This is a genomic window from Allobosea sp. GW821-FHT03A12, from assembly GCF_058986765.1.
In genome coordinates this window covers 220980-439588 of the sequence record NZ_JBYSVZ010000007.1, presented here as the reverse complement: position 1 = coordinate 439588, position 218609 = coordinate 220980, and the positions used below count along the sequence as shown (strand labels likewise).

Genomic DNA, 218609 nt, shown 5'->3' with positions numbered 1-218609 from the left:
CGATATGGGTCAGCGCGACGGGGCCGGCCGGCAGCGTCGCGGTGCCGGTGGCGAAGGCGAGGGCGAGCCCCGCGCCGAGCGCTGCGATGACGCCGAGGAAGGGGTTCCACAGCCGCGCGAGCAGGAAGACCATCAGCAGCGTCAGCACCAGGGCCGGCTGCAGCCGCATCTCGTCGAAGACGGCGACGACGAAGCGGAAGATCACGCCGGCGAGCATGGCCGCGGCGATACTCATCGGGATGCGCTCGACCAGCGCCCCGAGCGGGCGGAAGGCGGCGGTCGCCATCATCAGCGCGGCCGCGGCGAGGAAGGCGCCGACGGCCGAGGCCATGTCGACGCCGCTCGCCGCCGCGATCAGTGCCGCGCCCGGCGTCGACCAGGCGCAGATGATCGGCATGCGGTGCCGCCAGGACAGGAACAGGCTGGCGAGTCCCTTGGCGAGGGCGAGCCCCGCCAACCAGGAGACGGTCTGCCCCGGCGTCGCGCCGAGCGCCTGCGCCGCCGCGAGCACGACCGCGACCGAGGCCGCGTAGCCGACGAAGACGGCGACGAAGGCCGAGAAGAGCTGCGACATCGGCCGCCCTATTCGTCCCAGGCGGTCGGCCAGGTTTCGGCGAGCGTCGCGCCGAGGCGCACCGGCCAGACCGCCTTGGCGAGACCGGTGCGGTCGTCGGTCTCGACGGCGATGCCGGACAGCGTGCCCTCGCCGAGGGCCGGCTCCAGCCGCGAACCCGGGGTCTTCTGCAGGAAGCGGCGGATCGCCTCCTCCTTCTGCATGCCGAGCACCGACTCATAGTCGCCGCACATGCCGGCATCGGTCTGGTAGGCGGTGCCGGCCGGCAGCACGCGCGTATCCGAGGTCGGGACATGGGTGTGGGTGCCGACGACGAGGCTGGCGCGGCCGTCGAGATAGTAGGCCATGGCGAGCTTCTCGCTGGTCGCCTCGGCATGGACGTCGACGATGACGGCGTCGGCCGCGTCGCCGAGCGGGCAGGCGGCGAGCTCGCGCTCCAGTGCCGCGAAGGGATCGTCGAGCGCGTCCATGAACAGGCGGCCCATGACGTTGACGACGAGGACGCGGGCGCCGTTCCTGGCTTCGATCACGGTCGCGCCGCGGCCGGGCGTGCCTGGCGGATAGTTCGCCGGGCGGATCAGGCGCGGCTGGCGCTCGATGAAGACCAGTGCCTCGCGCTGATCCCAGGAATGGTTGCCGAGCGTGACGACATCGGCGCCGGCGGCGAGCGTCTCGTCGCAGATCGCCTCGGTGATGCCGAAGCCACCGGCGGCGTTCTCGCCATTGATCACGACGCAGTCGAGCTTCCAGCGCTCGCGCAGGCCGGGGAGGCGATCCTGGACGGCGAGGCGGCCGGCGCGCCCGACGATGTCACCAAGAAAGAGCAGACGCATGTCACTATCCAACGCTTGGGCTGCGCATCACGGCCCGTCCTGTCGCATTTTCACACAAGCCGGCCGCCCTGGCTTTCCCCAGGCCGCGCGGTATGACTGTGCGGATTTGAGAAAACACGGCGGGACGGCGACGTCTTGAAGGAAAGGCGCAGCCGCTAATGACGTGATCGCCGCGGCGAAATCAACCGCAGCGGATCGCTTCGTCCTGCGTGACGACCCAGTCGAGACGGCGGTCATGCGGCTCGGCGGGCACTTCGGCGATCTCCTGCGCCGCATAGGCGATGCCGACCGTCGCAACCGGTTCGAGTTCGGTGATAGCGCGGTCGTAATAGCCCTTGCCGTAGCCGATGCGGTAGCCGCGACGGTCGAAGGCGGCGAGTGGGACGATCAGGATCGTCGGCCTGAGCTCGGGCTGCTCGGGCGCCGGCACCAGCGTGCCGAAGCCGCCGGGCACGATCGGCTCCCAGGGTGCCCAACGCCGGAAATGCATGCGCTTCTCGACGATCGCCGGCAGGCAGAGCGGCAGGCCGCGCTCGTGCAGGGCTTCCAGGATCGGGCGCGGATCGGCTTCCGAGCGCATCGGCCAATAGGCCGAGACTGGTCCCTGGCGGAACACCGGCAACTCCAGCACGCGCGCAACGATGGCCTCGTCCCAGAGCAGGCGATCGTCGAGCTCGAGCGCGTCGCGCCGGGCGAGCGCCTCGGCGCGCAGCGCGGCCTTGCGCGGGGAGGGGGCGAGGGAGACGCTGTCGGTCATGGGGTGCGGAGCCACCTCGGCCGTGGAGATTTCGATCCCGGGACACCTACAAAGTAGGTGGGCGCCGTGTGTCCGGGTCCAGGGACCCAGTCAGGGACAGCTCCCTAGGGAGTCGTATGGGCCCGGGAATACATGACTCGCACGCACCAGGCAGCCCCGCCGCGACAAGGTAGGACGCATGCCGGCAAAGCGCCAGAGGTGTGGGAGGAATTTCGTGCCGATCTCCTCACCCGTCGTCCCGGGCGACCGGAGGGAGACCCGGGACCCATTCCGGAACCTCTTTCGGATAGGCTCCGGAATGGATCCCGGCTCTACGCTGCGCTCCGGCCGGGATGATCAATGATGAAGAGGAGGCAGCCTATCGAAATGTGCTGACCTCACGCCCCGCGCGCCATCCCATGCCGGATCACCCGGTCGATCAGGTCGGGATAGGCGACGCCGCTGGCGGCGAGCGCCTTCGGGAACATGCTGATGTCGGTGAAGCCGGGGATGGTGTTGATCTCGTTGACCAGCGCACTGCCGTCCGGGCGCAGGAAGAAGTCGACACGGGCCATGCCGTCGCAGCCGAGCGCATAGAAGGCGCGCTTCGCAAGGTCCTGCAGGCTGGCGATCGTCTCTTCCGGCAAATGGGCCGGAACCTCGACGCGGGCGCCGTCCTCGTCGAGATATTTGGCCTCATAGGTGTAGAAGCCGTGGCTCGCGGCCGCGACGATCTCGCCGGGTAGCGAGACGATGGTCTCGCCATCGGCCTGCTCCAGCACGCTGAGCTCGATCTCGCGGCCGGCGATAAACTCCTCGACCAGAACCACGCTGTCGTGCCGGAAGGCCTCGGCGAGGGCTGCAGCAAAGCTCTCGGCATCCGTCGCCTTGCTGACGCCGACCGAGGAGCCCTGCCTTGCCGGCTTGACGAAGAGCGGCAGGCCGAGCGCGGCGCTGGCCTGCTCGAAACTCAGTGCTTCGCCGCGTCGGACGGTGAGCGAGCGGGCGACGCCGAGGCCGGCCTCGCGCAGCAGCCGCTTGGCGATGTCCTTGTCGAGCGCATTGGCCGAGCCGACGATGCCGCAGCCGGCGAGTGGGATGCCGGCGACCTGAGCCAGCCCCTGGACCGAGCCGTCCTCGCCGTCGAGGCCGTGCAGCACCGGGAAGAGCACGTCGATCTTCGGCAAGGTCTGCGGTGCCGCGCCGTCCTGCAGGCGCAGGAGGCGCCCGTTCCCGCCGGGCAGCAGGCAGAGCTCGGCGCCGTCCTGCGGAATCGGATCGGGCAGGACGCCGTTCTGCAATTCGAGCTCGCGCCACGCGCCCGCCTTGGTGATCAGGATCGGCACGACGTCGTATCTCGCCTTGTCGATCGCCTTGACCACATTGCTGGCGGACATCAGCGAGACCTCGTGCTCGGAAGACCTGCCGCCGAGGAGAATCGCCACCCGAACCCTGTCGCCCATCTTCGCCGCCTTCATCGATTCGTTGCTATCGAGAAGCGTCAGTCGGGCATGATTGAGGAATTGCAAAGGCGGCGCGCAGGAAGGGCTCGCTTTCCCGTCATGGCCGGGCTTGTCCCGACCATCCACGTCTTTCTTCGGGGGGCGTCGTGTCCAAGACGTGGATGCTCGCCACAAGGGCGAGCATGACGGCGTGGGGGCGTTCGCCGCCTACCCCACCTGTCCCGGCAACAAGCTCTTCGCCACGCTCTCAATGCGCTCGGCCGCGGCGACGAGGGCGGCGGCCGCCTTCTCCTCGACCTCGCCCGCCCGCTGGTCGGCGAAGCCGGCGTCGCCCTGCAGCGAGTGCAGGCGGCCTTCGAGCGTCTCGACCTTCTTCTTCAGCTCGGTGACCTCGTCGGCGACCATCAGGGCGGCCATGACATGCAGGCGCATGTCGCCGATCTCGCCGAAGGCCTGGCGCATCTCCTCGATCTTGCCGTCATAGAGCTGGGCGAGCGCCTCCAGATGCGGCTCCTCGCCTTCGCCGCACGCCATGCGGTAGGCCTTGCCGGCGATGGTGACGTTGACCTGGGGCATCAGGCGTCCTGCTCGGCTTCTTCGTCAGGTTGGGCTTCGGCGCGGGCGATCACTTCGGCCAGTGCCGTCATGGCGCGATCGAGCTTGCGGTCGACCTCCTGCGCGACGCCCTCGACCTGGCCGATCCGGGCCATGGCTCCGTCGAGCTCGACGGCGAGGCGGGCGCGATCGTCCTGCATCAAAGTGAGTTCGGTTTCGAGATTGGCGCGGCCACGCTCGACCTCGAGCCGCCTGCGGGCGGCTGCTTCGAGCTGGCCGAGCGCGCCTTCGAGGCGCGACAGGGCGTGATCCAGTGCTGGAGACGCCACGCTTCTTCCTTTGCGTGCCGGCCGGAGCCGGCTCATCCGATTCGGAAGCCTAGTTTAACAAATATCGCCGTGGAAAGCGCTTTGGCCGGTGCGGTCCCATCGAAGCGTGGGGAAAACTCGATATCTGCGTCCCTGCAGGCGAATTGACTCCGCTTGAGCGGGCGGCCTATCGAACGCGCGACCTTTTTCTCAAGAGTTCGCTGCTCGCCGCCGGCCAGCTTCGGCGCGAGCCTCGTTCCGCCCCCGCCGGAGAGATTCCATGACGACGCCTGCGATCGACCGCGCCCAGCACGAGCGGCTCGCCAACGCCATCCGCTCCCTCGCCATGGACGGCGTCGAGCAGGCCAAGTCCGGCCATCCCGGCCTGCCGATGGGCGCGGCGGACGTCGCGACCGTGCTGTTCACCCGCATCCTGAAATATGATGCGGCCGAGCCGCGCTGGCCCGATCGCGACCGCTTCGTGCTCTCGGCCGGCCACGGCTCGATGCTGATCTACGCGCTGCTCTACCTCACCGGCACGCCGGGCCTGGAGCTCGACGACCTCAAGAAGTTCCGCCAGCTCGAATCGAAGACGCCGGGCCATCCCGAGAACTTCATGACCGCCGGCGTCGAGACCACCACCGGTCCGCTCGGCCAGGGCCTGGCGACCGCCGTCGGCATGGCGATGGCCGAGCGCATGCTCGCCGCCGAGTTCGGCAAGAAGCTGGTCGACCACAAGACCTATGTGCTGGCCTCCGACGGCGACCTGATGGAGGGCATCAGCCAGGAGGCGATCGCGCTCGCCGGCCATCAGAAGCTCAACAAGCTGATCGTGCTCTGGGACGATAACGGCATCTCGATCGACGGGCCGCTCTCGATCTCCGATTCGGTCGACCAGCTCGCCCGCTTCAAGGCCTGCGGTTGGAAGGCTGAACGGGTCGACGGGCATGATCCCGACGCGATCGAGGCGGCGGTCCGCCGCGCCCAGAAGTCGAACAAGCCGACCCTGATCGCCTGCAAGACCGTGATCGGCTTCGGCGCGCCGAAGAAGGCCGGCACCTCCAAGGCGCATGGCGAGCCGCTCGGTGCGGAAGAACTCGCTGCTGCCAAGAAGGCGCTCGGCATCACCGGCGGTCCGTTCGAGGTCGCGGCCGATGTGCTCAAGGCCTGGCGCGGCTTCGGCGCCACCGGCTTCGCCGAGCGCAAGGAATGGAATACGCGCCTCGCGGCACTGTCCGAGCGCAAGCGTGGCGAGTTCGAGCGCCGCCTGGCCCACACCGTGCCGGCCAAGCTCGCCAAGACGCTGGTCGCCCACAAGAAGGCGCTGGCCGCGAACCCGGTGACGGTCGCGACCCGCAAGGCCTCGGAGCTGGCGCTCGACGTGATCGTGCCGGTGATGCCGGAGCTGGTCTCGGGCTCGGCCGACCTGACGCCGTCGAACAATACGCGCGCCAAGGGCTTCGAGGACTTCACGCCGAAGACCCCGAAGGGCCGCTATGTCCGCTACGGCATTCGCGAGCACGGCATGGCCGCGGCGATGAACGGCATCACCCTGCATGGCGGCTTCCGCACTGCCGGCGGCACCTTCCTGGTCTTCGCCGACTATGCCCGTCCGTCGATGCGGCTCGCCGCGCTGATGGGCCTGCCGGTCGTCTACGTCATGACCCATGATTCGATCGGCCTCGGCGAGGACGGCCCGACCCACCAGCCGGTCGAGCAGATCGCCAGCCTGCGGGCCATGCCGAACATGCGCGTGCTGCGACCCGCCGATGCGATCGAGACGGCGGAAGCCTGGCAGATCGCGCTGGAGCGCACCGACGGCCCGACCGTGCTGGCGCTCTCGCGCCAGAACCTGGCGCCGGTCCGCACCGATGCCTCGGCGACGAACCGCTCGGCCAAGGGCGCCTATGAATTGCTGGCGGCCGAGGGCGGCAAGGCGCAGGTCTCGCTCTTCGCCTCAGGCTCCGAGGTCGAGATCGCGGTCGCTGCCCGCAAGCTTCTGGCCGACAAGGGCATTCGCGCCCGCGTCGTCTCGGTGCCCTCGCTGGAAGCGCTGCTGGAGCAGGACGAGGCGACCAAGGCTGCGATCATCGGCGAGGCCCCGATCAAGATCGCGGTCGAGGCTGCCGTGCGCTTCGGCTGGGATGGCGTGATCGGCGCCGATGGCGGCTTCGTCGGCATGTCCTCCTTCGGGGCGAGCGGCCCCTACAAGGAGGTCTACAAGCATTTCGGCATCACGCCGGAGGCGGTGGCCGAGGCTGCTATCAAGCGTCACAACGGCTGACCTGCCTCAAATTTTTAAGGCCTGCCCTTGCGTTCCGCCATGGTTTGGCCGATTTGCCCGCGTGAATGACGCCGGCTCATGCCGGTGAACGGCGAAGGAGAGGATTGAGATGACGGTCAAGGTGGCGATCAACGGCTTCGGCCGTATCGGGCGCAACGTTCTGCGCGCGATCATCGAGTCGAAGCGCAAGGACATCGAGGTCGTGGCGATCAACGATCTCGGCCCGGTCGAGACCAACGCCCATCTCTTCCGCTTCGACTCCGTGCACGGCCGCTTCCCCGGCACCGTGACCGTCTCCGGCGACACGATCGATGTCGGCCGCGGCCCGATCAAGGTGACCGCGATCCGCGATCCCAAGGACCTCCCGCACAAGGCGCTCGGCGTCGACATCGCGCTGGAATGCACCGGCATCTTCACCACCCGCGACAAGGCGGCCGCCCATCTCGCCGCCGGCGCCAAGCGCGTGCTGGTCTCGGCGCCCTGCGACGGCGCCGACCTGACCGTCGTCTTCGGCGTCAACAACGAGGCCCTGACCAAGGACCACATCGTCGTCTCGAACGCCTCCTGCACGACCAACTGCCTCGCGCCGGTGGTCAAGGTGCTGCACGACACCGTCGGCATCGACAAGGGCTTCATGACCACGATCCATGCCTATACCGGCGACCAGCCGACGCTCGACACGATGCACAAGGATCTCTACCGCGGCCGCGCCGCCGCGATGTCGATGATCCCGACCTCGACCGGCGCCGCCAAGGCGATCGGCCTCGTCATCCCCGAGCTGAAGGGCCGGCTCGACGGCACCTCGGTGCGCGTGCCGACGCCGAACGTCTCGGTCGTCGACTTCAAGTTCATCTCGAAGCGCAAGACCACGGTCGAGAAGATCAACGAGGCCATCATCAAGGCGAGCAAGCGCGGCGCGCTGAAGGGCATCCTGGCCGTCACCGACCAGCCGAACGTCTCGATCGACTTCAACCACGACCCGGCTTCGTCGACCTTCGCGCTCGACCAGACCAAGGTCATGGACGAGAAGTTCGTCCGTGTCCTGTCCTGGTACGACAATGAGTGGGGCTTCTCGAACCGCATGAGCGACACCGCGGTCGCCATGGCGAAGCTGATCTGACCCACATTCCCATCGCAGCCGCGCCGAACAGGCGCGGCTGCGCCTAGAACCGCCGAGGAACGGACCGCGCAATGAACAAGATCGAGCCGACCGTCGCCACGTCGACCACGTCCCCTGAGACCGTCATCGTGCCGCCGGCCCCGAGCATGGCCGAGATCGCGGCAGCGCGCGCCACAGAGGCGAAGCCGGCTGAGCCACTCGCGCCGAGCGATCCGCGCAAGCTCGACCAGCTCGCGCGCATCGAGGACAAGACTGCCCGGATCGAGGAGAAGTTCGCGCGCTACGAGGCGGTGCTGACCCGCGCCGAAGCCTCGCTGGAGCGCAGCGCCCAGAAGGTCGACCTCGCCGCCGGCACCATGGACTTCGCCGGCCTGCGCGAGGAGCTCTCGGCCCTGCGCCAGCGCGTCAATTCGACCCCGCGCTTTGGAGCCCTGCTGCTCACCGGCATCGTCACGGCGGTGCTGACCGTCGTCCTGACGGTGATCGTATTGAAGAGCGGCGTTCCCGGCGTGTTGCCGCCGATCCTGCCGCGATGAGCGTCCGCCCGCCCGCCGATCTTGCGGACGGGCGCAGTGTCCGCTGGCGGGCGCTGGAAGGCGACGGGCTCGAACATCTTACATTGCGCGCTGAGGCGAATGGCCTCCGCGCCGATGCCGCGCTGGTCGGCGAGCGTGATGGAAGCCGCTTCGGTGCGACCTATCGCATCGATTGCGACGCCGATTTCACGGTGCGTTCCTTCAAGATCGAAACGACCGACGGTCGTGGTCTCGCCATGACGCGCCACGACGGCGGCTGGCACGATAGCGAGCGCGGCCATCTGGCGGCCTTCGACGCCTGCATCGACATCGACCTCTCCGCCACGCCTTTCACCAACACGCTGCCGATCCGCCGCTGCGCCTGGCAGCCTGGCCAGCAGCGGCGGATTGCGATGCTGTTCGTGCCGTTCGACAGCTTCGAGCCTTTCGTCACCGAGCAGGTCTACACTTGCCTGGAGCCGAGGCTCTTCCGGTTCGAGACGGCCGATGGCAGTTTCATCGCCGAGCTTCCGGTCGACGAGGATGGCCTCGTCATGGATTATCCCTGCCTGTTCCAACGTCTGTAAGAGAGCGCCCTCCATGCCTGCTTTCCGCACCCTCGACGACGCCGATCTCGCCGGCAAGCGCGTCCTCGTCCGTGTCGATCTCAACGTCCCGATGGAGGAGGGCAGGGTCACCGACACTACCCGGATCGACCGCATCCTGCCGACGATCCGCGAGATCGCGCAGAAGGGCGGCAAGGTCATCCTGCTGGCGCATTTCGGCCGGCCGAAGGGACGCGACGAGAAGAACAGCCTGCGGCAGGTCGTGCCGGCGCTGGCCCACGCGCTCGGCCAGCCGGTGATCTTCGTCGGCGACTGCATCGGCCAGGAGGCGCCGAAGGCGATCGCCGCCGCCAAGAACGGCGAGATCCTGCTGCTGGAGAACACCCGCTTCCACGCCGGCGACGAGACAAACGATCCGGAGTTCGTCAAGGCGCTCGCCGCCAATGGCGATCTCTATGTCAACGACGCCTTCTCGGCCGCCCACCGGGCCCATGCCTCGACCGAAGGGCTGGCGCATCTGCTGCCGGCCTATGCCGGGCGCACCATGCAGGCCGAGCTGGAAGCGCTCTCGGCCGGCCTCGACAATCCCGCCCGGCCGGTGATGGCGATCGTCGGCGGCGCCAAGGTCTCGACCAAGCTCGAACTGCTCGGGAACCTCGTGCAGAAGGTCGACGTGCTCGTCATAGGCGGCGGCATGGCCAACACCTTCCTCGCCGCCCGCAGCGTCAATGTCGGGAAGTCGCTCTGCGAGCACGATCTCGCCGACACCGCCCGCGAGATCGAGGCGAAGGCCAAGGCGGCCGGCTGCGAGATCATCCTGCCGGTCGATGCGCTGGTGGCGCGCGAATTCAGGGCCAACCCCGGCCATCGCGTCGTCTCGATCGGCGAGGTCGGAGCCGACGAGATGATCCTCGACGCCGGTCCGCTCAGCGTCGCCGAGGTCGTGCTCAAGCTCAACACCGTCAAGACCGTGGTCTGGAACGGCCCGTTCGGCGCCTTCGAGCTGCCGCCCTTCGACACGGCGACGGTCGCAGTCGCCAAGGCGGTGGCGGAGCGCGTCCGTGACGGCAGGCTCGTCGCCGTGGCCGGTGGCGGTGACACGGTCGCGGCGATGAACCATGCGGAAGTTGCCGAGGACCTTACTTATGTCTCGACCGCCGGTGGCGCCTTCCTCGAATGGATGGAGGGCAAGGCCTTGCCAGGCGTCGAGGCGCTGCGGAGGGGCTGATCGGCGGTCACGACTTGCGGTCGTGGATGTTTATGCTATGTTCTCGTTACGGCATGATGGTTTCGTCGGAGCCACGATGCGATGAGCGAGAATGTTCAGACCGCAATGTTCGAGGTCCTGAAGAAGATTCAGGCCCAGCTCTCCGAGCACGACAAGCGCTTCGACGCCGTTGACAAGCGTTTCGACGAAGTCGGCGATCTCGTCCGCAAGCAGCGCCGCGACACGGCTGGCCTGCTCGTCATGGCCAAGGCCGTGACGGGCGACTTCGCCGAGCAGGTCGCGGCGATCGAGGAGCGCGTTCGGGTCCTTGAAGCGCGCGGCCGCTGATCGCGTTCACTTTTTTGGCCGGTTTCGCTTTGCGTCCGCCACAGTTCGATTCTAAACCCTCCGGATAAAGCAGAGCCCAACCGGAGGATCATCGTGGCCCGCATCACGCTTCGCCAATTGCTCGACCATGCCGCCGAGAACGACTATGGCGTTCCGGCCTTCAACATCAACAACATGGAGCAGGCGCTCGCGATCATGGCTGCGGCGGACGCGACGGATGCGCCGGTGATCATCCAGGCCTCGCGCGGGGCGCGCTCCTACGCCAACGACATCATGCTCAAGCACATGATGGACGCGGTGACCGAGATCTATCCGCACATCCCGGTCTGCGTGCATCTCGACCACGGCAACGAGCCGGCGACCTGCATGACCGCGATCCAGGCCGGCTTCACCTCGGTGATGATGGACGGCTCGCTCAAGGCCGACGGCAAGACCCCTGGCGACTGGGACTACAATGTCGGGGTGACCAAGACCGTCACCGACATGGCCCATCTCGGCGGCATCTCGGTCGAGGGCGAGCTCGGCGTGCTCGGCTCGCTCGAGAGCGGCGAGGGCGAGAAGGAGGACGGCCACGGCTTCGAGGGCAAGCTCAGCCACGACCAGCTGCTGACCAATCCGGATGAGGCGGTGAAGTTCGTCGCCGAGACCAAGGTCGATGCGCTCGCCATCGCCATGGGCACCTCGCACGGCGCCTACAAGTTCACCCGCAAGCCCGACGGCGCGATCCTGGCGATGCATGTCATCGAGGAGATCCACAAGAAGCTGCCGAACATGCATCTGGTCATGCACGGCTCGTCCTCGGTGCCGCAGGATCTGCAGGATGTGATCAATCAGTATGGCGGCAAGATGCCCCAGACCTGGGGCGTGCCGGTCGAGGAAATCCAGCGCGGCATCAAGCATGGCGTGCGCAAGATCAACATCGACACCGACAACCGGATGGCGATGACCGGACAGATCCGCAAGATCCTGTCCGAGCATCCCGGCGAGTTCGACCCGCGCAAGTATCTCAAGCCGGCGATGGAGGCGATGACCGCCCTCTGCAAGAAGCGGCTGGAAGAGTTCAACACCGCCGGCCAGGCTTCGAAGATCAAGCGCGTCATCACCCTGGCCGACATGGCCAAGCGCTACGCCAAGGGCGAACTCGACCCGACCTTCGGCGCCAAGAAGGCGGCGTGACGATCCCTTAGGTCGGTACTTCGGCCTTCGCAGAATAAGGACGCCCGGCTCAGGCCGGGCGTTTTTCGTTTCCGCTGGGTGTCAAACAGGCCGATGCGGCGCGCGCCGTCAGGCGACGCGGTTCTGCTTGCTCAGATTCTCGAAGGCTTCGGTCAGGCTCCCGGCCCGCTGCGCCAGCGTCTGGGCGAGGCCGAGCATCTCGCCGACGCCGGTTCCGGCGGCTTGGGCGGAGTCGTTGACGCTGGCGATGGCCTGCGCCACCTCCTGCGTGCCCTGCGAGGCGTAGCTGATGCTGCGGGCGATCTCCTGGGTCGCCGCCCGCTGTTCGTCGACGGAGCTCGCGATCGTCAGGGTCGTCTGGTCCATGTCGCCGACGAAGCCGACGATGCTCTCGATCGCCTCGACCGCCTCCTGCGTCGCCGCCTGCATGGCCGGGACCTGGGCGGCGATCTCGTCGGTCGCCCTGGCGGTGCGCGCGGAGAGCTGCTTCACCTCCTGGGCGACGACCGCAAAGCCGCGTCCGGCCTCACCGGCGCGAGCCGCTTCGATGGTGGCGTTGAGGGCGAGCAGATTGGTCTGCGCGGCGATGTCGCGGATCAGGTCGACGATCGAGCCGATCGTCTGCGCCGACTGCGCCAGGCCCTTGACGATCGCCTCCGTCCGCAGCGCAGCATTGCTGGCGTCGTGAGCCTTGGTGGTGGCGCGGGCGACTTCTCCGGAGATCGCGCTGAGGGAGATGGACAGCTCCTCGGTGGCGCTGGCGACGCTGCCGACATTGTCGGAAGCCTCGTCCGATGCCCGGGCGGCTGCGACGGCCTGCACGCCGGTCTCCTTGACGAGCCCGTTCATCGTGTGGGCCATCTCCTCGACGATGCGGGCGCTCCCTGTCACGGCGCCGACGACGTCGCGGATCGTAACCTCGAAGGCCGAGATTTCGCGCCGCGTGCGCTCGCGGCTCTCGTGCTGGACATGGCTATAGGTCTCGAGCAGCAGTTCGAGGTCGAGTTGCACAGCCTTGTTCAAGGCGGCGCGCAGGGCGATGCGCCGGTTGTATTCCTTGGCGTGCCAGACATGGCTGAGCTTGGCGAGGCCGTCGCGCAGCAGGCCGAGCTCGGCGCCGATCGCGTTGCCGACGATCGCATGACAGATCGCGACGGCATGGGCGGGAACGCCATTGTCGTTGAAGATGCCGGCGAGAGCGTGCGCGGACTGCAGATAGCCGTCGTCGAGCTCGCCCGAGACCAGCCTGATCCAGTGCGCCAGCCGCAGCTCGTGCACGTCCGGCCGCTGCATGGCGCTCAGGATCTCGGGCCAGGCCTCGAAATGCGAGTGCAGCTCCGGCAGCAGGGTCGGCAGGCGCCGGCGGGCGAAGTCCGCCTGCTGTCGCAGCTGGGCGATATCGGCGGCGTCGATCCGGAAGGTCCGCAGGCGCGCCGTATGCTCGACGATAGCGTTGGTCATGCGCGCTGTGTTCGATTCCGCTGGAGGGCTCAAGGCGACATTGCTGGCAGTTCGCCAACAAACGCTTAAGCCTGACGCGGAGAGCGAGTAGGTTGGAAAGGCTGCGGCTGCGCTTGCCTCGCCCCGAGCCGGCTGAGTATAAGCCGGCCGGCGCATAAACAGCGGAGATCAGGGCGTATGGCCGGCCATTCACAGTTCAAGAACATCATGCACCGCAAGGGCAAGCAGGACGCGGTGCGCTCCAAGCTGTTCTCGAAGCTGGCCCGTGAAATCACCGTCGCCGCCAAGATGGGCATGCCCGACCCGAACATGAATCCACGCCTGCGCATGGCCGTGCTGGCGGCGCGGGCCGAGAACATGCCCAAGGACAATATCGAGCGCGCCATCAAGAAGGCGCTCGGCGGCGAGGGCGAGAACTATGACGAGGTCCGCTACGAGGGCTATGGTCCCGGTGGCACCGCCGTGATCGTCGAGGCGCTGACCGACAACCGCAACCGCACCGCCTCCGCCGTCCGCTCCTATTTCACCAAGTCCGGTGGAGCGATGGGCGAGAGCAACTCGGTGTCGTTCATGTTCAACCGCGTTGGCGAGATCAGCTATGCGCCGGAGGCGGGCGACGCCGACAAGGTGATGGAAGCGGCAATCGAGGCTGGCGCCGACGACGTGATCTCGGACGAGAACGGCCACGTCATCCTGTGCGCCTTCGACGCTCTGAACGAGGTCTCCAAGGCGCTGGAAGCGTCGCTCGGCGCGCCGGCTTCGGCCAAGCCGGTCTGGCGGCCGACCACGACGGCGCCGCTCGACGAGGAGAAGGCCGCGTCGATGATGAAGCTGATGGAAGCGCTCGACAATGACGACGACGTCCAGAACGTCTTCGCCAATTTCGAGATCGCCGACGACATCATGGCCAAGCTCGGCGGCTGAGCGCGGTCGTCATTCTCGGGCTTGGACCGTAGCAGTCCGGTTCGATCGATCGGAGACGATCGAGGCGCGGGGAACCCTCTCCTGGAAGGAGAGGGCAGGGGGAGGTGTGGGCGGCTCGACCAGCGAGGCGCTGCGCCCACCGCGCGGTCAGATTCAGGCCAACGTTTTCAGTCCGAACACCTGCCCCTACTTCTCTCCTTCCACGAGAGGGGATCCCGCGCATGCTCGGTCATCTCTCCTTCACTACCGCCCGACCAGCGCGTCCCAGAGCGGCAGGCTGACGAGCGCGCTGAGGAAGATCGTCAGATAGGCGATGCGGCGAAAGGTCTGCTCGGAGGCGATGCCGAAGGCATGCGTGCCGAGCCAGAGGCCGATGCCGTAGATCGCAAAGAGCGGCAGCGCCATCAGGGCGGAAGCGAGGGTGATGATGCCCTTCAGCGTCAGGATCGTGCCGCTGATCACCGTGCTCAGGCCGATATAGGTCTGCAGGTTGGCGCGGGTCTTGTGCCGGTCGTTGCGCTGGGCGCCGAGCCAGAACACGGCGAGCGGCAGGCCGCCGATGCTGGCGAGGCCGTTGCACAGGCCGGATGCGGCGCCGACCCCGAGCGAGAGCGGGAGGCCGGGCTTGCCGTGGTAGCGCCAGCCCGAGGCCATCAGCGCGACCGCCGCCAGCACGAGTACCGCCAGGATCCAGCGCATGGTCTGCTGGTCGAGCCAGGTCAGCAGGGCGATGCCGACCGGCAGGGTCAGCGTCGCGGCGATCAGCAGCGGGATGACCTCGCTCCATTCCGCGCGCTTGGCCGCCCTGAACCCGATCGGCAGGGCGAAGGGCATGTCGATCACCCAGATCAGTCCGAGCGCCGCGACGGGACCGAGGACGAGCGAGGCCAGCGGCATGAACACCATGGCGAAGCCGAAGCCGGTGAAGCCGCGCACCAACCCGCCGAGGAAGGTCGCGAGGAGGAGGATGGCGATGCCCTGGAGCGTGACGCCGGGAAAGAGCAGGGAAAGGAGATCGGTCATCATGCCGCCGGAGAAGGATTTTCTTTCCTTCACGCAAGGCGCGGGACGATCAACCCCCGTCGCTGTGATGGCAGCGATGAGCCCTGTTCATCGATGCGCGAGCGGCGCTCCGCCCTTCACCCGCCGATCCGGACAGTCGGCGAGACGGTTGGGCCGGTACCTTACGAAACTTTAATGGAGCCCATCATCTCGCGTTCATCTTGGCGGTCCTAGCGTCCTTTTGCCGCGTGACCTTCCGGAATGGCCCGCCAGGCCGACGCAGCGCCCACCCGGCCCCATAGGGGGATGACGCTCATGACACGCACCAGATTCGCGCTTGCCGCCGGCCTTCTCGCGCTCAGCGGCGGTTTCATGCTGCAGACATCGTCGCCGGCGCTCGCGCTGTCGATGAAGGAGTGCAGCACCAAGTATAACGCGGCCAAGACCAGCAACACGCTCGGCGGGCAGTCCTGGAACGATTTCCGCAAGGCGCAATGCGGCGACGCAGCCGCACCCGCCGCGGCGACGCCCGCCGCGACTGCCGCGCCGACGGCGACAGCTCCCGCCAAGCCGGTTGCTGCGGCACCCGCGGCTGCGGCCAAGCCCGCGGCCAGCGCTCCTGCCGCCGCCAAGCCCGTCGCGGCCGGCAATGTCGTGTTCCCGAGCAAGGTCGATCCGAAGTATTCGACGCTCTCGGCCGGCAAGCAGCGCTTCAAGACCTGCAATGACCAGTACGACGCCAACAAGGCCAATGGCGGCAATGGCGAGCTGAAGTGGATCCAGAAGGGCGGCGGCTACTACAGCCAGTGCAACACCCGGCTGAAGGGCGCTTGAGCGCCTTCATCCATCCGCGTCGCGACAGCAGGGTCGGGGTGTCGCTCCGACCCTGCACGAACCGGCTGGATGCGCAGGGGCCTGATCGGGCATAGCGTTCGCGCATGTCCGATCCGATTCGCATTCTCGGCCTCGATCCCGGTCTCAGGAAGACCGGCTGGGGCATCGTCGTCAGCGAGGGCACCAAGCTCTCCTTCATCGCCTGCGGCGTGGTCGAGAGCGACGAGAAGCAGGCACTGGCCGATCGCCTGCGGCAACTGCACGAGGGCATCGCCGACGTGATCGCGCGGCATCAGCCGCAGGAGGTCGCCGTCGAGGAGACCTTCGTCAACCGCGATCCGCAATCGGCGCTGAAGCTCGGCCAGGCCCGCGGCATCGCCTTGGTCGTGCCGGCGCTGGCCGGGCTCGACGTTGCCGAATACGCCGCCAATCTGGTGAAGAAGACGGTGGTCGGCGTCGGCCATGCCGACAAGAAGCAGGTGCAGGCGATGATCCGCGTGCTGCTGCCCAAGGCCGAGACGCGCAGCGCCGACGCCGCGGACGCGCTCGCCGTGGCGATCTGCCATGCCCAGCACCGTGGCGCCCGGGCGCTGCTGGCGCAGTATCAGCTGCGGAAGGCGTAGAGCTCGGCGTCCGGGTCGCCCTTGCCGGTAAGGCCGGCGCGGACGATCTCGGCGCCGACGCGGCTATAGGTGATGCCGTTGCCGCCGAAGCCCATCACCGCCCAGCAATTCCTGAGGTCCGGCATCGGGCCGATGGTCGGCAGCCCGGTGATCGAGGCGCCGAAGGTGCCGGTCCAGGCATAGTCGACCTCAGTCGAGAGCTGAGGCAGGAGTTGGCCGAGCTTGCGCTGGATCGCTGTCGTTTTGCGTTCGATCAAGGCGTCGCGCTTGTCCTCGTCGACGAAATCCTCGTCCTCGCCGCCGCAGATGACGCGGCCGTCTCGGGTCGTGCGCAGATAGAGATAGGGATCGGACGCCTCCCAGATGAAGCAGCACCGCGGCCAGAGGCTGCCTTTCTGCGGCGCGGTGGCAAGGGCCCAGGTCGAGAGCACGCCATGACCTTTCGGCATCGCGCCGAAGGGCAATTCGTAGCCGGTGCAGAAGATGAGGTGGCGGCAACGGATGTGGTGGCCGTCCTTGGTGCGCAGGCTGACCGAGCGTGGCTTGGCGTCGAGGTCGACGATCTCCACGGGCCAGGCAAGACGGGCGCCGCGGGAGATCGCGGCGCGCAGGAAGCCGGTCGCGAGCACGACCGGATCGGCCTCGATGTTGTCGTAACCCAGCAGCGCCGCATCGCGGCCGATGCCGAAGCGTGCCTTCAGCGTGGCTGCATCGAGCAGCGCCGTTTCCAGCCCGGCGCGGCGGCGCGCCTCATGCTCGCGACCGAGCCCTTGGGCATCCAGCACGTCGCCGGCCAGGTAGAGCGAGTCGCGGCGGATGACGGGCGCGATCGACAGCGCCCTGATCCGTGCCCCGAGGCCGTCGACGGCGAGGCGGGAGCGGCGCCAGGCGCGGATGGCCGCTTCCTCGCCGATCTGCTGTGTCAATTTGATCAGGGGCTGGTCGACCTCGAACTGCAGCAGGGCGGTGCTCGCCGGCGTCGAGCCGCGCACGGGACCGCGGCGGTCGACGACCAGGACGCTGAAGCCTGCTTCGCTCAGCATGTCGGCCTGCATCGCGCCGGAGATGCCGGCGCCGATGATCACGACGTCGCTCTCGGTATCCTCGGTGATGCCCAGCTTGGGAAAGCGCGGTGGCCGCTCGCCTTGCCAGACCGAGCGCCCGGTCCGCAGGTCTCGTTGTTTCGTCAGCACTTTGATGCTCCCCCAACTCGTCGGTGGAGAACGCGCGGCTGCCCTGATTGATCCGGTCTGGCGGCGGGCTGCCGCCATGCTAACAGGAGGCATGATCGGAAAGCTCAAGGGCCTCATCGATTCGTATGGCGAGGACCATGTCATCGTCGACGTGCAGGGCGTCGGCTATGTCGTGCAATGCTCCTCGCGCACGCTGCAGCGCTTGCCCAAGGTCGGCGAGGCGGCGGCCCTGTCGATCGAGACCCATGTCCGCGAGGACGCGATCCGGCTCTACGGCTTCATGTCGGACAACGAGCGCGACTGGTTCCGGCTGATGCAGATGGTGCAGGGCGTCGGCGCCAAGGTCGCGCTCGCCATTCTCTCGACGCTCGAGCCCGGTGCGCTCGCGACCGCGATCGCCAGCAACGACAAGGCGGCGGTGGCGCGCGCGCCCGGCGTCGGCCCCAAGCTCGCCCAGCGCATCTGCGCCGAGCTCAAGGACAAGGCGCCGGCCTTCGGCCATGTCGACCCGGCGCTGGCCCAGCTTTCCGGCGCGCTCGAGGACAAGCGGCTGCCGCAGCCGGTGGCGGACGCCGTCTCGGCGCTGACCAATCTCGGCTACCCGCAGGCGCAGGCAGTCGCAGCGGTCGCGGCCGCCTCGCGCGAAGCCGGGGAGGGCGCCGGCACGGCCCAGCTGATCCGGCTCGGTCTCAAGGAGTTGGCGAAATGAGCAAGGGACCGACGGTGATCTTCCGGGAGATCGCCGACAAGTCGGCCTTTCTCGCGCTGATGATGCGGCACTGGGGCTCGCATCGCATGATGATCGGCTCGAAGCTCTATGACTGCGCCGAGCTGCCTTTGATCGGTATGTTCACCGCCGAGAGCGAATTGCTGGCGGTGGCGAGCTGGGCCCGCGACGGCGATATCGCGGTGCTGTGCGCGCTGCACTCCCTGAAGGAAGGGGAGGGCGCGGCCTCGCGCATGCTGGAGGCGGTCAAGGCGGCGGCCAAGGCGGCCGGCGCGCGCAAGCTCCGGGCGATGCTGACCAATGACAATATGCCGGCGCTGGTGTTCTACCAGAAGCACGACTTCCGCTTCTCCGGCCTCTATATCGAGGCGATCGACGCCTATCGCGCAATGGTTCCGACGATCATCAAGACCGGCTACCAGGACATCCCGGTGCATGACGCGCTGGAGCTGGAGATCGAACTGTAGGCGATCGCCTCCCCCAAGGTTCGGCGTGCCGGAGCATCAGTCGTTGGCGAAGGTCAGCCTGGTCAGGGCGCCCCAGCTCGGCAGGTTCAGAAGCTTGGCCCAGCCCTCGCGATGCCGGAGCAGATCGTTGCAGGAGCTCGAGAAGCCGGTCTCGTCGCGATACCAGGCCCAATCCTTCTCGCGTTGCAGCGAGTAATAGCCGAGCTGCTCGAAGATGTTGCGCGGCTTGTCTTCCTTGAGGGCCTTGCGGGTCGCCATCAGGAACTTGTTCCACTGCACCAGGCATTGCTCGATGTCGTCGAGCACGGCGTCCAGCACGGCGACATAGGCCTTGACGTTGGCGCTCACCTCCTCGACCTCGCGCAGATAGGCGGGGTAGCGAACCTTGTCGAACAGGATGCCGGCGGGAGCGTCCGGCAGGGTCTCTGGCGCTGAGCCGGTCATCCCGGTCGCGTCCTTGATCACCTTCTGCAGTGTGTCCATCCCGGCCTGGATACCGCGCATCTGCTCGCGCTTTTCGCTGTAGCGGCCTTCGGCGCGTAGCGCCTGGAACAGTGCTAGGGCGTGCACGGAGTGCATGTTGAGCACCAGGGAGGGAATGCGCAGCCCGACCATCAAGCCCGCTGGTATGGCTGTGCTTTCCGTGACCTTGCCGGTGATGATGGCGAGCGTGCCCGGTGCTCCCGCGAGCTTGTGCAGGCCGACGCCGAGCAGGAAACTGGCTGCCTTGTACATGTTCTGGAAAATCTTGGATTCCCAATCGGCCATGATGTCCTCCGGGCTCGTCAAAGTGGGAAAGCGTAATCCTTCTGTGCTGCCCGGCCGGTTTGCTCGCATCTGATCCGAATTCGCGGACGAGGGAGCCTTCAAGAATTGCATCGTCAGCGCCGCTCGAATCCGCTACGCCGCTGGCCATGAGCACGTCGCGACCTGGGCTGATGTCGGCCGACAAGCGCGAGGACGACAGCGAGGCCTCGCTGCGGCCGCTTTCGCTCGCCGATTTCACCGGGCAGGCGGCGGCGCGCGCCAATCTTCAAGTTTTTATCAATGCCGCCAAAAGTCGTGGCGACGCGCTCGACCACGTCCTGTTCGTCGGCCCGCCCGGCCTCGGCAAGACCACGCTGGCGCAGATCGTAGCCCGCGAGCTCGGCGTCAGTTTCCGCTCAACCTCCGGACCGGTGATCGCCAAGGCCGGAGACCTCGCGGCGCAACTGACCAATCTCGAAGAGCGCGACGTGCTCTTCATCGACGAGATCCATCGCCTCAACCCGGCGGTGGAGGAGATCCTCTATCCGGCGATGGAGGACTACCAGCTCGACCTGATCATCGGCGAGGGGCCGGCGGCGCGTTCGGTCAAGATCGACCTGCCGAAGTTCACTTTGGTCGGCGCCACCACCCGCGCCGGCCTGCTGACGACGCCGTTGCGCGACCGCTTCGGCATCCCGATCCGCCTGCAGTTCTACACGGTCGAGGAATTGCAGGGCATCGTCGCGCGCGGGGCGCGGGTGCTCGGCGTGCCGATGTCGGATGACGGCGCCAACGAGATCGCACGCCGCTCGCGCGGGACGCCGCGCATCGCCGGGCGCCTGCTGCGGCGCGTGCGCGATTTCGCCATCGTCGATGGCGACGCGATCGTCACCCGCAAGGTCGCCGACAAGGCGCTCGGCCTGCTCGATGTCGACGCGATCGGCCTCGACCAGATGGACCGCCGCTACCTGACGACGGTCGCGATCAATTTCGGCGGCGGGCCGGTCGGCATCGAGACCATTGCCGCCTCGCTCTCCGAGCCGCGCGACGCGATCGAGGAGATCATCGAGCCTTTCCTGCTGCAGCAGGGCTTCATCCAGCGCACGCCGCGCGGCCGCCTTTTGACCCCGCACGCCTTCCGGCATCTCGGCATGCCCGAGCCGAGCCGGGAAGGCGCGCAATTCGGCCTATTCGGGGACGACGGGGAGGAGGCGTGATGCGCAAGGCTCTTGCTCCGGCGCTGGGGCTCATCGGGCTCGTCGCCGCATCGGCCATACCGGCCCGGGCCGATGACGGCGTGCCGCGCGGCCCGGTCGCCGATGCCTATGCGATCACGATCAAGACGCTCGCCGGTAAGGGCAAGCCGGCCTGGCGTCCGCCGCATCGTGACCGCCTGATGAGCCGGGAACTGGCCGCGCTCTTTGCTCGCGACGATCTCTATCAGGAGGAGAGCGGCGATATGGGCCAGATCGACGCCGACCCGTTCCTCAACGGCCAGGACGGCGAGATCAAGAAGCTGAGCCTCGACACGATTCCCGTCGCGGCCGGCAAGGCGACGGTCGTTGCCAGCTTCCGCAGCTTCGGCAAGCCGGTGACGGTGCAGTTCAAGATGATCCGGGAGAACGACGGCTGGCGCATCGACGACATCGTCGACCAGTTCGAGGGCAAGGATTATTCGATCCGCACCGCGCTGTCGCAGCCCTATGACTGCGGCTCGTTCATGGGCAAGCCCTGCAAGCGCTGACGTCTCGCAGGGCGCCCGGTCACGGCACCTATCTATTGACGGGCGATCTTGGCGCGCATCATGGCGGGGCGAGCGCCGGCATCCTTGAGCGCACCGGACTTGGCCGCCTTCCGGTTCGTGACCGGGCGCATGCCTTCGCCCGCGGTGCGGCTCGCCGGGCGCTGCAGGGCCCGCTCGCGCTGCTTCAGCGCCAATGCCTTGCGGGCAAGGCTGCGCTGGCTCGGAGCGTGCAGCTTTTCGGTCCGCCGGGTCTGCTCGGCCCCGACGCGCTTGAGCGCCACCGTGAGCGCGTCCGCCTTAGCCTTGGTGCCTCGATTGTCCGAGGCCGGCCGCGTGCCTTGCGGTGCCGCCTTGCCGCGGAATTCACGGCGCTGCTGCCGGGCGATGCCGCGGGCCCGATCGCGCTTCTCGCGCAGGATGCGGGCGAGATCGCGCAGGTTCTCGTCGTTTTCGCCCGAGAGCTTGCCGCGCCGCGTGCGCGCCACGAGGTCGAACTCCGACTGGTCGAGAAGTCGTTCGAGCGCCTTGGCCGAGAGTGACATGAGCTGTCTCCTTGAGATCGCGCCCCCGTCAGGGACTATGCCGGTGTGGCGCTTTTGTTCCTACGGTCATTTGCGCGCCGTGCGGCTCGCCTATAAGCCCACCGGCATGGCCAGCCCGCATCAGATCTCCGTCCGCGTCTATTACGAGGACACCGACTTCTCCGGCGTCGTCTACCACGCCTCCTATCTGCGCTTCATGGAGCGCGGCCGCACCGAGCTGATCCGCGACCTCGGCATCGAGCAGCGCGAGCTCTTCGACGGCGATGCGGCGCTCGGCTTCGCGGTCAGGCGCATGCTGATCGATTTCGTCAGGCCGGCGGTGATGGACGATCTGCTCACGATCGAGACCAGGCCGACCCTGGCGCGCGGCGCCACCATGGAGCTCGACCAGCGCATCCTGCGCGGCGAGGAGGTGCTGGTCACGGCGCAGGTCAAGGTCGCCTGCGTCGGCGGCGGCAAGGCCAGGCGCATCCCGGACGTGCTGCGGCATCGCCTCGGCCTGGAAATCATCTGATCGCGCTCGCCGCCCGCTGGCATCGACGCTGGCGGATCGCCATGTTAGGGCCCGTAACATGAGCTGGAAACGCAACGAGCCCGAGCAGCCGCGGGGCTACCACCACGGCAATCTCAAGGAGGCGCTGGTCCGCGCCGCCCTCGGCCTGATCGGTGAGAAGGGGCCCAACGGCTTCACCTTCGCCGAGGCCGCGCGCATGGCTGGCGTCAGCCCGGCGGCGCCCTACCGGCACTACCGCGACCGTGACGAGCTGCTGGCCGATGTCGCGGTTCATGGCTTCGCCGCCTTCGAGACGGCCCTCGCCACGGCCTGGGACAATGGCAGGCCCGATCCGGAGACGGCGTTTCACCGGCTCGGCCGGGCCTATCTCGCCTTCGCCCATGACCAGCCGGCCTTCTATTCGGCGATGTTCGAAGCGGGGGTGCCGCTCGATGCCAGCCCCGAACTGCGCGCCGCCGCCGATCGCTCCTTCCAGCAACTGCGCCAGGCGGCGGAGACGCTGATCGCGGCGCTGCCGCAGGGCAAGCGCCCGCCGGCGCTGATGATGGCGCTGCATATCTGGGCGATGTCGCACGGCGTCGCCGCCCTGTTCGGCCGTGCCGATGCCGGCCGCCGGCCGTTGCCGATGTCAGCGTCCGACCTGCTGGAAGCGGGAATGCTGATCTATCTCAAGGGCCTGGGCCTGCCGCCCGAGCAGGCGGGCTGACCTCCTTTCGAATTTTTTGATCCGGCTGTCTTGAAAGCCTTGGCAGTTGCGTCCAGATATGTGAATGTGATTTACATTCACACGGTCGGCGAGGGCCGGATCCGATCAACCTGGACAGGCTGATCGGCGAATCCGTCCCTCTCTCCAAGATGGAGCCGATCGGGAGGTTGGCCGGCAGCGGCATCCGCCGCTGCCCTTCGAGTTCGAGAGGGATCGATGCCGATCGTCGCGAAGCTGGACGAATATGGAAAGGGAGCCTGGATCGCCTTCGCGGTGCTCGGCTTCATCATCTTCTGGCCGCTGGGTCTGGCGACCCTGGCCTTTCTTTTCTGGAGTGGACGCATGGGACATGGTTGCGGACCGGCTCGCTACGAGCACCGGATGAATCGCCTGCAGGACAAGATGGAGCGCCTGCGCGAACGCATGAGCGGGGCCCAGCAGTGGGGCAGCCGTGGCGGCTTCGGCGGCTGGGGCCGTGGCCCGTCTTCGAGCGGCAACCGCGCCTTCGACGAGTATCGCGACGAGACGCTGCGCCGTCTCGAGGACGAGCAGCGCGAGTTCCACGACTTCCTCGGCCGGCTGCGCATGGCCAAGGACAAGGCCGAGTTCGACGAGTTCATGAACACCCGCCGTCCGAGCACCGGCACCGATACTGTCGAAAGCGCCTGATCGCCCCTTTTTAGGAGCTATCGACCGTCGGCGGCCCGCTTCCTCACGGAGGCGGGCCGTTGGCGTTTTTCAACCGGTGCCGCGGGAGGCGGGGCCGGCTTCTTCCCGTTGGTGGTCACGAAGAAGATCACGATGGTGAGAGCGGAGGTCAGCGAAGCCAGCACCGCGGTGATCTGCGCCTTCAGGCTGTCGATCTTGGCGATGCGCCCCGTGACGATATTGTGACGCAACTGGAGCGCCGTCAGCCGTTCGCCCGCCTCCAGCACCATCGCATTCTCCATCGCCTGGATGCTCTGGACCGTCCTGGCGTCGCTATAGTCCTGATCGACGAGGGCGTCATAGGGCGCCATCCGGTTCTGCCAGTCCTGCGGGTGGACGATCGCCGCTATGCGGCGCACCGCCTGCTTGGCGTTCAGCCGGAACAGCCGGTCGAGCAGGTATTTGTACTGCATGTCGGCTTGCGAGCCGTTCAGCACCAGGAGCAGGGCGCCGCGGCCGAGCTGCAAGGTCTCGAAGCTTTTCACATGGCCGTCCAGCGCGCCGAGGTCGCGGGTGATCGCATCACGTTCCTCGGTGAAGCGGGCGCTGCGCCGGTCAAGCGAGTTCGACAGGGCGAAGGTCGCGATCGAGGAGAGGATGGCCGGCGATACGATCAGGATCGCGCTCAGGGTCGTGCGATTCCAGACGTAGCTCCGGGCATAGCTCCGGACTTGGCCCGCCAGCCATTCGCCAAACCGCATCGCCCCAACCCTCGGTCGCCGCTAGGTCGCCCGCCGACGGCCGCATGGCCGTCATAACGCGATATTAACCATGCAAGGCCTTAACCTTGACGCTGACTTAACGGGACACAAGGCCTTTGGCGCACGGGAACATCGCCGTTTGGCCCATCTTTCGCCGAATTCAGCGGCAATTGGTGTCAATGGCATATCCCCGGAGCGCAGAAACGGGCGGCGGCGCGAACCTCGCGACGCGAAGAACAGGCTGCGCGGGGCCGTACTCGGTTTCGCGTCGGCCAGAGCCGGATTCGATGGGGCCGCAACGGCCTGATCGTTATGGGCTCTAGAGAGAAAGGTGACAGGATGAACCCCGCCGTGGAGATCGCGCAGGCCGCGCCGCAGGTCGACATGTCGTTCTGGACGCTGTTCTGGCACGCTCATATCGTCGTCAAGCTGGTGATGATGGGCCTGCTGGCCGCGTCGATCTGGTGCTGGTCGATCATCATCGACAAGACCTTGCTCTATCGCCGCACGCGCCAGGACATGGATGCGTTCGAGGAGGTATTCTGGTCCGGCCGCTCGCTCGAAGAGCTCTATCGCGACCTTGCCAACCGCCCGGTCAACGACATGGCTGCCGTCTTCGTCGCGGCGATGCGCGAATGGAAGCGTTCCTTCGAGAATGGCGGTCGTTCGGTCGCCAGCCTGTCGGCCCGCATCGACAAGGTGCTCGACGTCACCATCCAGCGCGAGGCGGAACGGCTCGAATCGAAGCTGCTGGTGCTCTCGACCATCGCCTCGTCGGCGCCGTTCATCGGCCTGTTCGGCACGGTCTGGGGCATCATGACCTCGTTCACCGCGATCGCGGTCTCGAAGAATTCCTCGCTCGCCGTCGTCGCCCCCGGCATCGCAGAGGCGCTGTTCGCCACGGCGATCGGCCTGTTCGCCGCGATTCCCGCGCTGATGGCCTACAACAAGCTGCAGGCCGAGGTCGCCAAGGCGCAGAACCGGCTCGAAGCCTTCGCCGACGAATTCTCCGCGATCCTGTCGCGGCAGATCGACGAACGCCTGGCTGCGTGAGGGCTTAGACGATGGGTATGTCAGCCGCAGCCGGCGGAAAGGCCGGGGGACGTCGCGGGCGCCGTCCGCGCCGCCACGGAGCCATCGCCGAGATCAACATGACGCCGTTCATCGACGTCATGCTGGTGCTGCTGATCATCTTCATGGTCGCCGCGCCGCTGATCGCGACCGGCGTGCCGATCGACCTGCCGCAGACCGGCGCCAAGCCGATCAATGTCGATCAGAAGCCGATCACCATCGCCATCGACGAGAAGGGCCAGATCTTCCTGCAGGACCAGCCGACGCTCGAGCCCGATCTGGTGCAGAAGCTGCAGGGCCTCGCCAAGCAGGGTTTCGAGGACCGGATCTATGTGCGCGGTCACAAGCAGGTCGACTACGGCCGCGTCGCCTCGGTGATGGCGACCATCACCAGCGCCGGTTTCAAGCGCGTGGCGCTGGTCACCGAGCCGAATTCGCATTGAACGAGAAGGTGCCGTCGCGTTGATGGTTTCGCGCTCAGAGCCGGGCTTGGCGGTTTCCGCCCTGGGCCACGCGACCGTGCTGGTCGCGGGGCTGCTGGCCTTTGCCGGTGCGACGCCGCTGCCCGAGCACCAGGAGGCGATCGCCGTCGAGGTGATCGACCCTTCCGCACTGAACCAGGTCACCCGCGGCGAGCGCCAGGCCGAGAAGGTGCAGGAGCAGCCGCAGCAGCGGGCCGAGCGCCAGTCCGAGATCGTCGAGCGCAAGGAAGCGGGCGAGGCCAAGCAGGATACCCCGGCGCCGCCCTCGCGACCGGCCGAGCTCAAGGTCGCCGACGACAATGCCGCAGCACCGCTGCCGCCGGCGCGACCCAACCTGCCCAAGCCCACGCCGCCGGCCGAGCCGGTGAAGCAGCCGCAGAAGTCCGAGCAGGCGGCCGCCCGCGAGGAGCAGGAGCGCCGCGAGGAACAGGCCAAGCTCGCCGAGGAGGCCGAGCTCGAGCGCAAGGCCAAGCAGGCCGAGCAGGAGGCAAAGGCCGCCGCCAAGGCGAAGGCCGAAGCGGAGGCGCAGGCGCGCGCCGAAGCGGCCAAGGCCGCCAAGGAGAAGGCCGTGGCGGAAGCCAAGGCGAAGGCGGAGGCCGAACAGAAGGCCAAGATCGCGGCCGAGGCCAAGGCGAAGCGCGAGGCGGAAGCCAAGGCCAAGCGCGAGGCCGAGATCGCCAAGAACTTCAACCCGAACGACATCGCCAAGCTGCTGCAGTCGAAGGAGCAGGCGCAGTCCTCGGGATCAGCTGCGCCGCAGGTCAACCGCACCGCCTCGCTCGGCACGCAGACCGGCTCTGCGCAGAAGCTCTCGCCGTCGCTGCGCACGCAGCTGATGGGCATCATCCAGGAGCAGCTGCAGAAGTGCTGGAACGTGCCGATCGCGCTGCAGAGCGCGTCGAAGCCGGTGGTGCCGCAGGTCAGGATGAAGCTCAACACCGACGGTTCGTTGATCGGCCAGGCGAGCGTGACCAATTCCTCGCCGGACCCGCTCTTCCGGGTTGCGGCGGATTCGGCGCTGACAGCGACGCGCCGTTGCTCGCCGCTGCGCATTCCCGCGCAATTTGCCGCCTATTACGACGATTGGCGCGACGTCATCGTGAATTTCGACGCCAGGGACGTGTTGTGACCGCCATGGACCGCATTGATCATTCCATCCTTCGCCCGGCCGATCTGGCTGCCGGGCAGACCCGCCGGCACGCGCTTGCGCTCGCCGGTGCGGGCCTGGCGTTGCCCGCTCTGCTCACCACGTCGGCCCGGGCCGAGCTGGTGATCGACCTGCGCAAGGGCACCTTCCAGCCGATGCCGATCGCGGTCGCCGATTTCGCCGGCGAGGGCGGCGGGCTGGTCTCTGGCATCATCGCCAACAACCTGAAGCGCTGCGGCTATTTCGTGCCGATCGAGAAGGCGCGCCATCCCGAGAAGAACCCGCCCTTCGACGCGGCGCCGCAGTTCGAAGCCTGGAAGGCGGCCGGGGTGCAGGCGCTGGTGATCGGCCGGGTCTCGCGCGACGGCGGGCGGCTGCGGGCCGAGTTCCGGCTCTGGGACGTCGTTGCCGGCCAGCAGATCGACGGCCAGCAATACTTCACCGACCCGAACAATTCGCGCCGCGTCGGCCACATCATCTCCGATGCGATCTTCACCAAGATCACCGGCGTTGGCGGCTTCTTCGACACCCGCGTCGTCTTCGTCGACGAATCCGGCTCGAAGGAGGCGCGCCGCAAGCGCCTCGCCATCATGGACCAGGACGGCGCCAATGTGCGCTACCTGACCGGCGGCGAGACCTCGGTGGTGACGCCGCGCTATTCGCCGGTGGCGCAGGAAGTGACCTATATGGCGCAGCGCACCGGCGAGCAGCCGCGCGTGCATGTGCTCAACATCGAGACTGGCCAGCGCCAGGTCGTTGGCAATTTCCCTGACATGACCACGAGCCCGCGCTTCTCGCCGAACGGCGCGCGCATCGCGCTCAGCCTGCAGCAGGGCGGCAACGCCAATCTCTACGCGATCGACATCGGCTCGCGCACGACGCAGCGGCTGACCTCGACCGCGGCGATCGACACCTCGCCCTCCTATGCGCCCGACGGATCGCAGATCGTCTTCGAGAGCGATCGCGGCGGCTCGCAGCAGCTCTATGTGATGGGCGCCGGCGGCGGCGAGGGCAAGCGCATCTCCTTCGGCCAGGGCTCCTATTCGCAGCCGTCGTGGTCGCCGCGCGGCGACCTCATCGCCTTCACCCGCCAGGGCGGCGGCACCTTCGGGATCGGCGTGATGAAGCCGGACGGCTCGGGCGAGCGCATCCTGACCGAGAGTTTCCACAACGAGGCACCGAACTGGGCCCCGAACGGCCAGTACATCATGTTCTTCCGCGATCCCGGCGGGCAGTCCGGCGGGAAACTGTACATGGTCGACATCACCGGCCGGGTCGAAGTGCCGGTGCCGACGCCGTCCTTCGCCTCCGATCCAACCTGGTCGCCGCTGCTCACCTCGGCGCGCTGACGGCCGGGCCTTTCCCGGGCACGCTCACGACTCCGCGAGGGCACGAACGGCGCCACGCCTGCGACGCTTTGCGTCCCTAGCGTCGATGGCTGCGGGCCGCCTCGGGTCCGAAGGGAGCCTTGCGCGTGGTGCAGCCGACCATCGACGACGAGACTGATGCCGGGGTCGAGGGCAGGCGCTCGCGCTGGGGGCTGCGCATCGGGCTCGGCGCAGCCGTCGCCATCCTGATCGGCTATTGGCTGTCGCCCTATCTGAGCGCGACTCGCTTCGCGCTCGCGGCCAATGCGGGGGCGAGCGAGGAGATCCTCGCGCGGACCGACCTGCCGGCGTTGCGCGCCTCCTTCGCTCGGCAGATCGTCAGGACCTATCTGGCGCGCCAACCTCAAACCCGCGCGCTCGATCCGCTGGCGCGTCAGGTGGTCGGAAGCGTCGCGACCGGCTATGTCGAAGCCATCATCGCCGAGCATCTGACGCCGCAGTCGATCGCGACCCTGATCAGCGCCCGCGGCTCCGCAGCTCAGCCCGGCAGCCCGCTCGGTCGCGGCGTGGCATTGCCGAGCATGGATATCCAGGGTGCTTGGACCTTGTTCGCCAATTCCGGTTTCGATGGCCCGGCCAGTTTCGCTGTCGAGCTTCCGGCCCGAGACCAGGCGAGCGCGGACCGCTATCGCCTCCGCTTCGGGCTGGCGGGGTTGCGCTGGGTACTTCGCGCGGTCGAGCTGCCGCAGACGGCGCTCGACAAGCTCGCCGACGAATTGAGGGCTCGAACCGACCGCGGCGCCTGATGCAGGAATGCAACATCATCGAACCGTCGGTTTCCGGCCATATTTGGTTAACCATAAGCCGCAATGCCGCCACTTCGCCTTGTTTTGGCAAGGTCTCGTTTAGGTTGACACTTCATTGATGGTGGACCGCGTGACGCCGCCCGGCGCGCTCCGCGTCCGAAATTCGGAGAGAATTGACATGCTCGCCTCCTTTGCCGCCAGCGCCCGCACAGTGCGCATCGCCGCCGCCCTGATGGGCGCGCTCGCCCTCGGCGCCTGCGCCAAGGACCAGAACGCCGACGGCTTCGGCGCCGGCGGCGCCGCCACCCCCGGCAGCGCCCAGGACTTCGTCGTGAACGTCGGCGACCGCGTCTTCTTCGAGACCGACTCGACCGACCTGACCCCGACCGCGGTCGCGACCCTCGACAAGCAGTCGAGCTGGCTGCAGCGCTATCCGCGCTACACCTTCACCATCGAAGGCCATGCCGACGAGCGCGGCACCCGCGAATACAACTACTCGCTCGGCGCCCGCCGCGCCCAGACGGTCCGCGACTATCTCGCCTCGCGCGGCATCCCCGGCAACCGCATCCGCACCATCTCCTACGGCAAGGAGCGGCCGGTGGCGGTCTGCAACGACATCTCCTGCTGGTCGCAGAACCGCCGCGCCGTGACGGTGCTCGACGGCGCCGGCGGCGTCTGATCCGGACAACGCGATAAAAGCTTGACGGGGCCGGCGCTTACCGCAAGGAAAGCGCCGGCTTTTCCATATTTTGGCCGCGGTATTCGCGTGTGATAAAGTCTGTCCCCGGGGCGATGCGGTTTTGCCTGATATGAACTTTGCGACAATTTCGATTCCGAGCCTGAAACGGCTCTCGCTGCGGCATGCCCTGCTTGCCGGTTTCTCGCTGCTGGCGATCGGTGTGGTTCAGCCTGCGGCCGCGCAGGATGCGGCCGATCTCGTGGTGCGCACGAGCCGCCTCGAGAACCAGCTGCGCCAGCTCTCCGGCCAGATCGAGCAATTGCAGTTCGAGAACCGGCGCCTGACCGAGCAACTGCGCAAGATGCAGGAAGATGTCGACTTCCGCTTCTCCGAGCGCGGCGGGCAGCGTGGCGGCGCAGCCGCGGCGCCCGCACCGCAGGCGCCCCGTCCGGCAGCCCCTCAGCCGACGCCCGGTCGCGAGCGCCGCGGCGATGCCTTCGATCCCGCGGCTCAGCCCGGAGCCGCGGGCGGGCCGCGCCAGCTCGGCCAGATCATCGATGAGGAGTTCGCCGGCGATCAGGGGCAGGGGCCGATGGACCTGTCCAGCGTCGGGCGCCCGGTTCCGGATGGCGCGCTGCCGCCGGCTGCGCCGCGCGGCTCCAGCGTTGCCGCGACCGGACAGGCGGCCAGCCCGCGCGAGCTCTATGACGTCGCCTACGCCCATGTCCTGCGCAAGGAATATGAGCGCGCCGAGATGAGCTTCCGCGAGTTCCTGCAGAGCTATCCGCGCGACCGCCTGGCCGCCGACGCCACCTTCTGGCTCGGCGAGAGCTATTTCCAGCGCCGTCGCTATCGCGAGGCGGCCGAGCAGTTCCTGAAGATCTCGCGCGACTTTCCGAAAGCCGGCAAGGGCGCCGACAGCCTGCTGAAGCTCGGCATGTCCCTGAACGGGCTCGGCGCGCGCGACCAGGCCTGCGCCACCTTCGCAAAGGTCGGCGTCGATTATCCCGCCGCCTCGAATGCGGTGCGCCAGGGCGTCGAGCGCGAGCGGCAGCGCGCCCGCTGCGCTTGAGCGCGGCGCCTGCAGAACCAGCCGAATCCAAGCCGCTGACGGCGGCGGAAGCCGCCATCCTGTTCCGCCCGCTCTCGGGCGAGAATGCGCTCGTCGTGGCCGTGTCCGGCGGGCCTGACTCCATCGCTCTCCTCGCGCTTCTGGCCGAATGGACCGGACAGGGCCGCCCGCGGCTGGTGGCGGTCACCGTCGATCATGGCTTGCGCCCCGAGGCGACGCAGGAGGCGATTATGGTCGGCGGGCTCTGCACGCGGCTCGGCGTTGAGCACCGCACGCGGCGCTGGCAGGGTCCTAAGCCGCAGGCTGGCGTGCAGGAGAAGGCGCGCGCGGCGCGTTATGTGCTGTTGGCGGAAGAGGCGAGGGGCTCCGGTGCTAGCGCGATCGTCACGGCCCACACCGCCGACGACCAGGCCGAGACCCTGCTGATGCGCATGGCCGCCGGCTCCGGTCTTGCCGGGCTCGCAGGCATGGCGCCGCGCAGCGCCGTGAACGGCGTTGTCCTGGCAAGGCCATTGCTCGGGATCGAGAAACGGCGGCTCGTCGCGACCTGCGAGGTGCGAGGGCTTCCTTTCGTGCGCGATCCGTCCAATGACGATCCGCGCTTCACCCGCATCCGTTGGCGCGGATTGCTGCCGGTCTTGGCCGAGGAAGGGCTGACCGCCGGGCGCCTCGGGCAGCTTGGACATCGGCTGGCGCGCGCAGACGAAGCGCTGGACAGGCTGGCGGCCCGTGCCCTGGCGAGCGTGCCGGCCGGAGACGACAGCGGGACGCGCTGGTTCGATTTCGCGCGCCTCTGCGGGGAGCCCGAGGAGATCGTGATCCGGAGCCTGGGGCTGGCGCTCGCTGCGGCGCAGGATGGCGACGCGCGGGCCGACGCGCCGCTGCGCCTGGCCCGGCTCGAGGATTGCGCCCAGGCCCTGACCGCCGCGGCGCGTGAGGGCAGGGCGCTGCGGCGCACGCTCGGCGGCTTTCGTCTGTCGCTCGCCGGCAATGGCGTTTTGACGCTCATGCGCGAGGGCGAAAGGCGCCGGGGTGTTCACCCTGCGACGGTATAACCCGAAGAAGGGCTACGCTTCCCTTGGCAAGGGGGCATGGCGGCCCTAGATTAAGCAGCGAAAACCACAGGCTCGCGCGGCAATTCCGTCGGCGAGCGGATCGGAACCCTGATGAATCCGAACTTCCGCAATTTCGCCCTCTGGGTGGTGATCTTCCTGCTGGTTCTGGCGCTGGTCACCTTGTTCCAGAGCCCGAGCCAGCGCGCCAGCACCAATGAAATCCCCTATAGCCAGCTGATCAACGAGTCCGAGGCCGGCCGCATCGCCAATGTCGTGGTGGCGGGCCCCGAGATCACCGGCACCTTCACCGACGGCCGCAGCTTCGTCGCCTATGCGCCCTACAACGATCCGCAGCTCGTCCGGACGCTGGCGCAGAAGGGCGTGCAGGTCTCGGCCCGCGCTCCGTCCGAGGGCACGCCCTGGTTCATGGCGCTGCTGGTCAATTCGCTGCCCTTCGTGATCTTCATCGGCCTGTGGATCTTCATGTCCCGCCAGATGCAGAACGGCGCCGGCCGGGCGATGGGCTTCGGCAAGTCGAAGGCCAAGCTCCTGACCGAGGCGCATGGCCGCGTCACCTTCGAGGACGTCGCCGGCATCGACGAGGCCAAGGAAGACCTGCAGGAGATCGTCGAGTTCCTGCGCGATCCCCAGAAGTTCCAGCGCCTGGGTGGGCGGATTCCGCGCGGCGTGCTGCTGGTCGGCCCTCCCGGCACCGGCAAGACCTTGACCGCGCGCGCCGTCGCCGGCGAGGCCAACGTGCCTTTCTTCACCATCTCCGGCTCTGACTTCGTCGAGATGTTCGTCGGCGTCGGCGCCAGCCGCGTGCGCGACATGTTCGAGCAGGCCAAGAAGAACGCGCCCTGCATCATCTTCATCGACGAGATCGACGCGGTCGGCCGCCATCGCGGCGCTGGCCTCGGCGGTGGCAATGACGAGCGCGAGCAGACCCTCAACCAGCTGCTGGTCGAGATGGACGGCTTCGAGCCGAACGAGGGTGTCATCATCATCGCCGCGACCAACCGTCCGGACGTGCTCGACCCGGCGCTGCTGCGTCCCGGCCGCTTCGATCGCCAGATCGTCGTGCCGAACCCGGACGTCGCCGGCCGCGAAAAGATCCTGCGCGTGCATGTGCGCAAGGTCCCGCTCGCTCCGGATGTCGACCTCAAGATCCTGGCCCGCGGCACGCCCGGCTTCTCCGGCGCCGATCTGATGAACCTCGTCAACGAGGCCGCCCTGCTCGCCGCCCGCCGCGGCAAGCGCATGGTGACCCACCTCGAATTCGAGGACGCCAAGGACAAGGTCATGATGGGCGCCGAGCGCAAGTCGATGGCGATGTCCGAGGAGGAGAAAAAGCTGACCGCCTATCACGAGGCGGGCCACGCAATCGTCGGCCTCTATGTTCCGGCCGGCGTGCCGGTGCACAAGGCGACGATCATCCCGCGCGGCCGCGCGCTCGGAATGGTCAAGTTCCTGCCTGAGGGCGATCGCTACTCGATGAAATACAAGGAGTTCACCTCGCAGCTCGCGGTCGCCATGGGCGGGCGCGTCGCGGAGGAGATCACCTTCGGCAAGGAGAACATCACCTCCGGGGCCACCGGCGACATCCAGCAGGCGACCAAGATGGCCAAGGCCATGGTCACGCAGATGGGCTATTCCGACGAGCTCGGCATGGTCGCCTACGGAGACAACCAGGAAGAGGTCTTCCTGGGCATGTCGATGGGGCGCAGCCAGAGCCTGTCGGAGGCGACCGCGCAGAAGATCGACAGCGAGGTTCGCCGCCTGGTCAACGAGGGCTATGTCAGTGCCAAGGAGATCCTGACCAAGCACCATGACGAGTTCGTCGCGGTGGCCGAGGCGCTGCTCGAATACGAGACGCTGACCGGCGACGAGATCCGCGACCTGATCGCCGGCAAGCGCCCCGCGCGCGACGACGCCGACACGCCGCACGCCCCGCGCGGCTCGGCCGTGCCGAGCGCCGGCAAGGGCCGCAAGCGCGACGAGCCCGATGCCGGGCTGGAGCCGCAGCCGCTGGCCTGAGTGCTGGGCAAACGAGCCTCATGATGATTGAGGGCGGCCTTGCGGCCGCCCTTTCTCTTGGCGTTTCCCCGCAATCCACCGCGCAAGGGCATACCCCTGCTTGACGGATACGCTTCGACACAATTTGTGAGAAGCTGAGCGGGCGAAGAGCCTGTATGAGCTGACAAAAGCAATTGATCGGACAAGGCTCCGAGGACGATTTCATGACGCGCAAATATTTCGGCACCGATGGCATCCGCGGACGCGCCAACGGCGTGATCACGCCCGACCTCGCCATGCGTGTCGGCCAGGCCACCGGCATCGCCTTCCGCCGCGGCGAGCACCGCCACCGCGTGGTGATCGGCAAGGACACGCGCCTGTCCGGCTACATGATCGAGACCGCGCTGATCGCAGGCTTCACCTCGGTCGGCATGGACGTGCTGCAGCTCGGCCCGATGCCGACGCCGGCAGTGGCGATGCTGACGCGCTCGATGCGGGCCGATCTCGGCGTGATGATCTCCGCCTCGCACAACCCCTATGAGGACAACGGCATCAAGCTGTTCGGCCCGGACGGCTACAAGCTCAATGACGAGGTCGAGGCCGAGATCACCCGGCTGATCGATTCCGATCTCGGCAAGCAGCTCTCCTCCTCGGCCATGCTTGGCCGGGCCAAGCGCATCGACAGCGCCCATGCCCGCTATATCGAATTCGCCAAGCGCACCCTGCCGCGCAATCTCGGCCTGGACGGCCTGCGCATCGTGCTCGATTGCGCCAATGGCGCCGCCTACAAGGTCGCGCCCGAGGCGCTCTGGGAACTCGGCGCCGAGGTCATCACCATCGGCGACGAGCCGGACGGTTTCAACATCAACAAGGATGTCGGCTCGACCCGGCCGGAAGCCTTGTCGAGCAAGGTGCGCGAATTGCGCGCCGATCTCGGCATCGCGCTCGACGGCGACGCCGACCGCGTCCTGATCGTCGACGAGCACGGCCAGGTCGTCGACGGCGACCAGCTGATGGGCGTGATCGCCCGCAGTTGGCAGGAGGATGGCCGGCTCTCGGCGCCCGGGATCGTTTCCACCGTGATGTCCAATCTCGGCCTCGAGCGCTATCTGGCGGGCCTCGGCCTGTCGATGGCGCGCACCGCGGTGGGCGATCGTTATGTGCTGGAGCACATGCGGGCCAACGGCTTCAATCTCGGCGGCGAGCAGTCCGGCCACATCATCCTCTCCGATTACGGCACCACCGGCGACGGGCTGGTCGCGGCGCTGCAACTGCTCGCCGTGGTCAAGCGCCAGGAGAAGCCGGTCTCCGAGGTCTGCCATTGCTTCGAGCCGCTGCCGCAGATCCTCAAGAACGTCCGCTACAAGCAGGGCCGCCCGCTGGAGGAGAAGCCGGTGGTCAGCGCGATCAAGGCGGCCGAGCTGATGCTAGGCGAGAGCGGGCGGCTGGTGATCCGTCCCTCCGGCACCGAGCCGGTGATCCGCGTCATGGCCGAGGGCGACGACCGCGATCTCGTCCTGCGTGCGGTCGACGAGGTGGTCGAGGCCGTGACGAAGGCGGCTGCCTGAAGCGAGCATCGCCGGCTTTTTGTGCCGTCATTCCGGCGCTCCGCTTCGCTGCGGCCGGGTTGACGGAGAACTTCGGTGCGAAGCGCGTGGCTTAACCTGACAAAGTCTTCGCAGAGCTGACCTGTCAGCGTCGATGCAGTCGTTTACAGATCGCTAGGGTTAGTTTTTAGGGTTAAGTCTCGTTTAAGAAATCCGTGCCAAGGTTTCCCCATCGGTAACTCGCGCGCTCTTGAGTTCGGTCGCGCACATTCGAGGGGACCCGTCATGGGCAGCCTGAAAACTCTTGCGCTCGCAGGCGCCATGGCCGTGAGCGCGTCCGCCATCGCCAGTGCCGCGGACTTTCCGGTCGCCCAGCCCGTTCCCCCGCCGCCGCCGGAACTGCGCGGCACGATCTCGTCGGGCATCTACCTGCGTGGCGATGTCGGCGTCGGCTACCAGCAGATCGACAAATACGAGCAGTCTGACGTTCGGGCCGCTGGCGGCAGCTTCTATGGCCAGACGGATCAGACCACGGCCTTCTTCGCCGGCGCCGGCATCGGCTACCGCTTCAACAACTGGTTTCGTGTCGACGGTACCTTCGAGTATCGCGGCGGCGGTTCCATCGGCGTGAACGACCGCATCGACTACATCAATGGCTTTGGCAATCCCGGTATTCTGACCAATACCTACAAGGGCAACCTGTCGTCGATGGTCGCCCTGTTCAACGCCTATGTCGACCTCGGCACCTGGAACTGCCTGACGCCCTATATCGGCGCCGGTATCGGCGTGGCGCGCAACCGGATCACCGGGCTGACCGATCAGGGCATCAACTGGGTCGACACCACCGGCGGCATCATCCAGCCGACGCTTGGCACCGCCAGCAGCGGCACCAAGACCGGCGTCGCCTGGGCGCTGATGGCCGGTGTCGGCTACGAGGTGAACAAGAACCTGACGCTCGAAGTCGGCTATCGCTATCTCAATCTCGGCGACGCCCAGTCCGGGCCGATCCGCAACGCCTTCCTGAACGAGTCCTATGCGCCGTTGAAGGTCAAGTCGATCGACAGCCACGACATCAAGATCGGCATGCGCTGGAATTTCGGCGAGCCGGATTGCTGCGGCCCGGTCGAGCGCCCGGTCACCTACCAGCCGGCCCCGGTCGTCCGCAAATACTGACCGGCCAGACAGCCTGAAAAACAGCCGCGCGAGCCCCGCTCGCGCGGCTTTCGTTTTGGAGCAAGGCTATCTGTTGACATACTCCCATGGAGTATCCTAGCCCTATGGCATGAAGCGCCATGCCGCATAGCCCCGACGAGAAGAAGCGTGCCGTCGCGCGCCTGCGCCGCATCAAGGGCCAGGCCGAGGCGCTCGAGCGCGCGGTCGAGGCGGGCGTGGATTGCAGCGCGCTGCTGCAACAGATCGCAGCGCTCCGCGGCGCTGCCAACGGGTTGATGGCCGAGGTTCTGGAAAGCCATCTGCGCGAGACCTTCGGTCTTGCGCGAGGGGACAGGTCTGGCGGGGAAGTGGCCGGTTTCGAACCCGAAGCCGAGCTCGACGGAATTATTCGGATGCTGCGAACCTATCTGAAATAGGCGCGGGCAACGCTCATAAGGAGGATGCTGAGATGAAGACACGTGCCGCCGTGGCCTGGGAGGCCGGCAAGCCGCTGACGATCGAGACCATCGAGATCGGCGGGCCGAAGGCCGGCGAGGTGCTGGTCGAGGTGATGGCGACCGGCATCTGCCATACCGACGCCTATACGCTCTCGGGCATGGACTCCGAGGGCAAGTTCCCGGCGATCCTCGGCCACGAGGGCGCCGGCATCGTGCGCGAGGTCGGCGCGGGCGTCACCACGCTGAAGCCGGGCGACCACGTCATCCCGCTCTACACGCCGGAATGCCGCAGCTGTAAGTCCTGCCTGTCGCGCCGGACCAATCTCTGCACCTCGATCCGCGCCACGCAGGGGCAGGGGCTCATGCCCGACGGCACCTCGCGCTTCTCCTGCGATGGCGGTGAGGTTTTTCACTATATGGGCTGCTCGACCTTCGCGAATTTCACGGTCCTGCCCGAGATCGCGCTGGCCAAGGTCCGCGAGGACGCGCCCTTCGACAAGATCTGCTATATCGGCTGCGGCGTGACCACCGGCATCGGCGCGGTGATCTACACCGCCAAGGTCTGGCCCGGCGCCAACGTCGTGGTCTTCGGCCTCGGCGGCATCGGCCTCAACGTCATCCAGGGCGCCCGCATGGTCGGCGCCGACAAGATCATCGGCGTCGACATCAACCCGGCCAAGCGCGCCATGGCCGAGAAGTTCGGCATGACCGACTTCATCAACCCGGCCGAGATCGGCAACGACAAAGTGGTGCAGGCGATCGTCGACCTCACCGGCGGCGGCGCCGATTTCTCCTTCGACGCCACCGGCAACACCAATGTCATGCGCCAGGCCCTGGAGTGCTGTCATCGCGGCTGGGGCGAGTCGATCATCATCGGCGTCGCCGAGGCCGGCAAGGAGATCGCCACCCGGCCGTTCCAGCTCGTCACCGGCCGCGTCTGGAAGGGCACGGCCTTCGGCGGGGCGAGGGGCCGCACCGACGTGCCGAAGATCGTCGACTGGTACATGGAGGGGAAGATCAACATCGACGATCTGATCACCCACAAGCTCTCGCTCGACGAGATCAACCATGGCTTCGACCTGATGCATGAGGGCAAGTCGATCCGCTCGGTCGTGGTCTACTGACGCCGCGACAACGTCCTCCGGGAACGCCTGCACGCGATCTGGGTTGATCGGTGCAGGCGTTTCAATGGGGGACAGGTCATGGCAGCGAAAGCAGCAGCACTCGGAGATCGCTCCGTCTTCACCCGCCTGTCGCAGGCGACGGCGCATTGGGCCGGCAAGCCGCAGACCTTTTTCGTCGCGCTCGCCATCATCGTCGTCTGGGCGATGTCGGGTCCGTTCTTCGGCTTCAACGACACCTGGCAACTGGTGATCAACACCTCGACGACGATCGTCACCTTCCTGATGGTGTTCATCATCCAGAACAGCCAGAACCGCGACACGGCGGCGATGCAGATCAAGCTCGACGAGCTGATCAACAAGCTCGAGGGCGCGCGCGAGGAGCTGCTCGACCTCGAGGAACTCGACGAGGACAAGCTCGAGGAGATGCGGGCCGAGTTCGAGGAGCTGGCGCGCAAGGCGCGAGCCGCTCGCGAGAAGAGCAGCTCGGCTTGAGATTTTTTCAGCGAGCCTGTCGAAATCATGGCTCGTCGCGCGTCGAGGTCGCGGAAGAGGGAAATCGGTCCTTCCTCCCGTAGCGGCCGCGGGCCGTGAGGAGCCATGCCATGCAGTACATGCTGATCTTTCGTGAGCCGTCCGAAGGCGAGCATCCGCGCAACGATCCCGAGAAGGCGCAGGCCTATTATGGGGCGTGGAAGGCCTATATCGGCGCGCTCAACCAGGCCGGGATCATCGTTGGCGGCCGCGGGTTGCAGCCGCCCCAGACCGCGACGACCGTCCGTGTTCGCGACGGCCAGCGGCAGGTCCAGGACGGACCTTATCCCGACACCAAGGAACAGCTCGGCGGCTACTATGTGCTGGAGGTCGATGATCTCGACGTTGCGCTCGACTGGGCGGCGCGCAGTCCCGCGGCAAGCCAGGGCTCGGTCGAGATCAGGCCGATCCTGATCGTGCCGGAGACGGCCGAGTTTGCCTGAGCAGGGACCGGACGAAGCGCGGGCGGCAGCAGAGCACGCCGCCCGCAGCTCCTATGGACGGCTCGTCGCGACGCTGGCGCGGCAATGGCGCGACCTCGCTGCGATCGAGGATGCGCTCGCTGACGCGTTCCGGTCCGCCCTGGAGCATTGGCCGGCGACGGGCGTGCCGTCGCGGCCGGAGGCCTGGCTGCTCGCCAGTGCCCGCAATGCCCTGATCGACGGCGTCCGGCGTGGGCGTGTACGCTCCGATGCGGCGCCGACGCTGGCGCTGCTGGCCGAGGCGAACGAGTTCGCACAGGCGAGCCTGTTCCCGGACGACCGCTTGAAGCTGCTCTTCGTCTGCGCTCATCCGCAGATCGATGCCGCGGTGCGGCCGGCGCTGATGCTGCAGGCCGTGCTGGGCCTCGACGCGGCGCGGATTGCCGCGGCTTTCCTGACTTCGCCGGCTGCGCTCAGCCAGCGCCTGGTCCGGGCCAAGGCGAGAATCCGCGATGCCGGGCTCGCCTTCACCGTGCCGGAGCAGGCGGAGCTGCCGGAGCGGCTGCATTGCGTGCTGCAGGCGATCTACGCCGCCTATGGCAGCGGCTGGGAGGATGTCGCCGGCGCCGATCGCAAGCGCCAGGGCCTGACCGGTGAGGCAATCTTCCTGGCGCGGCTGGTCGTGAACCTGCTTCCGGCCGAGCCGGAGGCCCGCGGCCTGCTCGCGCTCATCCTGCATTGCGAGGCCCGCCATGCGGCGAGGCGGGATGCTCAGGGCAGATTCGTCGCGCTGTCGGAGCAGGATACCAGCCTGTGGTCGGCCGAACTGATCGCCGAGGCCGAGCGGGAACTGGCCGCCGCCTCGCGCCTGGGGCGTCTCGGCTCGTTCCAGCTGGAGGCGGCGATCCAGTCGGTCCATGCCGGCCGCGCCCGCACCGGGCGGACCGACTGGCCCGTGCTGGCGCAGCTCTATGAGGGGCTGGTGCAGCTTGCGCCGAGGCTCGGGACGCTGACCGGCCGCGCCGCTGCCTTTGCCGAAGCGTTCGGGCCGGAACGTGGGCTGGCGCTGCTGGCCGAATTGCCGGAGGCGCAGGCTGCCGGCTACCAGCCCTATTGGGCGCTGAAGGCGCATCTGCTGGTGCGAGCGGGCGAGGCTGCTGCGGCGCGGGAAGCCTATAATCGAGCCATCGGCCTTGCCGAGGATCCGGCCGTGCGCAGCTTTCTGCAGAAGGCGCAGGAGCGCTCCGGCTGCTAGCCACGCTTGGCCCAACTGGACGCTGGCAGGCATGACGCTATCCTTCCCTTGCGCGATGCGGCGCGAATCGGCCGGAGACAGACGCCATGCTGGGGGCTGGTTGGCGCAGGCTTGGTCTGGCCATGCTGGCCTGTGTCGCTGCGAGCGTTCCCGCCAGCGCTACCGAGCCGCTACTCGATGTCCAGGATGTCGCTACGCTGCGCCGCCTCGAAGCAACCGGCTATGCACTGTCCGATGTGCTTGGCGGTGGCCGAGCTGGCAGCACCGCTGATCTTGCCCGCGATAATTCGGCTTTCCGTACTCTTGCTGGCCAGGTCGGCGAAGATGTCACGGCGCTGCGCACCGAGATGCTGGCCAATGGTCGGCGGCTCTATGAGGTCACCGACGGCAATGTCGGGCGGGTGATCGACCTGCGCTGGCTGCGCTCGCCGATCGCCCGCTTCCAGCTGACGGCGATCGCCAACCGGCTCGACCGGCAGGACTTCGCCGCGCTGCTCGGCGAGAGCGGCTGTGGCGAGGTGCGCCTGATCTACCGGCTCGCCTATGCCTTCGACGATTCGAAGCTGAAGCGTCGGCTGGCCTCGCGCCTGCCGTTCACGCTCAACGCGGTGTTCAGCGTCAAGGGAAACGAGGGTGGCTCCTGCCGCGAGGCGGCGCAGGCTTGGTCGATCGCACCCGGCGGCGATCCGGTCGAGTTGGCGCGGCAGCTCGGCAGCGGACCATTGGCGAAGGAGCAGATCAGCCTCAAGCAGATCGAGCTCAACGCCCAGATCGTGCGATTCCCGTCCGGGATGGAGACGGAGTTCGGCGGGCAGGCGGCCTATCTGCAGCGCATCTTCGCGGTGTCGAAAGGCGAGGGCGGCCTGACGCTCAAGCCCAAGCCTCTGGAGAACACGCCTGATGTCGCGCGGCTGAAGAGCGATGCGGCGCTCCGGCAGGCGCTTATCGACTACGTCCGGACCAATCTCCCGGCGATCGATCGGGGCGTCTATCAGCTGCCCGAGCGCTTCCTGGCGACGAAGGCGATCTCCTATTCGACCTTCGGCAGCGCCCGGCTGGCCAATCACCCCTTCACCGAGGCCTTGCCTGCAGCTGCGCTGACGGGGCTCGATTTTCGCGCGACCCGGCTGGTGCGCAACGAGAAGGCGCTGCTGGAGCGGCTCGACAACGGCTCCTGCATGGGCTGCCATCAGGCCGGCGCCACCGCCGGTTTCCATATGTTCGGGCTCGACGACAGCTCGACCTCGGCGCTGAACCGGATCAAGACCGGCATCTCCCCGCATTTCTACGCCGAAGGTTTCCGCCGCGCCGCCTATGTCGCGGCCGTTGCCACTGGAGCAGAGCCGGAGCGCTACCGCCCGCCATCCTTCGCGCCGCCGGCGACCTGGCAGAAGGATAGGAGCTTCGCCTATCGGGCGGCCGCGCTGACCATGCCCTGCCTGACGGGCGAGAGCGCGAAGGCGTTCGGCGAGGGCTGGGGCTGCGCGGCCGGCTCGGCCTGCAAGCCGCTGGTCGAGAGCAAGGCGGTCGGCATCGAGTTCGGCCAGTGCGTCAGGCTGGACGAGGCCCGCAACTTCTCCGGCCAGCCCTGCCTGACCGGCGCGATCATCACTGCCGTCGGCAAGCCCTATCTCGATCGCTACTGCAAGACCGGGCAGTTCGGCGCCTTCGCCACCGGTTTCTCTCAAACCGCGTTCAATTGCCGGCCGGCCAAGATCGGGGTCCCCGCGGGTATGGCCTATCGCCAGTGCACGCCGGCCGACCGGACCTTCGCGGGCTTCGCCAATGGCAAGGTTCCGGACGAGATCTGCGGGCTCGCCGGCGGCAAGGCCTTCGACGATTGCGTCGCCACCAACCGTTTCGACGACTGCCTGTCGAAGGCGGTGACCCGCGGCAAGCGCGGCACCTGCAGCGCCACCAGTTTCTGCCGCGAGGACTATATGTGTCAGGCGATCCCGGACGACGTGCCGGGCGCGACCACCACGGTGAAGGACTACGGCTTCTGCTCGCCGACCTATTTCCTGTTCCAGATGCGCATCGACGGCCATCCCGATCCGCAAGCACGATGACGAAGGAGGAGATGACGCGGTGTCACGGCGGCTGGACAAATCCTGGGTGGTGTTTCGCAGCATCGAGAACGGCGAGCACGATCGCTGCGTCGACCTGTTCAGGCGGCCGGACGATAGCTTCGGCTTCGAGGAGTTCCGCCGCGATGTCGAGGATCGGGGCCGCTGGACTCCGGTGCAGTATTATTCCGGTCTGAGCTACAAGAGCGAGGCCGACGCGCTGGCTGCGGCGGCGACTGTCGTCGGTTGGCTGGACGAGGCGCTCGTGGCCAGGCCGCTGCGATAACTGGAACAGGCTTGCCGGACTTCCGGCGCGCTCATCCCGCCAGCACGAAGTCGAAGCGGCCGAGCTGACCGCCTTCGGCCGGGCGGAGAGTCATCAGCAGCTTTTGATCGAACAGGCCATCGCGGCGATTGCCGGGTTCGTCAGGGAAATAGAGCTGGGTGGTGAGCACCGGGCTTTGCGTGCTGGCACGGACCTTCACATGGAGATGGCGGGTGCGGCCGGTATAGAGCCCCGGGGCGCGGGTGATGAACTGGTAGCGGCCCTGCTGGTCGGCGAAGAGATGGCCGCGGAAACGGAAGCCGCGATTGTCATACTGGCCGGACGTATCGGCGTGCCAGAAATCGAGCAGGGCGCCGGGGAGCGGCCGGCATTGCCGGGTCAGCACGAAGCCGCTCAGCACCAGCAGCGTGCCGTCACCATCGCTGCGCAGATCGGCCCGCTGCGGCGAGGACGGCGTGAAGAAGGGGCCTTCGGTCTGGCGCGAGGTCGCGGCGGCATGGCCTTCACAGGCTGGTGTCGCCGGCAGCTCGACCTGTTGCGCCAGACTCTGGTCCGGTAAGCCAAGTGCTGCGAGCCCGGCGGCGGACAGCGCCTTTATGACAACGCTGCGGCGATCCAATCCGGCTATGCCCATAGTCCTCTCCCGGCCATGAGGGTCGCGGCCACGCATGTATCTTTATAGTGACAGTATTCCGGCGAATTTCGGATTGTCTCGGTTTCGTGATGAGCGGCGAAGATTTGCGAGATGAATTCATGCGCAATTGCATCCGGGGGGTTGTGCGCAGCGTAAGGCGATTTGCCACGCAGCGTTGACCGGAGGGTGTCGATGATCAGGACTGGATTTTTTACAGCACTTGCCTTTGCAGGATTATCCGGAGCGGCGCTCGCCGCCGATCTGCCGTCGCGGAAGGGGCCTGTTCTGGCGCCGATCGCGCCGATCTTCACCTGGACCGGCTTCTATGTCGGTGTCCATGCCGGCGCGGTCTTCACCGATAACGACATCCGGACGGAAGGCACGGCGGCAAACACCATCGCCAACGTTGCGGCCTCGCGTCGCCCGCCGAGCATCTCGACCAACGAAACCGGCTTCATCGGCGGTGCGCAGGTCGGCTATAACTACCAGATCGGCCAGATCGTGCTCGGCGCAGAAGCCGACATCTCCTATGCCGACGTCCGGACGCGCGAGTCTTTCCTTGGCACCAGCGGTGCCCTGTCGAACTTCCGGCAGGAGCTGGACTATCTCGGCACCGTGCGCGCACGGGTCGGCTATGCCTTCGATCGCGTCCTCGTCTACGGCACCGCCGGTCTCGCCTATGGCGGCGTCAAGAACAGCGCGACCTTCTTCAATGCGGCGATTCCGGGCCAGGTCGACTATGTCGGCGGACGCGACCGGGTCGAACTCGGCTGGACGGTCGGCGGCGGTGTCGAATACGCTTTCACCAACAATCTCTCGGTCAAGGCCGAGTATCTCTATTACGACCTCGGCAAGCGCAAGATCCCAGTCAACCTGACCGCGGTCGGCCCTGCCGGCGGCTCCTATGTCTCGCGCTTCGACAACACCGGCCATATCGTGCGCGCCGGCCTGAACTACCGCTTCAGCACTTTCTGATCCGAGTTACCCTCGGAGGCGGGCTTTCGCGTCGCGCGAGAGCCCGTTTCCATGGCAGGCCTTGGCCGCTGGCTGGCGCGCATCGTGATTTTTGGCAATAGTCGCGTCCGAGGGAATCGACCGGCGAAGGCGTCCCGTTAGAGCAAGCGCTGAGGGACGACATGCCGACCGATATCGAGATCGCCCGCGCGGCGACGCTTCAGCCCATCGGCGCGATCGCCGAGGTGGCCGGCATCCCTGATGCGGCGCTGCACCCCTATGGCAAATACATCGCCAAGGTCGACACCGGCGCTATTCCCGATTTCGCCGAGAAGCCGGACGGTAAGCTCATCCTCGTCACCGCGATCAGCCCGACGCCAGCTGGCGAGGGCAAGACCACGACGACGGTCGGCCTCGGCGACGGGCTGAAGCGCTTGGGCAAGCGCACCATGATCGCGCTGCGCGAACCCTCGCTCGGCCCATGCTTCGGCCAGAAGGGCGGGGCGGCCGGCGGCGGCTATGCCCAGGTCGTGCCGATGGAGCAGATCAACCTGCACTTCACCGGCGATTTCCACGCCATCACCAGCGCCCACAACCTGCTGGCGGCGATGCTGGACAACCATGTCTACTGGGGCAATGGGCTCGACCTCGACGAGCGCCATGTCGCCTGGCGGCGGGTGGTCGACATGAACGACCGGGCGCTGCGCTCGATCGTCTCCTCGCTCGGCGGCGCGACGAACGGCTTCCCGCGCGAGGACGGCTTCGACATCACCGTCGCCTCCGAGGTGATGGCGATCTTCTGCCTGGCCAAGGATCTCGCCGATCTGGAGGAGCGGCTCGGCCGCATCGTCATCGGCCGCACACGCAGCAAGCGCCCGGTCACGGCGGCCGAGCTCAATGCCCAGGGCGCGATGACGGTGCTGCTGCGCGATGCGCTGATGCCGAACCTGGTGCAGACGCTGGAGGGCACGCCCGCTTTCGTTCATGGCGGACCCTTCGCCAATATCGCCCATGGCTGTAATTCGGTGATCGCGACGCGCGCCGCGCTGAAGCTCGCCGATTACGTCGTGACCGAGGCCGGCTTCGGCGCCGATCTCGGGGCCGAGAAATTCTTCGACATCAAGTGCCGCAAGGCGGGCCTGAAGCCGGATGTCGCGGTGGTGGTCGCGACCGTGCGGGCGCTGAAGATGCATGGCGGCGTCGCCCGCGACATGCTCGGCACGGAAAACCTCAAGGCGCTGGAGGCGGGCCTGTCCAACCTTGCCCGCCATGTCGAGAACGTCAGGAAGTTCGGCGTGCCGGCGATCGTCGCGATCAACCATTTCACCAGCGATACGCCGGCCGAGCATGCGCTGATCCAGAATTTCTGCCGCAACCATCTCGGCGTCGAGGCGGTGATCTGCCGTCATTGGGCCGAAGGTGGAGCGGGCACCGAGGAGCTCGCGACCAAGGTCGCGGCGCTGACGCAGAGCGGGGAGGCCGATTTCGCGCCGCTCTATCCCGATGCGATGCCGTTGCGCCAGAAGCTCGAGACGATTGCACGCGAAATCTATGGCGCGGCCGGCATCTCGGCGGATGCCAAGGTGACGGCGCGCTTCGCCGAGCTGGAGGCGGCCGGCTACGGCAATCTGCCGGTCTGCGTGGCGAAGACGCAGTATTCTTTCTCGGCCGATCCGACGCTGCGCGGGGCGCCCTCGGGCCACACCGTGCCGGTGCGCGAGCTGCGACTTTCGGCTGGCGCCGGCTTCGTCGTCGCGATCTGCGGGGACATCATGACCATGCCCGGCCTGCCGCGGCAGCCGGCGGCGGAGCGGATCTATATCGACGCGCATGGCCAGATCGAGGGGCTGTTCTAGTCGCCCGCCACATTCGTCAACGAAGTGTAAACCATATCGCGGCCACCATGCCTCCCGCGCGATTCCGAAGCTGTCGGAGGGCGCGGGAGATGCCGACGAGATGGGTTTGCGGACCGCCTGGACCAATTCGGGCCTGAAGGCGCGCGTGCTCGTGCTCGTCCTGGCGACGCTGGTCGCGATCGCCGTACCGTCCTCCGGCATCTTCCTCTGGATGGTCAACGGCACGGTGGTGAAGCTCGGCACGCTCTTCGCCGAGAAGCAGATCCTGTTCGATCGCTATCGCGGGCTGGAGGCGCTGATGCGCGAGGTCTCGCTGGCCGAGACGGTGGCGCGCGCCCCGGTGATCGTCGAATGGGCGCAGGACGAGACCGATCCGGAGAAGGCCAAACGCGGCCTCGCCGAACTCGAGCACTACCGGCTCTCCTTCACCGACCGCAGCTATTTCGCCGTCGTCGACAAGAGCGGCCACTATTATTTCAACGACAAGGACAACACCTACGAGCGCAACCGGCTGCGCTACACGGTCTCGCCGGACGCTCCCCAGGACGTCTGGTATTTCAAGACCCGCGCGCTCGGCAAAGGCTGCCATCTCAACGTCAATCGCGACGAGGTGCTGTCGGTCACCAAGGTCTGGATCAACTGCATCATCCAGAAGGACGGCAAGGTACTCGGCCTGATCGGCACCGGCGTCGACCTGACCCAGTTCATCAAGGAGGTCGTCGAGTTCCCGCAGACCGGCGTGCAGAGCATGTTCGTCGACCTGCAGGGCGCGGTGCAGGCGCATCGCGATCCGCGCGTCGTCGACTTCCACAGCCTGACCAAGGACGCTACGGCGAAGAAGACGATCTTCCGCCTGCTCGACGAGGAGGGCGACCGCAAGGCGCTCGCCGAGATGATGCAGCGCGTCGCCAAGGGCGAGGCGCTGGTGCTCTCCCGCTTCATGCAGATGGACGGGCACGAGGTGCTGGTCGGCGTCGGCTTCCTCGACCGGCTCGGCTGGTTCAACGTCACCGTGATGGATGTCGACGCCATCATCGACCGCAAGCTGTTCGCGCCGATCGCCGGGCTGATGGTGGCGATCCTCGTTGCCGTGGCCGGGCTGATGACCTTCCTGTTCAAGCGCAAGGTGCTCGACCGGCTGGCATGGGTCGAGCAGGGCGTCACCAGAGTCCGCTCCGGCGACTTCACCGCCGTCGCCAAGGAAGACGGCAATGACGAGATCGCCCGGCTGTCGCGCGCCTTCAACGAGATGGCGCAGGCGGTCGGCGACAATACCGGCCGGCTCGAGGCGATGGTGCGCGAGCGGACGCAGAAGCTCGAAGAGCTGGCGCAGCACGATCCGCTGACCTCGGTTTTGAACCGGCGCGGCTTCGAGGAGGCCTTTGCACGCGAGCAGAACCGGGCGCAGCGCAACGGCACGGCCTGTGGCCTGATCATCGTCGACCTCGACCGTTTCAAGCTGGTCAATGACGACTATGGCCACCGGGCCGGCGACGAGGTGCTGGTCGCCTGCGTGCGCCGGATGCTCCCCGCCCTGCGCAGCTATGATGCCTGCGCCCGCTGGGGCGGCGACGAGTTCATCCTGCTGATCAGCGATTGCACGGCGCAATCGCTGGCGCTGATCGCGACCAAGATCGCGGCGCTGTTGCGCGAGGCCCCGATCGTGCTCAGCGATGGCCGGGCGGTGCCGATGACGGCGAGCCTGGGGGCGGCCATGGCACTGTCTGAGGACAGCCTGACCGATGCCGCCGCCCGAGCCGATGCGGGGCTCTACCGCGTCAAGCATGGTGGCCGCGACGGCGTCGCCGTCGACGAGTCGGGTGCGATGTTGCGGCAGGTTGGGTAGGCGTCATTCTCGGGCGGAGCGAAGCGCGGGCCCGAGAATCTCATGACGAGAAGGTGCTGACGGGAGCCCCCTCCGGTCTGAGATGCTCGGGGCGAGCCCGAGCATGACGCGGTTCCTCAGAAGGTCAGCTGCACCTTCATCGCCTTCGACTTGTCGGCGGCGAGGTCGAAGGCTTCGACAGCACGCTCGATCGGGATCGAGGCGGTGAGCAGCGGCGAGAGGTCGATGCGGCCGGATGCGATCAATTCGACCGCCCAGTCGAATTCCTCGTGGAAGCGGAAGGAGCCGCGCAGGTCGAATTCCTTAGCGACGACGACGTTCATCGGAATGGTGAAATTTCCGCCGACGCCGATCTGGACGATCACCGCGCCTGGCCGCAGCGCATCGAATGCGCCGGTCAGTGCGTGCTGGTTGCCCGAGCACTCGAACATCACGTCGAAGGCGCCCTTTTCCGCCCCGTAATCGGCCTTCAGCCGTTCAGGCTCGGCCATGACGTTGATCGCGGTCGTCGCGCCCATCTTCAGGGCGGTCGGCAGCGGGCCGTCTACGACGTCGGTGACGACGATCTCGCTGGCACCGGCGGCGCGGGCGGCGACCACGGTCAGCACGCCGATCGGGCCGGAGCCGGTGACGAGGACACGCTTGCCCAGCAGCGCGCCGGCGCGCTTGACCGCATGCAGGCAGACGGCGAGCGGTTCGGCGAAGGCGGCTTGAGCCGCGCCGACATGGGCCGGCAGCTTCACCGCCTGGCGCTCCTCGATCACCAGAATCTCGCGGAAGCCGCCCTGGACATGGGGGAAGCGCATGGCGCTGCCATAGAACAGCATGTCCAAGCAGTGCTGCTGCTGGCCGGCTTGGCAATAGCGGCAGCGCCCGCAGGCCCGGCTCGGATTGACCGCGACGAGATCGCCCGGCTTGACGCGGCTGACCTCGGTGCCGACCGCCTCGACGATGCCGGCGATCTCGTGACCGAGGATCAGCGGCTCGCGCACGCGGATCGTGCCGAAACCGCCATGGAGGTAGTAGTGGAGATCGGAGCCGCAGATGCCGCCGGCCTTGATCGCGACCTTGACGCCGAGCGGGCCGAGCTCCGGCACCGCTGCATCCTCGACCCGCAGGTCCTTCTCGGCATGGATCACGACGGCGCGCATGGCGGAACTCCTGATAGGGCGGCAGCCATGCGGCTGCGGCACGTCTGGCCGGTTGTCTAATCGTTTTAAAGCGCTTACCCAACCCTTGGGACACTCACAAGCTGCAAGTCAGGCCACGACCGGGAGGATAGGATGTCGCTCAATCTGTTCAAGCTCGACGGGCGCATCGCGCTGGTCACCGGCTCCGGCCAGGGCATCGGCCTGGCCATCGCCGAGGGCCTTGCCGCCGCCGGCGCCCATGTCGTGCTGAACGGGCGGGATGCCGGCAAGCTGGAGAAGGCACGCAGCGCCATCGCCGCGGCTGGCCATAAGGCCTCGGTCGCCGCCTTCGACGTCACCGACCAGACCGCGGTCGAAGCGGGTGTGGCGAAGATCGAGGCGGAGGTGGGGCCGATCGACATCCTCGTCAACAATGCCGGCACGCAGATCCGCGGCGCCTTCGTCGATTTCCCGGCCGAGGACTGGCACTTCCTGATGGCGACGAACCTGCACTCGGTGTTCTACGTCACCCAGGCGGTGGCCAAGCGCATGGCGCCGCGCAACCGTGGCAAGATCGTCAACATCGGCTCGGTGATGAGCAAGCTCGGCCGGCCGAGCATCGTGCCCTACACGGCATCGAAGGGCGCGGTCAGCCTGATGACGCAGGGGCTCGCCGCCGAGCTCGGCAAGCACAATATCCAAGTCAACGCGATCGGTCCCGGCTATTTCGTCACCGAATTGAACCAGGCGCTGCTCGCCGACGAGACCTTCTCGAACTGGGTCAAGAGCCGCGCCCCGGTCGGCCGCTGGGGCGAGACCAAGGAGCTGGCGGGCGCGGCGATCTTCCTGTCCTCGGAAGCCTCCGACTATGTCAGCGGCCATCTGCTGATGGTCGATGGCGGTTTGACCGCGGTGGTGTGAATACGCAGGCGTCATGCTCGGGCTTGACCCGAGCATCTCATGCCGGAGGAGGCATTGGCTGGCGCCTTCTCGTCAGGAGATTCTCGGGTCTGCGCTTCGCTTCGCCCGAGAATGACGTAGGTCTTTCCTACCCCTTCAAGAACGCATTCTGCGGAAACAGGATCTTCCGCGCCTCGTCGTCGACCTCGGTCTTCCAGGTGAACTTGTCCTTGAGCGCGACGGCGCGCTGCGCCGCCGGCCGGGCCGAGATCTCGTCGAGATGGCGCCGGACATTCGTCAGCTTGCCGAAGGCCTCGTCGCCGAGGGCGAACTGGGCCCGCGTCGCCCAGCCCCAGACCGCCATGTCGATCAGGGTGTAGTCGTTGCCGAGCATGTAGCGGTGCTTGCCGAGCTGATCGTCGAGCAGGCCCCAATGCCGCTCGGCCTCGCGGGCATAGCGGTTGATCGCATAGGGCACCTTCTCCGGCGCCATGCGCGAGAAGTGCACGGACTGGCCGGTATAGGGGCCGATGCCGGTGGCGACGAACATCAGCCAGGACAGCATCTGGCCGCGCATCTCCGGCGTGTCCGGCGGCAGGAACTGGCCGGTCTTCTCGGCGAGGTAGAGCAGGATGGCGTTGCTGTCGAAGATCTTCACGTCGCCATCGGTCAGGGCCGGGGTCTTGCCGTTTGGGTTGATGGCGAGGAAGTCGGGCTTGAACTGGTCGCCCTTGCGGGTGTCGACCGGCACCATCTCATAGGGCAGGCCGGCCTCTTCCAGGAAGAGCGCGATCTTCGCCGGGTTGGGCGAGGGGTGGTAGTAGAAGCGGATCATCGTTGGTCTCCTGGATAGGCGGGCTCAGCGGCGCGCGGCGACGTAGGGGACAAGCTCGGTCAGGGCCGAGATGGTGAGATCGGCGCCCGCGCCGAGCTGCTCCTCCTGCATGCGCAGCGCCTTGAACAGGCTCTTTGGCCCGATCACCGCTGCGCCTGAGAGTTCGTCGCGCAGGGCCTGCAAGGTTACACGCTCGATGCGCGCCACCGTCATGCCATAGGCCTTGGCCCCGGCGATGTCGAAACCGTTGGAGGAGACGAACAGGATCTCGTCGCGTGTCAGCGCCAGCCGCTCCTCGACCAGGCGGTAGCCGCGCGGGTCGGGCTTGTAGGTTCTGATCTCGTCGACGCTGATCACGGTTTCCAGCAACCCGTCGATGCCTGCCTGCCTGGTGAGGTTGATCAGCATGGCGGGGCTGCCATTGGAGAAGATGGCGAGCCGCGTCGGGGCAAGCCCCTGCAGCGCCGTCAGTGCTTCCGGATAGAGCGCCAGTGCATCATAGGCCGCTGCGATGCGGGCGAGGAGATCGGGCGTCGCCGTGAGGCCGAGCGTCTTCAGCGTGAAGTCGAGCGAGGCCTGCGTCACGCTCCAGAAGTCCTCGTAACGGCCCATCAAGGCGCGCAGCCAGGTGTATTCGAGCTGCTTCAGCCGCCAGATTTGGGTGATGGTCTCGCCATGGCCGGGGAAGGCGTCCTCGGTGACGCCGGCGACCGACTGGACGTCGAACAGGGTTCCATAGGCATCGAAGACGACGGCCTTGATCGGCATGGCACTTCCTTCCGGCACCCACTCCGTCATCCCGGGCGACCGGAGGGAGACCCGGGATCCATGCCTGAACCGTTTCGGAATGGATCCCGGCTCTGCGCCGCTATCGCGGCTTGGCCGGGATGACTCGTGTTGGGATGATAGCGCTCGCCTTGGCCGCGCGGAGCGTGATATCCGCACACCCACCTTTTCGCAGATGCATAGGATGCGCGAATGTCCAGCCGCCCCGTCATGCTGATGATCCTCGATGGCTGGGGCTGGCGCGGCGACAAGGACAACAACGCCGTCCTGCTGGCGAAGACGCCGAATTTCGACCGGTTCTGGGCCTCGTCGCCACATGCCTTCCTGCGCACCTCCGGCCTCGATGTCGGCCTGCCCGAAGGCCAGATGGGCAATTCCGAGGTCGGCCACCTCAACCTGGGCGCCGGGCGCGTCGTGATGCAGGACCTGCCGCGGATCAACCAGGCAATCGCAGACGGCACGCTGAAGCAGGCGCTCGACGAGAGTGGGCTGATCGGCCGCCTCAAGGCGAGCGGCGGCACCTGCCATATCCTCGGTCTCGTCTCGCCCGGCGGTGTCCACGCCCATCAGGACCATGCGGTAGCGCTGGCGAAGCTTGTCGTTGCGGCTGGCGTGCCGGCGGTGATCCACGTCTTCACCGATGGTCGCGATACGCCGCCGCGCTCGGCGGCCGAGTATGTCGCGGCGCTGGAAGCTGCGCTGCCGCGCGAGGTCAAGGTCGCGACGGTCTCAGGTCGCTATTACGCGATGGATCGCGACAATCGCTGGGAGCGGGTCGAGCTCGCCTGGAAGGCTTTGGCGCTGGGCGAAGGCGAGCGCATGCCGACGGCAGCCTCCGCGATCGAGGCGGCCTATGCCGCCAATGTCAGCGACGAGTTCATCAAGCCGGCGGTGATCGGCGGCTATAGCGGCATGGCCGATGGCGACGGCCTGCTCAGCTTCAACTTCCGCGCCGACCGTATCCGCGAGATCCTGGCGCCACTGCTCTTCGCCGCGTTCAGCGGTTTTTCGCGTCCGCGCATGCCAAAACTCGTCGGCGCGGTCGGGATGACCTCCTACAGCTCCGAGCTCGATCCGATCATGCCGGCGCTGTTCGCGCCGCAAAGCCTCGCCAATGGCCTCGGCGAGACCGTGTCGAAGGCGGGCTTGAAGCAGATCCGCTTCGCCGAGACCGAGAAGTACCCGCACGTCACCTATTTCTTCAATGGCGGGCGCGAGGAGCCGTTCGAGGGCGAGGAGCGCAGCATGACGCCCTCGCCGAAGGTCGCGACCTATGACCTGCAGCCGGAGATGTCGGCGCCTGAATTGACCGGCAAGGTCGTCGCCGCGATCGAGAGCGGGCAATACGATCTCTTCGTGCTGAACTTCGCCAATCCCGACATGGTGGGCCACACCGGCGTGCTCTCGGCGGCGATCAAGGCGGTCGAGACGATCGATGCGAGCCTCGGCCAGATTGCCGATGCCATCCTCGCCAAGGGCGGAGCGCTGCTGGTCACCGCCGATCACGGCAATGCCGAGTTGATGGTCGATCCCGTCACTGGCAATCCGCACACCGCCCACACGACCTTCCCGGTGCCGGTGATGCTGATCGGCTCGCAAGCCAAGGCGCTGGCCGAGGGCCGCCTCGCCGATGTCTCGCCGACGCTGCTTGCGCTGCTCGGGCTGGAGCAGCCGGCCGAGATGACCGGCCAGTCGCTGCTGCGCTGAACCGAACGTTCAGCTTGGCGCCATGCCGGGGAGCGTGGCGATCTCCGCCGCCAGAAAGTCGATCAGCAGGCGGACGCGGGCGACGGTCGCCCGCTCCGGCACGATCAGCATGCTGAGCGCCACGCTCGGCAGGGTGTAGCCGGTCAGGATCGGCTCAAGCTGGCCGGAGGCCAGCAGATCGTCGACGAGCCAGCGATGGGTAGGGGCGATGCCGCGGCCGGCGAGGAGGGCTTGGCGCACGGCCAGGCCATGGTCGACCCGCAATCGCCCGTCGAAGGGGACGCTGTAGCTCTCGCCGGCACTGCCTTCAAAGGCGAGCATGGCGCTGCCGGCGACGTTCGTCATGCGGATGCCCTGATGCGTGGCGAGATCATCCGGCGAGGTCGGGATGCCGTGCCGGGCGAGGTAGTGCGGCGCGGCGACGAACAATCGCTGCGATCGGCCGAGGGGCCGCAGCTTCATCGTGCTGTCGGCGAGCGGGCCGAGACGGATGGCGATGTCGACGCCGTCGCGGACGAGGTCGATGCGCTCGTCGCTGAGGCTGAGGTCGATATCGATCCCAGGGTGCCGATCCTGGAAGGCGAAGATCAATCGCGTCACATGCAGGACGCCGAAGGAGGCGGTGCAGGAGAGGCGAACCGTGCCGGCCGCGGCGTCACGGGTGCTGCGGGCTTCGTCGCTCGCCTGCTCGACGAGGCGCAGGATGGCGAGGCAGTTCAGATAATAGCGGCTGCCTTCTTCGGTCAGCGTCACCCGGCGGGTGGTGCGGCTGAGCAGGGCGATGCCGAGCGCCTCCTCCAGCTCGTTGAGATGCCGTGTCACCGAGGATTGGCCGAGGCCGAGCTCGCGCGCGACCGCCGAGAGGCTGCCGCGCTCGGCGACGCGGACGAAGCTGCGCATGCGCTCCAGGGTGATATCAGATTTATCCATAAAACGGCATGATCATATCCATTGCGCCGTTGTAGTGCAGAAGCGGAGTAGCGCCTAGCTGGAAAGCCTCATCCTCTCGGAAAGGCTCCGCCATGAAGGTCCTGCTCGTTTTCGCCCATCCCGAACGCCATTCGCTCAACGGCGCGCTGCGCGACGTCGCCGTCGCCGAACTGGAGGCCCAAGGCCATGAGGTCCGCGTCAGCGATCTCTATGCCGAGGGCTGGAAGTCGCAGGTCGATCGTGCCGATTTCCCGAGCTGGCCGGAGGGCGAGCGTTTCGCCGCCGGCGCCGCCTCGAAGCAGGCCTTCGCCGAGGGCATGCTGACCGCCGACGTCAAGGCCGAGATGGAGAAGCTGCTCTGGGCCGATACGCTGATCCTGCAGTTCCCGCTGTGGTGGTACACAATGCCGGCGATCTTGAAGGGCTGGGTCGACCGGGTCTTCGCCTACGGTTTCGCTTACGGGGTCGGCGAGCACAGCGACAAGCGCTGGGGCAATCGCTTCGGCGAGGGGACGCTGGCTGGCAAGCGGGCGATGCTGCTGGTCACCGCCGGCGGCTGGGAGGAGCATTACTCGCCGCGCGGCATCAACGGGCCGATCGAGGACCTGCTGTTCCCGATCAATCACGGCATCCTCTACTATCCCGGCTACGAGGTGTTGCCGCCGCACGTCGTCTACCGGGTCGACCGGTTCAAGGAGGCGGATTTCGCGGGGGCGGCCGAGCAACTGCGCGAGCGCATGCGGACCTTGGAGACGACGGCGCCGATCCGCTACCGCCGACAGAATTTCGGTGACTACCTGATTCCGGCGATGACGCTGCGGCCCGAACTGGGTGAGCCGGAGACGCGCGGCTTTGCGCTGCATGTCGACGCGGCCATGGCGGTCTAGCCTGCGCGGTGGAACTCCCGGGGCATGAGGCGGTTCTCCTTCCGAGAGGATCGCCTCATGCCGAACAAGCCAGAGAACCGCCTGACCGATACCCCCGCCGCCTTCGCGACCGCGCCGCGGCCGGGTCAGTCCGGCGCGCCTGAGCAGCGGCGGGCCGGGCCTAACCCGCGCTCCGCCCATCCGACCGGGCCGCATGCTCCTTATGAGCCGGATGACCCGGAAGGCCTGGCCGCCGGCAAGCATGCGCGCAAAGGCCCGGCTGGCCAGCGCTGACATATCGGCCTTATCGATATGCGATCTATGCAAGGCTGACGCCGCCTCGCGCAGTCAGCTTGTCATGCTCAGGTACATTCAACGATTGCGGGCGGGCAATGGCGGTTTCGTTGATTGCGAAATCGCCATGAAATCTTCGCCGCACGCTAAATCGAACTATCGTTTGATTTAAAAATCAAGCGATGACTATGGAATTTCAGCTTGAACGGAAAGGTTGTCGCCTTGATCCTCGGCGCAAGGGAAAGTAGTGACGGCAATCATGCGCTTGCGAATGGGTGCATGGGGCGACTTGGAGGGGGCGGGTCGTCGCGGATGCTGGGGACGGGCGGATCCAGGATGAGAGCGCGTAATAATGGCAGAAGGCCGGCGACGGCCGGTGCGGTGACGACGGTAAAGCAAAGGACGATGCGGGACGAGATCCTCGACGCTGCCGCCGAGATCATTGTGCGTGAGGGCTATGATGCCTGTACCATGCGGGCGGTGGCGGCGCTGGTCGATATGAAGGCGGGCAGCCTCTACTATCACTTCAGGTCAAAGGACGAGATCGTCGAGGAGATCCTCAACCAAGGCATCGAGACGCTCTACGCCCGCGTAGCGGAAACGATTCGTGGCCTGCCGCAGGAGGCTCGCTTCGCAGACCGGCTGTCTGCGGCGGTCGGAACGCATATTTCGAGCCTGGTCGGCAAGGACCAGACCTATATGCACGTCTACGAGCACCTGCCGCCGATCATCAAGCGGCGCAGCCGCAAGATGCGCGAGAAATACGCCCAGCTCTGGCACGAGCTGTTCGCCGGGGGCATCGCCAGCGGAGAAGCCGCGAATGGGCAGGATCTGCAGCTGCTGGTGCCGTATTTCCTTGGCGGGCTGAATCGCGTGCCGGAATGGATGCGCGCCAGCGGCGCCAGCAGCGAGCAGGTCGCCGAGCTGGCCGTCGCGACCCTGCTCGACGGAATCGGCGCCAGGCGCTAGATCACCGCGCGTCCAACAGGACGCGATAATGGTGATCTATCTCGTTGTTGTAGCATCGGATTTTTCTGAAAAGTGGATTCCACTTTTCGGTCCGATGCTATAGCACTGGGCGCCGCCGCCGCACCGATGCGGCTGCCATTGCCGGAAGCTGCGCCCGAGCCCATGTCCGAGACCTTCGCCATCAGCCTCGACGGCACCACCGACCTGCCCGCCGGCAAGATCGCCGCGATCGTGACCTCGCTCGAGATGCTGTCGCCGCCGCCGCGACGCGCCGATCCGCCTGATGTCGAGGGCTTCTCGCTGGACGAGATCGGGCGTGACGACGTCCAGCGCTATCTGGCGGTCTATCGCCTGCTCGGCGAGCGCTGGATGTGGTTCAGCCGGCTGGTCAAGCCGGTGGCCGAGTTGCAGGCGATCCTGGCCGATCCGCTGGTCGAATTCTTCGCGGTGCGCTTCGGCGGGCGGGATGTCGGCCTGCTCGAGCTCGATTTCAGGGTGGAAGGCGAGGGCGAGCTCGCCTTCTTCGGCCTTGACGAGAGCGTCGTCGGCAAGGGGGCGGGGCGCTGGCTGATGAACCGGGCGCTGGAGCGCGCCTGGGCTCGGCCGATCTCCCGGTTCTGGGTGCATACCTGCACGCTCGACCATCAGGGCGCGGTCGAGTTCTACCAGCGTTCGGGCTTCTCGGCGTTCAGGCGCGGGGTCGAGGTGGTCGACGATCCGCGCCTTGGCGGGGCGATGCCACGCAGCGCCGTCCCGCATTGTCCGGTGATCGAATAGGGGCTGGCCCTCAGACCCGCGTGCGCAGGCCGATCGAATCCATCATCGCCTGGTCGCGGGCGGCCTCGGCGGCACGCTCGGAGGCGCGCTCGCGGTCGTCGAGAATCTCGACCTTCTTCATGTCCTCGAAGGCTTCCTGCAGCTCGCCTTTGGCCTCGTCGAGCTGGCCCTGCAGGTTGTCGGCGGACTGGCGCAGATTGTCGCGACGGCCGAGCGCCGCCTTGGCATAGGTCGGATAGGCGAAATGGGCCGGGTCGGAAATGCCGGCACGCGTCTCTTCGTTCTGGATCTCGCGATCGAGATCTCCAGCCATCCGGTTGAATTCCGCGATCATCATCTCAATCTGGCTTACCCGGCGGCGCTTCTCGTCCACCTGGAAGCGTTTGAGACGCAAAAGGGTCTCTCGCGACTTCATGTCGTGCCGAACTCCTGATTACGCACGGAGCCCGTTCCGGTCTGCTTGCATTGCAAGCCGACCGGCAAACGGTCTCCAACTTTAGGTCAGAGCCGGATTCACCGATCGGGTTGGATCAACCCGATCGGACCCGGCTCCGGCTGCGTGCCGACCCCTCGGCTCGCCGCCGCAACACTCCGCGAGACGAAAAGCACAATGGGGCAAGGAGGTTGATCGTTCCTTACCAGGATCGCTCGCTTTCGATGCATGCGGAGGGTGCGTGCCGGGCTCTGCCGACAGGCCGCGGTCCGCGTTAATCTGCCGCGAATCAATACAAGGGGCGCGCGAGCCGGCGCGCCGGACATGTCCTTGCCCGCCTCGCGTCGCCTCCCCGAATACGGCCTGCTGCTGGCCGGCCTTGCCCTGACGCGGGTCATCGGCTGGGGCTCGATCTATTATTCGCCCTCGGTTCTGGCGGGCCATCTCCAGCGCGAGATCGGGCTGGGACCGGCGACGATCTTCGGCGGCATCACCATCCTGCTGGTGATCGGGGCGGTGATCTCGCCGATGCTCGGGCGCCATCTCGACCGGCGCGGGACGCGCCAGGCGATGGCGCTCGGAGCGGTGATCTCGGCGCTGGGGCTCGGGCTGCTGGCGCTGGCACAGGGGCCGATCAGCTATCTTTCGACCTGGTCCGTGATCGGCATCGGCCATGCGATGCAGCTCGCCAACACCGGCAACGTCACGGTGGCGCAGTTGATGGGCGAGCGCACGCGCCGGGTGATCGGGCTGATGATGCTGGTGACCGGGCTCGCCTCCAGCATCTTCTGGCCGCTGACCGCCTGGCTCAGCGCCGATTATGGCTGGCGCATCTGCGTTCTGATCTTTGCGGCGATCCAGCTGGTGATCGTGCTGCCGATCCATCTGTCGATCCCGGTCTATCGCGCCAAGCCCTTGGCCGATCCGGGACCGTCGATCGTGACGGCCGGCGAGCAGGGCAGGGTGCCGCCCGGCGAGCGGCGGCCGGTGTTCTGGTTGCTGGCGTTGAGCTTCTCTGCAAGCGGGCTCGTCTCCTGGGGGCTGCCGCTGCACATCATCGGCCTGATGCAGGGCGCGGGGATCGCCGCAGCGACGGCGGTGACGATCGCCTCGCTGAGCGGTGCCGCGACGATGCTGGCGCGGGCGGTCGATGCTGTGGCGGGCGAGCGCCTTCCGGTCGAGCGCGTGGCGCTGGCTGGGCTCGCGCTCGGGCCGGCCGCCTGCCTGCTGATGTCGATCGCGCCGGGGTCGAGCGCGTTGGCGATCACCTTCGTCGTGCTGTTCAGCGCCGCGATGGGCGTGATCTCCGTCGCGCGCGCGACCCTGCCGCTGGCGCTGTTCGGCCGCCAGGGCTTCGGCGCGATGCTCGGCCGCCTGACCGTGCCGCAGAACCTGACCTTCGCCGCGGCACCGCTGCTCTTCGCGTTGCTGGTCGAACGGCTCGGGGCCTCGGGTACGCTGGTGGTCTCGGCTGCGATCCAGTGCATCGCCCTGTTCGCGATGATCGTACTGGTGCGGCGGCTGCGCAGCTGAGCGCGCCTCGGAAACGACAAGCTCGGCTGCGTCGTTGACGCGATCGTGCCTGGGCGCGGGGCACGCGGCGACCTATCACGCGGCCTTTCCAATGAGAACGAGTGCCAGAACCCGATGCCGTCCTACCCGATGACACGCCGCCTCGTCCTGCAGGCCTCGCTCGGGCTGTTCGCAGCGCCGGCGATGGCAGAGGCGCGGCTTCCGCAGTTCCGGACGGCGCGCTACCAGTTCATCGAACTCGATCCGGTCGAGCCGATGGCGCCGCTCAGCCTGCAGGGCCTCGACGGCAAGCCCGCCATTGCCAGGCCGGTGCCGGGCAAGGTCAACCTGATCTATCTCTGGGCGACTTGGTGCCCGGTCTGCCGAATCACCTTGCCGCGCTTCGAGCGCCAGCTTGCCGACTTCCGGGCCCGGGATGTCGAGATCGTCTCGATCAGCACCGACGAGCGCGATCTCGCGCATGTCAGGGGCTATCTCGGGCGCCTCGGCGTCAAGCGACTGCCGGTCTTCTACGATCGCGGCGGCAAGGCCCTTGCAGCTGCGGGCTCGGGGCAACCGCTCTCGACCGCGGAAGGGCTGCCGGTCATCTATGTCGCGGACCGGCGCGGCGGCGTCCGTGGCTACATGCTCGGCGAGGCGGATTGGGCCTCGCCCCAGGCGCTGGCGCTGCTGGAGCATGTCGGGAAGCTTTGAGGCCGGTCACATCCCCATGATCCGGGCGAGCCGGGCATAGCCGTCGCCGAGCGGGGTCGCCTCGTCCTTGGCCTGTTTCAGAAAGGATTCGAGCTCTGGATTGAGCCGGATCGCCTCGTCGACCTCGGCGGAGGCGCCCTGGCGATAGGCGCCGAGCCGAATCAGTTCCTCCATGTCCGCATAGGTCGCGAGCGTGGCGCGAGCCTTCTGCACGACGGGATAATAGAGCGGGTCGCAGGAGCGCGGCATGGTGCGCGACACCGATTTCAGGATGTTGATCGCCGGGTAGCGGCCGCGTTCGGCAATGGAACGCTCCATCACGATATGGCCGTCGAGGATGCCGCGCACCGCGTCGGCGACCGGCTCGTCATGATCGCCGCCATCGACCAGCACGGTGAAGAGGCCGGTGATCGCCCCGTCTCCGGTACCCGGGCCGGCGCGTTCGAGCAGGCGCGGCAGCTCGGCGAAGACGGTCGGGGTGTATCCTTTGGTCGTAGGCGGTTCGCCGGCGGCAAGGCCGATCTCGCGCATCGCCATGGCGAAGCGCGTGACCGAATCCATCAGGCACATCACCTGCAGGCCTTGGTCGCGGAAGAATTCGGCGAGGGTCAGCGTCGTCAGCGCCGCCTGCTTGCGCATCAAAGCCGGCTCGTCAGAGGTCGCGACCACGACGATCGAGCGGGCAAGGCCATCCGGCCCGAGATCGTCCTGGAGGAATTCCTGGACCTCGCGGCCACGCTCGCCGACGAGGCCGATGATATTGACGTCGGCGCGCGCATAGCGGGCCAGCATCGAGAGCAGCACCGATTTGCCGACGCCGGAGCCGGCAAAGATGCCCATGCGCTGGCCGAGGCAGCAGGTCAGGAAGGTGTTGAGCGCGCGCACGCCGAGATCGAGCGGCGGCCCGACGCGGCGGCGGGCATGGGCCGGCGGCGGGTCGTTGCGGAAGGGGATGGTGCGTTCGCCCTGCGGCAAAGGCGGGCCGCCATCGACCGGGCGGCCGAGCGCATCGACGACGCGGCCGAGCCAGGCCATGGTCGGCCGCAGGCCGGCGACGGTGCGGTCGACATAGGCCGGGCAGCCGCGGCGGACACCGTCAAGCCCGCCATAGGGCATGACCAGCGCCTTCTCGCCGGAAAAGCCGATGACTTCGCAGGGGACGCGGATGCCGGGCGCGATCTCGATGCCGACGCGTCCGCCGAGGCTCATCGCCGCGATCGGGCCGGAGATTTCGACCAGCAACCCGCGCACGGCGGTGACGCGACCATAGACCGACGTCGCCTCGAGCTCGCCGATCATCGTCGCGAGTGTGGATAACCGGTCCTGGCCTGGCGAAGCGCCGTTCATGATTCCCTGCCGTTTACCTTCCATTAAGCGGAGTGATTAACACTGCGTTTCGAAGCCGCGTCGAAGAGTCGGGCGATTTTCGCCTGTTTCCTTGATGCGAGCTTCCGCGAAAGGCGCTTTCGCGGCCGAAGCTCGAACGATCCGTGTCAAATTCGACTCACCTCGACAAGGATCGTCAACCTTTTGCCAAGAAGCGCTTGCGCGCGGGAATCAGGGTTTGTTAACCATTTCCCCGTAGCGTGTCGCGTAGCGTTTCATCGGGCAAGCGTTCGTCCCCCCATAACCACGAGGGTTGTGGGCGGTTGAACGGGATCGCTGCCTCGGGGCGAAATTGGGGACGTGACATGCGGGTTCTGCTGATCGAAGACGATAGCGCGACCGCTCAAAGCATCGAGCTGATGCTGAAGTCCGAGAGCTTCAACGTCTACACGACCGATCTGGGCGAAGAGGGCGTCGATCTCGGCAAGCTCTACGACTACGACATCATCCTGCTCGACCTGAACCTGCCGGACATGTCGGGCTACGAGGTGCTGCGCTCCCTGCGCGTCGCCAAGGTCAAGACGCCGATCCTGATCCTCTCCGGCCTCGCGGGCATCGAGGACAAGGTGAAGGGCCTCGGCTTCGGCGCCGACGACTACCTGACCAAGCCGTTCCACAAGGACGAGCTCGTCGCCCGCATCCACGCCATCGTGCGCCGCTCGAAGGGCCATGCCCAGTCGGTGATCACGACCGGCGACCTCGTCGTCAACCTGGACACCAAGACCGTCGAAGTGGACGCCGCCCGCGTCCATCTGACCGGCAAGGAATACCAGATGCTGGAGCTGCTCTCGCTCCGCAAGGGCACGACGCTGACCAAGGAAATGTTCCTGAACCACCTTTATGGCGGCATGGACGAGCCCGAGCTGAAGATCATCGACGTCTTCATCTGCAAGCTGCGTAAGAAGCTCGCCAACGCCTCCGACGGCAAGAACTATATCGAGACGGTCTGGGGCCGCGGCTATGTGCTGCGCGAGCCCAGCGACGCCGAAGAGCGCATCCCGGCCTGATATCGTCATCACGGCGTCATCATCGACGCCTAACAGTTAGATCGCCTGATCGTCGGATGTACACGACAGGTGAACGGGGACCCCGCCGCGAGGCGGGGTTTTTGTTTGTGGCGACCAACCCCGTCATTCCGGGGCTTCGCGAAGCGAAGAGCCCGGAACCCATGACCACGACAGCGACGAACCGTCACTGCAGCTGCCGATGCGCCTCAGCTCCGATCCTCGTGTTCATGGGTTCCGGGCTCAGCCCTATGGGCTGCCCCGGAATGACGCAGGTGGTTCCGTGTAGACCCGGCCGTCAACCGGTGACCGCGCTCAGGGCCGCGCGATCTTCCGTGGGGAGAATGCGCCGCCGAGCTCGGGGGCGGCAGGGAAGGGCGGCCGCCGCGCCTGCGGGGTCGATGCGGCATCGCGGTAGAGGCCCCGATGCTGCGGATCCGGCACCAGGGTGGTGGTGATGCCGATCACCGTCTCGGCCGCGCCGAGGATGAAGGCGCCGTTCCTGGCCAGCCGCTCGGCGAGCGCCGCCATGACCCGCGCCTTGGTCGGGACGTCGAAATAGATCAGCACGTTGCGGCAGAAGATGATGTCGAACTGGCCGAGCTGATGATTCGGCTCGAGCAGGTTGTGCTGCCTGAGCGTGACCATGTCGCGGATGCGTTCGGACAGGCGCCATTTGTCGCCCTCCTGCCGGAAATGCTTAAGCAGGAGCTGGATCGGCAGGCCGCGCTGGACCTCGAACTGGCTGTAAAGCCCCTGGCGGGCTCGGTCGAGGACCTCGACGGAGATATCGGTGCCGAGGATCTCGATCGTCCAGCCGACGAGCCGGTCGGCGGCTTCGTCGAGCAGCATGGCGAGCGAATAGGCTTCCTGGCCGGTCGAGACCGCGGCGCACCAGATGCGCAGCGTCCGGCTCTCGGCATTGGCGGCGAGCTTCTCCGGCAGGACGACGTCGCGGAACAGGTCGAAGGGCGTGCGGTCGCGGAAGAACAGCGTCTCGTTGGTCGTCATCGCCTCTATGACGGCGGCTTCGAGCTCGGAGGCCGGGCTGCTGCGCAACTGGACGACCAGGGCCGTGATGCCGGCGATGCCACGGCGGCGGCAGAGCATGCCGAGGCGGCTCTCGACCAGATAGCGCTTCTCGGTGCTGAGGAAGAGGCCGGAGCGCCGCTGCAGCAGCACGCGCAGGAAGTCGAAGTCAAATTCGGTCATGCGGGATGGCTCCCGCCGACGAGCGTGCGGATGGCCGGCCCGATGCCGCCGAGCGGCAACACGGCGCTGGCCTGCCCGGCGCGCACCACCGAGCCCGGCATGCCCCAGACCGTGCTGGAGGGCTCGTCCTGGGCGATGACGGCGGCGCCGGCGCGGCGCAGCGCCGCTGCACCGTCCGTCCCGTCGCTGCCCATGCCGGTCATGATCAGGCCGAGCGCCGCCGGGCCGAGATGGCGGGCGGCCTCGGCGAAGAGGACATCGACCGCCGGGCGGCAGAAATGGACCGGCGGGCCGTCGCTGACGCTGGCGACGATGTGTCCGAGCTTGCGCTCGATGCCGAGATGGCGTCCGCCCGGCGCGACATAGATCGTGCCGCGGGCGATGCGCTCGCCGTCATGAGGCTCGCGCGTCGGCACGCCGAGCTGCTGCGCGATCTGGTCGGCGAAGGAGGCGGTGAACAGCGGCGGCATGTGCTGGACGACCAGCGTGGTCAGGTTGGCGAGGGCTCCGCCGAGATCGGAGAGGACACGCGCCACGGCTCGTGGCCCGCCGGTCGAGGCGCCGACGACCAGATAGCGCGGCATCACCGAGACGAGCGGGCGCAGATCGGCGACGCCGCTGGGCAGCGCCGTGGCGAGAACGTTGTCGGGGGCGGCCTCACCGTCGCGAAGACGGGATTGTGCGATGCTGCCGAGCTTACCGAGCAGCTCGCTGCGAAAATCCAGCGAGAGCGTCAGGCCGCTGCGGCTGTCGGGCTTGGGCAGGACGTCGACGGCGCCCATGCTCATGCATTGCAGCGCCAGCCGGGCATTGCGCTCGGTGAGCGTGGTCGTGAGCAAGACCGCCGTCCTAGGGCTTTCCTTGACGATCCGCGGCAGGGCCTCGACGCCGTCGAGAACGGGCATGTCGAGGTCGAGCACCATGATGTCGGGATGGTGGCGCCCGGCATGCTCGATCGCGGCTTCGCCATCGCCGGCGACGCCGACGACATGGAAGCGGCCGCTCTCGCCGAGCCAGCGCGCGAACAGGCCCCGCACCACCATGGAATCGTCGGCGATCACCACGGTGCTCGGACGCGCGGCTTGCCGGTCGGCGAAATGCGGCGTGGCGATCATGGAGTCACGCGGTGGGAGAGCAGGGCTATTGGGTGCAGCTCGGTTTCTACAGCAGGCCGACCTGGTGGAACTTCGACGCGACGATCTCCTTGTCGAACGGCTTCATGATGTACTCGTCGGCGCCGGCATGCATGGCGCGGGCGATGTGGGCGATGTCGTTCTCGGTGGTGCAGAACACGACCTTGGGCCGCTTGCCGCCGGGCATCTGCCTGAGGTTCCTCAGGAAATCGTAGCCGTCCATGATCGGCATGTTCCAGTCGAGCAGGATCGCGTCCGGCATCTCGCCCTTGCAGGCGTCGATAGCGCGCGCGCCGTCCTCGGCCTCGGCGATGCGGAATTGCAGCCCTTCCAGGATGCGGCGGGCGACCTTGCGGATGACCGCGGAGTCGTCGACGACGAGACAATACTTCATGACATGGCTCCAGTCGGCGGATCGTCAGGCGGCGATCGGCAAGTCGATGTTGAGGACGGCGTCGACGTCGATGACGACCAGGAGGCGGTCGTCGAGGCGGTGGACGCCCTTGGCGATGGCCGCCCAGGCGCGGTCGAGATGGATCGGCACCGGTTCGAAGGTCGTCCGGCTGAGGCGCATCACCTCGCCGACGGCGTCGACGATCAGGGCGAAGGCCTCGCCGCCCTGGTCGAGGCCGACCGCGGTGAGCTCCTGTTCATCCGTGCCGGTCGGCATGGGCCCGGTGTCGGCATGGCGCATGCGCCGGCGCATGCAGATCGCGGTGACGACGCGCCCGCGCAGATTGATCAGGCCGACGATCTCGTAGGGGGCCAGCGGCACCGGCGTGATGCGCGTCGCGATGAACACGTCCTGCACGCGCCCGATCGGCAGGCCGAGCAATTGGCCGCCCACGGTGACGGTGACGTAGTCGAGCGAGTCCTCGAAGGCCGCAAGGCCGGCAGCGCTCTCCTCATGCTGCTCGGTCATGCGGCGCGCCTCAGTCTGGGACGGGTTTCAGCCAGCTCGGCGATCAGCGCGCGCCGGTCGAACTTGGCGACGACCTCGTCGAGCTGCGCCTGGATCGCGGCGACATGCAATTCGGGGGTCGGCAGGCTGGTCAGCCCGATGATGCGCAGCCCGGCATGGCGGGCTTCGGCCCGCAGCCGGGCGGCGAGAGCGAAAGCGGCCTCGGCGTCGCGATCGATGTCGATGACGATGGCGTCGATCTCGGCGCTGCCGGAGGCGAGGCCGGCGGCCATCGCCGGGTCCGAGGCGTGGATGACCTGCAGGCCCGCCGCCTTCAGCACGGGGGCGAGCATCTCGCGCAGGAACTCGGAGGGCTCGATCAGCAGGACGCGCGGCGAACCGGCCTCGCTGCGGCGCATGTGCAGCCAGTTGGGGTTGGCTTTCGGCAGATAATGGGCGAGATCGAGGATCTCGGTGGCGCGGCCGCGGATGATCGCCGAGCCGAGCAGCCCCTGCTCGGGCATGGCCAGCATCTCGATGTCGAGCACCTCGTCGACGATGTCGACGATGGCGTCGACCGCCAGCGCCATGCTGAAATCGCCTTCGGAGAAGATCACCATCGGCTGCAGGCCGGTCTGCCGGAGCGCGCAGCCCTCGACCGGCACGACCGGCATCAGCCGCCCGCGATAGTTGAGCAAGGTGCGCCCCCCGCCGTTCTCGAACAGTCCGGCCTCGACCTCTTCCAACCGGGTGACGAGGGAGAGCGGCACGGCCTTGACCGTGTCCTTGCCGGCCCGGAACACCAGCATCGTGGTGCGCTCGACCGGCGAGCCCATCTCGACGGGATCGTCCGAGGCGATCTCGTCCTGTGCCGCCGCCACGCCGACGAGCCGGGCGACGCCGTTGGGATCGACGATCAGCACCACGGCGCCGTCGCCCAGGATGGTGTTGCCCGAGAACAGCGGGATGTGGCGCAGCCGCGTCGACATCGGCTTCACCACGATCTCTTCGGTGTGGAACACCGACTCGACGAGGATGCCGAACTGCCGTTCGCCGATCTGGGTCACGACGATGAAGCCGTCATCGGCGATGCCTGCGTCCGTCGTCCGGTTCATAACACCGGCGAGAGCGATGATCGGCAGCAACCGCTCGCGCAGGCGCAGCACGGGGGCGTTGTTGATGCGTTCGATGCGGTGCTCGCCACTGGCTTTGACGCGCACCAGCTCGCGCACGACCACCTGCGGGATGGCGAAGCGCTGGCCCTGCGTCGCGACGATCAGGGCGGAGACGATCGCCAGCGTCAGCGGAATCTTGATCGTGATCGTGGTACCGGTGCCGGCGATGCTGGCGATGTCGATCATGCCGCCGATCGCGTCGACATTGACCTTGACCACATCCATGCCGACGCCGCGCCCGGAGATCGCGGTGACGGAATCGGAGGTCGAGAAGCCGGGATGGAAGACGAAGCGCAGCAGCTGCGACTCGCTCATCCGCTCGGCCTCGGCCTCGCTGGCCAGCCCGCGCTGGATCGCCTTCTGGCGGATGCGGGCGACATCCATGCCGCGGCCGTCATCCGAGATGGCGATCGTGACCGAGCCACCCTCGTGATAGGCGGAGACCCGGATCGTGCCGGTTTCCGGCTTGCCCAGGCCAGCGCGTTCCTGCGGGTCCTCGATCGCATGGTCGGCGCAATTGCGCACCATGTGGATGAGGGGGTCCTTGATCAGGTCGAGCAGCTGGCGGTCGAGCTCGGTCTCGGCGCCCTCCATCACCAGCTCGATCCGCTTGCCGAGATCGGTGGAGAGGTCGCGGACGATGCGCGGCAGCTTCGACCAGGCGTTGCCGATCGGCTGCATGCGCGTCTTCATCACGCCGTCCTGCAATTCGGCGGTGATGAGCGAGAGCCGCTGCAGCGGCGCCTTGAGGCCGGCATCCTCCTGCCGGCGGGCGATCTCGAGCAGCTGGTTGCGGGTCAGCACCAGCTCCGAGACCATGGTCATCAGGTGCTCGAGCGTGTCGACATTGACGCGCAATGTCGCCGGCCCGGCCGCCCTGGCGTCGCGGGCGGTGTCGCCATGGGCCATGCCGGGCTGGTCGAGCGGGCTCGGCGCGGCGCGGAAGACCAGGTCCATATCGTCCGCTATCGCGCCGGCGGCGGGCGTAACCGCCGCTTCGGCCGATCTGGTCTCAGCGGTACGGGCAAGATAGGCGGCGACGGGATCGAGCGAGGAGTGCGATTGCCGCCTGGCCAATTCCAGCTTGGCGCGCTCGGCCAAGCCGCGCAATTCGTCGATCAGCTGGCCGTCATGGCCGGGCGGCTCCTGCCCCTTCTCGGCGAGCTCGGCCATGATCTCCTTGATCCGGTCGATTGTCTCGAGGATCGCGGTGACCGCGCTGGAGGAAACGCTCGCGCCGTCCCGGAACTGGCCGATCACGGATTCGGCCGCATGGGTCAGTGCTTCCAGACGCGGCAGGCCGATGAAGCCGCAGGTGCCTTTGACCGTGTGGACGAGCCGGAAGATGTTGCGCAGGATGTCGCCGTTGTTCGGCTCCTGCTCGAAGCGGACGAGCTCCCGATCGACCATGTCGAGGTGCTCGCCGGTCTCTCCCAGAAACTCTTGCAGCAACTCGTCCATGCAAGGACCGCTCACTCACGCCACCGATGCTGCCGCGGATATTGCGGTGCAAGGGTTTATGATCGGTTGAGAGCGAGCGGAAACCGCAAGGAATCCTGGCGTCGGGGCGGCCTTCCCTTGGGGCTTCAGGCCGGCTCCGCGCCGATGCTGACCGTGTCGCCCTCGATCGCGAAGGTGATCTTCATGTTCGCGGCGCGCGCGACCATGCCGGTATAGACCGGCTGGACCGCGTGGGCGTCGATGGCGCCGCTCTCGGAGCGGCCGGCGATCAGGTCCTCGACATGGGCGGGAATGCGCGCATGCGAGCCGGTGGCGGTGATGGCGAAGCTGCCCTGCTCACCGGCGAGCGTGCAACGGCAGGTGATCTTGCCGCCGCGCGGGATCGCCTGCGTCGCCAGGACCAGCAGGTTGAGCACCAGCTTGACCTGGTTCTTCGGCAAGAGGGCGCGCGGCGCCTCCCAGTCGAGCGAGAGCTTCTCGTCGTTGAGGAAGCCGTTGGCAACGGCGCCGGCATCGCCGAGGTCGATCATCGCGCCGGCCGAGCCGGCGGCGCCGAAGGCGAGCCGCGCGAATTGCAGCCGGGCCGAGGCGTTGCGCGCGCTCTTCTTGATCAGGTCGAGCGCGAACTCCTTCATCGAAGGGTCGTCTTCCTCGAGCACTTCGAGCGCGTTGACGATCGCGCCGACGGGGCTGATCACGTCATGGCAGACGCGGCTGCAGAGAAGTGCGGCCAGATCGAGCGGCTCGAGCGAGATGGCGGTCATGATCCGGTCCTGCGGTCAAGAGAATCAGGGCGACATTGCACCCCATATCGGTGTTGCAGCATGCGCGCCGCTGGTTTGCAGTTGGTTAACCATAGCCTCAGCGCGCGCTCGGGCAGGGGGGCCCTTCCGGCATGCCCCGGCAAGATGGCTGCCAGAAGGCGAGCCGGCTTTTTCTTTACCGCACCATGCACTACCTAATGGAGTGATATCGCCGGAGGCGCCGCCCGGCATGGCTCTTGAGATCGGCACACGGCGCCGGCGAGACTGGTTCGAAACATGGCCATCGCTTACGACGACCCCCGCCTGACCGACCGGGACGGGCTTGCGCGCGCCCTTGGCGAGGCGGCACGGCGCACGGCTGCCGTCCTGCTGGCGAAGCGGGCGGCGCGCGACGTCAAGCTCAAGGCGGACGGCTCGCCGGTCTGCTCCGCCGACCTCGCCGCCGATTTCGCCGCCAAGCAGGCGCTGGCCGAGCTGCTGCCGGGCTTCCCGGTGATCAGCGAGGAGAGCGTCGGCGAGGTCGCGCCGGCTTCCGTCTTCATCCTGCTCGATCCGCTCGACGGCACGCGCGAATTTCTTGCCTCCGGCGACAGCTATTGCGTCGCCATCGCCGTGATCCTGGACGGACGTCCGCTCGCCGGGGCGATCGCCGCGCCCGCCATCGGCCGGCTCTGGTATGGCGGCGAGCGCAGTTTTGCCCAGGAGCTCGATGCCGAAGCGGAGCCGCTGGGCGCCGCGCGGCAGGTCCATGTCCGGTGCGAGCCGGAGGACGGCCCGCTGATGCTGGTCAGCCGCTTCCATGGCGACACGGTCAGCGCCGGCGTCGCCGCCGCGGTCGCGAAGGGCGACGGCGCGCCGGTGTCATCGGCCGTGAAATTCGCGCTGATCGCGTCCGGCGAGGCGGATCTGCATGTGCGCGGCGGCCCGACAATGGAATGGGACATCGCCGCTGGCGACGCCATCCTCGCTGCGGCCGGCGGCATTGTGCTGACCCTCGACGGGCAGAAGCCCGGCTACGGCCATGCCGAGCGGGATTTCCGCAATCCGCCCTTCGTCGCGGCGGGCTGCGAGCGTCTGGCTCGTCTCGCGATCGAGAAAGCGGCGAGCTGCCGCTGCGCTTGACCCGACTCAGCGCGCGATCGAGGTCGCGACGGCGGGCCAGCGCTGCTGGGCCTGCGCCCGCAAGGCAGCTTCGCTGATGAAACGCCGGCGGTTCTCGTCGCTGCGGAAGAAATAGAGCTGCGAGCCGATGATGGCGAAGCGATGCGGGTCGGCATCGACAGCGCGTCCATCCGCCACGCCGCTGGCGTCGAAGCCGCCGAAGCGCGGTGTGTAGACCTGCGGCGCCTCGCGAAAGGCATCGCGGTTGGCGGCGCTGGCGAAGCGCCAGACCGCACCGCCATGAAGCAGTTCGTAGTCAGGCAGGCCCGGAACGGCGGCATCGTTCAGGAAATAAGCGACGGGATCGAAACCGGAGAGCGCCAAGCCGGTGCGGTTGTCGCGCTGCATGACTTCGCCGAGACCGGGGAGTTCCGGCAGGCCCGTGGGGAGGGCCGACGCCCGGCTCTCCTGCACGGCAAGAAGAAGCACGCAGCCTGTCACGATACCGGCGATCACGATCCCGGCATGCCTTGCTGCGGCCTTCATCGCCCACCAATCCTTGGTTCTAGTCGCGTTACGGCACGTCCTGCGCCGCAGTTCACCGCTTGGATACACATACGGCGTATCCAAGAGGTTACCGTGGTCGCGAGGATTCGCACGACCCGCCGTCGACGCCATCCCGGCAGGAGGCCGAATGCCCAATGCCCGGCGCTTGCCTGGAGACGATGAGATGAACCATACCCGCCGCACCCTGCTCGCTAGCGCCCTGCTGCTCGGCGCGGGCCTTGCCGCCGGTCCCGCCACCGCCCAGCCGGCCGAGCGCTCCTTCACCCAGAACGAGCTGGTCACCTCCGGCCATCAGTTCTTCGGCAATGTCTCGCGCGGCTTTGCGCTGACGGTCGAGGAAGCGGTGCGCCGCTGGGGCGAGCCGAACGGCTATGTGCTCGGCCAAGAGGCGTCGGGCGCCTTCGTCGGTGGCCTGCGCTATGGCGAGGGCACGCTGTTTACCCGCAATGCCGGCGACCGCAGGGTGTTCTGGCAGGGGCCGTCGGTCGGCTTCGACTTCGGCGGCGACGGCGCGCGCACGATGATGCTGGTCTACAACCTGCCGAGCGTCAGCGCGCTCTACCAGCGCTTCGGCGGGGTCGACGGCTCGGTCTATTTCGTCGGCGGCTTCGGCTTCACCGCGCTGACCGCCGGCGGCGTCATGGTGGTGCCGATCCGCACCGGCGTCGGCTGGCGGCTCGGCGTCAACCTCGGCTATCTCAAGTTCACGCCCGAGGCGACCTGGAACCCGTTCTGACCTGACAATTGCCGGCTGCTGGCCTTATCTATCAAGGCATGGCAGCCTGAGCCCGGGCTGATCGCAGACATGGGAGCCGCTCCGCCTTGATCGAAGCCGTCATGCTCGTCGCGCTCGGCTTCCTGTCGGCAAGCCTGCTCGCCCTTGCGGCGCTGCCGGCGCTGAGCCGCCGGGCCGACCGGCTGGCGCGGCGCCGGGCCGAGGCCGCATTCCCGCTGTCGCTTGCCGAGATCGCCGCCGACCGCGACCATCTGCGCGCCGAATTGGCGGTTCGCGAGCGGGCGTTGGAGCAGAAAGCCGAGAGCGGCTTTGCCGCCAAGGCCGGCGCGATGAGCGAGATCGGCCGGCGCGACATGACGATCGGCCGGCTGGAAACCGATCTCGGCGAACGCAAGCAGCGGATCGGGGTGCTCGAGGCCGAACTCGGGCAGAGGACACAGGAGCTGGCTGAGACGCGCGAGTCGCTGTCCAGTGAAAGCGCCGGTCACCAGACGACGCAAGCGACCTTGTCGAGCCGCGTCAGCGATCTCGCTGCGGTGGAGGGGCAGCTTGCCGAGATCCGTCAGGCGCTCAGCGGCACCTCGGCCGATCTCGCCGCCCGCAGCCACGAGCTCACCGAGCTGAGAGCGCTCCATGAGAAAGCCGAGGCGACGCTGGCGGAGCGCGACCAGTCGCTTTCGAGCTTGAACAGCGAGCACGACCGTCAGCGCGTCGCCCTGGTCGAGGCTGGCACGCTCAGGCTCAGGCTGGAGGGCGAGCGCGACGATTTCTCGGCGCGGCTTACCACGGCCGAAGTGGCGCTGGCCGAGGCGCGCACGAACCTCTCCGCCATGAAACTGGATCGCGATAGCGAGAGGCTGCGCGCCGATGCGCTTTCGACGCGGGCAAATGAGGCTGAAGCGACGCTGCGTACCGCTGATGCGAACGCCATCAAGCTCGGCGCCGAGATCGCGCGACAGGAGGCGGCGATGACGCAGGCATCCGCCGAACACGCCGAGATGCTGGCACGGATCAAGGCGCTGGAAGGCAGGATCGAGGCTGCCGCCGTGGCCGAGGCGCGCCTGAAGGAGCAGCTGGCGAGCGAGGCGGCCGCGCATCGCGCCGCCCTGCGCGAGCGCGAGGAGATGCTCGAGGCGCTGCATGCCGAGATCAGCACCGTCCAGGGCGCCCGTGACCAGGCCCGCGCCGACCGGGCGGGCTTGAAGCGCGAGCTCGCGGCGTTGCGCAAGCAGAATGGCGGCAAGGCGGCGGGAGAAGCGGCCTTGCGCCAGGAGATCGTGCGGCTGGCCGATGCGCTGCTGGTCGCATCCGAAAGCCGTGAGGCCGCGGAATAGTCGCCTGTCGACCAGGGCCTTTCCTCTTTTGCCAGACATGCTCTAGGGAAGGAGTGGCGGCCTTCGCGGCCGGCTGGTTCGGTTTGGGATGATGACGGATATCGTTTGTATCGGTGAACCCCTCGGCGAATTCAACGCGACGCGGGGCGAGGCGGGCGCCTACCGTTTCGGTCTTGGCGGCGACACCTCGAATTGCGCGGTTGCGGCAGCGCGACAGGGTGCGAAAGTTGCCTATGTCGGTGCGCTCGGTGATGACGAGCCGGGCCGTTCGTGGCGGTCATTATGGGCCGACGAAGGCGTGGACGATGCTCACGTCTCGACGCATCCTTCGGCGCCGACGGGGCTCTATTTCGTCTCCCACGGCCCACAGGGGCACGTCTTCTCCTATCTGCGCGCCGGCTCGGCCGCGAGCCTCTACGGCCCGGCGCAGTTGCCGAAGGACCTCATCGCTTCGGCCAAGGTGATCCAGGCTTCCGGCATCAGCCAGGCGATCTCGGCAAGCGCTTGCGATGCGGTGTTCGAGGCCTTTTCGATCGCGCGTGAGAACGGCGTGCTCACCGCCTACGACACCAACCTCAGGCTCAAGCTCTGGCCGCTGGCGCGGGCGCGGGCGATCGTCCATGCCGCCTGCGGGATGGCCGACATCGTCCTGCCGGGCGATGGCGACGCCAAGCTGCTGACCGGGCTGGAGCAGCCCGACGCGATCGTCGATTTCTATCTCAAGCTCGGTGCCAAGGTCGTGGCGCTGACGCTCGGCCATGAGGGCTCGCTGGTGGCGACGCCGGATCGGCGCCAGCGCTTCGTGCCGATCAAGGTCGACGCGATCGACGCGACCGGCGCCGGCGACTGCTATGACGGCGCCTTCCTGGCCGAATACATCCGCACCGGCGATGCCTTCGCGGCCGGAGCCTATGCCAATGTGGCGGCGGCGCTGTCGACGCTGGGCTATGGCGCGGTGGCGCCGTTGCCGCGCCGGGCCGACGTGGAAGCGCGGATCGCACAAGAGGCGGCTGGCCGGGCATGAGCGTTCCTGTCCTGATGGAAGCGGGCGCGCTGCTCGCGCGCTACGACGTGCTGATCAGCGACGTCTGGGGCGTCGTCCATGACGGCGTTCTGGCGCTCGATCCGGCCTGCGAGGCCCTGATGCGCTATCGCGAGGGCGGCGGCACGGTGGTGCTGCTCTCGAACGCGCCGGGCCCCTCGGCCCAGATCGCCGGCGTGCTCGACGGCAAGCGCGTGCCGCGCGCCGCCTGGGACCGGCTGGTGACCTCCGGCGACGTGACGCGCGCCCTGATCGGCGAGACGCATCTGCGCAAGGCCTATCATATCGGCTGGCAGCAGGACCGGGCGGTGTTTGCCGGCTTCGACGTCGAGATCGTCGGCGAGGACGAGGCTGAGTTTGTCGTCGCGACCGAACTCAACGATTACCGCAAGGAACAGCCGGAGCAGTACCGGCCGCTGCTGTCGCGCTTCGCGGTGCGCGGGTTGCCTTTCATCTGCGGCAACCCCGACCTCGTCGTCCATGTCGGCCATGATCTCCTGCCCTGCGCCGGGGCGCTGGCGACGATCTATGAAGAGCTCGGCGGCCATGTCGCCTGGGCCGGCAAGCCGCATCGCCCGGCCTATGATCTCGCCCTTGCGGCAGCCCGCGAGGCCCGGGGCGGGCGCGATGTGGATCCGGCGCGCGTACTCGTCATCGGCGACGCCGTGCGCACCGATCTTGCCGGCGCCAGGATGATGGGCTTCGATAGCCTGTTCATCGCCGGTGGCATCCATCGCGACGAGACGATCCGCGATGGCGCGGTGGTGCCCGACGGGCTCGCGCGGGTGCTGGCGAGGCATCGGCCCTTGCCGGTCGCGGCGATGGCGGCGCTGGGGTAGGTGCTGCTTCGTCATTGCGAGCGCAGCGAAGCAATCCAGGAGCGGCAGAACTCTACGTCTCCCTGGATTGCTTCGTCGCTGCGCTCCTCGCAATGACGGTTCAGGACCGTGTGCCTCACACCGGCGGCGGGTTCGCCTTGCGGATGCGCTCGCCGATCGCGTGATAGAGGCCGTCGAGCGGGCGGAAGACGAAGCGCACGGTCGAGCGGCCGGGCGGCACCTGCACGGCCCGGAAGATCACGTTGGCACGCAGCAGCTGCGCCGGCTTGCCGTCGACCTCGACCTGCCACCAGGGCTGCCAGACATCGTTCAGCACGACGAAGCCGCCGCGCGGCGCATCGACATCGAGCAGGACCTCGGTCGTGCCGTAATTGCGGATGCGCACGCTGCCGGCCTGGGCCGGGCCGGTCGGCAGGGGTGGCGGCGCCTTGTCGAAGAGGACGGTGCGGCGTGGGTCGAAGCCCGCCGGCCATTGCCCGCCTTTGAGGATGGCGCCGAAATCGGCAGCTTGCGCCTCCGTGACGAGGAGCACGCGCGGCAGGGCGCGCGGGTTCTCGTAGACATAGGCGTCCTTGGTCCGGGCGATCTGGACGAGATCGCCGGGTTTCAGCTGCTTGTCGATCTCCTCGACCGGGACGCCGGTCGCGATGAAGCGCAGGCCGAGCATGTCGGCGAGCAGCGAACGATAGGACGGCATCAGCGGCGAGAAGGTGCGCTGGTCGGGCAAGGCGACATGGTCACCGGCACCGGTCGCCTCACTGTAGAGGCCGAGCCGGAGCGGGTTGTAGCCCAGCGTGTTGTCGAGGCCATGGACAAGGCTGGCATTGGGCCAGTGGAAGTCGATTCCGGCGAGCTCGATGCGATCGCGCCGGTCGGGGCCGGCGGTGCGGGCGGTCTCGCGCTTCAGCAAGGCGATGGTCTCGTTGCTGCTGTCGGCGCGCAGCACCTCGTACATCCCGGCCGGCAGGGCGGTCGACTCGCTCGGGCCGTTGTTGACCGAGAGATCGACGACCATGGCGGCGGCGAGAATGATGGTCGCGGCCATGCCGGCGCCCTGCAGAGCGAGGCCGCGCGCCGCGACCAGCGCGCCTGCGACCAGCATCAGGCAGAGCAGGGCGGTGACCAGCGGCACGAAGGCGACATGGAGCCGGCCGACCGTCCAGGCCAGCCATATCGCTGCACTGAAAGCTGCCAGCAGCAGCAGGATCTCGAGCACGATCTGCCAGCGGCGCGGGCGCGGCGCGGTATCGGTCAGGACGAGATGGGTGAGGTAGCCGCCGAGGATCGCCAGCAGCGCGCCGAGGATGAAGAGCGCATCGGCCGGGCGGCGGTAGAAGTCGATGCCGGGCAGGTGGAAAAGCAGGGCAAAGCCCGGCGTATAGCGGCCGAGCGCGAAAACCAGCACGAGGAGCGCAGCGGCGCTGAGTGCGACGATCTCGCGCCGCAGCAGGGCGCCGCGGACGATGCCGACGCGGCCGACGAGCAGGATCGGCAGCAGGCCGAGATAGAGCTCGCCCATATTGCGGGCGAGATAGAGATCGAGCGGGCCGAAGCGCTTCTCCCAGGCGGGGCTGGGCGGGCCCCAGAAATTCTCCAGCGGCCCGGAGGCGCCATAGAGATTGGCGATCAGCCCTGTCAGCAGCGAGCCCGGATGCAGCGAGCCCTTGCCGGCGCCGGCGAGATCGATCACGGGCCGGTTCGATTCCTCCGCCAGCACGGCGGTGAGCAGGATCGGGATCGTCGCGACCAGCGTGGCGCCGACAACGCCGAGCAGCAGCGGCATCAGGCTGGCACGCAGCGCCGCCAGTGGCTTGTCGGCCATGGCGATCGCGGCGAGCACGAGCCCGGCGAGGACATAGACGCCGAGCAGAGCGACCTGGTCGCGCCCCAGCACCATGAAGCCGGCAGCGAGACCGGCGGCAAAACCGTAGCGCCAGGAGCTGCGTTCGAGTGCGCGCGAGAGCAGCAGCAGCGTCACCGCGAAATAGGACAGGCTCAGCACCTGCCCGACATGCTGGATGCGCCAGGCTGCGGCCGCGCCGAAGGAGAAGGAGAGGGCGCAGACGACCGCCCCGGCCGGGTGCCAGCCGCGATCACGGAAGAGGAGGACGAGGCAGAGCGCGCCGACAAGCAGCGAGCCCAATAGGGCGCCGTCACTCCAGCGGAAATCCGGGGCCGGATTGAGCAGGGCGATCAGGAAATAGGGCGGCGAGAAGATCAGCGATTGCGGGTCGGCGACCTGCGGCGATCCCGCGAAGACGAAGGGCGTCCAGAACGGCGAGAGGCCCTTGTGCAGGGCGCTGGCGAGGAATTGCAGCTGCGGATGGAAATGCGCCTTGGCGTCCCAGGGCACGGTGACGGCGCCGGAGAGCCAGGGCCAGGACAGCGCCAGCCAGCCGGCGCAGACCAGCAGCATCACCCTGGCGGTCGGCCAGGGAGCGGGCGGCGGCTCGGTCTCTTGGTGGTCCCGACCTGGCAGGGGAGCATCGGACATCAGGGCTTCCTGCCCCAGCTCCGGGGCGCGATCAATGCTCGCGCCGGTCAATCCTTGGGAGCGGCACGCGCCATCAGCGCGTCCATGTCGATGAAGTGGCCGGCGCGGTCGCGCTTGGAGGCGAGATAGCGGACATTGTGGACATTCGGGCGGCCGAGCACGCGCTGGGTCGCGGCGACTTCGAGCCCGGCGGCCTTGATCGCCCCGATCTTCAGCGGGTTGTTGGTCAGCGCCGTGACGCTGGAGACGCCGAGCTGCTTCAGCATCGCTGCGGCGAAGTCGAAATGGCGCTGGTCGAGATCGAAGCCGAGCACCTCGTCGGCATCGTAGGTGTCCCAGCCCTGGCTCTGCAGCTTGTAGGCGCGCATCTTGTTGGAGATGCCGTTGCCGCGGCCTTCCTGGTCGAGATAGAGCAGGATACCGCCCTCGTTCTCGGCCATCCACTGCACGGTCTCGCGCAGCTGGTCGCCGCAATCGCATTTCAGCGAGCCGAACAGGTCGCCGGTCAGGCAGGCCGAATGCAGCCGCACCGGCACGGCGGCCGTAAGATCCGGCTTGCCGACGATGATCGCGACCTGGTCGCGCAGGCCCTCGCCGCCGCGGAAGACGACGAATTCGGTATCGGGCGCGCCTTCGAGCGGCACTGGCGCGCGGCCGACGATGGCAAGGCGCGCGACCTGCGCGGCGCGATAGCCGTTGATGGCGTCGATCGAGACCTCGATCAGGGGCTCGCCGGCGACCTGCGCGGCCTGGACCGGAACGAGGATCACAGCCGGCAGCACCAGCGAAAGGCGGGCGAGTTCGAGCGCAGCGTTGTCGAGCGCATTGGCCGGCCCGACGGGGGCATCGACACGGGCGTCGAGCTTGAGGGCGAGCGTCTCGATGCGGGAGAGGTCGATCGCCGGCATGGCGAGGATGCCGGTCTCGGTGCGCCCTTTGGCGCCGAGACGGCGCAGGCGCGCGGCGCTCAGCACGAGGCGAGCCTTGCCGGCGGACAGGGAATCGAGACGGGTGGTGAGATCGGCTTCGGCGAGCTCGGCCGACAGCGCCAGCGCCAGCTCCTCGCCCTGCCGCAGCAGCACCGGGCGGGCGGCGCGGAACTCGGCGAGAGCGCGGTCGACGGCGACCAGATCGGTCTCGCCCGGCCGGTCGAAAAGCTTACGCGACTGAGGCATCGGAAAGTCCGTCAGATTGCGCCCGAAGGCGCGGAGGAATGTGAGCTAGCTACGCGCGTCTCGCCTGGACAGATGCGTCCGATGCAACACCGCGTTCCTACAACGTATCCGCTTCTGCGTGGTTCCCAGGACAGTGCCCGCAACAGGCCAGATCGGCAGCCGATTGCAGACTGGCCTATAAAAGCGCGAGATTGAACACCAGATGAATAGTCTCGGAAGCGGACCCTGACCAGATATGGCGAGCGGGAGCGCGTAAGGGAAATGACGCAGGGGCATGACCCGGTAACGCCAAGCGCGGGACGCGGCGCCGTCTACAGTCCGACGGCGCGCATGCTGCACTGGATCACGGTCGCGGCAGTGTTCGTGATGATCCCGCTCGGGCTCGCCATGAGCTATCGCGGCAACACGCTCGACATCTGGGACGGGGTGACCGACGCGCTCTATTCGACACACAAGTCGATCGGTTTCCTTGTGCTCTGGCTCAGCGCCGGCCGGCTGATCTACCGGCTGGTGCATGGTGCGCCACCCGACGAGCCGACGCTGGAATGGTGGCAGAAGGCCGCCTCGCATCTTCTGCATTGGATGCTCTACGGTTTGCTGCTGATCGTGCCGCTGCTCGGCTGGATCGGCGTCTCGCTCTTCCCGTCGCTGACGGTGTTCAACCTGTTCGACCTGCCGGCACTGGCCGCGCCCAATGAGGATCTCGCCAAGCGTGTGCTCGCCCTCCATGGCTGGCTCGCCATCCTGCTGGCGCTGCTGGTCTGCGGGCATATCGGCGCGGCGCTGTTCCACACTTTCATCCGCAAGGACGGCGTGCTGCGCCGGATGCTGCCGGGGTTGAAATAGGGCTCACCACTCGTCCGGTCGTGCGGTCCCCTCGGTGATCTCCACCAGCCGGCGTCGGGTACCCGGCGTCGTCCCCTCCGGCAGGGCCGAGAGCGGGAAGAAGCGCGCCTCGGCGATCTCGATATCAGGCTGCTTCGGCGCGCTCTGCGCGAAGGCGCGCACGATGAAGACGGCGACATGGTCGCGAGTGGAGGCATGGCGGTTGAGGAAGATGCCGTGCAGCGCCGCAGGGCCGGTCAGCATGATGTTCGCCTCCTCGCGCAATTCCTTGGCGAGCGCGTCGTGAAGCGTCTCGTTCGGCTCGACGCCCCCGCCGGGCATATGCCAGCCGGGCGTATAGGTGTGGCGCACCAGCAGGACCTCGCCGGCCTCGCTCAGCACGGCGGCGCGGACGCCAAGGGTCATGCCGCGGCGCAGGCGGAAATAGAGGTGCAAAACCCGGCCGGCCAGCCGCCGCAGCCCGCGCGGTACGCGCTCGATTCGCGATGCGCCCGAGCCCGGGCCGGATCCGTCCTCGTTGCTCACGATGTGGGCAAATCCTGCTGTCGGATTAATTGTCTATGCAATGGGCGCATAACAGAACTCTGTTTGCCCTCTCGATATAACGCAAACGCGCCTTAAATGACGGTTACAAGTTTCGCATCACCGCTGGGGAATTATCATGCTTCTCGCCTTCATCACCGCTCGCCTGAATGCCAAGCCGCGCTACGTCTGGAAGCCGGCCGTCACCCTGACCGATCCGCGCATCGTCTCGGAGCTGATGGGCTCGGCCAACTGAGCCTTTTCAGGCTGCGTCATCTTCGCCCGCCGCCACCGTCATGCTTGACGCGGCGCGGGCGTTGACGGCAAGCGCTTGAGCGTGTTCACGCTCGCGCATCTCTCCGACCCGCATCTCGGACCGCTGACCAAGTTCTCGCTGCGCGAGCTGCTGGGCAAGCGCGCGACCGGATATGTCAACTGGCGACGCAAGCGGCGCCACGCCCATGACATGGAAATCCTCGGGCTGATCGTCGCCGACATTCTGGCGCAAAAGCCCGACCACATCGCCTGCACCGGCGATGTCTCGCATATTGGCCTGCCGACCGAGTTCAAGACGGCGCTCTCCTTCCTCGATACGCTCGGCCCGCGCGATAGCGTCAGCTTCGTGCCGGGCAACCATGACTGCTATACGCGCTCATCACTTGCTGCGCTGTCGTATGAGCTCGCACCGTGGTGCGCCAGCGATGATGGGCAGGCGGGCTATCCCTGGTATCGCAGGCGCGGCCCGGTGGCGCTGATCGGGATGAACACCGGCATTCCGACCTTGCCGCTGATGGCGACGGGGCGTGTCGGCTCGGCCCAGATCGCCGTCACCGAGAAGCTGCTGACGCAGGCCAAGGCCGATGGGCTGATCCGCGTCGTACTGATCCACCATCCGCCCTATGTCGGCGGTGCGCGGCGCACGCGCGAGCTGGTCGATGCCGATGCCTTCGAGGCGATGCTGCGCCGGGTGGGAGCGGAGCTCGTCCTGCACGGCCATAACCACCGCTTCTCGCTGGCCTGGCGGCAGGGGCCTGGCCATGACGTGCCGATCGTCGGCGTGCCCTCGGCCTCGATCGGCCCGCGCGGCGGCCATGGCGAGCTCGCCTGCTGGCATCTGCTGCGGATCGAAGGGCCGCCGGCGGCCCCTCATATCAGCCTGGAGCGCCGTGCCTTCGATCTCGACGGCACGGTCAAGCTATTGCAGCTGATGCCGCTGACGGGTGGCGGGATCGTCTGACGCGTCAGACGCAGCGACCGCCGTCGACCGCCAGCACCGAGCCGGTCACCATCTCCGACTCATCCGAGCACAGGAACAGCGCGGCATTGGCGATGTCCTGCGGCGTCGAGAACCGGCCCCAGGGAATCGTCGCGGTGAAGGCCTTGCGCTTCTCCGGCGTGTCCTCGCCCATGAAGGTCGCGAGCAGCGGCGTTTCGCCGGCGACGGGGGCGATGGCGTTGACGCGGATCCGATCGGGAGCAAGTTCGACCGCCATCGACTTCGAGAGCAGGTTCGCGGCGCCCTTCGAGCCATTGTACCAGGTCAGGCCGGGGCGCGGGCGCACGCCCGCGGTCGAGCCGATATTGAGGATGACGCCGCCGCCATGCTCGCGGAAATGCGGCACGGTCGCCCTGGCCATCAGGAAGATCGACTTCACGTTGACATCGAAGACGCGGTCGAACTCGGCCTCGGTGACATCCAGCATCGGCTGGTTGCGATGGCTGATGCCGGCATTGTTGACGACGATGTCGAGCCGCTCGAAGCGCTTGATCACCTTGGCTACGGCTGCATCGACGCTTTTGGCTTTGCCGACATCGCAGGCGACGGCGAAAGCCTTGCGGCCGATCGCCTTGGCGGCCTCACGGGCCTTGTCGCCGTTGATGTCGAGCACCGCGACCCGCGCGCCCTCGCGCACGAAGGTCTCGGCGATGCCGAGGCCAAAGCCCTGCGCTGCGCCGGTGATCAGCGCCGTCTTGCCCTTCAGTCTCATGGTGCTTCCTCGAGGATTCTGTCTGCGCGCCGACTGTGGGACGATTTGGCCGGCGGGATAAATACGCTTTCGCGATTGGCCGGATAGCGGAATTGTATGGGCGGGACGCGTCATTCTCGGGCGAAGCGTCCTCGACGTCATTGCGAGGAGCGCAGCGACGAAGCAATCCAGGGAGACGTAGAGCCCTACGTCCCCCTGGATTGCTTCGCTTCGCTCGCAATGACGGCTGGCTTACGCCCCAATCTCCTCGCGCAGCATCTCCAGCTCGAGCCAGCGCTCCTCGGCTTCGGCGATCTCGCGCGTGACCTCGTCGAGCCTTGCCGTCGCCTTGGCGAAGAGCTTGGGATCGCGGGTGTAGAGATCGCCGGCGAGCGCGGCGTTGAGCTTGCCGGCCTCGGCCTGCAGTGCGTCGAGCTTCTTCGGCAGGGTCTCCAGTGCGTGCTTCTCGTTGAAAGAGAGCTTGCGCTTGGACGCGGTTGCAGGCGCGGCCGCTGCTTTCGGGGTTGCCTCTATCGCCTGCTTCTCCGGCGTGGCCCGGCTCCTGGCGCCGACGCCGCGGCCGCGCTGGGCCAGCATGTCGGAATAGCCGCCGGCGAACTCGGTCCAGACGCCGTCGCCGTCCGAGATCAGCACCGAGGAGACCGTGCGGTCGAGGAAGTCGCGGTCATGGCTGACGAGCAGGACGGTGCCGGCATAGTCGGCGACCAGTTCCTGCAGCAAATCGAGCGTCTCGATGTCGAGGTCGTTGGTCGGCTCGTCCAGCACGAGGAGGTTGGAAGGCTTGGCGAGGGCCCGCGCAAGCATCAGCCGGCCGCGCTCGCCGCCGGAGAGGGCGCCGACGGCGGTGCCACGCTGCAATGGCTGGAACAGGAAGTCCTTCATGTAGCTGACGACATGGCGCGGCTCGCCGCCGACCATGACCTGGTCGCTGCCGCCGCCGGTCAGGACATCGCCGAGCGGCGTCGCCGGATCGAGGCTTTCGCGACTCTGGTCGAGCGTCACCATCTCCAGCGCGGTGCCGAGCTTCACCGTGCCGGCGTCGGGCTTGAGCGCGCCAGTCAAAAGGTTGATCAGCGTGGTCTTGCCGGCGCCGTTCGGGCCGACGATGCCGATCCGGTCGCCGCGGGCGATGCGCAGCGAGAGCGGCTTGACGATCGGCCGATCGCCATAGCTCTTCGTGATGCCGACGGCCTCGACCACCAGCTTGCCCGAGGACTGGGCCTCGCTGGCCTCCAATTTGACGGTGCCGACAGCCTTGCGGGCGGTGCGGCGCTGGTCGCGCAGCGCATGCAGCTCGCCGAGGCGGCGCTGATTGCGCGTGCGCCTTGCGCTGACGCCATAGCGCAGCCAGTCCTCCTCGCGGGCGATCTTGCGGTCGAGCTTGTGGCGGTCGAGCTCCTCCTGCGCCAGCACCTCGTCGCGCCAGGCCTCGAACTCGCCGAAACCGCGCTCGACGCGGCGGGTCTGGCCGCGATCGAGCCAGATCGTGGCGCGCGAGAGATTGCTGAGGAAGCGGCGGTCGTGGCTGATCAGCACCATGGCCGAGCGCAGCGATTTCAGCTCCGCTTCCAGCCATTCGATGACGGGAAGGTCGAGATGGTTGGTCGGCTCGTCGAGCAGCAGGATGTCGGGCTCGGGCGCCAGCACGCGGGCAAGCGCGGCGCGGCGGGATTCGCCGCCGGACATCGCCCGCGGGTCCTCCTCGCCGGTGAGGCCGAGTTCCTCGACGAGATAGCGGGCGCGATAGGCGTCGTCGCCGGGCCCCAGGCCGGCTTCGACATAGGCGAGCGAGGTCGCAAAGCCCGTGAAGTCCGGCTCCTGCGGCAGATAGCGGACGGTGACGCCGGGCTGGAGGAAGCGCTCGGCGCTGTCGGGCTCGATCAGCCCGGCGGCGATCTTGAGCAGCGTCGACTTGCCCGAGCCGTTGCGGCCGACGAGGCAGACCTTCTCGCCGCCGGAGACGGCGATCTCGGCGGATTCCAGCAGTGGCTGGCCGCCAAAGGTGAGCGCGACGTCGCGAAGATGAAGCAGAGGAGCCATGGCGCGGGGGATAGACTGCGGCGGCGGCGCTGTCACCATCAAGGGTCTTGCGAGGTGGTCCAGCTTGATCCACTATGAGATACGTTTTGTATCTCATATGAGATGACGCGATGAGACAGCCGGCCCTGCGCAAGCCTCGTCCCGCCCGTATCGGCGACAATGGCGGCCCGCCTCTGGAAGAGAAGAAGCGCAAGCCGCGAACCGATAAAGGCGAGATCGGCCGCACTTTCGACTGGCGCTTCGCCCATCGCAAGGCCTGGAAGAAGCCGCGCGAGATCGCGCTGAGGCGGCAGGAGCGGGCCGAGGCGCTTGGGCTGACCTATGAGGAATATACGCTCGAAGTGCTGGAGCGCGGCTATTTCCCGCAGGAACAGCATGTCGAGACGATCGTCGCCAAGCGGCCCGAGCGCCGTCGCGATGGCGGTGTGGTCGGGCAGTCGCTGAAGGGTATGCGGCTGAAGAAGTAGCCCGTCATTCTCGGACGGAGCGAAGCGCAGATCCGAGAATCTCAGGACCAGCTCGCTGGGTTCCGAGATGGTCGGGTCAAGCCCGACCATGACGCGGATTGTCACGCTCGCAACACCCGCCGCAACACCTTCGTCATCGGCCGCTCGAACCAGTGATAGACCGCCAGCGCCGCGAGCACGGCAGCGAGCAAAGCCAGCATGATGAAAAGCCCGGTCGCGCTCGGTGCGATGCGGGCAAAAACCTCGCGCAGCGCCCGCATGGCGAAGGGGTGGACGAGATAGAGCGCGTAGGAGGCGTCGCCGACGACCGCGAGCGCCCGCACCAGCGCCGAAGGGGCGGTGACGTTGCGCCCGCAGGCCGCAGCCGTGACGAGGAGCAGCGCCGCCGGCCCGCGCAGAGCAACGGCCCCCCAGGACGTCTGCGCCCAGCCGTCGCCGGAGGCGACTATGAACAGGGCCATTCCGATCGCCGCCATCAGCCAGCGCAGGCGGCCGTCAAGCCTTAGTCCATTGCGGCGCAGCAGGCCGACCGCCATGCCGGCAGCGAATTCGAGCACGATCGGCTGGCCCCAGAAGCCGAAGGGCAGGCGAAGCGGCCCGGCCAGGGCCTGCGCCGCGACCAGGCCGGCAAGGGCGATGCAGACCAGCGGCACGACCAGCCGGGCGGGCGCCAGCAGGGCGGCGCCGAACAGCGCGTAGAACAGCATCTCGTAGTTCAGCGTCCAGCCGAGCGAATAGATCGGCTGCAACTCTCCGGCGGCGTTGGCCATCGGCCAGAACAGATAGGACGCGGCGATCTGCTGGAGGCTTGGAGTCTCGGAATTCACCAGCGTGGGCGAGGCGAGGAGGACCAGCAGGAAGAGCGTCGTCGCGGCCCAGTAGAGCGGCACGATCCGGGCGATGCGGCGGGCGATGAACAGGCGCGCGCCACCCAGCCGATCGAACAATCCGGTTGAGGAATGCACCATGATGAAGCCGGAGATGACGAAGAACAGGTCGACGCCAGCCGTCCAGGGCAGGGCATGGGAGGGCGTGAAGCTGGTGCCGGTCCTGGCCGCGAGGAAGCCGGCGTCCCCCTGGACGTGATGGACCGCGACCATCAGCGCCGCGAGCGCGCGCAGGACCTGGATGCCATAGAGCTGGGGCAAGTGGGAATCGTCTTCGAGAAGGAGCGGGTGAGCGCCGGAGCGCTCAGGCAAACCACAAGCGCGCGGGATCGTCGAGGCCGAAGCGGCCGGGCGCGGCGGCGATCGCCGCGAGGCCCTGTTCTGCCGGATCGTCGGCGGTGATCACGTTGAGCGCGAAGCGGGCGGCGAGATCCTCGACCGGCGGCTTGCCGGCGAAGACGGCATGGATCGTCGCCTTGTCGGCGAGCGGCAGGATGCGCGGCGCGATGCCGCCGGCGAGATAGACCCCGCCCGTCGCCTTGAAGCCGAGGGCAAGATCACCGGCGACGCGGGCCAAGAGCCGCCAGAAGCAGACCACCGCCATCAGCGCGCCGGGGTTGCCGTCGAGCGCCAGCGCGCTGACGTCGGCGGCGCTGACGTCGGGTTCGGCGACGTCCGACTGGCGCATCACCGCCCGGTGGAAGCGGATGAGCCCGCTGCCGCTGAGCAGTTCCTCGACGGTGACGCGCGGGATGCCCTCGGCGAGAGCCGGCCAGAGCTTCACCTCGGTCGGGTCCTCCGGACCGATGCCGATATGGCCGGATTCGGTCGGCACCAGCATGCCGGTATCGCCGCGGCGCAAGAGGGCGGCGGCGCCGAAGCCGGTGCCCGGACCGAGCACGAGGCGGGGGCCTTCCGGCTCCGGCTGGCCGCGGACGAGATTGAAGAGGTCGCGATCCCGAAGCACGGCGAGCGAGGCGGCGAGCGCCTCGAAATCATTGACCAGCAGTCCCTGCTCGAAGCCGAGCGCCCGACCGAGCTCCGGGCCGTCGAAGTGCCAGCTGGCATTGGTGAGCTGCGCCTTACGCCCGTCGAGCGGGCCGGCGACGGCGAGGATCGCTGAGCGCGGCTTCACCGTCAGCGTAGAGAGCACCGAGCCGAGTGCAGCTTCCGGCGTCGGGTGCGCACCGGTGCTGATCCGGGCCAGCGGCTCGTGCAGCGCGCCGGGCGTCGGCACCAGCGAGAGCCGGCAATTGGTGCCGCCGATATCGGCGACGAGGACTGGATGAGGAAAGCCCGCGCTCACGCGTGCTTCTTCCAGGGCGAGAACCAGCCGAGGCCTTCGAGCGTGCCGGCGCGCGGGCGGTACTCGCAGCCGACGAAGCCGGCATAACCCAGCGAATCGAGCTGGGCGAACAGAGCGGGATAATCGGGCCGGGTGCCGTCCGGCTCGTGCCGGCCCTCGGCATTGGCGATCTGGACATGGCCGACAAGCGGGTAGAGCGCCTCGAGCCTTGCGCCGACATCGCCGTGGATCAGCTCGCAATGATACATGTCGAACTGCAGCTTGACGTTGGGCCGGCCGGCCTCGCGGACGTAAGCCGCCGCCTGGTCGAAGTCGTTGAGGAAATAGCCCGGCATGTCCTTGCCGTTGATCGGCTCCAGCAGCAGGTCGATGCCATGCTCGCCGAGCTTGTCGGCGGCATAGGCGAGCGAGGCGCGATAGGCCTTCTGGGCTGCGGGATCGTTCGGATCGGTGAGGCCTGCCATCATGTGCAGGCGCTTGACGCCGGTCTCGTGGACATAGGCCAGGGCGGTCTCGATCCCCTTGCGGAACTCCTCCTCTCGGCCGGGAAGTGCCGCTATGCCGCGTTCGTCCTTGGCCCAATCGCCGGGCGGCAGATTGAACAGTGCCTGCTCCAGCCCGCCACCGGCGAGCGCGAGGCCGACCTTCTCGGGGGCGTGCTCATAGGGGAACAGGAACTCGACCGATTCGAATCCGGCTTCGGCGGCCGCCTTGAAGCGGTCGAGAAACTCCCACTCGTTGAACATCATCGAGAGATTGGCGGCAAAACGCGGCATTGGTCGGTCTCGTCAGTCGGATCGAGGCGGCAGGCTAGCCCGTTAGGACGGGCACGTCATTGGTAACCTGCACTGCGCAGGACAGTTCCGCGTTCTCAGCCGCCGAGCAGTCGCGGCAATGACGAGGCCAGCAGTGCGATGCCCGACAGGGTCAGCAGGCTCAGCACGATGCGGCGGAAGGCCTGCTCGCTGATGCCGATATAGAGTTTTCCGCCGAGCAGCGAGGGAATCAGCATCGCCGGCGCGACGATGGCGAAGGCCGGCCACATCTCGCGCGTGACGTTCCCGGCCAGGACATAGCCGAGCATGGTCGCGGCGAGCGTGGTCAGGTTGAAGTTCTGGACGATCGAGCGCTGTGCGTCCTTGTCCATGCGGCGCAAACTGCACCACAGCGTCGGCAGGACACCGGTGAAGCCGCCGAAGCCGCCCATGATGCCGCCGCCGAGCCCGATCGCGCCGTCGGCCAGGCGCCCGCCGAAACGAACCGGCGGCAGATGCGGCGCGAACAGCATGATCGGGCACCAGACCGCCAGCAGGATGCCGAGCCCGGCCTTGAACAGGTTGGGCTCGACCAGCGGCAGCAGCAGCACGCCGACCGGGATGCCGGCGAGGCCGCCGAGCAGGAAGGGCCAGAGCCGGGCGAAGTCGAAGCCGCGGCGTACCGTCACGGCCGCGATGGTCTGGCCGGTCAGCCCGCCGAACACCGCCATGACGGCGGCGAGCCTGGGATCGAGCGTCCAGGCCCAGACCGACATCGCGACGAGGCTGAAGGCGAAGCCGGAGAGGCCCTGCACGAAGCCGGCGAGAGCGGCTCCGATGACGAGGCTGAGGATGATGGGGGTGTCGATCACGGCTTTCCAGCTGAGGCTGACAGATGGGACAGGTGCGCGGGAACCCCTTCTCCCCTTGCGGGAGAAGGTTGGGATGAGGGGGCTGGCGACATTGCCAGATTGCCAGCAGGCCCGGTCTACATTTCCCGGAGCTTTCCAGACCTGAGCGACCCCTCATCCGTCTCGGCTTCGCCGAGCCCCCTTCTCCCGCAGGGGGAGAAGGGGAGCGCTCGCAATCGGAAAGTGGCGAACTATTTCTTCGCCTCCGGCTTGGCTGGCGGGTTCGGGTCCTTCGAGAAGGCACGGAACACCATGTCGGGCGAGGAGGTGTTGTGGCGCGAATGGGTGGCGCGGCCCATCCAGACATCGGTCGCCTTGCCGCCGGTGAAGGGCATCAGCGCTTCCTCGCGCCAGCCCTTGGCGCCGGGCTCGCGGATGGCGATGCGGGCGACGTCGTTGTTGAACTCGGTGACATACATCGAGCGCAGTGCGGCGAAGGCCTTGCCGCCGGTCACCGGCTTGTCGAGCACGGCGTCGAGCACCATGCGGTTCTCGTCGACGCTGTCGAGCTTCAGCGTGCCCGAGCTGCCGTCCTTGAAGGCGAGGTTGAAGGAGAGCGTCTTGGGATCGAAGGCGATCTCCTTGATGTTCACCACCGGCCGCGCGCCGTCCTGCTCGACCGGGCCGAACAGGAAGGACGAGCCATAGGCCGCGGCCGAGAGCTGCGGCGGCGGCAGCGGCCGGACGCGCCAGTAGCCGTCCTGCGGGTAGACGACCAGCACCTCATAGGAACCGGTCTTGCCGAGCTTCCAGAGCTGGACGAGATGCAGGCCCTTCTCGACGCGGTCGCCGACCCGGAAGGTCGTCTCGGCCGGGCGCCAGAAGCTCTCGAAGGTGTAGCCGACCAGCCAGTATTCGATGCTCTCGTAGAAGGTGACGCGCTGCGGCGGCACCGGCGCCTTGAAAACGGGATCGCCGCTCATATCGCAATCGGTCCAGTCGGCATCCCAGTTGTCGCGGAGCAGGCCGGCGATATAGGCCGGGTGCGCCGCCTCGATGCGGAAGCGCCGGACCTCGGGCGAGATCGCCTTGATGGTGACGTTGTCCTTCTCGGCGCAGGCGACCTGCTCCGACTCGTTCCTGACCTCGACGGCGACGTCGCCTGCGGCGTGAGCCGCGCCGGCGGCAGCGAGAATGAGGGAGAGCGAAACCGTGAGCGAACGGACGAGGCTGCGCATGACCATCCTTTGATTGAGCGGCTACAGGGCCGCGATCTTGGAGAGGGCGAGATGAACGCAGGCTGGCTGGCGCGCATCCGCCTCGCGATGTGCTCCTCATAAAGAAGGCCACGCGCCGATGAAAGCGCGTGGCCCCAAGGGTGGGTAAGCTGCGAGGGGGCGGGCAGGTGCGCTTCTCCTCCCCCTTGTGGGGAGGAGAGAGTGGTGGGGGTGGTTCCGTCCGGCGATCGCCTCTGTCGTCAGCGTCTCACCAAACCGGGCCACCCCCATCCCCATCCCTTCCCCACAAGGGGGAAGGGATGCACATCGAGGCCTGTCAGGCCTTCCGCTCCAGCTCTTCGGCAGGCGTGCGGCCGAGCCGGTAGAGGTTCTGGAGGAGAGCCTCCAGACCCGCACCGTGGCCGCCCGCATGCAGGTCGATGCGGCCGACCTTCTCCACCAGCTTCTCGAGCGCCTCGAGCTCCTTGAGGCGGACGAGCAGCGGGTTGTCCTCCATCAGGCGCGCCGTGTTGAGGAGCGAGCGGGTCGCCGCCGTCTCCTCCTGGCGGCGGATCAGGTTGGCCTTGGCCACCCGCTCCGCCTCGACGACCTTGTTGAGGAGCTCGCGCACCTCGCCGGGCAGGATCACGTCCTTGATGCCGAGCTCGGTGATCTCGACGCCGAACGCCGTGATCCGCTCGCGCACATAGGCCTTGATCTCGGCATCGATGGCGGCGCGGGCCGCCAGGATGTCGTCGAGCGCCCGGGTCGCGATCGCCTCGCGCACGGCGAACTGCACCAGCCGGTACAGCGTCGTGGCGAGATCGTTCGTCGCCGCAGCGAGCTTCCGCGCGTCGGTGACGCGGTGGAAGGCCGTCAGCGTGACGCGCAGCGCGATGCGGTCCCTGGTCAGGATCTCCTGGGCGGTGATCTCGACCGGCTGGGGCCGCAGATCGACCTTGGCGATCCTGACCGTGCGGCCGACCTGCCAGAAGGCATGACGACCGGGTGCGAGCTCGTCGACGAGCACGCCGTCGACGAAGAGCAGGCCGACCTCGTGCGCCTCGACGATCGCGAGCGTGACCAAGGGCGAACGCGTCAGGTCGAGCTTGTCGAGGTGACGGGGCTCGACTGCGAGCACGGCCCTGGTGTCGATCAGCTCGCTCTCGACCCGCGTGATGCAGGTCCAGAAGGCGCGCGTCTGCAGCGGCGCGAGGAAGTGCCGGGACTGACCGTCCAAGGTGACGATCGCGACCTCGCCCGGACCGGTGTGCACGACATGGAGATGCCGTGCGACGAAGTCGGGATGGCCCTTTTCGTAGACGCTGAGCTGCTCGGCCGGCAGCTCGGTGCCGACGACCGGGACGATGTCGACGGTCAGCCGGCGCATCGGGTCGAGCAGCGTGTGCCGGCCGGGTTCGAGCAGGCGCTCGAACTTGCCGTCGCGCCGGAGCAGGCCGCGCTCGTTCTCTGCGATCCGCGCCGTCAGGCGAAGAATATGTCGCGTCATCGTCATCTCCATAGGCTTGGCCTCCCGCAGCCCTTGCCGCGAGACGCTGTTTGCGGCCGAGGCGGCACCACGCCACTCCGGCAAACTCGAAAAAATGGGTCACCGCCCCGCCTTCCAGCGTGGCCGTTGCGGATCATGGCTTAGAGGCAGCCGGGCACGCGCGGGACCTCGGGCAGCGTACCGCCGCCCGGAGGCGGAGGCTTGCCGCGCAGTGTCGACGGCGGTTTCGGCGGCCGGTATCCGCCATGACGCGGAGCATCGGACACGCTTGCCGCTACAGCCTTTCCACCACTGAAGCGGCGGGTCAGGTCGTCACGGCGTGGAAAGCAGGGCGGCTTCCCGATTGTGAATTCGCTTTTGCGGAGCGAATGCTTTGGAACGAAGGATTTGAACCCTCGACAACAAGATTAACAGTCTTGCGCTCTACCCAACTGAGCTAGTTCCACGACCCCGGACGGATTTGAACCGCCGACCTCCCGATCACCTCGGGCGCTCTACCAGACTGAGCTACAAGGCCTTCCCTCCGGTGCAGAACACACTCCCCGCAAAGCGGTGTGCGCCAGCCTGGACTCGGCGAGCCAGGACACAAGGCGTCCGAAGGGAGGGCTGCTCTAAGGGCAAGGATGACCTGGCGCAAGCGGGGATTCGCCGGAGCGCGATCACCTTTGGTAACCGAGTGTGAAAACTTAGGTGGCTCCCCGCTGACCTTGCGACATCGGGAGCACTTGCGGCCGTGCTCGAGATCGCGCCCAACTCAGCGTGCTGATGCGGCCCAGGGCGGTGATCGATGCAGATGCAGTTGTTGGCCGCCGGCGTGCTGATGATCCTGATCGGTATCGCCCATTCCGTGATCGGCGAGATCCTGATCTTCCGGCAACTGCGGGCGGGGACGATTGTGCCGGTGCTCGCACCGGCGCCGCTGCGCGAGCGGCATCTGCGCATCCTCTGGGCGAACTGGCACCTGACTTCGGCGCTCGGCTGGGGATTGGCGGCGCTGCTGATCCAGTTTGCCAGCTCGCCCGACCTGCCGGCTTACGCGCTTCACATCCGGATCATCGCGATCGCGACGCTCGCAGGCTCGGCCCTTGTGCTCTACGCGACAAGAGGGCGGCATCCCGGCTGGCTCGGCCTGTTGGTCGCAGCCGGACTCGCCTGGCTCGGGCAGAGCGGCGTGTAAGCCTCAGCGCGACAGCAGCGCGTAGACGTCGCCTGAGTTGGCCTCGTGCGGCAGGTCGCGGAGATAGCTGCTCATCGCTTCTGCATCGACCGCTTCGGGGAAGACAAGCTGCTGGCTCTCGCCGAGCGCGACGTTGAAGCGATAGGGGCCGAGCGCTTCGAGCCGTCCTAGGCAGGCCTCCGCGACATCGCGCTGGATCGTAGTGAACTCGAAGGAGAGGGCGGGCGGTGTCTGCGTAAGGCCGGCTAGGACATGTGCCTCGAAGCCCTCGACATCGATCTTGGTGAAGGCGGGCAGGCCGTGCTCGGCGATCAGCGCATCGAGCGTCGTGCAGGGCACGGTGAGCTCGTGATCCCAGACCTGCTCGCGCCAGCCGTCCTGGCCATGGGCCGCATCGACGAACTCGCCCGAGAGAGTGGAAACCGTCGGGTTGGCGCTGTTGATCTTGAGCGTCGCAGTGCCTTCGCTGTCGCCGCAGGCCGCCTCGACCAGGGTCACCTTGGGATCGCGGCCATGGATCAGGCGCAAGGCGCGGGCGGGGCCGGGTTGGGGCTCCAGCGCGACGACACGCGCCCCCAGCCGGCGGAAGGAGGAGATGCGGTCGCCGACATGGGCGCCGATGTCGAAGGCGAGATCGCCCGGCCGCAGGAAACGGGCATAGAGCGAATCCATCGCGACCTTGCGGACATGGTCGCCATGATAGACCCGCAGCGAGCGCGACAGGCTCTTCGCCGTGCCCCTGGGATAGGCGACCGGCTTCATCGCGCCTGACCGCCCTGGATTGCGACGATCTCGGCCGGCGGGTCGAAATCCTCGGGGATGCCGCAGAGCCCGGTGCGGACGAAGAGCGAGCCCAGCGCCGGCGCCGCGGTCAACATCGCAAAGGGGATGGCGAGGATATAGCCAGCGGTCAGCGGCAGCGACCAGATCAGCACGGTCGGCGAGAGCACCATCAGCGTGCCGAAGATGTAGATCCCGAACAGCAGATGCGGCCAGAGGCCGGCGAAGGCAGTGGCGAAGGAGAGGGCGTGCGCATCGCGCGCTTGGCCGTTCCAGCCGATGCTCGCCTTGCCGAAAGCGAGGCCGACCATGAACAGCGTCGTCCGGAAGGTCGAGACCGCGCCCTGCAGGAAGGCGAAGACGATCTCGATAAGCGAGGAGACGATGAAGCGCGCCGTGCCACCATAGCGCTTCGTGCCGTCCCTGGTCAGCAGGATGTCGGCGAAGCCGGCGAGCTTGGGCGAGAGATACATCGCGAAGAACAGCACATAGAGGAAGGCGGCGAAACCGGCCGGGTAATCGGCGATGCCGCGGTCTTCCAGGACCTTCAGCGGCAGCAGCGCGATCATCAGCGTCCAGGCCGGCAGGCCGATGAACATCAGGATGGCCCATGCGAGCTGGAAGCGGCTCATCGCCTTCAGGCCGGGGATGTCCATGATCTTGAGATACTGCAGATTGCCGAGGCACCAGCGCAGGTCGCGCCGGGCGAATTCGAGCATGGTCGGCGGGTTCTCCTCCCAGCTGCCGGCCTCGACCGGGAGCACGCGGACCTCGTAGCCGGCGCGGCGCATCAAGGTCGCCTCGACCTGGTCGTGGCTCATGATGGGACCACCGAGCGGCGGCCCGCCCGGCACGGTCGGCAGATGGCAGTGATCGCGGAAGGGTGCGATCCGCACCATGGCGTTGTGACCCCAGAACGGGCCGCAATCGCCGATCCACCAGGCCGAGCCCATGGTATAGGGCCGCATGCCGTGGCGCATGCCGAACTGGAAGATGCGCGCAAACGCCGACTTGCTCGGCATGCCGACGACGAGGCTCTGCAGGATGCCGAGCTTCGGATAGGCCTGCATCATCCGAGCAAGGGCGAGGATGGCCTGGCCCGACATCACGGAATCGGCGTCGAGCGGCAGCATCAGTTCGTAGCGATCGCCCCAGCGTTCGCAGAAATCGCGGACATTGCCGGCCTTGTAGCCGGCATTGTCGCTGCGGCGGCGATAGGTCAGGCGGCCCTGCTCGCCGATACGCGAGGCCAAGGCGGCGGCAAGTTCCGCCTCGGTTGCGGCTACAGCCGGATCATTGGTGTCGGAGAGGACGAAATAGTCGAACCAGGCACCTTCGCCGGTGGCGTCGAGGCTGTGCTTGACGATCTCGAGCCGGCGGAAGGCGCGGGCCGGGTCTTCGTTGCGCAACGTCATCAGCACGGCGGTGCGGATCGCGAGCGGCGTCTGCATCTCGCCGGCAGCAGCAAAGGGCGCGACCTGATCGAGCCCGTCCTTGGTGCCATGCAGCAGCCAGAGGCCGATCGCGGCGTTCCAGAAGCCGAGCACGGTCCAGGGCGCGCCGAACAGGAAGGCGATGAAGATTGCGATATCGGCGAGGCTCCAGCCGCCGGCCGAGAGCACATGGGCGAGACCCCAGAGCAGGCCAGCGAGCGTCACGAGGTTCAGGCTGGCGACGAGCCAGCGCCGCGCCCGCAGGGTCGATACCGACTGCAAGCCCGCCGGCGTCAGTCTTGTGTCCTCTTGCGCCGCCGCCTGGAACGTGGTCGGAGCGGGACGCTGGTTCATGGCGGTTTCCGTCATGGGCTCGACAAGGCTGGCGGGGAACGGCGCGGAGGGCGATGCGTGGTAAAGCCGGCAATTGCGAATGAAGCAAGCGCGCAGGCGACCGCGCTCTGGTATGCCGCTGCGCGTGAATGCGTCCTGAACACGGAAGAGCTGCCGCCGCCGGGGCCGGGCGACTGCTTGGTCCGCACGCTCTGGAGCGGCATCAGCCGTGGCACCGAGCGGCTGGTCTTCGAGGGCCGCGTGCCCGAGAGCGAATATGAGCGCATGCGGGCCCCCCTCCAGCAGGGCGCGTTCCCGTTTCCGGTGAAATACGGCTACTGTGCCGTCGGCATGGTGGATGCGGGGCCGGAAGAGCTGCTCGGCCGGACGGTGTTCTGCCTGCATCCGCATCAGGATCGCTTTGTAGTACCGGCAGATCGCGTGACCCCGCTGCCGGAGGGGCTTCCGGCAAGGCCCGCCGTACTCGCAGCCAACATGGAAACCGCGCTCAACGCGCATTGGGACGCCGGCTCCGGCCCGGCCGACCGCATCGTCGTGGTCGGTGGGGGCGTGCTCGGCCTGCTCGTGGCGTTCATCGCGGCGAAATTGCCGGGGGCGGAGGTGACGCTGGTCGATCTCGACGAGAGCCGCGCCGGGTTTGCGCAGGCGCTGGGCTGCCGCTTCGCGCTGCCGGCCGATTGCCCTGTTGATGCCGACCTCGTCTTCCACACTAGCGCCAGCGCCGCCGGCCTCGCCACAGCGATCGGCGCAGCCGGCTTCGAGGCGCGGATCGTCGAATTGAGCTGGTATGGCGAGGGCAGCGTGGCCGCCCCGCTCGGCGGTGCCTTCCATGCCCGGCGTCTGCAGCTCATCTCCTCGCAGGTCGGGCAGGTCTCGCCGTCGCGGCGGGCGCGCTTCGACTATGCCCGCCGCATGCAGGCCGCTCTGGCGCTGCTGGCGGATGATCGGCTCGATGCGCTGATCACCGACGAGATCGCCTTCACGGATGCGCCGGCCCGCCTGCCGGCCTTGTTCGCCGGCGCGGGGCTGACGGCCGTCCTGCGCTATTGACGCCACGCCCCGGGCTTCGCCAAGACTGCGCGCGCTGAAGGAGACTGCCCCATGTTTTCCGTCGAAGTCCGCGACCGCATCATGATCGGCCATTCGCTGCCCGATCCGTTCTTCGGCCCGGCGCAGGCGATGCACGGCGCGACCTTCGTCGTCGATGTCGCCTTCTTCCGCGAGAATCTGACCCGCCAGAACGTGGTGGTCGACATCGGCGCGGCGCTGACCGTGCTGAACGAGACGCTGAAGCCGCTGAACTACAAGAACCTCGACACGCTGCCGCAGTTCGAGGGCGTGCTGACCACCACCGAATTCCTCTGCAAATACATCTTCGACGCGATGGCCCTGGCGGCCCGCACCGGCAAGCTCGGGGCGGATGCTGCCGACCTCGCCAGGATCCGCGTCACCCTGCACGAAACCGATCTGGCGCGGGCGAGCTATGAGGGCGCGCTCGCGTGAGCGCCGTTTCGATGCCAGGCGCCAATGGCTCGACCTGCTCTCTCCCCCGGAACGGGGGAGAGGTGGAGAGGGGGCCGGCGTCAACCTTGAAAAGCAGGCGCTGCCCCCTCCCAACCCTCCCCCGTTCCGGGAGAGGGCTTAGCGTCGCGATCGGTCCGGGCGAAACGCCATGAGCGAGATCGTCTTCGCCATTCCAGGCGATCTCTCGCTGCCGACCGGCGGCTACGCTTACGACCGGCGGCTGCTGAAAGAATGGCGCGAAATGGGCGTCGCGGCGCGGCATCTGCCGCTGCCGGGAAGCTTCCCGAATCCGAGCGAGGCGGAGCTATCCGAGACCGGGCGGGCGCTCCTGTCGCAGCCCCATGACAGCGTGCTGCTGATCGATGGGCTCGCCTATGGTGCCTTCCCGGAGGGGATCGCGGCCGGGTTGGCGGGACGCGTCGTCGCGCTGGTGCATCATCCGCTCGGTCTGGAGACCGGGCTGTCGCCGGCGCAGGCGGCCGAGTTCGTCAAGCGCGAGACGGCAGCCTTGCGCTACGCGTCGGCGGTCGTCGTCACCAGCGGGACGACCAAGCGGCTGCTCGTCGCCGATTTCGCCGTCCCGGCGGAGCGGATCACGGTCGCGGAGCCGGGTGTCGACTCGGCTGATCGGGCAACCGGTTCCGGCGGCGAGAGCATCAAGCTGCTCGCTGTCGGCTCGCTCGTGCCGCGCAAGGGCTATGACGTGCTGATCTCGGCACTGGCGGGACTGGCCGATAAGTCGTGGCACCTGACCATCGTCGGTGCCGATGATCGCGCGCCTGCTACCACGGCCGCATTGAGAGAGCAGATCGCTGCCACGGGCCTTTCGGAGCGGATCAAGCTCGCGGGCGCGTTCAGACAGGCCGAGCTCGACGCCGCCTATGCCAAGGCCGATCTCTTCGTCATGCCCTCGTTGTTCGAGGGCTATGGCATGGTGCTGACCGAGGCGCTGGCGCGCGGCCTGCCGATCCTGTGCACCACCGGCGGTGCGGCAGCGGAAACAGTTCCGGATGCAGCAGCGCTCAAGGTACCCCCTGGCGATGTGGCGGCTTTCCGCGCTGGACTGGCCCGCCTGATCGACGACACCGAGGAGCGTCAACAACGTGCTGACGCAGCCTGGGATGCTGCCAGCACATTGCCGCGCTGGCGCGGGACTGCGACGATCGTCGCCGAGGTGTGCGCAAAGGTATCCCCATGAGCGGATTTTCTCCCGATTGGCTCGCTCTGCGCGAACCGGCCGACCATGCCGCGCGCAATCCGCAGGTGTTGACCGCTGTGGGCTCGACCTTCTCGGAGCGGCAATCGCTATCGATCATCGATCTCGGTTGCGGCGCCGGCTCCAACCTGCGCGGCAGCTACAGCGTGCTGCCGGCTCGCCAGCACTGGACCCTGGTCGATGCCGACAGCCGCTTGCTCTCGGTGGCGCGGCGCAAGCTCGCCGAATGGGCCGACGAGGCGCAGGAGCAGGGCGAGGAGCTCGTCCTGCGCAAGGCCGACAAGACGCTGACGGTCGATTTCCGCCAGGCCGACCTGACCAAGGAGCTCGAATGGGTGCTCGGCTGGCAGCCGGACCTGGTCACCGCCGCGGCGCTGTTCGATCTCGCCTCGGTGCGCTGGCTGGAGCGCTTCGTCGCCTCGCTGGTCAGCATGCGGCTGCCGCTCTACACCGTGCTGACCTATGACGGGCGCGAGAGCTGGGAACCGGCGCATGCCGAGGATCAGCGCATGCTCGCGGCCTTCCACCATCACCAGCATAGCGACAAGGGCTTTGGCCCAGCGGCTGGCCCTGAGGCCACGGAGGCGATGGCCCAGGCCTTCCGCAAGGCCGGCACGGCGGTGACGGTCGGCGAAAGCCCGTGGCAGCTCGGCTCCGCGCAATCGGATCTCGTTCGGGAGCTGGCGGCCGGGATCGCCGCCGCCGTGACCGAGACCGGCCATGTCTCGCCGGAGGCGATCGCTGGCTGGCTGGAGGCCAAGCGCGGTGCGTCCGTCGTGACCATCGGCCATCAGGACCTGTGGGCACGGCCGGTCTGAAGCCATTGCCAACCGCGCCGAATTCGGCCATGCCGCGTTCCCGACCATGACCTCGCTTCCCCTCACCATCCGCCAGGAACTGCCGGGCGACGCCGCCGCGATCGAGCGCCTGCACGAGCGCGCCTTCGGCCCGGGCCGCTATGCCCGTACCGCCTCGCGTCTGCGCGAAGGCGCCCCGCATGATCCGGCGCTGTCCTTCGCCAGCCATGTCGGCACCTTCCTGGTCGGTTCCGTCCGGGTGACGCCAATCCTTGCCGGCGGCGGGCCGGGGCTGATGCTCGGGCCGCTCACCGTCGATCCCGCCTTCGAGGGGCGCGGCATCGGCGCTGCGCTGATGAACGCCGCGATCGAGGCGGCGCGCGAGCACGGCCACGAGCTGATCCTGCTGGTCGGCGATGCGCCTTATTACGCCCGCTTCGGCTTCAAGCCGGTGAGGCCGGGACATCTCGTCCTGCCCGGCCCGGCCGATCCGGGGCGCTTCCTGGCGCTGGAGCTAAGCGAGGGCGTGCTGGCGCAGCGCAACGGCGCGGTGGCGGCGCTGCGCTGAGACAGTCGTCATTCTCGTGCGGAGCGAAGCGCAGACCCGAGAAACTTTCGACGTGGAGGCTCCAGTCAGAGCCCCCTCCGGCCTGAGATGCTCGGGTCAAGCCCGAGCATGACGGGTGGTGGCGCCGGCGTGACAGCGCTGGTCACGCCTCGCGCTTGAATCTCCGCCCGCTCTCGCCGATCCAGCCGGCGACAAGTGCTCCGAACAGGATGGCAAGACCGATCAGTCCGACGAAGAGCGGCGAGATCGAGACGCCGCGGACGATGCCGGAATCGCTGATGCGCAGGCCGATCCAGTCGGCACCGGCGAACTGCCGGCCGGAGCGAACCGGCACGATGCGCGGGATGGTGACGCCCGAGCCGTTCTCCTGCCCGACGCGGCGCGAGGAGCCGCCGGTCGCCTCGGCCAACGCTTGAAGCTTGCCCGGGTCGCTGACCACCTCCATCAGCTCGCGCGGATTCTCCGGGCCGACGCTGGCGAAGGCGGTGAGGTTCTCGGTGGTGATCTTGTGCAGGCCGAATTCGCTCGCCGCGGTGCGCGCGACGAAGAGGCCGGGCCGGCCGGGCTCGAAGGGCACGGTGCGGACCGAGCCGTCCGGCGCGGTGATCGTCGCCGGGGCAGGGTTGTCGCCGAGCGTCTGGCGCTCGATCTCGATATTGCGGGCGCGGGCGCTGGCGCGCAGCGCCTCTTCCTCGAGATCCGGCTCCTTCATCAGCCAGTGGCCGAGCCGGCGCAGCAGGTCGAGATGCGGGCCGCCATCGCGGAAGCCGCGGGCCCAGAGCCAGGCATGGTCGGAGAGGAAGAGCGCGACGCGGCCCTTCTGCTCGCGCGCCAGCAGCAGCAGCGGTCGGTCGCCCGGGCCGGTCATCACGGTCGAGCCCGAGCGGGCGCGGGCGCCGACCAGGCGCAGCCATTCGCCCCAGCGTGGCGGTTCGACCTCCGAGCCCGGCAGGTCGCGGGTAACCGGGTGACGCTTGCCGGGCTCGCTGACTCTCGCGCGATAGGCCTCGTCGAAAACGCTGCCATCAGGCTGCGCCGGCAGGATCTGGCCAAGCGGGGTGCGTGCCAGCGACTGGGCGCCGGAATATTCCGGCCCGGCGGCGATCAGCAGGGCGCCGCCGTCGCGGACATAGCGGACGATGTTGTCGAAATAAACCAGCGGCAGGATCGACTGGTTGGCGTAGCGGTCGAAGATGATCAGGTCGAAATCCTTGATCTTGACCTGGAACAGCTCGCGCGTCGGGAAGGCGATCAGCGAGAGTTCGTTGATCGGCGTGCCGTCCTGCTTCTCCGGCGGGCGCAGGATGGTGAAATGGACGAGGTCGACATTGGCGTCGGCCTTGAGCAGGTTGCGCCAGGTGCGCTCGCCCGGATGCGGTTCGCCTGAGACGAGCAGCACCCGCAGCTTGTCGCGCACGCCTTCGATGGTGATGACCGCGCGGTTGTTCGCGAGCGTCAGCTCGTTGTCGAGCGGGGCGGCTTCGATCTCGATGACGTTCGGGCCGCCACGATCGATGCGGACCGGGACCTGGACCGTCTGGCCGGCGATCGCCTCGCGTCTTGCGATGATCTCGCCGTCGCGGCGCACCGTGATCGCGGCGCGACCCGGCCCACCCTTCTCGACGACGCGCAGGCGGACATTCTGCTCCTTGCCGACGATGCCGAAACGTGGCGAATCGACCAGCACGATGCGCCGGTCGATCTCGCGCTCGCGGCCGGTGGTCAGCACATGCAGCGGGGCGCGCAGGCCGAGCGCCTCGGCATTGGCCGGCGCGTCATGGGCGAGGCCGTCGGTCAGCAGGATCGCGCCGGCGACGCGCTCGGACGGGACGTCAGCGAGGCCGGTGGCGAGCGCCTCGAACAGGCGGGTGCCGTCGCCGGCGCCCTGCTGGTCGGTGACCTCGATCGTCCGCGTCTCGACGCCGGAGACGCCGCGCAATTGCCGCTCGACTTCGGCCTGGGCGGCTTGCGTCTGCTGCGAGCGATCGGCGAGGCGGTTCGAGGCGGACTTGTCGACGACGACGGCGACGACGTCCTTGACCGGCTCGCGATCCTCGAAGACGAGCGAGGGGTCTGCGAGGGCGATGGCGAGCACGGCGAGCGCCAGCGCCCGCAGGATCGCGCCGCGCCCGGCCAGCACCAGGGCCATGCCGGCAGCGACCGCAGCCAGGACGGCAAGGCCGATCAGCAGCGGCAGCGGGACGAGCGGGGCGAAGGTCAGGCTCCACATCGGGCAGGATTTCCTTCGCTACTGACCGAGGCGTTCGAGCAGGGCCGGGACATGGACCTGATCGGCCTTGTAGTTGCCGGTCAGCGCGTACATCACGAGGTTGACGCCGGCGCGCAGCGCCATCTCGCGCTGGCGCGGATCGGAGCCGGACATCGGCACGAGCGCCTCGCCGCGACGCCCGACTGCCCAGGCGGAGGCGAGGTCGTTCGAGGTGATCACGATCGGCGAGACATTGTCGCCGGCGCGGGCCGGGCGGCGGCCATCCTCGCTGGCGGGCGGCAGCACCTCGACCCAGGTCGTGCCGCTGTCGTAGCGGCCGACGAAGCCGTCGAGGATGTAGAAGGTCTTGGTCAGGACGTGATCGCGCGGGATCGGCTCGAGCTCGGGAATGTCGAGAGTCTGCAGCATGCGGCGCAGCTGATCGCCCTCCGCCGTGGTGCCGCCGCCGGGCCGTACATTCAGCGCGTCGCGGGTGTCGAAGATCACCAGCCCGCCGCCCTTCATATAGGCCTCGACCTTGCGCAGCGTCTCGGCCGAGGGGATCGGCCGGCCGGCGACCACCGGCCAATAGAGGATCGGGTACAGCGCAAGCTCGTCGCGGGCGACGTCGACGCCGGCGGCTTCGCCCGGCTCCAGCGCGGTGCGGGCGCCGAGCACGATATTGAGCCCGGCCATGCCGGCCTTCGACATGTCGTCGACCGCTTTGTCGCCGGTGAGGACATAGGCGAGCCGGGTCGCGCTCGCCGCGGTGACGAGATCGCGCGGCACCGGCGGGCGCTGATCGGCCGGCGGGGCAGGGGGCGTTGGCTGCTGCTGGGCTTGCGCAGTATCGGGGCCTGGAACGGCGGCGAGGGCGACAGCGAGGAGCAGCGCAGCGGGGGCCGCGCGGCGGAAGCGGGCGAGGTTCATCCGGCCTCCGAGCCAGAGCGTCGCCAGCGTGTCGGCGACGAGGAGGAGCAGCGCCAGCACCAGCAATTGCGGGCGGATGTCGCGAGCGACGGGCTGGTCGATCGGCAGCATCGGCGCTCCCAGCGCGGCGAGGTCGAGCGCCGTCAGCGTATCGGTGGGCGCGAGCGTGTTGACCGCCATGGCGCCATCGGTCGGGCCATAGATGCCGGGCGGATGGGCGAGCGTGGCGCGCCCAGTGAAGTTGCGGGCGACGGGCTGGGCGGTCGCCGGCGGTGAGCGGAAGGCGCCCTGGCCGTCGAGCACGCGGGTCGGCGACAGGGTCTCGACCTTGATCTCGCCGCTTTGGCTCTCGGTGGCTGTTGTGCCGGACATGGCGACGATCTTGCGCAGCATCTCGACGAACAGCCCTGAGAGCGGCAGGTTCGACCAGGTCGTGTCGGCGGTGACGTGGACCATGGCGAGGACGCCGTCGCCACGGCGCTCGCCGGTGACGACCGGCGTGCCGTCCTCCAGCGCCGCCCAAGTCTTGCGGGCAAGGTCCGGCTCGGGCTCGGCCAGGATCTGACGGGTGACGCGGACATCCTCGGCCAAAGACGAGCCGAAGAATGGGCTCTCGCGGGTGAAGGGCGCGAGCTTGCGCGGTGTCTCCCAGGAGAGACCGCCGCCGAGCGTGCGACCGCCGCGGCGCAGGCGCACCGGCGTCAGTTCGTCCGAGGAGGCGGCAAGGCGCGCGCCGGCAAAGCGCAGCAGCACGCCGCCGCGCTCGACGAAGGCCGAGACCTTGGCGGCGGTATCGCCGTCGAGCGCGCCGATATCGGCGAGGATCAGCACGGAGAGGTTCTGCGCCAGCAATTCGCCGACCGGGTCGGTCGAGCCGGCACGGGGCTCGCGAATCTCGGCGAAGGGCGAGAGCGCGCGGGAGACGTAATAGGTCGGCGAGAGCAGCGGCTGGGCGGTGTCGGCGGTGGCGCCGGAGACGATGCCGACGCGGCGGCGCTTGGCGCGGTCGTCGAGCAGAGCGACGGCGCCGGCGCTGCGCTCGCCGGCGATCTCCAGCCGCGAGACGGCGTTGCGGACCTCGATCGGCAAGGTCAGCCGTGCGGTAGTCTCGAGCTCATTGCCCCCGAAGACGAAGGGCGCATCGCCGAGCGGCAGGCCCTTCAAGTCGAGGGCGCGGACCTGGCCGCTCGCAGCCGCGTTCGTCGTCGGGCGCAGCACCTTGACGGTCAGCGCGCCGGCGAGGTTCTCGGGCGCGGCGAGGGCGCGCTGGTCGGCCGGGCCGGCATGGATCGAGAGCCGGCTGGCGCTCGCTTCCTGCTTCAGACGGGCCAGGAAATCGGCATCGCCCCCGCCGACACCGAGGCCGTCGGCGACCCAGACCGTCTCGGCCTGGGGTTGGGCGCGCCAGAAGGCTTCGAGCCGCTGGAGATGGGCGCCGCGATCGGGGGCATGCGGCTGCAGGCTGAGGGCGCGCAGGCGTTCGAGCGCGCCCTGCGGCTCGGCGAGCGCGATCTCGGCCGGCGCCTCGGCGAGGCCGACGACCGCGACGGGGCGGCCCTCACGTCCGGCGGCCATGATGCGGCTCTCGGCGATGGCCTGGCGCTCCAGCCAGTCGGTCGCGGCGCCAAAACCGTTGTCGACAAGCAGTAGCAGCGGGCCACGCAGGGCCGCGGCATCGCGCACCGGATTCCAGACCGGGCCGGCGACGGCGAGGATCGCCAGCGCCGCCACCGCCATGCGCAGCGCCAGCAGCCACCAGGGCGTATGCGCCGGTGTCTCGCGCTGCGGGATCAGGTCGCGCACGATCTTCAGCGGCGGGAAATCGATGCGCTTCGGCCGCGGCGGCGTCACCCGCAGGATCAGCCAGAGCACCGGCAGCAGCGCCAGCGCGATCAGGGCCAGCGGCGCGGAGAAGGCGATCGGCAGCGATGACAGCATCGTCGTCTCCTCCCGCTAACCAGCCGGGCCGCCGCGCGAGGCGGCGATCAGGCTGGCGATGCGCAGGACGCCTTCGCTGGCCGGGCGGTCGGTCCGGTGCAGGGTCAGCGTCCAGCCGGCATGGCGGCAGGCTTCGCGGATGGCGTCGCGATGGGCCTGCAGCCGCTCGCGATAATCCTCGCCCCATTTACCGGCATCACCGACCCGCAGCGTCAGGCCATCCTCCAGGTCGAACAGTTCGGCCTGTCCAGAGAAGGGGAAGGTCTCCTCGATCGGGTCAACGATCAGCAGGATATGGCCCCTGGCGCCGCTACTCGCCAGCGTGGCGATGCGCTTGGCGAGCGCTGCGGCCGGCGTCAGACCATCGGTGATCAGGATTGCGTCGGCGAGACGCGGCAGCGGCTCTTCCGGCGGCAGGTCGGCCTCGCCATTGCGCCGGTCGGCGACGATCGCCTGTGCCAGCAATTCGACGATGCGGCGCGACGCCATCGGCCGGGTCAGGCCGAGATGGCCGACGCGCTCGCCGCCCTCGACCAGTGTCTCGGCCAGCGCGAAGCCGGCGATCAAAGCGCGGTCGACCTTGCTCGTCTTGGCGAGCGAGGACGCAAAACCCATCGAGGCCGAGCGGTCGATCCAGAGCCAGATCGCGTGGGAGGCCTCCCACTCACGTTCCCTGACGAAGAGATGGCCGTCGCGGGCCGAGCGGCGCCAGTCGATGCGCGAGGCGGACTCGCCGGTGACCAGCGGCCGGTACTGCCAGAAGGTCTCACCGGGGCCGGAGCGCCTGCGGCCATGGATGCCGTGCACGCTGGCCGAGACCCGCCGCGCCTCCAGCACCAACCGGGGCAGGCGGGCGGCGAGATCGAGCGACGCCTTGAGGACCGGCTGGCCCGGCTGGCGTTCAGATTGGCCGAGGACGCGGGTGCGCAGCATCAGAATGCCCTCAACCCAGACGCTCCACCAGCTTGGCGACGATGCCCTCGACGGTCTCGCCATCGGCGCGGGCGGCGAAGGTCAAGGCGATACGATGCTTCAGCACGGGAGCGGCAAGTGCCGCGACATCGTCGACCGAGGGGGCGAGCCGGCCCTCGACCAGGGCTCGGGCGCGGCAGGCCAGCGTCAGCGCCTGGCTGGCGCGCGGGCCGGGGCCCCAGGCGAGCTTGTCGGTGATCACCTTCTCGCCGTCGCCGGGACGGGCAGAGCGGACGAGATCGAGGATCGCGTCGACCACGGCCTCGCCGACCGGCAGGCGGCGGACCAGGCGCTGCGTCGACATCAGGGTCTCGGCCGTCATCGCCTGCACCGGCTTGTGCTCGGCGGCGCCGGTGGTCTCGAGCAGGATGCGGCGCTCGGCCTCGCGGTCGGGATAGCCGACATCGATCTCCAGCAGGAAGCGGTCGAGCTGGGCTTCCGGCAGCGGATAGGTGCCTTCCTGCTCAATCGGGTTCTGGGTCGCCAGCACATGGAAGGGGGCGGGCAGGTCATGACGCTCGCCGGCGACGGTGACGTGGTGCTCCTGCATCGCCTGCAGCAGGGCCGACTGGGTGCGCGGCGAGGCGCGGTTGATCTCGTCGGCCATCAGCAGCTGGGCGAAGACCGGGCCCTTGATGAAGCGGAAATGGCGCTTGCCGTCGGCGCTCTCGTCGAGCACCTCCGAGCCGAGGATGTCGGAAGGCATCAAATCGGGCGTGAACTGGACGCGCCTTGCCGAGAGGCCGAGCACGACGCCCATCGCCTCGACCAGCTTGGTCTTGGCGAGGCCGGGCACGCCGACGAGCAGGCCGTGGCCGCCGGCGAGCAGGGTGATCAGGGAGAGATCGACGACCTTCTGCTGGCCGAAGATGACCTGGCCGATCTCGGTGCGGGCGGCGCCGATGGCGGCGAGGGCCGCTTCGGCCGCCTCGACGACGCCGGTGTCGAGATTGATCGGGGCGTTTGCATCACGGGCTTGCGCCACCATTGCGATCTCCTTCAGCCTCGCGCTCGCGGGCCTTCCTGTCCGATTCCAAACTCTGACCCTCGCGGGGAGCATGCTCAAGGGCCCGAGAGCGGCGGTGCACAACAGTCCGCTTCACGATTATGTAGAGTTCAAGGCGAGAGAGCGATGCAACCGGCATGCCGATGACGAAAGCGCGAGGTGACGTGACTGCCGAGGCCGCGGGCGCGATGAATCGCCTGCTGAGCGCGCTCGGCAGCGGTCCTGCACGCGGGCTGCCGCCGGTGGAGCGCTGGAATCCGCCCTTCTGCGGCGATCTCGACATGCGTATCGCCAGCGATGGCACCTGGTTCTATCTGGGCACGCCGATCGGCCGGCCGGCGCTGGTCAAGCTGTTCTCCTCGGTGCTGAAGCGCGAGGGCGAGGATTACTTTCTCGTGACCCCGGTCGAGAAGGTCGGGATCAGGGTCGAGGACGCGCCGCTCCAGGCAGTCGAGATGGCGGTGGAAGGCGAGGGCGAGCGGCGCAGCATCGCCTTCCGGACCCGCACCGATGATCTCGTCACGGTTGGGCCTGACAACATCTTGCGCTTCGAGAGGGCTGCGAATGAGGGTGTGAAGCCCTATGTGCATGTCCGGCGCGGGCTCTGGGCCCGGCTCACGCGGGCGCTGACCTATGATCTCCTGGCGCTCGGCGAGATCATGGAGAGCGACGGAGAGGCGCAGTTCGGCATCGCGGCCGGTGGCGTGTTCCACGTCGTCGCGCCGGCCAGCGAGATCGAGGGACTCTGATGCAGCATCTTGCCAAGCGGCTCGCCGACACGGCGTTCTGGAACGGCGGCGATCTCGAAGCGCTGCTGCACCGCGCCTTGCGGGCCGAGCCGCCCGCCCATGGCGACCTGATCGCGCGGCCGCGCGGCGATCACGATCTCCAGTCCGACCCGGTCGACATCCCCAACGAGGCGAGTGCGGTCGAGGCCGCCGTGCTGATCCCGATCGTGCTGCATCCGGGCGAGCCGACCGTGTTGCTGACCCAGCGCGCTGCGTCGCTGCGCAGTCATTCGGCCCAGATCGCCTTTCCGGGCGGGCGCATCGACGCGACCGACGGCTCGCCCTTGGTCGCCGCGCTGCGCGAGGCGGAAGAAGAAGTCGGGCTAGCTCCCCGGAAGGTCAGGACGGTCGGCTATCTCGATGCCTATCTCACCGGCACCGGCTATCGCGTCACGCCCGTGGTCGGGCTGGTCGAGCCGCCGCTTGAGCTGACGATCAACCCGCATGAGGTCGACGAGACCTTCGAGACGCCGCTCGCCTTCCTGCTCGACCCGGCCAATCACCAGCGTCACGGCCGCGAATTCCGCGGGCGCTATCGCACCTACTATGCGATGCCGCATGGCGATCGCTATATCTGGGGAGCGACTGCCGGCATGATCCGCAATCTCTACGAGCGGCTGGCCGGTTAGAGCCCGTTCCGATCTGCTTGCGTTGCAAGCAAATCGGCAAAACGGTCTCTATCTAAAGTGAGAGACGGACTCACCAATCAGATTGAGCCAATCTGATTGGATCCGGCTCTGGAGAGGTTACGCCGAATGCTGCGCTCGCTGACGGAAGAGTTCCTGCTCTTCGTCCTGCCGTTCTGCCTGTTCGCGGGCTATCTCGTGATCCGGCGGCGCAATCCGTTCGATGTCGAGCATTGGAGCCGCCATCTGTTCTGGCTGTCGGTGACCGGGATTGTGCTGGGGATCGGCTCCTTCGTCTATGCCGGCCTGGTCGCGCCGCGGCATACCGGGCCGTTCGTGCCGCCGCATGTCGAAAACGGCAGACTGGTCCCCGGCGAGTTCGACGACCGGCCGAAGCGATGACGGGCGTCGAGCGCGAACGCCTCGCCGGGTTGCTGGCGCGTGCCGATGTCGCCGCGCTGCTCGCCGCGTTGAATCGGGACGGGGAAGAAGCCCGCATCGTCGGCGGCGCCGTGCGCAATGCGCTGCTGGGTGAGCCCGTCGCCGATATCGACGTCGCCACGACCTGCTTGCCGAACGAGACGACGCGGCGGGCACGCGCCGCCGGCTTCAAGGCGGTGCCGACCGGCGTCGAGCACGGCACGGTCACCGTCGTGATCGAGCGAGCGCCCTTCGAGGTGACGACGCTGCGGCGCGATGTCGAGACCGATGGCCGCCACGCCGTCGTCGCCTTCGGCCGCGACTTCCGCGAGGATGCGCTGCGCCGGGATTTCACCATCAACGCGCTCGGGCTCGATGCGGCGGGCGTGCTGCACGACTATGCCGACGGGCTCGCCGATCTTGCGGTGCGACGGGTGCGCTTCATCGGCGTGGCGGGCGAGCGGATCGCCGAGGACTATCTGCGGATCCTGCGCTTCTTCCGCTTCCATGCCCGCTACGGCGTCGGCGAGCCGGACCGGGCAGCGCTCGATGCCTGTATCGCCGGGCGGGCGGGCCTGGAGGGACTGTCGCGCGAGCGGGTCTGGACCGAGCTGCGCAAGCTGCTTGCGGCGCCGCGCTCGGCCGAGACCCTGCAGGTCATGGCAGGCGCTGGCCTGCTGATGCCGGTGATCGGCGGCGTACCCCGCCTCTCGCGCTTCGCTGCGATCGCCGATGAGCCGGGGGAGGGCGTCTATCCGGCCTTCCGGCTGGCGGCGCTTGCAATTGCTGTCAGCGAGGATGCGTTCCGGCTTCGCGAGCGGCTGCGGCTGTCGAATGCAGAGTTCGAGCGGGTTTCAAGCATCGCCGAAGCGCTGGAGGCGCTGTCGGGCAAGAGCGCTCTGCCGGGGATCGCGCGCCTGCGCCGCCTGGCTCACGGCCTCGGAGCCGACGCGGTCGCGGGAGCGCTGGTGCTGCTGGGAACAGACGGTCGATCTGCCGATGTTCAAGCGCTGATCGCCGAGCTGGCGCGGACGCCGCCCTTCCTGCCGACCGGCAGGGATGTGCTGGGGCTCGGTGTCAGTGCCGGTCCGAAGGTCGGGCAGGTGCTCGAGGCGGCGCGGGAGGCTTGGATAGAGGCGGGCTGCCCCGCCGAACGCGATTTGCAGATGCGGATGCTGGGCGAGGCCGCTGCGGGAGCAAATGGCTGACCGGCAGATCGGCGAACAGCTCTGCGCTCACGCGACCTCCCTCATCCCCACACGCTCGTAAAGCCGCCTTGCACCAGTCGGATTGTCGATCTCGACCTTGAGATCGACGGCATCGGCGCCGCGGGCGGCGAAGGTGAGGAAGGCTTGCCGGAGAAGCGCCTCTGCGAGACCCAGCCGCCTTGCTGAGGGGTGGACCACAAGGTCCTTGATGAAGGCCGAGCTCCAGCAAAGGCAGATCGCGGCGACGGCATCGCGGGCGTCGCGGACGATGAAGACCAGGGCCGGGTCGAACGCGCTGTCGGCCAGGAGGGCGGCTCGCCAATCCTCGAACGGAGGGACGCTGCCGCCGCCGAGGCTGTAGCCAAGGGTCAGCAAGTCATGAAGCGCCGGCAGGTCGGCGATCGCGAACGGCGCGAGGCGATATCCCGCAGGCCAGGCCGGCGCCTGGACAGGCATCGCCAGCTCGCGCCGCATGCGGACCCATGGCTTCACGGCCAGCGCACCGTCGGCGGCATCGAGGACAGGATCGAGGCGACGTTGCCGCCGGTCTTCAGGCCGAAGATGGTGCCGCGGTCGTAGAGCAGATTGAACTCGACATAGCGGCCGCGCCGGACCTGCTGCTCATGGCGCTCGGCCTCGCTCCAGGGTGTCGCCAGATTGCCGCGCAGGATGCGCGGGTAGATGTCGAGGAAGGCTTCGCCCACCGCCCTGGTGAAGGCGAGGTCGGCCTCCGGATCGCCGGTCCAGACATAGTCGTAGAAGATGCCGCCGATGCCGCGCGGCTCGTTGCGATGCTTCAGGTGGAAGTACTCGTCGCACCAGGCCTTGAAGCGATCATAATCGGCGACGCCGGCATGGGCCTCGCAGGGCGCGCGCATCGCGGCATGGAAGGTCTGCGCATCGGGATCGTCCTGGCGGCGCCGACGGTCGAGCACCGGGGTCAGGTCGGCGCCGCCGCCGAACCAGGGCTTGGTCGTCACGACGAAGCGGGTGTTCATGTGCACGGTCGGCGCGTGCGGATTCCAGGGATGGGCGATCAGCGAGATGCCCGTCGCATGGAAGCGCGGGTCTTCCGCCGCGCCCGGAATCTGGGCGGCGAATTCCGGGGCGAAGCTGCCATGCACGGTCGAGACGTGGACGCCGACCTTCTCGAAGACACGACCCGACATCAGCGCCATCACGCCGCCGCCACCGGGCGCGCCGTCATGGTTGCTGCGCTGCCAGGGCGTGCGCACGAAGCGGCCGGGCTTGTCGGTCTCGGGCGGGAACGGGCCGGCAGCCTCGTCCTCGATCTGTTCGAAGGCGGCGCAGATCCGGTCGCGCAGGCTCTCGAACCAGGCGGCGGCGCGCGGCTTCAGGGCCTCGACGACAGCGGGATCGAAGGCGACAGATTCGGTGGCTTGTCCGGTCATATGCGATCTCATTCTCAGGCGTCGGTCGGCGCGAGATAGGCACCGAGCTGACGCAGCGCCTCGCCCACTACCATCGCTGCGGCCATGGCGACATTGAGCGAGCGCAAATCGCGGCGCATCGGAATGTGCACGCTGGCCTCGGCGGCAGCATAGACCTCCGGCGGCACGCCGGCCGACTCGCGCCCGACCATGACGATGTCGCCGGGCTGGAAGGCGAAGTCGGTATGGGCGCAGGCGCCGTCGGTCTCGGCCAGGACGAGGCGATGGCCCGCCTCGCGCCGCCAGGCCTCGAAGGCGCGGAAGGAATCATGGCGCGTCACCGCGGCCCGCTCGATATAGTCCATGCCGGAGCGGCGGAAATTCCGGTCGGAGACGTCGAAGGCCGCCGGCTCGACGATATCGACGGTGATGCCGAGGCAGGCCGCCAGGCGGATCATGGTGCCGGCGTTCTGCGGGATGTCAGGCTGGTAGAGGGCGAGGCGCAGCATGGCGAGCGTCATGCTGCCCGCGCAGGGCACAGGTCAAGCGCCAGCTCGGCCATGCTCTGGCCTTCATTTGGCAGTGGACCCATATAGCGAAGCATCGTCATCGCCAGCTGCCCGAGGAGGGCCACCCTAACTCCATGTTCGCCCCGCTCTTCCGTTTCCTTGAAAGCCGCATCGACGTCTTCGCGCCATTCGACGAGCGGCAGACGCCGCCGACCGGCGTGTTCCGCTTCATGTGGCACCACATCAAGGACGTGAAGGGCTGGATGGCCCTGATCATGCTGACCGGCCTCGGCTTCTCCGGCATCGAGGCGGCGATGTACCTGATGGTCGGCTGGTTCGTCGACCTCCTGACCAAGAACTCGCCCGAGCAGGTCTTCAGCGAGCATGGCTGGCTGCTGATCGGCGCGGCGCTCGTGGTCACCGTGGCGCGGCCGCTGATCTATTTCGCCAACCACGCCATCGTCGACCAGGTGGTGGTGCCGCAGATCACCAACCAGATCCGCTGGCGCAACCATGTCTATACGCTCGGCCACGCGCTCTCCTATTTCCAGAACGACTTCGCCGGCCGGCTCTCGTCGCGGGTGATCCAGGCCGGGCAGGCGATCCGCGGCGCGACGATCGAGGTGATCGACGACCTGTGGTACGCGCTGATCTTCGCCTCGGTTGCGATCGGCTTCTTCGGTTCGACCAGCGTCTGGCTCGCCATGCCGGTGATCGCCTGGCTCGCGGCCTATGTCGCGCTGCTGATCTATTTCGTGCCGCGAGCCAAGAAGCGCTCGGAGGCGAATTCGCTTGGCCGCTCGAGCACGACCGGGCGCATCGTCGATTCCTATACCAACATCCTGACGGTGAAGCTCTTCGCCCGTGCCGATGCCGAGCGCTCGGCCGTGCGCGACTCGTTGACGCGCTGGAACGCCTCCTTCCTCAACCTGTCGCGGCTGATTACCGGCGTCAGCGTCATCCTGCAGACGATGAACAGCCTGCTGGTCGTGGCGACGGCCTGGCTCTGCCTGTACCTGTGGAGCCAAGGCGAGATGACGCCGGGCGCGGTCGCGGCCTCGATCGGCCTAGTGCTGCGCCTCGTCCAGATGTCGGGCTGGCTGATCCATCTGGTGCGCGGCATCTTCGAGAACATCGGCTCGGTGCAGGAAAGCATGGAGACGATCGCCAAGCCGCACGACCTGCCGGACGCAGCCGACGCCGTGCCGCTGAAGGTCGGGCAGGGCGGGGTGCGCTTCGAGCACGTCCGCTTCAACTACGGCAAGCCGCAGGGGCTGTTCGAGAATCTCGATCTCGAGATCAAGCCGGGCGAGAAAATCGGGCTGGTCGGTCCGTCCGGCGCCGGCAAGTCGACGCTGGTCAACCTGCTGCTGCGGCTGTACCCGCTCGATTCGGGCCGGATCCTGATCGACGGGCAGGACATCGCCCATGTCACGCAGGAATCGCTGCGCAGCCAGATCGGCATGGTGACGCAGGACAATTCGCTGCTGCACCGCTCGATCGGCGACAACATCGCCTATGGCCGGATCGGCGCGACGCAGGACGAGATCGCGGCCGCGGCCAAGCGGGCGGCGGCGCATGACTTCGTCCTCGGCCTCAGCGACCAGGACGGGCGCCAGGGCTTCGATTCGCGTGTCGGCGAGCGTGGCGTGAAGCTCTCCGGCGGCCAGCGCCAGCGCATCGCCATCGCCCGTGTCCTGCTCAAGGACGCGCCGATCCTGATCCTGGACGAGGCGACCTCGGCGCTCGATTCGGAGGTGGAGGCCGAGATCCAGGCACAGCTTTCCACATTGATGGAAGGAAAGACTGTAATCGCGATCGCGCACCGGCTTTCGACCATCGCCGCGCTCGACCGGCTGATCGTGCTCGACAAGGGCCGGATCGTCGACATGGGCAGCCATGACGAGCTGGTGCGGCGCGGCGGGCTCTATGCCCGCCTATGGGCCCGGCAGTCCGGCGGCTTCCTGGCGCTCGCCGACAGCGAGCGGATTCCGGCCTGAGCAAACTGCACGGCGGCATTGCTGCGATGCAGTGGGCTGCGGCACGTGCGACAGTAGACTTCGTCAAAACTGCATGCCAAAGAGCGCGCAGGCGACATGCCGCCGAAAGGCGGTTCTGCGCCCGCGCCCCTGTGAGGGCGCTTGATTTGTTTAAGCCGGCCTGGCCGGCAGCCGAGCAGGGAACTGGATCGTGGCGCACGCGACCGATACGACAGGCACCGAACCCACCCGCCGCGATTTCTTGATGCTGACCACCGGCGCCTTCGCTGCGGTCGGCACCGGCGCGCTGCTCGTGCCGCTGATCGGCCAGCTGGCGCCTGACGCGCAGGTCGTCGCCGCCGGCGCCCCGATCGATCTCGACCTGACCCCGATCGCGGAAGGCCAGGCGATCAAGCTGTTCTGGCGCGGCAAGCTGATCTTCGTGCGCAACCGCACCAAGAAGGAGATCGACGAGGCGCTCGCCGTCGACGTCGCGACGCTGCGCGATCCGCAGACCGACCAGCAGCGCACCAAGGCCGGCCACGAGCGCTTCCTCGTCGTCTACGGCAACTGCACCCACCTCGGCTGCGTGCCGCTCGGCACCGCTCCCGGCGAGCCGCGGGGCGAGTTCGACGGCTGGTTCTGCCCCTGCCACGGCTCGCACTACGATTCCTCCGGCCGCATCCGCAAGGGCCCCGCGCCGCTGAACCTGCCGGTGCCGCCCTACGCGTTCACCACCGACACCAAGATCAAGATCGGCTGAGCCTCCAAAGGCGAGGACGGCATCGAGCGGAATTGAGAGAGCTTGAGGCGAGCATGAGCGGTCACAGCACCTACCAACCGAAGACGGGGATCGAGCGCTGGCTCGATGCGCGCCTGCCGATCGTGCGGCTGATGCATGATTCGGCGGTGTCCTACCCGGTGCCGCGCAACCTCAACCTGCTGTGGACCTTCGGCGGCATCCTCGTGTTCATGCTGGTGGCGCAGATCATCACCGGCGTGATCCTGGCGATGCACTACACGCCGCATGCGACGATGGCGTTCAACTCCGTCGAGCACATCATGCGCGACGTGAACTTCGGCTGGCTGCTGCGCTACCTGCACTCCAACGGCGCCTCGATGTTCTTCGTGGCGGTCTACATCCACATCTTCCGCGGCCTGTACTACGGCTCGTACAAGGCGCCGCGCGAGGTGCTGTGGATCCTCGGCGTCATCATCTTCCTGCTGATGATGGCCACCGCCTTCATGGGCTACGTCCTGCCCTGGGGCCAGATGTCCTTCTGGGGCGCGACCGTCATCACCAACCTGTTCTCGGCGCTGCCGGTGATCGGCGAGACGATCGTGACCTTCCTGTGGGGCGGCTATTCGGTCGACAACCCGACGCTGAACCGCTTCTTCTCGCTGCACTTCCTGCTGCCCTTCATGATCGCGGGCGTCGTCGTCCTGCACATCTGGGCGCTGCACCATGTCGGCCAGAACAACCCGTCGGGCGTCGAGGTGAAGGACGTCAAGAAGGACACCGTGCCCTTCACGCCCTATGCGACCATCAAGGACCTGTTCGGCATGGTCTGCTTCATGCTGGTCTTCGCCTGGTTCGTCTTCTACCAGCCGAACTTCATGGGCCACGCCGACAACTACATCCCGGCGAACCCGGCTTCGACGCCGGCCCACATCGTTCCGGAATGGTACTTCCTGCCCTTCTACGCGATCCTGCGCGCCATCCCCGACAAGCTCGGCGGCGTGCTCGCCATGGGCGGCGCCATCGTGATCCTCGCCTTCCTGCCCTGGATCGATACCTCCAAGGTCAAGTCGATGACCTACCGGCCGATCGCGCGCCAGTTCTTCTGGATGTTCGTCCTGGTCTGCATCGGCCTCGGCTATCTCGGCGCCATGCCCGCCGACGAGCCCTATGTCACGATCTCGCGTATCCTGACGGTGCTGTATTTCGGCTTCTTCCTGGCGCTGGCGCTGATCGGCATCTTCGAACGGCCGGCCCCGCTGCCGACCTCCATCGCCGACTCGGTGCTCGGCGGCTCGGGCGCACGCCTCGGCCACGCCACCGCTTCGGAACCGCAGGCCAAGGGCTGAACGAGACCATGAGCAAGATGTCCCTCCGCCTGTCGCTCGCTGGCCTCGTCACCGGCCTTGCGCTTGCCGTCGCCTCGCCGGTCCTGGCCGCCGAAGGCGCGCCGAAGCCGCCGGCGCAGAGCTGGTCGTTCTCCGGCCCGTTCGGCAAGTTCGACCGGGCGCAGCTGCAGCGCGGCTTCAAGGTCGCCAAGGAAGTCTGCGCCAACTGCCACGCGATGAGCCTGATCCGCTTCCGCAACCTGGCGGAGCCGGGCGGCCCCGGCTTCACGCCCTCGCAGGTCGCGGCGCTGGCGGCGAGCTACACCAACATCAAGGACGGCCCGAACGATTCGGGCGAGATGTTCGAGCGTCCCGGCCGCGCGGCCGACGCCTTCCCGGCGCCGTTCGCGAACGAGCAGGCGGCCCGCGCCGCCAATGGCGGCGCCTACCCGCCGCCGATCGACATGCTCGCCAAGGCGCGCACTTATGAGCGCGGCTTCCCGAAGTTCGTCTTCGACATCTTCACCCAGTACCAGGAGCAGGGGCCGGACTATATCGTCGCGCTCCTGACCGGCTACGCCGATCCGCCGGCCGGCGTGACGCTGCTGCCGGGCCAGAACTACAACCACTTCATGCCCGGCCACCTGATCGCGATGCCGAAGCCGCTGAGCGACGGCCAGGTCGAGTACCCGAAGGGGCCGGACGGCAAGTCGCCGGTGCCGGAGACGGTCGAGCAGTACGCCAAGGACGTCGCCGCCTTCATGGTCTGGATGGCGGAGCCGCATCTCGAGGCGCGCAAGCGCCTGGGCTTCCAGGTGATGATCTTCCTCGCGCTCTTCGCCGGTCTGCTCTACTTCACCAAGAAGAAGATCTGGGCGCGCCTGCCCGACCACGCTTCGGCGCACTGAGCGAGACCTGAGTTGGAAAGGGCCCCGGAGACGGGGCCCTTTTTCGTTTGGGCATGGAGCCGCTCCCGTCATTCCGGGGCAGGCCAAAGGCCTGAGCCCGGAACCCATGAACACGACACGTCCCGTCATTGCGAGGAGCGTCAGCGACGAAGCAATCCAGGGGGCGTGGAGCTCTGCCGCCCCTGGATTGCTTCGCTTATGCTCGCAATGACGGAGTGAGCATCGGCGTGGTCGCGTTCATGGGTTCCGGGCTCGCCGCTCCGCGACGCCCCGGAATGACGACCACATTCGACTGCGCGTGCCGCCGTGTTACGGCTGTCACGAATCTCGATCCTTATCCGGCAATCATCGGAGACTGAGGCATGGCTGAAGCGGTTCTGGGCATCATCGGCGGCTCCGGCATCTACGACCTGCCGGGCCTGACCGATCTGCGCGAGGAGCGGATCGAGAGTCCCTGGGGCGAGCCGTCCGACGTGCTCCGGATCGGGCGGATGGGGCAGACGAAGATCGTCTTCCTGCCGCGCCATGGCCGCGGCCATTCGATCCCCCCCTCGGAGATCAACTACCGCGCCAATATCGACGTGCTGAAGCGGGCAGGGGTGACCGACCTCGTCTCGCTCTCGGCCTGTGGCTCCTATAAGGCCGAGCTCTATCCCGGCCTGTTCGTGCTGGTCGACCAGTTCGTCGACCGTACCGCCGGCCGCGCCAGCTCCTTCTTCGGCAAGGGCTGCGTCGCCCATGTCTCGGTGGCGCATCCGGTCGGCCCGGCCCTGCAGGAGCGGATCGCGGCGGCGGCAACGGTCGAGGATCTGCCCTTCGTCAAGGGCGGCACGCTCGTCACCATGGAAGGCCCGCAATTCTCGACCCTGGCGGAATCGCTGACTTACAAGGGCCTTGGCTACGACCTGATCGGCATGACCGCGATGCCGGAGGCCAAGCTCGCCCGCGAGGCCGAGATCACCTACGCCACCGTCGCGATGGTGACCGACTATGATTGCTGGCACGAGGAGCACGGCGCGGTCGATGTCGCCTCCGTGATCGCGGTGCTGCACGCCAATGCCGACAAGGCACGCCGGCTGGTGGCGCGGCTCGCCGCCGATTTCCCGCGCGAGCGCGAGGACTGCCCGGCCGGCTCGCACAATGCGCTGGACTTCGCCGTCGTCACCGCGCCGGAACACCGCGACCCCAAGCTCCTGGCCAAGCTCGACGCGGTGGCAGGGCGGGTGCTGAAGGCGCAGGGCTGACGCCGGCGAATCCGTCATTGCGAGCGCAGCGAAGCAATCCAGGGGCGGCAGCGCTCTGTGTCCCCCCTGGATTGCTTCGTCGCTCCGCTCCTCGCAATGACGGAAAGGGCGCGGTCATGGGTTTCGAGCTCGGCGCGTTGCGCCGCCCCGGAATGACGCCGAGGAGATTTCATCACTGCGGGATTGGTTCTAAGAGAGACCGCCCCAGCCAACGGACGTTTTGTCATGGACCGCAGCGCGCTCGACGATCTGAAGAATGCGATCCGGACGATCCCCGATTATCCGGCGCCGGGAATCCAGTTCCGCGACATCACCACGCTGCTCGGCGATGCTCGTGCCTTCCGTCGTGCCGTGGATGAATTGGTGCAGCCTTTCGCCGGGCTGAAGATCGCCAAGATCGCCGGCATCGAGGCGCGCGGCTTCATCCTCGGCGGCGCCGTGGCGCATCAGCTCTCGGCCGGCTTCGTGCCGGTGCGCAAGAAGGGCAAGCTGCCGCATGAGACGGTCGGCATGCCCTATTCGCTCGAATATGGCGACGACGAGATCGAGGTGCACAAGGATGCGGTCTCGCGCGGCGAGCGCGTCCTCCTGGTCGACGACCTCGTCGCGACCGGCGGCACAGCGGAAGCGGCGGTGAAGTTGCTCTCCTCGCTCGGGGCCGAGGTCGTCGCGGCCTGCTTCATCATCGACCTGCCGGACCTCGGCGGCGCCGACAAGATCAGGCGGCTCGGCGTGCCGGTGCGTACGCTGGTCTCCTTTGCGGGGCATTGAGGCCATGAAGATCCACGGACGGCACTACCGCACCATCTGGCTCGACGAAGACGGCTGGGGTGTCCGTGTCATCGACCAGACGCGGCTGCCCTTCCATTTCGAGACGGTGCGGCTGTCGACCGCCGAAGAAGCGGCGCATGCGATCCGCCATATGACCGTGCGCGGCGCCCCGCTGATCGGTGCGACCGCCGCCTATGGCGTCGCGCTGGCGCTGCGGGTCGATGCCTCCGATGCGGCGCTGGAGCAGGCGCTTGCCCTGCTTGGCGCGACGCGGCCGACGGCGGTCAACCTGCACTGGGCGCTGGCAAGGATGCGCAGGCGCCTGCTCGACCTGCCGCAAGCCGGACGGGTCGCCGCGGCCTATGCCGAGGCGGGCGCGATCTGCGACGAGGATGTCGCGCTCTGCCATGCCATCGGCGAGCACGGGCTCAAGGTGATCCGCGAGATCGCGGCAAAGAAGCTAGCGGGCGAGCCGGTCCATATCCTGACCCATTGCAATGCCGGCTGGCTCGCCACCGTCGACTGGGGCACGGCGCTGGCGCCGATCTATCTGGCGCATGACGCCGGCATTCCCGTCCATGTCTGGGTCGACGAGACGCGGCCGCGCAACCAGGGCGCGGCGCTGACCGCCTATGAGCTCGGCAGCCATGGCGTGCCGCATGCGGTGATCGTCGACAATGCCGGCGGGCATCTGATGCAGCATGGCCAGGTCGACATGGTGATCGTCGGCACCGACCGGACGACTGCGACCGGCGACGTCGCCAACAAGATCGGCACCTATCTCAAGGCGCTGGCGGCCAGGGACAACGGCGTGCCGTTCTATGTGGCGCTGCCCTCGCCGACGATCGACTGGACGCTCAACGGCGGGCTAAAGGACATCCCGATCGAGGAGCGCAGCCAGCGCGAGGTCACGCATCTCTTCGGCCAGAGCGAGGATGGCAGCACCGGCTTCTTCCAGGTTGCGGCGCCCGGCAGCCCGGCCTGCAACCCGGCCTTCGACGTCACGCCGGCGAGGCTCGTCACCGGGCTGATCACCGAGCGCGGTATCGCGCCGGCGAGCCTCGAGGGGCTGGCGAGCCTCTTTCCCGAGATGACCAGTGGTGTGGCGGCATGAGCGAGCAGACATTGCGCGAGGAGATCGTCTCGGTCGCGCAGGCGATCGACAAGGCCGGCTTCTGCCCGTCGAAATCCGGCAATGTCTCGGCCCGCTTCGGCGACGGGTTCCTGATCACGCCGTCGGGGCTGCCCTATGCGCGGACGAAGCCGGAGGACCTGATCTATCTCGCCCTCGACGGAACCGTCCTGAGCGGCAGCCGCAAGCCATCCTCGGAATGGCCGTTCCATGTCGCGATCTACAAGGCGCGGCCGGATGCGCAGGCGATCGTCCACACGCATTCGCCGCGCGCCACGGCACTGTCCTGCGCACGGCGCGGCATCCCGGCCTTTCACTACATGATCGCGCTCTGCGGCGGCTCTGATGTGCGCTGCGCCGACTATGCCACCTTCGGCTCGCCGGAGCTGGCGGAGAATGCGGTCAGGGCGCTGGTCGGACGCAAGGCGGTGCTGCTCGCCAATCATGGCGTGATCGCACTCGGTGCGACGCTTGCGGGGGCGCATACCATCGTCGCCGAGGTCGAGAATCTCGCCGGCGAGTATCTCGACCTGCTGGCCGCCGGCCTTGAGCCGGTGATTCTCGACGAGGCCGAGATGGAACGCGTCTCGGCGAAATTCGCAGGATACGGGAAGGTCGGCTGATCCTGGTGACTGGCCGAGAGAGCACCGGCATTTCTGCACTCGTTTTCGGCCGGTTGACTCTGAGGAACCGATCTCATCGGTTGTTAACGGCTCTCCTCTATTGAGAGCCGGATGAAGCTCTCGCGCTATCTGCTCGACTCGCTTGACGCCCTCGGTATCGGCGTTTGCGAATACGATGGCGAGATGCGGGCCCTCTGCTGGAACCAGACCTTCCTGCAGATCTTCCCCGAGGACGTCGGCGAGATCTATGTCGGCGAGCCCTATGCCGACAATCTCGAGCGGTTCTATCGGCTTCGCCTCTCGCCCGAGGAGATGCCGGAGATCGCCCGGCATGTCGCCGAAGGCGTGACGCGCCACGAGAACCAGACGCAGCCCTTCGAATTCATCCACAACGGCCGCAAGCTGCGCGCTTCCTCGCTGCGGGCCCCGGATGGCGGCCGCGTGCGGCTTTGGCAGACGCTCGATGTCGAGACTCCGTCCGAGGCAGCCCCAGAATTGGTGTTGCCGGTCATGGACGCGCTGCGTTTCATCCCCGACGGCGCCACGATCCTCGACGCGAAGCAGCGGGTGATCGCCGCCAACAACGCATTCCGGCGGCTTTACGACCTGCCCAGCGGCACCTCTGTGGTCGGCCGCACCCTGGACGAGATCATCGCCTGGTGCTGGCGCGGCGCCTCGCCCATGGGCGCCTGGCGCGCGGCGATCAGCAACGGGCTGCGCTATGACGGCGTGCCTTTCGAGATCGAATTGCCGGGCCAGCGCTGGCTCCGACTGATCGCGCGGCATAGCAAGGGCGGTGTCAGCTTCTTCACCCATGCCGACATCACCATCGCCAAGCGCCAGCAGATGGAGCTGCTGGAAGCGCAGGAGGCGCTGCGCCGGGCCAATGCGGCGTTGGCGGAGCTGGCGGAGACCGATGGCCTGACCGGCCTCGCCAATCGCCGCCGCTTCGTCACGCGGCTCGCCGATGCCGCCGCGCGGCCGGAGCCGCTGGCGCTGATGATGATCGACGTCGACCACTTCAAGACGATCAACGACCGCTTTGGCCATCTCGTCGGGGACGCCTGCCTCAAGGCGATCGCCGAGGTCATCGCGGCCCAGGTCACATCGGCCTCGGCGCTGGTGGCACGGATCGGCGGCGAGGAATTCGGCGTCCTCCTCGGCGATACCGCCCTCGACGCCGCCCATGATGCCGCGGCCATGATCCGCCGTGCCTTGCGGCGCGTGCCGTGGCGTCTGCTGCATGACGAGCTGACGGGCGTGACCGTCTCGATCGGCCTGTGCGCGGGGAAGGGGCCGCTGGACGGCACCAGCCTCCATGCGAATGCCGACGAGGCGCTCTACGCCGCCAAGCGCAATGGCCGCGACCGCATCGAGCTGGCGAGCCTGCCGGCGGCAGCGGTTTCCCGGCGCATTGCCGGATAGAGCGGCGCAAGCCAAGCTGCGCGATCCGCGGAGGCTTGGAGCCGCCTATGATCCTGGTCACGGGAGCCACCGGGCATGTGGGCGGTGCGGTCGTTCGCAGGTTGGCGGCGGCCGGACACGATGTGGTCGCGATGGTTCGGGACCCTCGAACCGCTGCGGAACAGCTGCCGCCTGGAATCGCGCTGCGCGTTGCCGACTACGATGATGTCTCCGCCCTGAGACGCGCCTTCGCTGGCATCGATGACATCATCCTCATATCGAGCGACGGCGACGCGGATACGGTCATGCGCCACCATGCCAATGCCATCGAGGCAGCTGCGACGGCTGGCGCGAGGCATATCATTTTCACCAGCATCATCGATGTCGATGACCGCTCGCCATTCTACTTCGCGCCTGTCTATCGCGATGCGGAGCGCCGCCTTGCGGCTTGCGGCGTGCCGACGACCATCCTCCGATGCGGCCTGTATTGCGAGTTCATCCTCGACCACTGGCTTTCTGCCAGCCAGGTGTCGGGAGAACTGGCGCTGCCCGCAGGGGATGGCCGCGTCGCACCTATCTCACGCGATGACGTCGCGGCGGCGATCGCGGTGGTCGCAGCCAGCCCGGACAAATCTCCCGGTATCCGCACGCTCACGGGAAGCCCGGCACTGGATTTCGGCGAGATGGCGGCCTGCTATGGCGAAACGATAGCGAGGCAGGTCAGCTACCGTCCCTGCACCATGGACGAATACCGAGCCTTGGCATCGGAGCAGCTCGACGATCCCTGGCCTGCTGCTTTCTCCACTCTGTGCGCGTCGATCGCCGAGGGCCGCTACAGCCGGGTCTCCGACGACTTTGTCGCCCTTACGGGCCGCGCGCCGGAGAGCTTCCGGGATTTCCTGCGCCGCGCGGCGTACGTGACGACGGCATGAGCTGCCTCTTCGCCTCCGGCTGATGAATTCGGCAAAAGGCCTCAGGCCGGCTTGCGTTCGAGGAAGACGCAGCCCTCAAAGCTCAGCACCGTCTCGCCCTTCTGATTGACGCCGGTGTTGTGGTGGAAGAACAGGCCCCACTCCGGACGCGAGAAGCTCGGGCGCTTGTCGGCCACGGTGGAGTGATAGGTGATGCGGTCCCCCGCATAGACCGGTTTCAGCCAGCGCAGGTTCTTGAAGCCGGGCGAGGGGCCGAGCCGCGGCGCTGCAGCCGGCGCAAGCATGGCCTCCTGCCGACGGCGGTGGCTGACCATCGCTGCCATCCAGCCCGCAGCGGTATGCCAGCCTGAGGCGCAGAGGTTGCCAAAGGAGCTCTTGCGCGCTGCCTCCTCGTCCATGTGGAAGGGCTGCGGGTCGAAGGAGCGGGCGAAGGCGACGATCTCCTGCGGCGTGAAGACGAGGCTGCCGAGCTCGTTGCTGTCGCCGATCACGAGCTCATCGAAATAGCGCGGAGGGGCAGTCGGCTTCGCGGGCGGTTCGACGCTGGTCGTCAGCTGCGGCGGTTCGTAGCTGGCGGAGTGCGCCAGCCAGTCGCCGCGCGCCGCCTCGAATCCGGAGCCGCGGCGGCCGAACATCACCCAGTTGACCTGCTCGACAACCGGTTCGCCGCGCTGGTTGAGGAGCTCGAAGCGGAACTTCACCAGCCCCATCTCCGGCCGGGAGCGCGATTCCTTGGTCTCGGCGATGGTCCAGCGCAGGCGCAGCGTGTCGCCGGGCTTGACCGGCCGCAGCCACTTGACCTCCTCGACGCCGGGCGAGCCCATCGAGGTCGTGTCGAGGAAGAAAGCTTCGGCAGCCAGCCGCATCAGCAGGGCGCAGCTATGCCAGCCTGAGCCGATCAGCGAGCCGACGAAGCTCGCCTTGGCCTTTTCGGGGTCGATGTGGAAGTCCTGCGCGTCGAAACGGCGAGCAAAGGCGAGGATGTCGTCCTGCGAGACGGGGAGCGAGCCGTACTCGTTGACCGAGCCCAGGACGAAGTCCTCGAAGTAGAGCATCGTTAGTCCATCTCACTGATCAGGCCCGCATTCTGCTTGCGTGCACACTCGCGAGCGAGCTGAAAACACGCAAACTCCGAATGCTCACCAGGCATGGCGCCGGAGCGGCTTTCGCTCCGGCGTCAGAGGCTCAGTTGGCGAAGCGGAAATGCAGCACGTCGCCGTCGGCGACGACGTATTCCTTGCCTTCGAGCCGGAACTTGCCGGCCTCGCGCGCGCCGCTCTCGCCCTTGTTGGCGACGTAGTCGTCATAGGCGATGGTCTCGGCGCGGATATAGCCCTTCTCGAAATCGGTATGGATCACGCCAGCGGCCTGCGGCCCCTTGGTGCCCTTCTCGATCGTCCAGGCGCGGGCCTCCTTCGGACCGACGGTGAAATAGGTGACGAGGTTGAGCAGGGCGTAGCCGGCGCGGATCACCCGGTTGAGGCCGGGCTCGTCGAGGCCGACGGCTTCGAGATAGTCCTTCTGGTCGCCGGCTGGCAGAACCGCGATCTCGCTCTCGATCTTGGCGGAGACGACGACGGCGACCGCGCCTTCCTCGGCGGCGCGCGCCTTGACCTGCTCGGAGAAGCCGTTGCCCTTGTCGGCGCTGGCTTCCTCGACATTGCAGACATAGAGCACGGGCTTGGAGGAGAGCAGGCCGAGCATCTCGAAGGCGCGGCGTTCCTCGGGCGCAACCTGGACGAGGCGGGCCGGCTTGCCCTCGCGCAGCAGAACGAGGCAGCGGTTCATCAGGTCGGCGGCTTCCTTGGCCTCCTTGTCGCCGGACTTGGCCTTCTTCTCCAGCGGCAGGACGCGCTTCTCGAGGCTTTCGAGGTCGGCGAGCATCAGCTCGGTCTCGATCGTCTCGATGTCGGCGATCGGAGCGATCTTGCCCTCGACATGGGTGATGTCGCTGTCCTCGAAGCAGCGCACGACATGGGCGATGGCGTCGCACTCGCGGATATTGGCGAGGAACTGGTTGCCGAGGCCCTCGCCCTTGGAGGCGCCGCGGACGAGGCCGGCGATATCGACGAAGGTCAGCCGGGTCGGGATGATCTCCTTCGAGCCGGCGATGGCGGCGAGCGCCTCGAGCCGCTCGTCCGGCACCGCGACGTCGCCGACATTCGGCTCGATCGTGCAGAACGGATAGTTCGCCGCCTGCGCCGCCGCGGTCTGCGTCAGCGCGTTGAAGAGGGTCGACTTGCCGACATTCGGCAGGCCGACGATACCACATTTGAAGCCCATGCTGGCTGATCCGTTGCGTTGCCGCCGCGAAAAGGGCGGTGACGAGATGATGATGTGAATGCTCCCGGCCTTATTGGCGCCCGAGCGCCAAAAGACAAGATGGCGCAAGGCTCGCCTCCACCCGCCGCATGCATGACCAGGGCGGTGTCCGGATCCGCCGGCGCGAGGAGGAGAGCTTCTTCCTCAGGGGAAGGTTATGAATCTTCAAGCATGCCCTCTTGCTCGCAGCACGCAAGAGGGCGCTTGGCGCTCGATTTGTACAGCCGTTCACATCCGTCTGGAGCCCGGCCGAAATTATGATTGGTCGGGGGAAAATGTAACGCTAGGTTGTATGGCTTCCGAATTCTTAAGATATTTCAGAGATAGCCATGCTTACCCTAGGTCGTGCCGCCTCGGCTGGTGCCAAGGCGGCTGTTCTGGCGACGTCGAGCCTGTTTGGGTTCGCCGCTACGCCCGGTTTCGGGCAGACGGCGTGGCAAGGCGCCACATCGGACTGGTACACGCCGGGCAACTGGTCGACCGGGGCCCTTCCCACAGGGGCCACTGCGGTCGTCATCGGATCCGGATCCCTGATCGCTCCGATCATCACCGCGCCCGGTGCTGCGACGAAGACACTTCGCATCGGCGCCACTGGGGCCGGCCAGTCGCTGACGGTGGCGGCCGGAGGGGTGATCACCACGACCGATTACGTGACCATCGGCAACCTCGCCGGCGAGACCGGGGCGGTGCATGTCGATCGCGGCACGTGGAACGGCACCTATCTCGACCTTGGCTATAGAGGCAGCGGCACGTTCACCGTTTCGAACGGTGCGAGCGTGAGTTTCAACCAGTTCGTCCGCAGCGGCGTCTTCACCACCGGTTCCGGCGGCATCACCGTCACGGGAGCCGGAACGTCCTGGTACAACGGCAACGGCCACGTCGTCGGCGACCAGGGGCGGGGTTCGTACCAGATACTCGCAGGAGCCAAGGCCAGCGACCGCGCTGTGACCTTCGGCTACAATGCGACAGCGTCAGGGACCGGCACCGTCGACGCGTCGAACTGGGACATCTGGGGCGCGCTGATGATCGGCCAATCGGGCCGCGGCGATGTCACCGTTTCCAATGGCAGCACGGTAAAGGTCGGCAACAATGTCTACCTGGGATGGATCGCCGGGGGACAGGGGTCCCTCACCCTCCAGGGCGCCGGCACGACGCTGACGAGCACCGGTTTCACGGTTATCGGCATGAACGGCAAAGGCAGCGTGGTCGTCGCTGACGGTGCCACGTTCACCACCAAGCAGGGGATCCTGGCGTACGAGGCCGGATCGCGCGGCGAGCTGCGCGTGACCGGCGCGAACTCGCAGTGGCTCGGCACCGTCTATGTGATGGTCGGGAATCTCGGCACCGGCGAGCTCACGGTCGACAATGGCGGCAAGGTGAGTGCGGACAATGGCTCGGGGATGCTGGTCATTGCCAATAAGGCCGGCTCGACCGGCACTGTGAATATCGGGGCGGCATCGGGCCAGCAGGCCCAGGCGGCAGGCTACCTGAACGTATCGGAGATCCGGTTCGGCCGCGGAACCGGACGGCTCGTCTTCAACCACACCGAGACGAACTACGTCGTCGACGCCGACATCACCGGGAATGGCACGATCGTCCACGAAAGCGGGACGACGACACTGCGCGGCGACAAGACCACCTTCACCGGGTCGATGGAGGTGACCGGTGGCGTCCTCGTTGCCGAGGGATCGCTGGCTACCTTCTCCAGCGTGACGGTCGGAGAGCAAGGGACGATCGGTGGCACCGGGCAACTGCCATCGACGACGGTGCTGGGCACGATCTCTCCCGGCAACTCGCCGGGCACGCTGACGATCAACGGCAACCTGACGATGGGCGCGAAGTCGACCTATCAGGCGGAGATCCAGGGAACCGTCTCGGACCGCATCAACGTGAGCGGCACCGCGAGCCTGGCGGGAACGCTGAAGTTGACCTGGCTGTCGGGAACCTATGCCTTCGGTACGTCATATACCCTGCTCTCGGCCCAGGGCGGCCTTGGTGGAAGCCGTTTCGGCACGGTGGATTCGTCGTCCGCCTTCGGAGCGGGCATCGCCATCGACGTCACCTACACTGCGAGTGACTTGCTGATCTCCTTGTCTCCCAAGTCGCTGGCCGGCCTGGTGGCTGCGCCGTCCAACGCCCATGCGGTCGCCAGCGGGCTCGATCGGGCGGTTGCGGGTGGCGCGGACGTGTCTGCATTGTTCGCTCTCTACAATCTGCCGGCGGCGTCGATTCCCGCTGCGGTGAACCAGCTTTCGGGCGAGGTTCATGCGGCGGCGCCGGCGATGGCGTTCTCGGCCGCCGACCAGTTCCTGCGGGCCATGCTCGACCCGTTCGCGGCGGGGCGCGGAGCAGGCGGGCAGCCGGCGGGGGCAGCTGCATTCTCCGCGCTGACGCCGAAGGGGGCGCTTGCAACCGACGTCTTCCAGCCGCTGCAAGCGTCACGCTACTCGGTCTGGGGCGCGGCGTTCGGCGGATCCGGGCGTGCCGACGGCTCTGCCCGAATCGGCTCGGCCCGGCGCGATCTCGACGATGCGCATCTGGCAGTCGGTGCCGACCTGCGGATCACCCCCGGCACGATCGTAGGTTTTGCGCTCTCGGGCGGCAGCGCCAAGGCATCTTTGGCAGGCGGCCTCGGCAAGGCCGAGGCTGATGTCTTCCAGGCCGGGCTCTACGGCGCGACGCGGTTGGGGCCGCTCAACCTCGCTGCGGCACTCGGCTATGGCGTGCTCGACACCGAGGTGAAGCGCAGCGTGCCGCTGCTCGGCAGCGCCTTGTCCTCCTCCTACACCACCACCGCCTGGAGCGGCCGCCTTCAGGCCAGCGCAGCGCTCGCCAGCTGGGGCGACTTCAGCCTGTCACCCTTGGCGGCGCTGCAGGTCATGCAGGCCTCCAGCCCGGCCCGCGTCGAGGCGAGCTGGACCGGCGCCAATGCCATTGCGCTCGCTTTGGCCAAGCGCACCGACCTCACCTCGCGCAGCGAGCTCGGCCTTCAACTGGATTATGCCAGTGCGCTGGGCGGCCGGACGCTGGCCGGCTATCTGCGCGCGTCCTGGGCTCACTACTACCAGCGCGATGCCAGCCTGAGCGCTTCGCTCACCGGGCTGGCGGGCTCCGGCTTCGTGATCGAAGGCGCACGGGCGCCACGCAATAGCGCATTGCTGGCGGCGGGGCTCGATTTCAAGCTCAGCCCGTCGGTGACGATCGGCGCTCACATCGACGGCGAGATGTCCGACAGCGCCCGGCGTATCGGCGGACAGGCGCGGCTGAAGGTCAGCTTCTGAGAGAACGGCTGTATCACGCGAACGTGCATGGCGGCGCCTCTGCCGAGCGCGCACGAGTGGGGCGCAATCGAAAAGACCGGTTACCGGAGCTGCTCCATGCGCCTTGCCTCGCTTGCCTTCATCGGCCTCGTCACGCTCTTCGCCGCCGGGGTGCAGGCGCAGACGCCGCAGACCCGCATACGCGGCACGGTCGAGCGCCTCGACGGGCAGTCGCTGACGGTCAAGACGTCGGACGGTATCACGACGACAATCGCGCTCGTGCCGAGCTATTCGGTCGGCGCCGTGGTCAAGGCCTCGATGGCCGACATTAAGAAGGGCAGCTTCATCGGCGTCGGCGCCCGCCCGCAGGCTGGGGGCGGATTGACGGCCGTGCAGGTCTTCATCTTTCCCGAGGCGATGCGCGGCACGGGCGAGGGGCACAGGCCCTGGGCGGTGCTGCCGGATTCGACAATGACCAATGCGACGGTGGCCGAGACGGTCTCGCGCGTCGACGGCAGCAGCGTCACGCTGACCTATCCGGGCGGCGAGCAGACGATCGCGATCACGCCCGAAGCCAACATCATCATGGCCGCGCCGGCACAGGCCGCCGATCTCGTCGCCGGCGCACAGGTGGCGCTGACCGCGAGCCGGCAGGCCGATGGCAGCCTGTCGAGCAACCGGGTGACGATCGCCCGGGCCGGCGCCCAGCTGCCTCTCTGAAGAGAGTCCTATTCGGCCTTCTCGCCGAGGCGCTTCACCGCGCCGTGGCCGCGCGCGTCCATGAACAGGTGGACCTTGTTCTGGAAGCCGGCATCGTCATGGGCGGCGAGCAGCGCGGCATTGTCGGCGCAGGCCGTGCAGAGGTCCTCGACCCAGGGCTCCTCGGCCTTGCCGAAATCGTTGAGCACATAGGCATGGACCAGCGCCTTGTCGCCGGGGTGGCCGATGCCCATCCGGACTCGGCGATAATCGTTGCCGATCGCGGCGGTGGTCGAGCGCAGGCCGTTATGGCCGGCATTGCCGCCGCCGAGCTTCACGCGCAGCTTTGCGGGGGCCAGGTCGAGCTCGTCATGGAAGACGATGACGTCGGCCGGAGCGACCTTGAAGAAGCGCGCGGCCTCGCCGATCGCGCGGCCGGATTCGTTCATATAGGTCTGCGGCAGCAGCAGAAGGGCCTTCTCGCCGCCGATCGTCGCCTCGCAGGCATAGCCCTGGAACCGGGCGCGCCAGGGCGAGGCATTGCAGGCGCGGGCGATCGCCGCCACCGCCATGAAGCCGATATTGTGGCGGTTGCGGGCATAGCGTTGGCCGGGATTGCCGAGGCCGGCGAAGATCAGCATCGTTCGGAATCCGTGCTGCTGTCGTCAAAAGCAAAACGGCCGGGCATGCCCGGCCGTCCGTTGGTTTCGTCAAGCTGACGAAGGACCGGCTCAGGCCTTGGGGGCCTCGGCCTCGGCCGCAGCCGGGGCTTCCGCCTCGACGGTCGGCGGCACGATGGTGACGAGCGTCGGGTTGTCGCGCGCCGTCAGCGTCACGCCGGCCGGCAGCTTGATCGCGTCGGCATGCAGGGTGTCACCGACCGCAAGGCCCGCGACCGAAACCTCGACGAACTCGGGGATGCTCTCGGGAGCGACTTCGATCTCGAGCGAGTGCTCGACGATCTGCAGGGCGCCGCCGCTCTTCAGGCCCGGCGACTGGTCCTGGCCGATGACGTGCACGGGAACCTCGACCTTGATGGTCTGGCCGGCGGCGACGCGCAGGAAGTCGACATGGATCGGGAAGTCCTTGACCGGGTCGAGCTGGTAGTCGCGCGGAATGGCGCGCGTCTTCTTGCCCTCGACGTCGATCTCGAACAGCGTGGTCAGGAAGTGACCAGCATAGATCATCTGGCGGGTCTTGTTGGCATCGAGCGCGATGGCGACAGGCGCTTCGCCCGCACCATAGATCACGGCGGGAGTGAGGCCCTGGCGACGAACTTCCCGGGCGGCCCCCTTGCCGACCTGGGCGCGCGCCGAAGCCTGAATCTGCTTCACGGCGGTCATGTGTCTGATCCTTAGTTCTTCAAAAGACATGGCCGCCTGCCGGCGGCCATTGCGGTTCGCGCCCCTGCCTCCAAGGGTGTCAGTGGGACGCTGGCAGGCTCATAGGCGAAACCGGCGACAATCTCAAGTCCGCAGCCGGATTTCAGGCTGCGGTGGCGGCCGGGCGCGACAGGGAACTTGAAACCCCGCGGCTGAAACTGCCGACGAAGGCGGGGACCGCCTCTGCCGGCATCGGCCGCGAAAAGTGATAGCCCTGGCCGAGACCGCAGCCCAATCCGGCCAGGCGCCGGGCCTGGCCGTCGTTCTCGATGCCCTCGGCCACGATCCGCATGCCGAGCCGGGTGGCGATGGCGATCAGCGCCTCGACGATCGCGCCGTTCCGGGTTCCGCCCTCGATGCCGGCGACGAAGGATTTGTCGATCTTGATCGTGTCGACCGGGAAATCGAGCAGATGGGTGAGCGAGGCGAAGCCGGTGCCGAAATCGTCGAGCGCGACCAGGATGCCGCGCTCACGCAGGCCCGCCATGGTTCGGGCGACGCCGTCGCGGCGCCCGCCCATGATCACCTGCTCGGTGATCTCGACGACGAGGTGATCGAGCGGCACCTGCGCCCGCTCGAAGGCCCGGACGATACGCTGGACGAGATCGCCTTTTTGGAAGTCGGCGGAGGTGACGTTGAGCCCGACATAGGGGATCGGCAGGCCTTCGCGCCGCCATTGCGCCATGTCTGCGGCGATCGCCGCCAGCATCTGGTTGGAGATGCGATAGGCGAGCTTGGGGTCGAGCAGGGCGTCCTGGAATTCGCCGGCGGCCACCACGCGCCCGTCGTCGAGACGCAGGCGTGCCAGCGCTTCCATGCCCCGGATCTCGCCGCTCTCGAGCCGGATGATCGGCTGGTAGTAGGGGATCAGCTGGCCGCCGCTCAAAGCGTCGTCGACGGCGCGGATCGTCTGGATGCGGCGGGTCATCGAGGTCCGCAGGCCGCTTTTGAAGCGGACATAGCCGCCGCGCCGGGTCTCCTTGGCGTGGTAGAGCGCAAAATCGGCGTTCTGGCGCAGGGTGACGCTGTCAGCGCCGTCTTCCCCGGCAATGGCGCCGCCGATGGTGACGCTGGGGACGATGCTGGTCCCCTCGCAATCGATGGGTGTCTGCATTGCGGCGAGGATGGCGCTGGCGACGCCGCGCAACTGCCCGGCCTTGTCGCAGCCGGGCACCAGGACGGCGAATTCGTCGCCGCCGACCCTGAAAGCAGTCCCGTCCGGCGCCACCGTGGCCAGTCGCGCGCCGACCGCCTCGATCAGCCGGTCGCCGACCGGGTGGCCCATGGTGTCGTTGACCGCCTTGAGATGGTCGATGTCGATCAGGATGAGGCCGAAGCGCGACGAGGCCCGGCGCGTCGCCTGGCCGATCGCCTCGTTGAAGCGGGCCCGGTTCGGCAGGCCGGTCAGCGTGTCGAAATAGGCGAGGCGGTGATTGCGGGCATTCACCTCCTCGTGCTCGATCGCGATGGCGCAGAGATGCACGCAGGTCTCGACGATCCGGCGCTCGAACAGCGCCGGCCCGCGCGGCTCGCGGTAATAGAAGGCGAAGCTGCCGACGACGCGGCCGTCGCGCGCCGCGATCGGGCTCGACCAGCAGGCGCGAAGGCCGAGCGGCAGCACGAGCTCGCGATAGCCCTCCCAATGCGGGTCGCTGGCGATATCGGTCACCTCGACCGGGCTCTTGCGGTAGATCGCCGTGCCGCAGGAGCCGACGCGCGGGCCGATCGGCGTGCCGTCGACCGCTTCGCCATAGGCGCGCGGCAGGCTCGGCGCCGCGAGCGGCCGTAGCCGGAAATCATCGTCGATGGTGACGACCGAGCAGACCACTCCGGGAGCGAGCGCCTCGACCCGCTCGCAGAGCGCCGTCATGATCGCGGCCAGTTCCTCACCGCGCGCGATCGATTCCAGGATGGCGTTTTGCAGGGATTGCAGGCGCTCGACGGAATCGGGACGGCGCATAGGGGCTCTCGGCGGAACGGGAGGCGCGATCATGCCGCAGGGGCATGAAATCGCGGTTTCCCGCTTGGGTCGAATTGTCGGCTTTCTGATCTTCAGGCGGGTAAGATGACCGCAATTGCTTAAAAAACCGAATGCGAGCGGTCGGCTCAGGCGGGAGAGAGCCCGATCCGCTCGTCGCGCCGGCGCAGCAGGTGCATCAGCGGCAGCGCCAGCAGCACCATCCAGGCCTTGCCGATGATCTGCCCGGAGAGGAAGTCGAGGCTGCCGAAGGCGAGCCAGAGGAAGACCAGGCTGTCGACGACGAGGCCGAGCACGCTGGAAGCCGCGATGGCCGCAACGAAATGGCGGCGCTGCAGCGGGGTATAGACAGCGAAGTCGGCCAGCTCGGAGAGCAGGAAGGCCGTGGTCGAAGCCAGGACGATGGCCGGCGGCGCCAGCATGCCCGAGATCAGCGTGCCGATCGCGATCGCGCCGAGGCCGGCGAACGGGCCGAGGCGGCGCTGGACGATATCGCGCAGCACGAGCGCGAGCCCGACCATCAGCACGCCGCTCGGCGCCTTGATGCCGGGCGCGACGGGCACGAGGCAGGGGCCGTCGGGCACGCAGACCGTGCCGACATTCCCGATCAGCCAGTTGGCGAGCGGGATGGTCAAGGTGAAGAGGACAAGGGCGATGTAGCCCTCGACCCGGCGCTGCCGATCAATCGTCATGGTCACTAGCAGCCTCTGGGTCCGCTGTTGTCCGGCGCGGCCTCATAGGCCGCAAAGCCCCTGGCTCGCAAGTCGCATGCCGGGCAATGGCCGCAGCCATAGCCCCAGGGATGGCGCTTGCTGCGGTCGCCGAGATAGCAGCTATGCGTCTCCTCGACCACCAGATCGAGCAGCGGGGCGCCGCCGAGCTCCTTCGCCAGGGCGAAGGTCTGGGCCTTGTCGCGCCACATCAGCGGCGTGTGCAGGACGAGCCTCCGGTCGAGCCCGAGGCCGAGCGCGACCTGCATCGCCTTGATCGTGTCGTCGCGGCAGTCCGGATAGCCGGAATAATCGGTCTCGCAGACGCCGAGCACGATGTGCTTGCAATCGCGGCGATAGGCCAGCGCCGCGGCGAAGGTCAGGAAGATCAGATTGCGGCCGGGAACGAAGGTGGTCGGCAGGCCGGTCTCGGCGAAAGCGATCTCGCTCTCGCTGGTCAGCGCGGTGTCGGAGATCGCGCCCAGCGTCTTCAGGTCGAGCAGGTGATCCGGTCCGAGCCTGTCGGCATAGGCGGGCGACAGGGCAGGCAGCCTCGCGAGGATCGTCTCGCGGCATTCCAGCTCGATGCGATGGCGTTGGCCGTAGTCGAAGCCGACGGTCTCGACCGCGCCGAAGCGCTCCAGCGCCCAGGCCAGGGCGGTGGTTGAATCCTGGCCGCCGGAGAAGAGGACGAGGGCCCGGTCAGCGCCGGCCGAGATGGCCGCCATCACGTGCCTCTCCTCAATCGAACAGGCTGGAGACGCTCGACTCGCTGGCGGTGCGCTCGATCGCCTCGCCCATCAGCCCGGCGATCGAGATGACGCGGATATTGCGCGCCACCTTCACCGCCTCGGTCGGCATGATCGAATCGGTGATCACCAGCTCCTTGAGCTTGGAGGAGGCGATACGAGCAACCGCGCCGCCGGAGAGCACGCCATGGGTGATGTAGGCGTAGACCTCCTTGGCGCCCTGGGCGAGCAGGGCGTCGGCGGCGTTCACCAGCGTGCCGCCGGAATCGACGATGTCGTCGATCAAGATGCAGGAGCGTCCCTCGACCGAGCCGATGATGTTCATCACCTCCGACTCGCCCGGCCGGTCGCGGCGCTTGTCGACGATGGCGAGCGGCGCATCGATGCGCTTGGCGAGGGCACGGGCGCGCACCACGCCGCCGACGTCAGGCGAGACGACCATGGCGTTCTTCCACTCGAGCCTGTCCTTGATGTCGCGCGCCATCAGCGGGGCGCCGAACAGGTTGTCGGTCGGAATGTCGAAGAAGCCCTGGATCTGGCCGGCATGCAGATCGAGCGTCAGCACGCGGTCGACGCCGGCATGGGCGATCAGGTTGGCGACCAGCTTGGCCGAGATCGGGGTGCGGCCGGAGGCGCGCCGGTCCTGCCGCGCATAGCCGAAATAGGGGATCACCGCCGTGATGCGCCTGGCCGAGGAGCGGCGCAGCGCATCGGTGATGATCAGCAGCTCCATCAGGTGGTCGTTGGTCGGGAACGAGGTCGACTGGATGACGAAGACATCCTGGCCGCGGACGTTCTCTTGGATCTCGACGAAGATCTCCATGTCGGCGAAGCGCCGGACCTGGGCCCGGGCGAGCGGGACATCGAGATGATTGCAGATGGCTTCGGCGAGCGGGCGATTGGAATTGCCGGCGACGACTTTGAAGGAGGAGGCCATGCCGGGTGCACCCGAAACGCAGAATAAGGCGAGCCGTCCGAGCGGGGGCGGCTCAGTTTCGAAGGGCTCATAACAGCGTGATGACGCCGAGTCGACAAAAGAGGCGCGGCATCCCCATGCAAATGCTGCACTGCAGCGGGGTGCGGTGCACGTCCTGCGGGATATCGTGAATCGACTCGACCCGAAGGCGCTCCGGGCCGAGTGCGAAAGTTCTAGCGATTCTTCTCCGGCGCCGCCTGGGCGGTGCGGGTCTTGCCCTTGGCATCGGTCTTGGGCTCGGGCACCGGCGCCGTCGTCAGGAAGCTCGCGATCGCATCGGCCGATTCGGACGCGGCCTTGGCGACGATGGTCTGGTCGATGCCGGCCCAGGGGTCGGTGCTCCCGCCACGCTTGCCGAGGCTCTCGCCCTGCACGCGCTGGGCGCGCTTCTTGCTCTCGTCATAGACGTCCCAGACGAAGGCAAGGGCGGTCTGGCCGTCCTCCGTGGGTTGGGCGGTGAGATAGCCGCGCACCCGGAATCGGGCCGGCTTGTCGCCGGGGACGATCTCCATCTTGCGCTCGGCCGCGGCCTCGCCGAGCAGGCCGGCGAAATGCGCCGTCACCTGGTCGGGCGCGCCCGAGATGCTCTGGACCGAGACCGGAACACCCGGCGCATCGACGCGCGGCCGAGCCGCGGTGGTGGTGGTTTCCTGGCAGCCTGCGAGCGCAAGCGCAGCGAGCGGCCCCAGAACGAGGCCGTTAAAACGTACCGACATGACGCCTCCCGCCCGTTGTTTGGGCTTGGATTGCTGGTCTTCCCTGCGGCGCTCGTTGTAAGCGCAACCATCCCCAAGGTCCAGATAGGGCAGGGGAGAGGCGAAACGAGCCGGCTGCGCCGCGGCGATTGCGCTCCCGACGCTCCTTCGCCATATCTCCCGCGAGGGCGCATGGAGCGCCTGCCGGAGAGCTCCGATGGTCAGCACGTCCAACCGTATCCTCGACGACATCGCCCGGCTGGCGACCGACGCCGCCGGTGCGGCGCAGGGCGTGCGCCGCGAGGTCGAGACCGTGGTCAAGACCCAGATCGAGCGGCTGCTGCGCGACCTCGACGTGGTGACGCGCGAGGAGTTCGAGGCGGTTCGCGAGATGGCGCTGCTGGCCCGCGAGGAGAACGACAAGCTGGCGGCCCGGCTGGCGGCGCTCGAGGGCAAGTCCGAGTCGAAGTAAATCCGGGCCCATGCAGGCCGGCAGCCAGTCCACACCTTCGTGTTGTGGACAGCCCCCTTGAGGGATTGAGGCGGGCGTCGAATCCGCAGAGCTTGCATCGCGTACCGGGTGCCGAAGGGCTCGATCAGAACCGCGCAGGTTCTGTTAGGGCTCCTGACTCGCCTGAGCTATCGTCGATGAAGAGAGGTGATTCGTCGGTAGGCTCTATTTGAGAGCCGGCTGATGAAGCGGAGACTGGACTATTCGCGGTCTCCTGGTCGGGTTGCGTGCCTTACGCTTTTCCAGTCGCCGTGTTCCCGTTCTTGAACAGGCCGCGCCTGCCGTCAGGGCCAGCGCCGGCTGTTGGACCTTGGGCATGATGGACCTTGATCTGGACGCCGATACCGAACGCCCCTCAAACCCTCTCGATCTCGTCGAACGCCTGGCTTCGCTGAACGACTGGAGCTTCGATCGCGACAGCGATGACGAGCTCTCGGTCTCCGTCACAGGTGGCTGGGCCGATTATCACGTCGCCATCACCTGGCTTTCCGAAGTCGAGTCGCTGCACATCGCCTGCGCCTTCGACCTCAGGGTGCCGGACCGGCGGCGCAATGAGGTGATGAACCTCGTCAGCCTCGTCAACGAGCAGCTCTGGCTCGGGCATTTCGACCTGTGGAGCCGCGAGAACGTGGTGATGTATCGCCATGCGCTGCTGCTCTCGGGCGGGGCCGAGCCGACCGAAGAGCAGGCCGCCGGCCTGATCAAGGCGGCGATCGACGCCTGCGAGCGCTATTACCAGGCCTTCCAGTTCGTGGTCTGGGCCGGCAAGAACGCCCGCGAGGCGCTCGAAGGCGCGCTGCTGGAGACGGTCGGCGAAGCGTGAAGGCCGGCTGGCCCGGGCTTGACCCGGGCCGTGCTTGGCGGTTCAGGTCCATGCGCAATCGCGCATCGATCGGAGAGACGCCATGGCCAGCCCGCTTCCGCAGACCCTCACCCTTGTTGGTGCCGGCAAGATGGGCGGCGCCATGCTGGAGGGCTGGCTCAGCATCGGCGTGAACGGCGCGGGGATCACGCTGCTCGACCCGCATATCTCCGACGAGATGCAGGCGCTCGCTGCCGCCCACGGCATGAGCGTCAACCCGGCCGCGCCGAAGCCCGCCGAGGTGGTGGTGCTGGCGACCAAGCCGCAGATGCTCGATACCGCCGCCCCTGCCGTGCAGGCGCTGATCGGGCCGAAGACGCTGCTGATCTCGATCCTCGCCGGCAAGACGCTCGGCGATCTCTCGGCTCGCCTGCCCAATGCGAATGCGATCGTGCGCGCCATGCCGAATCTGCCAGCTTCGGTCCGGCGCGGCGTCACCGCGGCTGCGGCCGGCAAGGGCGTCAGCGAAGCGCAGCGGCAATTGGCCGATGCGCTGCTCGCCGGCGTCGGCAAGGTCGAGTGGCTCGGCGACGAAGGGCTGATCGACGCCGTCACCGCCGTCTCGGGCTCGGGCCCGGCCTATGTCTTCAACATGGTCGAGTGCCTGGCGGCGGCCGGCGTCGCGGCGGGCCTGCCGGCCGATATCGCCGGCCGCTTGGCGCGCGCCACGATCGAGGGCGCCGGCGAGATGCTGTTCCAATCGCCGCTGCCGCCGGCGACCTTGCGCCAGAACGTGACCTCGCCGGGCGGCACCACCGCCGCCGCTCTCGAAGTGCTGATGGCCGACAACGGCCTGGCGCCGCTGATGCGACGCGCCGTCGCTGCCGCCAAACGCCGCGCTGAGGAGCTTTCCGGCTGAGGCGGCCTTTCAAGCGCCCCGGTTGCGTCCTAGCTTCTCTTGTATCCGCTCGCGACAGGAGACGCCGATGGCGCGCAAACCCGTTTCCCCCGAAACTGAGAAGCCGGCCGCGAAGCCCGATCCGCGACGCGCCGTGGTCGATGCCCTGTTCCGGCTGGCGGCGACGCAGGGCTGGGACGAGATCGAACTGCCGGCGATCGCCCGCGAGGCCGGGATCAGCCTCGCCGAATTGCGCGGGCTCTTTCCGTCCAAGCTCGCCATCCTCGGCGGGCTCGGCCGCGTCCTCGACGATGCCGTGCTGGCCGGGAATTCCGACGACCTCATGGAGGAATCCTACAAGGAGCGCGTCTTCGACCTGGTGATGCGCCGGCTCGATGCGCTGGCGCCCTACAAGGCCGGCTTGAAGGCGCTGATGCCGCATCTGCGCCGCCAGCCACTGGCACTCGCGGCGCTTGGGCGCAATTCGGTGAACTCCTGGCGTTATCTGCTCGCCTCCGCCGGCATCCCGACCGAGGACGATCTCGGCTCCGTCCGCGTCCGCGGCGCGACGCTGCTGATGGCACGGGTGCTCGACACCTGGCTCGATGACGACGAGCCGGAGCTGTCGCGCACCATGGCCAAGCTCGATCGTGAGCTGAAGACGGCCGGGCAGATCATGGCCCGCGTCGAGGACGTCCACCGGCTGACGGCGCCGCTGCGCGGCCTTGCCCGTTCGCTCTGTTCGGGCGTGAGGCGGACGCCGCGGCGCGAGCGCATGCGGCGGGAAGAGGGCGACGATTACGCTCCCGCGATCTGACGGCAACCACTGGTTGCGGTCGGCAACTGCTGATTGTGGCAAAAAAGTGACAGCGTTAAGTGGGCATTAGCCGTTCCGCGCGAATGTGAAGAATCACGTTCGCGAGGGGCGACAATGTCTGTGTTGAAGAAGCTTGCCGGGCTGTCTATCAGCCGTTCGTTCGGGCTGGTCGCCATCCTGGCAGCCGTGATCGCCATCGCGAGCGCCGCCGTGACGCTCAACCAGGCCCGGATCGACATGCTCGACCTGAAGCGGGCCGAGGTGAAGAACGCGGTCGAGGCCGCCGCCTCCACGGTCAACGCCTATGTGGCGAGGGTGGAGAAGGGCGAGCTCAAGGACGCCGAGGCGCAGAAGCTGGCGCTCGATGCGATCGCCAATGCCCGCTTCGACGACGGCAACTACTTCTTCGTGATCCGCTATGACGGCGTCAACATCGCGCATGCCAGCCCGAAGCTGGTCGGCACCGACATGTCGCCGCTCAAGGACCCGACAGGCAAGCTCTTCGTCAAGGAGCTGACCGACACAGCGCGGACCAAGGGCGCTGGCTTCGTCGACTATTTCTGGGTGAAGGGGGGCGACAAGGACCCTTCGCTGAAGGTCTCTTATGTGATCGGCGTGCCGAAATGGCAGTGGGCGATCGGCACCGGCATGCATGTCCATGCGGTCGATGTCGCCTTCTTCGGCATGATCAAGGATGTCGCGGTCGTGCTGGTGCCGCTGGCGCTGCTGCTGCTCGGGCTCGTCGTCTTCCTGAGCCGCCGCGCCTCCGGGATGCTGCGTACCGTCTCCGGCAATATGAGCACGCTCGCCGCCGGCGATCTCAAGGCGCCGATCGCCTATCAGGAGCGTCAGGACGAGGTCGGCAGCATGGCGCGCGCGCTCGTGGTCTTCCGCGACGCGGCGCTGACGAAGCAGCAGGTCGAGGCCGAGAAGGCCCAGGCTGAAGCCGATGCCGGCGAGCAGCGCCGGGCGGCCGACACGCAGCGCAGCCTCAACGAGGCGCAGCGCAGCGACGACGCGAAGAAGCAAGCTGTGGTCGTCGACGCGCTCGGCGCCGGGTTGGAGCACCTGACCGAGGGTGACCTGACCTACCGGATCGAGGCGGCCTTCAGCGCCGAATACGTCAAGCTGAAGAACGACTTCAACGCGGCAATGGCGCATCTCGAAGAGACGATGCGGCAGATCGCGACCAATACCGAGAGCATGAAGGCCGGCGCCGGCGAGATCAGCCAGGCGGCGGACGATCTCGCCAGCCGCACCGAGCAGCAGGCCTCCTCGGTCGAGGAGACCGCGACGGCGCTCGACCAGCTGACCGCGACCGTGCGCCAGACCGCCGAGGGGGCGCGTCAGGCGAGCCTCGCCACCACGCAGGTCAAGGGCGAAGCCGAGCAGTCCGGCCAGATCGTGCGTGAGGCCGTCGCCGCCATGAGCGGCATCGAGAAGTCGTCGGACGAGATCTCGCAGATCGTCGGCGTGATCGACGAGATCGCCTTCCAGACCAACCTCTTGGCGCTCAACGCCTCGGTCGAGGCGGCGCGTGCCGGCGATGCCGGCAAGGGCTTTGCGGTCGTCGCCTCCGAGGTGCGGGCGCTGGCACAGCGCTCGGCGGATGCGGCCAAGGAGATCAAGGGGCTGATCACTGCCTCCAGCGTCGAGGTCGAGAAGGGTGTCGCGCTGGTCGGCCAGACCGGAACGGCGCTGGAGCGGATGTCCGGGGAGATCACCCGCGCCACCTCGCTGGTCGCCGAGATCGCCTCGGCCGCCCAGGAGCAGGCGACCGGCCTGCAGGAGGTTAATACCGCGGTCAACGAGATGGATCAGGCGACGCAGCAGAACGCCGCCATGGCCGAGCAGTCGACAGCCGCCTCGCAGGCGCTGGCGCAGGAAGCCGATCGGCTGGCGGCGCTGGTCGGGCGCTTCCGGCTCGGCGGCGACGTGGTTGCCTTGAGGACGATGGCGGGCAAGATGGCGCAGGCTGCGGCGCCTGCGCCGCGCCCGGCGCGCGCCATGGCGGCGGCGCCTGTTCAGTCTCATGGCAGCGCCGTGCGCAAGGCCGCCAATGGCGGCGATCGCGGCTGGGAGGAATTTTGAGCACGCCTAATCCTAGCGAGGTCGCCGCGCAGATCGGCTTCGACGATTTCCTCAAGGTCGACATCCGCGTCGGCACCATCGTCGAAGCCGCTCCCTTCCCTGAGGCGCGCAAGCCGGCGATCAAACTGGTGATCGATTTCGGCGGCACGATCGGCCGCAAGAAATCCTCGGCTCAGATCACCAAGCACTACCGGCCTGAGGAGCTCCCGGGCCGGCAGGTGCTGGCGGTGGTCAACTTCCCGCCGCGCCAGATCGGCAAGTTCATGTCGGAGGTGCTGACCCTCGGCGTGCCGGATGCCGACGGCGAGGTGGTGCTGATCGGCCCCTCGCTCGAGGTGCCCATGGGTGGTCGGCTGTACTGAGACTATTGGTCAGGCGGCGCGATCCTGCCGCCAGGTTCCCGTCGCCAGCGTGGTCGGCGCCGGTTCCGGTTCGTTCCAGCGCAAGGGCAGCGCCGCCTTGCGCCGCCAGGCGCGCGTCACCTCGACATGGAGCAGGCGCCTGGTGCCATCGAGCCCGGCCAGTTCCGGGCCGCTCCAGACGACCTCCGCCACGCCTTGCAATTGCAATACGTCGCCCTTGGCGAAGTCGATGAAGAGCAGGGATGTCGCCGGCTCGCGCAGCAGGTTGCCGAAGGTGTTGAAATAGCTGTTGCCGGCGAAGTCCGGCACGCTCAGCCGATTGCCTTCGATCCGCACGAAGCCCGGCCTGCCGCCGCGATGCGAGATGTCGAGGCCGCTCTCCGAACCGCTGGCGATGAAGAGCGTGTCCGACTGCGCGATCAGGGCGCTGGCCGCCGCATCGAGATTGCCCAGTTCTTCGGTAGCAGCTGCGACGGCTGGCACCAGTTCATGCTGCCGGACCTGGATGTATTTGGCGCAGTTGCCGAAGCTCTGGCTCACCGCGATCGTCAGGCCGCTTTCGTCGCGTTTGCCGATGACGCCGTTGGCGCGGTTGCGGCGCCGGGTGCGCAGGTCGAGGCCGAGCAGGCCGATCGGCGCGCCAGCGCCCAGTGCAGCATCGGCCGGATCGCCCGGAGCTGGCAGGGCGGCGATGGCGAGCTCGTTCGGCGTCGGGCTGGCGACGAAGCCTTCCGGGCCGGTGAGGACCGTCGCGATCGGCTTGCCCTGCGCGTCGCGCCCGGCCGCGAAGAGATAGGGCATCAGCGCGAAGAAATCGCGATGCTGGTCCGGCATGAAGCTGCGGATGCCGGCGCCGCGCGAGCTCTCGCCGGCGAGCGCTTGCGCCTCCAGCTCGCCTTCATGAAAGGGCGAGGCGTCCATGGTGTCAGCCCCTTGCTGGGATCGGTGAGGGCGGGATCGGCTTGAAGAAGGGCAGGGCCTCGATGCGTCTGAGCCAGGTCCGCACCGCCGGGTAGGCATCGAGCGGGATGCCGCCCTCCGGCGCATGTGCGACATAGGAATAGCAGGCGAGGTCGGCGATCGTCGGGTGCTCGGCAGCGAGGAAGCTGCGGTCAGCAAGATGCCCTTCCATGAAGGGAAGCAGCCGGGCTGCGACGCGCTCGGCCCTCACCGGGTCGTCCTCGTATTTGAACTGCGCGATCATCCGGGCGATCGCCGGGCCGTGCATGACCTCGCCGGCGGCGATCGACAGCCAGCGCTGTACCTGCGCGGCGACAACCGGCTCCTGCGGGAGCCAGTCGCTCTCCGGCGCGTAGCGCCGGGCCAGATAGACCAGGATGGCGTTGCTGTCGGCCAGGGTGAGATCGCCGTCCTGCAGCACCGGGATCTGGCCGAGCGGGTTGAGCTTGCTCCGGAACGCCTCGCTGCGGCGCACCTCCGCCGGAGCGGGCACGAAGTCGAAAGCGAGCCCGAGAGCGCGCAGCAGCAATTCGACACGGTGGGTGTGGCCCGACAGCGGCGTGCCGTGGAGGGTGATCTTGGCCTGGGTCATCTGAGCCTCGCGGTGGTGCTGGGCTAAACTTGATTGTTTCAGTGAAGCGGCGAAAGCTGGTAGGCTGGCAAATCAGAATTCCGAATGATGGAATGATTATGGATCGGCTCGATGAGCTCTCGATCTTCGTGGCGATCATCGACACCGGCAGCCTCGCCGGCGCGGCGCGCCAGCTCAGGCGTTCGCGTCCGGCGGTGACGCGGGCGCTGGCGGCGCTGGAGGAGCGTGCCGGCGTCAGGCTGATCGCGCGGACGACGCGGCAGTTGATGGCAACCGAGGCTGGGCGAGAGCTCGCGTCTTCGGCCCGCAATATCCTTGCGGAATACGAGGCCTCGCTCTCCGGCGTGACCGCGGCGCCGATGCGCGGCCTGATCAGGATCACGGCGCCGACGGCCTTCGGCCGGCGCCATGTCACGCCGGTCGTCGCCGAATTCCTCGACCTGCATCCGGAAATCCAGATCGAGCTGGTGCTGGCCGACCGCAATCTCGACCTGATCGAGGACGGCTTGCATCTGGCAGTTCGCATCGGCGCGTTGCCGAGCTCGCGGCTGGTCGCCCGCAAGGTCGGCGAAGTCAGGCGGGTGCTGGTCGCGGCGCCGTCTTATCTGGAGCGCCGGGGTATCCCGCAGCGGCCGGCCGATCTCGCCGGGCACGACACCATCGTCAGCATCGCTGCCGGCCAGAGCATGCTCTGGCGCTTCGCCGGAGGAGCGCGGAGCGCGACCGTTCAGGTCACGCCGCGCCTGATCGTCAACGAGATCGAGTCCGTGCTGATCGCGACGCGCTCCGGTCGTGGCCTGGCGCGGGCCTTGTCCTATCAGGTCGCGCCGGACCTGGAAGCCGGCACGCTGGTGCGGGTCATGCGGGAGTGGGAGCCGCCGGCATCGCCGGTGCAGCTCGTCGTGCCGAGCGGGCAGCACCTCCAGCCCAAGGTCCGCGCCTTCCTCGATTTCGCCGCCGGCCGGCTGGCACAGCTGCCGGTGATCAGGCCCGGGAGCTGAGCTTCGGTTCAGCGCAGATTGGCGTGCCTGGCGGCCTCTTCATGGATCCAGCGGCGGAAGGCCGCGATCGCTGGCCGCTCCGCCAGGGCCTCGGGGCAGACGACATAGTATTGATAGGCGCCGGGCAATTGCTGCGGGAACGGGCGCACCAGGCGCCCGGCGTCGAGATAATCGCCGATCAGGGCGCTGGTCGCGAGGGCGATGCCCTGGCCCGAGGACGCCGCCTGCAAGGCGAGGAAGGTGTGGGAGAAGCGCGGACCATGCGAGGCGTCGATGTCGTCGACACCGGCAAAAGCGAGCCATTGCGGCCAGGTCACGTACTCGGGAATGCCTTCGGCGAGTTCGTGCAGCAGGGTATGATGGCGCAGATCGGATGGTTCGCGCAGTGGCCGCTCGGGATCATTGAGGAGCGCCGCATTGCAGACTGGAAAGAAGGTCTCCGTCATCAGCAGTTCTGAGTGCAACCCGGTATAGGCGCCCTGGCCATAGCGGACGGCGATGTCGACATCCTCACGGGTGAAATCGGTGAGGTGCATCGACACGGAGATGCGTACCTCCAGCTCGGGATAGCGCTGCTTGAGCTCGCCGAGCCGCGGGATCAGCCAGCTCAGCGCGAAGCTCGGCATGGTGCTGACCGTCAGGATGTTGGCGGTGTCCGGCCGCAGCGCCCGGGCAGTGGCCTCGTCGAGCTGGTCGAGCACCTGCGAGATCGCGGTGGCGTAGCGCTGGCCGAGCGGGGTCAGCGCGATGCCCTTGCTCGGCAGCCGGGTGAAGAGCGGGCGTTGCAGCCAGGCCTCGAGGGTCTTGACCTGCTGGCCGACGGCGCTGGCGGTGACGGCGAGCTCGTCGCCCGCCCGCTCGTAATTGAGATGCCGTGAGGCAGCCTCGAAGGCGCGCAGCGAGGTCAAGGGCGGTAAATGGCGGCGGGACATTGCGTGGCCAAGTTCTGCTTGGGCTGAGGCAAAGAAGTTCTCATTTGCTTCCAGAGCCTGCAAGCCCCAAATTCACTGGCAGAAACTGGATCAAAGGAGGCCGTGATGCCGGCCGGGACCACCACAGGAAATCTTTCGCTCTCCACCTCTCACCAGGCTCATGGGCTCGCCGGGCTGTTCCTGCGTTTCGAGGATTGGCTGACGGCGCGGGCCAGCGCCCGAGCGCTCTACCGCATGGACGACGTTGCGCTCCACGACATCGCGCTCTCCCGCAGTGACGTCGAGCGGGTGAACAGCTCGGCCCGCAAGGCCCTGTGGAGCCACTGAACCACTGCCCGTCATTCCGGGGCACGCTGCAGGCGTGAGCCCGGAACCCATGGACCCGACGCATCTGAATGAGAGTGCGGCAATCGCTACGCTCTTTTCATGAGTGTCGTGTTCATGGGTTCCGGGCTCTTTGCTGTGCAAAGCCCCGGAATGACGGCCCGGTTGTGCGTCCGCTCAGACCGGCAGCCGGACCGTGGCGCGCAGGCCGCCCAGTGGCGACTCGCCGAGGATGATGTCGCCGCCATGCGAGCGGGCGATGTTGCGGGCGATGGCGAGGCCGAGCCCGGTGCCGCCGCCATCGACATTGCGGGCCTCGTCGACCCGGAAGAACGGCTTGAACACGTCTTCGCGCAGCTCCGCCGGGATGCCGGGGCCGTCATCGTCGACCATCACGATCAGATAGCGCGCATCGTGGGTGGCGCGGATGGCGATGCGGTCGCCGAAGCGCGCGGCGTTCGAGACCAGATTGGTGAGCAGGCGCCGGATCGCATCGGGCCGGACCACGACCAGCGGGTCGCCGACGACGGTGAGCTCGGTCTGGTGGCCCTGGCGCTCGGCGTCGGCCTTGAGCGTCTCCAGCAAGGCGCGGATGTCGGTCTCGACCGGAGCCTCGCCGGCATCGCCGCGCGCGAAGGCAAGATAATCCTCGAGCATGCGGCTCATCTCGTCGACATCCTTCTCGAGCGCCTCGAGATCGGGCGACTTTTCGAGCAAGGCAAGGGAGAGCTTGAAGCGGGTCAGGATGGTGCGCAGATCGTGGCTGACGCCGTTCAGCATCATGGTACGCTCACCGATCGAGCGCTCGACGCGCCGCTTCATCTCGATGAAGGCATTGCCGGCGCGGCGGACCTCTCGTGCGCCGCGCGGCCGGAAATCGGCATCGCGGCCTTTGCCGAAGGCCTCGGCGGCGTCGGCGAGGCGCAGGATCGGGCGGATCTGGTTGCGCAGGAACAGCACCGCGATGGTGAGCAGGATCAGTGAGGTGCCCATCATCCAGAGCAGGAAGATGTGGCTGTTGGAGGCATAGGCCTGGCTGCGCCGGGTCAGTACCCGCATCACGTCCTTGCCGAGCTTGATCCTGATCTCGATCAGGCTGGAGCGGCCGACGGTGTCGAGCCAGAAGGGCCGCTTGACCTGCTGGGCGAGCTCGGCCGAGAGCGCGCTGTCGAGCAGCGAGAAGAAGGGGCGGGTGCCCGGCGCCGGCAGGTCGGTGTCGGGCAGGATCTCGACGTCCATGCCGAGCCGCTCCTCGGCGATGCGGCCGAGCACCGTCGCCTGGTCGTCCTGTGGATAGCTCTCATAGACGTCGATCAACGTCGCGATCTCGGAGGAGACAGCCGAGGAGAGGCGCTGCGTCACCGTCTGCCAGTGCCGCTCCATGAAGACATAGGCGATGACCGATTGCAGCAGCACGACCGGTGCGATGACGATGACCAGGGCGCGCGGATAGAGCCCCTTGGGCATGATGCGCGCGACCGGGCGCAGCCAGCGGTCCGGCAGGCGCCGAAGCGGCGTGATCGCGGCGGAGAGCGCCGTCATGCCCTTGCTGCAGGCCACGCGCAGTTTCGCCAGAGCCCGCGTAGCGCGCGGGACGAGGCGACGCCTGAGCGAAGCGTCGGCCATCCCGGTCAGGTCCTGTCGACGACGAGGCGGTAGCCGATGCCGCGCACGGTCTGGAGATAGAGCGGATCGGCAGGATCGCGCTCGATCTTGCGGCGCAAGCGGTTGATCTGCACGTCGATGGTGCGGTCGTTGGCGGCCGAGCCCTGGGCGGCGAGCTGCTCGCGCGGAACGTGCTCGCCGGCCCGTTCGGCCAGCGTCGTCAGGATCTCGCGCTCGCGCTCGGTCAGGCGGATCGACTCCTCTCCCTGGCGCAATTCGCCGCGGGCGAGGCCGTAGATGAAGGGACCGAAGCGGACATAGTCCGGCCGCATCGGCGCGGCGGGCGCCTCGGGCTGGGCGTTGCGCTTCAGGACATTGCCGAGACGCAGCAGCAATTCGCGCGGCTCGAAGGGCTTGGCGAGATAGTCGTCGACGCCGATCTCCAGCCCGTTGATGCGGTCGCTCGAATCGGCGCGGGCCGTCAGCATCAGGATCGGCACCTGCGAGCTCTGGCGCAGGCGGCGGGCGAAGTCGAAGCCGTTCTCGCCCGGCATCATCACGTCGAGCACCATGGCGTCGAAGACGAGATGGCCGAGGCGGGTATCGGCATCGGCGGCGTTGGCGGCGGTGGTGACGCGGTAGCCATGGTCGCCGAGGAAGCGCGCCAGCAGGTCGCGCAGGCGGCGGTCGTCATCGACCACCAGGATATGCGGGGCCTCGTCGGGCACTGGCTTGAGCACGCTGGCCGCCATCTAGACTCCTCGGTTTTGCTTTCGGCGCGGGCTGGCGCGCCGCTGCCTCTCCGTGAGGATAGCACAGCCGGGTCGGGCGCAGGCGCGCGCCGCGCCCGCCCCCTGATAACATTGTCTAACGGTCTGCAACGCCTGCGGCCTTGTGCGGGACTCCAATGCTCAACGGCTCGCCTTGCTGAAGGTGACGCCCCGCTCGCTGACCTTGAGGCTGAAGCGGCCGCGTCCGGTCGGGTTGGCGCGGGAATCGTTCGGCCCGAGGACGGTGCCGGTATAGGTGATGACACCCTGGCCGAACTGGACCTGGCGCGGATCGGAGCCGACCGTCTCGTCGGCGCGGCCGACCGGCGTCCAGCGGCCGCCGGCTTCCCTGAACACGATCGCCATCTGGCTCATCGCATTGCCGGTCTGGTCGTATTGGTAGCTGACGAAGGCGACGGCATGGGGCGTCGGATCATTGCTGAAGCTGCCATGGAACAGGCTGGCATTGCTGGCGGTGTCGATGATCGGGCACTTCTCCTCGCCCTTCTGCGTGTAGCAGGGGATGCGGGTCTGCTTGAGATAGCGTGTCACGGTTTCGGCGGCGGGGCCCTTGAGGCTTCCGGTCACGTCCTGCGCCGCAGCCGCGGTCACGAGGCCCATCGCGGCGGCGAAGCCGAAGAGAAACTTGCGCATCATCATCCTGTGTCGTCGTCGAAGCTCTCACCGTGGCCCGGCGAGCGCGTCCTGCACCTTCTTGCGCTCGGACGGGTCGATCAAGCCCGCAAGGTAGCGTGCGACGATCGCGCCCGCTTCGGGCCCCACCTGGGCGAGCGCACCGTTGATGCGTTTGGCCTGCAGCTGCGCCAGCCGCACCGCGAGTTCGCCGCCAGCGGAGGTGGCGTGGAGATGGCGCTGGCGCTTGTCCTGCGTGCCCGTGCGCGACTCGACGAAGCCGGTCTCGACCAGCTCCTTCAGCACCCGGTTGAGGCTCTGCTTGGTGATCTGCAGGATGTCGAGCAATTCGGCGATGGTCAGCCCCGGCCGGCGCTGGACGAAGTGCAGCACGCGGTGATGGGCACGGCCGAAGCCGTAGTCGGCGAGGATGCGGTCGGGATCGCCGACGAAGTCGCGATAGGCGAAGAAGAACAGCTCGATCAGCTCGTAGGGCACGTTGGCATGTGCTGCCTCCGGCGAGGTGGCAGAAGCTGGATGCAATACGGGTGTGCTCACCGTCACGCTCATTTTTTATGTCAGTCTTGTTGACATATCTCAGACGTAAGATTACCGGTCAAGCACGCGGGACGACCGATTATGTCGCGAGCGCCAGTTCCGGCGCAGCATAAATCCCGCGCTTGCGCGCCCTTCCAGCCTGTGGCGGAGTGCCTGCAAGAAAAGCACCTGGAGGACTGTATCATGTCTGTCATTCCTTTCGATCAGCGCGACGGCGTCATCTGGTTCGACGGCAAGCTCGTGCCGTGGAAGGAGGCCAAGGTGCACGTACTCACCCACGGCCTGCACTATGGCTCCTGCGTCTTCGAGGGCGAGCGCTCCTATGACGGCGTGATCTACAAGTGCACCGAGCACTCGCAGCGCTTCCACAAGTCGGCCGAGATCATGGATTTCACGATCCCCTATTCGGTCGCCGAGATCGACGCTGCGAAATATCTCTGCCTGAAGGAAAACGGCCTGAAGGACGCCTATCTGCGCCCGGTCGCCTGGCGCGGCTCGGAGATGATGGCCGTCTCGGGCATGAACAACACCATCCACACGGCGATCGCGGTGTGGGAATGGCCGAGCATGTTCGACATGGCGCAGAAGCTGAAGGGCGTGCGCCTCGATCTTGCGACCTATCGCCGGCCTGACCCGGCCTGCGCGCCGGTTCATGCCAAGGCGGCGGGGCTCTACATGATCTGCTCGCTCTCCAAGCACAAGGCGGAGCGCGCCGGCTATGCCGACGCGATGATGCTCGACTGGGAAGGCAATGTCGCCGAGTGCACCGGCGCCAACATCTTCTTCATCAAGGACGGCGTGGTCCACACCCCGCTGGCCGATCGCTTCCTGAACGGCATCACCCGCCAGTCGGTGGTCGATCTGTGCCGGAAGCGCGGCTTCGAGGTGGTCGAGCGCCGCATCCGGCCGGAAGAGCTCGAAGGCTTCAGCGAATGCTTCATCACCGGCTCGGCCGCCGAGGTGACGCTGGTCTCCGAGATCGGCCCCTACAAGTTTGTCACCGGCAATATGGGCAAGGTGATCATGGAGGACTATTCGGACGAGGTCCGGCAGGCGTCCAAGGCCGCGGCCTGAGGCATCTCACCATCGCCATGCTCGCCATCCAGCGAGCATGGCGAGCTTGCGACAGATCGCTGATGCCCTGCCGGGCGCGCGCTGGCGGTCACCCGGCAGGATCGAAATGCCACAGGGGCCGCGCGACAGGCCGGGCGAGCGCTGTGCTGCCTTGACCGTGACCGGCCCCGTCGCCATCGTGTCGACAGCGAACTTCTCCCGATACGAGGCCCCCATGCGCCGGGTTTCCCTTTTCTCCACCCTCGCCGCCGCGATCTGCCTGACCGGCCTGTCTGCCCAGGCCGCGGGTGGACGCTACGTCAATCCTGCCGACCGGGCGGAAGAGCGCATCATCCCGATGTATGGCAATCTGCCGGCTTGCGAGGATCCTGCCGTGCTCGGGGCGATCACCAGCCGCTTCAATTCGCGCGAGGCCAATTTCTGGGGTCCGCTGCAGGCGGTCAGCTTCGATCGCGTCCAGCCGATTGCCTGGCGCCCCTGGGGCGCGGACTTCATCCCGCGCCGCTTCTGCACCGCCCGCGTGCTGACCAATGACGGCGTGCTGCGGCGGGTCGACTATTCCGTCCGCGAGAATCTCGGCCTGTTCGGCTACACTTGGAACGTCAACTGGTGCGTCTCGGGGCTCGACCGCCACCGTTCCTATGCGCCCGATTGCAAGATGGCCCGCCCCTGATCCGGGCGCGATGATGCGATTGAAACGAATCATCGCCGGCCTGCTGGCGCTGGTTGCGCTCGACGGCGCAGCCTCGGCGCAAGGCCGCTATGATCGCGGTGGCACGCCGGGCGAGTTCGATTTCTACGTGCTCGCGCTTTCCTGGTCGCCCGGCTTCTGCGAGATCGAGGGCGACCGGCGCAATCGCGAGCAGTGCGCGCCCGGCGCCAATCTCGGCTTCGTCGTGCACGGGCTCTGGCCGCAATATGAGCGCGGCTTTCCGAGCGATTGCGGCCCGTCGGGCCGGAGCCCGACGCGCATGGCGATGGACCAGGCCGCGGGCCTGTTCCCGTCCGAGGGCCTGGCCCGCTACCAGTGGCGCAAGCATGGCAGCTGCTCCGGCTCGAGCCCGGCCGACTACTTCGCCGACGTCCGCCGCGCCCGCGAGAAGGTCAAGATCCCGCCGGCGCTGGCGAGCGTCGACAGCGAGCGCAGCTGGACCGCGCTCGACCTCGAGCGCGCCTTCGTCGATGCCAATCCGGGCTTGCGCACCGACATGATGTCGGTCTCCTGCCGGCGCGGCGTGCTGGAGGAAGTGCGGATCTGCTTCAGCAAGGATCTGCGCGGCTTCCGCAGCTGCGGCGAGGTCGACCGGTCCGGTTGCCGCGCCCGCGATTTCCGCGTCAACGCGATCCGCTGAGCCGATGAACTACCGCCACGGTTTCCACGCCGGCAATTTCGCCGATGTGCTCAAGCATGTCGTGCTGATGCGCATCCTCACGCATCTCAACGCCAAGGACAAACCCTGGCGCGTGATCGATAGCCATGCCGGCGCCGGCCGCTACGATCTCGGTTCCGAGGAGGCGCTGAAGACCCATGAATGGCGCGACGGCGTCGCCCGGCTCGACCAGGCGCCACTGGCGCCGCCGGTGGAAGAGCTGCTGAAGCCCTGGCGCGAGGCGCTGGCCGCCGCACGCACCCGTCATGGCAGCGAGACTTATCCCGGCTCGCCCTGGCTCTGCCGCCATGCAATGCGCGCCGACGACCGGCTGATCGCCGCCGAGCTGCACGAGAACACCTATCGCAAGCTTGCCCAGGTGCTCGGCCGCGACGAGCGCTGCAAGGCGCTCGAAATCGACGGCTGGACGGCGCTGCGCGCCAATGTGCCGCCGAAGGAGCGGCGCGGCCTCGTCCTGGTCGACCCGCCCTTCGAGGAGAAGGACGAGTTCGCCACGCTGGCGGCCGAGTTCATCGCCGCGCACCGCAAATGGCCGACCGGGATCTACGCGCTCTGGTATCCGATCAAGGATGAGCGCGCGGTGGAAGCCCTGCTCGATTCGATTCTCGATGCCGGCATCGGCCGGCTGCTGCGGCTGGAGATCGATGTCGATCGCCCCGATGCCGCCGGCGGCCTGAGCGCGACCGGGATGCTTCTGATCAATCCGCCCTGGCTGCTGGCGCAGGAGGCCGAAATCCTGCTGCCAGCGCTGTGCGAGCGGCTCGCGCAGGGGCCGCGTCCGCGTTATCGCTGCGAGGCGATCCGTCCCGACGGCTGATCGCTCATCCCGTCAACCCGAAGGCTGCACCGATGCTGATCCTGCGCTCCTCCCCGACCTCGCCCTTCGGGCGCAAGGTCAAGATCGCCATCGCCGAGCTCGGGCTGGAGGAACGGATCGATGTCGTGCCGGCCGACACCAACGACCCCACGGAATCGCTGCGCCGCCAGAACCCGCTCGGCAAGGTCCCGACGCTGGTGTTCGAGGATGGCTCGACGCTGTTCGATTCGCGGGTGATTGCCGAATATCTCGACCACCTCGTCGGCGGCGGCAGGCTCTTTCCGACCGGGGAAGGGCGCTTCGCGCAATTGCGCCTGCAGGCGCTCGCCGACGGCATCTGCGATGCCGGGCTGCTGCAGGTCTACGAGGTTCGCTTGCGGGCTCCAGAGATGCGCAGTCCGGTCTGGACGGAGAATCAGATCGGCAAGGTCGCGCGGGCGCTGGCGGCGCTCGAAGCCGCGCCGCCGGCTTACGACCGCCCGCGCATCGGCGAGATCGCGCTCGCTTGCGCCCTCGGCTATCTCGATCTGCGTTTTGACGGGGCGTGGCGGGCCGATCATCCGGCGCTCGTCGCCTGGCTCGACGGTTTCGCCGCCAAGGTCCCGGCCTTCGAAGCGACGCGCTTCAAGGGCTAAAGCGCTTTTCGGTCGGCGGGATCGCAAGAACCGTCATTGCGAAGAGCATAGCGACGAAGCAATCCAGGAGCGGCGTAGAGCTCTGCCGCCCCTGGATTGCTTCGCGGAGCCTGTCCTCGGGCTTGCCGAAGGCAAGACCCGGGGGGGCTCGCAAGGACGGATTGCGAAGACTGCGCGGTTCGTTAAGTCGACTCTTCAACCTGAAAGACAACAAAAAACCCGGTGGCCGAAGCCACCGGGTTCGTTCTGTCTCCGGGAGGAGAAAATCAGAACTTGTAGCTGAGGCGGGCGCGGACGAGCGAGAAGTCCGTGCTGACCTTGTCGGCGCCGTTGAACACCTTCTTGTCGCCGAGGTCGACGTAGAGGTACTCGACACCAGCGATCAGGTTGTTGGTGATGGCGTACTCGACGCCGCCGCCGATGGTCCAGCCGGTGTGGGTGTTGTCGTCCGAGTTCAGGCCGTTGATGGTCACGCCCGGAGCCAGGGTCGTCTTGACGCTGCCGTAAGCAAGACCACCGGTGATGTAGGGCAGGAACCGGTCGAAGGCGTAGCCGACGCGGCCGCGGACGGTGCCGAACCACTCGGTCTTGCCCTCGCCGACGATGCCCAGGCCAGCGAAGCTCGGGCCAGCCTTCAGGTCAGCGCCCTGGAAGTCGGCTTCGACGCCGAGGACGATCTGGCCGAGCTGGTAGTTGTAGCCGATCTGGCCACCACCGACGAAGCCATCGAGATCGCCGAAGGCGTTGACGCCACGCGACTTCATGTTGCCGAAGCCCCAGCCGGCGTTGGCGCCGACGTAGAAGCCGGTCCAGGTGAAGGCAGGAACGTAAACCGGAGCAACGACCGGGCCCTTGCGGCTCGGCAGGTCGGCAGCGGAGGCAGCGCCGGCAGCGATGAGGCCGAGGGCCGCAACGCCCGAAAGCAGATACTTCTTCATGACAAACTCCTTAGTCATCGTATTTCCCGGCGCTGGCCGGCGGGTGATCCCAGTAGCCTCGTTATAAGGCAGGTGGCGGGCCGTGTCTGTTGCGGCAAGAACACATCTGCAGGTCAGACCGAGGCGAAATTGCGGCACGATCCGGAACAAGCAAGGCATATTGGTCAATTTCGGTTAGTCTTTGTTAAGGCAGTGTGAATTGGCTAACCGAATACTAACGCAACGGTAGCGACTACGGACCGCGATCACATAATCGCCTGGATCGGCTTTTGGTTCCCTCGCCGGCGCAGTTCCGTCATGCGCCGGCTGCTTGCAGCCTGCTCCGACCCATGCTTTAGCCGACTGGCCCCGCCTTTCCCGTCGAGACCTGCGTGCCACCGCTTTCGATCTTCATCATCGCGCGCGACGAAGCCGACCGCATCGGGCGCACCATAGCCGCTGTCCGCGCTCTCAGCGATGACATCGTCGTGATCGATTCCGGCTCGACCGACGGCACTCAGGACGTCGCCATGAATCTCGGCGCCCGCGTGATCGAGCGCGGCTGGCCGGGATACGGCCCGCAGAAGCGCTTCGCCGAGGAGCAGTGCCGCCATCCCTGGCTGCTCAACCTCGATGCGGACGAGGTGACGCCGCCGGAACTCGTCGCCGAAATCGCCGGGCTGTTCGCCAAGGGCGAGCCGGCCTGCGACGCCTATCGTCTGCGCATCGCCGAGATCTTCCCGGGGGAGGGTGCGCCGCACCGCTTCGCCTATGCGCTCTCGCCGGTCCGCCTCTACCGGGCCGACAAGGGGCGCTATTCGCCATCGCCGGTGCATGACCGCGTCGACCTTGCGCCGGATGCCCGCGTCGGCAAGCTCAAGGGCACGATCCATCATTATTCAGTGCGCTCGCTCGGCGAGCAGATGCAGAAACTCAACGCCTACAGCGATGCGCAGGCCGACGATCTCGACGCGCGCGGCGAGACGCTCTCGGTCTTCCGCCTCGTCGCCGAGTTTCCGGCGAACTTCATCAAGGCCTATATCGGGCGGCGTCACATGCTGCGCGGAGTCTACGGCTTCATGACCGCGATGAACTACGCCTTCTATCGTTATCTGCGCGTCGCCAAGCACTGGGAGCGCCGGCTCCAGCGCCGCAGCGCCCGCACCAATGGCAACGGACATGACGGCTGAGGTCGCCCTCGTCACCGGCGGCGCGAGGCGCATCGGCCGCGCCATCGCCCTGCGCCTGGCCGGAGCCGGCTATGCGGTCGCGATTCATTGCAACCGCTCGCGCGCCGAGGCGCTGGCGCTGGCGGGAGAGATCAGTGCGGCAGGCGGGCGGGCCTATGTCGTGGTCGCCGATCTCGTCGATCCCGCGGCGGTCGAACGGATTGTGCCGGAGGCCGAGGCCGCGCTCGGGCCGGTCTGCCTGCTCGTCAACAGCGCCTCGAGCTTCCTGGTCGACGACCTGCTCGCACTCGACGTGCCTACATGGAACCGTCAGTTCTCGATCAATCTGCGGGCGCCCTCGGTGCTCGCCGGCGCGATGGCGAATCGCCTGCCCGCGGATCGCCAGGGCGCGATCGTCAACATCGTCGATCAGCGCGTCTGGAAGCTGACGCCGCAATATTACTCCTACACCCTGACCAAGGCGGCGCTGCTGACGGCGACGACGACGATGGCGCAGGCGCTGGCGCCGCGCATCCGCGTCAACGCGGTCGGCCCGGGCCCGACCTTCGCCAACCCGCATGACGGCGAGGCGCTGCTGGCGGCCGAAGCCGGCGGCACGCCGCTCGGCCGCAAGGTCGAGGCCGACGACATCGCCGAGGCGGTGCTTTACCTCGCGCGCGCCAAGGCGATCACCGGCCAGATGATCGCGGTCGATGCCGGCCAGCACATCGCCTGGCGCACGCCCGACATCGTCGATTGAGACTGGCTCAGGCCGTCGCGTCGCTGTGATAGGCCGCCCGGCCGCTGGCGAGTGCATCGGCCAGGAGGTCGAGCCGGTCCTGGCCCCAGAAGGTCTCGCCGTCCAGCACATAGCTCGGGGCGCCGAAGACGCCCGCCTCGACCGCCTCTGCGATCGCTGTCTGATAGGCCTGCCTGATCGCTTCGCTTCCGGCTGCCTCGATCAGGCCCGCGGCATCGAGCCCGGCCCTCTGCGCCGCTGCGAGCACCAGTTCCGGCCGCGACATGTCCTGCTCGCGCGCCCAGACATCGGCCAGCACTTCGCCGATGAAGCTGGCCGGGTCTTCGCCGCGCGCCACGATGGCGAGGACGATCCTGTCCGCCAGCGACACGTCGTAGGGGAAGAATTTCGGGAACAGCGTCAGCGGCAGGCCGCGCCTGACGCGCCAGCGCTGCAGTTCGAGCACGCGATAGCGCTGCCGCACCGGATGGCGCTTCGGCAGCGGCAGCCCGCCGGTCTCGTCGAAGACCGAGCGCAACGGGGTCGGCCGATAGCGGACGGTCAGTCGGTGTTGCCTCGTCAGCTCGATGAAGGCGCCGTGGCCGAGATAGGTCCAGGGTGAGAGCAGAGTGAAATAATAGTCGATCTGGCGGGGCATCGAAGACCTCGGGCAAGCAGGAGCCGCAGCCTGCCCGCTGGCGGCGCACTCCCGCAAGCCAACCCGCCGTCAATTGTCGTGATCGTTTCGATCAGGAGGATCGCGCCGCCGCCGGAGCGGCAGCGCCGTTGCCGAAGGATCAGGCCGAGGCCTTGTTCTTGATGGCGCCGATGATCGCGGTGAGGATCGCCCCGCCGGCGCCGCCGCTGATCAGGTTGGTGAGGATGCTGCCGACGCTGAGATTGCCGCCCATTGCCGCTGCCGAGATCGCCGGCAGCAGGATCGGGATGAGCTGACCGAGTACGCCGCCGCCGACCAGGCCGGCGATGGTGTTGCCGATGGTACCGATGTCGAAGGTTGGAGAGGCCTTGCCGGCCGCATTGCCACCGATCGCGCCTGCGACCAGGTTCATCAGGATTTGTTCCATGTTCAATCCCTCAGCCAAGGTGGATGGCGGAGGGAGGATGCGCCTGCGTCAAAATGTGCGCAACTCGACATCGACGGAAGCGAGCCCTGCAACGCGGCGTTGCGCTGACTTAACCACCGGAATCGTCACCCACGCTCCCGCGCAGGCCGGTTGGGGCAGGATTCAGCCCAGCGCGATCGCCGAGATCAGCCGACCGTAATCGGCTTCCTGCCGGTGAGTCGTGCGGCGATAGCTGTAGAAGCGGGCCTCGTCGCCATAGGTGCACAGGCCCATGTCGTAGAAGCGGCCGATGCCGGCCTCCTGGGCGCGGTGGGCGATGAAGGCCGGCAGGTCGAACATTGCGTGCGCCGGCCGCTCCGAGGCGTGGAAGAAGCGCGAGAAGGTGGCGTTCTCGCCCTTGAAGCGCTCGATGAACTCAGGGCCGACCTCATAGGCCGCGGCGCTGATCGTCGGGCCGAGCACGGCGATGATCCGCTCTCGCCTGGCGCCGAGCTTCTCCATCTCGGTCACGGTCGCGCCGATCACGCCAATGAAGGCGCCCTTCCAGCCGGAATGGGCGGCACCGATCACGCCGGCCTCGGAGTCGGCGAACAGGATCGGGCCGCAATCGGCAGTGGAGACGCCGAGCGCGACGCCATGTGCGATCGTCACCATCGCATCGGCCTTCGGGCGTTCCGCCGGCCAGGGGCCGGTGACCACCGCCACATCCGGCGAATGCACCTGGTGGACGCTGACCAGCCGGTCGCGCTCGACACCCATGTGCTGGGCCATGCGGGCGCGATTCTCGGCGATATGAGCCTGGTCGTCGTTCGAGCCGAGCCCGCCGTTCAGCGAGGCGTAGATTCCGCTGGAGACGCCGCCCTCGCGGGTGAAGAAGGCGTGGCGGATGCCGGGTTCATGGGCGAGGTCGGGGGAGGTGATGAACATGGCGGCACGTCCGTTCTGTAAGTCAGCCCTGCTCTGGCAGGCGATGTAGGTCAAATCCGGGTAGGAGCGGCAGGTTCCGATCCGCGACGGCCAGCACCTTGAAGAGCTCGCCCATCGCCGTCGGCCCGGTCTCGATCAAGCGCTGGACGCCGCTGGCGAGCGTCTCGGATTGTGCCGGAGTCGCACGGTCGGACAAGGCCTCGAAGCGCTGCTGCAATCCCAGCGCCAGCAGGAAGTCGCGCTGCGTGGCGATGCCATGCGCTGCCGCACCGGCGGCCAGCCCCGCCTGCGCCATCCGGGCGAAGTCGACATGGACGGTGAGGTCGGCATCGCCGGGTTCGGCCAATACGTCGACGAATTCGTGGCGCTTCAGCGCCTGCAGCGTATCGCCGAAGCCGGAGCGGGCCGGGCCGTAATCGACGAACAGCCCGGCGCCGCCCTCGGTTGCGACATGGCGGGCGACGGCCGCGACCGCTTCCGACGCTGCGGCGGGCTGTTCCAGCATCGAGCCGAGGGGCGCGGGCAGAACGAGCCCAGGCTCCTCCCTTCCCCCTGGTGGGGAAGGGTAGGGGGATGGGGGGCGAACGACCGGGCGAGGGGTTGCTTGCAGAAGCGGATCGGCGTCGTCTTGCTGTGCTGCGTTCCGGCTTTCCGCCCCCCACCCCTGCCCCTCCCCACAAGGGGGAGGGGTGCGCGCGCCTTCGCTTGAACGCAGGGAGGGAGAGGGAGCTTGTGGCGCTAGGCCGAAAGCGAGCCTGCCTTCGTCATCCAGCCCCACCAGCCGCTCGCGCCAGCCATCGGGTGTGCGGACGAACTGGTCGAGCGGCAGCGCGTCGAGGAACTCGTTGGCGACGATGATCGCCGGGCCTTCAAGCGCCTGCTCGATCCGATCATGCCAGCGCGGCTCTGCACCGCTTGCAGCCAGCGTCTGTCTCTGGCGCTCACGCAGCACCGGGCTCATCTCGACCAGATGGACCGACAGCGCCTCGCGAAAGCCCGGCAGCGCCCGCGCCGCCCGCAGCATGTCCTGCATCAGCGTGCCGCGTCCCGGGCCGAGCTCGACCAGGCGGATGGACGCCGGCGCGCCCATCGCCTGCCAGACGCTCGCGGCCCAGAGCCCGACCAGCTCGCCGAAGACCTGGCTGATCTCGGGGGCGGTGGTGAAGTCCCCGTCGGCGCCGAACGGGTCCTGTTTCATATAGTAGCCATGGCGGGGATGGCCGAGGCAGAGCGCCATGTAGCGGGAGACGCTGAGCGGCCCCTCCTGGCGGATCAGTTCCGCGATTTCCTGCGCCAGGAGGCTCACGCTGCAGTCGGCTCCTTGCGCCTCAGGACGAGGACGAGACCGGCGAGGAACAGCGGCGCCGACAGCACCATGCCCATGGTCAGCCAGCTCGTCCCGAACAGGAAACCGAGCTGCGGATCGGGCTCGCGGAAGAATTCGCAGGTGGTGCGGGCGATCGCGTAGCCCATGCCGAACAATCCCGCCGTGAGGCCGGGCCGCTTCAGCCCGCCCAGCCGGACCAGGATCATCAACAGCACCAGCAGGAGAAGCCCCTCGCTGAAGGCTTCGTAGAGCTGGCTCGGATGGCGCGGCACCGGGCCGCCATGCGGAAAGACGATCGCCCAGGGCACGTCCGGCGCCGGCCGGCCCCAGAGCTCGCCATTGACGAAATTGGCGATGCGGCCGAGGAACAGGCCGATCGGCGCCACCGCAGCGCCGAGATCGAGCGCGGAAAGCGGCGGGTAGCCGCGCCGCAGGGCGAAGACCCATAGGCCCATCGCCGCGCCGACGAGCCCGCCATGGAAGGACATGCCGCCCTTCCAGACCGCGAAGATCTCCAGCGGATTGGCGAGATATTCCGGCAGATTATAGAACAGCACGAAACCGAGCCGACCGCCGATCACCACACCGAGCGCGGCGAAGAGCAGGAAATCGTCGAGCGAATCGACCTCCGGCCGCCTGCGGCCGCCCCAGAGCGCCTCGGTCGCCGCGAGCTTGCGCGCATACCACCAGCCGCCGAGCAGGCCGACGACATAGGCGAGCCCATACCATTTGATCGAGAGCGGGCCGAGCTGCAGCGCGACCGGATCGATCACCGGAAAGGGGAGGGCGAAGACGGGCATGGGCGAGGGGTCCGGATTGCGCGCTGCGGTGATGCAGGGCGCGCGGTGTCCGGGTCAAGAGGTCAGAGAGCCGCGCTCAAGGCCGCCCGCGCACCCGCGCCTCCGCCAGCAGCGGCTCCGCGGACAGTTCCGGCGAGGCTGGCGGCAGGTCGGTCGGCAGATGGCGCTGGATCGTCAGCGCCAATTCGTCGAAGCCGTTGTCATAGGTCGAGAAGCGCAGGCGCGGGCCTTCGAAGGAGGAGATCCAGAGATAGCCGGTCCACTCCACGCCGATGCGGGCGAGCTCGTACCAGCTCATCGTGATCGTCCGGCCGGTTATTGTCCGGCGCTCGATGCGCTCACTGTTCCAGCGCACCTGCTCGACCATGGCCTGGGCCGCCAGGAACAGCGTCATGCCGGCGAAGGCGCTGGTGAAGAGCAGCCCCGAGGTCCGATCGACACGCTCGCCCCAGACCACCAGCGTCGCGACCGCGGTGATCAGCAGGCCGGCGAACAGGCCGAGCCAGAAATACGGGCCAGGCGTCAGATAGCGCCATTCGCCATGCCGCCGTGCCCGCCGCCGCTGCAGGCAGACGCAGAGGGCCGTCACGGCCATGAAAGCCGGAACGAACACCGCGATCTTCGTCAGGACATCGACGGACATGGACGGCCTCGGGCGAAGCGGAGCCTGCTTCTACCGAATCTTGCAGGAAGTCCGAAATGCAACCCTTCCGAATGGCAAAGGATTCCTTGCCCGATTCCTGGCGCAATGCAGCGCGGAATCCTTCGGTCGGAACCGTAGCGTTCGTGCTCTGGCCTGACCAAACCGCCTGATAGCCTGCGGCCTGCCACGCAGGAGAATCCAATGAAGCGAGAGATCATTCGTGTCGAGCCGTTCTCGACCTGGGGCGAGCGTCTGAAAGTGCCGTTCTCGCCATTGGTCCGTCATGGCGAGACCCTGTACGTCTCGGGCATGCCGCCCTTCGATCCGGCGACAGGCGAAATCGTCCAGGCGCCGGTCGAGCGCCAGACGGAGCTCGTGCTGGAGCAGATGAAGCTCTGTCTCGAAACCGCCGGCTCGTCGCTGGCGAATGTGCTCAAATGCAACGTCTATTGCACCTCCCCGGACAAGTTCGCCGCCGTCAACGCGGTCTATGCCCGCTATTTCCCCAAGGATCCGCCAGCCCGCATCTTTCTCTGCGTGCCGGTCTGGTTCGGGCCTTTCGACATCGAGATCGACTGCATCGCTGCGGCCTAGAAAAGGCGCCTGCGTCACGGCCGCACTCCTGACATGACGAAGCGGCTGCGGCATCCTACATGCAGGCCATGAATCGCGAACGCCCAGACGACGTGCCGGAAGAAGAGTTCGAGGACGAGGAGGAGCTGTCTTCCACGCCCGAGGCCGCGCTCGATCTCGGCGAGGCCGCTCCCGGCGCGCTCAAGGCCGGCATCGAGGTGATCGCTGACTTCGCCAAGCATCTGCCGAACAGGCCCGGCGTCTACCGGATGTTCGATCGCGCCGGCGAGGTGCTCTATGTCGGCAAGGCCAAGAGCCTGAAGAACCGGGTCACGGCCTATGCCCGCGGCATGGCGCACACCAATGCGGTGGCGCGGATGATCGCCGAGACGGCGAACATGGAGTTCGTCACCACCGGCACCGAGACCGAGGCGCTGCTGCTCGAATCGAACCTGATCAAGCAGCTGCGGCCGCGCTACAACGTGCTGCTGCGCGACGACAAATCCTTCCCCTATATCTTCCTCTCTGGCGATCATCCGGCGCCGCAGATCGCCAAGCATCGCGGCTCGCGCCAGCGCAAGGGCGACTATTTCGGCCCCTTCGCCTCGGTTTGGGCGGTGGAGCGCACCATCGACGCGCTGCAGAAGGCGTTTCTCCTGCGCTCCTGCTCGGACAGCTATTACGAGAACCGCACCCGGCCCTGCCTGCTCTTCCAGATCAAGCGCTGCTCCGGCCCCTGCACCGGCGAAATCTCGCATACCGACTATCAGGGCCTCGCCGACCAGGCGCGCGCCTTCCTCTCCGGCCGCTCCTCGGCGGTGAAGCAGCTCCTGTCCGAACGCATGCAGGCGGCGGCCGAGGAGCTCGAATTCGAGAAGGCGGCGCGCTATCGCGACCGTTTGGCGGCGCTGTCGGCCGTGCAGGCCGGGCAGGACATCAACACGCAAGGGGTAGAGGAGGCGGATGTCTTCGCCATCGACGAGCAGGCCGGGCAGTTCTGCGTCGAGATCTTCTTCTTCCGCAACAAGCAGAACTGGGGCAACCGCGCCCTCTTCCCGCGTGCCGACAAGAGCCTGAACCCGGCCGAGGTGCTGGCGTCGGTGGTCACCCAGTTCTACGACGACAAGCCGCCGCCGAAGCTCGTCCTGCTCTCGCATGAGCTGGCGGAGGCCGACCTGATCGCACAGGCGCTCTGCGAGCGCGCCGGCCGCAAGGTCGAGCTGGCGACGCCCAAGCGCGGCGAGCGGCGCGATCTCGTCGCCCATGCCCAGAAGAACGCGCATGAGGCGCTCGCCCGCAAGCTCGCCGACAGCGCCGGCCAGCAGAGCCTGCTCAATGCGCTTGGCATTGCGTTCGGTCTGGAGAAGGCGCCACGCCGCGTCGAGGTCTACGACAACTCGCACATCATGGGCACCAATGCGGTCGGCGGCATGATCGTCGCCGGGCGGGACGGCTTCATGAAGAGCCATTACCGCACCTTCAACATCTCGGCCGACACCATCGCCGGCGACGATTTCGGCATGATGCGCGAGGTGCTGAAGCGCAGGTTCACGCGGCTGGCGAAGGAGACGGGAACCTCAACGGACTCTCCTCCCCCTTGTGGGGAGGAGTTGGAGGTGGGGGTCGCCCAGCTTGGGGAGACCGCACCAAGCGGAACAACCCCCATCCCTCTCCCTTCCCCACAAGGGGGAAGGGAAGCGCCCGCATCCGAGGCGTCCGATAGCGACGACTCGGCCTTCCCCTCTCGCCCCGACCTCGTCATCGTCGACGGCGGCAAGGGCCAGTTCGAGGCTGCCCGCAAGATCATGGCCGAATGCGGCGTGACCGACATCGCCCTCGTCGCCATCGCCAAGGGCGAGGACCGCAACGCCATGCGCGAGACCTTCTTCATGGTCGGCAAGGAGCCGTTCAAGCTGCCGCCGCGCGATCCCGCCCTGTTCTTCATCCAGCGCCTGCGCGACGAGGCCCACCGCTTCGCCATCGGCACCCACCGCGCCAAGCGCAAGCGCGACATCAAGACCAACCCGCTCGACGAGATTCCGGGCATCGGTCCCTCGCGCAAACGGGCGCTGCTGCTGCATTTCGGCACGGTGAAGGCGATCCAGCGCGCCAAGCTCGACGACCTGATGCGGACGCCCGGCGTCAACGCCGCCACGGCCAAGGCGGTGCATGCCCATTTCCATGAGCATTGAACAGCGGATTGCCCACTCAGCCCTCATCCTGAGGAGCCGCCTAGCGGCGTCTCGAAGGATGAGGGCTGGGAAATGGTTCGGTCGTGCCTGCGGTGAATTGCCGGGTCACACTCTTGCGTGTTGACGCTGTCATGAAGGCGCTGTTTTGGTGGGTGTCGTGACGAGTCTCAACGAAGCCATCCGCCGCCGGGGACCCTGGTCCCTGCCGAACCTTCTCACCTATGGCCGGATCATCGCGATTCCGGCGCTGGTGGCGCTGCTGTTCTGGCCCTGGGACGACTGGGCCCGCTGGACGGCGCTCGGGATCTATGTCGTCGCCGCCGTCACCGATTATCTCGATGGCTGGCTCGCCCGCAGCTGGGGCCAGCAATCGGCGATCGGGCGCATGCTCGATCCGATTGCCGACAAGCTTCTGGTCTGCGCCCTCTTGCTGATGCTCGTCCACACCGAGACGATCAAGGGCTGGGCGATCTGGGCGGCGATCGTCATCCTCTGCCGCGAGATCCTGGTCTCGGGCCTGCGCGAGTTCCTGGCCGAGCTCAAGGTCAGCGTCCCCGTCAGCAAGGTCGCCAAATACAAGACCACGGCGCAGTTGTTCGCGCTCGGCTTCCTGGTCGCCGGCCCCGCCGGTGACAAGGTCCTGCCCTACAACACCCAGATCGGGATCGTGATGCTGTGGATCGCGGCGGTTCTGACCATCTATACCGGCTGGGACTATCTGAATTCCGGCATCCGCCATCTCGTCGAGGAGGACGAGCGCGCGTCATGAGCATGGCCACTGCCGAACCCGCCAGCCTGCGGCTGGTCTATTTCGCCTGGGTGCGCGAGCGTGTCGGCCTCACCGAGGAGACGGTTACGCCGCCGGCCGGCACTGCGACCATCGCCGATCTCGTGCGCTGGCTGAAGACGCGTGGCGAGGGCTATGAGCTCGCCTTCGAGAACGAGGCGGTCGTGCGCGCCGCGGTCGACCAGACCCATGCCAAGCCGGCGACGGCGATCGCAGGAGCCCGCGAGGTCGCCTTCTTCCCGCCGATGACCGGCGGCTGAGCCGACGCCATGACGCCGCTCGTCCGCATCCAGCGCCAGGATTTCGACATCGGCGCCGAGATCGCGGCGCTGACTGGCGGCAATCCGAACATCGGCGCGGTCGTCTCCTTCGCCGGCCTCTGCCGTGACGAGAGCGGCCGGCTCGCGGCGCTCGAGCTCGAGCATTATCCGGGGATGGCCGAGGCCGAGATCGCCCGCGTCGCCGCGCAGGCCGCCGAACGCTGGCCGCTCTATGGCCTGCTCGCCATCCATCGCTTCGGGCTGATCAGGCCGGGCGAGCAGATCGTGCTTGTCATCGCCGCGGCGAGCCATCGCCGCGAGGCTTTCGAAGCCGCCGATTTCCTGATGGACTATCTCAAGACCCGCGCCCCGTTCTGGAAGCGCGAGCATCTCGCCGACGGCACGCTCGGCGGCTGGGTCGAAGCCAAGGCGGATGACGACGATGCGGCACAGCGCTGGGAGCAGGTATCCTGACCGGGTGAGATCGCTCGTTGCGGGCGGTGCGCTGGCCATGCTGCCGGCGCTCGTCTTCGCGGCGACGCCGGAGCCGAAAGGCTTCCGCGACTGGATCGCCGGCTGCGACAATCTCAAGAGCTGCACGGCGCTCTCCGTCCCCTCCGACGGCATCGACACGATCGCCTATCTGCGCCTGGAGCGCCCGGCCGGGCCCGAAGGGGCGGCCAAGCTGATCCTGCGCCTCAGCGGCGAATGGCAGAAGCCGCCTCTGTCCGTCGAGCTCAAGCTCGATGGCGTGGCTTTCCCGGCTGGCGGCAAGCCCATGCCGGTCTCCGCCGGCAGCGATCCGGTGACGGTGACCTTCCAGCCGGCCGAGATGGCTGCGTTCATCGACGCGGCGCGCAAGGCGACGAAGCTGTCGATCGCCGCTCCCGGCGTAAAGGCGGAGGTCTCGCTCTCCGGCGCCGTTGCGGCGCTGCTCTGGATCGACGAGCAGCAGGGCCGCCTCAACACGCCCTCGGCCCTGATTCGGAAGGGCAGCGCCGGAACCGTCCCGGCCGCTCCGGCGCTGCCGGTGATCACGGCCAGGCCGTCGAGCGGCTCTCTCTCGGAGAAAGATGCGAAGGCGCTCGCCGCGGCGCTGCGCAAGCAGATCAAGCAGCGCGATCCCGACCAGTGCGAGGATGGCGAGATGACGACCAAGACCGACACGGCCTGGCGGCTCGACGGCCAGCGCAGCCTCGTCTCGCTGACCTGCTCGCTCGGTGCCTACAATGCCTCCAACGCTTTCTGGATCGTCGAGAACGGCGCGGTGACGGGCGCCAGGCCCGTCGAGTTCCCATGGACGGACGACAGCGAGAAGAACACGCTGGTCAACGGCGAGTTCGACCCGAAGACCGGCCGCATCGACTATTTCGCCAAGGGGCGCGGCGTCGGCGATTGCGGCGCCCTGGGCGGCTATGCCTGGACCGGCACCAGCTTCGCCCTGACCGGGTTCAGCATGATGGGCGAATGCCGCGGCATCAGCTCCGACGACTGGATCACGCTGTTCCGCAGCGAGGTCAGGACGGCGAAATAGGCCTCGGCCCTACCCCGCTCCATCTTTGCCGTCATTCCGGTGCCGGCGACGGGCCTGAGCCCCGACTTACGGTGCGCTTCAACGTCATGGAGCGCTGCGCCCATGTGTCGGCAAGACATCGTCGAAGACGGCAAGAAAAAAGGCCGGCGTCCCGAAGGAGCCGGCCTAGAAGTTTGAAACATCCAGCGCAAAGCGCCAAACATCTCAGAGGGGAACGGCTGGAACGAACTCAACGCCGGGAGGAGATGCGGAGCCCGTTCCGAACAACCGTGGACTGAATATCGGGCAGACCCTGCCTTTTCGCAATGCAGCATTGGGCGGGTCGGTTATGCGCTGGCAACATGACTCATTACTAGAATTCGTCACAATTGCCAGGAGACCGCGCGTGGCACGCATGCGCAGCCGACATGAAGCACGGCGCTGCCGGGATTTGCGGCAGCGCCTGCCCGTTTTTCAATAGGTCCAGCGTTGCGCCTTCTGGATCAGGAAATCGCGGAAGACCTGCACGCGGGCGACCGATTTCATCTCCTCCGGATAGACCAGATAGCTTTCGAGCTGCGGCATCTCGGTCTCGCGCATCAGCTGCACGAGCGGCGAGCCGGCCTCGATCAGGTAGTCGGGCAGGATGGCGATGCCGGCGCCCGAATCGACCGCGCGCTTCATCGCCGTGATGTTGTTGACGGTGAGATGGATGGCGCGCGGGTTGCGCTGGTCGCGCCCGAGCGTGCCGAGCCAGTGCACCGCCGTCAGATAGGACGGCGAGGAGGCGCCGAAGGAGAGCAGCCGGTGGTTGTCGAGATCCTCGAAGCTCTTCGGCTCGCCGAAGCGCTTGATGTAGGCCGGCGCGCCGTAGACGTGGAAGTGCACGGTGAAGAGCCGGCGCTGGATCAGGTCGGGCTGCTGCGGCTGACGCAGGCGAATCGCGATGTCGGCCTCGCGCATCGAGAGGTCGAGTTCCTCGTCGGTGAGGATGAGCTCGACCTTGATGTCGGGGTAGAGATCCAGGAACTCGGCGAGGCGGGGCGTCAGCCAATGGCCGCCAAGGCCGCGTGTGGCGGTGACCTTGAGCTCGCCGGACGGATGCTCGCGCGTTTCCGAGAGCTGGGCACGCGTGCGTTCCAGGCGCTGCGTCATCTCACGCGCGGCGCGCCAGAGCAGTTCGCCTTGCTCGGTGAGAATGAGGCCGCGCGTGTGCCGGTGGAACAGCGGTGCGCGCAATTCGCGCTCCAGCGCGCCAATCTGGCGGCTTACAGCCGATTGGCTGAGGCCCAAACCATCGCCTGCCTTGGTGAAGCTTCCCGATTCAGCAACCGTGTAGAAGATTCGGATGCGGTCCCAATCCACCGCTTTCCCCCCGTGTTATGCGTTCAACGCATGATGGGGGGATAGCTGTGTCCGGTCAACGACTCCTTTGCCGGGACCGTTGATTTTAGCCCTTAATATCGTGCTGGAATTGATCAATTCCAGTGATGGGTGGGCGCTTCTGTTATTCCGCGGCTTCGCGCACGCCCAGTTCCTGCGCCATCAGCCAGCGTTCGGCGTCGAGCGCGGCCATGCAGCCGAGGCCGGCCGCGGTCACGGCCTGACGGTAATGCTCATCGGTGACGTCGCCAGCGGCGAAGACACCGGGCACATTGGTCTGGGTCGTGCCGGGCGTGACCTCGAGATAGCCCGAATCGCGCATGGCGAGCTGGCCCACGAACAGCTCGGTCGCCGGCTTGTGCCCGATGGCGACGAAGACGCCGTCGGTCGGCAGGTCCTGCATCGCCCCGCTCTTCAGGTTGCGCAGGCGCACATGGGTGACGGAGGGCGGCTGCGTGCCGCCGAGGATCTCCGCGACCTCCGAATCCCAGATCACCTCGATCTTGGGATGCTTGAACAGGCGCTCCTGCATCACCTTTTCGGCGCGCAGCGAATCGCGCCGGTGCACCAGCGTGACCTTGCTCGCGAGATTGGCGAGGTAGAGCGCCTCCTCGACCGCGGTGTTGCCGCCGCCGACCACGACGACCTGCTTGTTGCGGAAGAAGAAGCCGTCGCAGGTGGCGCAGGCCGAGACACCGAAGCCCTGGAAGGCCTGCTCGGAGGGCAGGCCGAGCCACTTGGCCTGGGCGCCGGTCGAGACGATCAGCGAGTCGCAGGAATAGGTGTCGCCGCCATCGCCCCAAAGCCGGAACGGACGCTGCGAAAGATCGACACGGGCGATGTGGTCGGAGACCATCTTCGTGCCCATGTGCTGCGCCTGCGCCTGCATCTGCTCCATCAGCCAGGGGCCCTGGATCACGTCGGCGAAGCCGGGATAGTTCTCGACATCGGTGGTGATCATGAGCTGGCCGCCGGCCTGCAGTCCGGAGATCAGCACCGGCTCGAGCATGGCGCGGGCGGCATAGATCGCGGCGGTGTAGCCGGCCGGGCCGGAGCCGATGATCATCACCTTGGCGTGGATATGGGCCATCTGTCTGGTTCCTGAGCCGGCACGAGCCGGTGATATCGGTATCGGGACGGCTCTATGCCAGCCCCATCGCTGCCTCGTGACGCCGCCAGCCCTCGTAGATGGCGGCCGCGATCGTTCCGGTCGAGTCTAGCGGGTCGTAGCGGGCGCCTTCAAGCTTGCCCTGGAAATGGTGCACAGCGCCGTAGCGCTTCAGCGCCTCCAGGAACTTCGCCAGCTTGCCGTGGCCGCCATGTGGCTCGAATACCAGGATCGGCACGCCGGTCGCGGCCGCCTCTCCAATCATGTTGGTGGAATCGGCGGTGGCGACGATGGCGTCGGCATTGGCGAGCAGCGGCACATAGGGGTTGGCGCCGGAGCTGTCCCACCACCAGCCGCCATGGCGGCGGAAGACCTCGCCGATCGCGGCGTCGAGCGCCGGCGGGGTGCGGCGCGAGCGCGAGCCCATCAGCGCGACGCCGGAAGCGGCGAGCGCGTCGAGCTCGCGGGCGAAGCGCTCGATGTCCTCCGGGCGGAACCTATGATGCCGGCTGTCGCCGCCGGCCAGAACGGCGGCGCGGGGCAAGGGCAGGGCGGCGATCTCGGGCAACGGCGTGGCCCGCGCCGCGGCCAGGGCCTCCGGCGCGAGCCGGTGCGGCGAGGTGATCGTCACCAGCACGTTGTCGCCACGCAGCCGGTCGTGCTCGGAGACCCAGATCAGGTCGGCGCTGCCGGTTCCGGTGCGGGGATCCTTGAGGAAGACGGTGAAGGTCGCCCCGTTCGAGGCCTTCTTGACGGCGCGCAGATAGGCGACGGCGCGCCGGCCCGAGGCGATGGCGATATCGGGGAAGGGCGGGCGGATCGGGCTGCCCGGCCGGTCGGGCGCCTCGCGCGGATCGATCGGCCCGCGCGGCATCAGCCAGCTCCAGGGCTTGCCGGGATTGATCCGGCGGACCTCCGGGACGACGCCCATGCGCTCGGCGACGCCGAGGCATTGCACCTCGTCGCCGGCCTTGCCGTCGGTCAAAACCCAGAGGGAGGGCATCTTTTCTGTCGGCACGGCGGTTTGGCCCGGGATTGGCAGGGATCGACGCCTTGTAACGCGTCGATGGCCCGTCTACACCTGCGCGGCCATTTTTCAGGAGGATTTGTGCGCGCCAAACTCGACGAGATCGATCTCCGTATCCTGACGGAGCTGCAGAGTGACGGCCGCATGACCAATGTCGAGCTCGCGAGCCGGGTCGGCATCTCGCCGCCGCCTTGCCTCAGGCGTGTCCGCGCGCTGGAGGAGGCAGGTGTCATCACCGGCTATCGCGCCCTGCTCGACGAGCGCAAGCTTGGCATCGAGGTGGTCTGCTTCGCCTTCGTTCATCTCGCCAGCCAGGCCGAGGCGGATCTCGCCGTCTTCCAGGAGCGCATCCGCAGCTGGTCGCTGGTGCGCGAATGCTGGACGCTGTCCGGCGATATCGACTTCATCCTGAAATGCGTCGCGACCGACCTGAAAGCCTTCCAGGATTTCGTCGCCGACCTGACGGCGCTGCCGAATGTGCGCAATGTCCGCACCGCGCTGGCGCTCGACCGGGTCAAGGACGCGCCGATCGCGCCGCTTTAGCTCGCTCCACCCCCGACCGCCCGCCTGATCCATTGTGCGTTGCTGGCCACCAGCGCCTCGATCCGGCGCTGGTCGACATCCGGGCGATACCAGGCGCCGCCATAGCTCGGCGCCATGATCGCGAGGATCGGGTAGCGGCCGATCTCGCGGCCGTCGGCGCCGATCAGCCGGGCCTCGCTTTCGAGCGTGTCGTTGCCGAGGGTGACGGCCTGCCCGCCGGCATAACTCGTCAGGTAAAGCCCGGTGACTGTCACCAGCAGGGTCGCGCCGCGCCCGGCGCCCGCAGTGCGCAGGCCCGCGAGTTCACGCTCCAGCATCGGTCTGATCGCCGCTGCGGTCGCGCTCTGTCCCTTGGCCGCCAGCGGCCCGGTGTCGACGCGGATCGCACCGATCGCGACAGGGGACGCGGTTTGCGCGGTTGTCTGGCAGCCCGCCAGCAAGGTGGCGACGAAGCCGGTCAGGATGGTGCGACGTGTGAACATGATCTCAGGCGCTGAGATAGTGCCGGATCCACTGGGCATTGTTCTCCAGCAAGGCAGCGATGCGGCGCTGATCGACATCGGGGCGGTACCAGGCGCCGCCGGAGGTCGATGGCAGCATCGAGCGGATCTCGCGGCTGAGGGGCGGGCCGCCACGGTCGGCCAGCTCGATGACGCTCAGCATGTTGTCGTCGCTGCCGCCGCTGCCGTCGCCGGGCATGCCACCGCCGGCCCCCGCGCCGAGCCAGAGCCAGAGCACGGTCACATGCAGCGTCGGGCCGCCGCGGCGGCGCAAGGGCAGAAGCTCGCTGGCGAGCCGGCTTTCGAAGGCCCGGCCGATGCGCGGAGCGTTCTCGCCCCAGCCCAGCGGGCCGAGGCTGCGGGCGTCGACCTTGATCGCGCCGATCGAAACGGGCTGCGCCAGGGCCGGAAGCGAAACGAGCCCGCCGGCGGCGAGCGCGGCGGACCCGGTGAGAAATGCGCGACGGGTGGTCATGGCGTGGTCTCCGGCAGGCAGACCTCTAATCTAGGGGCTGCCGCCGGGCTGGCCAAGTCGCTCCGCTCGCTTAGCGGAAGGCGACGTTAACGACCTCGTAGGACTTGCCGCCGCCGGGCGTGTTGACCTGGACGGAATCGCCGACCTTCTTGCCGATCAGGGCACGCGCGATCGGCGAGCCGATCGAGACCTTGCCGGACTTCACATCCGATTCCGGCTCGCCGACGATCTGGTAGAGCTTCTTCTCCTCGGTGTCGTCGTCGATCAGGGTGACGGTCGCGCCGAACTTGATAGTGTCGCCGCCGAGCTTGCTGACATCGATGATGTCGGCGCGGCCGATCAGCGATTCCAGCTCCATGATGCGGCCCTCGTTCAGCGACTGGGCCTCCTTGGCGGCATGGTATTCGGCGTTCTCCGAGAGATCGCCCAGCGCGCGCGCTTCGGCGATCGCCGTGATGATACGCGGGCGCTCGACCTGCTGGCGCTGCTTCAACTCGACTTCCAGGGCCGCGAAACCGCCGGCCGTCATGGGAACCTTGTCCATCGTTCCGTCCCAGTTATGAAAAGCGATCGGTCACGCGCCAGCTTAAGGCCAACGCGCCCGAATCGCTCCCGATCGTCGGAAAACTACTTCGCCGCGCAGCCGGTCAGGCGGCGCGGGCGAAATAGGATTGCAGCGACCTCACTTCGAGATCGCCGCTGCAATAGGCCTTGATGCCCTCCGCCGCGGCGATCGCTCCGGCCAAGGTGGTATAATAGGGCACCTTGTGCAAGAGGGCCGCCCGGCGCAGCGAGCGCGAGTCCGCCAGCGCCTGTGGACCGTCGGTGGTGTTGAAGACGAGCTGAATCTCGCCGTTCTTGATCGCATCGACGACGTGCGGGCGGCCTTCCAGCACCTTGTTGATCTTGCTGGCGCGGATGCCGTTGTCCTGGAGCAGGCGCAGCGTGCCGCCGGTCGCGACGATCTGGAAGCCAAGCTCGGCCAGGATCGCCATGGAGGGCAGGATGCGCGGCTTGTCCTCGTCACGCACCGAGACGAAGACCGTGCCCTTGACCGGCACCTTCGAGCCGGCGCCGAGCTGGCTCTTAGCGAAGGCGACGTCGAAGGAGCGGTCGAGGCCGATGACCTCGCCGGTCGAGCGCATCTCCGGCCCGAGCAGGACGTCGACGCCGGGGAAGCGGGCGAAGGGGAATACGGCCTCCTTCACGCCGACATGGTCGAGCTTCTCCTGCTTGAGGCCGAAGCTGGCGAGCTTCTCGCCGGCCATCAGCCGCGCCGCGATCTTGGCGATCGGCTTGCCGATGACCTTGGCGACGAAGGGCACGGTGCGCGAGGCCCGCGGATTGACCTCGAGCACATAGATCTCGCCGTCCTTGATGGCGTACTGCACGTTCATCAGGCCGCCGACATCGAGGGCGAGCGCCATCGCCTTGCTCTGGCGCTCCAGCTCGGCGATCAGCTCGGGCGAGAGCGAGCGCGGCGGCAGCGAGCAGGCCGAATCGCCGGAATGGATGCCGGCCTCCTCGATATGCTCCATGATGCCGGCGATGAAGGCGTCCTTGCCGTCGCAGAGGCAGTCGACGTCGACCTCGATCGCATCTGAGAGATAACGGTCGAACAGCAGCGGGTTCTTGCCGAGCACCGTGTTGATCTGGCCGGTCTTGTCGTTCGGGTACTTGGCCTTGACCTCGGAGGGGATCAGCGAGGGCAGGGTGCCGAGCAGGTAGTCCTCGAACATCACCTCGTCGCGGATGATCGCCATGGCGCGGCCGCCGAGCACATAGGACGGGCGCACCACGAAGGGCAGGCCGAGCTCGGCCGCGATCAGGCGCGACTGCTCGACCGAATAGGCGATGCCGTTCTTCGGCTGCTTGAGGTGAAGCTTGTCGAGCAAGCGCTTAAACCGGTCGCGGTCCTCGGCGAGGTCGATCGCATCCGGCGTCGTGCCGAGGATCGGGATGCCGGCCTCTTCCAGCGCATGCGCCAGCTTCAGCGGGGTCTGGCCGCCGAACTGGACGATGACGCCGTGGAGCGTGCCGGCCTGCTTCTCGGTCTCGAGGATCTCGAGCACGTCCTCGGCGGTCAGCGGCTCGAAATAGAGCCGGTCCGAGGTGTCGTAGTCGGTCGAGACCGTCTCGGGATTGCAGTTGACCATGATGGTCTCGTAGCCGGCGTCACGCAGGGCGTAGCAGGCATGGCAGCAGCAATAGTCGAACTCGATGCCCTGGCCGATGCGGTTCGGCCCGCCGCCGAGGATGACGACCTTCTTGGCGTCCGACGGCTTGGCCTCGTCGGCGGGCGCGCCGGCGAACGGCATGGCGTAGGTCGAGTACATATAGGCGGTCGGCGAGGCGAACTCGGCGGCGCAGGTGTCGATGCGCTTGTAGACCGGGCGGACCTTCAGCGAGCGGCGCAGCGTTCGGACCTCGGCTTCACTCTTGCCGGAGACGGCAGCGAGGCGCTTGTCGGAGAAGCCCATCGCCTTGAGCTGGCGGAAGGCGATCGGGGTCTGCGGCAGGCCGTATTTGCGGACCTTCTGCTCGGCGTCGACGATGCCGCGCATCTGCTCGAGGAACCAGGGGTCGACCTTGCAGCTCTCATGGATCTGCTCGTCGGTGAAACCGGCGCGCATCGCCTGGCCGATCTGGAGGATGCGGTCCGGCGTCGGGGTCGAGAGCGCCGCCTTGATCGCGTTCCTGTCGTCGCCCTGGCCGAGGCCCTCGATCTCGATCTCGTCGAGCCCGTCGAGGCCGGTCTCCAGCGAGCGCAGCGCCTTCTGCAGCGATTCCTGGAAGGTGCGGCCGATCGCCATGGCTTCGCCGACCGACTTCATCGCGGTGGTCAGCGTCGGCTCGGAGCCGGGGAACTTCTCGAAGGCGAAGCGCGGGATCTTGGTGACGACATAGTCGATGGTCGGCTCGAACGAGGCCGGGGTGGCGCCGCCGGTGATGTCGTTCTCGATCTCGTCGAGCGTGTAGCCGACGGCGAGGCGCGCCGCGACCTTGGCGATCGGGAAGCCGGTCGCCTTCGACGCCAGCGCCGAGGAACGCGAGACGCGCGGGTTCATCTCGATGACGATCATCCGGCCGGTCTCGGGATCGACGGCGAACTGCACGTTCGAGCCGCCGGTCTCGACGCCGATCTCGCGCAGCACCGCCAGCGAGGCGTCGCGCATGATCTGGTATTCCTTGTCGGTCAGCGTCAGCGCCGGGGCGACAGTGATCGAATCGCCGGTGTGGACGCCCATCGGGTCGAGATTCTCGATCGAGCAGACGATGATGCAGTTGTCCGCCTTATCGCGGACGACCTCCATCTCGTACTCCTTCCAGCCGAGGACGCTCTCCTCGATCAGGATTTCGCTGGTCGGCGAGGCGTCGATGCCACGCTCGCAGATCTCGATGAACTCGCTCTTGTTGTAGGCGATGCCGCCGCCGGTGCCGCCCATGGTGAAGGAGGGGCGGATGATCGTCGGCAGGCCGATATCCTCCAGCGCTTCCAGCGCCGCGCCGAGCGTCTTGACGTGGTGCGAGCGCGGGGTCGAGAGGCCGATCTTGGTCATCGCCTCGCGGAAGCGCTCGCGATCCTCGGCCTTGTCGATCGCGTCGGCGGTGGCGCCGATCATCTCGACGTCGAACTTCTCCAGCACGCCCATCTTCTGCAGCGAGAGGGCGCAGTTCAGCGCAGTCTGGCCGCCCATGGTCGGCAGCAGGGCAAAGCCGCCGGCTAAGACATTGCGTTCCTTCTCGATGATCTTGGCAACGACCTCGGGCGTGATCGGCTCGACATAGGTCGCGTCGGCCAGCTCCGGATCGGTCATGATCGTCGCCGGGTTCGAGTTGACCAGGACGATGCGATAGCCTTCGGCCTTCAGCGTCTTGCAGGCCTGGGTGCCGGAATAGTCGAACTCGCAGGCCTGGCCGATGATGATGGGGCCCGCGCCGATGATCAGGATCGTCTTGATGTCTGTGCGCTTGGGCATGGTCTCGACCGGTTCCGTGCGGGCGCGCAGGGCCCATCCGATCGCAAGGAGCGGAGGCCAGCGAGCGCCCAAAGATGAATGCTAGGCGCTCGCTATAGACGGGCGAGGCGGCGGGGGGAAGCGGAAAGCGCTTCTTCCTGTCATGCGCGCACAGGCGAACGAAACTCTCCCTTTGCGCAGTTGAGCCCCTTCGAGCGAGGTATAGCATCGGTTTCCGCGATGGCGTCGAGCCGGTTCGCGTCGGGCCCGGCCACGCCCTCCCCAACCAGAGGAGCTTGGCCATGCGTGAATCCGACCCGCAAAAGCTGGATGCCTTGGTAGGACGTCTCGTCGGGGACGTCGGAGCCTGCGTCACCGGCTCGCTGATCGTCCTCGGCGATCAGCTCGGCCTCTACAAGGCGATGGCCGATGGCAAGCCGGTCACCGCTGCGGAGCTCGCCGGCAAGACCGGCCTCAAGGAGCGTTATGTCCGCGAATGGCTCTCGGCCCAGGCTGCCGCCGAATATGTCGACTATGACGAGGGCAGCGACAGCTTCAGCCTGTCGCCGGAGCAGGCCATGGCCTTCGCCGAGGAGGGCAGCCCGGCCTTCTTCGCCGGCGCCTTCGAGATCGTCCAGTCGATGTGGGTCGACGAGCCCAAGGTCGAGAATGCCTTCAGGACCGGCGCGGGCCTCGGCTGGCACGAGCACAGCAACTGCCTGTTCCGTGGCACTGAGCGCTTCTTCCGGCCGGGCTACAACACCAATCTGGTGAGCAGCTGGATTCCGGCGCTGGATGGCGTCCAGGCCAAGCTCGAGGCGGGAGCGGTCGTCGCCGATGTCGGCTGCGGCCATGGCGCCTCGACTATCCTGATGGCGCAGGCCTATCCGAAGTCGCGCTTCTACGCCTTCGACTATCACGGCCCCTCGATCGAGAAGGGCAGGGAGGCGGCGGAGAAGGCCGGGGTCGGCGACCGCATCACCTTCGAACGCGCGAGCGCCAAGGACTTCCCGGCGGCGGGCTATGATCTCGTCGCGATGTTCGACTGCCTGCACGACATGGGCGATCCGGTCGGCGCCGGCCGCCATGTCAGGGAAACTCTGGCCGAGGGCGGCACCTGGATGATCGTCGAGCCGTTCGCGCACGACAATCTCAAGCAGAACCTCAACCCGGTCGGCCGGATCTTCTACGGGGCCTCGACGATGATCTGCACGCCGGCTTCGATGGCGCAGGAGGTCGGATTGGGGCTGGGCGCGCAGGCCGGCGAGCTGCGCTTGCGCAAGGTCGCGCTCGACGCCGGCTTCACCCGGTTCCGCCGCGCCACCGAGACGCCGTTCAACATGGTGTTCGAGGTCCGCGCCTGAGCGGGGATGGCAAAACCCGCCCGCCATGAGGCGAGCGGGTGCAGGTACGCGCTCCTCCCTTCCCCCTTGTGGGGAATGGTTGGGGATGGGGGCGAACGACCGGGCGCAAGGTTGCTTGTTTAGTCGAGTTGGCAAGCTCGCCGAGCCAGGGCTCTGACTTTTCGCCCCCACCCATGCCCCTCCCTACAAGGGGGAGGGGTTTCCCGCTCACCGCGCAGTTGGAGCGACCGCAACCTCGCTGACGCGGGCGGCCTTGCGCGCTGCCGCCTTGCGCCGCTGCGTCGCGATCAGCAGCAGGCCGAGCGCGCCGAGTTCGCAGGCGGCTCCGACGAAGCCGAGCTGCCAGGAAGCGCCGTGACGGAGCACCTGCTGGCCGAGCGCGGCGCCGGCGGCGATGCCGATATAGAGCGCCGAGGCGTTGAGCGAGAGCGCGACCACGACGGCGTCCGGCGCCATCGCGGCGAGCCGCGACATCTGCGAGGGATGGCCGGCCCAGCCGGCGCCGCTCCAGATCATCAGGACCACCGGCAGCACAACAATCGCGACGGTCGGCGGCAGCGTCACCGCGACCAGCGAGGCGGCGGCGAGCGAGGCTGCGAGCAGGCTGAGCACGAAGGTCAGTGTCGGCACGGGGCCGAAGCGGTCGCTGGCCTGGCCGCCGAGCTGGTTGCCCAGCGCCGAGCCGATGCCGGTCAGCACCAGCGTCGCGCTGAGCCAATGGCCGGAGATGCCGGCATGGGCCGAGAGGAAGGGCGCAACATAGGTGTAGAGCGTGAAGGCGCCGGTTGTCCAAAGCGCTGTGGTGCCGAGCGCCAGCAGCACGTCGCCGCGGCGCGCGACCTGCAGCCGTTCGGCGAGCGTGTTGGCGCCGCGCGGCAGGCCGGACGGCATCTTGAGCAGCAGGCCGGCAAGGGCAATCGCGCCGAACAGCGCCACGACGAGGAAGGCGAAGTGCCAGCCGAGCGTGGCGACGGCGGTGCCGAGCGGCACGCCGAGGATCAGCGAAACGGTCATGCCGCCAGTGACCAGCGCGATGGCGCGGGCGCGGCGATCGGGCGGCGCCAAAGCGACGGCGACGGCGTTCGCAGCCGGCATGAACACGCCGGAGCCGAGCGCCATGACGATGCGCGCCAGCATCAGCCAGGTGAAGTCGGTGGTGAAGGCGGCGACGAGATTGGCCAGCGTGAAGACGGTGAGCGAGCCGACCAGCACGAGCTTGCGGTCGAGATTGCCGAACAGCGTCGAGAGCACCGGCGAGCCGATGGCATAGGCGATGGCGAAGATCGAGATCAGCAGGCCGGCCGTATCGACGCTGACGCCGAAGGCGGCGGCGAGATTGGGCAGGATGCCGGTGATGACAAGGCTGCCGGTGCCGATGGCGAAGGCGCCGCCGGCCAGCAGGAGGAGACGGATGTCCATGGCAATGTGCTCCGTGGGGAGTTGCCGGCTATTTCAATGATAGTTGAATCATGGGCGCCGGCCGACCATGAGTCAATCCTAAATTCAAGGATCATTGAAACTTGTCAGGAGCGGCCGATGCAATTAAGCCGGAGGTGATGAAGCAGCTCTTCCACCCAGAGATCGAGGACGTCCTGCCGGCCGACGTGTTCGCGGCGCTGGGCGATCCGATCCGGCTCGGCATCCTGGTCACGCTCGCCGACTGCGACGAGGTCGACAAGGCGCGCTGCGGCGCCTTCACCGAGCTCGCCTCGCCCTCGCTGCTGTCCTACCATTTCGCCAAATTGCGCGAGGCGGGGATCACACGCTCGCGGGCGGAAGGGACGGTGCGCTTCCTCAGCATCCGCCGCGAGGATTTCAACCGGCGTTTTCCCGGCCTGCTCGACAGCGTGATCGAGACGGCGCGGCGCGACCCGTCGGTGCCGCGGATCAAGCTAGACGTCTGATCACGCGGCCGGCAGGTCGACGTTACGGGATCAGGATGGTCGAGCCGGAGGTCTTGCGAGCCTCGAGGTCGCGATGCGCCTGCGCGGCATCGGCGAGCGGGTAGGATTGCAGCGCTGCGATCTTGACCGTGCCGTCGGCGACGACGGTGAACAGCGCGTTGGCGGCGGTTTCGAGGTCCTCGCGCTTGGCCATGTAGGTCGCGAGCGTAGGCCGCGTCACGAACAGCGAGCCCTTGCTGGCGAGCTGGCCGACGGCGAAGGGCGGAACCGCTCCCGAGGCATTGCCGTAGCTGACCATCAGGCCGAGCGGGCTCAGGCTGTCGAGCGACGCCTCCCAGGTGTCCTTGCCGACCGAGTCGAAGACGATGGGAACACCGGCGCCGCCCGTGATGGCGCGGATTCGCTCGGCGATATTCTCCTCACGATAGAGGATCGTGTGGGCACAGCCATGGGCGCGCGCCAGCGCCGCCTTCTCCTCGCTGCCGACAGTGCCAATCACGGTGACGCCGAGCGCGCTGAGCCATTGGCAGGCGATCAGCCCGACGCCGCCGGCCGCGGCATGCAAAAGCACGGTATCACCGAGCTTGGCGCGATAGGTCCGATGGATCAGGTAATAGGCCGTCAGGCCCTGCAGCATCATCGCCGCGGCCTGCTCGTCCTTTATCGCGTCGGGCAGCTTGACCAGCGGGGCGGCGGGCATGATGCGCGCTTCGGCATAGGCGCCGGGCGGGCCGCCGGCATAGGCGATGCGATCGCCGGGCCGCAGATTGGCAACGCCGTCGCCGACCGCCTCGACGGTGCCCGCTCCCTCCAGGCCGATGCCGCTCGGCAGAGGCAGTGGATAGAGGCCGCTGCGCTGGTAGACGTCGATGAAGTTGAGGCCGACGGCTGTCTGGCGCAGGCGGACCTGGCCCGGTCCGGGGTCGCCGAGCGCGGCGTCTTCATAACGCAGCACTTCGGGGCCGCCATTCTCGTGGATGCGGATCTGCTTGGTCATTGCGATGTCTCGTGATGGAGGCGGCCGACATGCCGCAGGCGTCGTGATGGGCGAGGCGCTTCAGACCTCGCCGGCGGCCTCGATGTCCTTGAGATGCTGGCGGAAGCCGTAGGCCGGGTCCTGCGCCCGCGTCGCCAGGTACTGGTCGAAGCGCGTCTGGCTGCGATAGCTGCGACCATTGCGCATCGCCGCGAGCTGGCGCGCCTCGGTCTCGCGATAGCCGGTCGCAGCCGTGACGATGTCCTTGATCCGGCTCTCGGGCAGGAACAGCACGCCATTGCTGTCGGCGGCGACATAGTCGGTCTCGGTGATGCCGTGCTGACCGACCTGAGCCTGTTGGAACAGATCGTGCGGCCGCGGATGCAGGCGCTGCGGCCCCGTCGGCAGCGCGCCGAGGCTGAAGACCGGCAGGCCGAGCTCGGCGAGCTCGCGGTTGTCGCGATGCAGGCCCCAGATCACGAAGCCGGCGATGCCTGCCGCCTTGGCCTCGATCGCGACGATGTCGCCGATGCAGGCCTCGTCGAGGCGCCCGCCATTGTCGATGACGATCACCTCACCGGGCGCGGCGTGCTCGAGCAGCTCGAAGAAGACGTCGATGCTGCCGACATGGCGGACGGGGCGGGCCCGGCCACGCACTTCCATGTCTGACGAAAGCGGTCGCAGTCCGGCGGGTGCGAACCGGATCGGCACACCGCAGCGCAGGCAGCCATCCGCCAGATGCGGCGTGGTGAGCGTCTTCAACTGCTCGATCAGATCGGACTTCATTGGCTGCCCTCCAGGGTCTGGTCAGGCCGCAAGGCCGCTGGACAGGAGGCTAGCAATGCAGGATCATTTCGAATAACGAAATGATTGTAAGTCTGACTTCAGGAATTCGGGTCGATGTCGGCGAATTTCGATATGGACGCGCTGCGGACCATGGTGGTCGGGGTCGAACTCGGCAGCTTCGCGCGCGCTGCGACCCAGCTCGGCCGGTCGCAATCGGCGGTCAGCATGCAGCTCAAGAAGCTGGAGGAGCAGGCGCGGCGCCCGCTGTTCCGGCGCGACGGGCGCGGGCTGGTGCCGACCGAGGCCGGCGAAGCGCTGCTGAGCTATGCCCGCCAGATCATCGCGCTGAACGACGAGGCCGCGGCAGCCGTCGGCAACAGCGCGGGCGCGGCGACCGTGCGCCTCGGCCTGCCGCAGGACTTCTTCGAGGACGTGATGCCGGAGGTGCTGGGGCTGTTCTCGCGGCAGCGCCCGAACTCGCATGTCGAGGTTCGCGCCGGTCGCAACTACGCGCTGGAGGAGGAAGTCCAGGCCGGCCGGCTCGATGTTGCGCTCGCCTTCTTCAAGGCGGGTTCATCGACGGCCGGCGCGCATGTCGCGACGCTGCCACTGGTCTGGCTGGCGGCTGAGACCATGCCCCCGCCCGGCACTGCCGAGCTGCCGCTCGTGCTGTTCGACCATCCCTGCCTGTTCCGGCAGACCGCGCTCCAGACCCTTGACCGCCAGCGTCTGCGCTGGCGGATGGCGCTGACCACGCCGAGCCTGCCGGGCCTGTGGGCCGCTCTCGGGGCGGGGCATGGCGTCTCGGTCCGGACCCGCCACCGCCTGCCGGGCGCGGTTCGCGATGTCGCCGCCGAGCACGGCCTGCCGGAGCTGCCGCCGATCGAGGTGCGGCTGCTGGCATCGGGAGCGCGTACGCCAGCGGCTGGAGCTTTGCTGGAGATCGCGACCGACGTCGTCCGCAGGCTGGTCGCGGAACCGGCGGCTGCGGCAGGCTAGATCAGCCGCAGCACGGACACCCTGGCCCGAACACCGCGCGGCTGCCGAGCGCCGCCAGCTTTCCGCGCCAGCCCGGTACTTTCTCCCTGACCCGCGCCATCGTCCGCTCGCGGTCGAGGCGGGTCGGGCGGCCATCTTCCACGACGATCATGCCGTCGACGATGCTGGTCACCACGTCGCTCGCCCGGGCGTAGTAGACCAGCGCAGCGTAGTCGCCGTAATAGGGCTGGAGGTGCGGGCGGTCGATGTCGACCATGATCAGGTCGGCTTTCTTGCCCGGCTCCAGCGAGCCGATCTCGTCCTGCAGGCCCATGACCCGGGCCGCGCCGATCGTGTGGAGTTCCAGCGCCTGCGCGCAGGTGAGGGCGGTCGGGCTGCCCAGGCGCAGGCGCATGGCGTTGAGGGCGTTGCGCATGCCCTCGAACGGGTCGTTCAGCATCCAGTCGGTGGCGAAGCCGGTCGGAATGCCGCGCGCCATGATGTCTTCGAGCGGCGGATAGCGGCCGCGGCGCGGATAGATCGTCGGGCAATGCGCGTAGGCCGCGCCGCTCTGCTGGACGGCATCGAGATCGCCGGTGCCGGCGAAGACGAGATGGGCGAGCACGACATCTGGCCCGAGCATGCCGACATCCTTGAGGAACTCGACCGGGCCGCAACCATGGGCCGCCTTGATCTGCTCGACCTCGGCGACGCTCTGGGCGGCGTGGATGTGCATGCCGATGCCGAGCCGGTTGGCCTCGGCGCGAGCGGTGCGCAAGAGGTCGGCCGAGCAGGTATCGGTGGCGTGCGTGCCGATGCGCGCGGTGATGCGGCCATCGGCAGCGCCGTGCCAGCGCTCGGCGAAGGCGACGCCATCGCGCAGGCGCTCTTCACCGATATCCGGATGATGCGTGTAGTCGCCGCGCCAGAGCTCGTGCAGGCGGACATCGAAGACCTTGTGGGCGATCTGGGCGCGCAGGCCGCAGGCCTCGACCGTCTCGGCGAGCCGGTGCGGCGCGTACCAGATGTCGTTGATCGTGGTGATGCCCGACTGGAGCATGTCGGCGCAGCCGGCCTGCGCCAGCAGCGCCCATTCGTCCTCCGTGATGTCCTTCTCCATCCGGAAGGCGACTTCGAGCAGCGCCGCCTTGGCGGCGTGGTCGTCGGTCTGGCTGCGGAAGACCAGCGAGGCCGCATGCGAATGGCAGTTGACGAAGCCGGGCAGCACGGCGCGGCCGGCGCCATCGATGGTGCGGGCCGGCGCCCAATGCCCCTCCGGCTGGCGCGCGCCGGCATGGAGGATGCGTCCGCCGGCGATCGCGACCTCGCCATCGGGGATCACCGGCATTCCGGGGCTGACCGGATAGAGGAATTCGGCGCGCACCAGCAGGTCGATCTCGATCATGGCGCGGGCTCCTGCATCGGGGTGGGAGGGCGAGCTTAGGGCGCGCTCTGTGGAAGGCCAGCGACGAGCCTGCACGGCAGCCTTGCGTCGGTGATTTGCTCTCGCTATGAAATGTTACAACGTAACAAAATATGAGATCCGAGATGGATGGCCGCCTTCCCGTCACCGTGCTTTCCGGCTTTCTCGGCGCCGGCAAGACGACGCTGCTCAACCACGTCCTCAACAACCGCGAGGGCCGCAAGGTCGCGGTCATCGTCAACGACATGAGCGAGGTGAACATCGATGCCGACCTCGTCCGGTCCGGCGGCGGCGATCTCTCGCGCACCGACGAGAAGCTGGTCGAGATGAGCAATGGCTGCATCTGTTGCACCTTGCGCGACGATCTCCTGGCCGAGGTCGGCCGGCTCGCCCGCGACGGGCGCTTCGACTACCTGCTGATCGAGGGCACGGGCATCGCCGAGCCGCTGCCGATCGCCGCGACCTTCGAGTTCCGCGACGAGGACGGCTTCTCGCTCTCCGATCTCGCCCGGCTCGACACCATGGTGACGGTGGTCGATGCGGTGAATCTGCTCAAGGACTATGGCTCGCGCGACTTCCTGCGCGAGCGCGGCGAGACGGCCGGGGAGGGCGATGAGCGCACGCTGGTCGATCTCCTGGTCGAGCAGATCGAGTTCGCCGATGTCGTCGTGCTCAACAAGGTCGGCGATGCCGGGCCGGAGGCGGTGGCGCAGGCCAGGCTGGTGATCCGGGCGCTCAATCCGGATGCGCGGCTGATCGAGGTCGACTTCGGTCAGGCTTCGCTCGATCAGATTCTCGATACCGGCCTGTTCGACCATGAGAAGGCGCAGCAGCACCCGCTCTGGCACAAGGAGCTCTACGGCTTCAAAGACCATGTGCCGGAGACCGAGGAATACGGCATTTCCTCCTTCGTCTACCGGGCGCGCCGGCCGTTCCATCCGGAAAAGTTCAACGCCTTCCTCGCCCGGATCTGGCCGGGGCTGATCCGGGCCAAGGGCCATTTCTGGCTGGCGACCCGGCCGGAATGGGTCGGTGAGATGTCGCTCGCAGGCAGCATCTGCCGGACCGAGGCGATGGGTTTCTGGTGGGCTGCCGTGCCGCGCCCGCGCTGGCCCGATCACCCCGAATGGAAGGCGATCCTGAACCGGCACTGGCACTCGGTCTGGGGCGATCGCCGGCAGGAGCTGGTCTTCATCGGTGCCGGCATGGACGAGGGGGCGATCCGCGCCGGGCTTGATGCCTGCCTGCTCGGCGAGACCCCGACCATCGCCTTCAAGCCTGAGCGCTATCGCGATCTGCCCGACCCGTTCCCGGCCTGGCGCCGCGCCACCGCCGCCTGAGACCTCGTTCCTTACCATCCGTCTTGGAGACTGCTATGCGTCCGCTTTCCCTGTTGTCTACGCTCGCCGTTTCGGCCGTGCTGTCGAGCTTGCCCGCCTTTGCCCATGATCACGCCGTGCTGCGCGGCCGGCTGGTCTTCGCCGATCATGAGAAACCGGTCGTGCGCGTGCTCGATCTCGATACCGGCGAGGTGACGCACAGCTTCGACGTCCCTAAGGCCAATCCCGGTTTCGCCACCGCGCAGGGCGGCCGCTTCGTCGTGATCAAGACCGGCGACGATGCCGGCACGCTCCGCTTCCTCGATACCGGCCTGACGATCGAATCGCATGGCGACCACAACGACGTCGAGAAGGGGCCGGTGAAGCTTACCGACCTCGTGCTGACCGGCCAGAAGCCGGCCCATGTCATCTCGGGCCATGGCCAGCTCGCGCTGTTCTATGACGGCATCCGCCCCTGGGACGGGCAGAGCACGGCGAAGGCGGTGCTGGTCGCGATCAACGACCTTTCCAAGGACAAGCCGGCGCTGACGGAGTGGCCGAGCCCGGGGCCGCAGCACGGCATCGTCGTGCCGCTCGGCGAGGGGCGCTGGCTGATGTCGGTGCCGAACCCTGTCTATGTGAAGGGCGAGGACAAGAGCGCTTCGTCGCGGCCTGACGGGTTCGAGATCCTCGATTGGACCAAGGGTGGCTGGGCGAAGCTCGCCTCCTTCAACGACCCGGCCAAGCCCGACGCCTCCTGCAAGCTCTACCACGGCCATGCCGCTGCCGATGGCCGCCATGTCTTCGGCTGCGCCGAGGGCGAGGGCGGCGGCATGCTGGTGCTGTCGCAGGCCGGGGCGAAGTTCAGCGCGCACAAGCTCGCCTATCCCGACGAGCGCCGGATCAGTGCGATCAAGGCCAGGGCCGGCGCCAAGTTCATGGTCGCCAATTACGGCAAGACCTCGCCCTATGACGGGCTGCTCAGGGTCGACCCGACTGCCAAGTCGCTGACCATAGCAGATGTCCTGCCGGTGCCGGGCGGCCAGTCGGCCTGCCTGTTCGAGCTCTCCGCCAATGGCCGGCGGCTCGCCAATCTGACGCCGGACGGCAAGCTGCGGGTCTATGACGTTGCCGCCTGGAAGGAGCTCGCTAGCTTCGACGCCGTGCCGGCCTTCGATTGCCAGTACGGCGCCAAGACCCCGACGCCCTCGCTCGCCGTGGTCGGTGGCAGCGCCTATGTCAGCGACCCCACGAACGGTCGCATCCGCGAGTACAATCTCGAGACGCTGAAGCAGGCGCTCGACCTGCCGGTCGAAGGCATGCCGGCCAATCTCGCCGGCAGCGACGCGGGCTGATTGGCCGTAGGCTTCCGTTCAGCATCCGGGGTATAGGCATCCCGGATGCTGAACCGCCTTCCCCGCCACACGCGCCAGGTCATCGCCTATGCCTTTTCGGGCGTGATGGCGGCGGTCGCGCATTACGGATTGCTGATCGGCCTGGTCGAGCTCGGCGGGGCCGATCCGGTTGCCGCCTCGCTCGCCGGCTTCGTGCTCGGCGGCGTCGTCTCCTACGCGCTGAACCGCTGGCTGACCTTCGAGGCGACGCGGAGCCATGGCGAGGCGAGCTGGCGCTTTAGCCTGATCGCCTTCGGCGGCTTCCTGCTCACCGGCGTGCTGATGCACCTCTTCGTCAAGGTCGCCGGACTGCCCTATCTGCCGATGCAGGTCGTCACCACGCTGATCGTGATGGTCTTCACCTTCGCAGGGCACAAATTCTTCTCCTTCGCCGATCGCGAAGGCGCCTGATCAGGCCTGCCCGGCGGCGTAGAGCGCCCAGCCGACCAGCAGCAGACTCGCAAAGCTCGCGACCGTGCGGACATGGTTCCACAGCGTCCACGGGCGGGAATAGTTCTGCCACAGCGTCCGCGCGGCCTCGGGATCGGCCGGGATCGTCGCGATGGCGAGCGTCTCGTTCATCGGCACATTGGCGACGATGGTGAGGAGGAAGGTGCCGACGAGATAGACAACCGCGGCGAGCGCCAGCAGCAGCGCGACCTGTCCGGCGCCCGCCTTCCACCAGAGCCCGGCCGCCACCAGCGCAACAACCGGCATGCCGAAGAAGGCCGGGAAGAAGATGGCGTTGCGGACGACGATGTTGATGCTTTGCATCGACGCGATCGCAGCCTTCGGATCGACCGCGTCGAGCGCCCACATCACCGACATCGAATAGGCATAGAAGAAGCCGGCCATGGCGCCGGCCAGAGCCAATGTGACGACGGTGAGAGCGAGCGCGAGCGAGGTCATGGCACAGGAGTCTCCGCTGCCAGTGGCTTGCGTGCCGAGAAGGCCATGCGATGCGGGTTATGGCCGAAATTGGTACGGCGTGTGACGCCCTTGAAACCGACCGCCTCGATCAGCGCGGAGATGCCGACGGCGCTGTAGGTCGAGAGGCCGTATTGGGCGCGCAGCTTGCGATAGTCTGAGAAGACGGTCCGGACGAGGCCGCCGAGCGCCGCGACGAAGAAGCCGCCGCGCCAGGCGAAGCCGAGCAGTTCGGTCGCGTCGGTCAGCGCCGAGAGATCGGGCGGGATGACGTCGGCGAGGATGAGCTCGCCGCCGGGCTTGAGCTTGGTGAGCCAGATCGCCAGCGCCCGCTTCAGCTCGTCTTCGCTCAGATACTGGATCAGCGAATTGGCGACGACGAGATCGAGCGAATCATCGGCCAGCGCCTCGACCTCCTCCGGCGAGACGACCGAGAGATTGGCGAGCGCGCCGAAGCGGGCCCTCAGTTTCTCGCGGACGGTCGGCGCTGCCTCGCAGAGGATCAACTTGCCACTCGCCGCGGCGACGAGATCGGCCGAGAGCGCTTCGCCGCAGCCGACATCGAGCACGCTTGCGTCCCTGGAGGGGACGGCGGCGGCGATATCCTGCGCGATGCGGCGGTAATGCAGGGCCTTGTGGCGATCCGAGACGTAGATCGCGTGCTCGCCGTTCCAGAAATCACGCCAGGACATCGGGTCTCCGTTTCGAGGGGGCGCCTTCGCCTTCAGCCTCTAGCATGGCCGCGGCGTGTGTGCAGAGCAGGTTGATTGCAGGCGGGGTTTACGGCACGGCAGGCGAGCCAATAGCTTGCGTGCGACCGACCGGAGCCTGCCCGACCATGTTGCTGTTGCCGAAACTGCTGAAGCGTTCGATCCGCAAGGGCCGGCTGACCGTGATCGCGCCGGACGGGCAGCGGCATGTCTTCGGGCCGGGGCGGACCGAATTCGTCTTCGCCGGCAAGCCCGTCGTCGCCGGCGAGGTGACGGTGCGCTTCAAGGATAGCAAGATCGAGCGCGAGCTCTTCCTCAATCCCGAGCTGGCGCTGGCCGAAGGTTATATGGACCAGCGGATCGAGTTCGAGGACGGCTCGACCATCCATGACCTCCTGACGCTGTTCTGGATCCAGCGCGGTGAACTGCGCAAGCACCCGCTGCAGGCGGCGATCCGCAAGATACGCTTCAAGATCCGGCGCTGGCGGATGCACAACCCGCTCGGCGTCGCCGGCAAGAAGGTCAAGCACCACTACGATATCCCGACCGAGTTCTATCGGCTCTGGCTCGACGAGACGATGACCTATTCCTGTGCTTATTGGCATTCTCCTGACGTCGGATTGGAGAACGCGCAGAAAGCCAAGCTCCGCCATCTCGCCGCCAAGCTGAAGATCGAGCCCGGGATGCGCGTGCTCGATATCGGCTCGGGCTGGGGCGAGCTCTCGATCTATCTCGCCCGGGCCTGCGGCGCCAAGGTGACCGGGCTCAACGTCTCACCCGACCAGATGGCGGCGGCGCAGAAGCGCGCCGAAGCCGCCGGCGTCGGCGATGCGGTCAGCTTCATCAACAAGGACTACCGCGAGCTGACCGGGAGCTTCGACCGCGTCGTCTCGGTCGGCATGATGGAGCATGTCGGCGTCGCGCATTACCTCGAATATTTCGAGAAGATCCGCGACCTGCTCACGCCCGACGGGATCGCGCTGGTCCACTGCATCGGCCGCGTCGGCCCGCCCGGCTTCACCGGCCCGTTCTTCGACAAGTACATCTTCCCCGGCGGCTATGCCCCGGCGCTGTCGGAGGTGTTCGCCGCGGTCGAGCAGACCGGACTCTGGCATTCCGACTGCGAGTTCTGGCGGCGGCACTATCACTGGACGCTGGAAGCCTGGCGCGAACGCTTCATGGCGCACCGGCCGGAGGTGGTGACGATGCTGGGCGAGCGCTTCGCCAGGATGTGGGAGTTCTACCTCTCCGCCTGCTCGATCTCCTTCGACATCGGCGGCGACATGGTCTTCCAATTGCTGCTCGGTCCGCACAAGAGCGCCGTGCCGGTGATCCGGGACTACATCACCGACGCCGAAGCCGAGCTGGAAAAGCGGGGCTTCTGACGATGGCGGGGCAGGAGCTGATCGAGCAGGTCTCGGACCTGCTGCGCGAGGTCGCGGCCGAGGTGGTGATGCCGCGCTTCCGGAAGCTGAGCGAGACGGAAGTCCGGATGAAATCGCCGGGCGAAGAGGTCACCATCGCCGATGAGGAGGCGGAGCGGCTGCTCAATCTCCGGCTCCCTGAGCTGCTGCCGGGATCGCGGGTGATCGGCGAGGAGGCGGTCTCGGCGCAGCCCGAGTTGCTACAGGGGCTGGGCGAGGGCACGGTCTTCGTCGTCGACCCCGTCGACGGCACCGCCAATTTCGTCAAGGGCAGCCCGTGCTTCTCGATGATGGTGGCGCTGCTGCGCGAGGGCGAGCCCGTCGTGTCCTGGATGCTGAGCCCGGCGACCGGGGCACTGCATGTCGCCGAGCGCGGTTCGGGCGCCTGGCTCGATGGCGAGCGGGTCAGGGTGGGGAGGTCACCGCAGTGGAATGAACTTCGCGGCGGCGTGCTGACCCGCTTCCTGCCGGCCGAGACCTCGGCACGAGTGCAGGCCAATGGCCGGGACCTTGCCATCACGCCGGGGATGCACTGTGCCGGCGAGGAATACCCGGCGATCGTGCGCGGCGAGCAGAACTTCGTGGTGTTCTGGCGCGGATTGCCCTGGGACCATGCGCCGGGCACGCTCTTCCTCGAAGAGGCCGGTGGCCGGGCGGCGCGGTTCGATGGCAGCCCATACAAGCCGGCCGAGCCGGGCTTCGGCATCCTGGCGGCGCAGACGCCCGAGCTGTGGGACGAGTTGCAGCGGCGGCTGTTCGCCGAGGGCTGAGACGGGCTGACGAGAAAAAGCGCCCCGCCGGCTTCCGCCGCGAGGTTTCGAGGGAACCGCCATCCGAGGGAGGGCGCGGGGTCGGGCGGCGTCGCAGTCGACGGCTGCGTGCCGAATGTCGATGTCGATGATGTCGAGGCAGCGCCACTGGCCACTGCCCGAACCCCGCGCGCGGTTCTCTTGTGAGCTCTCGTCATCTGTTTATGTCCGGCGGGACCGGGACCGCATGTCCCGAACGACGATCACCCTCCGCAGCTACTTTGGACCCGCAACAGTCCATTCGCCACGGACACCGCTCTCCCGCCCGGCCTCATGATGCCTCGCGAAGCCCCCTCGGTTCGGGCGGGACGGGGAGAAGCATAAGCCAGGTTTCGGGGGCGGGGATCGATTGGGGATCTGTCCCCGCCTTGGGACCGCTCCGTGTGAAGCAAGGGCGCGGGGAACCCTCTCCTGTAAGGAGAGGGTAGGGTGAGGTGTAGGCGGTTCGACCAGCTGCGCGAGCGCTGACCGCGCGGTCTGGTTCAGGCCAACGATTCCGCTCCGAGCACCTCACCCCTGCCCCTCTCCTTCCAGGAGAGGGGTTCTGCGGTGCGGCTCCCTGGACCTATGTCGAAGCGAAGCGCTGCACCCGCATCTCAAAAAAACTAAGGAATTGACCTAAGTATTGAGTCCAGCTATCGATGCCGCCGGCGAAGGGGCCGAGAGGGGACACCATGACACCGCACATCGGATCCAACGCGCCACAGGCGGCCAATGCCGTCATCGTGGACCAGATCTTCCGGGCTCTGTCGGATCCGACGCGGCGCAATGTGCTGGAGCGCCTGACCGCGCGGCCGGCTTCGGTGAGCGAGCTCGCCGCGCCCTACAAGATGGCGCTCCCGTCCTTCGTCGAGCATCTGAAGGTGCTCGAAACCAGCGGCCTGGTGCGCTCGCACAAGGCCGGGCGCGTCAGGACCTACGAGCTGGCCGCCGATCAGCTGAAGCTCGCCGAGGACTGGCTCGGGCGCCAACGCAATGTCTGGGCGCGCCGGCTCGACCGCTTCGACGCCTATGTCATGAGCCTGAAGGAGGAAGAGAACAAATGACCTTGCCTGCGATCACGATCAATCCCGAGCTCGACCTTGTGCTCGAACGCAAGCTCGACGTCCCGGTCGAGCTGGTCTGGCGTGCCTGGACGACGCCGGAGCACCTGCGCAACTGGTTCGCGCCCAAGCCGTGGGCGATCTCCGCCTTGGACCTCGACCTGCGTCCCGGCGGCGCGATCAACTTCACCATGCGCTCGCCCGAGGGCCAGGAATTCGCCAACACCCAGTGCTATCTCGAGGTGAAGCCGCTGGAGCGGCTGGTCATGACGGACACGCTCCTCGGCGGTTATCGGCCTTCGCCGAACCCGTTCTTCACCGCCATCCTTGATCTCGCCAGGGACGGCAACGGCACGCATTACCGGGCCGTCGCCATCCATGGCAGCGATGCCAGCCGCAAGCAGCACGAAGAGATGGGCTTCCACGAGGGCTGGGGCACGGTCGTCAGCCAGATGGTCGAGTACATCAAGGCCGGGCGCTTGCAGGGCTGAGGAGCGAGAAAGCGATGCGCCGGTATCTGGCGCATCGCCTTTGGGTATGATGGCAGCTCAGTGAGGATCAGAGGTTCTGCTGCAGGATCCGCCCGTTCGGGTGGACGCAGATCAGTTCCAGCCGGCCGTCGCCGACATTCTCGAAACGATGCGGGACGTCGGGCGCGGCGACGACGACGTCGCCGGCATAGCCGCGCGTCCTCTCGCCCCCGACAGTGAACTCGGCCTCGCCCTTCCGGACGATCCAGGTCTCGGAATAGGGGTGGACATGCAGCATCGAGCCCTGGCCCGGCTCGGCGTCGACGATGAAGAACGAGACCGGGCCGCCGAGCTTCTCACCTTCGAAACGCACCGTGCGGTTGGCGCCGCGCTGCTGATCTTCGGACCGAAGGACGTTGAACATAGCTGCCTCCCTGGCTGGTCGTGGCGTGAACTATCTTGACAGAAAGATATCTAGCCGAGAGATATCTTCTCGTCAAGATAATTATCTTTGTGCCAAGATATCTCGGCGAGGGAACTCGCTTTCCTCGAACCGCTCGATGCGTCGGAGCGAGAGGCGCTGGCGGGGCTGCTCCGGAAGCTGATTTTGGGGGAGGCTGACCTGCGACGGAACGAGAAAGAGCGCGAGGAACCCTCTCCTGGAAGGAGAGGGCAGGGTGAGGTGTAGGCCGTTGGACCAGTGCCGCGAGCGCTCACCGCGCGGTCGGGTTGAAGCTCACGATTCAGCTCCGAGCACCTCACCCCTACCCCTCTCCTTCCAGGAGAGGGGATCCCGCGCCTGCTGGTCTCACCGCTTCAGGTTGACGAGGACCACGCCGGCCAGGGCCATGTCGCCGCCGACCAGGCCGAGCATGGTCGGGACCTCGCCGAGCCAGAGGAAGCTGATCAGCATCGCGGCCGGCGGCACGCAGTACTGGAAATTGGCGGCGCGGGCGGCCGGCAGGCGCGACAGGGTGATCGCCCAGGTGCCGTAGGCGACGACGCTGGAGACCAGGGCGAGCCAGACCACCGACCAGATCGCCTGCGAGGGCGCAGCCGGCAACTGCTCCAGCGCGCCGGGCAGGAAGGGCGTGAGCGCGAGCCCGCCGATCGCCATGTTCCAGGCCGCGACGGTGAGCGGCTTGTGGCGGGAAAAGAGCGGCTTCTGCACCACGGTCGAGACCGAGTTGCACAGGGCGGCGCCGAGGATCAGCAGCACGCTGACGCCGATATTGAGGTCGAGCCCGTTGCCGACGGCGATCACGCCGATGCCGGCGAAGGCCAGCGCCGTGCCGGCCCAGGCGAGGGCGCTGAAGCGCTCGTTCAGGACCAGCATGGCGAGCGCCGCCGTCATGATCGGGTTGGTGTTGATGATGAAGCTCGCCGCGCCCGCCGGGACGACGCGCTGGCCGAGATTGAGGAAGATCGCATAGAGCGCGATGAAGACGATGCCGCCGGTGAGAAAGCGCCAGATATCGGCGCGCTCGGGCAGCTTCGGCCGCGTCACGATCAGGAAGAGCGCGGCGAAGACGCCGGCGATGGCAAAGCGCAGCGCCGCCATTTCGAGCGCGCCGAAGCCGGCGAGCCCGGCCCGGATCGCCGGGAAGGAGGAGGCCCAGGCGATCACGGTGAAGGGGATGGTGAAGAGCAGCATGGCGTCGAGGGCGGAGCCGGGCCGAGCAGGCGCGGCTGAGGGGACGGTTGTCATGACGGGCCTCTTTCAGGCGATGACGGTTCCCCTCCGATAAGCGCCTCGGCGAGCTGATTGACAAACGAGTAATTCAATGACGAGCTGTGAGCATGGATCACAGCTCGCCACTTCCGCCACTCGATACGTTGCGCGCCTTTGAGGCCGCCGCCCGCTCCGGCAGTTTCTCGGCCGCGGCCGAGGCGCTGAACCTGACGCATGGCGCGGTCTCGCGGCAGGTCGCCAAGCTCGAGCACTGGCTCGGCCTGCGCGTCTTCGAGCGCCAGGCGCGCGGGGTCGCGCTGACGCCGGAGGGGCAGCGCCTGTTCCAGCGCACGCAGGAAGCCTTCTCGGTCTTCGCCGATTCATCGGATCGCTGGAGCGAGCCGCGCGGGGCGGCGGTGGTGCGCTTCAGCGCGACCCCGTCGGTCTGCTCGCTCTGGCTGATGCCACGCTGGCAGCTTCTGGAGAGCGGCGATCCCGCCGTGCGGATCATGCTGCAGGTCGACCATCGCAAGGTCGACCTCGAGGAGGAGGGGATCGACCTCGCCATTCGCTGCGGCCGCGGCGGCACGCCGGGCCGGGTCTCGGTGCAGCTGTTCGAGGAGTGGTGCTATCCCGTCGCCTCGCCCGAATTGGCCAAGGCGATCGGTGACGGCAGGCCGGAGCGCTTCCTCGACCAGCCGCTGATCCATGATTCGGACGCCGCGGGGTGGCGGGCCTGGTTCAATGCGCAGGGGCTGGATTTCCGGCCGCGCCAGCACGACCGGCGCTTCGAGGACTACAATCTCGTGCTCGACGCCGCCGCCAGCGGGCTCGGCGTGGCGCTATCGCGCCCGCCGCTGGCGCAGGCGCAGGTCGATGCCGGACGGATCGTCAGGGTCGACCAGCGCACGGCGCTCAATCCGGTCTCGTACTGGCTCGATCGGCCGTTGGGCCAGCCACGGCCGGCAGCGGTGGCGCTGGCGACGCGGATCGCGCACGAGGCGGGTCTGCCGGCAGGCAAGCTCGCGGGGTTCCTGAGGACCGAGGCGAAGGCGGCTTAGGGGCCGTTGATCGGAAGGGCGCGGGGAACCCTCTCCTGGAAGGAGAGGGCAGGGTGAGGTATGGGAAATCAGACCAGTTCCGCGAGGGCTCACCGCGCGGTCGGGTTCGGGCCAACGTTTCCAGTCCGAACACCTCACCCCTGCCCCTCTCCTTCCAGGAGAGGGGTTCTCGCGCTCCGCTGGTCGAAGGACGAAGCGTTATCCCGGTCGAGATGCGCCCGCATCTCCTCTGCCAACGCAAAGAAGCGGTTACGCACCTCCCTCGCATGCGGGTTGGCGCGCTCGATGGCGAGGAAGACGCCGGCCCAGTCGTAGCGGACCATTTCGGTCGCGCGCATCAGGAGATCGAAGCTCGCGGTCGTCATCCGGCGCGGCAAGGGCTCCATCTGGACCAGGATCTTGGCGATGAGATGGGTCAGGCCCTGGACCAGCGCCGCCTCGCGGTCATGCGCCTCCGGCGTCGTCATGATGACCTTGAGACCAAGCAGACGGCGCAGGAAGGCGGCGATGCGCCAGGCGCTGGGGCCTCGGATCGGGCAGATCGCGATCTTGAGCCCGGCAATACCGTCGCGCCCGCTCTGCGGTCCGAAAAGCGGGTGGGTGCCGACGATCTCGACGTCATCGGGCAGCTCGGCGAGCATGGTCCTGGCCGGGCCGATCTTGACCGAGCCGACATCGACGACGATCGCACCGGCGCGCAGATGCGGTCGCAAGGTGGCGATCGCTTCCGAGAGCGCCGCCACCGGCACGGCGAGGATGACGATGTCGCAGGCGGCGATCTGCGCCGGATCGGCAGCGATGATGCCACCTGTGGCCGCATCGGCCAGCAATGCCGGGTCGAACGCCAGCAGGCGGCAATGCGGCTTGAGATGACGGGCGATCAGGCGGCCGAAGGCGCCGAAGCCCATCAGGCCGACGGAGGGATTGGTTTTGTTCGGGGCAAGCATCGCGTTTTCCTTGGGGAGGGCCGCGATGCCGGGTGACTGCCTGAATTCAACCGCCAGCGCGGCGGTTGAGACATGAGAATGCCACCGCCTCTATGAGGACGGGGCGTAATAGTTGCGGGCGAGCAGGCAGGCGAAGGTCATGGCGCGCATAAAGCGCGCGCCACCTTTGCTGTCAATGGCCGGGTTCAGGCGGCTTTCTTCGCCTTCTCCGCTTCCATCAGCTCGACGAAGCGGGTGAAGAGGTAGTGGCTGTCCTGCGGGCCGGGCGAGGCTTCCGGGTGATGCTGGACGCTGAAGGCCGGGCGGTCGTTCAGGGCGATGCCGCAATTGCTGCCATCGAAGAGCGAGACATGGGTCTCGGTCGCGTTGGCCGGCAGCGTCGCCGGGTCGACGGCGAAGCCGTGGTTCATCGAGACGATCTCGACCTTGCCGGTGGTCTTGTCCTGGACCGGATGATTGGCGCCGTGATGGCCCTGCTTCATCTTCATGGTCTGGCCGCCGATGGCGAGCGCCAGCATCTGGTGGCCGAGGCAGATGCCGAAGGTCGGGATCTTGCGGTCGAGCAGTTCCTTGATCACCGGCACGGCGTATTCGCCGGTCGCGGCCGGATCGCCCGGGCCGTTCGACAGGAAGACGCCGTCCGGGTTGAGCGCGAGGATGTCCTTGGCCGATGCGGTCGAGGGCACGACCTCGACCTCGCAGCCGGCCTTGGCCAGCAGCCGCAGGATGTTGCGCTTCACGCCATAGTCGATGGCGACGACGCGATGCGCTGCAGCTTCGCGCTTGCCATAGCCGCGCGGCCACTGCCAGGGCGTCTCGTCCCAGTCATAGCGCTGAGTCGCGGCGACGAGCGGCACGAGGTCGAGCCCGGCCATGTCGGGCAGTGCGGCGGCCTCCTTCTTGAGGGCCTCGATATCGAAATCGCCAGCCGGATCATGGGCGATGACGGCGTTGGGCATGCCGTTCTCGCGGATCAGCGTTGTCAGCGCGCGGGTGTCGACGCCGCAGATGCCGACGATGTTGCGGGCCTTCAGCCAGGCGTCGAGGTGCTTGGCGGCGCGCCAGTTCGAGGGCTGGGTGACCTCGGCATGCAGCACGATGCCGCGCACGCCGGAGGAGGCGGCGGCGTTGACCGTCTCGGTGTCCTCTTCGTTGACGCCGACATTGCCGATATGCGGGAAGGTGAAGGTGATGATCTGCCCGGCATAGGACGGGTCGGTCAGGATTTCCTGATACCCCGTCATCGCCGTGTTGAAGCAGACCTCGCCGGGTGCCTGTGCGATCGCGCCGAGGCCGAAGCCTTCCAGCACGGTGCCGTCGGCCAGAACCAGCACGGCAGTCGCGCGCGGCTCAACCCAGCCGTCTTGCCAGCCCTGGGAGGCGGGGTTTCCTTCGTGAGCGGTCATGTCTATGTCTCGTCCAGGCCGCTGGAAGCTGCGGCAAGCGTGAAGGCTGCGCGCGTAATGGCGCGGCCGGTCTGGAGCGCGAGCCTTAATCGGCTGACCGTGCTCCGTCAATGAATGAAGAAGGTTCGTAACATCATGTCCACTCTGCGCGAGCAGTTCACCGCCGACCTCAAGACCGCGATGAAGGCCGGTGAGAAGGGCAAGGTCGCCGCCATCCGCCTGATCCAGGCGGCGCTGAAGGACAAGGACATCGAGGCCCGCGGCGCCGGCAAGGGCGAGGCCACGGCCGACGAAATCCTCGCGCTGCTGCAGAAGATGATCAAGCAGCGCCAGGAATCGATTGCGATCTACGATGCCAATGGCCGCCCCGAGCTCGCCGAAGGCGAGCGCGCCGAGGTCGCGGTGATCTCCTCCTATCTGCCCAAGCAGATGAGCGATGAGGAGATCAAGGCGGCGATCGAGGAGGTCATCGCCGAGACCGGCGCCTCCGCCGTCAAGGACATGGGCAAGGTGATAGGCGCGCTGCGCGCCGCCTATGCCGGCCAGATGGACTTCGCCAAGGTCTCCCCTATGGTAAAGCAGTTGCTGGGCGGCTGATCCGCGGCGGCATTCTCGCCAGATCGATGGGCAGCGTTTCGGCAAAGGAGGCTTCCGATGTCGAAACGGTCGATCGTCATGGTCGCGCTCGGGCTGGCCTTGCTGGCCTCGGTTGCGCTTGCTCAATCCGAAGGCTGGGGCACCGGCTACCAGATGGGCACCTCCTATGCCGGGGTGAGCGGTGCCGACGGGACGCGGCTCACCTTCTATTGCGGGGATCCGGCGGCGGCCCGCGCCAACCCGGCGATCACGAGCGGCCCTTACCTGATCGCCGTCCTGCCCAAGACGCAGCTCAAGGACGCCCTGCCGTCGACGATCGAGATCGTGGCCGACGGCAAGGCGACGCGCGTGCCGGTCACGGCCCAGGCGGGCATTGACGAGGTCGAGCTGACCTGGAAGCCCGATGCGGGCTTCGGGGTCGCGCAGATGGCACCGGTGATAGCTGGTCTGCATGGGGCGAAGCGGATCGAATTGCGGGCCGGCGATGCCGCCATCCTGCTGCCGACCGAGGGCGTGGCGAAGGCCCTGGCGGACGACCCGCTGCAATGTCCGTAGAGGATTGGCCGCTCAGGGCGAATAGCTCGTGCGCTGCATCACCCGCTCCTCGATCGCGCCGACCATGCGGCCATGCTCGGCGGCGCTGCTGTCCTTGATCGCAGACCATTCCGCGTCCTGCATGAAGCGGGCCCAGCTCTGGCGCATGGTCGCCTCGTCCGGCCAGCGCAGCAGGTAGATGAATTCGGTGCGATCCTTCCCCTTGGCCTCCCACATCGCCGCGATGTCGAAGCCATAGGTCTTCATGATGCGGGCGGCGTGGTCGCGGAAGCGGGCGTGGAAGGCATCCTTGTTGCTCTCGAAGATCTCGTAGATGCGCAATTGCTCGATCATGGTCGTGCGTTCCGTCGCTGAGGTCGGGATGGTGAAAAGGGCGGCCGCGGTCAGGGCCGCGGCGATCAGGCCCCATCGTCGCAAGCGGCGTGGCATGGCGAAGACACTCCTGCTGTTGCTGTCGAGGAGAGGCTGCCAGCCGCGATGATCGCGGTAAAATATATTGTTTGTTCTAGTTCGATATGAACTGCATATCGCGCGCAGCCCGCCTGAGCATGGCGAGGAAGTTGTCGCGGGCCAGCGAATGACGCGTCGCGTCCCAGGCGGCGATCAGCTCGATATGGGTCATCTCTGGCGGCGCCTCGACGGCGATCGGCCGGAAGGCGACCCCGGCGCGCGGCATCAGCGCCAAGGAACCTGGGATCAGCGCGACGCCGAGGCCGCTCGCGACCAGGCTGGCGATGGTCTGCATCTGGCGCGCTTCCTGGACGATGCGCGGCGAGAAGCCGGCGAGGCGGCAGAGGCCGATGATCTGGTCGTGGAAGCCGATGCCGAGCTGGCGGGGCGTGCCGATGAAATCGGCGCCGGCGAGAGCGGCGAGGGGGATATTCTGCTCTGCGGCGAGGGTGTGGTCATCCGGAAGCGCAGCCAGGATCGGCTCGCGCAGCAGGGTTTCGCTGGCGAGCTGGGCGACCATGATGCCGGGCTGGCGCATCAGGCCGATATCGGCCTCGCCGGCGGTAATCGCCGCGAGCTGCTCGCCGGTGGTCGCTTCGCGCAGGATAAGCTCGATGCCGGGATACTCGGCGCGAAAGCGGCGCAGCGCCGCCGGCAAGAGGTCATGGGCGGTGCCGACGAAGCCGATCGCGAGGCGGCCAGCCTTGCCGGTGGCGACGGCCTGCGCCTCACGGATGCCCTCATCGAGCTGGGCGAGGATGCGCCGGGCGCTGACGAGAAAGGTCGCGCCGGCCGGCGTCAGCGCGACGCTGCGATTGCTGCGCTCGAACAGCGATAAGCCGAGTGTGTCCTCGAGCTTGCGGATCGCCTGACTGAGCGGCGGCTGCGCCATGTTTAGCCGCTTGGCGGCGCGGTGGAAGTTCAATTCCTCGGCGACGGCGATGAACTGGCGCAGCAGCCGCGTCTCGACCGCAGGCGGCATCAGGCCCGCTCGATATCGGTCTGCGCGAAGTCATCGCCCTTGTAGAGCAGCGGCCAGCCGCGCGATTTCGCCAGCGCATAAGCCGCACAGTCGCCCATGTTCAGCTTGGCGGGATGGCGGCCCTTGCCGAAGCGGCGATAGGCGTCGAAGGCGAGATTGGAGAGATCCTCGTCGAAGGGGATGATCTCGATATTCTCGCGTGCGACGAGGTCCTCGGCAGTCCCAGCGGGCATGCCCTTGCCGAATGTCAGGACGATCTGGGCTTCGAGAAGGTTGACGCTGGTCAGGACACGGGTCCTAGCCGATGCGAGCGCAGCGATGAAGTCCGCGGCTTCGGGCTCCTCCATGACGATCGCCACGATTGCGGAGGTGTCGACGACGAGGTTCACCACATGCCGTTCTCATCATAGCCGATGATGTCGTCCATCTCCTCCTTGGTCATGGAGCGCTCGGCCGGCTTGATGTTGTACTTCTTGTAGAATTCCGCCATCCGCTCGTGAGCAGCAGCGATCCTGCGCGCCTTCTCCTCCTCGGACAATTCGTCCTTGTCGAGCTCGCTCCTGACGGCCATGCGCACGGCTTCGGTCAGACTGAGCCCGCGCCGGCGGGCCAGCTGGCGCACCGCTTTCTCGGTCTCCGGGTCCTTGATGTTGAGCGCCACGGCTTTCTTCCTTTTCTACGATTTTCTTTATCATATGGGGCTTGCTGTGGATATGGACCATAAGCCCGGCATCGGCGGTTTCCGAGGTTGGCAAGCCGGCTCGCAGCAGCCAGATAGGAAGCCATGAAGTTCCCGCCCTCCGTCCTTGAGGAGATCAAGGCGCGGCTGCCTGTCTCGGCGGTCGTGGGCAAGCGCGTGCGCCTCGCCAAGGCCGGCAGGGAATGGAAGGGGCTCTCGCCCTTCAATGCCGAGAAGACGCCGTCCTTCTTCGTCAACGACCAGAAGGGCTCGTTCTTCGATTTTTCCTCCGGCAAGAACGGCGACATCTTCAAATTCGTGATGGAGACCGAGGGGCTGTCCTTCCCGGAGGCGGTCGAGAAGCTCGCCTCCGAGGCCGGCGTCGCCTTGCCGAAGGTCTCCTTCGAGGCGCAGGCGCAGGAAGAAAAGCGCAAGGGGCTGCACGAGGTCGTCGAGCTGGCGGCGCGCTTCTTCGAGGCGGAGCTGCTATCCGAGCGCGGCGGGCTGGCGCGGCGCTATCTCTCGGGGCGCGGGCTGGAAGGGGAGGCGCGCCAGCTCTTCCGCATGGGCTATGCCCCGCCGGACCGATTCGCGCTGCGCGACCATCTCGCCGGCAAAGGCGTCGGGGCCGATGCGATGATGGAGACGGGCCTGTTGGTGCATGGTGAGGAGATCGCCGTGCCCTATGACCGCTTCCGCGACCGGATCATGTTCCCGATCCATGATGCGCGCGGGCGGGTGATCGCCTTCGGTGGCCGGGCGATGAGCGCCGACGTGCCGGCCAAGTACTTGAACTCGCCGGAGACGCCGCTCTTCCACAAGGGCGCGCTGCTGTTCAACCATCACAATGCCCGCAAGGCCGCGCACGACACCGGCCAGGTGATCGTGGTCGAGGGCTATGTCGACGTCATCGCCATGACCCTCGCCGGCTTCCCGCAGGTGGTGGCCCCGCTGGGCACGGCGCTGACCGAGGACCAGCTAGGGCTGCTCTGGCGCATGGCGGGCGAGCCGGTGATCTGCCTCGACGGTGACAAGGCCGGCCGCAAGGCGGCGGGCAGGGCGATCGATCTTGCGTTGCCGCTGCTGGAGCCGGGGCGCTCGCTCTCCTTCGCGCTTTTGCCCGAGGGGCAGGATCCGGACGATCTCGCCCGTTCCGGCGGCAAGCCTGCCGTCGCCGAGGTGATCGGTTCGGCGAAGCCCTTGGTCGACATGCTCTGGGCCCGCGAGTTCGAGGCGAGCCAGCTCGACACGCCCGAGCGCCGCGCCGCCTTCGAGCGCCGGCTGAAGGAGCCGCTCGGCCTGATCCGCGACGAGCCGACGCGCCGGCATTATCGCCGCGAGATCGACGAGCGCCTCGGGCAGCTCTTCGCCCCGCAGCAGCAGGAGCGCTTCGAGGGGCGGCGCCAGAACGGGTTTTCCGGCGGCGGCAATGCACGCGGTGGACGCGGTTTCTCGCGCGGTCAGGACAGGCCGCCGCTTGCGCTGGTGCGGCCGAGCCCGCAGCTCACGAGTTCACCGCTGATGCAGCGCCGTCACGGCGAGAACCCGCGCGAGGCCTTCGTCCTGCTGGCGCTGGCGAGCCATCCGGGTCTCGTCATGCGCTGCGTCGACGAGATTGCCGAGCTGGCGCTCGACGGGACGGCGGCCGAGCGCTTCCGACAGGCGCTGCTCGATGCGGCGATCGACGGGGCCTTCGACGAGGAGGCGTTCGGGCGCCGGCTGGAGCAGGGGCGCGTCGCCGAGGCGCAGGCGGCGCTGCTGGCCGTCACCCAGCCGGCCGAGCGGCTGAAACTGGCGCAAACGGCTGATCCGGAATCGGTTTTTGATTCGATTCGTCAGGCTCTCGTCTTGCATCATCGCGCACGCACGCTACATAGCGAGCTGAAGGCAGCCGAACGCGCATTGGCTGACGAACCAACGGAAGCCAATTTCGCCTGGATGAAGGACGTCAAGGGCCGCCTCGAGACGATCGAGGGGACCGAGGCCAATCCTGAGAAGTGACCAGGCTGGCGCGTTGCTTTCGTCGGCAGAATCGAGGACGGCTTTGAGGATGGTGCACGATTCATCAACGATGGTCGGCGCTATCTGCGGTGGATGAATTGGGTGGGTGCGCGGCAGCGACGGCTGCCGCGGCGCCCTTTTATGCGTCGGAGCCATAGCACCGGCGCGCAAGATGGTGGAGCGCTGATTGATGGCGACCAAAGTGAGCGAGCGGGACAAGTCCGAAGCGGGTTCCCCGGAAGCGCCCCCGAGCACGGACAGCCCGCTCCTCGATCTCACCGATCAGGCCGTCAAGCGGATGATCAAGCTCGCCAAGAAGCGCGGCTATGTCACCTATGACGAATTGAACGAGGTGCTGCCGTCGGAGGAGTTCTCCTCCGAGCAGATCGAGGACGTGCTCGGCCAGCTCAGCGAGCAGGGCATCAACGTCGTCGACAACGAGGATCCGGAAGCGGCCGGCGAAGAGCGCGCCGCCCGCGGCAAGGGCGATGGCGAAGAGGACGAGGCCGAAGGCGGCGATCTCGTCGAGGCCCAGCGCTCGGCGCTGCCGGTCGAGACCAAGCGCAATCTCGAGCCGACCGAGCGCACCGACGATCCCGTGCGCATGTATCTGCGCGAGATGGGCTCGGTCGAGCTGCTCTCGCGCGAGGGCGAGATCGCGATCGCCAAGCGCATCGAGGCCGGCCGCGAGGCGATGATCGCCGGGCTCTGCGAGAGCCCGCTGACCTTCCAGGCGATCATCATCTGGCGCGACGAGTTGATGGAGGGCAAGGTCCTCCTGCGCGACATCATCGACCTCGAAGCGACCTATGCCGGTCCCGACGGCAAGAACCCGGAGCAGATGGCGGCCGAGGGCGAGGAGGGAGCGGAAGCCGAGGAAGCGGCCGAGCCCGGTGCCGAGGGCGCGCCGCCCGAAGGCATGGACGACGACGACATGGAGAACAACGTGTCGCTCTCGGCCATGGAAGCCGAGCTGAAGCCGCGCGTGCTCGAAACCTTCGACTCGATCGCCAGCAACTACACCAAGCTGCGCCGCCTGCAGGACCAGGATATCGCGGGCCGGCTGGAGAACGCCAAGCTCTCGCCGTCGCAGGACCGCAAGTACAAGAAGCTGAAGGACGACATCATCGTTTCGGTGAAGTCGCTCTCGCTCAACAACAACCGCATCGAGGCGTTGGTCGAGCAGCTCTACGACATCAACAAGCGCCTGATCTCGCATGAGACCCGGCTGCTGCGTCTCGCCGAGAGCTACGGCGTCGCCCGCGACGACTTCCTGAAGCAGCATATCGGCGGCGAGCTCGATCCGAAGTGGCTGCTGCGCGTCTCCAAGCTCGGCTCGCGCGGCTGGCGGGAGTTCGTCGCGCAGGAGAAGGACCGGATCAAGGACCTGCGCGAGGACATCCATACGATGGCCTCGGAGACCGGCCTGGAGATCCAGGAGTTCCGCAAGATCGTGCTGATGGTCCAGAAGGGCGAGCGCGAGGCCCGGCAGGCGAAGAAGGAGATGATCGAGGCGAACCTGCGTCTCGTGATCTCGATCGCCAAGAAGTACACCAACCGCGGCCTGCAGTTCCTCGACCTGATCCAGGAAGGCAATATCGGCCTGATGAAGGCGGTCGACAAGTTCGAGTACCGCCGGGGTTATAAGTTCTCGACCTACGCGACCTGGTGGATCCGGCAGGCGATCACCCGTTCGATCGCCGACCAGGCCCGCACGATCCGCATTCCGGTGCACATGATCGAGACGATCAACAAGATCGTCCGGACCTCGCGCCAGATGCTGCACGAGATCGGCCGCGAGCCGACCCCGGAGGAGCTGGCCGAGAAGCTGGCGATGCCGCTGGAGAAGGTGCGCAAGGTCCTGAAGATCGCCAAGGAGCCGATCTCGCTCGAAACGCCGATCGGCGACGAGGAAGACAGCCATCTCGGCGACTTCATCGAGGACAAGAACGCGATACTGCCGATCGACGCGGCGATCCAGAGCAATCTGCGCGAGACCACAACGCGCGTGCTGGCCTCGCTCACCCCGCGCGAGGAGCGCGTGCTGCGCATGCGCTTCGGCATCGGCATGAACACCGACCACACCCTCGAAGAGGTCGGCCAGCAGTTCAGCGTCACCCGCGAGCGCATCCGCCAGATCGAGGCGAAGGCGCTGAGGAAGCTCAAGCATCCGAGCCGTAGCCGGAAGCTCAGGAGCTTCCTGGACAATTGATGCGGAGTTCGAACGGGGCGCTTCAGCGCCCCGTTTCATTTTGGCGAGGCTGGTGCCGTCACCGGCGTCCAGTCGCTCGGGAGCGCCTTAGCGATTGGCCGCCGTGGTCTCGCGATAGTCGTTGATCGCATCCACGATGTCCCAGGCCGCGAAGACGACTGGGACAGCGGCGCCGCCGGCTTTGGCGAGGACGACATTGCGGTTGCGCGCCGCCAGTTCCGCAGTGCGCGTCGCCAGCTGCGTGTTGCCTGCGGCGATACGGCTGGACGCTTTCTCGGCTGCTTTCCGGGTCAGCGTCTGCTGAGCGAGCCGGGCCGACTGCTTGTTGATCTCGCCCTGGACCGAGCGGACGATATTTTCGGCATTCGCCGAGCTGGCGAGAGTCTTGTCGAGCACGCGCTTGGCTCCCGCCCCCGCCAGGTCGCTGGCCTTGGCCTTGCTTTTTTCGATCGCAATCCCCGCGACCTGAGCACCGGCGCCGGCGTCCCAATTCTTGATGACCGAATGGGTGACGGAATGAGCGAGGCCAGCGGTTGCGAACGTCGTCGCCGTTGCGCCAGCGTTGGCTCCGAAGATCATCAGACCGCCGCCGGCGGTCGCTGTGGCGCCGAGCAGACCCGGGGCGACAAATCCGATGCCGACGACGGCTCCGATGGTGGCGACGCCGATCTGAGCGCCAAGCTTGATGGCGGCGAGGTTGTTGATCCCGTCCTGGGTCTCCCGGATGACGTCGTTATTGATGTCCGAGGCATTCCGGTAAAAGTTCTGGATGTCCTTCCGCGCCATGTCGCGCAGCTGCCCCATGGTCGTGACATATCCTTGCGCCGCGCCAGGCCCCTCCTCGGAGAGCTTGCGGACCCAGGCCATGAGATACCGCTCATGGAGTTCGTTCGTGCGCTGTTCGACTTTTTCGGGGGCGCCTTCCTTCACGACGGCGATGCCTGGTGGCTCCTTCCAGAAGAAGACCGTGTAGATTGCGTTGATGACTTTGCTGTCCCGATAGGTCTCCCACTCGATCCTCAGCGATTGCTGGCTGGCGATGACGAGGGCGCAGGAACGAAAGAACCGGCTGACCGTGTTCAGGTCATAAATGATCACTGAAACATTCTTTTGCATGTTTCCGCCTTTGTTGAATGCGGGCCTGCTCCGCATCTCGGGGGCACGCGGGGCCGTTGCATGAGCCCCACGTGAATATTGGTCGCGCGCGATTGGCTTCGACCGCAGGCCGCAGGGCGCCATTGGGCTTTCCAGGCAGCTTTTCGCCTTGGTGTCTCCGCGGACAGGGCGGCTTGAGTCGCCCTGTCCGCGATGATCAGCCGGCCGGCGCGACCAGCATCGCAGTGAGCCGGCGCGCCACCGGCAGGGCCAGCAGCAGCACCGGGAAGGCGATCAGCCAGGACAGGGCCCAGGCAACCGGCCAGCCCTGCAGGAAGGCCAGCGTCGGGCCGAGCACGCGCAGGGTCGAGATCCCCGAGACGATCAGCGTCATCAGGCCCGACAGGATCAACGGGGTGACGAGCGCGCCATAGCGGGCCGGGAGTCTGCAGAAAGGATTCATGGGAACATCCGTAAGGACAGGCTCAGCCGTCATGGCTTTCTGACATCCTGGCGGCGCTGAGCCGGGGGATGCGTTGCCTGACGTGAGACGCTTACGGCCGCCCCTTGGGGACGCAGCGCCGCGCTTACGGCTCGTTTGCGTAGGAGGCAAGCAAAATCGGTCCTGGCCGCCACAGTTCTGCTAAGGTCACCCCGACAATCGGGGTGACCTTGCGGGGTTACCCTTGGAGGAGCAGAGATGGCCGGTATCCCGAGTGCCGACGAGATCGAGGCCGCCAAGGCGGCGCTGCAGGCGAATCTGCCGCCTCAGGCGAAGAAGCAGGAAGAGGAAGGCTCGGGCGCCGGCGAGATCGTCGAAGGCGTTCTCGATCTCGCCAGCAATGTCACGATCGAAGGAGTTGGGGCCGTCGTCGGGGCGGTGGCCGAGGGCGTCGGAACCGTTGTGACCGCGACGGGCGAGGTTGTCGTGAGTGTCATCGGGGGCATCTTCGAGGGGCTGGGCTAGCAAGGCGCCCGAGACAGCGATATCGATGCGGCTCCGGCAGCGTCGCTGGAGCTGGAGTGAAGCTGTGTCCCTCGAATTCCTGCTGACCTCGCTGATCATCGTCGCTTCGCCCGGGACGGGCGCGATCTACACCATCGCCGCCGGGCTGACGCGCGGGGCCAAGGCCAGCCTGCTCGCCTCCTTCGCCTGCACGCTCGGCATCGTGCCGCATCTGATCGCGGCGATGATGGGCCTCGCGGCGCTGCTGCATGCCAGTGCGCTCGCCTTCTCGATCGTCAAATATGCCGGCGTCGCCTATCTGCTCTGGATGGCCTGGCAGACGCTGAAGGAGCAGGGTGCGCTCAGCGTCGAAGCCGCGGCCGACGAGCGCTCTGCCTGGCGCGTGCTGGTCGACGGCTTGGCGCTCAACGTGCTCAATCCGAAGCTCTCGATCTTCTTCGTCGCCTTCCTGCCGCAGTTCATCGCGGCGAACGAGGCGAGCCCGATGGCGCGCATGCTCGAGCTCTCGGGCGTGTTCATGGCGATGACCTTCGTCGTCTTCGCGCTCTACGGCCTGTTCGCCGCGGCGATGCGCGACAAGGTGGTCTCCCGGCCGGCGGTGATGGCGTGGCTGCGGCGCACCTTCGCGGCGGCCTTCGTCGCGCTCGGCGCCAAGCTGGCGCTGACCGAGCGGTAATGAGCGGCCAGCAGAGCCGCCTCGCGATCGAGACGCGCGGGGCGGGACTCTATGAATTCACCGACGCCGTCGCTCGCTTCGTGCGCGAGGCGAGGGGGGATATCGGTTTGCTGACGCTGTTCGTGCGCCATACCTCCTGCTCGCTGCTGATCCAGGAGAATGCCGATCCGGACGTACAGCGCGACTTGTCCGCCTTCTTCGCGCGCCTCGTGCCGGCGGCGGACGATCCGGCAATGGCCTACCTCACCCATCGCGCCGAGGGCCCGGACGATATGCCGGCTCATATCAAGGCGGCGGTGCTGCCGGTCTCGCTGTCGATCCCGGTGAGCGGTGGCCGGCTCGCGCTCGGCACCTGGCAGGGCATCTACCTGTTCGAGCACCGGACCAGCCCGCACCGGCGCGAGGTCGTGCTGCATCTGGCCTGAGCCGTCAGCCGTCCTTGGGCTGGACGAGCAGTCGCATGAAGGTGCCGTAGCAGTCGTGCAGATCCTGCGGCGACAGGCCAAGATCGAGCTGCTGGAAGCCGATATAGGCGGCGTATTCGACGCGGGCGAGTGCGAGGGCTTCCTGCGGCGTGAAGCGCCCGCTCTCGCCCTGGAGCCTCTCCAGATAGGCGATGCGCTCACGATCGACCTCGGCGCAGGTCGCGGCTACGCCGGCGTCGAGCTGGGCGAGGCGGCGCATGCCCTGCTCGACGCGAAAGTCGAGGGAAAGCGCCATCCGATCGAGCGCGATCAGCCGGTCTTGGGCTGTCTCATCCTTGTCGGCCTGCTGCATCAGTTGCAGCGTATGAGTCTCGCGCCAATGCCCGGCGAGCGCGGCGAGATAGGCCTCGATCGCCGGGAAATGCGCATAGAACGAACCCTTGGTCTTGCCGGCACGGCGGCAGAGCGCCTCGATCGTCAGCCCTGCCGGCCCCTGCTCGGCGAGGGCAGCGAGGCCGAGCGCGAGCCAGTCGCTCAGGCGGAAGCGGCGCGGGGCAGGGGAGGTCACTGCCACAGGCCGATCGTGCCGCTCACCGTGATCGCGGCGAACAGCGCCCATTGCGGGAAATGCGCGATGCGCAGGCGAAACAGGCCGATCATGCCGAGGCTCCAGAGGCAGAACAATGCCGCGCCGGCAGTGGCGAAGAGGGCGAGGTCGCGGCTGCCCTGGCCGGTCGCGACGAGGCCGAAGGCGAGCGCCAGCGCGGCGAGCACGATCGTCACCAGATGCCAGCAATAATACATGGTGAATTTCGGCACGGCGTGCAGCCGCTCGGCCGCGAGCAAAGGCGCGGCGACATGCCGGCCCCCGAGAACTGCGTGGATCAAGGTCGTGGCAGCCGCGAGTGCGGCAGCAAGGGTGAGCCAAGCGTTCATGGGCACCTCGTGATTAATACAGTACTGTATGGTATTATTTATGGAGAAAGCAAGCCGCTACCTGTCACGGGCGGTTGCGAGGGAGGGAAGGGCAAAGCTGGGAGCCGCGCGGACGCGGATGCACGGAGGTACCGTCGTTCACCGCCCGGCGTAATATTCGGGCTCGGGCGGCGGCTCCCAGGACTGGCCGGTGGCGATCAGGCAGCTGATGCCGTCGGGCAAGGTCGCGAACACGGTGAAGGAGCCGTTCGGGGAAGCGAAGAGCTCGATCACGCTGCCGTTCGCGGCGAGGCCGTAGCCGATCCGGCGCTCGCCATAAAGTTCGTGCAGCTGCGTCGTCGCCTTGCCGCGCTCGGCGCAGGGGACGCCGGCGGATACCTGCGCCTGGACTGCGCCGGACGACAGCGGCAAGGCCAGCAGGATCGGCAGGCAGGATTTGAGGAAGCGCGTCATGGCTGCTCCTGCGACAGAGCGGGCCAAGGCGGGCACGACAGGTGGACGGGCTCGGCTTTTTCGCCCTGTCTGACTAGGACATGGTGACGCAGGCGCTGTTGCGCCAGAGGCGAGGATCGCGATGGAGGATTCCTCGGATGCCGAGGTCGGTTGCCCTTCTCACGCCCGGCCTCTTGGCCAAGCCGCCCGCATCTGCGCTATACAGCGCCGGTCACACGGAGCGCGCCATGTCCTTCCTCAAATCCCTGTTCGGCCGCAAGGAGGCCAAGCCCGCCGGTCCGGCCGGGCCGCTGAAGAGCATCGAGTACAAGGGCTTCACCATCTATGCGACGCCGTTTCCCGAAGGCGGGCAGCAGCAATTGTCCGGGGTGATCGAGAAGGAGATCGACGGTGAGGTGAAGAGCCATCGCTTCATCCGGGCCGACCGCTTCCCGGGCGCCGAGGAGGCGGCCGACTTCGCCATCGTCAAGGCTCGGCAGCTGATCGACGAGCAGGGCGAACGCCTGTTCAAATAGGATTTTGGGTAATCCTTGTCCTGTCCATCGAAGTTGTTTCGAAAATCATCAGTTAGTATTGGTTCAAAATTTTAAAACTGCGCATCCATTACGGTTTCCTTGGGAAACTGCGCAAATTTGAGTCAAATAATACGACGGGCGATGCCGCTCTCCATACCTTAAGAGAGTGGCTATTGCGCTGCGGCATTGGATTCGGCTACGCCATTTAAAACTTTATTCGGTTTTTGCCGCTTTGATGCCATCACGTTGTTCGCCGTGTCGAGACCGTCCGCATGCCTCCCAATTCCCCCGGCAACCAAGAGCCGGACGAGCCTTCGGGTGTGCAGGCCGGCGCCGCCGATGACGGCTGGTTCCGGGAGGTCGTGGCACAGCTGCCGCTCGCGCTCTATGCGACGGATGCCGATGGGTATGTGACCTATTTCAATCAGGCGGCGGCGCGGCTGGTGGGGCGGCAGCCGCAGCTCGGGCAGGATCGCTGGTGCATCGCCCACCGCCTCTTCCAGCTCGACGGCTCGCCCCTGGCGCATGAGGACTGCCCGCTGGCGCTGGCTTTGCGCGAGCGGCGCGCAGTTCGCGGCATCGAGGCGCTGGCCGAGCGGCCCGATGGCAGCCGCGTCCGCTTCATGCCGCTGCCGACGCCGCTCTACGATTCACAAGGCGAGCTCACCGGCGCCGTCAATGTGATGGTCGACGTCAGCAGCGGACCGCAGGCCGGGTTCGACGCGGTCTCGTCCGGTCATCACCTTGCCGAAGATCTCGCGGCCGCGATCGCGCAGAAGCAATTGCATCTGCACTACCAGCCGGTGTTCTCGGCGGCCGGCACCCTGACGGGCTTCGAGGCGCTGGCGCGCTGGGTCCATCCCGAGCGCGGCGTGGTCCCGCCCTCCGAATTCATCCCGGCGGCGGAAGAGAGCGGGCTGATCCTGCCGCTGGCGCGCGAGCTGCTGTGCCAGGCCTGTACCGAGGCGGCGAGCTGGGCCAAGGCGCTGCGCATCGCCGTCAATGTCTCGCCGCTGCAGTTCCGCCATGGCGACCTGCCGGCGCTGATCGACGAGGTGCTGCTCGAGACCGGGCTGGAGCCGGAGCGGCTCGAGCTCGAGATCACCGAAGGGGTGATGATCACCGATTTCGACCGGACGATGCTGGTGCTGCACCGGATCAAGGCGCTCGGCGTGCGCATCGCGCTCGACGATTTCGGGACGGGCTATTCCTCGCTCTCCTATCTGCACATGTTCCCGCTCTCGACGCTGAAGATCGACCGCAGCTTCGTCGCCAATCTCGGCGTCGCCTCGGAGGCGGCGGCGATCACCCGCGCCGTCATCGCGCTCGGCCATGCGCTCGACATCGAGGTGGTGGCCGAGGGTGTCGAGACGCGCGAACAGCTCGACTTCCTGATCGACGAAGGCTGCAACTACATGCAGGGCTACATGCTCGGGCGGCCGCTGCCCGCCGAGCAATATGCCGACCTGACCGGCCGCAAGGGCTGAGTCGGAGCACGCTGTTTCGGACGGAACGATGCCGTCTTTCCGGGACATCGCGCAGCGATGGGCCCGGAATCCAGAGCCGATGCGGGTCTTGATGATGGTGCCGAGGCCGATGTGCTTTCGCGGCTACGGTGTTGGTTCTGGATTCCGGGCTCAGGCCTGTCGGCCTGCCCGGGAAAGACGGTTCGACAATTCGGCGAGCAGGGCCTCGCCGCTCCAGCTCGTCTCGCCTTGTTCCGCGGCCTTGATCAGCGCGATCAGGCGCGCGTTCACCGGTGCCTGCCGCCCGAGCCGCTGCGCCAGCCCGACCACCTCGCCATTGATCCAGTCGACCTCGGTCGGACGCCCGGCTGCGAGATCGTCGGCCATGGAGGAGCGCGCCGATGGGTCGATCGCCAGCATCTTGCGGGCTAGCCGCGCGAACAGCGCATCGGGCAGGCGCAGCAGCGCCGGGATCCAGCCTGCCGGCAGCGGCGTCAGCCGGGCAGGGCGGATACCGGCCTCATTCAGCAGGGCTAGCGCTTCGGCCTGGGCGAGGGCGAGGCAGCGGCGATAGCCGCGCTGCGCCAGCTCCTGGTGCAAGGGCAGGCCGGAGAGGGCGTTGACGGCGTTGTTGAGGTTGAGGAGCAGCTTGGCCCATTGCACCGGCGGCATGTCGCGGTGCCGACGCAAGGCGAAGCCGGCACCGGCGAAATCGGCGAGGAACGGCGCGAGTGCGGAGGAATCCTCGACCTCCGGTTCGCCCTCGGAAGCCTGATGGAAGGCGCCGGGACCGCGCTTCACGACATTGAACGGCACCATGCCGGCGAGGACGCTGCAGCCGGGAAGGGCGGCGCGCAGCGTTTGCGCATTGCCGATGCCGTTCTGGAAGCTGATCACCACTGCACTTGGGCTGACCACACCGGCCAACTCGGCCGCGGCCTGCGCGGTGGCGCCGGATTTCACCGTGACGAGGATCAGTTCGGCGCTCGCGGCCGCGTCCGGCCCGGGCGAGAAGGCGATCGCCTCCGGCAGAACGCGCCAGTCGCGCCCGTCATAATGCGTCAGCGTCAGGCCATGCCGGCGAAGCTCCTCGCCAATGCCGGGACGGCCTATGAAGCCGACCTCGGTGCCAGCAGCAGCGAGCCGTCCGCCAAGATAGCAGCCGATCGCGCCGGCGCCGTAGATACAGATCCTGGCCATCGCGCCTCCCGCTGGTGCCGAGCATGCCTGCCCTGTAGGGCGATGCAAATAGCTCGGGGCATGCAAGATGACCCCACATCCGCGCCGCATCGGCCCGCCGCCCATGCGCTTGTGGCGAACCCTCGCGCTGCCTAATGCTCGGGCAGAGAGAATTTCGTTCTCCGCTGATGCCGGCGAGGAAACATGAACGCCCAGGATGCGCGCTACGCGCCGGATTCTCCTTACGCCTGGATGAGGCTGGCGCTCGCCCTCCTGGTCGGCACGATCGCCTGCGTCGGCTCCTGGTCGGCGGTGGTGGTGGTGACGTCGGTGCAGCAGCAGTTCGGCGTGATGCGCGCCGACGCCTCGCTGCCCTATACCTGCGCCATGATCGGCTTCGGCATCGGCAACATCGCCATGGGCCGGCTCGCCGACCGCACCGGCATTGCCGTGCCGATCGTGCTGGGGGCGCTGCTGCTCGGCAGCGGCTACGCGCTCGCCTCGGTCGCCGGCTCGCTCTGGCAGTTCGCGCTGGCGCATGGCTTCCTGATCGGGCTCGGCGCCGCCACCGGCTTCTCGCCGCTGATCGCCGATCTCTCGCACTGGTTCCGGCGCTATCGTGGCCTCGCCGTCGTGTTCGGCGCGTCGGGCAGCTATTTCGCCGGCATGTTCTGGCCACAGCTGATCAACTGGGGCGTCCAGACCCATGGTCTGCGCACCACGCATCTGTGGCTCGGCATCGCCTGCCTGGTGGTGATGCTGCCGCTGGCGCCATTCTTCCGGCGCCGGCCGAACGCGGCGAGCATCGCGGCCGCCGAGGCGACCAGCGCCGGCGCGCGCGGCAGCCTAGGGCTGTCGCCGAACCAGCTGCAGCTGCTCCTGGTCGTGGCCGGCTTCTGCTGCTGCGTCGCGATGTCGATGCCGCAGGTCCATATCGTCGCCTATTGCAGCGACCTCGGCTACGGCGTCGCCCGCGGCGCCGAGATGCTGAGCGTGATGATGGCGCTCGGCGTCGTCAGCCGGATCTCGTCCGGCTTCGTCGCCGACAGGATCGGCGGCACGATGACGCTGGTCCTGTCCTCGCTGATGCAGGGCATGGCGCTCTTCCTCTATCTCTGGTTCGACGGGCTGAGCTCGCTCTTCATCGTCACGGCCATATTCGGCCTGTTCCAGGGCGGGATCGTGCCGATGTATGCGGTGGTGATCCGCGATTACATGCCGCCGCGCGAGGCCGGCATGCGCATCGGCGTGGTCATGTCTGCGACGATCTTCGGCATGGCCTTCGGCGGCTGGGTTTCCGGGCTGATCTTCGACATGACCGCGTCCTACCGGCTCGCCTTCCTCAACGGCCTCGCCTGGAACCTGATCAACCTCTCGATCGTCTGCTGGCTGATGCTGAAGGCGCGGCCGAAGCTGGCGGCGGCGTGACGCGATCCGTCATCGCGAGCCCCCGGGTCTTGCCTTCGGCAAGCCCGAGGACAGGCTCCGCGAAGCAATCCAGGGAGACGTAGAGCACTGCCGCCCCTGGATTGCTTCGTCGCTTACGCTCCTCGCAATGACGCGAGAGATCAGCCCGTCTTGTCTCCCGGCCTATACGTCCCGAAGCACCAGACATGGCCTTCCGGGTCCTTGCAGATGAAATCGCGGCTGCCATAGGGCTGGTCGGTCGGTTCCATGCAGATTTCGGCTCCTGCTGCCCGGGCGCGCTCGCAGAGCGTGTCGATGTCGGTGGTCGCGACATAGGGCGAGGCGGTGGTTCCGCCGAGCTCGGCCGGACGCGAGACCAGCTTGCCGAACTCGTTGTTCTCGGACGAGCCGAGCATGATGAAGCTGTCGCCCATGCGCAGCTCGCCATGGAGCAGCGTCTTGCCGTCGTCGGAATAATAGGCGGCGTGCTTCTCGAAGCCGAAGGCCGCGATCAGCCAGTCATAGATGCGCGGCGCGTCGGCATAGCGCAGCGAGATGCAGATCATCGGGGACGAGGTGCTCATCGCGCTTCTCCTTGCCTGCAATGGCTTGACCCAGCATGCGGCTGCGCCAAGCTGGGCTCAAGGTCAGCCGGGGCGAATCCATGCTGCAATTCGAACGCCGCCATGAACGGCTGATCCCGGTCAGGCTCTTCGTCCGGCGCATCAGCCGCGCCGTGCTGCTCTGGCTGGCGCTCACCATGGCGGGCCTCGGCATCGGCATGATCGGCTATGCCGCCAGCGAGGGCATGAGCGGGGTCGACGCCTTCGTCAATGCGGCGATGATCCTCTCCGGCATGGGGCCGGTGACCGAACTCAAGACTACGGGCGGCAAGCTCTTCGCCGGCTTCTACGCGATCTTCTCGGGTCTGTTCGTGGTGATCGCCACCGGCTTCGTGCTGGCGCCGATCCTGCATCGTGTGCTCCACTCCTTCCATATCGAAGAGGGGAAGGTCAAAGATGACTGAGCCGGGCGTGACACCTGCCGAAGAACCCTGCGGCACCTTGACCGTGCGCACCATCGCCATGCCGGCGGACACCAACGCCAATGGCGACATCTTCGGCGGCTGGGTGATGTCGCGCATGGACCAGGCCGGCGGCATCGCCGGGGTAGAGCGGGCGCAGGGGCGCGTGGTGACGGTCGCGGTCGAGGCGATGACCTTCATCCGCCCGGTCAAGGTCGGCGACGTGCTCAGCGTCTACACCTCGGTGAAGTCGGTCGGGCGGACATCGATGAAGATCCAGGTCGAAGCCTGGGCCAAGCGCTTCCGCACCACCCTGCACGAGAAGGTCACTGACGCGAGCTTCACCTTCGTCGCGATCGACGACGACGGCCGGCCGCGCCCGGTGCCGCCGCTGCCGGCGGAGTAGGGGGCTGCAAGGCCGATCGCCTGGTTCCTCCCTTCCCCCTTGTGGGGAAGGGTTGGGGGTGGTGCAGCTTGGTGATCCGTTGAAGAAAAAAGCTTGGCAGCCACAGCAGCGCCCCTGGTTCCAGTGGTCGCTCCGGCTTTACGACCCCCACCCCTGCCCCTCCCCGCAAGGGGGAGGGGGGCGCGCGCTCAGCAAACCCTAACGAGGCGTAAATCCCCTCGATCGCCGAGTGATTCAGAAGAATCCGGCAACTTAAGCGTTCTTTAAGCGGATCGCCGCAATTCTGCCGCCGATCGGTCCATCGGGACCGCTCTGCCAGGGGCTGGGAGGTCCTGCATGATCGGCCGCCGTCATCCGTCGGCGCATGAAGCTTGGCTCGCGCCGTCGCCGGAATATGGCGCCGTGCCGGCGAGCCGTCGCTGCACATCATCCAGATCATACCCGTTCCGCGGCTGACCCTCGTCGGCCGCCTGTCCCCATGTCCGTGTCCGATCCCGGCCAGCGCCGCGCTGCCGGGGATGCCTTCAGGAGTACCGCGTCAATGTCGAAGACTGGAAAGCCTGCGCGCCAGAAGGGCTCGCGCATCGGGATCGCAGCGCGCATCTATGCCGCGCTCGGCGTCCTGACGGTGTTGACGATCGCGGCCTCGCTGGTCGCCTGGTTCTCCTATGGCAGGGTCGGCAGCACGGTCGCCGACATGGTCGAGCGCAAGATGCCGGTGGTCGAGCTCGCGCTCGAACTGTCGCAGGCGGCGACGGCCTCGACCGCGCTGGCCCCGCGCTTCATGGAAGTTCAGAGCGTGCGCGAGCGCGCCGCGCTGACCGGCGAGTTCGACAAGATCGAGGCCCGGCAGTTCGACCTCGTCCGCAAGATCGGAGAGGGCAATGTCGACAACAAGAAGGCGCAGACCGCGCTCGACGCCCTCTCGCGCCAGATCAACGACCTCAACGACCTGACCGGTGAGCGCCTGCGCAACAATGCCGAGGCCGCTGCTGTGCTGGAGAAGCTCGGCACCGCCTATGAGGCTTTCGTCAAGGCCGCCAGCGGCGAGGCCGAGCAGGCCAAGTTCGCGGTGACCTTCGGCCTCGACGATCTCGCCGTGCTCTCCGGCGAGGCGCTGACCGGCGCGGTCAAGACGCTGATGGACCGCGACTTCGCCATCTTCGACCTGGCCCGCACGCTGCAGGCCAATGTCAACGAGATGGTCGGCGTGCTGCGGGAGGTCGCGCAGATCAACGACAAGGAGAAGCTCAACCTCGCCCGCGAGCGCTTCAACGGCATCGCCTACCGGCTGCGGACGCTGCTGGCCGACGCCGATAAGATCACGCCCAACAAGGCGCGGGCCAAGACGGTCGAGGACCTGATCGCGATCGGCGAAGGCAGCGACGGGCTGATCGACATCCGCAACCGCGACATCACCACCCGCGAGACGATCACGCGCGGCCTGAAGGAAGTCGACCAGGCTGCGGCGCAGCTGCGTCGCGAGGTCGACGGGCTGGTGCAGGGCGCGCGCGGCGAGGCGCAGGCCGCCGTCGGCTCGACGAAAGAGCTGATCGAGACCAGCAAGCTCTGGCTCGGCATGATCGGCCTCGGCTCGCTCGTCGTCGCGCTGGCGCTGTCGCTGTTCTATGTCCGGCGCCAGATCGTCGGCCGCCTCAACAGGCTCTGGGCCGCCACCAAGGCGATCGCCGACGGCGAGCTCGAGACCGCTGTCGACACCAAGGGCAATGACGAGATCGCCGACATCTCGAAGAGCGTGCTGCTCTTCCGCGACAATGCGGTGGCGCTGCGCGCCGCCGAGCTCGCCAAGATCGAGGACGAGGAGCGCGCCCAGGAGCAGCGCCGCCAGATGATGGCCGAGCTCGGCGAAGCCTTCGGCGTCGTCGTCGCCGCCGCTGCGCAGGGCGACTTCAGCCGCCGGGTCGACGCTACCTTCGCCGATGCCGAGCTCAATGCGCTGGCTGGCTCGGTCAACGAACTGCTGGAGACCGTCCAGACCGGCCTGTCCGAGACTTGCGAGGTCCTCGGCCATCTCTCTGACGGCCATCTGGTCGCCCGCGTCGAGGGCCGCTATCAGGGCGCGTTCGCCGAACTGAAGAACGGCACCAACAGCCTCGCCGGCGAGTTCGAGAGCACGCTGGCGCGCCTGTCCGAGACCGTCTCGGCCGTGCGCAGCGCCACCAGCGAGATCCTCGACGGCGTCACCGACCTCGCCGAGCGCACCTCCGAGGAGAGCAACGCCGTCTCGGTGGCGACCAACCAGCTCGGCGCCTTCGCGACCAATGTCCAGAAGACCGCCAAGGACGCGGCCGAGGCCGTCGGCATGGCCCAGAGCGCCGAGGAGCGCGCCCAGCAGGGCGAGCAGGTCGTCGCTTCGGCGCTGGAGGCGATGCAGCGCATCCGCACCTCTTCCAGCAAGATCTCTGAGGTGATCTCGATGATCGACGAGATCGCCTTCCAGACCAACCTGCTGGCGCTGAATGCTGCGGTCGAGGCGGCTCGTGCCGGCGATGCCGGCAAGGGCTTCGCCGTGGTCGCCAGCGAAGTGCGCAGCCTCGCCAAGCGCTCCGCCGACGCCTCGAACGACGTCAAGAAGCTGGTCGAGGCCGCCCATGGCGACGTCAAGGTCGGCGTCGGCCTGGTCGAGCAGAGCTCGGCCGTGTTCGGCTCGATCCTGACCTCGGTCAACGATCTGTCGGCGCTGATGAACGGCATCTCGCAGACCGCCCGCGGCCAAGCGAGCGACGTCTCGACGATCAACAAGGAGATCGACGGCATCGGCACCATGGCGCATCAGAACGCTGCGCTGGTCGAGGAGACCAATGCCGCGCTCGCTCTGACCGACGAGCAGACCCGTTCGCTCAAGGAGCACATCGCCCGTTTCAGCTTCCGCGAGAGCGGGGCGGCCGAGCATGGCCACGACCAGGCGCGGGCCGCCTGACGGCCCGACACGCGGCAGCATTGCCGGGTTTCACGACGCCCTCCGCCGCAAGGCGGGGGGCGTTGCGTTTGGCGCAGCTTGTGGGAGCACAGTGCGATCTTTATTTTAGAATAATTCTAAAGGAGATTGCGATGCTATCCCGGTTCCTGCCCGCCGGCCTGAGTGGCCGGCGCCGCTTCGACAGCCTGAGCGAGCGCGAGATCCTGGCGCTGGCGATCGCCTCGGAAGAGGAGGATGGCCGCATCTACGCCGTCTATGCCGAAAGGCTGCGCAAGGACTATCAGGCCTCGGCAGCGGTGTTCGATGGCATGGCGGGCGAGGAGGACGAGCATCGCCGCCGCCTGCTCGACGACTACCGCCGCCGCTTCGGTGAGGTGGTGGTGCCGATCCGGCGCGAGCATGTCGCCGATTTCTATCAGCGCCGGCCGGTCTGGCTGGTCGAGACGCTCGGGCTCGATCGCATCCGCGAGGAGGCGGCGGCGATGGAGCGCCAGGCGCGCGACTTCTATGTCGCCGCCGCCGGCCGCAGCACGGATGCGCAGACGCGTGACCTGCTCGGCGACCTGGCGCGGGCGGAGGCCGGGCATGAGAGCAAGGCGGAGGAACTCGCCGAGGATCATCTGAAGGGCGAGGCCGGCTCGACGGAGGACGCCGCCGCGCACCGGCAGTTCCTGCTGACCTGGGTGCAGCCGGGTCTCGCCGGCCTGATGGACGGCTCGGTCTCGACGTTGGCGCCGATCTTCGCCACGGCCTTTGCGACGCAGAATCCGTGGACGACCTTTCTGGTTGGCCTCTCTGCCTCGGTCGGCGCCGGCATCTCGATGGGCTTCACCGAGGCGGCGCATGACGACGGAAAGCTCTCCGGCCGCGGCTCGCCGCTGAAGCGCGGGCTGGCCTCGGGCGTGATGACCGCGCTCGGCGGCCTCGGCCACGCCTTGCCCTATCTGATCCCGTCCTTCTGGACGGCGACGGCGATCGCGCTGGTGGTGGTCTTCATCGAACTCTGGGCGATCGCCTGGATCCAGAACCGCTACATGGAGACGCCCTTCGCCCGCGCGGCCTTCCAGGTCGTGCTCGGCGGCGCGCTGGTGCTGGCGGCGGGCATCCTCATCGGCGGCGCTTGAGGCCGTTGCCGCTGCGCCCGGCGGATGCTAGGCCTGCCGCGGGCCGGTAGCTCAATGGTTAGAGCTCGCTGCTCATAACAGCGCCGGTGCCGGTTCGAGTCCGGCCCGGCCCACCACATTCCCAGGCCTTAGTTGATTTCATTGCGCTTTTTCGGCTGTTTTTTCCCACTGCCTCGAACCCGGCTCCAAAGTGGGAAAGATTTGTTCAGCCTTCGCACTTCGGGCTACGGCTCGGCGGGACACGCAGCAATCAGATGATTCATCCAGCGACGATGTCGCGGGATTTCTTCTTTCGATCAGTCGACGGGAAGACACTCCATACGCACGCGCTCGCCCGGAGCCGAGCTGGTCTGGCAGCGTACCATGGTCGGCGTGGCCAGACCGGCGCCCGGTTGGGTCATCGCTGCCGGCAAGACGATGGGCGGTGCCGACCGCCGCGCCTGCCTTTGTGTGACGGGCTTCGAGACCAGCACCGGCCGGGCTTCCGCTGCGGGTATCGTCGGTGGGGCGAGAGGCTTGCTCTCGACAACCATGGGCTCGGAACTCTCCGAAGGAGCAGGACTCTCCGGGGCCGATTGCCAAGGCCGCCAGGATGCAAGCTTCGCAAACGCTTCACCTGCTGGCTTGGTGAAGCTGGCTCCGTCCCAGGCATAGCGATTCGAACAGCCGGCTCCGAAGGCAGCCAGGAAGCAGGTCACCGCCACAGAGGTGCGTTGGGCCACAGTTCGCCCTCCCTTTCGTCCCAGCGATGCCAGAGTGGCGCCGAAATGAAACGAAAATCGGGCCGGCTTCAATTGATGTGCCGCGGCGCCAAACTCTTCTATCGAGATATCAACTCACCCCGCGACGATGTCGTCGTACTCCGGATGCCGGCTGGACCAGCCGGCCATGAAGGAGCAGCGCAGGACGGCCTTGCGGCCCGACGCACGGATCTGCTCGAAGACGCCCTTGGCCAGGCGCGAGCCGATGCCCTGGCCGGACAAGGCCTGCGGCACCTCGGTATGGGTCAGCACGACGCGGTCGCCGTCGAGCCGGTAATAGGCGGCGGCGAGCTCGCCATCGATGTCGAGCTCGAAGCGGTTCTGCTCGGGGCGGTCGACGACGCCGGTATCCATCGGATGATCCTCTCTAGCTGCCACTGCCGCGGCGTGGTGCAGTCCAAGGCAAGGCGGCCCGGCAGCGCTGCCGGACCGCGGAGTGGGGTGGCTTCAGCCAGCTGCCAGCTTCGCCGCGATGCCGGCGACATGCTTGCCCTGGAAGCGCGCTCCGGCGAGTTCGTTCTCGGAAGGCTGGCGCGAGCCGTCGCCGGCGGCGATGGTGCTGGCGCCGTAGGGCGAGCCGCCGGTGATCTCGCTCAGCGTCATCTGGCCCTGGAAGGAATAGGGCAGGCCGACGATGACCATGCCCTGATGCAGCAGGACGGTGTGGGTCGAGAGGATCGTGCTTTCCTGGCCGCCATGCTGGGTCGCGGTCGAGGTGAAGACGCTGCCGACCTTGCCGATCAGCTTGCCCTGGAACCAGAGGCCGCCGGTCTGGTCGAGGAAGTTCTTCATCTGCGCCGCCATGTTGCCGAAGCGAGTCGGCACGCCGAAGATGATCGCGTCATAGTTCGGGAGTTCGTCGACGGTCGCGATCGGCGCCGCCTGGTCGAGCTTGAAGCCGGATTTGCGGGCGACCTCCTCGGGGACGAGCTCGGGCACGCGCTTGATCACCGCCTCTGCGCCGCCCTCGCGCACCCCTTCGGCGATCGCCTGCGCCATCGTCTCGATATGGCCGTAGCTGGAATAGTAGAGAACCAGAACCTTCGTCATCGGAATCATCCCCTCTTGGGCGCGCTCCGCCGAGGCTGGCAGCCCCGGCGGCGACAGGTTGATGGAAGCAGCCTCGCCGTCCATTCACAAGGGCGACAGCTCAGCCGCGCTGCGAGTCGAGCTGCTCCTGGTCCTTCTCGACCTGCTGGGCCTTCAGATAGCTCTCGATCAGGAGCTGGCAGGCCGGGAAGATCTTCGTATAGACCTGCGCCCATTCCTGGGCATCGTCGCGATGCCAGGTCTTCTGCAGCTCCGAGGCGACGGCGGCGGTGTCCATTAGCACGACGCCGGGGCCGATCAGGCCGCCCTGGCCGGTGGAGTCGCGGTGCTCGACCTCACCCCGATAGACGATCGTCACGGTCTCGAAGCCGCGATGCGGATGGACGCCGACGCCGCGCGGCTTCTCCGCCGGAGCGAACTCAGCCGGACCCGCATGGTCGAGCAGCAGGAAGGGGCTGATATGCTCGCCCTGGGCGGCGTGCGAGAACATCGAGCGGACGGGAAAGCCGTCGCCGACCCAATGGGCGGCGGGGCTGCTGTAGATGCCGCGAACCTGTCGCATGGCCTGATCTCCCTGGGTGCACCGGTGTGGCGCCGTGTTATCCAGGAGATTATGAGCGGGACAGCGGGCGCGGTAGCCGGCATAACCTTGCCACTCTGTCCTATTGGCAGGACAATGGTGGCGCGATGCAGGATTTGAACGACCTCTATTTCTTCGCCCAGGTAGTCGAGCATCAGGGCTTCGCCGCGGCCGCCCGCGCCATGGGCATGCCGCGCTCGCGGCTGA

Annotated in this window: 224 protein-coding genes, 3 tRNA genes, 1 other RNA gene and 1 pseudogene (2 of these 229 cut by a window edge); 126 read left to right on the top strand and 103 right to left on the bottom strand. The window is 67.5% G+C overall.

Annotation, left to right across the window (positions count from 1 at the left end; all coding sequences use genetic code 11):
• The 7 genes from AC3WLC_RS27430 to AC3WLC_RS27400 form a co-directional block, all read right to left on the bottom strand.
• Positions 1-574: the 5' end (the start) of a benzoate/H(+) symporter BenE family transporter gene (locus AC3WLC_RS27430; protein WP_493687052.1), read on the bottom strand. 581 nt of this gene lie to the left of the window's left edge; only the first 574 of its 1155 coding nucleotides appear in the window; the start codon lies at positions 572-574; its stop codon lies beyond the left edge, outside the window.
• Between the two features lie 8 nt (positions 575-582).
• Positions 583-1407 carry a TIGR00282 family metallophosphoesterase gene (locus AC3WLC_RS27425; protein ID WP_493687051.1) on the bottom strand — a complete coding sequence of 275 codons (825 nt, stop codon included), beginning with the start codon at positions 1405-1407 and terminating at the stop codon, positions 583-585.
• 181 nt (positions 1408-1588) lie between these two features.
• Positions 1589-2164 carry a 5-formyltetrahydrofolate cyclo-ligase gene (locus AC3WLC_RS27420; protein ID WP_493687050.1) on the bottom strand — a complete coding sequence of 192 codons (576 nt, stop codon included), beginning with the start codon at positions 2162-2164 and terminating at the stop codon, positions 1589-1591.
• Between the two features lie 4 nt (positions 2165-2168).
• Positions 2169-2324: non-coding RNA, 6S RNA (gene ssrS / locus AC3WLC_RS27415), on the bottom strand.
• 217 nt (positions 2325-2541) lie between these two features.
• Positions 2542-3606 carry a D-alanine--D-alanine ligase family protein gene (locus tag AC3WLC_RS27410; protein WP_493687049.1) on the bottom strand — a complete coding sequence of 355 codons (1065 nt, stop codon included), beginning with the start codon at positions 3604-3606 and terminating at the stop codon, positions 2542-2544.
• A gap of 207 nt (positions 3607-3813) precedes the next feature.
• Positions 3814-4182, bottom strand: a complete 369-nt coding sequence (locus AC3WLC_RS27405) for a cell division protein ZapA (protein WP_493687048.1) — start codon at positions 4180-4182, stop codon at positions 3814-3816.
• Entirely contained in the window at positions 4182-4490 is a 309-nt protein-coding gene (locus tag AC3WLC_RS27400) for a DUF4164 family protein (RefSeq protein ID WP_493687047.1), read from the bottom strand. Before AC3WLC_RS27400 ends, AC3WLC_RS27405 begins: the two co-directional genes overlap by 1 nt.
• Positions 4491-4749: 259 nt before the next feature.
• On the opposite strand from AC3WLC_RS27400, the gene tkt reads away from it, so the two are divergent.
• The 7 genes from tkt (at position 4750) to fba (ending at position 11685) form a co-directional block, all read left to right on the top strand.
• On the top strand, positions 4750-6753 hold the full coding sequence (tkt, locus tag AC3WLC_RS27395; RefSeq protein ID WP_493687046.1) for a transketolase: 2004 nt from the start codon (positions 4750-4752) through the stop codon (positions 6751-6753).
• 109 nt (positions 6754-6862) lie between these two features.
• A complete protein-coding gene (gap, locus tag AC3WLC_RS27390) occupies positions 6863-7873 on the top strand; it encodes a type I glyceraldehyde-3-phosphate dehydrogenase (protein ID WP_493687045.1) in 1011 nt (336 codons plus the stop codon).
• 71 nt (positions 7874-7944) lie between these two features.
• On the top strand, positions 7945-8409 hold the full coding sequence (locus tag AC3WLC_RS27385) for a hypothetical protein (protein WP_493687044.1): 465 nt from the start codon (positions 7945-7947) through the stop codon (positions 8407-8409).
• A complete protein-coding gene (locus AC3WLC_RS27380) occupies positions 8406-8975 on the top strand; it encodes a putative glycolipid-binding domain-containing protein (protein ID WP_493687043.1) in 570 nt (189 codons plus the stop codon). Before AC3WLC_RS27385 ends, AC3WLC_RS27380 begins: the two co-directional genes overlap by 4 nt.
• A 13-nt stretch (positions 8976-8988) precedes the next feature.
• The gene (locus AC3WLC_RS27375; RefSeq protein WP_493687042.1) at positions 8989-10182 is read left to right on the top strand and encodes a phosphoglycerate kinase; all 1194 of its coding nucleotides are present in this window, start codon (positions 8989-8991) and stop codon (positions 10180-10182) included.
• 81 nt (positions 10183-10263) lie between these two features.
• Positions 10264-10509 (top strand): hypothetical protein, encoded by a 246-nt coding sequence (locus tag AC3WLC_RS27370; protein ID WP_493687041.1) that lies wholly within the window; start codon positions 10264-10266, stop codon positions 10507-10509.
• A 93-nt stretch (positions 10510-10602) separates the two neighbouring features.
• Positions 10603-11685 (top strand): class II fructose-bisphosphate aldolase, encoded by a 1083-nt coding sequence (gene fba, locus AC3WLC_RS27365; RefSeq protein WP_346360004.1) that lies wholly within the window; start codon positions 10603-10605, stop codon positions 11683-11685.
• Positions 11686-11793: 108 nt separating this feature from the next.
• Here the strand turns inward: fba and AC3WLC_RS27360 are convergent, their stop codons facing one another.
• Positions 11794-13146: a methyl-accepting chemotaxis protein gene (locus AC3WLC_RS27360; protein WP_493687040.1), complete on the bottom strand. Its 1353-nt coding sequence runs from the start codon at positions 13144-13146 to the stop codon at positions 11794-11796.
• 177 nt (positions 13147-13323) lie between these two features.
• Here AC3WLC_RS27360 and AC3WLC_RS27355 point away from each other — a divergent pair, with 177 nt between their 5' ends.
• Positions 13324-14070 (top strand): YebC/PmpR family DNA-binding transcriptional regulator, encoded by a 747-nt coding sequence (locus tag AC3WLC_RS27355; protein ID WP_493687039.1) that lies wholly within the window; start codon positions 13324-13326, stop codon positions 14068-14070.
• Between the two features lie 243 nt (positions 14071-14313).
• Here the strand turns inward: AC3WLC_RS27355 and AC3WLC_RS27350 are convergent, their stop codons facing one another.
• Complete coding sequence (locus AC3WLC_RS27350; protein ID WP_493687038.1) at positions 14314-15093, bottom strand: sulfite exporter TauE/SafE family protein; 780 nt, start codon at positions 15091-15093, stop codon at positions 14314-14316.
• 285 nt (positions 15094-15378) lie between these two features.
• Here AC3WLC_RS27350 and AC3WLC_RS27345 point away from each other — a divergent pair, with 285 nt between their 5' ends.
• Together AC3WLC_RS27345 and ruvC are read left to right on the top strand one after the other, a co-directional pair.
• Positions 15379-15906 (top strand): hypothetical protein, encoded by a 528-nt coding sequence (locus AC3WLC_RS27345; RefSeq protein ID WP_493687037.1) that lies wholly within the window; start codon positions 15379-15381, stop codon positions 15904-15906.
• Between the two features lie 104 nt (positions 15907-16010).
• Entirely contained in the window at positions 16011-16529 is a 519-nt protein-coding gene (gene ruvC / locus AC3WLC_RS27340; RefSeq protein ID WP_493687036.1) for a crossover junction endodeoxyribonuclease RuvC, read from the top strand.
• Here ruvC and AC3WLC_RS27335 read toward each other — a convergent pair.
• Entirely contained in the window at positions 16511-17722 is a 1212-nt protein-coding gene (locus AC3WLC_RS27335; protein WP_493687035.1) for an NAD(P)/FAD-dependent oxidoreductase, read from the bottom strand. The two genes, ruvC and AC3WLC_RS27335, sit on opposite strands and share 19 nt — an antisense overlap.
• A 91-nt stretch (positions 17723-17813) precedes the next feature.
• Here AC3WLC_RS27335 and ruvA point away from each other — a divergent pair, with 91 nt between their 5' ends.
• Complete coding sequence (ruvA, locus tag AC3WLC_RS27330) at positions 17814-18431, top strand: Holliday junction branch migration protein RuvA (protein ID WP_493687034.1); 618 nt, start codon at positions 17814-17816, stop codon at positions 18429-18431.
• Positions 18428-18916, top strand: a complete 489-nt coding sequence (locus AC3WLC_RS27325; RefSeq protein ID WP_493687033.1) for a GNAT family N-acetyltransferase — start codon at positions 18428-18430, stop codon at positions 18914-18916. Before ruvA ends, AC3WLC_RS27325 begins: the two co-directional genes overlap by 4 nt.
• 36 nt (positions 18917-18952) lie before the next feature.
• Here AC3WLC_RS27325 and AC3WLC_RS27320 read toward each other — a convergent pair whose 3' ends face one another.
• Positions 18953-19684, bottom strand: coding sequence for a hypothetical protein (locus AC3WLC_RS27320; RefSeq protein WP_493687032.1), 732 nt, complete (start codon positions 19682-19684; stop codon positions 18953-18955).
• Positions 19685-19854: 170 nt separating this feature from the next.
• Between AC3WLC_RS27320 and ruvB the strand changes: the two genes are divergently transcribed.
• Together ruvB and AC3WLC_RS27310 are read left to right on the top strand one after the other, a co-directional pair.
• Entirely contained in the window at positions 19855-20880 is a 1026-nt protein-coding gene (gene ruvB / locus AC3WLC_RS27315) for a Holliday junction branch migration DNA helicase RuvB (RefSeq protein ID WP_493687031.1), read from the top strand.
• Positions 20880-21407 carry a DUF3828 domain-containing protein gene (locus tag AC3WLC_RS27310; protein ID WP_493687030.1) on the top strand — a complete coding sequence of 176 codons (528 nt, stop codon included), beginning with the start codon at positions 20880-20882 and terminating at the stop codon, positions 21405-21407. Before ruvB ends, AC3WLC_RS27310 begins: the two co-directional genes overlap by 1 nt.
• 32 nt (positions 21408-21439) lie before the next feature.
• On the opposite strand, the gene AC3WLC_RS27305 is transcribed toward AC3WLC_RS27310, so the two are convergent.
• Positions 21440-21949, bottom strand: a complete 510-nt coding sequence (locus AC3WLC_RS27305; protein WP_493687029.1) for a hypothetical protein — start codon at positions 21947-21949, stop codon at positions 21440-21442.
• Between the two features lie 106 nt (positions 21950-22055).
• Between AC3WLC_RS27305 and ybgC the strand changes: the two genes are divergently transcribed.
• The 3 genes from ybgC to AC3WLC_RS27290 all read left to right on the top strand — a co-directional run bounded on the left by ybgC (position 22056) and on the right by AC3WLC_RS27290 (position 23838).
• Complete coding sequence (gene ybgC, locus AC3WLC_RS27300; RefSeq protein WP_493687159.1) at positions 22056-22463, top strand: tol-pal system-associated acyl-CoA thioesterase; 408 nt, start codon at positions 22056-22058, stop codon at positions 22461-22463.
• A 58-nt stretch (positions 22464-22521) separates the two neighbouring features.
• Positions 22522-23169 carry a TetR/AcrR family transcriptional regulator gene (locus AC3WLC_RS27295; RefSeq protein ID WP_493687027.1) on the top strand — a complete coding sequence of 216 codons (648 nt, stop codon included), beginning with the start codon at positions 22522-22524 and terminating at the stop codon, positions 23167-23169.
• A gap of 216 nt (positions 23170-23385) precedes the next feature.
• Positions 23386-23838: a DUF2852 domain-containing protein gene (locus AC3WLC_RS27290; RefSeq protein WP_493687026.1), complete on the top strand. Its 453-nt coding sequence runs from the start codon at positions 23386-23388 to the stop codon at positions 23836-23838.
• A gap of 17 nt (positions 23839-23855) precedes the next feature.
• Here AC3WLC_RS27290 and AC3WLC_RS27285 read toward each other — a convergent pair whose 3' ends face one another.
• On the bottom strand, positions 23856-24578 hold the full coding sequence (locus tag AC3WLC_RS27285) for a hypothetical protein (protein WP_493687024.1): 723 nt from the start codon (positions 24576-24578) through the stop codon (positions 23856-23858).
• Positions 24579-24917: 339 nt separating this feature from the next.
• Here AC3WLC_RS27285 and tolQ point away from each other — a divergent pair, with 339 nt between their 5' ends.
• The 18 genes from tolQ (at position 24918) to AC3WLC_RS27195 (ending at position 43075) form a co-directional block, all read left to right on the top strand.
• Positions 24918-25631: a protein TolQ gene (gene tolQ, locus AC3WLC_RS27280; protein ID WP_291674194.1), complete on the top strand. Its 714-nt coding sequence runs from the start codon at positions 24918-24920 to the stop codon at positions 25629-25631.
• Between the two features lie 11 nt (positions 25632-25642).
• Positions 25643-26092, top strand: coding sequence for a protein TolR (tolR, locus tag AC3WLC_RS27275; protein ID WP_152012241.1), 450 nt, complete (start codon positions 25643-25645; stop codon positions 26090-26092).
• Positions 26093-26138: 46 nt separating this feature from the next.
• Positions 26139-27260, top strand: coding sequence for a cell envelope integrity protein TolA (gene tolA, locus AC3WLC_RS27270; protein WP_493687023.1), 1122 nt, complete (start codon positions 26139-26141; stop codon positions 27258-27260).
• A gap of 5 nt (positions 27261-27265) precedes the next feature.
• Positions 27266-28627: a Tol-Pal system beta propeller repeat protein TolB gene (gene tolB / locus AC3WLC_RS27265; protein ID WP_493687022.1), complete on the top strand. Its 1362-nt coding sequence runs from the start codon at positions 27266-27268 to the stop codon at positions 28625-28627.
• Between the two features lie 125 nt (positions 28628-28752).
• On the top strand, positions 28753-29412 hold the full coding sequence (locus AC3WLC_RS27260) for a DUF2939 domain-containing protein (RefSeq protein ID WP_493687021.1): 660 nt from the start codon (positions 28753-28755) through the stop codon (positions 29410-29412).
• A 178-nt stretch (positions 29413-29590) separates the two neighbouring features.
• Positions 29591-30091: a peptidoglycan-associated lipoprotein Pal gene (pal, locus tag AC3WLC_RS27255; RefSeq protein ID WP_346359982.1), complete on the top strand. Its 501-nt coding sequence runs from the start codon at positions 29591-29593 to the stop codon at positions 30089-30091.
• Between the two features lie 130 nt (positions 30092-30221).
• Positions 30222-31163: a tol-pal system protein YbgF gene (ybgF, locus tag AC3WLC_RS27250; RefSeq protein ID WP_493687020.1), complete on the top strand. Its 942-nt coding sequence runs from the start codon at positions 30222-30224 to the stop codon at positions 31161-31163.
• Positions 31160-32218 (top strand): tRNA lysidine(34) synthetase TilS, encoded by a 1059-nt coding sequence (gene tilS / locus AC3WLC_RS27245; protein ID WP_493687019.1) that lies wholly within the window; start codon positions 31160-31162, stop codon positions 32216-32218. The genes ybgF and tilS overlap by 4 nt, the downstream gene beginning before the upstream one ends.
• A gap of 111 nt (positions 32219-32329) precedes the next feature.
• Positions 32330-34255 (top strand): ATP-dependent zinc metalloprotease FtsH, encoded by a 1926-nt coding sequence (gene ftsH / locus AC3WLC_RS27240; protein WP_493687018.1) that lies wholly within the window; start codon positions 32330-32332, stop codon positions 34253-34255.
• A gap of 203 nt (positions 34256-34458) precedes the next feature.
• Positions 34459-35802 (top strand): phosphoglucosamine mutase, encoded by a 1344-nt coding sequence (glmM, locus tag AC3WLC_RS27235; protein ID WP_493687017.1) that lies wholly within the window; start codon positions 34459-34461, stop codon positions 35800-35802.
• Positions 35803-36108: 306 nt separating this feature from the next.
• Positions 36109-36954 (top strand): outer membrane protein, encoded by an 846-nt coding sequence (locus AC3WLC_RS27230; RefSeq protein ID WP_493687016.1) that lies wholly within the window; start codon positions 36109-36111, stop codon positions 36952-36954.
• Between the two features lie 119 nt (positions 36955-37073).
• On the top strand, positions 37074-37370 hold the full coding sequence (locus AC3WLC_RS27225; protein ID WP_493687015.1) for a metal/formaldehyde-sensitive transcriptional repressor: 297 nt from the start codon (positions 37074-37076) through the stop codon (positions 37368-37370).
• Positions 37371-37402: 32 nt separating this feature from the next.
• Positions 37403-38515, top strand: a complete 1113-nt coding sequence (locus tag AC3WLC_RS27220) for an S-(hydroxymethyl)glutathione dehydrogenase/class III alcohol dehydrogenase (protein ID WP_377008800.1) — start codon at positions 37403-37405, stop codon at positions 38513-38515.
• Between the two features lie 78 nt (positions 38516-38593).
• Positions 38594-39007 carry a low affinity iron permease family protein gene (locus AC3WLC_RS27215; protein WP_493687014.1) on the top strand — a complete coding sequence of 138 codons (414 nt, stop codon included), beginning with the start codon at positions 38594-38596 and terminating at the stop codon, positions 39005-39007.
• A gap of 110 nt (positions 39008-39117) precedes the next feature.
• Positions 39118-39489 (top strand): YciI family protein, encoded by a 372-nt coding sequence (locus AC3WLC_RS27210; protein WP_493687013.1) that lies wholly within the window; start codon positions 39118-39120, stop codon positions 39487-39489.
• Positions 39482-40723, top strand: a complete 1242-nt coding sequence (locus AC3WLC_RS27205; protein ID WP_493687012.1) for an RNA polymerase sigma factor — start codon at positions 39482-39484, stop codon at positions 40721-40723. Before AC3WLC_RS27210 ends, AC3WLC_RS27205 begins: the two co-directional genes overlap by 8 nt.
• Positions 40724-40809: 86 nt before the next feature.
• Positions 40810-42792, top strand: coding sequence for a hypothetical protein (locus AC3WLC_RS27200; RefSeq protein WP_493687011.1), 1983 nt, complete (start codon positions 40810-40812; stop codon positions 42790-42792).
• A 19-nt stretch (positions 42793-42811) separates the two neighbouring features.
• Positions 42812-43075 carry a hypothetical protein gene (locus tag AC3WLC_RS27195; RefSeq protein ID WP_493687010.1) on the top strand — a complete coding sequence of 88 codons (264 nt, stop codon included), beginning with the start codon at positions 42812-42814 and terminating at the stop codon, positions 43073-43075.
• Positions 43076-43106: 31 nt separating this feature from the next.
• Here AC3WLC_RS27195 and AC3WLC_RS27190 read toward each other — a convergent pair whose 3' ends face one another.
• Positions 43107-43709 carry a dioxygenase family protein gene (locus AC3WLC_RS27190; protein ID WP_493687009.1) on the bottom strand — a complete coding sequence of 201 codons (603 nt, stop codon included), beginning with the start codon at positions 43707-43709 and terminating at the stop codon, positions 43107-43109.
• Between the two features lie 192 nt (positions 43710-43901).
• Here AC3WLC_RS27190 and AC3WLC_RS27185 point away from each other — a divergent pair, with 192 nt between their 5' ends.
• The 3 genes from AC3WLC_RS27185 (at position 43902) to AC3WLC_RS27175 (ending at position 48365) form a co-directional block, all read left to right on the top strand.
• A complete protein-coding gene (locus AC3WLC_RS27185; RefSeq protein ID WP_493687008.1) occupies positions 43902-44684 on the top strand; it encodes an outer membrane protein in 783 nt (260 codons plus the stop codon).
• Positions 44685-44845: 161 nt separating this feature from the next.
• Positions 44846-46519 carry a formate--tetrahydrofolate ligase gene (locus AC3WLC_RS27180; RefSeq protein ID WP_493687007.1) on the top strand — a complete coding sequence of 558 codons (1674 nt, stop codon included), beginning with the start codon at positions 44846-44848 and terminating at the stop codon, positions 46517-46519.
• Positions 46520-46619: 100 nt separating this feature from the next.
• Positions 46620-48365, top strand: a complete 1746-nt coding sequence (locus AC3WLC_RS27175; RefSeq protein ID WP_493687006.1) for a sensor domain-containing diguanylate cyclase — start codon at positions 46620-46622, stop codon at positions 48363-48365.
• 116 nt (positions 48366-48481) lie between these two features.
• Here AC3WLC_RS27175 and AC3WLC_RS27170 read toward each other — a convergent pair whose 3' ends face one another.
• Positions 48482-49516: an L-idonate 5-dehydrogenase gene (locus AC3WLC_RS27170; protein WP_493687005.1), complete on the bottom strand. Its 1035-nt coding sequence runs from the start codon at positions 49514-49516 to the stop codon at positions 48482-48484.
• Positions 49517-49648: 132 nt separating this feature from the next.
• Here AC3WLC_RS27170 and AC3WLC_RS27165 point away from each other — a divergent pair, with 132 nt between their 5' ends.
• Positions 49649-50416, top strand: coding sequence for a glucose 1-dehydrogenase (locus AC3WLC_RS27165; RefSeq protein WP_493687004.1), 768 nt, complete (start codon positions 49649-49651; stop codon positions 50414-50416).
• Positions 50417-50543: 127 nt separating this feature from the next.
• Here AC3WLC_RS27165 and AC3WLC_RS27160 read toward each other — a convergent pair whose 3' ends face one another.
• Positions 50544-51230: a glutathione S-transferase family protein gene (locus AC3WLC_RS27160; protein ID WP_493687003.1), complete on the bottom strand. Its 687-nt coding sequence runs from the start codon at positions 51228-51230 to the stop codon at positions 50544-50546.
• 24 nt (positions 51231-51254) lie between these two features.
• On the bottom strand, positions 51255-51998 hold the full coding sequence (locus AC3WLC_RS27155) for a haloacid dehalogenase type II (protein WP_493687002.1): 744 nt from the start codon (positions 51996-51998) through the stop codon (positions 51255-51257).
• A 210-nt stretch (positions 51999-52208) separates the two neighbouring features.
• Between AC3WLC_RS27155 and gpmI the strand changes: the two genes are divergently transcribed.
• On the top strand, positions 52209-53723 hold the full coding sequence (gene gpmI / locus AC3WLC_RS27150; RefSeq protein ID WP_493687001.1) for a 2,3-bisphosphoglycerate-independent phosphoglycerate mutase: 1515 nt from the start codon (positions 52209-52211) through the stop codon (positions 53721-53723).
• 9 nt (positions 53724-53732) lie between these two features.
• Here the strand turns inward: gpmI and AC3WLC_RS27145 are convergent, their stop codons facing one another.
• The gene (locus AC3WLC_RS27145; protein ID WP_493687000.1) at positions 53733-54653 is read right to left on the bottom strand and encodes a LysR family transcriptional regulator; all 921 of its coding nucleotides are present in this window, start codon (positions 54651-54653) and stop codon (positions 53733-53735) included.
• 92 nt (positions 54654-54745) lie between these two features.
• Here AC3WLC_RS27145 and AC3WLC_RS27140 point away from each other — a divergent pair, with 92 nt between their 5' ends.
• The 4 genes from AC3WLC_RS27140 (at position 54746) to AC3WLC_RS27125 (ending at position 57559) form a co-directional block, all read left to right on the top strand.
• Entirely contained in the window at positions 54746-55540 is a 795-nt protein-coding gene (locus tag AC3WLC_RS27140) for an NAD(P)H-dependent oxidoreductase (RefSeq protein WP_493686999.1), read from the top strand.
• Positions 55541-55597: 57 nt separating this feature from the next.
• On the top strand, positions 55598-55813 hold the full coding sequence (locus AC3WLC_RS27135) for a hypothetical protein (protein ID WP_493686998.1): 216 nt from the start codon (positions 55598-55600) through the stop codon (positions 55811-55813).
• 201 nt (positions 55814-56014) lie between these two features.
• Positions 56015-56782 (top strand): TetR/AcrR family transcriptional regulator, encoded by a 768-nt coding sequence (locus tag AC3WLC_RS27130; RefSeq protein WP_493686997.1) that lies wholly within the window; start codon positions 56015-56017, stop codon positions 56780-56782.
• A 162-nt stretch (positions 56783-56944) separates the two neighbouring features.
• Entirely contained in the window at positions 56945-57559 is a 615-nt protein-coding gene (locus AC3WLC_RS27125) for a GNAT family N-acetyltransferase (protein WP_493686996.1), read from the top strand.
• Between the two features lie 10 nt (positions 57560-57569).
• Here AC3WLC_RS27125 and fliJ read toward each other — a convergent pair whose 3' ends face one another.
• Positions 57570-57974 carry a flagellar export protein FliJ gene (gene fliJ, locus AC3WLC_RS27120; RefSeq protein WP_493686995.1) on the bottom strand — a complete coding sequence of 135 codons (405 nt, stop codon included), beginning with the start codon at positions 57972-57974 and terminating at the stop codon, positions 57570-57572.
• 342 nt (positions 57975-58316) lie between these two features.
• Between fliJ and AC3WLC_RS27115 the strand changes: the two genes are divergently transcribed.
• Both AC3WLC_RS27115 and AC3WLC_RS27110 read left to right on the top strand, forming a co-directional pair.
• Positions 58317-59525 carry an MFS transporter gene (locus AC3WLC_RS27115; RefSeq protein WP_493686994.1) on the top strand — a complete coding sequence of 403 codons (1209 nt, stop codon included), beginning with the start codon at positions 58317-58319 and terminating at the stop codon, positions 59523-59525.
• Between the two features lie 114 nt (positions 59526-59639).
• Positions 59640-60218 carry a TlpA disulfide reductase family protein gene (locus tag AC3WLC_RS27110; protein ID WP_493686993.1) on the top strand — a complete coding sequence of 193 codons (579 nt, stop codon included), beginning with the start codon at positions 59640-59642 and terminating at the stop codon, positions 60216-60218.
• Positions 60219-60224: 6 nt separating this feature from the next.
• Here the strand turns inward: AC3WLC_RS27110 and fliI are convergent, their stop codons facing one another.
• On the bottom strand, positions 60225-61565 hold the full coding sequence (gene fliI, locus AC3WLC_RS27105) for a flagellar protein export ATPase FliI (RefSeq protein WP_493686992.1): 1341 nt from the start codon (positions 61563-61565) through the stop codon (positions 60225-60227).
• Positions 61566-61909: 344 nt separating this feature from the next.
• On the opposite strand from fliI, the gene ctrA reads away from it, so the two are divergent.
• Positions 61910-62611, top strand: a complete 702-nt coding sequence (ctrA, locus tag AC3WLC_RS27100; RefSeq protein WP_055729421.1) for a response regulator transcription factor CtrA — start codon at positions 61910-61912, stop codon at positions 62609-62611.
• 312 nt (positions 62612-62923) lie between these two features.
• Here ctrA and AC3WLC_RS27095 read toward each other — a convergent pair whose 3' ends face one another.
• The 6 genes from AC3WLC_RS27095 to chpT form a co-directional block, all read right to left on the bottom strand.
• Positions 62924-63820 (bottom strand): CheR family methyltransferase, encoded by an 897-nt coding sequence (locus AC3WLC_RS27095; protein WP_493686991.1) that lies wholly within the window; start codon positions 63818-63820, stop codon positions 62924-62926.
• Positions 63817-64935, bottom strand: a complete 1119-nt coding sequence (gene cheB, locus AC3WLC_RS27090) for a chemotaxis-specific protein-glutamate methyltransferase CheB (protein WP_493686989.1) — start codon at positions 64933-64935, stop codon at positions 63817-63819. Before cheB ends, AC3WLC_RS27095 begins: the two co-directional genes overlap by 4 nt.
• A gap of 46 nt (positions 64936-64981) precedes the next feature.
• The gene (locus AC3WLC_RS27085) at positions 64982-65347 is read right to left on the bottom strand and encodes a response regulator (RefSeq protein WP_057190702.1); all 366 of its coding nucleotides are present in this window, start codon (positions 65345-65347) and stop codon (positions 64982-64984) included.
• Between the two features lie 24 nt (positions 65348-65371).
• Positions 65372-65875 carry a chemotaxis protein CheW gene (locus tag AC3WLC_RS27080; RefSeq protein WP_493686988.1) on the bottom strand — a complete coding sequence of 168 codons (504 nt, stop codon included), beginning with the start codon at positions 65873-65875 and terminating at the stop codon, positions 65372-65374.
• On the bottom strand, positions 65872-68490 hold the full coding sequence (locus AC3WLC_RS27075; protein WP_493686987.1) for a hybrid sensor histidine kinase/response regulator: 2619 nt from the start codon (positions 68488-68490) through the stop codon (positions 65872-65874). The genes AC3WLC_RS27080 and AC3WLC_RS27075 overlap by 4 nt, the downstream gene beginning before the upstream one ends.
• Positions 68491-68615: 125 nt before the next feature.
• Complete coding sequence (chpT, locus tag AC3WLC_RS27070) at positions 68616-69254, bottom strand: histidine phosphotransferase ChpT (protein WP_493686986.1); 639 nt, start codon at positions 69252-69254, stop codon at positions 68616-68618.
• A 276-nt stretch (positions 69255-69530) separates the two neighbouring features.
• Here chpT and AC3WLC_RS27065 point away from each other — a divergent pair, with 276 nt between their 5' ends.
• The gene (locus AC3WLC_RS27065; protein WP_493686985.1) at positions 69531-70376 is read left to right on the top strand and encodes a 3'(2'),5'-bisphosphate nucleotidase CysQ family protein; all 846 of its coding nucleotides are present in this window, start codon (positions 69531-69533) and stop codon (positions 70374-70376) included.
• Positions 70377-70382: 6 nt separating this feature from the next.
• Here AC3WLC_RS27065 and AC3WLC_RS27060 read toward each other — a convergent pair whose 3' ends face one another.
• Positions 70383-70901 carry a YHS domain-containing (seleno)protein gene (locus AC3WLC_RS27060; RefSeq protein ID WP_493686984.1) on the bottom strand — a complete coding sequence of 173 codons (519 nt, stop codon included), beginning with the start codon at positions 70899-70901 and terminating at the stop codon, positions 70383-70385.
• Between the two features lie 184 nt (positions 70902-71085).
• Between AC3WLC_RS27060 and AC3WLC_RS27055 the strand changes: the two genes are divergently transcribed.
• The 4 genes from AC3WLC_RS27055 (at position 71086) to AC3WLC_RS27040 (ending at position 74873) form a co-directional block, all read left to right on the top strand.
• Positions 71086-71658 (top strand): DUF1134 domain-containing protein, encoded by a 573-nt coding sequence (locus AC3WLC_RS27055; RefSeq protein ID WP_493686983.1) that lies wholly within the window; start codon positions 71086-71088, stop codon positions 71656-71658.
• Positions 71659-71744: 86 nt separating this feature from the next.
• Positions 71745-72992, top strand: coding sequence for a coiled-coil domain-containing protein (locus tag AC3WLC_RS27050; protein ID WP_493686982.1), 1248 nt, complete (start codon positions 71745-71747; stop codon positions 72990-72992).
• Between the two features lie 88 nt (positions 72993-73080).
• Positions 73081-74016 carry a sugar kinase gene (locus tag AC3WLC_RS27045; protein ID WP_493686981.1) on the top strand — a complete coding sequence of 312 codons (936 nt, stop codon included), beginning with the start codon at positions 73081-73083 and terminating at the stop codon, positions 74014-74016.
• Entirely contained in the window at positions 74013-74873 is an 861-nt protein-coding gene (locus AC3WLC_RS27040; protein WP_493686980.1) for a TIGR01459 family HAD-type hydrolase, read from the top strand. The genes AC3WLC_RS27045 and AC3WLC_RS27040 overlap by 4 nt, the downstream gene beginning before the upstream one ends.
• A gap of 115 nt (positions 74874-74988) precedes the next feature.
• Here the strand turns inward: AC3WLC_RS27040 and AC3WLC_RS27035 are convergent, their stop codons facing one another.
• Together AC3WLC_RS27035 and ribA are read right to left on the bottom strand one after the other, a co-directional pair.
• The gene (locus AC3WLC_RS27035; RefSeq protein ID WP_493686979.1) at positions 74989-77367 is read right to left on the bottom strand and encodes a glycosyltransferase family protein; all 2379 of its coding nucleotides are present in this window, start codon (positions 77365-77367) and stop codon (positions 74989-74991) included.
• Positions 77368-77414: 47 nt separating this feature from the next.
• Complete coding sequence (ribA, locus tag AC3WLC_RS27030) at positions 77415-78542, bottom strand: GTP cyclohydrolase II RibA (protein WP_493686978.1); 1128 nt, start codon at positions 78540-78542, stop codon at positions 77415-77417.
• 261 nt (positions 78543-78803) lie between these two features.
• Between ribA and AC3WLC_RS27025 the strand changes: the two genes are divergently transcribed.
• Positions 78804-79388 (top strand): cytochrome b, encoded by a 585-nt coding sequence (locus AC3WLC_RS27025; RefSeq protein ID WP_493686977.1) that lies wholly within the window; start codon positions 78804-78806, stop codon positions 79386-79388.
• A gap of 3 nt (positions 79389-79391) precedes the next feature.
• Here the strand turns inward: AC3WLC_RS27025 and AC3WLC_RS27020 are convergent, their stop codons facing one another.
• Positions 79392-79913 (bottom strand): NUDIX domain-containing protein, encoded by a 522-nt coding sequence (locus AC3WLC_RS27020; protein WP_493686976.1) that lies wholly within the window; start codon positions 79911-79913, stop codon positions 79392-79394.
• A gap of 334 nt (positions 79914-80247) precedes the next feature.
• Between AC3WLC_RS27020 and AC3WLC_RS27015 the strand changes: the two genes are divergently transcribed.
• Positions 80248-81147 carry a metallophosphoesterase family protein gene (locus AC3WLC_RS27015; RefSeq protein WP_493686975.1) on the top strand — a complete coding sequence of 300 codons (900 nt, stop codon included), beginning with the start codon at positions 80248-80250 and terminating at the stop codon, positions 81145-81147.
• 4 nt (positions 81148-81151) lie between these two features.
• On the opposite strand, the gene AC3WLC_RS27010 is transcribed toward AC3WLC_RS27015, so the two are convergent.
• Both AC3WLC_RS27010 and AC3WLC_RS27005 read right to left on the bottom strand, forming a co-directional pair.
• On the bottom strand, positions 81152-81898 hold the full coding sequence (locus tag AC3WLC_RS27010) for a glucose 1-dehydrogenase (RefSeq protein WP_092156065.1): 747 nt from the start codon (positions 81896-81898) through the stop codon (positions 81152-81154).
• A 231-nt stretch (positions 81899-82129) separates the two neighbouring features.
• Entirely contained in the window at positions 82130-83938 is a 1809-nt protein-coding gene (locus tag AC3WLC_RS27005) for an ABC-F family ATP-binding cassette domain-containing protein (RefSeq protein ID WP_493686974.1), read from the bottom strand.
• 110 nt (positions 83939-84048) lie between these two features.
• Between AC3WLC_RS27005 and AC3WLC_RS27000 the strand changes: the two genes are divergently transcribed.
• The gene (locus AC3WLC_RS27000; protein ID WP_493686973.1) at positions 84049-84405 is read left to right on the top strand and encodes a hypothetical protein; all 357 of its coding nucleotides are present in this window, start codon (positions 84049-84051) and stop codon (positions 84403-84405) included.
• 101 nt (positions 84406-84506) lie between these two features.
• Here AC3WLC_RS27000 and AC3WLC_RS26995 read toward each other — a convergent pair whose 3' ends face one another.
• The 8 genes from AC3WLC_RS26995 to AC3WLC_RS26960 all read right to left on the bottom strand — a co-directional run bounded on the left by AC3WLC_RS26995 (position 84507) and on the right by AC3WLC_RS26960 (position 91448).
• Positions 84507-85553: an acyltransferase family protein gene (locus AC3WLC_RS26995; RefSeq protein ID WP_493686972.1), complete on the bottom strand. Its 1047-nt coding sequence runs from the start codon at positions 85551-85553 to the stop codon at positions 84507-84509.
• A 43-nt stretch (positions 85554-85596) separates the two neighbouring features.
• Entirely contained in the window at positions 85597-86598 is a 1002-nt protein-coding gene (locus AC3WLC_RS26990; RefSeq protein ID WP_493686971.1) for a glucokinase, read from the bottom strand.
• The gene (otnI, locus tag AC3WLC_RS26985; protein WP_493686970.1) at positions 86595-87374 is read right to left on the bottom strand and encodes a 2-oxo-tetronate isomerase; all 780 of its coding nucleotides are present in this window, start codon (positions 87372-87374) and stop codon (positions 86595-86597) included. The genes AC3WLC_RS26990 and otnI overlap by 4 nt, the downstream gene beginning before the upstream one ends.
• A gap of 95 nt (positions 87375-87469) precedes the next feature.
• A complete protein-coding gene (locus AC3WLC_RS26980) occupies positions 87470-88222 on the bottom strand; it encodes a sulfite exporter TauE/SafE family protein (RefSeq protein WP_493687158.1) in 753 nt (250 codons plus the stop codon).
• 233 nt (positions 88223-88455) lie between these two features.
• Positions 88456-89442 (bottom strand): hypothetical protein, encoded by a 987-nt coding sequence (locus AC3WLC_RS26975; RefSeq protein WP_493686969.1) that lies wholly within the window; start codon positions 89440-89442, stop codon positions 88456-88458.
• A 316-nt stretch (positions 89443-89758) separates the two neighbouring features.
• Positions 89759-90931, bottom strand: a complete 1173-nt coding sequence (locus tag AC3WLC_RS26970) for a slipin family protein (RefSeq protein ID WP_493686968.1) — start codon at positions 90929-90931, stop codon at positions 89759-89761.
• Positions 90932-91305: 374 nt separating this feature from the next.
• Positions 91306-91375: transfer RNA gene (locus AC3WLC_RS26965), tRNA-Asn, on the bottom strand.
• Position 91376: 1 nt separating this feature from the next.
• A tRNA-His gene (locus tag AC3WLC_RS26960) sits at positions 91377-91448 on the bottom strand.
• A 270-nt stretch (positions 91449-91718) separates the two neighbouring features.
• Between AC3WLC_RS26960 and AC3WLC_RS26955 the strand changes: the two genes are divergently transcribed.
• Entirely contained in the window at positions 91719-92108 is a 390-nt protein-coding gene (locus tag AC3WLC_RS26955; RefSeq protein ID WP_493686967.1) for a hypothetical protein, read from the top strand.
• A gap of 3 nt (positions 92109-92111) precedes the next feature.
• Here AC3WLC_RS26955 and AC3WLC_RS26950 read toward each other — a convergent pair whose 3' ends face one another.
• Both AC3WLC_RS26950 and mdoH read right to left on the bottom strand, forming a co-directional pair.
• Positions 92112-92870: an FkbM family methyltransferase gene (locus AC3WLC_RS26950; protein ID WP_493686966.1), complete on the bottom strand. Its 759-nt coding sequence runs from the start codon at positions 92868-92870 to the stop codon at positions 92112-92114.
• On the bottom strand, positions 92867-94675 hold the full coding sequence (gene mdoH / locus AC3WLC_RS26945) for a glucans biosynthesis glucosyltransferase MdoH (protein ID WP_493686964.1): 1809 nt from the start codon (positions 94673-94675) through the stop codon (positions 92867-92869). Before mdoH ends, AC3WLC_RS26950 begins: the two co-directional genes overlap by 4 nt.
• A 57-nt stretch (positions 94676-94732) precedes the next feature.
• Here mdoH and AC3WLC_RS26940 point away from each other — a divergent pair, with 57 nt between their 5' ends.
• The 5 genes from AC3WLC_RS26940 (at position 94733) to AC3WLC_RS26920 (ending at position 98780) form a co-directional block, all read left to right on the top strand.
• The gene (locus AC3WLC_RS26940; protein ID WP_493686963.1) at positions 94733-95725 is read left to right on the top strand and encodes a zinc-dependent alcohol dehydrogenase; all 993 of its coding nucleotides are present in this window, start codon (positions 94733-94735) and stop codon (positions 95723-95725) included.
• A gap of 51 nt (positions 95726-95776) precedes the next feature.
• The gene (locus AC3WLC_RS26935; protein WP_493686962.1) at positions 95777-96178 is read left to right on the top strand and encodes a 6-pyruvoyl trahydropterin synthase family protein; all 402 of its coding nucleotides are present in this window, start codon (positions 95777-95779) and stop codon (positions 96176-96178) included.
• 169 nt (positions 96179-96347) lie between these two features.
• Complete coding sequence (locus AC3WLC_RS26930; protein ID WP_493686961.1) at positions 96348-97397, top strand: glycosyltransferase family 4 protein; 1050 nt, start codon at positions 96348-96350, stop codon at positions 97395-97397.
• Positions 97394-98233: a class I SAM-dependent methyltransferase gene (locus AC3WLC_RS26925; RefSeq protein ID WP_493686960.1), complete on the top strand. Its 840-nt coding sequence runs from the start codon at positions 97394-97396 to the stop codon at positions 98231-98233. The genes AC3WLC_RS26930 and AC3WLC_RS26925 overlap by 4 nt, the downstream gene beginning before the upstream one ends.
• A gap of 46 nt (positions 98234-98279) precedes the next feature.
• Complete coding sequence (locus tag AC3WLC_RS26920) at positions 98280-98780, top strand: GNAT family N-acetyltransferase (RefSeq protein ID WP_493686959.1); 501 nt, start codon at positions 98280-98282, stop codon at positions 98778-98780.
• Between the two features lie 142 nt (positions 98781-98922).
• Here the strand turns inward: AC3WLC_RS26920 and AC3WLC_RS26915 are convergent, their stop codons facing one another.
• From AC3WLC_RS26915 to AC3WLC_RS26900, 4 genes are read right to left on the bottom strand one after another with little or no spacing between them, the layout of a single operon-like run.
• On the bottom strand, positions 98923-101010 hold the full coding sequence (locus AC3WLC_RS26915; protein WP_493686958.1) for a hypothetical protein: 2088 nt from the start codon (positions 101008-101010) through the stop codon (positions 98923-98925).
• A gap of 18 nt (positions 101011-101028) precedes the next feature.
• Complete coding sequence (locus AC3WLC_RS26910; RefSeq protein WP_493687157.1) at positions 101029-103854, bottom strand: DUF4159 domain-containing protein; 2826 nt, start codon at positions 103852-103854, stop codon at positions 101029-101031.
• A gap of 18 nt (positions 103855-103872) precedes the next feature.
• Positions 103873-104790 carry a DUF58 domain-containing protein gene (locus AC3WLC_RS26905; protein WP_493686957.1) on the bottom strand — a complete coding sequence of 306 codons (918 nt, stop codon included), beginning with the start codon at positions 104788-104790 and terminating at the stop codon, positions 103873-103875.
• A gap of 10 nt (positions 104791-104800) precedes the next feature.
• Positions 104801-105817, bottom strand: coding sequence for an AAA family ATPase (locus AC3WLC_RS26900; RefSeq protein ID WP_493686956.1), 1017 nt, complete (start codon positions 105815-105817; stop codon positions 104801-104803).
• A 161-nt stretch (positions 105818-105978) separates the two neighbouring features.
• Between AC3WLC_RS26900 and AC3WLC_RS26895 the strand changes: the two genes are divergently transcribed.
• The 4 genes from AC3WLC_RS26895 (at position 105979) to AC3WLC_RS26880 (ending at position 108877) form a co-directional block, all read left to right on the top strand.
• The gene (locus AC3WLC_RS26895) at positions 105979-106584 is read left to right on the top strand and encodes a DUF1285 domain-containing protein (RefSeq protein ID WP_493687156.1); all 606 of its coding nucleotides are present in this window, start codon (positions 105979-105981) and stop codon (positions 106582-106584) included.
• Positions 106584-107252 carry a CoA pyrophosphatase gene (locus tag AC3WLC_RS26890; protein WP_493686955.1) on the top strand — a complete coding sequence of 223 codons (669 nt, stop codon included), beginning with the start codon at positions 106584-106586 and terminating at the stop codon, positions 107250-107252. Before AC3WLC_RS26895 ends, AC3WLC_RS26890 begins: the two co-directional genes overlap by 1 nt.
• A gap of 126 nt (positions 107253-107378) precedes the next feature.
• Positions 107379-107651: a DUF6111 family protein gene (locus AC3WLC_RS26885; RefSeq protein WP_493686954.1), complete on the top strand. Its 273-nt coding sequence runs from the start codon at positions 107379-107381 to the stop codon at positions 107649-107651.
• Positions 107648-108877 carry a CCA tRNA nucleotidyltransferase gene (locus AC3WLC_RS26880; protein ID WP_493686953.1) on the top strand — a complete coding sequence of 410 codons (1230 nt, stop codon included), beginning with the start codon at positions 107648-107650 and terminating at the stop codon, positions 108875-108877. The genes AC3WLC_RS26885 and AC3WLC_RS26880 overlap by 4 nt, the downstream gene beginning before the upstream one ends.
• Before the next feature lie 27 nt (positions 108878-108904).
• On the opposite strand, the gene AC3WLC_RS26875 is transcribed toward AC3WLC_RS26880, so the two are convergent.
• Genes AC3WLC_RS26875 through AC3WLC_RS26865 form a run of 3 tightly spaced genes read right to left on the bottom strand, consistent with a single transcriptional unit; the run spans position 108905 to position 110777 of the window.
• Entirely contained in the window at positions 108905-109333 is a 429-nt protein-coding gene (locus tag AC3WLC_RS26875) for a GNAT family N-acetyltransferase (protein ID WP_493686952.1), read from the bottom strand.
• A gap of 32 nt (positions 109334-109365) precedes the next feature.
• Positions 109366-110289: an oxygen-dependent coproporphyrinogen oxidase gene (hemF, locus tag AC3WLC_RS26870; RefSeq protein ID WP_493686951.1), complete on the bottom strand. Its 924-nt coding sequence runs from the start codon at positions 110287-110289 to the stop codon at positions 109366-109368.
• Between the two features lie 14 nt (positions 110290-110303).
• Positions 110304-110777, bottom strand: coding sequence for a tRNA (cytidine(34)-2'-O)-methyltransferase (locus AC3WLC_RS26865; protein WP_493687155.1), 474 nt, complete (start codon positions 110775-110777; stop codon positions 110304-110306).
• A gap of 134 nt (positions 110778-110911) precedes the next feature.
• On the opposite strand from AC3WLC_RS26865, the gene AC3WLC_RS26860 reads away from it, so the two are divergent.
• The 10 genes from AC3WLC_RS26860 to AC3WLC_RS26815 all read left to right on the top strand — a co-directional run bounded on the left by AC3WLC_RS26860 (position 110912) and on the right by AC3WLC_RS26815 (position 121837).
• Positions 110912-112777 (top strand): ABC transporter ATP-binding protein, encoded by a 1866-nt coding sequence (locus AC3WLC_RS26860; protein WP_493686950.1) that lies wholly within the window; start codon positions 110912-110914, stop codon positions 112775-112777.
• A 190-nt stretch (positions 112778-112967) separates the two neighbouring features.
• A complete protein-coding gene (gene petA / locus AC3WLC_RS26855) occupies positions 112968-113519 on the top strand; it encodes a ubiquinol-cytochrome c reductase iron-sulfur subunit (RefSeq protein WP_493686949.1) in 552 nt (183 codons plus the stop codon).
• Positions 113520-113572: 53 nt separating this feature from the next.
• A complete protein-coding gene (locus AC3WLC_RS26850) occupies positions 113573-114844 on the top strand; it encodes a cytochrome b (RefSeq protein ID WP_346359813.1) in 1272 nt (423 codons plus the stop codon).
• 8 nt (positions 114845-114852) lie between these two features.
• Positions 114853-115731 (top strand): cytochrome c1, encoded by an 879-nt coding sequence (locus AC3WLC_RS26845; RefSeq protein WP_493686948.1) that lies wholly within the window; start codon positions 114853-114855, stop codon positions 115729-115731.
• 362 nt (positions 115732-116093) lie between these two features.
• Positions 116094-116975 (top strand): S-methyl-5'-thioadenosine phosphorylase, encoded by an 882-nt coding sequence (locus AC3WLC_RS26840; protein ID WP_493686947.1) that lies wholly within the window; start codon positions 116094-116096, stop codon positions 116973-116975.
• Between the two features lie 225 nt (positions 116976-117200).
• Complete coding sequence (locus AC3WLC_RS26835) at positions 117201-117746, top strand: adenine phosphoribosyltransferase (protein WP_493686946.1); 546 nt, start codon at positions 117201-117203, stop codon at positions 117744-117746.
• A gap of 4 nt (positions 117747-117750) precedes the next feature.
• Entirely contained in the window at positions 117751-118860 is a 1110-nt protein-coding gene (gene mtnA, locus AC3WLC_RS26830; RefSeq protein ID WP_493686945.1) for an S-methyl-5-thioribose-1-phosphate isomerase, read from the top strand.
• Complete coding sequence (locus AC3WLC_RS26825) at positions 118857-119501, top strand: class II aldolase/adducin family protein (protein ID WP_493686944.1); 645 nt, start codon at positions 118857-118859, stop codon at positions 119499-119501. The genes mtnA and AC3WLC_RS26825 overlap by 4 nt, the downstream gene beginning before the upstream one ends.
• A gap of 111 nt (positions 119502-119612) precedes the next feature.
• Positions 119613-120926 carry a GGDEF domain-containing protein gene (locus AC3WLC_RS26820; protein ID WP_493686943.1) on the top strand — a complete coding sequence of 438 codons (1314 nt, stop codon included), beginning with the start codon at positions 119613-119615 and terminating at the stop codon, positions 120924-120926.
• A gap of 47 nt (positions 120927-120973) precedes the next feature.
• Positions 120974-121837, top strand: coding sequence for an NAD(P)H-binding protein (locus AC3WLC_RS26815; RefSeq protein ID WP_493686942.1), 864 nt, complete (start codon positions 120974-120976; stop codon positions 121835-121837).
• A 41-nt stretch (positions 121838-121878) separates the two neighbouring features.
• On the opposite strand, the gene AC3WLC_RS26810 is transcribed toward AC3WLC_RS26815, so the two are convergent.
• Together AC3WLC_RS26810 and ychF are read right to left on the bottom strand one after the other, a co-directional pair.
• A complete protein-coding gene (locus tag AC3WLC_RS26810; protein ID WP_493686941.1) occupies positions 121879-122892 on the bottom strand; it encodes a MaoC family dehydratase in 1014 nt (337 codons plus the stop codon).
• 130 nt (positions 122893-123022) lie between these two features.
• Positions 123023-124120: a redox-regulated ATPase YchF gene (gene ychF / locus AC3WLC_RS26805; protein WP_493686940.1), complete on the bottom strand. Its 1098-nt coding sequence runs from the start codon at positions 124118-124120 to the stop codon at positions 123023-123025.
• 368 nt (positions 124121-124488) lie between these two features.
• Between ychF and AC3WLC_RS26800 the strand changes: the two genes are divergently transcribed.
• Both AC3WLC_RS26800 and AC3WLC_RS26795 read left to right on the top strand, forming a co-directional pair.
• Positions 124489-127440, top strand: a complete 2952-nt coding sequence (locus AC3WLC_RS26800; protein ID WP_493686939.1) for an autotransporter outer membrane beta-barrel domain-containing protein — start codon at positions 124489-124491, stop codon at positions 127438-127440.
• A 96-nt stretch (positions 127441-127536) separates the two neighbouring features.
• On the top strand, positions 127537-128139 hold the full coding sequence (locus AC3WLC_RS26795) for a hypothetical protein (protein ID WP_493686938.1): 603 nt from the start codon (positions 127537-127539) through the stop codon (positions 128137-128139).
• An 8-nt stretch (positions 128140-128147) separates the two neighbouring features.
• On the opposite strand, the gene pth is transcribed toward AC3WLC_RS26795, so the two are convergent.
• The 7 genes from pth to AC3WLC_RS26760 all read right to left on the bottom strand — a co-directional run bounded on the left by pth (position 128148) and on the right by AC3WLC_RS26760 (position 134629).
• On the bottom strand, positions 128148-128759 hold the full coding sequence (pth, locus tag AC3WLC_RS26790) for an aminoacyl-tRNA hydrolase (RefSeq protein ID WP_493686937.1): 612 nt from the start codon (positions 128757-128759) through the stop codon (positions 128148-128150).
• A 90-nt stretch (positions 128760-128849) separates the two neighbouring features.
• Positions 128850-129461: a 50S ribosomal protein L25/general stress protein Ctc gene (locus AC3WLC_RS26785; RefSeq protein ID WP_493686936.1), complete on the bottom strand. Its 612-nt coding sequence runs from the start codon at positions 129459-129461 to the stop codon at positions 128850-128852.
• Between the two features lie 142 nt (positions 129462-129603).
• Positions 129604-131460: a putative bifunctional diguanylate cyclase/phosphodiesterase gene (locus tag AC3WLC_RS26780; protein WP_493686935.1), complete on the bottom strand. Its 1857-nt coding sequence runs from the start codon at positions 131458-131460 to the stop codon at positions 129604-129606.
• A 146-nt stretch (positions 131461-131606) separates the two neighbouring features.
• Positions 131607-132170 carry a VUT family protein gene (locus tag AC3WLC_RS26775; protein WP_493687154.1) on the bottom strand — a complete coding sequence of 188 codons (564 nt, stop codon included), beginning with the start codon at positions 132168-132170 and terminating at the stop codon, positions 131607-131609.
• Positions 132171-132175: 5 nt separating this feature from the next.
• Positions 132176-132916, bottom strand: a complete 741-nt coding sequence (gene queC, locus AC3WLC_RS26770) for a 7-cyano-7-deazaguanine synthase QueC (protein WP_493686934.1) — start codon at positions 132914-132916, stop codon at positions 132176-132178.
• Between the two features lie 13 nt (positions 132917-132929).
• Positions 132930-133874: a ribose-phosphate pyrophosphokinase gene (locus AC3WLC_RS26765; protein WP_291675737.1), complete on the bottom strand. Its 945-nt coding sequence runs from the start codon at positions 133872-133874 to the stop codon at positions 132930-132932.
• A gap of 212 nt (positions 133875-134086) precedes the next feature.
• Complete coding sequence (locus AC3WLC_RS26760; protein ID WP_493686933.1) at positions 134087-134629, bottom strand: hypothetical protein; 543 nt, start codon at positions 134627-134629, stop codon at positions 134087-134089.
• Positions 134630-134825: 196 nt separating this feature from the next.
• On the opposite strand from AC3WLC_RS26760, the gene AC3WLC_RS26755 reads away from it, so the two are divergent.
• From AC3WLC_RS26755 to AC3WLC_RS26730, 6 genes are all read left to right on the top strand, one after another.
• A complete protein-coding gene (locus tag AC3WLC_RS26755; protein ID WP_493686932.1) occupies positions 134826-135080 on the top strand; it encodes an accessory factor UbiK family protein in 255 nt (84 codons plus the stop codon).
• A gap of 355 nt (positions 135081-135435) precedes the next feature.
• Positions 135436-135942 carry a type III secretion system chaperone family protein gene (locus tag AC3WLC_RS26750; protein ID WP_291675731.1) on the top strand — a complete coding sequence of 169 codons (507 nt, stop codon included), beginning with the start codon at positions 135436-135438 and terminating at the stop codon, positions 135940-135942.
• Positions 135943-136024: 82 nt separating this feature from the next.
• Positions 136025-136840: a pyrroline-5-carboxylate reductase gene (gene proC / locus AC3WLC_RS26745; RefSeq protein WP_493686931.1), complete on the top strand. Its 816-nt coding sequence runs from the start codon at positions 136025-136027 to the stop codon at positions 136838-136840.
• Positions 136841-136907: 67 nt separating this feature from the next.
• The gene (locus tag AC3WLC_RS26740; protein ID WP_493686930.1) at positions 136908-137636 is read left to right on the top strand and encodes a TetR/AcrR family transcriptional regulator; all 729 of its coding nucleotides are present in this window, start codon (positions 136908-136910) and stop codon (positions 137634-137636) included.
• A gap of 114 nt (positions 137637-137750) precedes the next feature.
• A complete protein-coding gene (locus AC3WLC_RS26735) occupies positions 137751-139727 on the top strand; it encodes a methyl-accepting chemotaxis protein (protein ID WP_493686928.1) in 1977 nt (658 codons plus the stop codon).
• Entirely contained in the window at positions 139724-140089 is a 366-nt protein-coding gene (locus AC3WLC_RS26730; protein WP_493686927.1) for a tRNA-binding protein, read from the top strand. The genes AC3WLC_RS26735 and AC3WLC_RS26730 overlap by 4 nt, the downstream gene beginning before the upstream one ends.
• Positions 140090-140098: 9 nt before the next feature.
• Here the strand turns inward: AC3WLC_RS26730 and AC3WLC_RS26725 are convergent, their stop codons facing one another.
• Together AC3WLC_RS26725 and AC3WLC_RS26720 are read right to left on the bottom strand one after the other, a co-directional pair.
• Positions 140099-141010 (bottom strand): pyridoxamine 5'-phosphate oxidase family protein, encoded by a 912-nt coding sequence (locus tag AC3WLC_RS26725; protein ID WP_493686926.1) that lies wholly within the window; start codon positions 141008-141010, stop codon positions 140099-140101.
• Between the two features lie 4 nt (positions 141011-141014).
• Positions 141015-141641 carry a glutathione S-transferase family protein gene (locus tag AC3WLC_RS26720; RefSeq protein ID WP_493686925.1) on the bottom strand — a complete coding sequence of 209 codons (627 nt, stop codon included), beginning with the start codon at positions 141639-141641 and terminating at the stop codon, positions 141015-141017.
• A gap of 98 nt (positions 141642-141739) precedes the next feature.
• Between AC3WLC_RS26720 and AC3WLC_RS26715 the strand changes: the two genes are divergently transcribed.
• Positions 141740-142642, top strand: coding sequence for a LysR family transcriptional regulator (locus AC3WLC_RS26715; protein ID WP_493686924.1), 903 nt, complete (start codon positions 141740-141742; stop codon positions 142640-142642).
• 8 nt (positions 142643-142650) lie between these two features.
• Here AC3WLC_RS26715 and gcvA read toward each other — a convergent pair whose 3' ends face one another.
• Positions 142651-143574 (bottom strand): transcriptional regulator GcvA, encoded by a 924-nt coding sequence (gene gcvA / locus AC3WLC_RS26710; protein ID WP_493686923.1) that lies wholly within the window; start codon positions 143572-143574, stop codon positions 142651-142653.
• Between the two features lie 105 nt (positions 143575-143679).
• On the opposite strand from gcvA, the gene AC3WLC_RS26705 reads away from it, so the two are divergent.
• Positions 143680-143901, top strand: a complete 222-nt coding sequence (locus AC3WLC_RS26705; RefSeq protein ID WP_493686922.1) for a DUF1127 domain-containing protein — start codon at positions 143680-143682, stop codon at positions 143899-143901.
• A 174-nt stretch (positions 143902-144075) separates the two neighbouring features.
• On the opposite strand, the gene AC3WLC_RS26700 is transcribed toward AC3WLC_RS26705, so the two are convergent.
• The 4 genes from AC3WLC_RS26700 to AC3WLC_RS26685 form a co-directional block, all read right to left on the bottom strand.
• Positions 144076-145440, bottom strand: a complete 1365-nt coding sequence (locus AC3WLC_RS26700) for an ATP-binding protein (protein WP_493687153.1) — start codon at positions 145438-145440, stop codon at positions 144076-144078.
• 89 nt (positions 145441-145529) lie between these two features.
• The gene (locus AC3WLC_RS26695; protein ID WP_493686921.1) at positions 145530-146255 is read right to left on the bottom strand and encodes a response regulator; all 726 of its coding nucleotides are present in this window, start codon (positions 146253-146255) and stop codon (positions 145530-145532) included.
• 159 nt (positions 146256-146414) lie between these two features.
• Positions 146415-146927 carry a hypothetical protein gene (locus AC3WLC_RS26690; protein ID WP_493686920.1) on the bottom strand — a complete coding sequence of 171 codons (513 nt, stop codon included), beginning with the start codon at positions 146925-146927 and terminating at the stop codon, positions 146415-146417.
• 27 nt (positions 146928-146954) lie between these two features.
• On the bottom strand, positions 146955-147476 hold the full coding sequence (locus AC3WLC_RS26685) for a MarR family winged helix-turn-helix transcriptional regulator (protein ID WP_493686919.1): 522 nt from the start codon (positions 147474-147476) through the stop codon (positions 146955-146957).
• A gap of 171 nt (positions 147477-147647) precedes the next feature.
• On the opposite strand from AC3WLC_RS26685, the gene AC3WLC_RS26680 reads away from it, so the two are divergent.
• The 5 genes from AC3WLC_RS26680 to AC3WLC_RS26660 all read left to right on the top strand — a co-directional run bounded on the left by AC3WLC_RS26680 (position 147648) and on the right by AC3WLC_RS26660 (position 151381).
• Entirely contained in the window at positions 147648-148538 is an 891-nt protein-coding gene (locus AC3WLC_RS26680) for a branched-chain amino acid aminotransferase (protein ID WP_326875226.1), read from the top strand.
• A gap of 214 nt (positions 148539-148752) precedes the next feature.
• Positions 148753-149211, top strand: coding sequence for a hypothetical protein (locus AC3WLC_RS26675; protein ID WP_493686918.1), 459 nt, complete (start codon positions 148753-148755; stop codon positions 149209-149211).
• Positions 149212-149221: 10 nt separating this feature from the next.
• Entirely contained in the window at positions 149222-149890 is a 669-nt protein-coding gene (locus tag AC3WLC_RS26670; RefSeq protein WP_493686917.1) for a ribonuclease T2 family protein, read from the top strand.
• A gap of 4 nt (positions 149891-149894) precedes the next feature.
• Positions 149895-150746, top strand: coding sequence for a 23S rRNA (adenine(2030)-N(6))-methyltransferase RlmJ (locus AC3WLC_RS26665; RefSeq protein WP_493686916.1), 852 nt, complete (start codon positions 149895-149897; stop codon positions 150744-150746).
• 32 nt (positions 150747-150778) lie between these two features.
• Positions 150779-151381 (top strand): glutathione S-transferase family protein, encoded by a 603-nt coding sequence (locus AC3WLC_RS26660; RefSeq protein ID WP_493686915.1) that lies wholly within the window; start codon positions 150779-150781, stop codon positions 151379-151381.
• 266 nt (positions 151382-151647) lie between these two features.
• Here AC3WLC_RS26660 and AC3WLC_RS26655 read toward each other — a convergent pair whose 3' ends face one another.
• The gene (locus AC3WLC_RS26655) at positions 151648-152319 is read right to left on the bottom strand and encodes an outer membrane protein (protein WP_493686914.1); all 672 of its coding nucleotides are present in this window, start codon (positions 152317-152319) and stop codon (positions 151648-151650) included.
• A gap of 371 nt (positions 152320-152690) precedes the next feature.
• On the opposite strand from AC3WLC_RS26655, the gene AC3WLC_RS26650 reads away from it, so the two are divergent.
• Both AC3WLC_RS26650 and AC3WLC_RS26645 read left to right on the top strand, forming a co-directional pair.
• Entirely contained in the window at positions 152691-153488 is a 798-nt protein-coding gene (locus AC3WLC_RS26650) for a glycosyltransferase family 2 protein (protein WP_346359849.1), read from the top strand.
• Positions 153478-154227 carry an SDR family oxidoreductase gene (locus tag AC3WLC_RS26645; protein WP_493686913.1) on the top strand — a complete coding sequence of 250 codons (750 nt, stop codon included), beginning with the start codon at positions 153478-153480 and terminating at the stop codon, positions 154225-154227. Before AC3WLC_RS26650 ends, AC3WLC_RS26645 begins: the two co-directional genes overlap by 11 nt.
• A gap of 7 nt (positions 154228-154234) precedes the next feature.
• Here AC3WLC_RS26645 and AC3WLC_RS26640 read toward each other — a convergent pair whose 3' ends face one another.
• From AC3WLC_RS26640 to AC3WLC_RS26615, 6 genes are all read right to left on the bottom strand, one after another.
• Positions 154235-154864 (bottom strand): 2-hydroxychromene-2-carboxylate isomerase, encoded by a 630-nt coding sequence (locus AC3WLC_RS26640; protein ID WP_493686912.1) that lies wholly within the window; start codon positions 154862-154864, stop codon positions 154235-154237.
• 139 nt (positions 154865-155003) lie between these two features.
• Complete coding sequence (locus AC3WLC_RS26635; protein WP_493686911.1) at positions 155004-155291, bottom strand: hypothetical protein; 288 nt, start codon at positions 155289-155291, stop codon at positions 155004-155006.
• 162 nt (positions 155292-155453) lie between these two features.
• Positions 155454-156218 (bottom strand): peptidoglycan editing factor PgeF, encoded by a 765-nt coding sequence (gene pgeF, locus AC3WLC_RS26630; RefSeq protein WP_493686910.1) that lies wholly within the window; start codon positions 156216-156218, stop codon positions 155454-155456.
• A gap of 22 nt (positions 156219-156240) precedes the next feature.
• The gene (locus AC3WLC_RS26625; protein ID WP_493686909.1) at positions 156241-157524 is read right to left on the bottom strand and encodes a class I SAM-dependent methyltransferase; all 1284 of its coding nucleotides are present in this window, start codon (positions 157522-157524) and stop codon (positions 156241-156243) included.
• The gene (gene lgt, locus AC3WLC_RS26620; protein ID WP_493686908.1) at positions 157521-158345 is read right to left on the bottom strand and encodes a prolipoprotein diacylglyceryl transferase; all 825 of its coding nucleotides are present in this window, start codon (positions 158343-158345) and stop codon (positions 157521-157523) included. Before lgt ends, AC3WLC_RS26625 begins: the two co-directional genes overlap by 4 nt.
• Before the next feature lie 76 nt (positions 158346-158421).
• Entirely contained in the window at positions 158422-158988 is a 567-nt protein-coding gene (locus AC3WLC_RS26615; RefSeq protein ID WP_493686907.1) for a hypothetical protein, read from the bottom strand.
• A 201-nt stretch (positions 158989-159189) separates the two neighbouring features.
• Between AC3WLC_RS26615 and AC3WLC_RS26610 the strand changes: the two genes are divergently transcribed.
• The 6 genes from AC3WLC_RS26610 (at position 159190) to AC3WLC_RS26585 (ending at position 164334) form a co-directional block, all read left to right on the top strand.
• Positions 159190-159582, top strand: coding sequence for a RidA family protein (locus tag AC3WLC_RS26610; protein ID WP_493686906.1), 393 nt, complete (start codon positions 159190-159192; stop codon positions 159580-159582).
• Between the two features lie 68 nt (positions 159583-159650).
• Positions 159651-161753, top strand: a complete 2103-nt coding sequence (gene uvrC, locus AC3WLC_RS26605; RefSeq protein WP_493687152.1) for an excinuclease ABC subunit UvrC — start codon at positions 159651-159653, stop codon at positions 161751-161753.
• Positions 161754-161910: 157 nt separating this feature from the next.
• Positions 161911-162522 (top strand): CDP-diacylglycerol--glycerol-3-phosphate 3-phosphatidyltransferase, encoded by a 612-nt coding sequence (gene pgsA / locus AC3WLC_RS26600; RefSeq protein WP_493686905.1) that lies wholly within the window; start codon positions 161911-161913, stop codon positions 162520-162522.
• A gap of 26 nt (positions 162523-162548) precedes the next feature.
• Complete coding sequence (gene moaD, locus AC3WLC_RS26595) at positions 162549-162800, top strand: molybdopterin converting factor subunit 1 (protein WP_346359904.1); 252 nt, start codon at positions 162549-162551, stop codon at positions 162798-162800.
• Positions 162801-162809: 9 nt separating this feature from the next.
• Positions 162810-163274, top strand: coding sequence for a molybdenum cofactor biosynthesis protein MoaE (locus tag AC3WLC_RS26590; protein ID WP_493686904.1), 465 nt, complete (start codon positions 162810-162812; stop codon positions 163272-163274).
• Positions 163275-163278: 4 nt separating this feature from the next.
• Positions 163279-164334, top strand: a complete 1056-nt coding sequence (locus tag AC3WLC_RS26585; RefSeq protein ID WP_493686903.1) for a DUF1176 domain-containing protein — start codon at positions 163279-163281, stop codon at positions 164332-164334.
• Between the two features lie 453 nt (positions 164335-164787).
• Here AC3WLC_RS26585 and AC3WLC_RS26580 read toward each other — a convergent pair whose 3' ends face one another.
• The 3 genes from AC3WLC_RS26580 to AC3WLC_RS26570 form a co-directional block, all read right to left on the bottom strand.
• Positions 164788-165678, bottom strand: a complete 891-nt coding sequence (locus AC3WLC_RS26580; RefSeq protein ID WP_291678803.1) for a LysR family transcriptional regulator — start codon at positions 165676-165678, stop codon at positions 164788-164790.
• Between the two features lie 142 nt (positions 165679-165820).
• Positions 165821-166786, bottom strand: a complete 966-nt coding sequence (gene trxB / locus AC3WLC_RS26575; protein ID WP_493686902.1) for a thioredoxin-disulfide reductase — start codon at positions 166784-166786, stop codon at positions 165821-165823.
• A 52-nt stretch (positions 166787-166838) separates the two neighbouring features.
• Positions 166839-167807 (bottom strand): mitochondrial fission ELM1 family protein, encoded by a 969-nt coding sequence (locus AC3WLC_RS26570; RefSeq protein WP_493686901.1) that lies wholly within the window; start codon positions 167805-167807, stop codon positions 166839-166841.
• Positions 167808-167912: 105 nt separating this feature from the next.
• Here AC3WLC_RS26570 and AC3WLC_RS26565 point away from each other — a divergent pair, with 105 nt between their 5' ends.
• A complete protein-coding gene (locus AC3WLC_RS26565) occupies positions 167913-168374 on the top strand; it encodes an Lrp/AsnC family transcriptional regulator (protein ID WP_100964077.1) in 462 nt (153 codons plus the stop codon).
• Here AC3WLC_RS26565 and AC3WLC_RS26560 read toward each other — a convergent pair.
• The 4 genes from AC3WLC_RS26560 to carB form a co-directional block, all read right to left on the bottom strand.
• On the bottom strand, positions 168371-168856 hold the full coding sequence (locus AC3WLC_RS26560; RefSeq protein ID WP_493686899.1) for a hypothetical protein: 486 nt from the start codon (positions 168854-168856) through the stop codon (positions 168371-168373). The genes AC3WLC_RS26565 and AC3WLC_RS26560 overlap by 4 nt on opposite strands.
• A 4-nt stretch (positions 168857-168860) precedes the next feature.
• Entirely contained in the window at positions 168861-169349 is a 489-nt protein-coding gene (locus AC3WLC_RS26555; protein ID WP_493686898.1) for a twin-arginine translocation signal domain-containing protein, read from the bottom strand.
• A 70-nt stretch (positions 169350-169419) separates the two neighbouring features.
• A complete protein-coding gene (gene greA, locus AC3WLC_RS26550; RefSeq protein ID WP_346359866.1) occupies positions 169420-169893 on the bottom strand; it encodes a transcription elongation factor GreA in 474 nt (157 codons plus the stop codon).
• Between the two features lie 103 nt (positions 169894-169996).
• Complete coding sequence (gene carB, locus AC3WLC_RS26545; RefSeq protein ID WP_493686896.1) at positions 169997-173329, bottom strand: carbamoyl-phosphate synthase large subunit; 3333 nt, start codon at positions 173327-173329, stop codon at positions 169997-169999.
• A gap of 281 nt (positions 173330-173610) precedes the next feature.
• Between carB and AC3WLC_RS26540 the strand changes: the two genes are divergently transcribed.
• Positions 173611-174672 carry a methyltransferase domain-containing protein gene (locus tag AC3WLC_RS26540; RefSeq protein WP_493686895.1) on the top strand — a complete coding sequence of 354 codons (1062 nt, stop codon included), beginning with the start codon at positions 173611-173613 and terminating at the stop codon, positions 174670-174672.
• 207 nt (positions 174673-174879) lie between these two features.
• Here the strand turns inward: AC3WLC_RS26540 and AC3WLC_RS26535 are convergent, their stop codons facing one another.
• The gene (locus tag AC3WLC_RS26535; RefSeq protein ID WP_493686894.1) at positions 174880-176091 is read right to left on the bottom strand and encodes an MFS transporter; all 1212 of its coding nucleotides are present in this window, start codon (positions 176089-176091) and stop codon (positions 174880-174882) included.
• A 101-nt stretch (positions 176092-176192) separates the two neighbouring features.
• Here AC3WLC_RS26535 and AC3WLC_RS26530 point away from each other — a divergent pair, with 101 nt between their 5' ends.
• The gene (locus AC3WLC_RS26530; RefSeq protein ID WP_493686893.1) at positions 176193-176576 is read left to right on the top strand and encodes an ArsR/SmtB family transcription factor; all 384 of its coding nucleotides are present in this window, start codon (positions 176193-176195) and stop codon (positions 176574-176576) included.
• 22 nt (positions 176577-176598) lie between these two features.
• On the opposite strand, the gene AC3WLC_RS26525 is transcribed toward AC3WLC_RS26530, so the two are convergent.
• A complete protein-coding gene (locus AC3WLC_RS26525; RefSeq protein WP_493686892.1) occupies positions 176599-177573 on the bottom strand; it encodes a quinone oxidoreductase family protein in 975 nt (324 codons plus the stop codon).
• Positions 177574-177633: 60 nt separating this feature from the next.
• Complete coding sequence (locus AC3WLC_RS26520; RefSeq protein ID WP_493686891.1) at positions 177634-178338, bottom strand: RraA family protein; 705 nt, start codon at positions 178336-178338, stop codon at positions 177634-177636.
• 114 nt (positions 178339-178452) lie between these two features.
• Between AC3WLC_RS26520 and AC3WLC_RS26515 the strand changes: the two genes are divergently transcribed.
• Positions 178453-179337: a LysR family transcriptional regulator gene (locus AC3WLC_RS26515; protein ID WP_493686890.1), complete on the top strand. Its 885-nt coding sequence runs from the start codon at positions 178453-178455 to the stop codon at positions 179335-179337.
• A 1-nt stretch (position 179338) separates the two neighbouring features.
• Here the strand turns inward: AC3WLC_RS26515 and AC3WLC_RS26510 are convergent, their stop codons facing one another.
• Entirely contained in the window at positions 179339-180721 is a 1383-nt protein-coding gene (locus AC3WLC_RS26510; protein ID WP_493686889.1) for an amidohydrolase family protein, read from the bottom strand.
• 143 nt (positions 180722-180864) lie between these two features.
• On the opposite strand from AC3WLC_RS26510, the gene zigA reads away from it, so the two are divergent.
• The 3 genes from zigA to AC3WLC_RS26495 are packed head-to-tail and all read left to right on the top strand — an operon-like array spanning position 180865 to position 183863.
• A complete protein-coding gene (gene zigA / locus AC3WLC_RS26505; RefSeq protein WP_493686888.1) occupies positions 180865-182079 on the top strand; it encodes a zinc metallochaperone GTPase ZigA in 1215 nt (404 codons plus the stop codon).
• Between the two features lie 35 nt (positions 182080-182114).
• Positions 182115-183413 carry a YncE family protein gene (locus AC3WLC_RS26500; RefSeq protein ID WP_493686887.1) on the top strand — a complete coding sequence of 433 codons (1299 nt, stop codon included), beginning with the start codon at positions 182115-182117 and terminating at the stop codon, positions 183411-183413.
• 45 nt (positions 183414-183458) lie between these two features.
• Complete coding sequence (locus AC3WLC_RS26495; RefSeq protein ID WP_493686886.1) at positions 183459-183863, top strand: GtrA family protein; 405 nt, start codon at positions 183459-183461, stop codon at positions 183861-183863.
• Here AC3WLC_RS26495 and AC3WLC_RS26490 read toward each other — a convergent pair whose 3' ends face one another.
• Positions 183864-184361, bottom strand: a complete 498-nt coding sequence (locus tag AC3WLC_RS26490) for an anthrone oxygenase family protein (RefSeq protein ID WP_493686885.1) — start codon at positions 184359-184361, stop codon at positions 183864-183866.
• The gene (locus tag AC3WLC_RS26485) at positions 184358-185071 is read right to left on the bottom strand and encodes a class I SAM-dependent methyltransferase (protein WP_493686884.1); all 714 of its coding nucleotides are present in this window, start codon (positions 185069-185071) and stop codon (positions 184358-184360) included. Before AC3WLC_RS26485 ends, AC3WLC_RS26490 begins: the two co-directional genes overlap by 4 nt.
• 146 nt (positions 185072-185217) lie before the next feature.
• Between AC3WLC_RS26485 and AC3WLC_RS26480 the strand changes: the two genes are divergently transcribed.
• The 4 genes from AC3WLC_RS26480 (at position 185218) to AC3WLC_RS26465 (ending at position 188856) form a co-directional block, all read left to right on the top strand.
• Positions 185218-186474, top strand: coding sequence for a class I SAM-dependent methyltransferase (locus AC3WLC_RS26480; protein WP_493686883.1), 1257 nt, complete (start codon positions 185218-185220; stop codon positions 186472-186474).
• Between the two features lie 2 nt (positions 186475-186476).
• Positions 186477-187283 (top strand): inositol monophosphatase family protein, encoded by an 807-nt coding sequence (locus tag AC3WLC_RS26475; protein ID WP_493686882.1) that lies wholly within the window; start codon positions 186477-186479, stop codon positions 187281-187283.
• Between the two features lie 713 nt (positions 187284-187996).
• Positions 187997-188368 carry an ArsR/SmtB family transcription factor gene (locus AC3WLC_RS26470; RefSeq protein WP_493686881.1) on the top strand — a complete coding sequence of 124 codons (372 nt, stop codon included), beginning with the start codon at positions 187997-187999 and terminating at the stop codon, positions 188366-188368.
• The gene (locus AC3WLC_RS26465; RefSeq protein WP_493686880.1) at positions 188365-188856 is read left to right on the top strand and encodes an SRPBCC family protein; all 492 of its coding nucleotides are present in this window, start codon (positions 188365-188367) and stop codon (positions 188854-188856) included. Before AC3WLC_RS26470 ends, AC3WLC_RS26465 begins: the two co-directional genes overlap by 4 nt.
• 67 nt (positions 188857-188923) lie before the next feature.
• On the opposite strand, the gene AC3WLC_RS26460 is transcribed toward AC3WLC_RS26465, so the two are convergent.
• Both AC3WLC_RS26460 and AC3WLC_RS26455 read right to left on the bottom strand, forming a co-directional pair.
• Positions 188924-189259 (bottom strand): cupin domain-containing protein, encoded by a 336-nt coding sequence (locus tag AC3WLC_RS26460; RefSeq protein ID WP_493686879.1) that lies wholly within the window; start codon positions 189257-189259, stop codon positions 188924-188926.
• A 384-nt stretch (positions 189260-189643) separates the two neighbouring features.
• Positions 189644-190543: a DMT family transporter gene (locus tag AC3WLC_RS26455; RefSeq protein ID WP_493686878.1), complete on the bottom strand. Its 900-nt coding sequence runs from the start codon at positions 190541-190543 to the stop codon at positions 189644-189646.
• 92 nt (positions 190544-190635) lie between these two features.
• On the opposite strand from AC3WLC_RS26455, the gene AC3WLC_RS26450 reads away from it, so the two are divergent.
• On the top strand, positions 190636-191568 hold the full coding sequence (locus AC3WLC_RS26450; RefSeq protein WP_493686877.1) for a LysR substrate-binding domain-containing protein: 933 nt from the start codon (positions 190636-190638) through the stop codon (positions 191566-191568).
• A 134-nt stretch (positions 191569-191702) separates the two neighbouring features.
• Here AC3WLC_RS26450 and AC3WLC_RS26445 read toward each other — a convergent pair whose 3' ends face one another.
• Positions 191703-192515: a prephenate dehydrogenase/arogenate dehydrogenase family protein gene (locus AC3WLC_RS26445; protein WP_493686876.1), complete on the bottom strand. Its 813-nt coding sequence runs from the start codon at positions 192513-192515 to the stop codon at positions 191703-191705.
• 185 nt (positions 192516-192700) lie between these two features.
• A complete protein-coding gene (carA, locus tag AC3WLC_RS26440) occupies positions 192701-193921 on the bottom strand; it encodes a glutamine-hydrolyzing carbamoyl-phosphate synthase small subunit (RefSeq protein ID WP_493686875.1) in 1221 nt (406 codons plus the stop codon).
• A gap of 135 nt (positions 193922-194056) precedes the next feature.
• Here carA and AC3WLC_RS26435 point away from each other — a divergent pair, with 135 nt between their 5' ends.
• A complete protein-coding gene (locus AC3WLC_RS26435) occupies positions 194057-194518 on the top strand; it encodes a GatB/YqeY domain-containing protein (RefSeq protein WP_326875173.1) in 462 nt (153 codons plus the stop codon).
• Positions 194519-194575: 57 nt separating this feature from the next.
• Entirely contained in the window at positions 194576-195073 is a 498-nt protein-coding gene (locus tag AC3WLC_RS26430; RefSeq protein ID WP_493686874.1) for a YfjT/YkfB family phage-associated protein, read from the top strand.
• A gap of 12 nt (positions 195074-195085) precedes the next feature.
• Here AC3WLC_RS26430 and AC3WLC_RS26425 read toward each other — a convergent pair whose 3' ends face one another.
• From AC3WLC_RS26425 to AC3WLC_RS26410, 4 genes are all read right to left on the bottom strand, one after another.
• Positions 195086-195502: an NIPSNAP family protein gene (locus AC3WLC_RS26425; protein ID WP_493686873.1), complete on the bottom strand. Its 417-nt coding sequence runs from the start codon at positions 195500-195502 to the stop codon at positions 195086-195088.
• 76 nt (positions 195503-195578) lie between these two features.
• Positions 195579-196505: a LysR substrate-binding domain-containing protein gene (locus tag AC3WLC_RS26420; RefSeq protein ID WP_493686872.1), complete on the bottom strand. Its 927-nt coding sequence runs from the start codon at positions 196503-196505 to the stop codon at positions 195579-195581.
• Positions 196505-196897: a type II toxin-antitoxin system VapC family toxin gene (locus AC3WLC_RS26415; protein ID WP_493686871.1), complete on the bottom strand. Its 393-nt coding sequence runs from the start codon at positions 196895-196897 to the stop codon at positions 196505-196507. Before AC3WLC_RS26415 ends, AC3WLC_RS26420 begins: the two co-directional genes overlap by 1 nt.
• Positions 196891-197166 carry a type II toxin-antitoxin system VapB family antitoxin gene (locus AC3WLC_RS26410; protein ID WP_493686870.1) on the bottom strand — a complete coding sequence of 92 codons (276 nt, stop codon included), beginning with the start codon at positions 197164-197166 and terminating at the stop codon, positions 196891-196893. Before AC3WLC_RS26410 ends, AC3WLC_RS26415 begins: the two co-directional genes overlap by 7 nt.
• Positions 197167-197289: 123 nt before the next feature.
• Between AC3WLC_RS26410 and dnaG the strand changes: the two genes are divergently transcribed.
• Positions 197290-199185: a DNA primase gene (gene dnaG / locus AC3WLC_RS26405; protein WP_493686869.1), complete on the top strand. Its 1896-nt coding sequence runs from the start codon at positions 197290-197292 to the stop codon at positions 199183-199185.
• A gap of 190 nt (positions 199186-199375) precedes the next feature.
• Positions 199376-201397: an RNA polymerase sigma factor RpoD gene (rpoD, locus tag AC3WLC_RS26400; protein WP_493686868.1), complete on the top strand. Its 2022-nt coding sequence runs from the start codon at positions 199376-199378 to the stop codon at positions 201395-201397.
• A gap of 87 nt (positions 201398-201484) precedes the next feature.
• On the opposite strand, the gene AC3WLC_RS26395 is transcribed toward rpoD, so the two are convergent.
• Positions 201485-202513, bottom strand: coding sequence for a hypothetical protein (locus AC3WLC_RS26395; protein WP_493686867.1), 1029 nt, complete (start codon positions 202511-202513; stop codon positions 201485-201487).
• A 196-nt stretch (positions 202514-202709) separates the two neighbouring features.
• Positions 202710-202955: a DUF2798 domain-containing protein gene (locus AC3WLC_RS26390; protein WP_493686866.1), complete on the bottom strand. Its 246-nt coding sequence runs from the start codon at positions 202953-202955 to the stop codon at positions 202710-202712.
• A gap of 237 nt (positions 202956-203192) precedes the next feature.
• Between AC3WLC_RS26390 and AC3WLC_RS26385 the strand changes: the two genes are divergently transcribed.
• From AC3WLC_RS26385 to AC3WLC_RS26375, 3 genes are all read left to right on the top strand, one after another.
• Positions 203193-203459: a hypothetical protein gene (locus AC3WLC_RS26385; RefSeq protein WP_493686865.1), complete on the top strand. Its 267-nt coding sequence runs from the start codon at positions 203193-203195 to the stop codon at positions 203457-203459.
• A gap of 64 nt (positions 203460-203523) precedes the next feature.
• Complete coding sequence (locus AC3WLC_RS26380) at positions 203524-204135, top strand: LysE family translocator (protein WP_091842785.1); 612 nt, start codon at positions 203524-203526, stop codon at positions 204133-204135.
• Positions 204135-204560 carry a secondary thiamine-phosphate synthase enzyme YjbQ gene (locus AC3WLC_RS26375; protein WP_493686864.1) on the top strand — a complete coding sequence of 142 codons (426 nt, stop codon included), beginning with the start codon at positions 204135-204137 and terminating at the stop codon, positions 204558-204560. The genes AC3WLC_RS26380 and AC3WLC_RS26375 overlap by 1 nt, the downstream gene beginning before the upstream one ends.
• A 4-nt stretch (positions 204561-204564) precedes the next feature.
• Here the strand turns inward: AC3WLC_RS26375 and AC3WLC_RS26370 are convergent, their stop codons facing one another.
• The 3 genes from AC3WLC_RS26370 to AC3WLC_RS26360 form a co-directional block, all read right to left on the bottom strand.
• On the bottom strand, positions 204565-205134 hold the full coding sequence (locus tag AC3WLC_RS26370; RefSeq protein ID WP_493686863.1) for a TetR/AcrR family transcriptional regulator: 570 nt from the start codon (positions 205132-205134) through the stop codon (positions 204565-204567).
• Positions 205125-205496: a hypothetical protein gene (locus AC3WLC_RS26365; RefSeq protein WP_493686862.1), complete on the bottom strand. Its 372-nt coding sequence runs from the start codon at positions 205494-205496 to the stop codon at positions 205125-205127. The genes AC3WLC_RS26370 and AC3WLC_RS26365 overlap by 10 nt, the downstream gene beginning before the upstream one ends.
• A gap of 138 nt (positions 205497-205634) precedes the next feature.
• Positions 205635-205949, bottom strand: coding sequence for a hypothetical protein (locus AC3WLC_RS26360; protein WP_493686861.1), 315 nt, complete (start codon positions 205947-205949; stop codon positions 205635-205637).
• Positions 205950-206176: 227 nt separating this feature from the next.
• Here AC3WLC_RS26360 and AC3WLC_RS26355 point away from each other — a divergent pair, with 227 nt between their 5' ends.
• Positions 206177-206464, top strand: coding sequence for an HlyU family transcriptional regulator (locus AC3WLC_RS26355; RefSeq protein WP_493686860.1), 288 nt, complete (start codon positions 206177-206179; stop codon positions 206462-206464).
• Positions 206465-206736: 272 nt separating this feature from the next.
• Complete coding sequence (locus AC3WLC_RS26350) at positions 206737-207951, top strand: putative bifunctional diguanylate cyclase/phosphodiesterase (RefSeq protein WP_493686859.1); 1215 nt, start codon at positions 206737-206739, stop codon at positions 207949-207951.
• Between the two features lie 150 nt (positions 207952-208101).
• Here the strand turns inward: AC3WLC_RS26350 and AC3WLC_RS26345 are convergent, their stop codons facing one another.
• Positions 208102-209130 (bottom strand): 2-dehydropantoate 2-reductase, encoded by a 1029-nt coding sequence (locus AC3WLC_RS26345; protein ID WP_493686858.1) that lies wholly within the window; start codon positions 209128-209130, stop codon positions 208102-208104.
• Between the two features lie 183 nt (positions 209131-209313).
• Between AC3WLC_RS26345 and AC3WLC_RS26340 the strand changes: the two genes are divergently transcribed.
• Complete coding sequence (locus AC3WLC_RS26340) at positions 209314-210537, top strand: MFS transporter (RefSeq protein WP_493686857.1); 1224 nt, start codon at positions 209314-209316, stop codon at positions 210535-210537.
• 140 nt (positions 210538-210677) lie between these two features.
• Here the strand turns inward: AC3WLC_RS26340 and AC3WLC_RS26335 are convergent, their stop codons facing one another.
• Positions 210678-211100 (bottom strand): VOC family protein, encoded by a 423-nt coding sequence (locus AC3WLC_RS26335; protein ID WP_493686856.1) that lies wholly within the window; start codon positions 211098-211100, stop codon positions 210678-210680.
• An 80-nt stretch (positions 211101-211180) separates the two neighbouring features.
• Here AC3WLC_RS26335 and AC3WLC_RS26330 point away from each other — a divergent pair, with 80 nt between their 5' ends.
• The 5 genes from AC3WLC_RS26330 to AC3WLC_RS26310 all read left to right on the top strand — a co-directional run bounded on the left by AC3WLC_RS26330 (position 211181) and on the right by AC3WLC_RS26310 (position 216127).
• Entirely contained in the window at positions 211181-211543 is a 363-nt protein-coding gene (locus AC3WLC_RS26330) for a hypothetical protein (RefSeq protein ID WP_493686855.1), read from the top strand.
• A complete protein-coding gene (locus tag AC3WLC_RS26325; RefSeq protein ID WP_346363708.1) occupies positions 211536-211946 on the top strand; it encodes an acyl-CoA thioesterase in 411 nt (136 codons plus the stop codon). Before AC3WLC_RS26330 ends, AC3WLC_RS26325 begins: the two co-directional genes overlap by 8 nt.
• Before the next feature lie 541 nt (positions 211947-212487).
• Entirely contained in the window at positions 212488-214887 is a 2400-nt protein-coding gene (locus tag AC3WLC_RS26320; RefSeq protein ID WP_493686854.1) for a methyl-accepting chemotaxis protein, read from the top strand.
• A gap of 131 nt (positions 214888-215018) precedes the next feature.
• Entirely contained in the window at positions 215019-216011 is a 993-nt protein-coding gene (gene mbfA, locus AC3WLC_RS26315; RefSeq protein ID WP_493686853.1) for an iron exporter MbfA, read from the top strand.
• A 40-nt stretch (positions 216012-216051) separates the two neighbouring features.
• Positions 216052-216127 (top strand) — tRNA-Ile (locus tag AC3WLC_RS26310).
• A 720-nt stretch (positions 216128-216847) separates the two neighbouring features.
• On the opposite strand, the gene AC3WLC_RS26305 is transcribed toward AC3WLC_RS26310, so the two are convergent.
• The 3 genes and pseudogenes from AC3WLC_RS26305 to AC3WLC_RS26295 all read right to left on the bottom strand — a co-directional run.
• Complete coding sequence (locus AC3WLC_RS26305) at positions 216848-217126, bottom strand: GNAT family N-acetyltransferase (RefSeq protein ID WP_493686852.1); 279 nt, start codon at positions 217124-217126, stop codon at positions 216848-216850.
• A 93-nt stretch (positions 217127-217219) separates the two neighbouring features.
• Positions 217220-217822 carry an NAD(P)H:quinone oxidoreductase gene (gene wrbA / locus AC3WLC_RS26300; protein ID WP_493686851.1) on the bottom strand — a complete coding sequence of 201 codons (603 nt, stop codon included), beginning with the start codon at positions 217820-217822 and terminating at the stop codon, positions 217220-217222.
• Between the two features lie 262 nt (positions 217823-218084).
• A pseudogene (locus tag AC3WLC_RS26295) lies at positions 218085-218384 on the bottom strand (pirin family protein); the annotation flags it as partial.
• 125 nt (positions 218385-218509) lie between these two features.
• On the opposite strand from AC3WLC_RS26295, the gene AC3WLC_RS26290 reads away from it, so the two are divergent.
• On the top strand, positions 218510-218609 hold the 5' portion of the coding sequence (locus AC3WLC_RS26290; protein ID WP_493686850.1) for a LysR family transcriptional regulator. 812 nt of this gene lie beyond the right edge of the window; 100 of the gene's 912 nt are visible here — the first part of the coding sequence; its start codon is at positions 218510-218512; its stop codon lies off the right edge, out of view.

Excerpts from the sequence above, each read along its gene's own strand:
- AC3WLC_RS27135 (WP_493686998.1), top strand. The coding sequence starts at position 55,598 with ATGCCGAACAAGCCAGAGAACCGCCTGACCGATACCCCCGCCGCCTTC.
- AC3WLC_RS26865 (WP_493687155.1), bottom strand. The coding sequence starts at position 110,777 with ATGCTGCGCCTCGCCCTCTACCAGCCTGACATCCCGCAGAACGCCGGC.
- ftsH (WP_493687018.1), top strand. The coding sequence starts at position 32,330 with ATGAATCCGAACTTCCGCAATTTCGCCCTCTGGGTGGTGATCTTCCTG.
- AC3WLC_RS26330 (WP_493686855.1), top strand. The coding sequence starts at position 211,181 with ATGCTGCAATTCGAACGCCGCCATGAACGGCTGATCCCGGTCAGGCTC.
- AC3WLC_RS26335 (WP_493686856.1), bottom strand. The coding sequence starts at position 211,100 with ATGAGCACCTCGTCCCCGATGATCTGCATCTCGCTGCGCTATGCCGAC.
- AC3WLC_RS26760 (WP_493686933.1), bottom strand. The coding sequence starts at position 134,629 with ATGTCGGTACGTTTTAACGGCCTCGTTCTGGGGCCGCTCGCTGCGCTT.
- AC3WLC_RS26610 (WP_493686906.1), top strand. The coding sequence starts at position 159,190 with ATGAAGCGAGAGATCATTCGTGTCGAGCCGTTCTCGACCTGGGGCGAG.
- AC3WLC_RS26880 (WP_493686953.1), top strand. The coding sequence starts at position 107,648 with ATGACGGGCGTCGAGCGCGAACGCCTCGCCGGGTTGCTGGCGCGTGCC.
- AC3WLC_RS26705 (WP_493686922.1), top strand. The coding sequence starts at position 143,680 with ATGCCGGCCGGGACCACCACAGGAAATCTTTCGCTCTCCACCTCTCAC.
- gpmI (WP_493687001.1), top strand. The coding sequence starts at position 52,209 with ATGTCCAGCCGCCCCGTCATGCTGATGATCCTCGATGGCTGGGGCTGG.
- AC3WLC_RS26590 (WP_493686904.1), top strand. The coding sequence starts at position 162,810 with ATGACGCCGCTCGTCCGCATCCAGCGCCAGGATTTCGACATCGGCGCC.
- proC (WP_493686931.1), top strand. The coding sequence starts at position 136,025 with ATGGCCAGCCCGCTTCCGCAGACCCTCACCCTTGTTGGTGCCGGCAAG.
- AC3WLC_RS26425 (WP_493686873.1), bottom strand. The coding sequence starts at position 195,502 with ATGCCACGCCGCTTGCGACGATGGGGCCTGATCGCCGCGGCCCTGACC.
- mtnA (WP_493686945.1), top strand. The coding sequence starts at position 117,751 with ATGAAGATCCACGGACGGCACTACCGCACCATCTGGCTCGACGAAGAC.
- pth (WP_493686937.1), bottom strand. The coding sequence starts at position 128,759 with ATGCTGATCTTCGCCGGCCTCGGCAATCCCGGCCAACGCTATGCCCGC.
- AC3WLC_RS27010 (WP_092156065.1), bottom strand. The coding sequence starts at position 81,898 with ATGAGACTGAAGGGCAAGACGGCGCTGATCACCGGCGCAGCGCAGGGC.
- AC3WLC_RS26680 (WP_326875226.1), top strand. The coding sequence starts at position 147,648 with ATGTCTGTCATTCCTTTCGATCAGCGCGACGGCGTCATCTGGTTCGAC.
- AC3WLC_RS27220 (WP_377008800.1), top strand. The coding sequence starts at position 37,403 with ATGAAGACACGTGCCGCCGTGGCCTGGGAGGCCGGCAAGCCGCTGACG.
- AC3WLC_RS26785 (WP_493686936.1), bottom strand. The coding sequence starts at position 129,461 with ATGACCGCCGTGAAGCAGATTCAGGCTTCGGCGCGCGCCCAGGTCGGC.
- AC3WLC_RS27035 (WP_493686979.1), bottom strand. The coding sequence starts at position 77,367 with ATGTCCGATGCTCCCCTGCCAGGTCGGGACCACCAAGAGACCGAGCCG.
- AC3WLC_RS27180 (WP_493687007.1), top strand. The coding sequence starts at position 44,846 with ATGCCGACCGATATCGAGATCGCCCGCGCGGCGACGCTTCAGCCCATC.
- AC3WLC_RS26615 (WP_493686907.1), bottom strand. The coding sequence starts at position 158,988 with ATGTCCGTCGATGTCCTGACGAAGATCGCGGTGTTCGTTCCGGCTTTC.
- uvrC (WP_493687152.1), top strand. The coding sequence starts at position 159,651 with ATGAATCGCGAACGCCCAGACGACGTGCCGGAAGAAGAGTTCGAGGAC.
- AC3WLC_RS26500 (WP_493686887.1), top strand. The coding sequence starts at position 182,115 with ATGCGTCCGCTTTCCCTGTTGTCTACGCTCGCCGTTTCGGCCGTGCTG.
- AC3WLC_RS27095 (WP_493686991.1), bottom strand. The coding sequence starts at position 63,820 with ATGACCGAATTTGACTTCGACTTCCTGCGCGTGCTGCTGCAGCGGCGC.
- AC3WLC_RS26540 (WP_493686895.1), top strand. The coding sequence starts at position 173,611 with ATGCGTGAATCCGACCCGCAAAAGCTGGATGCCTTGGTAGGACGTCTC.
- wrbA (WP_493686851.1), bottom strand. The coding sequence starts at position 217,822 with ATGACGAAGGTTCTGGTTCTCTACTATTCCAGCTACGGCCATATCGAG.
- AC3WLC_RS26445 (WP_493686876.1), bottom strand. The coding sequence starts at position 192,515 with ATGCTTGCCCCGAACAAAACCAATCCCTCCGTCGGCCTGATGGGCTTC.
- AC3WLC_RS26640 (WP_493686912.1), bottom strand. The coding sequence starts at position 154,864 with ATGCCCCGCCAGATCGACTATTATTTCACTCTGCTCTCACCCTGGACC.
- AC3WLC_RS26905 (WP_493686957.1), bottom strand. The coding sequence starts at position 104,790 with ATGCTGCGCACCCGCGTCCTCGGCCAATCTGAACGCCAGCCGGGCCAG.
- AC3WLC_RS27355 (WP_493687039.1), top strand. The coding sequence starts at position 13,324 with ATGGCCGGCCATTCACAGTTCAAGAACATCATGCACCGCAAGGGCAAG.
- AC3WLC_RS26850 (WP_346359813.1), top strand. The coding sequence starts at position 113,573 with ATGAGCGGTCACAGCACCTACCAACCGAAGACGGGGATCGAGCGCTGG.
- AC3WLC_RS26685 (WP_493686919.1), bottom strand. The coding sequence starts at position 147,476 with ATGAGCGTGACGGTGAGCACACCCGTATTGCATCCAGCTTCTGCCACC.
- AC3WLC_RS26755 (WP_493686932.1), top strand. The coding sequence starts at position 134,826 with ATGGTCAGCACGTCCAACCGTATCCTCGACGACATCGCCCGGCTGGCG.
- queC (WP_493686934.1), bottom strand. The coding sequence starts at position 132,916 with ATGGCGGCCATCTCGGCCGGCGCTGACCGGGCCCTCGTCCTCTTCTCC.
- carA (WP_493686875.1), bottom strand. The coding sequence starts at position 193,921 with ATGACCGCTCACGAAGGAAACCCCGCCTCCCAGGGCTGGCAAGACGGC.
- AC3WLC_RS26810 (WP_493686941.1), bottom strand. The coding sequence starts at position 122,892 with ATGCTCTACTTCGAGGACTTCGTCCTGGGCTCGGTCAACGAGTACGGC.
- carB (WP_493686896.1), bottom strand. The coding sequence starts at position 173,329 with ATGCCCAAGCGCACAGACATCAAGACGATCCTGATCATCGGCGCGGGC.
- AC3WLC_RS26895 (WP_493687156.1), top strand. The coding sequence starts at position 105,979 with ATGACGAAAGCGCGAGGTGACGTGACTGCCGAGGCCGCGGGCGCGATG.
- AC3WLC_RS26775 (WP_493687154.1), bottom strand. The coding sequence starts at position 132,170 with ATGACGATTGATCGGCAGCGCCGGGTCGAGGGCTACATCGCCCTTGTC.
- AC3WLC_RS26665 (WP_493686916.1), top strand. The coding sequence starts at position 149,895 with ATGAACTACCGCCACGGTTTCCACGCCGGCAATTTCGCCGATGTGCTC.
- AC3WLC_RS27170 (WP_493687005.1), bottom strand. The coding sequence starts at position 49,516 with ATGCGCGCCGTCGTGATCCATGCCGAGAAGGACCTGCGGGTCGAGGAT.
- AC3WLC_RS27425 (WP_493687051.1), bottom strand. The coding sequence starts at position 1,407 with ATGCGTCTGCTCTTTCTTGGTGACATCGTCGGGCGCGCCGGCCGCCTC.
- AC3WLC_RS27160 (WP_493687003.1), bottom strand. The coding sequence starts at position 51,230 with ATGATCCGCTTCTACTACCACCCCTCGCCCAACCCGGCGAAGATCGCG.
- AC3WLC_RS26365 (WP_493686862.1), bottom strand. The coding sequence starts at position 205,496 with ATGAACGCTTGGCTCACCCTTGCTGCCGCACTCGCGGCTGCCACGACC.
- AC3WLC_RS27310 (WP_493687030.1), top strand. The coding sequence starts at position 20,880 with ATGCGCAAGGCTCTTGCTCCGGCGCTGGGGCTCATCGGGCTCGTCGCC.
- AC3WLC_RS26935 (WP_493686962.1), top strand. The coding sequence starts at position 95,777 with ATGTTTTCCGTCGAAGTCCGCGACCGCATCATGATCGGCCATTCGCTG.
- fliJ (WP_493686995.1), bottom strand. The coding sequence starts at position 57,974 with ATGAAGTCGCGAGAGACCCTTTTGCGTCTCAAACGCTTCCAGGTGGAC.
- AC3WLC_RS26740 (WP_493686930.1), top strand. The coding sequence starts at position 136,908 with ATGGCGCGCAAACCCGTTTCCCCCGAAACTGAGAAGCCGGCCGCGAAG.
- AC3WLC_RS26800 (WP_493686939.1), top strand. The coding sequence starts at position 124,489 with ATGCTTACCCTAGGTCGTGCCGCCTCGGCTGGTGCCAAGGCGGCTGTT.
- AC3WLC_RS27110 (WP_493686993.1), top strand. The coding sequence starts at position 59,640 with ATGCCGTCCTACCCGATGACACGCCGCCTCGTCCTGCAGGCCTCGCTC.
- AC3WLC_RS26860 (WP_493686950.1), top strand. The coding sequence starts at position 110,912 with ATGTTCGCCCCGCTCTTCCGTTTCCTTGAAAGCCGCATCGACGTCTTC.
- AC3WLC_RS27080 (WP_493686988.1), bottom strand. The coding sequence starts at position 65,875 with ATGACCGAGCAGCATGAGGAGAGCGCTGCCGGCCTTGCGGCCTTCGAG.
- AC3WLC_RS26975 (WP_493686969.1), bottom strand. The coding sequence starts at position 89,442 with ATGCGCAGCCTCGTCCGTTCGCTCACGGTTTCGCTCTCCCTCATTCTC.
- AC3WLC_RS26455 (WP_493686878.1), bottom strand. The coding sequence starts at position 190,543 with ATGACAACCGTCCCCTCAGCCGCGCCTGCTCGGCCCGGCTCCGCCCTC.
- AC3WLC_RS26845 (WP_493686948.1), top strand. The coding sequence starts at position 114,853 with ATGAGCAAGATGTCCCTCCGCCTGTCGCTCGCTGGCCTCGTCACCGGC.
- tkt (WP_493687046.1), top strand. The coding sequence starts at position 4,750 with ATGACGACGCCTGCGATCGACCGCGCCCAGCACGAGCGGCTCGCCAAC.
- AC3WLC_RS27055 (WP_493686983.1), top strand. The coding sequence starts at position 71,086 with ATGAACCATACCCGCCGCACCCTGCTCGCTAGCGCCCTGCTGCTCGGC.
- AC3WLC_RS26695 (WP_493686921.1), bottom strand. The coding sequence starts at position 146,255 with ATGGCGGCCAGCGTGCTCAAGCCAGTGCCCGACGAGGCCCCGCATATC.
- cheB (WP_493686989.1), bottom strand. The coding sequence starts at position 64,935 with ATGATCGCCACGCCGCATTTCGCCGACCGGCAAGCCGCGCGTCCGAGC.
- AC3WLC_RS26825 (WP_493686944.1), top strand. The coding sequence starts at position 118,857 with ATGAGCGAGCAGACATTGCGCGAGGAGATCGTCTCGGTCGCGCAGGCG.
- AC3WLC_RS26490 (WP_493686885.1), bottom strand. The coding sequence starts at position 184,361 with ATGACCTCGCTCGCGCTCGCTCTCACCGTCGTCACATTGGCTCTGGCC.
- AC3WLC_RS27140 (WP_493686999.1), top strand. The coding sequence starts at position 54,746 with ATGAAGGTCCTGCTCGTTTTCGCCCATCCCGAACGCCATTCGCTCAAC.
- AC3WLC_RS27375 (WP_493687042.1), top strand. The coding sequence starts at position 8,989 with ATGCCTGCTTTCCGCACCCTCGACGACGCCGATCTCGCCGGCAAGCGC.
- glmM (WP_493687017.1), top strand. The coding sequence starts at position 34,459 with ATGACGCGCAAATATTTCGGCACCGATGGCATCCGCGGACGCGCCAAC.
- AC3WLC_RS26485 (WP_493686884.1), bottom strand. The coding sequence starts at position 185,071 with ATGTCCTGGCGTGATTTCTGGAACGGCGAGCACGCGATCTACGTCTCG.
- AC3WLC_RS26885 (WP_493686954.1), top strand. The coding sequence starts at position 107,379 with ATGCTGCGCTCGCTGACGGAAGAGTTCCTGCTCTTCGTCCTGCCGTTC.
- AC3WLC_RS27370 (WP_493687041.1), top strand. The coding sequence starts at position 10,264 with ATGAGCGAGAATGTTCAGACCGCAATGTTCGAGGTCCTGAAGAAGATT.
- AC3WLC_RS27385 (WP_493687044.1), top strand. The coding sequence starts at position 7,945 with ATGAACAAGATCGAGCCGACCGTCGCCACGTCGACCACGTCCCCTGAG.
- AC3WLC_RS26690 (WP_493686920.1), bottom strand. The coding sequence starts at position 146,927 with ATGCGCAAGTTTCTCTTCGGCTTCGCCGCCGCGATGGGCCTCGTGACC.
- AC3WLC_RS26820 (WP_493686943.1), top strand. The coding sequence starts at position 119,613 with ATGAAGCTCTCGCGCTATCTGCTCGACTCGCTTGACGCCCTCGGTATC.
- gcvA (WP_493686923.1), bottom strand. The coding sequence starts at position 143,574 with ATGTCCCGCCGCCATTTACCGCCCTTGACCTCGCTGCGCGCCTTCGAG.
- AC3WLC_RS26890 (WP_493686955.1), top strand. The coding sequence starts at position 106,584 with ATGCAGCATCTTGCCAAGCGGCTCGCCGACACGGCGTTCTGGAACGGC.
- AC3WLC_RS26360 (WP_493686861.1), bottom strand. The coding sequence starts at position 205,949 with ATGACGCGCTTCCTCAAATCCTGCCTGCCGATCCTGCTGGCCTTGCCG.
- otnI (WP_493686970.1), bottom strand. The coding sequence starts at position 87,374 with ATGCCGCGTTTTGCCGCCAATCTCTCGATGATGTTCAACGAGTGGGAG.
- AC3WLC_RS26900 (WP_493686956.1), bottom strand. The coding sequence starts at position 105,817 with ATGGTGGCGCAAGCCCGTGATGCAAACGCCCCGATCAATCTCGACACC.
- gap (WP_493687045.1), top strand. The coding sequence starts at position 6,863 with ATGACGGTCAAGGTGGCGATCAACGGCTTCGGCCGTATCGGGCGCAAC.
- AC3WLC_RS26385 (WP_493686865.1), top strand. The coding sequence starts at position 203,193 with ATGGCCGGTATCCCGAGTGCCGACGAGATCGAGGCCGCCAAGGCGGCG.
- ybgF (WP_493687020.1), top strand. The coding sequence starts at position 30,222 with ATGAACTTTGCGACAATTTCGATTCCGAGCCTGAAACGGCTCTCGCTG.
- AC3WLC_RS26375 (WP_493686864.1), top strand. The coding sequence starts at position 204,135 with ATGAGCGGCCAGCAGAGCCGCCTCGCGATCGAGACGCGCGGGGCGGGA.
- AC3WLC_RS26925 (WP_493686960.1), top strand. The coding sequence starts at position 97,394 with ATGAGCGGATTTTCTCCCGATTGGCTCGCTCTGCGCGAACCGGCCGAC.
- AC3WLC_RS26390 (WP_493686866.1), bottom strand. The coding sequence starts at position 202,955 with ATGAATCCTTTCTGCAGACTCCCGGCCCGCTATGGCGCGCTCGTCACC.
- AC3WLC_RS26750 (WP_291675731.1), top strand. The coding sequence starts at position 135,436 with ATGATGGACCTTGATCTGGACGCCGATACCGAACGCCCCTCAAACCCT.
- AC3WLC_RS26465 (WP_493686880.1), top strand. The coding sequence starts at position 188,365 with ATGACCTTGCCTGCGATCACGATCAATCCCGAGCTCGACCTTGTGCTC.
- AC3WLC_RS26435 (WP_326875173.1), top strand. The coding sequence starts at position 194,057 with ATGTCCACTCTGCGCGAGCAGTTCACCGCCGACCTCAAGACCGCGATG.
- AC3WLC_RS27000 (WP_493686973.1), top strand. The coding sequence starts at position 84,049 with ATGAGACAGCCGGCCCTGCGCAAGCCTCGTCCCGCCCGTATCGGCGAC.
- AC3WLC_RS26480 (WP_493686883.1), top strand. The coding sequence starts at position 185,218 with ATGTTGCTGTTGCCGAAACTGCTGAAGCGTTCGATCCGCAAGGGCCGG.
- hemF (WP_493686951.1), bottom strand. The coding sequence starts at position 110,289 with ATGACCGGACAAGCCACCGAATCTGTCGCCTTCGATCCCGCTGTCGTC.
- AC3WLC_RS26535 (WP_493686894.1), bottom strand. The coding sequence starts at position 176,091 with ATGGACATCCGTCTCCTCCTGCTGGCCGGCGGCGCCTTCGCCATCGGC.
- AC3WLC_RS26355 (WP_493686860.1), top strand. The coding sequence starts at position 206,177 with ATGTCCTTCCTCAAATCCCTGTTCGGCCGCAAGGAGGCCAAGCCCGCC.
- pal (WP_346359982.1), top strand. The coding sequence starts at position 29,591 with ATGCTCGCCTCCTTTGCCGCCAGCGCCCGCACAGTGCGCATCGCCGCC.
- AC3WLC_RS27325 (WP_493687033.1), top strand. The coding sequence starts at position 18,428 with ATGAGCAAGGGACCGACGGTGATCTTCCGGGAGATCGCCGACAAGTCG.
- AC3WLC_RS27350 (WP_493687038.1), bottom strand. The coding sequence starts at position 15,093 with ATGACCGATCTCCTTTCCCTGCTCTTTCCCGGCGTCACGCTCCAGGGC.
- AC3WLC_RS26475 (WP_493686882.1), top strand. The coding sequence starts at position 186,477 with ATGGCGGGGCAGGAGCTGATCGAGCAGGTCTCGGACCTGCTGCGCGAG.
- ribA (WP_493686978.1), bottom strand. The coding sequence starts at position 78,542 with ATGCCTCAGTCGCGTAAGCTTTTCGACCGGCCGGGCGAGACCGATCTG.
- AC3WLC_RS26325 (WP_346363708.1), top strand. The coding sequence starts at position 211,536 with ATGACTGAGCCGGGCGTGACACCTGCCGAAGAACCCTGCGGCACCTTG.
- AC3WLC_RS26735 (WP_493686928.1), top strand. The coding sequence starts at position 137,751 with ATGTCTGTGTTGAAGAAGCTTGCCGGGCTGTCTATCAGCCGTTCGTTC.
- AC3WLC_RS27405 (WP_493687048.1), bottom strand. The coding sequence starts at position 4,182 with ATGCCCCAGGTCAACGTCACCATCGCCGGCAAGGCCTACCGCATGGCG.
- AC3WLC_RS27165 (WP_493687004.1), top strand. The coding sequence starts at position 49,649 with ATGTCGCTCAATCTGTTCAAGCTCGACGGGCGCATCGCGCTGGTCACC.
- AC3WLC_RS26660 (WP_493686915.1), top strand. The coding sequence starts at position 150,779 with ATGCTGATCCTGCGCTCCTCCCCGACCTCGCCCTTCGGGCGCAAGGTC.
- AC3WLC_RS27345 (WP_493687037.1), top strand. The coding sequence starts at position 15,379 with ATGACGCTCATGACACGCACCAGATTCGCGCTTGCCGCCGGCCTTCTC.
- AC3WLC_RS26320 (WP_493686854.1), top strand. The coding sequence starts at position 212,488 with ATGTCGAAGACTGGAAAGCCTGCGCGCCAGAAGGGCTCGCGCATCGGG.
- AC3WLC_RS27045 (WP_493686981.1), top strand. The coding sequence starts at position 73,081 with ATGATGACGGATATCGTTTGTATCGGTGAACCCCTCGGCGAATTCAAC.
- AC3WLC_RS26815 (WP_493686942.1), top strand. The coding sequence starts at position 120,974 with ATGATCCTGGTCACGGGAGCCACCGGGCATGTGGGCGGTGCGGTCGTT.
- lgt (WP_493686908.1), bottom strand. The coding sequence starts at position 158,345 with ATGCCCGTCTTCGCCCTCCCCTTTCCGGTGATCGATCCGGTCGCGCTG.
- AC3WLC_RS26635 (WP_493686911.1), bottom strand. The coding sequence starts at position 155,291 with ATGGAACAAATCCTGATGAACCTGGTCGCAGGCGCGATCGGTGGCAAT.
- AC3WLC_RS27145 (WP_493687000.1), bottom strand. The coding sequence starts at position 54,653 with ATGGATAAATCTGATATCACCCTGGAGCGCATGCGCAGCTTCGTCCGC.
- AC3WLC_RS26450 (WP_493686877.1), top strand. The coding sequence starts at position 190,636 with ATGGATCACAGCTCGCCACTTCCGCCACTCGATACGTTGCGCGCCTTT.
- AC3WLC_RS26920 (WP_493686959.1), top strand. The coding sequence starts at position 98,280 with ATGACCTCGCTTCCCCTCACCATCCGCCAGGAACTGCCGGGCGACGCC.
- AC3WLC_RS27420 (WP_493687050.1), bottom strand. The coding sequence starts at position 2,164 with ATGACCGACAGCGTCTCCCTCGCCCCCTCCCCGCGCAAGGCCGCGCTG.
- tolQ (WP_291674194.1), top strand. The coding sequence starts at position 24,918 with ATGAACCCCGCCGTGGAGATCGCGCAGGCCGCGCCGCAGGTCGACATG.
- AC3WLC_RS26780 (WP_493686935.1), bottom strand. The coding sequence starts at position 131,460 with ATGCGCCGTCCCGATTCCGTCGAGCGCCTGCAATCCCTGCAAAACGCC.
- AC3WLC_RS27115 (WP_493686994.1), top strand. The coding sequence starts at position 58,317 with ATGTCCTTGCCCGCCTCGCGTCGCCTCCCCGAATACGGCCTGCTGCTG.
- AC3WLC_RS27410 (WP_493687049.1), bottom strand. The coding sequence starts at position 3,606 with ATGGGCGACAGGGTTCGGGTGGCGATTCTCCTCGGCGGCAGGTCTTCC.
- AC3WLC_RS26875 (WP_493686952.1), bottom strand. The coding sequence starts at position 109,333 with ATGCCTGTCCAGGCGCCGGCCTGGCCTGCGGGATATCGCCTCGCGCCG.
- dnaG (WP_493686869.1), top strand. The coding sequence starts at position 197,290 with ATGAAGTTCCCGCCCTCCGTCCTTGAGGAGATCAAGGCGCGGCTGCCT.
- AC3WLC_RS26430 (WP_493686874.1), top strand. The coding sequence starts at position 194,576 with ATGTCGAAACGGTCGATCGTCATGGTCGCGCTCGGGCTGGCCTTGCTG.
- AC3WLC_RS26670 (WP_493686917.1), top strand. The coding sequence starts at position 149,222 with ATGATGCGATTGAAACGAATCATCGCCGGCCTGCTGGCGCTGGTTGCG.
- AC3WLC_RS26970 (WP_493686968.1), bottom strand. The coding sequence starts at position 90,931 with ATGACGCGACATATTCTTCGCCTGACGGCGCGGATCGCAGAGAACGAG.
- AC3WLC_RS26570 (WP_493686901.1), bottom strand. The coding sequence starts at position 167,807 with ATGCCCTCCCTCTGGGTTTTGACCGACGGCAAGGCCGGCGACGAGGTG.
- AC3WLC_RS26345 (WP_493686858.1), bottom strand. The coding sequence starts at position 209,130 with ATGGCCAGGATCTGTATCTACGGCGCCGGCGCGATCGGCTGCTATCTT.
- AC3WLC_RS26420 (WP_493686872.1), bottom strand. The coding sequence starts at position 196,505 with ATGCCGCCTGCGGTCGAGACGCGGCTGCTGCGCCAGTTCATCGCCGTC.
- AC3WLC_RS26720 (WP_493686925.1), bottom strand. The coding sequence starts at position 141,641 with ATGACCCAGGCCAAGATCACCCTCCACGGCACGCCGCTGTCGGGCCAC.
- pgeF (WP_493686910.1), bottom strand. The coding sequence starts at position 156,218 with ATGTTCATCACCTCCCCCGACCTCGCCCATGAACCCGGCATCCGCCAC.
- AC3WLC_RS26520 (WP_493686891.1), bottom strand. The coding sequence starts at position 178,338 with ATGAAGTCCGATCTGATCGAGCAGTTGAAGACGCTCACCACGCCGCAT.
- mbfA (WP_493686853.1), top strand. The coding sequence starts at position 215,019 with ATGCTATCCCGGTTCCTGCCCGCCGGCCTGAGTGGCCGGCGCCGCTTC.
- ruvC (WP_493687036.1), top strand. The coding sequence starts at position 16,011 with ATGTCCGATCCGATTCGCATTCTCGGCCTCGATCCCGGTCTCAGGAAG.
- AC3WLC_RS26470 (WP_493686881.1), top strand. The coding sequence starts at position 187,997 with ATGACACCGCACATCGGATCCAACGCGCCACAGGCGGCCAATGCCGTC.
- AC3WLC_RS27190 (WP_493687009.1), bottom strand. The coding sequence starts at position 43,709 with ATGGGCATAGCCGGATTGGATCGCCGCAGCGTTGTCATAAAGGCGCTG.
- AC3WLC_RS26725 (WP_493686926.1), bottom strand. The coding sequence starts at position 141,010 with ATGGACGCCTCGCCCTTTCATGAAGGCGAGCTGGAGGCGCAAGCGCTC.
- AC3WLC_RS26350 (WP_493686859.1), top strand. The coding sequence starts at position 206,737 with ATGCCTCCCAATTCCCCCGGCAACCAAGAGCCGGACGAGCCTTCGGGT.
- AC3WLC_RS26795 (WP_493686938.1), top strand. The coding sequence starts at position 127,537 with ATGCGCCTTGCCTCGCTTGCCTTCATCGGCCTCGTCACGCTCTTCGCC.
- AC3WLC_RS27285 (WP_493687024.1), bottom strand. The coding sequence starts at position 24,578 with ATGCGGTTTGGCGAATGGCTGGCGGGCCAAGTCCGGAGCTATGCCCGG.
- AC3WLC_RS26645 (WP_493686913.1), top strand. The coding sequence starts at position 153,478 with ATGACGGCTGAGGTCGCCCTCGTCACCGGCGGCGCGAGGCGCATCGGC.
- AC3WLC_RS26915 (WP_493686958.1), bottom strand. The coding sequence starts at position 101,010 with ATGTGGAGCCTGACCTTCGCCCCGCTCGTCCCGCTGCCGCTGCTGATC.
- AC3WLC_RS27210 (WP_493687013.1), top strand. The coding sequence starts at position 39,118 with ATGCAGTACATGCTGATCTTTCGTGAGCCGTCCGAAGGCGAGCATCCG.
- AC3WLC_RS26655 (WP_493686914.1), bottom strand. The coding sequence starts at position 152,319 with ATGAAGAAGTATCTGCTTTCGGGCGTTGCGGCCCTCGGCCTCATCGCT.
- AC3WLC_RS26340 (WP_493686857.1), top strand. The coding sequence starts at position 209,314 with ATGAACGCCCAGGATGCGCGCTACGCGCCGGATTCTCCTTACGCCTGG.
- AC3WLC_RS27185 (WP_493687008.1), top strand. The coding sequence starts at position 43,902 with ATGATCAGGACTGGATTTTTTACAGCACTTGCCTTTGCAGGATTATCC.
- AC3WLC_RS27005 (WP_493686974.1), bottom strand. The coding sequence starts at position 83,938 with ATGGCTCCTCTGCTTCATCTTCGCGACGTCGCGCTCACCTTTGGCGGC.
- AC3WLC_RS27085 (WP_057190702.1), bottom strand. The coding sequence starts at position 65,347 with ATGAAGTATTGTCTCGTCGTCGACGACTCCGCGGTCATCCGCAAGGTC.
- AC3WLC_RS27320 (WP_493687032.1), bottom strand. The coding sequence starts at position 19,684 with ATGGCCGATTGGGAATCCAAGATTTTCCAGAACATGTACAAGGCAGCC.
- AC3WLC_RS27040 (WP_493686980.1), top strand. The coding sequence starts at position 74,013 with ATGAGCGTTCCTGTCCTGATGGAAGCGGGCGCGCTGCTCGCGCGCTAC.
- AC3WLC_RS26700 (WP_493687153.1), bottom strand. The coding sequence starts at position 145,440 with ATGACGGCGCTCTCCGCCGCGATCACGCCGCTTCGGCGCCTGCCGGAC.
- AC3WLC_RS26515 (WP_493686890.1), top strand. The coding sequence starts at position 178,453 with ATGTCGGCGAATTTCGATATGGACGCGCTGCGGACCATGGTGGTCGGG.
- AC3WLC_RS27065 (WP_493686985.1), top strand. The coding sequence starts at position 69,531 with ATGGCCATCGCTTACGACGACCCCCGCCTGACCGACCGGGACGGGCTT.
- AC3WLC_RS27025 (WP_493686977.1), top strand. The coding sequence starts at position 78,804 with ATGACGCAGGGGCATGACCCGGTAACGCCAAGCGCGGGACGCGGCGCC.
- AC3WLC_RS27215 (WP_493687014.1), top strand. The coding sequence starts at position 38,594 with ATGGCAGCGAAAGCAGCAGCACTCGGAGATCGCTCCGTCTTCACCCGC.
- AC3WLC_RS26765 (WP_291675737.1), bottom strand. The coding sequence starts at position 133,874 with ATGGCCTCCTCCTTCAAAGTCGTCGCCGGCAATTCCAATCGCCCGCTC.
- ctrA (WP_055729421.1), top strand. The coding sequence starts at position 61,910 with ATGCGGGTTCTGCTGATCGAAGACGATAGCGCGACCGCTCAAAGCATC.
- ychF (WP_493686940.1), bottom strand. The coding sequence starts at position 124,120 with ATGGGCTTCAAATGTGGTATCGTCGGCCTGCCGAATGTCGGCAAGTCG.
- AC3WLC_RS26395 (WP_493686867.1), bottom strand. The coding sequence starts at position 202,513 with ATGCAAAAGAATGTTTCAGTGATCATTTATGACCTGAACACGGTCAGC.
- AC3WLC_RS27060 (WP_493686984.1), bottom strand. The coding sequence starts at position 70,901 with ATGAAGGCCGCAGCAAGGCATGCCGGGATCGTGATCGCCGGTATCGTG.
- AC3WLC_RS26510 (WP_493686889.1), bottom strand. The coding sequence starts at position 180,721 with ATGATCGAGATCGACCTGCTGGTGCGCGCCGAATTCCTCTATCCGGTC.
- AC3WLC_RS27125 (WP_493686996.1), top strand. The coding sequence starts at position 56,945 with ATGTCCGAGACCTTCGCCATCAGCCTCGACGGCACCACCGACCTGCCC.
- AC3WLC_RS26525 (WP_493686892.1), bottom strand. The coding sequence starts at position 177,573 with ATGACCAAGCAGATCCGCATCCACGAGAATGGCGGCCCCGAAGTGCTG.
- tolB (WP_493687022.1), top strand. The coding sequence starts at position 27,266 with ATGGACCGCATTGATCATTCCATCCTTCGCCCGGCCGATCTGGCTGCC.
- ybgC (WP_493687159.1), top strand. The coding sequence starts at position 22,056 with ATGGCCAGCCCGCATCAGATCTCCGTCCGCGTCTATTACGAGGACACC.
- AC3WLC_RS27360 (WP_493687040.1), bottom strand. The coding sequence starts at position 13,146 with ATGACCAACGCTATCGTCGAGCATACGGCGCGCCTGCGGACCTTCCGG.
- trxB (WP_493686902.1), bottom strand. The coding sequence starts at position 166,786 with ATGGCCCATATCCACGCCAAGGTGATGATCATCGGCTCCGGCCCGGCC.
- fliI (WP_493686992.1), bottom strand. The coding sequence starts at position 61,565 with ATGAACGGCGCTTCGCCAGGCCAGGACCGGTTATCCACACTCGCGACG.
- AC3WLC_RS26930 (WP_493686961.1), top strand. The coding sequence starts at position 96,348 with ATGAGCGAGATCGTCTTCGCCATTCCAGGCGATCTCTCGCTGCCGACC.
- AC3WLC_RS26555 (WP_493686898.1), bottom strand. The coding sequence starts at position 169,349 with ATGACCACCCGTCGCGCATTTCTCACCGGGTCCGCCGCGCTCGCCGCC.
- chpT (WP_493686986.1), bottom strand. The coding sequence starts at position 69,254 with ATGACCGCCATCTCGCTCGAGCCGCTCGATCTGGCCGCACTTCTCTGC.
- AC3WLC_RS27305 (WP_493687029.1), bottom strand. The coding sequence starts at position 21,949 with ATGTCACTCTCGGCCAAGGCGCTCGAACGACTTCTCGACCAGTCGGAG.
- ruvB (WP_493687031.1), top strand. The coding sequence starts at position 19,855 with ATGTCGGCCGACAAGCGCGAGGACGACAGCGAGGCCTCGCTGCGGCCG.
- AC3WLC_RS26460 (WP_493686879.1), bottom strand. The coding sequence starts at position 189,259 with ATGTTCAACGTCCTTCGGTCCGAAGATCAGCAGCGCGGCGCCAACCGC.
- ruvA (WP_493687034.1), top strand. The coding sequence starts at position 17,814 with ATGATCGGAAAGCTCAAGGGCCTCATCGATTCGTATGGCGAGGACCAT.
- AC3WLC_RS26840 (WP_493686947.1), top strand. The coding sequence starts at position 116,094 with ATGGCTGAAGCGGTTCTGGGCATCATCGGCGGCTCCGGCATCTACGAC.
- greA (WP_346359866.1), bottom strand. The coding sequence starts at position 169,893 with ATGGACAAGGTTCCCATGACGGCCGGCGGTTTCGCGGCCCTGGAAGTC.
- zigA (WP_493686888.1), top strand. The coding sequence starts at position 180,865 with ATGGATGGCCGCCTTCCCGTCACCGTGCTTTCCGGCTTTCTCGGCGCC.
- AC3WLC_RS26675 (WP_493686918.1), top strand. The coding sequence starts at position 148,753 with ATGCGCCGGGTTTCCCTTTTCTCCACCCTCGCCGCCGCGATCTGCCTG.
- mdoH (WP_493686964.1), bottom strand. The coding sequence starts at position 94,675 with ATGAACCAGCGTCCCGCTCCGACCACGTTCCAGGCGGCGGCGCAAGAG.
- AC3WLC_RS27175 (WP_493687006.1), top strand. The coding sequence starts at position 46,620 with ATGGGTTTGCGGACCGCCTGGACCAATTCGGGCCTGAAGGCGCGCGTG.
- AC3WLC_RS27380 (WP_493687043.1), top strand. The coding sequence starts at position 8,406 with ATGAGCGTCCGCCCGCCCGCCGATCTTGCGGACGGGCGCAGTGTCCGC.
- tolR (WP_152012241.1), top strand. The coding sequence starts at position 25,643 with ATGGGTATGTCAGCCGCAGCCGGCGGAAAGGCCGGGGGACGTCGCGGG.
- AC3WLC_RS26955 (WP_493686967.1), top strand. The coding sequence starts at position 91,719 with ATGCAGATGCAGTTGTTGGCCGCCGGCGTGCTGATGATCCTGATCGGT.
- AC3WLC_RS26950 (WP_493686966.1), bottom strand. The coding sequence starts at position 92,870 with ATGAAGCCGGTCGCCTATCCCAGGGGCACGGCGAAGAGCCTGTCGCGC.
- AC3WLC_RS26305 (WP_493686852.1), bottom strand. The coding sequence starts at position 217,126 with ATGGATACCGGCGTCGTCGACCGCCCCGAGCAGAACCGCTTCGAGCTC.
- AC3WLC_RS26715 (WP_493686924.1), top strand. The coding sequence starts at position 141,740 with ATGGATCGGCTCGATGAGCTCTCGATCTTCGTGGCGATCATCGACACC.
- AC3WLC_RS27155 (WP_493687002.1), bottom strand. The coding sequence starts at position 51,998 with ATGCCGATCAAGGCCGTCGTCTTCGATGCCTATGGAACCCTGTTCGAC.
- AC3WLC_RS27200 (WP_493687011.1), top strand. The coding sequence starts at position 40,810 with ATGCTGGGGGCTGGTTGGCGCAGGCTTGGTCTGGCCATGCTGGCCTGT.
- AC3WLC_RS26560 (WP_493686899.1), bottom strand. The coding sequence starts at position 168,856 with ATGTTCACACGTCGCACCATCCTGACCGGCTTCGTCGCCACCTTGCTG.
- AC3WLC_RS27290 (WP_493687026.1), top strand. The coding sequence starts at position 23,386 with ATGCCGATCGTCGCGAAGCTGGACGAATATGGAAAGGGAGCCTGGATC.
- rpoD (WP_493686868.1), top strand. The coding sequence starts at position 199,376 with ATGGCGACCAAAGTGAGCGAGCGGGACAAGTCCGAAGCGGGTTCCCCG.
- AC3WLC_RS27225 (WP_493687015.1), top strand. The coding sequence starts at position 37,074 with ATGCCGCATAGCCCCGACGAGAAGAAGCGTGCCGTCGCGCGCCTGCGC.
- AC3WLC_RS26495 (WP_493686886.1), top strand. The coding sequence starts at position 183,459 with ATGCTGAACCGCCTTCCCCGCCACACGCGCCAGGTCATCGCCTATGCC.
- AC3WLC_RS27075 (WP_493686987.1), bottom strand. The coding sequence starts at position 68,490 with ATGGACGAGTTGCTGCAAGAGTTTCTGGGAGAGACCGGCGAGCACCTC.
- AC3WLC_RS26835 (WP_493686946.1), top strand. The coding sequence starts at position 117,201 with ATGGACCGCAGCGCGCTCGACGATCTGAAGAATGCGATCCGGACGATC.
- AC3WLC_RS27295 (WP_493687027.1), top strand. The coding sequence starts at position 22,522 with ATGAGCTGGAAACGCAACGAGCCCGAGCAGCCGCGGGGCTACCACCAC.